General features: G+C 55.5%; 208 protein-coding genes, 10 tRNA genes and 1 rRNA gene. 119 read left to right on the forward strand and 100 right to left on the reverse strand.

Annotated features, from left to right (window positions below; translation table 11 throughout):
* Window positions 1-28: 28 nt before the first annotated feature.
* Window positions 29-144, forward strand: a 5S ribosomal RNA gene (rrf, locus tag RZA33_RS00005).
* A 383-nt stretch (window positions 145-527) separates the two neighbouring features.
* On the opposite strand, the gene hisC is transcribed toward rrf, so the two are convergent.
* Window positions 528-1589, reverse strand: coding sequence for a histidinol-phosphate transaminase (gene hisC / locus RZA33_RS00010; RefSeq protein ID WP_317505800.1), 1062 nt, complete (start codon window positions 1587-1589; stop codon window positions 528-530).
* 166 nt (window positions 1590-1755) lie between these two features.
* Here hisC and RZA33_RS00015 point away from each other — a divergent pair, with 166 nt between their 5' ends.
* From RZA33_RS00015 to mnmH, 4 genes are all read left to right on the forward strand, one after another.
* Window positions 1756-2202 (forward strand): copper resistance protein NlpE N-terminal domain-containing protein, encoded by a 447-nt coding sequence (locus RZA33_RS00015; RefSeq protein ID WP_317505801.1) that lies wholly within the window; start codon window positions 1756-1758, stop codon window positions 2200-2202.
* Between the two features lie 120 nt (window positions 2203-2322).
* A complete protein-coding gene (gene radA / locus RZA33_RS00020; protein WP_317505802.1) occupies window positions 2323-3693 on the forward strand; it encodes a DNA repair protein RadA in 1371 nt (456 codons plus the stop codon).
* Between the two features lie 54 nt (window positions 3694-3747).
* Window positions 3748-4785 carry a selenide, water dikinase SelD gene (selD, locus tag RZA33_RS00025; protein ID WP_317505803.1) on the forward strand — a complete coding sequence of 346 codons (1038 nt, stop codon included), beginning with the start codon at window positions 3748-3750 and terminating at the stop codon, window positions 4783-4785.
* On the forward strand, window positions 4782-5867 hold the full coding sequence (gene mnmH / locus RZA33_RS00030; RefSeq protein ID WP_317505804.1) for a tRNA 2-selenouridine(34) synthase MnmH: 1086 nt from the start codon (window positions 4782-4784) through the stop codon (window positions 5865-5867). The genes selD and mnmH overlap by 4 nt, the downstream gene beginning before the upstream one ends.
* Before the next feature lie 18 nt (window positions 5868-5885).
* Here the strand turns inward: mnmH and RZA33_RS00035 are convergent, their stop codons facing one another.
* Window positions 5886-6578 carry a type 1 glutamine amidotransferase gene (locus tag RZA33_RS00035; protein WP_317505805.1) on the reverse strand — a complete coding sequence of 231 codons (693 nt, stop codon included), beginning with the start codon at window positions 6576-6578 and terminating at the stop codon, window positions 5886-5888.
* Between the two features lie 124 nt (window positions 6579-6702).
* Between RZA33_RS00035 and RZA33_RS00040 the strand changes: the two genes are divergently transcribed.
* Window positions 6703-7305, forward strand: a complete 603-nt coding sequence (locus RZA33_RS00040) for a YjaG family protein (protein ID WP_317505806.1) — start codon at window positions 6703-6705, stop codon at window positions 7303-7305.
* A 21-nt stretch (window positions 7306-7326) separates the two neighbouring features.
* Here RZA33_RS00040 and hisF read toward each other — a convergent pair whose 3' ends face one another.
* The 4 genes from hisF to hisB all read right to left on the reverse strand — a co-directional run bounded on the left by hisF (window position 7327) and on the right by hisB (window position 10166).
* Entirely contained in the window at window positions 7327-8100 is a 774-nt protein-coding gene (gene hisF, locus RZA33_RS00045; RefSeq protein WP_317505807.1) for an imidazole glycerol phosphate synthase subunit HisF, read from the reverse strand.
* The gene (gene hisA, locus RZA33_RS00050; protein ID WP_317505808.1) at window positions 8097-8843 is read right to left on the reverse strand and encodes a 1-(5-phosphoribosyl)-5-[(5-phosphoribosylamino)methylideneamino]imidazole-4-carboxamide isomerase; all 747 of its coding nucleotides are present in this window, start codon (window positions 8841-8843) and stop codon (window positions 8097-8099) included. The genes hisF and hisA overlap by 4 nt, the downstream gene beginning before the upstream one ends.
* Before the next feature lie 11 nt (window positions 8844-8854).
* Window positions 8855-9496: an imidazole glycerol phosphate synthase subunit HisH gene (gene hisH / locus RZA33_RS00055; protein ID WP_317505809.1), complete on the reverse strand. Its 642-nt coding sequence runs from the start codon at window positions 9494-9496 to the stop codon at window positions 8855-8857.
* Window positions 9497-9572: 76 nt separating this feature from the next.
* Window positions 9573-10166, reverse strand: a complete 594-nt coding sequence (gene hisB / locus RZA33_RS00060) for an imidazoleglycerol-phosphate dehydratase HisB (protein ID WP_317505810.1) — start codon at window positions 10164-10166, stop codon at window positions 9573-9575.
* Window positions 10167-10418: 252 nt separating this feature from the next.
* On the opposite strand from hisB, the gene RZA33_RS00065 reads away from it, so the two are divergent.
* From RZA33_RS00065 to RZA33_RS00095, 7 genes are all read left to right on the forward strand, one after another.
* On the forward strand, window positions 10419-10901 hold the full coding sequence (locus tag RZA33_RS00065) for a GNAT family N-acetyltransferase (protein ID WP_317505811.1): 483 nt from the start codon (window positions 10419-10421) through the stop codon (window positions 10899-10901).
* Window positions 10901-13243 carry an AsmA family protein gene (locus RZA33_RS00070; RefSeq protein ID WP_317505812.1) on the forward strand — a complete coding sequence of 781 codons (2343 nt, stop codon included), beginning with the start codon at window positions 10901-10903 and terminating at the stop codon, window positions 13241-13243. Before RZA33_RS00065 ends, RZA33_RS00070 begins: the two co-directional genes overlap by 1 nt.
* A gap of 109 nt (window positions 13244-13352) precedes the next feature.
* A complete protein-coding gene (gene mutY / locus RZA33_RS00075) occupies window positions 13353-14447 on the forward strand; it encodes an A/G-specific adenine glycosylase (protein WP_317505813.1) in 1095 nt (364 codons plus the stop codon).
* A 56-nt stretch (window positions 14448-14503) separates the two neighbouring features.
* A complete protein-coding gene (locus RZA33_RS00080; RefSeq protein WP_317505814.1) occupies window positions 14504-14779 on the forward strand; it encodes an oxidative damage protection protein in 276 nt (91 codons plus the stop codon).
* A gap of 123 nt (window positions 14780-14902) precedes the next feature.
* Window positions 14903-14978 (forward strand) — tRNA-Phe (locus tag RZA33_RS00085).
* A 6-nt stretch (window positions 14979-14984) separates the two neighbouring features.
* Window positions 14985-15059 (forward strand) — tRNA-Gln (locus tag RZA33_RS00090).
* Window positions 15060-15131: 72 nt separating this feature from the next.
* A tRNA-Thr gene (locus RZA33_RS00095) sits at window positions 15132-15207 on the forward strand.
* 394 nt (window positions 15208-15601) lie between these two features.
* Here RZA33_RS00095 and RZA33_RS00100 read toward each other — a convergent pair.
* Entirely contained in the window at window positions 15602-15775 is a 174-nt protein-coding gene (locus RZA33_RS00100; RefSeq protein WP_317505815.1) for a DUF1289 domain-containing protein, read from the reverse strand.
* A complete protein-coding gene (locus tag RZA33_RS00105; protein WP_317505816.1) occupies window positions 15775-16140 on the reverse strand; it encodes a hypothetical protein in 366 nt (121 codons plus the stop codon). Before RZA33_RS00105 ends, RZA33_RS00100 begins: the two co-directional genes overlap by 1 nt.
* Before the next feature lie 315 nt (window positions 16141-16455).
* Here RZA33_RS00105 and thpD point away from each other — a divergent pair, with 315 nt between their 5' ends.
* Both thpD and RZA33_RS00115 read left to right on the forward strand, forming a co-directional pair.
* Entirely contained in the window at window positions 16456-17457 is a 1002-nt protein-coding gene (gene thpD / locus RZA33_RS00110) for an ectoine hydroxylase (RefSeq protein ID WP_317505817.1), read from the forward strand.
* Window positions 17458-17575: 118 nt separating this feature from the next.
* On the forward strand, window positions 17576-18241 hold the full coding sequence (locus RZA33_RS00115; RefSeq protein WP_317505818.1) for a fumarylacetoacetate hydrolase family protein: 666 nt from the start codon (window positions 17576-17578) through the stop codon (window positions 18239-18241).
* A 136-nt stretch (window positions 18242-18377) separates the two neighbouring features.
* Here RZA33_RS00115 and speA read toward each other — a convergent pair whose 3' ends face one another.
* Window positions 18378-20294 carry a biosynthetic arginine decarboxylase gene (gene speA / locus RZA33_RS00120; RefSeq protein WP_317505819.1) on the reverse strand — a complete coding sequence of 639 codons (1917 nt, stop codon included), beginning with the start codon at window positions 20292-20294 and terminating at the stop codon, window positions 18378-18380.
* The gene (locus RZA33_RS00125; protein WP_317505820.1) at window positions 20291-21250 is read right to left on the reverse strand and encodes a homoserine kinase; all 960 of its coding nucleotides are present in this window, start codon (window positions 21248-21250) and stop codon (window positions 20291-20293) included. Before RZA33_RS00125 ends, speA begins: the two co-directional genes overlap by 4 nt.
* Window positions 21251-21463: 213 nt before the next feature.
* Here RZA33_RS00125 and polA point away from each other — a divergent pair, with 213 nt between their 5' ends.
* A complete protein-coding gene (polA, locus tag RZA33_RS00130) occupies window positions 21464-24256 on the forward strand; it encodes a DNA polymerase I (RefSeq protein ID WP_317505821.1) in 2793 nt (930 codons plus the stop codon).
* A gap of 80 nt (window positions 24257-24336) precedes the next feature.
* On the opposite strand, the gene RZA33_RS00135 is transcribed toward polA, so the two are convergent.
* Window positions 24337-25362, reverse strand: a complete 1026-nt coding sequence (locus tag RZA33_RS00135) for a Fe(3+) ABC transporter substrate-binding protein (RefSeq protein ID WP_317505822.1) — start codon at window positions 25360-25362, stop codon at window positions 24337-24339.
* 225 nt (window positions 25363-25587) lie between these two features.
* On the opposite strand from RZA33_RS00135, the gene RZA33_RS00140 reads away from it, so the two are divergent.
* Window positions 25588-26694 (forward strand): ABC transporter ATP-binding protein, encoded by a 1107-nt coding sequence (locus RZA33_RS00140; protein WP_317505823.1) that lies wholly within the window; start codon window positions 25588-25590, stop codon window positions 26692-26694.
* Between the two features lie 31 nt (window positions 26695-26725).
* Here RZA33_RS00140 and RZA33_RS00145 read toward each other — a convergent pair whose 3' ends face one another.
* The 4 genes from RZA33_RS00145 to dctP form a co-directional block, all read right to left on the reverse strand.
* On the reverse strand, window positions 26726-28330 hold the full coding sequence (locus tag RZA33_RS00145) for an iron ABC transporter permease (RefSeq protein ID WP_317506202.1): 1605 nt from the start codon (window positions 28328-28330) through the stop codon (window positions 26726-26728).
* Window positions 28331-28542: 212 nt separating this feature from the next.
* A complete protein-coding gene (locus RZA33_RS00150) occupies window positions 28543-29877 on the reverse strand; it encodes a TRAP transporter large permease subunit (protein ID WP_317505824.1) in 1335 nt (444 codons plus the stop codon).
* The gene (locus RZA33_RS00155; RefSeq protein WP_317505825.1) at window positions 29874-30377 is read right to left on the reverse strand and encodes a TRAP transporter small permease subunit; all 504 of its coding nucleotides are present in this window, start codon (window positions 30375-30377) and stop codon (window positions 29874-29876) included. The genes RZA33_RS00150 and RZA33_RS00155 overlap by 4 nt, the downstream gene beginning before the upstream one ends.
* An 81-nt stretch (window positions 30378-30458) precedes the next feature.
* Window positions 30459-31562 carry a TRAP transporter substrate-binding protein DctP gene (dctP, locus tag RZA33_RS00160; protein WP_317505826.1) on the reverse strand — a complete coding sequence of 368 codons (1104 nt, stop codon included), beginning with the start codon at window positions 31560-31562 and terminating at the stop codon, window positions 30459-30461.
* 391 nt (window positions 31563-31953) lie between these two features.
* Here dctP and RZA33_RS00165 point away from each other — a divergent pair, with 391 nt between their 5' ends.
* Both RZA33_RS00165 and RZA33_RS00170 read left to right on the forward strand, forming a co-directional pair.
* On the forward strand, window positions 31954-34146 hold the full coding sequence (locus RZA33_RS00165; protein ID WP_317505827.1) for a tRNA(Met) cytidine acetyltransferase TmcA: 2193 nt from the start codon (window positions 31954-31956) through the stop codon (window positions 34144-34146).
* A 27-nt stretch (window positions 34147-34173) separates the two neighbouring features.
* Window positions 34174-35640: an aminoacyl-histidine dipeptidase gene (locus tag RZA33_RS00170; RefSeq protein ID WP_317505828.1), complete on the forward strand. Its 1467-nt coding sequence runs from the start codon at window positions 34174-34176 to the stop codon at window positions 35638-35640.
* Between the two features lie 108 nt (window positions 35641-35748).
* Here the strand turns inward: RZA33_RS00170 and RZA33_RS00175 are convergent, their stop codons facing one another.
* Both RZA33_RS00175 and RZA33_RS00180 read right to left on the reverse strand, forming a co-directional pair.
* The gene (locus RZA33_RS00175; protein WP_317505829.1) at window positions 35749-36225 is read right to left on the reverse strand and encodes a Dps family protein; all 477 of its coding nucleotides are present in this window, start codon (window positions 36223-36225) and stop codon (window positions 35749-35751) included.
* A 184-nt stretch (window positions 36226-36409) separates the two neighbouring features.
* Entirely contained in the window at window positions 36410-37543 is a 1134-nt protein-coding gene (locus RZA33_RS00180) for a glycerate kinase (protein WP_317505830.1), read from the reverse strand.
* Between the two features lie 96 nt (window positions 37544-37639).
* Between RZA33_RS00180 and RZA33_RS00185 the strand changes: the two genes are divergently transcribed.
* The 4 genes from RZA33_RS00185 to RZA33_RS00200 all read left to right on the forward strand — a co-directional run bounded on the left by RZA33_RS00185 (window position 37640) and on the right by RZA33_RS00200 (window position 40338).
* On the forward strand, window positions 37640-38194 hold the full coding sequence (locus tag RZA33_RS00185) for a hypothetical protein (RefSeq protein WP_317505831.1): 555 nt from the start codon (window positions 37640-37642) through the stop codon (window positions 38192-38194).
* On the forward strand, window positions 38191-38547 hold the full coding sequence (locus tag RZA33_RS00190; protein ID WP_317505832.1) for a hypothetical protein: 357 nt from the start codon (window positions 38191-38193) through the stop codon (window positions 38545-38547). The genes RZA33_RS00185 and RZA33_RS00190 overlap by 4 nt, the downstream gene beginning before the upstream one ends.
* A gap of 41 nt (window positions 38548-38588) precedes the next feature.
* A complete protein-coding gene (locus RZA33_RS00195) occupies window positions 38589-39209 on the forward strand; it encodes a DUF1007 family protein (RefSeq protein ID WP_416337833.1) in 621 nt (206 codons plus the stop codon).
* Window positions 39210-39303: 94 nt separating this feature from the next.
* The gene (locus RZA33_RS00200) at window positions 39304-40338 is read left to right on the forward strand and encodes a nickel/cobalt transporter (RefSeq protein ID WP_317505834.1); all 1035 of its coding nucleotides are present in this window, start codon (window positions 39304-39306) and stop codon (window positions 40336-40338) included.
* A 7-nt stretch (window positions 40339-40345) separates the two neighbouring features.
* Here the strand turns inward: RZA33_RS00200 and RZA33_RS00205 are convergent, their stop codons facing one another.
* A complete protein-coding gene (locus RZA33_RS00205; RefSeq protein WP_317505835.1) occupies window positions 40346-40765 on the reverse strand; it encodes an HIT domain-containing protein in 420 nt (139 codons plus the stop codon).
* Between the two features lie 174 nt (window positions 40766-40939).
* Between RZA33_RS00205 and RZA33_RS00210 the strand changes: the two genes are divergently transcribed.
* Window positions 40940-41071 (forward strand): entericidin A/B family lipoprotein, encoded by a 132-nt coding sequence (locus RZA33_RS00210; RefSeq protein WP_317505836.1) that lies wholly within the window; start codon window positions 40940-40942, stop codon window positions 41069-41071.
* A 110-nt stretch (window positions 41072-41181) separates the two neighbouring features.
* Window positions 41182-41553, forward strand: coding sequence for an I78 family peptidase inhibitor (locus tag RZA33_RS00215; RefSeq protein ID WP_317505837.1), 372 nt, complete (start codon window positions 41182-41184; stop codon window positions 41551-41553).
* Between the two features lie 85 nt (window positions 41554-41638).
* Here the strand turns inward: RZA33_RS00215 and RZA33_RS00220 are convergent, their stop codons facing one another.
* The 7 genes from RZA33_RS00220 to RZA33_RS00250 form a co-directional block, all read right to left on the reverse strand.
* Window positions 41639-42643, reverse strand: coding sequence for an ion transporter (locus RZA33_RS00220; protein ID WP_317505838.1), 1005 nt, complete (start codon window positions 42641-42643; stop codon window positions 41639-41641).
* A 22-nt stretch (window positions 42644-42665) separates the two neighbouring features.
* Window positions 42666-43193 (reverse strand): acyl-CoA thioesterase, encoded by a 528-nt coding sequence (locus tag RZA33_RS00225; RefSeq protein ID WP_317505839.1) that lies wholly within the window; start codon window positions 43191-43193, stop codon window positions 42666-42668.
* Between the two features lie 60 nt (window positions 43194-43253).
* Complete coding sequence (locus RZA33_RS00230) at window positions 43254-44564, reverse strand: short-chain fatty acid transporter (protein WP_317505840.1); 1311 nt, start codon at window positions 44562-44564, stop codon at window positions 43254-43256.
* Window positions 44565-44750: 186 nt separating this feature from the next.
* A complete protein-coding gene (locus RZA33_RS00235; protein ID WP_317505841.1) occupies window positions 44751-46055 on the reverse strand; it encodes an MATE family efflux transporter in 1305 nt (434 codons plus the stop codon).
* Window positions 46056-46060: 5 nt separating this feature from the next.
* Complete coding sequence (locus tag RZA33_RS00240; protein ID WP_317505842.1) at window positions 46061-46309, reverse strand: YfhL family 4Fe-4S dicluster ferredoxin; 249 nt, start codon at window positions 46307-46309, stop codon at window positions 46061-46063.
* Window positions 46310-46386: 77 nt separating this feature from the next.
* The gene (gene coaD, locus RZA33_RS00245; RefSeq protein ID WP_317505843.1) at window positions 46387-46881 is read right to left on the reverse strand and encodes a pantetheine-phosphate adenylyltransferase; all 495 of its coding nucleotides are present in this window, start codon (window positions 46879-46881) and stop codon (window positions 46387-46389) included.
* Window positions 46881-48758: a beta-ketoacyl synthase gene (locus RZA33_RS00250; protein ID WP_317506203.1), complete on the reverse strand. Its 1878-nt coding sequence runs from the start codon at window positions 48756-48758 to the stop codon at window positions 46881-46883. Before RZA33_RS00250 ends, coaD begins: the two co-directional genes overlap by 1 nt.
* Window positions 48759-48979: 221 nt before the next feature.
* On the opposite strand from RZA33_RS00250, the gene trmB reads away from it, so the two are divergent.
* Genes trmB through RZA33_RS00280 form a run of 6 tightly spaced genes read left to right on the forward strand, consistent with a single transcriptional unit; the run spans window position 48980 to window position 55849 of the window.
* Entirely contained in the window at window positions 48980-49645 is a 666-nt protein-coding gene (gene trmB / locus RZA33_RS00255) for a tRNA (guanine(46)-N(7))-methyltransferase TrmB (protein WP_317505844.1), read from the forward strand.
* Window positions 49642-49971: a multidrug efflux SMR transporter gene (locus RZA33_RS00260; RefSeq protein ID WP_317505845.1), complete on the forward strand. Its 330-nt coding sequence runs from the start codon at window positions 49642-49644 to the stop codon at window positions 49969-49971. The genes trmB and RZA33_RS00260 overlap by 4 nt, the downstream gene beginning before the upstream one ends.
* 9 nt (window positions 49972-49980) lie before the next feature.
* A complete protein-coding gene (gene dacB, locus RZA33_RS00265) occupies window positions 49981-51456 on the forward strand; it encodes a D-alanyl-D-alanine carboxypeptidase/D-alanyl-D-alanine-endopeptidase (RefSeq protein WP_317505846.1) in 1476 nt (491 codons plus the stop codon).
* A 34-nt stretch (window positions 51457-51490) separates the two neighbouring features.
* On the forward strand, window positions 51491-51862 hold the full coding sequence (locus RZA33_RS00270) for a diacylglycerol kinase (protein WP_317505847.1): 372 nt from the start codon (window positions 51491-51493) through the stop codon (window positions 51860-51862).
* Window positions 51863-51922: 60 nt separating this feature from the next.
* Window positions 51923-54895 (forward strand): bifunctional [glutamate--ammonia ligase]-adenylyl-L-tyrosine phosphorylase/[glutamate--ammonia-ligase] adenylyltransferase, encoded by a 2973-nt coding sequence (gene glnE / locus RZA33_RS00275; RefSeq protein ID WP_317505848.1) that lies wholly within the window; start codon window positions 51923-51925, stop codon window positions 54893-54895.
* Window positions 54896-54952: 57 nt separating this feature from the next.
* Window positions 54953-55849 carry an AEC family transporter gene (locus RZA33_RS00280; RefSeq protein ID WP_317505849.1) on the forward strand — a complete coding sequence of 299 codons (897 nt, stop codon included), beginning with the start codon at window positions 54953-54955 and terminating at the stop codon, window positions 55847-55849.
* A gap of 74 nt (window positions 55850-55923) precedes the next feature.
* Here the strand turns inward: RZA33_RS00280 and RZA33_RS00285 are convergent, their stop codons facing one another.
* A complete protein-coding gene (locus tag RZA33_RS00285) occupies window positions 55924-56283 on the reverse strand; it encodes a hypothetical protein (protein WP_317505850.1) in 360 nt (119 codons plus the stop codon).
* Window positions 56284-56489: 206 nt separating this feature from the next.
* On the opposite strand from RZA33_RS00285, the gene RZA33_RS00290 reads away from it, so the two are divergent.
* The 4 genes from RZA33_RS00290 (at window position 56490) to RZA33_RS00305 (ending at window position 60367) form a co-directional block, all read left to right on the forward strand.
* Window positions 56490-58115: a BCCT family transporter gene (locus RZA33_RS00290; protein WP_317505851.1), complete on the forward strand. Its 1626-nt coding sequence runs from the start codon at window positions 56490-56492 to the stop codon at window positions 58113-58115.
* 30 nt (window positions 58116-58145) lie between these two features.
* Window positions 58146-58325 carry a hypothetical protein gene (locus RZA33_RS00295; RefSeq protein ID WP_317505852.1) on the forward strand — a complete coding sequence of 60 codons (180 nt, stop codon included), beginning with the start codon at window positions 58146-58148 and terminating at the stop codon, window positions 58323-58325.
* Between the two features lie 127 nt (window positions 58326-58452).
* Window positions 58453-59802, forward strand: coding sequence for an MFS transporter (locus RZA33_RS00300; protein WP_317505853.1), 1350 nt, complete (start codon window positions 58453-58455; stop codon window positions 59800-59802).
* Window positions 59803-59839: 37 nt separating this feature from the next.
* Entirely contained in the window at window positions 59840-60367 is a 528-nt protein-coding gene (locus RZA33_RS00305) for a retropepsin-like aspartic protease (protein WP_317505854.1), read from the forward strand.
* 96 nt (window positions 60368-60463) lie between these two features.
* Here the strand turns inward: RZA33_RS00305 and RZA33_RS00310 are convergent, their stop codons facing one another.
* Complete coding sequence (locus tag RZA33_RS00310) at window positions 60464-60604, reverse strand: hypothetical protein (RefSeq protein WP_317505855.1); 141 nt, start codon at window positions 60602-60604, stop codon at window positions 60464-60466.
* A 235-nt stretch (window positions 60605-60839) separates the two neighbouring features.
* Between RZA33_RS00310 and RZA33_RS00315 the strand changes: the two genes are divergently transcribed.
* On the forward strand, window positions 60840-61598 hold the full coding sequence (locus tag RZA33_RS00315) for a winged helix-turn-helix domain-containing protein (RefSeq protein WP_317505856.1): 759 nt from the start codon (window positions 60840-60842) through the stop codon (window positions 61596-61598).
* Window positions 61599-61618: 20 nt separating this feature from the next.
* A complete protein-coding gene (locus tag RZA33_RS00320) occupies window positions 61619-63214 on the forward strand; it encodes an ATP-binding protein (RefSeq protein ID WP_317505857.1) in 1596 nt (531 codons plus the stop codon).
* Here RZA33_RS00320 and RZA33_RS00325 read toward each other — a convergent pair.
* Window positions 63177-64115: a LysR family transcriptional regulator gene (locus RZA33_RS00325; RefSeq protein WP_317505858.1), complete on the reverse strand. Its 939-nt coding sequence runs from the start codon at window positions 64113-64115 to the stop codon at window positions 63177-63179. The two genes, RZA33_RS00320 and RZA33_RS00325, sit on opposite strands and share 38 nt — an antisense overlap.
* Window positions 64116-64246: 131 nt before the next feature.
* Here RZA33_RS00325 and metE point away from each other — a divergent pair, with 131 nt between their 5' ends.
* Window positions 64247-66544, forward strand: a complete 2298-nt coding sequence (gene metE, locus RZA33_RS00330) for a 5-methyltetrahydropteroyltriglutamate--homocysteine S-methyltransferase (protein ID WP_317505859.1) — start codon at window positions 64247-64249, stop codon at window positions 66542-66544.
* A 66-nt stretch (window positions 66545-66610) separates the two neighbouring features.
* Here the strand turns inward: metE and ppk1 are convergent, their stop codons facing one another.
* Window positions 66611-68800, reverse strand: a complete 2190-nt coding sequence (ppk1, locus tag RZA33_RS00335) for a polyphosphate kinase 1 (RefSeq protein ID WP_317505860.1) — start codon at window positions 68798-68800, stop codon at window positions 66611-66613.
* A gap of 107 nt (window positions 68801-68907) precedes the next feature.
* Complete coding sequence (gene hemB, locus RZA33_RS00340) at window positions 68908-69918, reverse strand: porphobilinogen synthase (RefSeq protein ID WP_317505861.1); 1011 nt, start codon at window positions 69916-69918, stop codon at window positions 68908-68910.
* A gap of 158 nt (window positions 69919-70076) precedes the next feature.
* On the opposite strand from hemB, the gene elbB reads away from it, so the two are divergent.
* On the forward strand, window positions 70077-70736 hold the full coding sequence (gene elbB / locus RZA33_RS00345) for an isoprenoid biosynthesis glyoxalase ElbB (RefSeq protein ID WP_317505862.1): 660 nt from the start codon (window positions 70077-70079) through the stop codon (window positions 70734-70736).
* Between the two features lie 186 nt (window positions 70737-70922).
* Here elbB and tatC read toward each other — a convergent pair whose 3' ends face one another.
* From tatC to RZA33_RS00410, 13 genes are all read right to left on the reverse strand, one after another.
* A complete protein-coding gene (tatC, locus tag RZA33_RS00350; RefSeq protein WP_317505863.1) occupies window positions 70923-71714 on the reverse strand; it encodes a twin-arginine translocase subunit TatC in 792 nt (263 codons plus the stop codon).
* A complete protein-coding gene (gene tatB / locus RZA33_RS00355; protein ID WP_317505864.1) occupies window positions 71711-72181 on the reverse strand; it encodes a Sec-independent protein translocase protein TatB in 471 nt (156 codons plus the stop codon). Before tatB ends, tatC begins: the two co-directional genes overlap by 4 nt.
* A 3-nt stretch (window positions 72182-72184) precedes the next feature.
* On the reverse strand, window positions 72185-72493 hold the full coding sequence (gene tatA, locus RZA33_RS00360) for a Sec-independent protein translocase subunit TatA (RefSeq protein WP_317505865.1): 309 nt from the start codon (window positions 72491-72493) through the stop codon (window positions 72185-72187).
* Between the two features lie 77 nt (window positions 72494-72570).
* On the reverse strand, window positions 72571-72933 hold the full coding sequence (locus tag RZA33_RS00365) for a phosphoribosyl-ATP diphosphatase (protein WP_317505866.1): 363 nt from the start codon (window positions 72931-72933) through the stop codon (window positions 72571-72573).
* 31 nt (window positions 72934-72964) lie between these two features.
* Window positions 72965-74587: a ubiquinone biosynthesis regulatory protein kinase UbiB gene (ubiB, locus tag RZA33_RS00370; RefSeq protein ID WP_317505867.1), complete on the reverse strand. Its 1623-nt coding sequence runs from the start codon at window positions 74585-74587 to the stop codon at window positions 72965-72967.
* Window positions 74584-75231 (reverse strand): ubiquinone biosynthesis accessory factor UbiJ, encoded by a 648-nt coding sequence (locus tag RZA33_RS00375; RefSeq protein ID WP_317505868.1) that lies wholly within the window; start codon window positions 75229-75231, stop codon window positions 74584-74586. The genes ubiB and RZA33_RS00375 overlap by 4 nt, the downstream gene beginning before the upstream one ends.
* 58 nt (window positions 75232-75289) lie before the next feature.
* A complete protein-coding gene (gene ubiE / locus RZA33_RS00380; RefSeq protein ID WP_317505869.1) occupies window positions 75290-76045 on the reverse strand; it encodes a bifunctional demethylmenaquinone methyltransferase/2-methoxy-6-polyprenyl-1,4-benzoquinol methylase UbiE in 756 nt (251 codons plus the stop codon).
* Between the two features lie 152 nt (window positions 76046-76197).
* Window positions 76198-76581 carry a DUF971 domain-containing protein gene (locus RZA33_RS00385; RefSeq protein ID WP_317505870.1) on the reverse strand — a complete coding sequence of 128 codons (384 nt, stop codon included), beginning with the start codon at window positions 76579-76581 and terminating at the stop codon, window positions 76198-76200.
* 35 nt (window positions 76582-76616) lie between these two features.
* Entirely contained in the window at window positions 76617-77939 is a 1323-nt protein-coding gene (hslU, locus tag RZA33_RS00390; protein ID WP_317505871.1) for an ATP-dependent protease ATPase subunit HslU, read from the reverse strand.
* Between the two features lie 66 nt (window positions 77940-78005).
* Window positions 78006-78539 (reverse strand): ATP-dependent protease subunit HslV, encoded by a 534-nt coding sequence (gene hslV / locus RZA33_RS00395; protein ID WP_317505872.1) that lies wholly within the window; start codon window positions 78537-78539, stop codon window positions 78006-78008.
* Window positions 78540-78678: 139 nt separating this feature from the next.
* The gene (locus tag RZA33_RS00400) at window positions 78679-79413 is read right to left on the reverse strand and encodes an SPOR domain-containing protein (RefSeq protein WP_317505873.1); all 735 of its coding nucleotides are present in this window, start codon (window positions 79411-79413) and stop codon (window positions 78679-78681) included.
* 3 nt (window positions 79414-79416) lie between these two features.
* Complete coding sequence (argS, locus tag RZA33_RS00405; RefSeq protein ID WP_317505874.1) at window positions 79417-81102, reverse strand: arginine--tRNA ligase; 1686 nt, start codon at window positions 81100-81102, stop codon at window positions 79417-79419.
* A gap of 133 nt (window positions 81103-81235) precedes the next feature.
* Entirely contained in the window at window positions 81236-83482 is a 2247-nt protein-coding gene (locus RZA33_RS00410) for a primosomal protein N' (protein ID WP_317505875.1), read from the reverse strand.
* Window positions 83483-83666: 184 nt separating this feature from the next.
* Between RZA33_RS00410 and rpmE the strand changes: the two genes are divergently transcribed.
* Together rpmE and RZA33_RS00420 are read left to right on the forward strand one after the other, a co-directional pair.
* Entirely contained in the window at window positions 83667-83882 is a 216-nt protein-coding gene (gene rpmE / locus RZA33_RS00415) for a 50S ribosomal protein L31 (RefSeq protein ID WP_146875607.1), read from the forward strand.
* A 306-nt stretch (window positions 83883-84188) separates the two neighbouring features.
* Window positions 84189-85460 (forward strand): malic enzyme-like NAD(P)-binding protein, encoded by a 1272-nt coding sequence (locus RZA33_RS00420; protein ID WP_317505876.1) that lies wholly within the window; start codon window positions 84189-84191, stop codon window positions 85458-85460.
* 96 nt (window positions 85461-85556) lie between these two features.
* Here the strand turns inward: RZA33_RS00420 and RZA33_RS00425 are convergent, their stop codons facing one another.
* Window positions 85557-86375 carry an acyl-CoA thioesterase II gene (locus RZA33_RS00425; protein WP_317505877.1) on the reverse strand — a complete coding sequence of 273 codons (819 nt, stop codon included), beginning with the start codon at window positions 86373-86375 and terminating at the stop codon, window positions 85557-85559.
* Between the two features lie 124 nt (window positions 86376-86499).
* On the opposite strand from RZA33_RS00425, the gene tadA reads away from it, so the two are divergent.
* Window positions 86500-86967 (forward strand): tRNA adenosine(34) deaminase TadA, encoded by a 468-nt coding sequence (tadA, locus tag RZA33_RS00430; RefSeq protein WP_317505878.1) that lies wholly within the window; start codon window positions 86500-86502, stop codon window positions 86965-86967.
* 22 nt (window positions 86968-86989) lie between these two features.
* Here the strand turns inward: tadA and mltF are convergent, their stop codons facing one another.
* The gene (mltF, locus tag RZA33_RS00435) at window positions 86990-88453 is read right to left on the reverse strand and encodes a membrane-bound lytic murein transglycosylase MltF (protein ID WP_317505879.1); all 1464 of its coding nucleotides are present in this window, start codon (window positions 88451-88453) and stop codon (window positions 86990-86992) included.
* A 185-nt stretch (window positions 88454-88638) separates the two neighbouring features.
* Between mltF and purL the strand changes: the two genes are divergently transcribed.
* Window positions 88639-92589, forward strand: a complete 3951-nt coding sequence (gene purL, locus RZA33_RS00440; protein WP_317505880.1) for a phosphoribosylformylglycinamidine synthase — start codon at window positions 88639-88641, stop codon at window positions 92587-92589.
* Window positions 92590-92684: 95 nt separating this feature from the next.
* Here the strand turns inward: purL and RZA33_RS00445 are convergent, their stop codons facing one another.
* Window positions 92685-92927, reverse strand: a complete 243-nt coding sequence (locus RZA33_RS00445) for a hypothetical protein (RefSeq protein ID WP_317505881.1) — start codon at window positions 92925-92927, stop codon at window positions 92685-92687.
* Window positions 92928-93042: 115 nt separating this feature from the next.
* Between RZA33_RS00445 and RZA33_RS00450 the strand changes: the two genes are divergently transcribed.
* The 9 genes from RZA33_RS00450 to nadA all read left to right on the forward strand — a co-directional run bounded on the left by RZA33_RS00450 (window position 93043) and on the right by nadA (window position 99859).
* Window positions 93043-94833: a DEAD/DEAH box helicase gene (locus RZA33_RS00450; RefSeq protein ID WP_317505882.1), complete on the forward strand. Its 1791-nt coding sequence runs from the start codon at window positions 93043-93045 to the stop codon at window positions 94831-94833.
* Window positions 94834-94899: 66 nt separating this feature from the next.
* Complete coding sequence (locus RZA33_RS00455; protein ID WP_317505883.1) at window positions 94900-95142, forward strand: DUF4160 domain-containing protein; 243 nt, start codon at window positions 94900-94902, stop codon at window positions 95140-95142.
* The gene (locus RZA33_RS00460; protein WP_273196087.1) at window positions 95126-95374 is read left to right on the forward strand and encodes a DUF2442 domain-containing protein; all 249 of its coding nucleotides are present in this window, start codon (window positions 95126-95128) and stop codon (window positions 95372-95374) included. Before RZA33_RS00455 ends, RZA33_RS00460 begins: the two co-directional genes overlap by 17 nt.
* 29 nt (window positions 95375-95403) lie before the next feature.
* Entirely contained in the window at window positions 95404-96354 is a 951-nt protein-coding gene (locus RZA33_RS00465) for a ScpA family protein (RefSeq protein WP_317505884.1), read from the forward strand.
* On the forward strand, window positions 96351-97205 hold the full coding sequence (gene scpB, locus RZA33_RS00470; RefSeq protein WP_317505885.1) for an SMC-Scp complex subunit ScpB: 855 nt from the start codon (window positions 96351-96353) through the stop codon (window positions 97203-97205). The genes RZA33_RS00465 and scpB overlap by 4 nt, the downstream gene beginning before the upstream one ends.
* Window positions 97192-98067 (forward strand): 23S rRNA pseudouridine(2605) synthase RluB, encoded by an 876-nt coding sequence (gene rluB, locus RZA33_RS00475; RefSeq protein WP_317505886.1) that lies wholly within the window; start codon window positions 97192-97194, stop codon window positions 98065-98067. Before scpB ends, rluB begins: the two co-directional genes overlap by 14 nt.
* Before the next feature lie 187 nt (window positions 98068-98254).
* A tRNA-Lys gene (locus RZA33_RS00480) sits at window positions 98255-98330 on the forward strand.
* An 84-nt stretch (window positions 98331-98414) separates the two neighbouring features.
* Window positions 98415-98490, forward strand: a tRNA-Lys gene (locus RZA33_RS00485).
* A 340-nt stretch (window positions 98491-98830) separates the two neighbouring features.
* Window positions 98831-99859: a quinolinate synthase NadA gene (gene nadA, locus RZA33_RS00490; protein ID WP_317505887.1), complete on the forward strand. Its 1029-nt coding sequence runs from the start codon at window positions 98831-98833 to the stop codon at window positions 99857-99859.
* Window positions 99860-99989: 130 nt separating this feature from the next.
* On the opposite strand, the gene RZA33_RS00495 is transcribed toward nadA, so the two are convergent.
* Window positions 99990-101453 (reverse strand): M48 family metalloprotease, encoded by a 1464-nt coding sequence (locus RZA33_RS00495; RefSeq protein WP_317505888.1) that lies wholly within the window; start codon window positions 101451-101453, stop codon window positions 99990-99992.
* Between the two features lie 241 nt (window positions 101454-101694).
* On the opposite strand from RZA33_RS00495, the gene RZA33_RS00500 reads away from it, so the two are divergent.
* Window positions 101695-101973 carry a sulfurtransferase TusA family protein gene (locus tag RZA33_RS00500; RefSeq protein WP_317505889.1) on the forward strand — a complete coding sequence of 93 codons (279 nt, stop codon included), beginning with the start codon at window positions 101695-101697 and terminating at the stop codon, window positions 101971-101973.
* Window positions 101970-103076, forward strand: a complete 1107-nt coding sequence (locus RZA33_RS00505; protein ID WP_317505890.1) for an AI-2E family transporter — start codon at window positions 101970-101972, stop codon at window positions 103074-103076. The genes RZA33_RS00500 and RZA33_RS00505 overlap by 4 nt, the downstream gene beginning before the upstream one ends.
* 50 nt (window positions 103077-103126) lie before the next feature.
* Here the strand turns inward: RZA33_RS00505 and RZA33_RS00510 are convergent, their stop codons facing one another.
* The gene (locus tag RZA33_RS00510) at window positions 103127-103597 is read right to left on the reverse strand and encodes a peroxiredoxin (protein WP_317505891.1); all 471 of its coding nucleotides are present in this window, start codon (window positions 103595-103597) and stop codon (window positions 103127-103129) included.
* Window positions 103598-103894: 297 nt separating this feature from the next.
* On the opposite strand from RZA33_RS00510, the gene dapA reads away from it, so the two are divergent.
* The 3 genes from dapA to purC all read left to right on the forward strand — a co-directional run bounded on the left by dapA (window position 103895) and on the right by purC (window position 106587).
* Complete coding sequence (gene dapA, locus RZA33_RS00515) at window positions 103895-104779, forward strand: 4-hydroxy-tetrahydrodipicolinate synthase (RefSeq protein WP_317505892.1); 885 nt, start codon at window positions 103895-103897, stop codon at window positions 104777-104779.
* A gap of 77 nt (window positions 104780-104856) precedes the next feature.
* Complete coding sequence (gene bamC / locus RZA33_RS00520) at window positions 104857-105840, forward strand: outer membrane protein assembly factor BamC (protein WP_317505893.1); 984 nt, start codon at window positions 104857-104859, stop codon at window positions 105838-105840.
* 30 nt (window positions 105841-105870) lie between these two features.
* A complete protein-coding gene (gene purC, locus RZA33_RS00525; protein WP_317505894.1) occupies window positions 105871-106587 on the forward strand; it encodes a phosphoribosylaminoimidazolesuccinocarboxamide synthase in 717 nt (238 codons plus the stop codon).
* Between the two features lie 18 nt (window positions 106588-106605).
* Here the strand turns inward: purC and tsaA are convergent, their stop codons facing one another.
* A complete protein-coding gene (tsaA, locus tag RZA33_RS00530; RefSeq protein WP_317505895.1) occupies window positions 106606-107340 on the reverse strand; it encodes a tRNA (N6-threonylcarbamoyladenosine(37)-N6)-methyltransferase TrmO in 735 nt (244 codons plus the stop codon).
* A gap of 123 nt (window positions 107341-107463) precedes the next feature.
* Between tsaA and RZA33_RS00535 the strand changes: the two genes are divergently transcribed.
* Window positions 107464-107994, forward strand: coding sequence for a GNAT family N-acetyltransferase (locus RZA33_RS00535; RefSeq protein ID WP_317505896.1), 531 nt, complete (start codon window positions 107464-107466; stop codon window positions 107992-107994).
* 4 nt (window positions 107995-107998) lie between these two features.
* On the opposite strand, the gene nadC is transcribed toward RZA33_RS00535, so the two are convergent.
* Window positions 107999-108853 (reverse strand): carboxylating nicotinate-nucleotide diphosphorylase, encoded by an 855-nt coding sequence (gene nadC, locus RZA33_RS00540; protein ID WP_317505897.1) that lies wholly within the window; start codon window positions 108851-108853, stop codon window positions 107999-108001.
* Window positions 108854-108950: 97 nt separating this feature from the next.
* Here nadC and ampD point away from each other — a divergent pair, with 97 nt between their 5' ends.
* From ampD to RZA33_RS00575, 7 genes are all read left to right on the forward strand, one after another.
* Entirely contained in the window at window positions 108951-109532 is a 582-nt protein-coding gene (gene ampD / locus RZA33_RS00545; RefSeq protein ID WP_317505898.1) for a 1,6-anhydro-N-acetylmuramyl-L-alanine amidase AmpD, read from the forward strand.
* A gap of 397 nt (window positions 109533-109929) precedes the next feature.
* Window positions 109930-112602, forward strand: a complete 2673-nt coding sequence (gene aceE / locus RZA33_RS00550) for a pyruvate dehydrogenase (acetyl-transferring), homodimeric type (RefSeq protein ID WP_317505899.1) — start codon at window positions 109930-109932, stop codon at window positions 112600-112602.
* Window positions 112603-112660: 58 nt separating this feature from the next.
* Window positions 112661-114703, forward strand: a complete 2043-nt coding sequence (gene aceF / locus RZA33_RS00555; RefSeq protein WP_317505900.1) for a pyruvate dehydrogenase complex dihydrolipoyllysine-residue acetyltransferase — start codon at window positions 112661-112663, stop codon at window positions 114701-114703.
* Between the two features lie 269 nt (window positions 114704-114972).
* Window positions 114973-115626, forward strand: coding sequence for an adenylate kinase (gene adk / locus RZA33_RS00560; RefSeq protein ID WP_317505901.1), 654 nt, complete (start codon window positions 114973-114975; stop codon window positions 115624-115626).
* 121 nt (window positions 115627-115747) lie between these two features.
* Entirely contained in the window at window positions 115748-116446 is a 699-nt protein-coding gene (gene tsaB, locus RZA33_RS00565) for a tRNA (adenosine(37)-N6)-threonylcarbamoyltransferase complex dimerization subunit type 1 TsaB (protein WP_317505902.1), read from the forward strand.
* Window positions 116443-117150 carry a class I SAM-dependent methyltransferase gene (locus RZA33_RS00570; RefSeq protein WP_317505903.1) on the forward strand — a complete coding sequence of 236 codons (708 nt, stop codon included), beginning with the start codon at window positions 116443-116445 and terminating at the stop codon, window positions 117148-117150. Before tsaB ends, RZA33_RS00570 begins: the two co-directional genes overlap by 4 nt.
* Window positions 117151-117178: 28 nt before the next feature.
* Window positions 117179-118297 carry a phospholipase D-like domain-containing protein gene (locus RZA33_RS00575; protein ID WP_317505904.1) on the forward strand — a complete coding sequence of 373 codons (1119 nt, stop codon included), beginning with the start codon at window positions 117179-117181 and terminating at the stop codon, window positions 118295-118297.
* Between the two features lie 3 nt (window positions 118298-118300).
* Here RZA33_RS00575 and RZA33_RS00580 read toward each other — a convergent pair whose 3' ends face one another.
* On the reverse strand, window positions 118301-118960 hold the full coding sequence (locus tag RZA33_RS00580; RefSeq protein WP_317505905.1) for a YecA family protein: 660 nt from the start codon (window positions 118958-118960) through the stop codon (window positions 118301-118303).
* Window positions 118961-119031: 71 nt separating this feature from the next.
* Between RZA33_RS00580 and RZA33_RS00585 the strand changes: the two genes are divergently transcribed.
* Complete coding sequence (locus RZA33_RS00585; protein WP_317505906.1) at window positions 119032-119574, forward strand: SprT-like domain-containing protein; 543 nt, start codon at window positions 119032-119034, stop codon at window positions 119572-119574.
* Between the two features lie 180 nt (window positions 119575-119754).
* Entirely contained in the window at window positions 119755-121704 is a 1950-nt protein-coding gene (gene acs, locus RZA33_RS00590) for an acetate--CoA ligase (protein ID WP_317505907.1), read from the forward strand.
* A 137-nt stretch (window positions 121705-121841) separates the two neighbouring features.
* On the opposite strand, the gene RZA33_RS00595 is transcribed toward acs, so the two are convergent.
* Window positions 121842-121967 carry a hypothetical protein gene (locus RZA33_RS00595; RefSeq protein ID WP_022522133.1) on the reverse strand — a complete coding sequence of 42 codons (126 nt, stop codon included), beginning with the start codon at window positions 121965-121967 and terminating at the stop codon, window positions 121842-121844.
* Here RZA33_RS00595 and RZA33_RS00600 point away from each other — a divergent pair.
* Window positions 121966-122628 (forward strand): response regulator transcription factor, encoded by a 663-nt coding sequence (locus RZA33_RS00600; RefSeq protein ID WP_317505908.1) that lies wholly within the window; start codon window positions 121966-121968, stop codon window positions 122626-122628. The two genes, RZA33_RS00595 and RZA33_RS00600, sit on opposite strands and share 2 nt — an antisense overlap.
* Window positions 122629-122639: 11 nt before the next feature.
* Here the strand turns inward: RZA33_RS00600 and RZA33_RS00605 are convergent, their stop codons facing one another.
* From RZA33_RS00605 to RZA33_RS00620, 4 genes are all read right to left on the reverse strand, one after another.
* Window positions 122640-126584, reverse strand: a complete 3945-nt coding sequence (locus tag RZA33_RS00605; RefSeq protein WP_317505909.1) for a NahK/ErcS family hybrid sensor histidine kinase/response regulator — start codon at window positions 126582-126584, stop codon at window positions 122640-122642.
* Window positions 126585-126706: 122 nt separating this feature from the next.
* Entirely contained in the window at window positions 126707-127219 is a 513-nt protein-coding gene (locus RZA33_RS00610) for a hypothetical protein (protein WP_317505910.1), read from the reverse strand.
* Window positions 127220-127339: 120 nt separating this feature from the next.
* Window positions 127340-129121, reverse strand: a complete 1782-nt coding sequence (locus tag RZA33_RS00615; RefSeq protein WP_317505911.1) for a sodium:solute symporter family protein — start codon at window positions 129119-129121, stop codon at window positions 127340-127342.
* 6 nt (window positions 129122-129127) lie between these two features.
* Window positions 129128-129388 (reverse strand): DUF4212 domain-containing protein, encoded by a 261-nt coding sequence (locus tag RZA33_RS00620; protein WP_317505912.1) that lies wholly within the window; start codon window positions 129386-129388, stop codon window positions 129128-129130.
* A 636-nt stretch (window positions 129389-130024) separates the two neighbouring features.
* Here RZA33_RS00620 and RZA33_RS00625 point away from each other — a divergent pair.
* The 3 genes from RZA33_RS00625 to ttcA all read left to right on the forward strand — a co-directional run bounded on the left by RZA33_RS00625 (window position 130025) and on the right by ttcA (window position 133576).
* Window positions 130025-131869, forward strand: coding sequence for a DUF294 nucleotidyltransferase-like domain-containing protein (locus RZA33_RS00625; RefSeq protein ID WP_317505913.1), 1845 nt, complete (start codon window positions 130025-130027; stop codon window positions 131867-131869).
* A gap of 26 nt (window positions 131870-131895) precedes the next feature.
* Window positions 131896-132534, forward strand: coding sequence for a DNA polymerase III subunit epsilon (locus RZA33_RS00630; protein WP_317505914.1), 639 nt, complete (start codon window positions 131896-131898; stop codon window positions 132532-132534).
* 124 nt (window positions 132535-132658) lie between these two features.
* Window positions 132659-133576 carry a tRNA 2-thiocytidine(32) synthetase TtcA gene (gene ttcA / locus RZA33_RS00635; RefSeq protein WP_317505915.1) on the forward strand — a complete coding sequence of 306 codons (918 nt, stop codon included), beginning with the start codon at window positions 132659-132661 and terminating at the stop codon, window positions 133574-133576.
* On the opposite strand, the gene fnr is transcribed toward ttcA, so the two are convergent.
* From fnr to ccoN, 11 genes are all read right to left on the reverse strand, one after another.
* On the reverse strand, window positions 133569-134315 hold the full coding sequence (fnr, locus tag RZA33_RS00640; protein WP_317505916.1) for a fumarate/nitrate reduction transcriptional regulator Fnr: 747 nt from the start codon (window positions 134313-134315) through the stop codon (window positions 133569-133571). The two genes, ttcA and fnr, sit on opposite strands and share 8 nt — an antisense overlap.
* An 84-nt stretch (window positions 134316-134399) precedes the next feature.
* On the reverse strand, window positions 134400-135833 hold the full coding sequence (gene hemN / locus RZA33_RS00645; RefSeq protein WP_317505917.1) for an oxygen-independent coproporphyrinogen III oxidase: 1434 nt from the start codon (window positions 135831-135833) through the stop codon (window positions 134400-134402).
* A gap of 79 nt (window positions 135834-135912) precedes the next feature.
* Entirely contained in the window at window positions 135913-136605 is a 693-nt protein-coding gene (locus tag RZA33_RS00650; RefSeq protein WP_317505918.1) for a sulfite exporter TauE/SafE family protein, read from the reverse strand.
* The gene (ccoS, locus tag RZA33_RS00655; RefSeq protein WP_317505919.1) at window positions 136602-136847 is read right to left on the reverse strand and encodes a cbb3-type cytochrome oxidase assembly protein CcoS; all 246 of its coding nucleotides are present in this window, start codon (window positions 136845-136847) and stop codon (window positions 136602-136604) included. The genes RZA33_RS00650 and ccoS overlap by 4 nt, the downstream gene beginning before the upstream one ends.
* The gene (locus RZA33_RS00660) at window positions 136844-139348 is read right to left on the reverse strand and encodes a heavy metal translocating P-type ATPase (RefSeq protein WP_317505920.1); all 2505 of its coding nucleotides are present in this window, start codon (window positions 139346-139348) and stop codon (window positions 136844-136846) included. The genes ccoS and RZA33_RS00660 overlap by 4 nt, the downstream gene beginning before the upstream one ends.
* Window positions 139345-139884, reverse strand: a complete 540-nt coding sequence (locus RZA33_RS00665; RefSeq protein ID WP_317505921.1) for a FixH family protein — start codon at window positions 139882-139884, stop codon at window positions 139345-139347. Before RZA33_RS00665 ends, RZA33_RS00660 begins: the two co-directional genes overlap by 4 nt.
* A gap of 6 nt (window positions 139885-139890) precedes the next feature.
* Window positions 139891-141330: a cytochrome c oxidase accessory protein CcoG gene (gene ccoG, locus RZA33_RS00670; protein ID WP_317505922.1), complete on the reverse strand. Its 1440-nt coding sequence runs from the start codon at window positions 141328-141330 to the stop codon at window positions 139891-139893.
* A 216-nt stretch (window positions 141331-141546) separates the two neighbouring features.
* Window positions 141547-142476: a cytochrome-c oxidase, cbb3-type subunit III gene (gene ccoP / locus RZA33_RS00675; RefSeq protein WP_317505923.1), complete on the reverse strand. Its 930-nt coding sequence runs from the start codon at window positions 142474-142476 to the stop codon at window positions 141547-141549.
* Entirely contained in the window at window positions 142473-142697 is a 225-nt protein-coding gene (locus RZA33_RS00680) for a cbb3-type cytochrome c oxidase subunit 3 (protein WP_317505924.1), read from the reverse strand. Before RZA33_RS00680 ends, ccoP begins: the two co-directional genes overlap by 4 nt.
* Window positions 142698-142700: 3 nt before the next feature.
* The gene (gene ccoO / locus RZA33_RS00685; protein WP_317505925.1) at window positions 142701-143309 is read right to left on the reverse strand and encodes a cytochrome-c oxidase, cbb3-type subunit II; all 609 of its coding nucleotides are present in this window, start codon (window positions 143307-143309) and stop codon (window positions 142701-142703) included.
* A 19-nt stretch (window positions 143310-143328) separates the two neighbouring features.
* Window positions 143329-144753 carry a cytochrome-c oxidase, cbb3-type subunit I gene (gene ccoN / locus RZA33_RS00690; RefSeq protein ID WP_317505926.1) on the reverse strand — a complete coding sequence of 475 codons (1425 nt, stop codon included), beginning with the start codon at window positions 144751-144753 and terminating at the stop codon, window positions 143329-143331.
* Between the two features lie 164 nt (window positions 144754-144917).
* Between ccoN and RZA33_RS00695 the strand changes: the two genes are divergently transcribed.
* The 6 genes from RZA33_RS00695 to RZA33_RS00720 all read left to right on the forward strand — a co-directional run bounded on the left by RZA33_RS00695 (window position 144918) and on the right by RZA33_RS00720 (window position 146406).
* Window positions 144918-145673: an alpha/beta fold hydrolase gene (locus RZA33_RS00695; protein ID WP_317505927.1), complete on the forward strand. Its 756-nt coding sequence runs from the start codon at window positions 144918-144920 to the stop codon at window positions 145671-145673.
* A 113-nt stretch (window positions 145674-145786) separates the two neighbouring features.
* A tRNA-Val gene (locus tag RZA33_RS00700) sits at window positions 145787-145862 on the forward strand.
* A gap of 48 nt (window positions 145863-145910) precedes the next feature.
* Window positions 145911-145987 (forward strand) — tRNA-Asp (locus tag RZA33_RS00705).
* Window positions 145988-146031: 44 nt separating this feature from the next.
* Window positions 146032-146108, forward strand: a tRNA-Asp gene (locus tag RZA33_RS00710).
* A gap of 56 nt (window positions 146109-146164) precedes the next feature.
* Window positions 146165-146240, forward strand: a tRNA-Val gene (locus RZA33_RS00715).
* Window positions 146241-146329: 89 nt separating this feature from the next.
* Window positions 146330-146406, forward strand: a tRNA-Asp gene (locus RZA33_RS00720).
* A gap of 106 nt (window positions 146407-146512) precedes the next feature.
* Here the strand turns inward: RZA33_RS00720 and RZA33_RS00725 are convergent.
* From RZA33_RS00725 to RZA33_RS00745, 5 genes are all read right to left on the reverse strand, one after another.
* Window positions 146513-146917: a GlcG/HbpS family heme-binding protein gene (locus RZA33_RS00725; protein WP_317505928.1), complete on the reverse strand. Its 405-nt coding sequence runs from the start codon at window positions 146915-146917 to the stop codon at window positions 146513-146515.
* 67 nt (window positions 146918-146984) lie between these two features.
* On the reverse strand, window positions 146985-148217 hold the full coding sequence (glcF, locus tag RZA33_RS00730) for a glycolate oxidase subunit GlcF (RefSeq protein ID WP_317505929.1): 1233 nt from the start codon (window positions 148215-148217) through the stop codon (window positions 146985-146987).
* A gap of 14 nt (window positions 148218-148231) precedes the next feature.
* Complete coding sequence (gene glcE / locus RZA33_RS00735) at window positions 148232-149326, reverse strand: glycolate oxidase subunit GlcE (protein WP_317505930.1); 1095 nt, start codon at window positions 149324-149326, stop codon at window positions 148232-148234.
* 52 nt (window positions 149327-149378) lie between these two features.
* Window positions 149379-150878: a glycolate oxidase subunit GlcD gene (gene glcD / locus RZA33_RS00740; RefSeq protein ID WP_317505931.1), complete on the reverse strand. Its 1500-nt coding sequence runs from the start codon at window positions 150876-150878 to the stop codon at window positions 149379-149381.
* 31 nt (window positions 150879-150909) lie between these two features.
* Window positions 150910-152601, reverse strand: a complete 1692-nt coding sequence (locus RZA33_RS00745; RefSeq protein WP_317505932.1) for an L-lactate permease — start codon at window positions 152599-152601, stop codon at window positions 150910-150912.
* 380 nt (window positions 152602-152981) lie between these two features.
* Here RZA33_RS00745 and RZA33_RS00750 point away from each other — a divergent pair, with 380 nt between their 5' ends.
* The 3 genes from RZA33_RS00750 (at window position 152982) to RZA33_RS00760 (ending at window position 155024) form a co-directional block, all read left to right on the forward strand.
* Complete coding sequence (locus tag RZA33_RS00750; protein WP_317505933.1) at window positions 152982-153674, forward strand: glutathione S-transferase N-terminal domain-containing protein; 693 nt, start codon at window positions 152982-152984, stop codon at window positions 153672-153674.
* A 124-nt stretch (window positions 153675-153798) separates the two neighbouring features.
* A complete protein-coding gene (locus RZA33_RS00755) occupies window positions 153799-154488 on the forward strand; it encodes a glutathione binding-like protein (protein WP_317505934.1) in 690 nt (229 codons plus the stop codon).
* Between the two features lie 179 nt (window positions 154489-154667).
* Window positions 154668-155024, forward strand: a complete 357-nt coding sequence (locus RZA33_RS00760; RefSeq protein ID WP_317505935.1) for a phasin family protein — start codon at window positions 154668-154670, stop codon at window positions 155022-155024.
* Between the two features lie 263 nt (window positions 155025-155287).
* Here RZA33_RS00760 and uraD read toward each other — a convergent pair whose 3' ends face one another.
* Window positions 155288-155824: a 2-oxo-4-hydroxy-4-carboxy-5-ureidoimidazoline decarboxylase gene (uraD, locus tag RZA33_RS00765; RefSeq protein WP_317505936.1), complete on the reverse strand. Its 537-nt coding sequence runs from the start codon at window positions 155822-155824 to the stop codon at window positions 155288-155290.
* 163 nt (window positions 155825-155987) lie between these two features.
* Between uraD and uraH the strand changes: the two genes are divergently transcribed.
* From uraH to RZA33_RS00780, 3 genes are read left to right on the forward strand one after another with little or no spacing between them, the layout of a single operon-like run.
* Window positions 155988-156341 (forward strand): hydroxyisourate hydrolase, encoded by a 354-nt coding sequence (uraH, locus tag RZA33_RS00770; RefSeq protein ID WP_317505937.1) that lies wholly within the window; start codon window positions 155988-155990, stop codon window positions 156339-156341.
* Between the two features lie 11 nt (window positions 156342-156352).
* Window positions 156353-157555, forward strand: a complete 1203-nt coding sequence (locus RZA33_RS00775) for a urate hydroxylase PuuD (RefSeq protein ID WP_317505938.1) — start codon at window positions 156353-156355, stop codon at window positions 157553-157555.
* A gap of 15 nt (window positions 157556-157570) precedes the next feature.
* Window positions 157571-158305 (forward strand): GntR family transcriptional regulator, encoded by a 735-nt coding sequence (locus tag RZA33_RS00780; protein WP_317505939.1) that lies wholly within the window; start codon window positions 157571-157573, stop codon window positions 158303-158305.
* Window positions 158306-158358: 53 nt separating this feature from the next.
* Here RZA33_RS00780 and ilvY read toward each other — a convergent pair whose 3' ends face one another.
* A complete protein-coding gene (ilvY, locus tag RZA33_RS00785) occupies window positions 158359-159237 on the reverse strand; it encodes an HTH-type transcriptional activator IlvY (RefSeq protein ID WP_317505940.1) in 879 nt (292 codons plus the stop codon).
* A 196-nt stretch (window positions 159238-159433) separates the two neighbouring features.
* Between ilvY and ilvC the strand changes: the two genes are divergently transcribed.
* On the forward strand, window positions 159434-160906 hold the full coding sequence (gene ilvC / locus RZA33_RS00790; RefSeq protein WP_317505941.1) for a ketol-acid reductoisomerase: 1473 nt from the start codon (window positions 159434-159436) through the stop codon (window positions 160904-160906).
* A gap of 110 nt (window positions 160907-161016) precedes the next feature.
* Complete coding sequence (gene modF, locus RZA33_RS00795; protein WP_317505942.1) at window positions 161017-162519, forward strand: molybdate ABC transporter ATP-binding protein ModF; 1503 nt, start codon at window positions 161017-161019, stop codon at window positions 162517-162519.
* Window positions 162520-162677: 158 nt separating this feature from the next.
* Here modF and RZA33_RS00800 read toward each other — a convergent pair whose 3' ends face one another.
* Window positions 162678-163010 (reverse strand): YnfA family protein, encoded by a 333-nt coding sequence (locus tag RZA33_RS00800; protein ID WP_317505943.1) that lies wholly within the window; start codon window positions 163008-163010, stop codon window positions 162678-162680.
* A 91-nt stretch (window positions 163011-163101) separates the two neighbouring features.
* On the opposite strand from RZA33_RS00800, the gene RZA33_RS00805 reads away from it, so the two are divergent.
* Window positions 163102-163269 (forward strand): hypothetical protein, encoded by a 168-nt coding sequence (locus RZA33_RS00805; RefSeq protein WP_317505944.1) that lies wholly within the window; start codon window positions 163102-163104, stop codon window positions 163267-163269.
* Here RZA33_RS00805 and RZA33_RS00810 read toward each other — a convergent pair.
* The 8 genes from RZA33_RS00810 to RZA33_RS00845 form a co-directional block, all read right to left on the reverse strand.
* Window positions 163253-163525 carry an addiction module protein gene (locus RZA33_RS00810; protein WP_322976182.1) on the reverse strand — a complete coding sequence of 91 codons (273 nt, stop codon included), beginning with the start codon at window positions 163523-163525 and terminating at the stop codon, window positions 163253-163255. The two genes, RZA33_RS00805 and RZA33_RS00810, sit on opposite strands and share 17 nt — an antisense overlap.
* 201 nt (window positions 163526-163726) lie before the next feature.
* Window positions 163727-164023 (reverse strand): type II toxin-antitoxin system RelE/ParE family toxin, encoded by a 297-nt coding sequence (locus RZA33_RS00815; RefSeq protein WP_317505946.1) that lies wholly within the window; start codon window positions 164021-164023, stop codon window positions 163727-163729.
* The gene (locus tag RZA33_RS00820) at window positions 164023-164277 is read right to left on the reverse strand and encodes a type II toxin-antitoxin system ParD family antitoxin (protein ID WP_317505947.1); all 255 of its coding nucleotides are present in this window, start codon (window positions 164275-164277) and stop codon (window positions 164023-164025) included. The genes RZA33_RS00815 and RZA33_RS00820 overlap by 1 nt, the downstream gene beginning before the upstream one ends.
* 133 nt (window positions 164278-164410) lie before the next feature.
* Complete coding sequence (locus RZA33_RS00825; RefSeq protein ID WP_317505948.1) at window positions 164411-165175, reverse strand: hypothetical protein; 765 nt, start codon at window positions 165173-165175, stop codon at window positions 164411-164413.
* A gap of 84 nt (window positions 165176-165259) precedes the next feature.
* Window positions 165260-165775 carry a hypothetical protein gene (locus RZA33_RS00830; protein WP_317505949.1) on the reverse strand — a complete coding sequence of 172 codons (516 nt, stop codon included), beginning with the start codon at window positions 165773-165775 and terminating at the stop codon, window positions 165260-165262.
* A gap of 51 nt (window positions 165776-165826) precedes the next feature.
* Complete coding sequence (locus RZA33_RS00835) at window positions 165827-167296, reverse strand: NCS1 family nucleobase:cation symporter-1 (protein WP_317505950.1); 1470 nt, start codon at window positions 167294-167296, stop codon at window positions 165827-165829.
* Window positions 167297-167325: 29 nt separating this feature from the next.
* Window positions 167326-168684, reverse strand: coding sequence for an NCS1 family transporter (locus tag RZA33_RS00840; RefSeq protein ID WP_317505951.1), 1359 nt, complete (start codon window positions 168682-168684; stop codon window positions 167326-167328).
* A gap of 149 nt (window positions 168685-168833) precedes the next feature.
* Complete coding sequence (locus RZA33_RS00845) at window positions 168834-169589, reverse strand: aspartate/glutamate racemase family protein (protein WP_317505952.1); 756 nt, start codon at window positions 169587-169589, stop codon at window positions 168834-168836.
* Window positions 169590-169898: 309 nt separating this feature from the next.
* On the opposite strand from RZA33_RS00845, the gene puuE reads away from it, so the two are divergent.
* From puuE to RZA33_RS00885, 8 genes are all read left to right on the forward strand, one after another.
* Window positions 169899-170837, forward strand: a complete 939-nt coding sequence (gene puuE, locus RZA33_RS00850) for an allantoinase PuuE (protein WP_317505953.1) — start codon at window positions 169899-169901, stop codon at window positions 170835-170837.
* Window positions 170838-170847: 10 nt separating this feature from the next.
* Entirely contained in the window at window positions 170848-171681 is an 834-nt protein-coding gene (locus RZA33_RS00855) for a bifunctional allantoicase/(S)-ureidoglycine aminohydrolase (protein WP_317506204.1), read from the forward strand.
* Between the two features lie 9 nt (window positions 171682-171690).
* Window positions 171691-172179, forward strand: coding sequence for an ureidoglycolate lyase (locus tag RZA33_RS00860; RefSeq protein ID WP_317505954.1), 489 nt, complete (start codon window positions 171691-171693; stop codon window positions 172177-172179).
* Between the two features lie 116 nt (window positions 172180-172295).
* Window positions 172296-173771 (forward strand): pyruvate kinase, encoded by a 1476-nt coding sequence (pyk, locus tag RZA33_RS00865; RefSeq protein ID WP_317505955.1) that lies wholly within the window; start codon window positions 172296-172298, stop codon window positions 173769-173771.
* Window positions 173758-174534: a molybdate ABC transporter substrate-binding protein gene (modA, locus tag RZA33_RS00870; protein ID WP_317505956.1), complete on the forward strand. Its 777-nt coding sequence runs from the start codon at window positions 173758-173760 to the stop codon at window positions 174532-174534. Before pyk ends, modA begins: the two co-directional genes overlap by 14 nt.
* A gap of 41 nt (window positions 174535-174575) precedes the next feature.
* Window positions 174576-175244, forward strand: coding sequence for a molybdate ABC transporter permease subunit (gene modB, locus RZA33_RS00875; RefSeq protein WP_317505957.1), 669 nt, complete (start codon window positions 174576-174578; stop codon window positions 175242-175244).
* Complete coding sequence (locus RZA33_RS00880) at window positions 175207-176385, forward strand: ABC transporter ATP-binding protein (RefSeq protein WP_322976183.1); 1179 nt, start codon at window positions 175207-175209, stop codon at window positions 176383-176385. Before modB ends, RZA33_RS00880 begins: the two co-directional genes overlap by 38 nt.
* 2 nt (window positions 176386-176387) lie before the next feature.
* Window positions 176388-176924: a DUF192 domain-containing protein gene (locus RZA33_RS00885; RefSeq protein ID WP_317505959.1), complete on the forward strand. Its 537-nt coding sequence runs from the start codon at window positions 176388-176390 to the stop codon at window positions 176922-176924.
* On the opposite strand, the gene RZA33_RS00890 is transcribed toward RZA33_RS00885, so the two are convergent.
* Window positions 176921-177775, reverse strand: coding sequence for a DMT family transporter (locus RZA33_RS00890; RefSeq protein WP_317505960.1), 855 nt, complete (start codon window positions 177773-177775; stop codon window positions 176921-176923). The genes RZA33_RS00885 and RZA33_RS00890 overlap by 4 nt on opposite strands.
* Before the next feature lie 254 nt (window positions 177776-178029).
* Between RZA33_RS00890 and RZA33_RS00895 the strand changes: the two genes are divergently transcribed.
* The 6 genes from RZA33_RS00895 (at window position 178030) to RZA33_RS00920 (ending at window position 185527) form a co-directional block, all read left to right on the forward strand.
* On the forward strand, window positions 178030-179040 hold the full coding sequence (locus tag RZA33_RS00895; RefSeq protein ID WP_317505961.1) for a DctP family TRAP transporter solute-binding subunit: 1011 nt from the start codon (window positions 178030-178032) through the stop codon (window positions 179038-179040).
* A 1-nt stretch (window position 179041) separates the two neighbouring features.
* Window positions 179042-179521, forward strand: a complete 480-nt coding sequence (locus RZA33_RS00900) for a TRAP transporter small permease (protein ID WP_317505962.1) — start codon at window positions 179042-179044, stop codon at window positions 179519-179521.
* Window positions 179511-180815 carry a TRAP transporter large permease gene (locus RZA33_RS00905; protein ID WP_317505963.1) on the forward strand — a complete coding sequence of 435 codons (1305 nt, stop codon included), beginning with the start codon at window positions 179511-179513 and terminating at the stop codon, window positions 180813-180815. Before RZA33_RS00900 ends, RZA33_RS00905 begins: the two co-directional genes overlap by 11 nt.
* A 539-nt stretch (window positions 180816-181354) precedes the next feature.
* Window positions 181355-182335, forward strand: a complete 981-nt coding sequence (locus RZA33_RS00910; protein ID WP_317505964.1) for a TAXI family TRAP transporter solute-binding subunit — start codon at window positions 181355-181357, stop codon at window positions 182333-182335.
* Between the two features lie 157 nt (window positions 182336-182492).
* Entirely contained in the window at window positions 182493-185087 is a 2595-nt protein-coding gene (locus tag RZA33_RS00915) for a TRAP transporter permease (protein ID WP_317505965.1), read from the forward strand.
* 11 nt (window positions 185088-185098) lie between these two features.
* Complete coding sequence (locus RZA33_RS00920; protein ID WP_317505966.1) at window positions 185099-185527, forward strand: universal stress protein; 429 nt, start codon at window positions 185099-185101, stop codon at window positions 185525-185527.
* A gap of 157 nt (window positions 185528-185684) precedes the next feature.
* On the opposite strand, the gene RZA33_RS00925 is transcribed toward RZA33_RS00920, so the two are convergent.
* Together RZA33_RS00925 and RZA33_RS00930 are read right to left on the reverse strand one after the other, a co-directional pair.
* Window positions 185685-186842: a fumarylacetoacetate hydrolase family protein gene (locus tag RZA33_RS00925; protein WP_317505967.1), complete on the reverse strand. Its 1158-nt coding sequence runs from the start codon at window positions 186840-186842 to the stop codon at window positions 185685-185687.
* 190 nt (window positions 186843-187032) lie between these two features.
* The gene (locus RZA33_RS00930) at window positions 187033-188232 is read right to left on the reverse strand and encodes an ROK family protein (RefSeq protein ID WP_317505968.1); all 1200 of its coding nucleotides are present in this window, start codon (window positions 188230-188232) and stop codon (window positions 187033-187035) included.
* A gap of 374 nt (window positions 188233-188606) precedes the next feature.
* Here RZA33_RS00930 and RZA33_RS00935 point away from each other — a divergent pair, with 374 nt between their 5' ends.
* The 7 genes from RZA33_RS00935 (at window position 188607) to RZA33_RS00965 (ending at window position 197462) form a co-directional block, all read left to right on the forward strand.
* On the forward strand, window positions 188607-189344 hold the full coding sequence (locus RZA33_RS00935) for an SDR family oxidoreductase (RefSeq protein WP_317505969.1): 738 nt from the start codon (window positions 188607-188609) through the stop codon (window positions 189342-189344).
* Window positions 189345-189402: 58 nt separating this feature from the next.
* Window positions 189403-190809 carry a sugar porter family MFS transporter gene (locus RZA33_RS00940; RefSeq protein WP_317505970.1) on the forward strand — a complete coding sequence of 469 codons (1407 nt, stop codon included), beginning with the start codon at window positions 189403-189405 and terminating at the stop codon, window positions 190807-190809.
* Window positions 190810-191149: 340 nt separating this feature from the next.
* Window positions 191150-191968: a DUF2189 domain-containing protein gene (locus RZA33_RS00945; RefSeq protein WP_317505971.1), complete on the forward strand. Its 819-nt coding sequence runs from the start codon at window positions 191150-191152 to the stop codon at window positions 191966-191968.
* A gap of 220 nt (window positions 191969-192188) precedes the next feature.
* Window positions 192189-192674, forward strand: coding sequence for a molybdopterin-dependent oxidoreductase (locus tag RZA33_RS00950; protein WP_317506205.1), 486 nt, complete (start codon window positions 192189-192191; stop codon window positions 192672-192674).
* On the forward strand, window positions 192664-194931 hold the full coding sequence (locus tag RZA33_RS00955; RefSeq protein ID WP_317505972.1) for a hybrid sensor histidine kinase/response regulator: 2268 nt from the start codon (window positions 192664-192666) through the stop codon (window positions 194929-194931). The genes RZA33_RS00950 and RZA33_RS00955 overlap by 11 nt, the downstream gene beginning before the upstream one ends.
* On the forward strand, window positions 194912-196078 hold the full coding sequence (nosP, locus tag RZA33_RS00960) for a nitric oxide-sensing protein NosP (protein ID WP_317505973.1): 1167 nt from the start codon (window positions 194912-194914) through the stop codon (window positions 196076-196078). The genes RZA33_RS00955 and nosP overlap by 20 nt, the downstream gene beginning before the upstream one ends.
* The gene (locus RZA33_RS00965) at window positions 196047-197462 is read left to right on the forward strand and encodes a hybrid sensor histidine kinase/response regulator (RefSeq protein WP_317505974.1); all 1416 of its coding nucleotides are present in this window, start codon (window positions 196047-196049) and stop codon (window positions 197460-197462) included. Before nosP ends, RZA33_RS00965 begins: the two co-directional genes overlap by 32 nt.
* Here RZA33_RS00965 and RZA33_RS00970 read toward each other — a convergent pair.
* On the reverse strand, window positions 197430-198107 hold the full coding sequence (locus RZA33_RS00970) for a response regulator transcription factor (RefSeq protein WP_317505975.1): 678 nt from the start codon (window positions 198105-198107) through the stop codon (window positions 197430-197432). The genes RZA33_RS00965 and RZA33_RS00970 overlap by 33 nt on opposite strands.
* Before the next feature lie 116 nt (window positions 198108-198223).
* Between RZA33_RS00970 and RZA33_RS00975 the strand changes: the two genes are divergently transcribed.
* Both RZA33_RS00975 and adhP read left to right on the forward strand, forming a co-directional pair.
* Window positions 198224-199744: an aldehyde dehydrogenase family protein gene (locus RZA33_RS00975; RefSeq protein WP_317505976.1), complete on the forward strand. Its 1521-nt coding sequence runs from the start codon at window positions 198224-198226 to the stop codon at window positions 199742-199744.
* Between the two features lie 129 nt (window positions 199745-199873).
* Window positions 199874-200902: an alcohol dehydrogenase AdhP gene (gene adhP / locus RZA33_RS00980; RefSeq protein ID WP_317505977.1), complete on the forward strand. Its 1029-nt coding sequence runs from the start codon at window positions 199874-199876 to the stop codon at window positions 200900-200902.
* Window positions 200903-200970: 68 nt separating this feature from the next.
* Here adhP and dauA read toward each other — a convergent pair whose 3' ends face one another.
* From dauA to RZA33_RS00995, 3 genes are all read right to left on the reverse strand, one after another.
* Entirely contained in the window at window positions 200971-202698 is a 1728-nt protein-coding gene (dauA, locus tag RZA33_RS00985) for a C4-dicarboxylic acid transporter DauA (protein WP_317505978.1), read from the reverse strand.
* 151 nt (window positions 202699-202849) lie between these two features.
* Window positions 202850-204898, reverse strand: coding sequence for a choline BCCT transporter BetT (gene betT, locus RZA33_RS00990; RefSeq protein WP_317505979.1), 2049 nt, complete (start codon window positions 204896-204898; stop codon window positions 202850-202852).
* 226 nt (window positions 204899-205124) lie between these two features.
* Window positions 205125-205565 (reverse strand): hypothetical protein, encoded by a 441-nt coding sequence (locus tag RZA33_RS00995; RefSeq protein WP_317505980.1) that lies wholly within the window; start codon window positions 205563-205565, stop codon window positions 205125-205127.
* Window positions 205566-205714: 149 nt separating this feature from the next.
* On the opposite strand from RZA33_RS00995, the gene RZA33_RS01000 reads away from it, so the two are divergent.
* Complete coding sequence (locus RZA33_RS01000; RefSeq protein ID WP_317505981.1) at window positions 205715-206665, forward strand: alpha/beta hydrolase; 951 nt, start codon at window positions 205715-205717, stop codon at window positions 206663-206665.
* Here the strand turns inward: RZA33_RS01000 and RZA33_RS01005 are convergent.
* From RZA33_RS01005 to RZA33_RS01020, 4 genes are all read right to left on the reverse strand, one after another.
* Window positions 206662-207357, reverse strand: a complete 696-nt coding sequence (locus tag RZA33_RS01005) for a response regulator (protein ID WP_317505982.1) — start codon at window positions 207355-207357, stop codon at window positions 206662-206664. The genes RZA33_RS01000 and RZA33_RS01005 overlap by 4 nt on opposite strands.
* Before the next feature lie 88 nt (window positions 207358-207445).
* Window positions 207446-208852, reverse strand: coding sequence for an ATP-binding protein (locus RZA33_RS01010; protein ID WP_317505983.1), 1407 nt, complete (start codon window positions 208850-208852; stop codon window positions 207446-207448).
* Window positions 208852-211974: an efflux RND transporter permease subunit gene (locus tag RZA33_RS01015; protein WP_317505984.1), complete on the reverse strand. Its 3123-nt coding sequence runs from the start codon at window positions 211972-211974 to the stop codon at window positions 208852-208854. Before RZA33_RS01015 ends, RZA33_RS01010 begins: the two co-directional genes overlap by 1 nt.
* On the reverse strand, window positions 211971-213185 hold the full coding sequence (locus RZA33_RS01020) for an efflux RND transporter periplasmic adaptor subunit (RefSeq protein WP_317505985.1): 1215 nt from the start codon (window positions 213183-213185) through the stop codon (window positions 211971-211973). The genes RZA33_RS01015 and RZA33_RS01020 overlap by 4 nt, the downstream gene beginning before the upstream one ends.
* A gap of 157 nt (window positions 213186-213342) precedes the next feature.
* Between RZA33_RS01020 and RZA33_RS01025 the strand changes: the two genes are divergently transcribed.
* On the forward strand, window positions 213343-213939 hold the full coding sequence (locus RZA33_RS01025) for a TetR/AcrR family transcriptional regulator (protein ID WP_317505986.1): 597 nt from the start codon (window positions 213343-213345) through the stop codon (window positions 213937-213939).
* A gap of 19 nt (window positions 213940-213958) precedes the next feature.
* Here the strand turns inward: RZA33_RS01025 and RZA33_RS01030 are convergent, their stop codons facing one another.
* Window positions 213959-214969 carry a zinc-binding alcohol dehydrogenase family protein gene (locus RZA33_RS01030; RefSeq protein ID WP_317505987.1) on the reverse strand — a complete coding sequence of 337 codons (1011 nt, stop codon included), beginning with the start codon at window positions 214967-214969 and terminating at the stop codon, window positions 213959-213961.
* Between the two features lie 126 nt (window positions 214970-215095).
* Here RZA33_RS01030 and RZA33_RS01035 point away from each other — a divergent pair, with 126 nt between their 5' ends.
* Together RZA33_RS01035 and RZA33_RS01040 are read left to right on the forward strand one after the other, a co-directional pair.
* Window positions 215096-215977 carry an alpha/beta hydrolase gene (locus RZA33_RS01035; protein ID WP_317505988.1) on the forward strand — a complete coding sequence of 294 codons (882 nt, stop codon included), beginning with the start codon at window positions 215096-215098 and terminating at the stop codon, window positions 215975-215977.
* A 118-nt stretch (window positions 215978-216095) separates the two neighbouring features.
* The gene (locus tag RZA33_RS01040) at window positions 216096-218279 is read left to right on the forward strand and encodes an OsmC domain/YcaO domain-containing protein (protein ID WP_317505989.1); all 2184 of its coding nucleotides are present in this window, start codon (window positions 216096-216098) and stop codon (window positions 218277-218279) included.
* A gap of 113 nt (window positions 218280-218392) precedes the next feature.
* On the opposite strand, the gene RZA33_RS01045 is transcribed toward RZA33_RS01040, so the two are convergent.
* The 4 genes from RZA33_RS01045 to RZA33_RS01060 form a co-directional block, all read right to left on the reverse strand.
* The gene (locus RZA33_RS01045; protein WP_317505990.1) at window positions 218393-219265 is read right to left on the reverse strand and encodes a DMT family transporter; all 873 of its coding nucleotides are present in this window, start codon (window positions 219263-219265) and stop codon (window positions 218393-218395) included.
* Window positions 219266-219402: 137 nt separating this feature from the next.
* Window positions 219403-220335: a lysine exporter LysO family protein gene (locus RZA33_RS01050; protein WP_317505991.1), complete on the reverse strand. Its 933-nt coding sequence runs from the start codon at window positions 220333-220335 to the stop codon at window positions 219403-219405.
* Entirely contained in the window at window positions 220336-220995 is a 660-nt protein-coding gene (locus tag RZA33_RS01055; protein WP_317505992.1) for a hypothetical protein, read from the reverse strand.
* A 172-nt stretch (window positions 220996-221167) separates the two neighbouring features.
* On the reverse strand, window positions 221168-222103 hold the full coding sequence (locus tag RZA33_RS01060; RefSeq protein ID WP_317505993.1) for a glyoxylate/hydroxypyruvate reductase A: 936 nt from the start codon (window positions 222101-222103) through the stop codon (window positions 221168-221170).
* 402 nt (window positions 222104-222505) lie between these two features.
* Between RZA33_RS01060 and doeA the strand changes: the two genes are divergently transcribed.
* Genes doeA through RZA33_RS01075 form a run of 3 tightly spaced genes read left to right on the forward strand, consistent with a single transcriptional unit; the run spans window position 222506 to window position 225240 of the window.
* On the forward strand, window positions 222506-223705 hold the full coding sequence (doeA, locus tag RZA33_RS01065) for an ectoine hydrolase DoeA (protein ID WP_317506206.1): 1200 nt from the start codon (window positions 222506-222508) through the stop codon (window positions 223703-223705).
* Between the two features lie 24 nt (window positions 223706-223729).
* Window positions 223730-224761 carry a N(2)-acetyl-L-2,4-diaminobutanoate deacetylase DoeB gene (doeB, locus tag RZA33_RS01070; protein WP_317505994.1) on the forward strand — a complete coding sequence of 344 codons (1032 nt, stop codon included), beginning with the start codon at window positions 223730-223732 and terminating at the stop codon, window positions 224759-224761.
* 8 nt (window positions 224762-224769) lie between these two features.
* Window positions 224770-225240, forward strand: coding sequence for an Lrp/AsnC family transcriptional regulator (locus tag RZA33_RS01075; RefSeq protein ID WP_317505995.1), 471 nt, complete (start codon window positions 224770-224772; stop codon window positions 225238-225240).
* On the opposite strand, the gene RZA33_RS01080 is transcribed toward RZA33_RS01075, so the two are convergent.
* Entirely contained in the window at window positions 225237-226472 is a 1236-nt protein-coding gene (locus RZA33_RS01080; protein WP_317505996.1) for a GGDEF domain-containing protein, read from the reverse strand. The two genes, RZA33_RS01075 and RZA33_RS01080, sit on opposite strands and share 4 nt — an antisense overlap.
* Before the next feature lie 376 nt (window positions 226473-226848).
* Here RZA33_RS01080 and RZA33_RS01085 point away from each other — a divergent pair, with 376 nt between their 5' ends.
* The 3 genes from RZA33_RS01085 to RZA33_RS01095 all read left to right on the forward strand — a co-directional run bounded on the left by RZA33_RS01085 (window position 226849) and on the right by RZA33_RS01095 (window position 230639).
* Window positions 226849-228345, forward strand: a complete 1497-nt coding sequence (locus RZA33_RS01085) for an NAD-dependent succinate-semialdehyde dehydrogenase (RefSeq protein WP_317505997.1) — start codon at window positions 226849-226851, stop codon at window positions 228343-228345.
* A 60-nt stretch (window positions 228346-228405) separates the two neighbouring features.
* Window positions 228406-229839: an aminotransferase gene (locus tag RZA33_RS01090; RefSeq protein WP_317505998.1), complete on the forward strand. Its 1434-nt coding sequence runs from the start codon at window positions 228406-228408 to the stop codon at window positions 229837-229839.
* 116 nt (window positions 229840-229955) lie between these two features.
* A complete protein-coding gene (locus RZA33_RS01095; RefSeq protein WP_317505999.1) occupies window positions 229956-230639 on the forward strand; it encodes a haloacid dehalogenase type II in 684 nt (227 codons plus the stop codon).
* The last annotated feature ends 47 nt before the right edge of the window (window positions 230640-230686 follow it).

Consider the following 230686-nt stretch of genomic DNA (forward strand, 5'->3'; position numbering starts at 1 on the left):
GCCAGCATGATATACATCGCCAGTTACGCCTGACGACCATAGCGAGCGTGAACCACCTGATCCCTTGCCGAACTCAGCAGTGAAACCGCTTAGCGCCGATGGTAGTGTGGGGTCTCCCCATGCGAGAGTAGGTCATCGTCAGGCACTTATTTAACGAAGAACCCAGCCAACCGGCTGGGTTTTTTGTCGCCCGAAAGAAAAGTGCACACCCCTTGTCATGGCGAGGAGCTTGCGACGCGACCATCTCGTCCTGCGGTGGCACCCACCCCGAGATCGCCGCGCTTCGCTCGCGATGACAGAGTCAACGGCAATGCCGAGGCGGGAAAAGCGTCATGTCATGGCGAGGAGCGCAGCGACGCGGCCATCTCGACCTGCGGTGGCACCACCCCTGAGATGGCCACGTCGCTTCGCTCGCGATGACAGAGTCAATGGCAATGCCGAGGCGGGAAAAGCGTCATGTCATGGCGAGGAGCGCAGCGACGCGGCCATCTCTAGCCTGAGGTGGCCTTCGCTGCGCTGCTGGTTAGTTAACCGCAGATTGTCTCTAGCGCTTCAACCAAACTATCCATCTCATCATCGGTGCCGATAGTGATGCGAAGGAAGTTGTTGAGTTCTGACGTATTGAAGTGGCGCACCAATATGCCCCGCTCGCGTAGGCTGGCAAATAGCTGCGCGCCTTCGTACTCGGGGTGCTGGGCAAGCACAAAGTTGGCCTTGGAGGGCAGTACCTCAAACCCCAGTGTTTCAAGACGTTGACGGGTACGCTCGCGGGTAGTAATTACATGCTCGCGGCAGGCCTCAAAATGCTCTGCATCCTTTAGTGCGGCAATGCCTACTAAGCTTGCCAAACTATCCACTGGATAAGAGTTGAAAGAGTCTTTGACCCGCTGTAACCCGTCGATTAACTCCTCTGAGCCCACTGCATAGCCCAAGCGAAGACCTGCTAAGCTACGTGATTTCGAAAAGGTGCTAGTGACCAACAGGTTCGGGTAGTGATCAACCAGCGCGACGGCGCTCTCCGCGCCGAAGTCGACATACGCCTCATCTACCAGTACCACACGGTCCGTCACCCGCTTAAGCAGTGCTTCAATAGTCGCCAGCGAGTGCGCATGGCCAGTAGGGGCGTTGGGATTGGCAAAAATAACGCCGCTGCGTTCGCCTTCGTTGGCGAGAGCATGGGTGTCGACTTCCCACTGAGCATTAAGCGGATGCTTGCGAAGCTCTATGCCGTAGAGATTGGCGTAAACGGGATAAAAACTATAGGTGATGGCAGGCACATCAAGCGGGGCGTTGTGGCAAAAAAAAGCCTGAAAGGCAAACGCCAACACCTCATCGGAACCATTGCCCACAAAAATTTGGCTACTGTTAACGTTAAGCGTTTCCGCCAGGGCTGCCCGAAGCGATGCGGATGTTGGATCCGGGTAAAGCCGAAGGTGGTCGGTGGCGTAATGGCGTAGCGCTTCGCCGACGCCCGGCGCAGGCGGGTAAGGATTTTCATTGGTATTGAGCTTAACAAGCTTCTCGCGTGGCTGCTCACCGGGTACATAAGGTGTTAATCCGCGAACAGCCGGACTCCAGTATTGGCTCATGGGGGTAACCTGATTATCGTAGCAAGGTATGTCATGGTCGCTTGAAGACTAACCAAGCGCAAGCATTCGCAGTGCTAGGGGTGTGCGTTGCACCTTGTAGCGGTTATGCTGTCATAACTGTGCAACCATAGATATGACGTCCAACACGAGATTAAGGAGACACTCAATGCAACTCAAGAGTTTGCTAGCCGGTTCGGCTATGTTGGCACTGCTGGCTGGCTGTGCGAGCGGCCCGATGGAGCAGCCACAAGAAGAAGCAGCGGCCGCCCAGCAAAATTACCAAGGCTCGCTGCCATGTCGTAACTGCGATGGTATCGATCTGGATGTCACGATGGTTGGGGAAGAAACCAGTGCCGCTGAAGAGCGCACCTTCACGTTGAACGCTTCTTACCGTAACCATCCCCAAACCCCGCCGGACGAAAACTACGCGGGTAACTGGGAAGTGTTGACCGGCACGCCGTCTGATCCGGATGCAACGGTTTACGAGCTGACGCCGGATGGCGACGGTCAAATCTATTACTTCATGCGTATTGATGAGGATACCTTGGAGTTGATTGATCCAGAGCGCCGCCGTTTTGAAAATGGTGAGATGCTTCAGCTAACGCGCCAGTAAGCTAATCGTAAGCATCGCAAAGGCGGCCATTGGCCGCCTTTTGTATGTATATATACCCCTTAGCTGAGTTGCTTCCTTCGTGCAGCGCTCAGCCCTCATCGTGATAGGAGCGTCATCGCAGTGGCCAAAGCCAAAAGCGCCTTTGTGTGTACCGAGTGCGGCGCTGAATATCGCAAATGGCAAGGGCAATGCAGCAGTTGCCAGGAGTGGAATACCTTAAGTGAAGTCCATTTGGCGAGTGCGCGTCCTGGTGCTAGTGCAGCCCCTGGCCGTTCTGGCTACACGGGTGATCTTTCTCGAGAAGTGATTGATCTGGGTAATGTTGATCTCAGTGAAGTGCCGCGGATGAGCTCTACGTTTGCCGAGTTCGACCGCGTACTGGGTGGTGGGCTTGTGCCCGGTTCTGCAGTGCTGCTTGGTGGCAACCCAGGGGCGGGTAAATCGACCCTGCTGCTGCAAACGGCCTGCAAACTTGCTCAGCAACGGCGCATTCTCTATGTGACGGGCGAGGAATCACTTTCTCAGGTAGCCATGCGTGCCCATCGCCTGCAGCTACCAACCAGCGGTTTGAAGATGCTCGCCGAGACTAGCGTCGAAACCATTCTAGCGGTCTCTGAACGCGAAAAACCGGAAATCCTGGTGATCGACTCGATCCAGACCATGCATCTGGAAGATATCAGCTCGGCGCCAGGGGGCGTTGCCCAGGTACGTGAGTCAGCCGCGGCGCTAACGCGCTTCGCCAAAAAGACCAATACAGTCTTGTTGCTAGTAGGGCATGTGACGAAGGATGGATCGTTGGCGGGGCCCAAAGTGCTTGAGCATATGATTGATGCCTCCCTTTTGCTGGAGGGTGGTGCAGACTCGCGCTTTCGTACCCTGCGCGGTCAGAAAAATCGTTTTGGCGCCGTGAATGAACTCGGCGTTTTCGCGATGCTTGAACAAGGCCTTAAAGAGGTTAAAAATCCCAGTGCGATCTTTCTTTCCCGCCAGGAAGTGCAGGCGCCCGGCAGCCTTGTCATGGTGGTGTGGGAAGGCACGCGGCCTATTTTGGTTGAGGTGCAGGCGCTGGTCGATGAGTCGGCGCTGGGTAATCCACGACGCGTTGCGGTTGGCGTGGATCAAAATCGTCTGGCCATGCTGTTAGCTGTACTCAACCGCCACGGCGGCCTGTTTACTGGCGATCAGGATGTGTTCTTGAACGTCGTCGGCGGTGTCAAAGTGCTTGAAACCAGTGCTGATTTAGCAGTGCTGCTGGCGGTCGTATCTAGCCTGCAAAACCGTGCACTGCCCAAAGAATTAGTGGTGTTTGGTGAGGTTGGGCTTTCCGGCGAAATACGCCCGGTGCCCAGCGGCCAAGAGCGCATTGCCGAAGCGGCCAAGCATGGCTTTTTACGAGCGATAGTACCGCGTGGCAATGCCCCCAAACAGGCCCCTAAGGGGATGGAGGTGATTGCCGTTGATAAACTGAGCGATGCCTTAGAAGCGCTGTAGCGTGAGCTATACTAATCTTATTTGCTAATATCTAGAGTGCCAAGGAGAGACACCATGAGTTCGATTCGTTTGACCCAATATAGCCACGGTGCTGGCTGTGGCTGCAAAATTGCTTCCAACGTGTTGGATGGGATTCTAGCCAAGGCGGGGCCTGCAGCGGGCCATAAGCATCTCATCGTGGGCAATAATGGGCGCGAAGACGCGGCGGTGTACGACCTTGGTGATGGCCGCGGTATGATCGCTACCACCGACTTTTTTATGCCGATTGTTGACGACCCCTTCGATTTTGGGCGTATCGCTGCCACCAATGCCATCAGCGATGTTTATGCCATGGGCGGCACGCCAGTCATGGCGTTAGGCATTTTAGGCTGGCCGCTGGATAAGCTTAGCGCCGAAGTCGCGGGGGATGTCATGGCAGGGGCGCAGGCCGTGTGTCGTGAATTAGGCGTTGCCCTGGCCGGTGGCCACTCTATTGATGCGCCCGAGCCGATTTTCGGGCTTGCCGTTAACGGCTTGGTGGATCTCGACAAGCTCAAGCTCAACAGCACCGCTCAGCCTGGCGATCTACTGTTCTTAACCAAGCCGCTAGGGGTGGGAATGTTAACCACGGCGGAAAAGCGTGGTTTGCTGGAAACCGGCCATCACGGCCTCGCCCGCGAAACCATGCTTAAGTCCAACAGCATTGGTATGAAGCTCGCTGATGTGAAAGGCGTTAACGCGATGACCGATGTCACCGGGTTTGGTTTGGCAGGCCATCTGTCTGAAATATGTCAGGCCAGCAATGTCATGGCGAAAATTGACTTTCGCCGCCTGCCGCGCCTAGCCGAAGCAGAAACATACCGCCGGCAAGGCGCTGTGCCCGGCGGTACGCTGCGTAACCGCGATGCCCTGGGTGAGAGTCTCCCCGCCATGGATGAACCTCACTGGCAGTGGCTGTGTGATCCGCAAACCTCGGGCGGCCTACTGCTCAGCGTAAACCCAGCATGGGAGGACGACGTTGAGCGTATCGGCCGCGAGTTCGGCTTAACCTTGCAGTCATTTGGTGTAATGAAAGCGCGTCAAGGTAAAGCGTTAATTGAGGTCGTCGGGTGACGCAGACGACGCCAACTGGCTTGAGCTTGATCAGTGAAGCTCGACCATTAATCGACGTGCGTGCCCCGGTAGAGTTTGCCCAAGGCGCGCTGCCGGGTGCCGTTAATCTACCCTTGATGGTAGACGACGAGCGTCGTCAAGTAGGCATTGCCTATAAAAAGCACGGCCAAGCCGCGGCGATTGAACTAGGCGAGCGCTTGGTCAGTGGTGATGTCAAGCAGGCCCGGATCGCGGCGTGGCAAGCGTATTTAGCTGAGCATCCAGATGCCCTAATTTACTGCTTTCGAGGTGGTCTGCGCTCGCAAATTGCCCAACGGTGGTTAGCAGATGCGGGCATTTCAAGGCCGCGCCTGGAGGGCGGTTGGAAAGCCATGCGTAAAGCGCTCTGTGAGCGTATCGACGCCGCGGCCTTTCAGCCTATGCTGGTGATCGCCGGGCTAACCGGGTGTGCTAAAACGACGCTGATCAATCAGCTCGACAACGGTGTCGACCTGGAAGCCTACGCCCGGCATAAAGGCTCTGCCTTTGGTCGTAGGCCCGAAGAGCCCACTACTCAAATCAACTTTGAGCATGCGCTTGCCAAGCGGTTAATCGGTCTGACCGAAGGGCTGGTTGTTGAGGATGAATCCCGCCAAATTGGCCATGCCAATATCCCGCTCAATTTCTGGCGGGGGCTTCAGCAAGCGCCTCGGGTCCGTATCGAGATGCCATTGGATTGGCGGATTGCCCAGATACAGCAGGATTATATTAGCGACTTAGAGCAAGCCTACACGGCTCGCTATGGCGGCGACCAAGGCTGGCAATTAATGCAAGCGCAGTTAAGCAATGCCCTTATTCGCCTGGGTAAACGCCTGGGTAACGCCCGCCTGCAGCGCTTACAGCGTCTTCAGGCGCTGGCATTCAAAGAGCATGCCCAAGGTAACCCCCAGGCCCATGAAGCCTGGCTCGCACCATTGCTCACCGAGTACTACGACCCGCTCTACCGTTACCACTTAGAGAAGCAGCGCGACGCTGCGCCGCCAGAAATCTATGTGGGCGATTGGGATAGCTGTCTAGCGGCCGCCAGACAGTGGAACCGCTGACGACCTGGCTGGCTACTGTTACGCTGCTTTAAGCCACTGAGTCATCACTCGATCAAGTAGTGGCGCGAGGTCAACAAAGCGGTTGGGATTGTCGAGAATTTTGGCGTTGTCTTGCACATAGCGCGTCACTACCGATGAAGTGTTCTGAGGGGGTGGGGCAGTGCTAAGTAACTGTTGCACGCTGGTGGCGGTGGCTTCTAAATGGCACAGCAGACCGATCACCCGGCCTTTGTCCCAGGTAAAACCCTGCAGCGGCGCAGCTTCGCTACCGCCTAGTGGGAGCGCATCTTCAGGCAAGCTAAAGATATAGCGATGCCACATAAACGCCGCGAACGCTTCGGGTAAATCCAGCGAGCTTTCCGGCGCTAGGGTGACGCTATGCCAGCCCGTCTCAAAGTAAGTGCCAGGGCCCACTACCGCGCCTAGCGCTTGGGCTATCCAGTGGGCGCCTACACCAATACCCAGCAGCGGTTTTTGGCCATCCAAATAGCGGTTGATGAGTTTATCTTCGGCTTTAAACCACGCCGGTGGTTGGCTGAGTAGCGCCTCTGGGCCATCAAGTATAATCAGTGCGTCAGACTCGTTTGGGCGAGGTGTGAGCTCGCCTGCGTAGAGATGAAAAACGGTGTAACTATGGCCCATACTGGTTAGCCAATCGGTTAAACGGGCGGGGCCATAATCAGGGCCGTGCTGTAGCAGATGAATATGCATGATAATCTCCTCGCCGGCCTTAAAATCGTCAAGACATTGGGAGGTTCCCCAATGCTATTCAGTGACGATAACGTAACCGTGACTGTTCACCAATATCCCCCGTTAAGCGATTCAGGAAATTAGTATGGTGTCGAACCCTCAGGGCTTTTATCAACGCCTGCAAGAACTCCCCTTACCGGCCCAGCAGGCCTTTATGGCGGCATTATGCGAACGCTTGTTGCCGAACTACGCGCTGTATGAACAAACCACGGGGCAGGGCGATGGTCATACGCTCAACGCCGTGCTGAGTTTGGTCTGGGAGCGGCTCAACGTGCCCAGCGCTAACATCGATTTTGCCCGCCAAGCAGAAAAACTCGCCGAGTGTGAGCCACCTGCAGAAGATGACAGCTTTGGCGCCCGGCGTGCCCTTGATGCGGTGGTTGCTGTGTCAGCGCTACTGGACACCCTGCAAGGCGAATCCCCCGAGGCCGTGCTGGATGTTAGCCGCACTTCCCGTGCCGGCGTGCGCGCGTTTATAGAGCTCACCGAGGGCGAAGATGATGCGCAAACACTGGCTCTGATTATTCGTGACCACCCACTGATGGCTGATGAAAACGACTTCCAAGACGCCGTATTGGAAGCCGTCAGCCAACCGTTGGATAAGACGACGATGAAAGAAGTGCGCCAGTTAGGCCGCAACGGCGGTATCAGTAACTTAGGTTTAACGCTGGAAGACACCGGGGTGTAATGCCCCGGCAGGCTGGGGTTTCTATAGCCGCATGTCGATGCCGCGTTCGGCCATATAACGCTTAGCTTCGGGAATGGTGTACTCGCCAAAGTGGAAAATGCTTGCCGCGAGCACCGCATCAGCGCCACCTTTCAGCACGCCATCGACAAAGTGATCCAGATTGCCAACACCGCCTGAAGCAATGACCGGCACGCTAACCGCTTCGGAAATTGCGTGGGTCACGCCTAGGTCAAAGCCAACTTTGGTGCCGTCGCGATCCATGCTGGTGAGCAGCAGCTCACCCGCGCCGAACTCAACCATCTTTTTAGCCCATTCAACGGCGTCCAGGCCTGTTGGGCGACGGCCGCCGTGGGTGAAAATCTCCCAGCGGGGCGTTTCATCCTCTTTAGACACCCGTTTGGCGTCAATCGCCACCACAATGCACTGGCTGCCAAAACGCTCGGCGGCTTCGCGCACAAACTCAGGGTTTGTTACCGCCGCAGTGTTGATCGAGACTTTGTCTGCCCCAGCGTTCAGCATGGTGCGTATGTCGTCACAGCTGCGAATACCGCCGCCGACGGTCAGTGGAATAAACACTTCGCCAGCAATACGCTCGACCATCTCCACCGTGGTGTCGCGGTCTTCATGGCTAGCAGTAATATCGAGGAAAGTGATCTCGTCGGCACCCTGCTGGTTATAGCGCTGGGCAATTTCCACTGGGTCGCCGGCATCGCGAATACCGATAAAATTAACGCCTTTGACCACGCGCCCGGCATCGACATCCAGGCAGGGGATAATGCGTTTGGTAAGGCTCATGAACGGCCCCCCGTTAGTTGGTCGCTTAATTGCTGTGCTTCGGCGACGTCTAGGCTGCCTTCATAAATCGCCCGGCCAGTAATAGCGCCTAAGATGCCGCTATCAGCTACCTCGCAAAGTGCTTTGATATCGTCCAAATTGGTCACACCACCGGAGGCAATCACCGGTAAGCCGCCTTCGCGGGCCAACTGCGCGGTGGCTTCAACGTTGACGCCCTGCATCATGCCATCACGGGCGATATCGGTGTAGACGATACTAGAGACGCCGTCGTTGGCGAAACGCTTGGCAAGCTCAGTAGCCTTTATTGTCGATACTTCGGCCCAGCCGTCAGTGGCGACATAGCCATCCTTGGCATCAAGCCCAACAATGATATGGTCAGGGAACGCGCGGCACATCTCACCTACAAACGAGGGTTCCTTGACCGCTTTGGTGCCGATAATCACGTAGGAGACACCGGCGCTTAAGTAGTGTTCGATGGTTTCAGCGCTGCGAATGCCGCCACCAATTTGAATCGGTAGGTTAGGGTAGGCACGGGCGATCGCGGTAACAGCGTCACCATTTACCGGCTTGCCTTCAAAGGCGCCGTTCAAGTCTACCAAGTGCAGGCGGCGAGCGCCGGCTTCCACCCAGCGCGCCGCCATGGCCACCGGGTCATCGCCATAGGAGGTGGCGTCTTCCATACGGCCTTGTTTCAGCCGGACGCACTGGCCGTCTTTGAGATCAATCGCGGGAATTACCAACATAAACAATCCTCTCAGGGCGTCCAAGTGACAAAGTTTTCGAGCAGGCGCAGGCCCGCGCGGGAGCTTTTTTCGGGGTGGAACTGCACCGCGAAGGTCGAGTCACGACCAATGGCGACGTGGGCGCTGACCTTGCCGTACTGGGTAGTCCCCAGCACTTGCGCATCTTCAGCCGCATTCACGTAGTAGCTATGTACGAAGTAAAAGTGTTCGTGGTTATCAATACCGGCCCACAGCGGGTGATCGTGATGCTGCTCGACCACGTTCCAGCCCATATGCGGCACTTTCAGGCGTTGCTCGTGGACATCGCGCATATCACTTGGGAAACGGTCCACGCTGCCTTTGAAGAAGCCCAGGCACTCCACGCCACCGTTCTCCTCGCTGCGCTCGAGCAGCATCTGCTGGCCTACGCAGATGCCCAGCAGCGGTTTAGCTTGGCGCGTTAAAATATCCTCTACCAGCCCGCGTAATTCGGTGCGTTCAAGTTCGCCAACACAGTCGCGAATAGCCCCTTGGCCAGGCAGGACCAAGCGGGTCGCGCCAAGAATGCGGCGTGGGTCGCGGGTAATGACTACATTCTCATGCGTCACATGTTCCAGGGCCTTGGCCACAGAATGCAGGTTGCCCATTCCATAGTCGATCACAGCAATGGTCATGAAGCGCTCCTTAGAGAAGTAGACAAGATGGGAGTAGCAGCATCGCCTGTGGCATCAAACATGACATGGCGCAGCATTACAGGCTCCCTTTGGTGGAAGGCATTTGGCCTGCCATGCGCGGGTCTTCCGACACCGCCATGCGCAGGGCTCGCCCGAAGGCTTTAAAAATTGTTTCCGCCTGGTGATGAGCATTAAAGCCTTTGATGTTGTCGATATGCAGAGTGACACGGGCGTGATTGACGAAACCTTGAAAAAACTCCCAGAACAACTGGGTGTCCAGGCTGCCAATGGTATCGCGGGTGAACTCGACGTTCATATATAGACCAGGGCGCCCGGAGAAATCGATGACTACCCGGGAAAGTGCTTCATCAAGAGGAACATAGGCGTGACCATAACGATAAATACCGCGCTTATCACCAATAGCGGCTAAAAAAGCTTGGCCTAGGGTAATCCCAAGGTCTTCTACGGTATGGTGGTCGTCAATATGCAGGTCACCAGTCGCGTGGATGTCAAGATCAACCATCCCATGGCGGGCAACCTGATCAAGCATATGGTCCAGAAACGGAACGCCGGTTTGGCAGCTAAGACGGCCTTCGCCATCGAGATTGACGCTGACCTTGATCTGCGTTTCGTTGGTGTCACGGCTCACCGTGGCAATACGCGCTGACATGTTGCATCTCCTGCGCTGTGGCACGCTATGGGGGATAGTCCTTAGGAACGGATCCTTAGGAACGGTTCCTTAGGAATGGTCCTTAGGGGCAGTCGGTGACTATGCATCAAGTTACCACTGTTTGAGGCAGCCAGTGACAAAACGGCCATTATAGTGAATTGGCACCCTCATCCGCTACAATGCGCGACATGTAGCCGTTATTAACAACGACACAAACAGCAGCCAGGCTGCTTAGGCGAAGAGGATTTCATCATGCCGGTGACACTGCAGCATGTCGACCAAGCCTGTTGGGAAGCCGACGAGCAGGTGCGCCTTGACCTAGTTCGCATTTACCAGGATGCGCCCCAAGAGCGCATGCCTACCCCAACGGTTGAGCCATTTATCGAGCAGCATTTTAAGGGCCAGCACTTTTTTGCCTGTGCACACTTTAACGACCGGCTATTGGGGGCGGTTGCTGTGCAAGAAGGCGCAGACGGGGCCTGGTGGCTTTCAGAGTTGTGTGTCCGCAAAGCGACGCGTCGTCGTGGCGTCGGGTCGCGCTTAATGGCGCTGTTAGGCGAGCAGGCCAAACAAGAAGGTCGCGTCCTACGAATTGAAACCTCTTCGCTGCCACTGGCCGACCGTGTAATGCTATCTAAATTAGGCTATCGGCCAATGGCCAATCCAGAAGCTCCGCTAGCGGGAATGCCTGCTACCAGCGATTTTGTAGAGTTAGACCCACAAGGGAAAGGGTAATGAAACAGTTATTACGTATTTTGCTGGCGGCCGTTGGCATCCTTGCCATCGTCGCGGTCGCCGCCGTGGTCTATGTGACCACCTTTCTTGACCCCGAAGATTTCAAGCCCCGCTTAACCGCCGTTGTGGAAGAGCAAACCGGCCTCAATTTAGCGCTAGAAGGCCCTATTAACTGGTCATTCTACCCGCGAATCGGTGTCAGTGTAGAACAGGCGCGGGCTTGGTTGCCCGAACAGTCTGAAGACAATCCCGCTTTTGCCGCGGTTGACCGTGCAGAGGTAAGTGTGGCGTTTGGCCCGCTGCTACGTGGGGAGATTGCCGTTGATGGCTTAACGCTGGACGGTGTGCGCCTAAATCTAGAGCGCGATGCTCAAGGCGAAGGTAACTGGGAATCTTTGTTAGAGCGGCTATCCGAACAAAGTAATGGAGCGGCGGAAACGGTGCTGGCGCCTGCCAGCGCAGGCCCCAATGCCGACGCCGGTAGCTTGGCCGTAGTGCTGAGTATCGCGAGCGTTGAAGTAAAAAACGCCGACATTCGCTTTCGTGATGTACAAACCGAAGCATTGTGGCGCCTGCAGGAACTCAATATCTCAGGGAGCAACGTCAACCCTGTGCGCGCCTTTCCGCTTAAGGCCATGTTCACTCTGACCAAGCATAACCGCCTGGACGCGGAAGTGCTGGAACGTGCCCCCGACATGACCAGCGAGGTAAATCTTGAAACGCGCATGCGGCTTGGTTTGGAAGAGGAGCTTTTCGTACTCGAAAATACCGCCTTGTCCACGCGTACGCACACCAAGGTGAATGAAGAACCACAACAGCTCAGCTTAAAAGCCACCGAAATCGTCGCTCGTATGGGCGAACAGCAACTTTCTATTAAAGAGGGGTTGCTGGAAACAGGGCTACGTAATGCTGACAACTGGCAGGGTAGTCTGGCGATGGCACTTGCCTTTGGTTTGGAAGGTGACTGGCAAGCGCAAACTGCCCAGCTGAAAGAACTGCAACTGACCGGGCCAGACGGCCTACGGGTTAGTGGCCATTTAAATCTGGCACAACTCCGCGAAGCACCGACCTATAGCGGGCAAATAACGGCCGCCCCTTTTACCTTGCGCCCATGGCTTTCTCGCGCAGGCATTACTCTTAATACCGCCAGCGAATCTGCACTCAGCGATGTGGCTATGACCAGTCCGGTTAAAGGTGATACCGAGCAGTTCTCGCTGCCGAGTCTCTCGCTGGTAGTGGACGATAGCACTTTTACAGGCGAGCTTTCCGCGGCGTTAGACGGTTCTCGGCTGGCATTCGACTTAGCTGGCGATCAGTTAACGCTGGACCACTACTTGCCTGGAGCGGCCACTGCGAAGCAGGCCAGCCGCGGCTTGTTGCGCAAAGCCTTCGCGCAAAACGGTGAGGCGCTGCTGCCGCAAACCGTGCTGGATGAATTGACGCTAGAAGGCGATTTGAGTGTCGATAACCTAATTTTTGCTGGGTTGACGTTCGATAACCCGCGTTTGCAGCTGCGCGGGGAGAACGGCGTCCAGCGGCTAACGGCGTTTGAGTCAGGTTTCTACCAGGGTGAACTCAACGCCACCGGCCAGGTGGATGCCACGGGGTCAGTGCTAGAGTGGCTGCTGTCGCCGACGATTAGTAACGTCCAAGTGGCGCCGTTAATTGAAGCGATCAGCACAGAAGAAGAGGCGTCACCGCTACGCGGGCGCTTTGACCTATCTGGCGACCTGACAAGCCAAGGCAACACGCGGGCAGCATTAACCAGTAATCTCAATGGCACGCTCGCGGCCCGCCTCAACGACGGAGCTATTTTAGCCACCAACATCTCTCAGCAAATGTGCGAATTGGTGGCCCAATTAGAAGAAGGCGAGGGCACTCAGCGCGACTGGTCTGCCGATACCCGCTTTGAGCGCTTTGAGGCCACCTTGCAAATTAACAATGGGGTGGTGGCAAGCAACAACTTGCTGATTACTTTGCCGGGCATTGATGTTCAGGGCGAGGGTGAGTTCAACCTTACCAGCATGAACTTTGATACCCGCGCGAATGCTCGTTTGGTCGATACCGCTGACGTGGCATGCGAGGTTAATCCACGCCTTGAGCAGCTGCCGCTCCCAGTACGCTGCGAGGGAAATTTGGGCGATGAGCGCACCGAGTGGTGTCGTTTTGACCGCGAAATGTTCCAGACCGCCGTGGTGGACCTGCTGCGTAACGAGGCTGGAGAGCGTGTGAATGAAGAAATGGAAGAACGCTTAGGCGATTCTTTAGACGATTTAGATGAACGCCTTGGCGAAGGCGCTGCCCAAGAACTCCGCGACGGCCTGCGTGGTCTGTTTAACTGAGTATCGGTGCAGGTTCCAAATGTAAGCCATCAGAGCTGCGCCGGCCTCAACACCGGCGCTTTTTTATTGAGAGCTTATCCATATGAAACACTCTTGTTAAGGAGCGTGCATGGCTGATATGCCCACGCCGCGGCTAGCGGCGGACGAGTTTCAGCGTCGTCTCCTGGTTTGGTTCGATCAACATGGCCGCCACGACCTACCTTGGCAATCGCCGCGCAGCGCTTATCGGGTGTGGGTGTCGGAAATTATGCTGCAACAAACCCAGGTCGCCACCGTTATTGCCTATTTTGAGCGCTTTATGGCGCGCTTTCCTACCCTGGAAGCGCTTGCGAACGCACCGCAGGATGAAGTGCTGCACTTATGGACCGGGCTTGGCTATTACGCTCGTGCGCGGAACTTGCATAAAGCTGCCCAGATTGCGCTAGCCGAGCACGCTGGAGAACTACCGACACACAGTATTGAGGCGTTAGTAGCGCTCCCCGGCATTGGCCGTTCCACCGCTGGCGCAATCATTGCGCAAAGTGCCGGGCAGCGGGCCGCCATTTTAGATGGCAATGTAAAACGCTCGCTTACTCGCCTGCACGCGTTGCCTGGTTGGCCGGGCAAGCCAGCGGTAGAACGCAAGCTATGGGCGCTTGCCGAATATTACACGCCCGACACGCGGTTAGCCGATTACACCCAGGCGATGATGGATTTTGGCGCTACGCTATGTAAACGCAGTAAGCCCGATTGCCCGCGCTGCCCGTTTAATGATGTCTGTTTGGGCTATGCTCAGGGCGAGCCGCAGCGTTACCCTGAATCCAAGCCGAAAAAGGCGCTACCCACGCGCCAGACAATCATGCTGATGCTGCGCGACCCGGAAGGCCGGGTATGGCTGGAGAAGCGCCCACCCACCGGCCTATGGGGTGGGTTATGGAGCCTGCCGCAGTTTGACAAACACAGCGAACTCAACGACTGGCTGGAAGCCCATGCGGTGAATCCCGAGCGTGAAAGTACCCAGGCTAGCTTTTATCATACTTTTAGCCATTTTCGCCTAGCGATTACCCCGCAGCCGGTCAGCTGCGATAGGCTGGGCGGTATTCGTGAAAGCGGCGTGTGGTACGACATCAATCACCCGCCGGCGCTAGGTCTTGCTGCCCCGGTAAAAGCACTGCTCAGCCAGCTGGCACCGTTTACTCTCAATCCAACCCCAGGCCACGCCTAAGCGTTTTCTAGAGGGTTCAATGATCGCCAATAAAATCCCAGAACCAGGAGCATTCTATGAGCAACACCGTTTTTTGTCGCAAGTACCAAAAAGAGCTGGAAGCGCTGCCGTTTCCACCGCTTCCAGGTAAACAGGGCCAGGAGATTCAGGCGACGGTTTCCAAGCCCGCTTGGGAGGCTTGGCAGGCACTGCAAACCCGACTGATCAACGAAAAGCACCTTAATATGCTGGATCCGGAGTCACGGGCGTACCTGATGGAGCAGATGCAACGCTTCTTCGATAACCAAGAAACCGACCAGGCTGAAGGGTACGTACCGCCTCCACAGGCATAAGCGACTAAGCGGTGCGATGAAGAATGCAGTACAAAACACCCCTAAGCACCGGTATAGCAAGAAAGTTTCACAAAGGTGTTGACGGAAAGCGGCGATTTTAGTTTAATACGCACCGTTGGCAGCGGCCAGATAGCTCAGTCGGTAGAGCAGGGGATTGAAAATCCCCGTGTCGGCGGTTCGATTCCGTCTCTGGCCACCACACTGCTGGGGTATCGCCAAGTGGTAAGGCACCGCTTTTTGGTAGCGGCATTCCCAGGTTCGAATCCTGGTACCCCAGCCATTGCCAACAAAATTTCTTGTTGATTGTGGAGCCTAACGGCAAAGCAATCATGTTCTCAAGAAAACGTGAAGCGCCGACATAGCTCAGTTGGTAGAGCAACTGACTTGTAATCAGTAGGTCCCGGGTTCGACTCCTGGTGTCGGCACCACTAAAAAGTGGTTAAAAGCAAAGCGTTAGAGAATTAGATTAAGCCGTCCGAAAGGGCGGCTTTTTCGTATGTGTCTACAAAGTGTCTGCACTTAGAAACTGCAAATGTTTAATGTTGCACTAAAACCAGCCTGCGGGTTCGGCCTCTAAGTACCAGCTGAAGATCAGCAATTCTATACATCTGAGCCTTTGCCAGCGTCGGCTGTGTAGCGGATGCCAATGGTTTCGATGAAGTATCCCGCGAAGATACGGTGGATTTTTGGGTGATCATCGAGGCTGATAATACCTGAAGACCGCCTCCCAATTGGAATGTTAAAGCAAGATACTCAGTCCCTTTTGGTTTTTAGTAAAATGCTGCAAAATTAGTGATGCGAGTCCCGACACTGAATGCGGAATTACTTATTGAGTTTTTTACGGCGCTGATCTGCCCGCTTGAGAGCGGTAATTTTTTCCGGGCGTTTCATCGATTTCCAGTGGCGTATCTCCTCCACGCTCCTTCCGCAGCCGGTACACAGGCCCCCTTTGAGCTGGCAGACGGATATGCAGGGGCTGTCGATTTTTTTGGCCATCAATGACTCACTGCTGCTGATTTTAATCGGTGCTGCCAGTCACCGTTATGGGTACGCTGGCACGCCTGTTCGCTATCAAAATCGATATGCTGCGAGATGTCGTCAATCGCGACATCGGCCTCGGCCAGCGCCGAAGCGGTTAGCTCATGCAAACGCTGCTTGGCCTCACTCTTGAGCGCTTGGGCTAGATGGGCGTCCGTGTCGAATACCCAGGTAATCAGCAAGCTGTCAGGAAAATGTAAATAGTCGACGCGATGAGTGAGCCATGCGAACCCCTGAAATTGAGGCTTGGCCTGCTCGCAGGCGTGGGTCAGCGAAGCAATCAGCTTTCTCTCTACTTTGCCGCGTTCCCTTTTGGGGATCATAACTACTCCTTGATGGACAGCCCAGCGCCGCTTTTGCTTTATAAGCATTAGCTGGTTATCTAGTCGTATCCGTTACAATAAAGCTTAGAATCATTAGCGGAAATAAGGTTGTGAAAGTGCTGATTAAACGTCGAGTCGCCTTAAATCCACTCTTCAATTTTTTTCACGTAACCTACGTTATCAAACCGTCATTCGCTCCTTGCAGAGAAATTTAAGTTGGCTAGGCTGCTCTTTGCACGCCGTTTAGGTCGTGCATTTTAATTTCTATGTGCAATATCTTCGATCTGAAACCTAATCATACAAGGAGTGGATTAGATGACAGTCAAAAACACATCGTTAAATACTGTAAACATCCATAAGCAATATAGCGAATTAGCCGACACGCCTAATGCTCACAGCAAGCAGGCTCAGCGCGCGCAGGAGGGACAGGATGCCTACCCGTCGCGCTTGGCTTATACCCCTGAGAAAACCTGGCTGCCGCGCCAAGAGGCGGTGGTCAAAGGTCGTCAACGCTCGGGGCCGTTGAGCCAAGCACAGCTTGATGAGTTTGAACGTAAAGGGTTTTTGTTTATTCCCAACCTCATTGAAGGCGCTGAGCTTGATCAACTGTGTCAGGAAATGAGGGCGTTGATGAGTAACGATGAGTATCTCAATAAAGATTTCAGCGTTACTGAGCCCGATAGCCAGGAAATCCGCTCGCTATTTGCGGTGCACTTTCTTTCCGAACGCTTGGGTAAACTGGCCAGAGATGAGCGTTTAGCGGGGGCTGCTCGTCAAATCATTGGCGCCGATCCTTATGTGCATCAGTCGCGGATTAATTATAAGCCGGGGTTCGCCGGTAAGGGCTTTAACTGGCACTCTGATTTTGAAACTTGGCACGCGGAAGATGGCATGCCAGCGATGCACGCAGTAAGCGCATCGCTAATCTTAACCGACAACCACGAATTCAACGGCCCGTTAATGCTAATTCCCGGTTCGCACAAAAAGTTTGTACCGTGCTTAGGGGAAACGCCGGAGGACAACCACAAACGCTCGCTGAAAGCGCAGGAAGTGGGCGTGCCAAGCCCAGAGGCGCTTACCGAGTTAGTGGCTCAGCATGGAATTGAAGCGCCAAAAGGTAGGGCGGGTGGTTTGCTGCTGTTCGATTGCAATACGCTGCATGCTTCTAATGCCAACCTGTCACCCGACCCGCGTAGTAACGTGTTCTTCGTGTTTAATCGCCAGGACAATCGTTGCATATCGCCTTACGCAGCGGCTAAGCATCGTCCTGATTTCTTGGCTCACAGCCCTGATCAACAGGCGCAGCCATATCGCTAACGCGCAGTGGGGAAACAAATTCATGGCCGAAGGGTGTGGTACCTTCGTATGGGTGGGGTAAACTGTTGCGTCTGTCGTTGCGAATGCGGCACGCATAATGAGAAGGAGAATACCCGCCATGCGTTTTGTTCCACAGTTTACCGATGGCCAGGAGTTTCCCCACCCGCTGGGCAAGGTTGTCTGCATCGGGCGTAATTACGCCGACCATGCGAAAGAGCTGGATAATCCGGTTCCCACGGAGCCGCTGCTGTTTATTAAGCCAGCGACGAGTGTTGTTGATCTAAACAAACCGTTGGATCCGCCGTTTTCCCGGGGCGATGTACATTACGAAGTAGAGCTTGCTCTGCTGGTGGGTGAAACCTTAACCCATGCAACCCTCGATGAAGCCGAGCGCGCCATTGTAGGGATTGGCTTGGCGATGGATCTGACCTTGCGTGATGTACAAACGAAGCTAAAAGAGAAGGGGCATCCTTGGGAAGTTTGCAAAGCGTTCGACGGTGCCTGCCCGCTTTCGACGTTTCTGCCGCTAAGCCGAGTGCCCAACTGGAATGCGCTTGAGTTCACGCTTGAGATCGATGGTGAAGAACGTCAGCACGGTGAGGGAGCTGACATGATCTTTGCTGTCCCCGCGCTGGTGGCCGAAATGAGCCGTCACTTCACCCTGGAACCAGGCGATGTGGTTCTAACCGGCACGCCTTCAGGCGTTGGGGAGCTGGTGCGAGGCTCAAAACTGCGCCTAACCTTGACCGGTGGTTTAGAAGTTGAAACCAGCGTGGTTGAGTAACACAGATGCCTTAAGTAGCTGTTAGCGTTAAGCTAATAAAACGCCACCCGTTAATCACGAGTGGCGTTTCTTTTTTGGGGCTATTTAAACCAGGTTGTTCAAACCCGGTTATTCAAGGCAAGCTATTCAAGATCAGCTATTCAAGATAGGTATAGCCTGCGAGACCTTCGCTTAAGTTCGCCGCAAAGCGTGCCTGCTCGTCAGCCGTGAAGCCGCTTGCTGCTAGCTGGTCGGTGAGTTTTTGTTTTAGCACATTGGCATTAAAATTAACGTAGGCCAGCACGTCGGCCACCGAGTCGCCCGCTAGCGGGTTAGACAGCGTCCACTCGCCATCTGCATTGAGCGCGGCGTCGACGGAGTCGGTATCGCCAAACAGGTTATGCAGGTCGCCTAGAATTTCTTGATAGGCGCCCACTAAGAAGAAGCCGATCCAGCGCTCATCGTCCGCTGCCCATTCGGGTAGCGGCAGGGTACTTTCCACACCCTGGCCATCAACATAGCTGTCGATACGGCCATCGGAGTCGCAGGTAATATCCTGGATCACCGCCCGGCGGGTGGGCGCTTGATTGAGGCCACTCAGGGGGAGTACCGGGAAAATTTGCTGGATGCCCCAAACATCGGGCACGGATTGAAACAGCGAGAAGTTGACGAACAGTTTATCGGCAAGCTTTTCTGCTAGTTCATCCATGATCTCGCGGTGGGCCCGGTTGCGGGTGTCAAGCTGCGTACGCAGCCGCGCACAGGCGGCCATATACACCCGCTCGCCCTCGGCACGGGCGGCAATATCGCTTAACCCCATGACAAAACGATCTTGCAGTTCGCTAACCGCTTGCAGCAGGTCGTGCCACGCTTCTACCAAGACGCGTGGTTCCTGGGGCTTGGCGAGTTGCTCGAATACCCGCCATAGCAAATCGACTTGCGCATCGTCCTGAGGGCGTCGAACGGGCGGTGTATCATCGATACGCTCTTCGCCAATCACGTTGGTAATCAGCACGGCGTGGTGGGCGGTCAGGGCGCGGCCGGATTCGCTGATTAAATGTGGCTGCGGCAGGTTCGCTTCTTGGCACAGTTGGGCAAAGGCACTGACGACATTGCGCGCGTATTCGCGCATTGAGTAGTTAGCCGAGCAGAAGCTACGCGAGCGAGTACCTTCGTAATCGATGCCCAGGCCACCGCCGACGTCCACAGTGTCGATCGGCACACCCAGCTCCATCAGGTTCTGATAGAAGCGTGCGCACTCGCGCAGCCCGCGCTGGATATCGCGAATATTGGCAATCTGGGAGCCCAGATGGAAGTGCACCAGCTGTAGGCTTTCCAGCGCGTCCTGGTCACGCAGTGTGTCCACTACCTCAAGAATCTGACTGGCGGTCAGCCCGAACTTGGACTTCTCGCCACCGGTATTCTGCCATTTGCCTTTACCCACCGAGGCAAGGCGGGCGCGCAGGCCAATCCGCGGGGTGACTTGCAGCTCGCGAGCCTCTTCTAAAATCAGCTGCAGCTCGGAGAGCTTTTCAACCACAAGATAAACTTTATGGCCGAGCTTCTCGCCCAGCAGCGCCAAGCGTACATACTCGCGGTCTTTGTAGCCGTTGCAAACGATCAGCGAAGAGCCGCCGTCAGAAAGCGCCAACACCGCCAGCAACTCCGGCTTGCTGCCCGCCTCCAGCCCCACACGGCCACTGCCACGCTCAGCGGTGGCCAAAATCTCTTCCACGACACGGCGCTGTTGGTTGACTTTAATCGGGTAGACCGCGGTATAGCCACCCTGGTAGTTGGCATCTTGCATGGCCGCATCGAAGGCGGCGCATAGCTGCTCAACGCGGTCGTGGAGGATATCGCTGAAACGCACCAATACCGGCAGGCGCAGGCCGGCACTTTGCAACTGGCGAACCAACCCACTCAGCGGTAGCGCGGGGCCTTCAGCGTCGCTACCCAGCGGACGCACAAGAGCTTCGCCCTGGTCGTCGACATCGAAGTAGCCGCTGCCCCATTGGTCGATGTTCCAGGTGCGCCGCGCGCGAAGCGCAGGGCTAGTCGTCTCCATCACAGTCATGCAGAAACCTCAGGCAGCGGCAGCGCACCATGGGCAATGCGCGCGTTTAAAATAGTGCGGAAACGGTCGGGGTCGTGGGGTGTTAAATCGTGGGCCGGCGGGTCGACGTAGACCACCAGCAGGCGCGATAGCCAGTAGCGAAGCGCCGTCATGCGTAGCATGGTGGGCCACAGTTCCTGCTCATTGGCAGTTAACGGGCGGCGCGCCTGGTAGGCGCTCAACAGCGTATTGTAGCGCTCAGGGTGAAGCGTGCCATCGTCGTTAGAGGCCCAATCATTGATCACAATTGCCAGGTCAAACAGCAGGTCACCGGTGCAGCCATTATAAAAGTCAATAATACCGCCGAGTTGATCACCCTCAAACAGGGTATTGTCGCGGAAAAGGTCGCCGTGCAGGGCCCCTTGGGGCAGCGTATCGTGCTGGCTAAAGGCGCTTTCAAAGTCGTCGACTTCGTCCTTCATCAACATTTGATCGGCGGGGCTCAGGTAGCTAAGCACCTTGTGGTGCATCACATGCAGCCAGTTTAGGTCGCGCGGGTTCGGGCGGTGGCCAGAAAAACGCTTCGATACCACGTGCATACGGCCCAGGGTGTCACCCAAGGCTTGGCACTGGGCTAAATTGGGGGCCTCGGGATGGCGGCCTGGCAGGCGCGGAAACAGCAGCGCCGGTTTGCCTTCCAGGCTATGCAGCGCGACACCGTCCCTGTCGTGCACCGTACCCGGTACCGGTAAGCGGTGCTCGTCCAAATAGTCCAGCAGTTCAACAAAGAACGGCAGCTCGGCGTGCTCGCCTTGTTCAAACAGCGTTAACACCAGTTCGCGGCGGTCGGTGGTGACAAAAAACGTCGAATTTTCGGTGCCGCCGGCCACGCCCTGTAGGGAAACGAAACTGCCGACATCAAATTTTTCTAAAAACGCGGCGACCTGTGCGTCGCTAAGCGGAGTAAATACAGCCATGAGAGTCTCGCCCAGGTTGCTAAGCCCGTTATTGTAGCGGCTTGAAAGCTCAGTTGGCAGCGTTGTCGTTATCGATGTCGACACACAAGCGCTTTGGCTCTGCAGGCTGGCTGCGCAACGCGTATCATAGGGGCAACGATTTTTAACACCTCTTTGCCACAGTTCTCTTTGTCACAATTTTCTTTGGCAATTTTTCAATAATGGAATTTGGTTATGGCTCGCGCTCCAATCGTCCTCGTTGATGGCTCCTCGTACCTTTATCGCGCGTTTCACGCGTTACCGCCGCTAACGACCTCAAACGGTCAACCCACCGGTGCGGTGAAAGGCGTGTTGAATATGCTCAAACGGCTGATTAAGGATTACCCCGAAAGCCCGATGGCAGTGGTGTTCGATGCGCCGGGTAAAACCTTCCGCGATGAGCTGTACAGCGACTACAAAGCCCACCGCCCGCCGATGCCCGACGACCTGCGCAGCCAAATTGCGCCATTGCACGCCTGTGTAAAAGCACTGGGACTGCCGTTGTTGTGCATTGAAGGTGTCGAAGCGGACGACGTGATTGGCACCCTGGCGCATCATGCCACTCAGGCGGGGCGCGACGCGGTGATCTCCACCGGTGATAAGGACATGGCGCAGCTGGTTAATGCCCACATCACGCTGGTGAACACCATGAAGGACGAAACGCTGGACGAGGCGGGCGTGGAAGAAAAATTCGGCCTGCCCCCCGCGTTGATTATCGATTTTCTCGCCCTGATGGGTGACAAGGTCGATAACATACCCGGTGTGCCTGGGGTTGGTGAGAAAACCGCTATCGGCTTGCTGCAAGGCATGGACGGCGGGCTAGAGACCATTTATGGCGACTTGGAGCGTGTCAAAACGTTGTCATTCCGGGGCGCCAAAACGCTGCCTAAAAAGCTTGAGGAGCATCGCGAGCAGGCGTTTCTCTCTTATCAACTGGCGACCATTAAAGTTGACTGTGATTTGCCGGTGGGCCTGGATGATTTGGATATCGCTCATCCCGATCGCGAAGCGCTGGTTACGCTGTATAAAGAAATGGAATTCCGCCAGTGGCTGGGTGAGCTGTTGGAAGGCAAAGACGAAGGCGTGGATGATGTTAAAGGCGGTGAGCCGACGCCCGCCAGCGCTAAGGATGCTGATAGCGAAAACGCGCCTAACGAAGAGCCGGCCCTTGCAAAACCAGACCGCGAAGATCAGATCATCCTCGAACCAGCAGACTTCGAGCGCTGGCTGGATCGGCTGAAAAACGCCGAACGCTTTTGTTTTGACCTGGAAACTACCAGCCTCAATTATATGGACGCAGAAATCGTTGGCGTTGGTTTGGCGCTACAAGCGGGGGAAGCAGCCTATATTCCACTTGCCCACGACTACCTGGATGCGCCTAAGCAGCTTGACCGAAAAACCGTGTTGGCGGCGCTAAAGCCACTGCTAGAAGATCCGACAAAAACCAAGATTGGCCAAAATCTCAAGTACGATATTTCGGTACTGGCCAACTATGCGATTGCCGTCGCGAGCCCTTTTGCCGACACCATGCTGGCCTCCTATGTGCTCAACTCTACCGCCACCCGCCACGATATGGATTCGCTGGCGCTGAAGTACCTGGGCGAAAAGACCATCTCCTTTGAGGAGATTGCCGGTAAGGGTGCCAAGCAGTTGACGTTTAACCAGATTGCCCTGGAGCAGGCGGCGCCTTACGCCTGCGAAGATGTCGATATCACCCTACGGCTGCAGCAAACCCTGCGTCCCCAGGTCGAAAGCGAAGGGCGTCTGGCGGAGGTGCTGGATAATATTGAACTGCCGCTGATCAAAGTGCTTTCACGCATTGAGCGTAACGGGGTAGCGGTGGATGCTGACCTACTGCACAAACAAAGCCAGCAGCTAGAAAAGCGTATTGGCGAGTTAGAGCGTGAGGCGTTTGAACTGGCCGGGCGTGAATTTAACCTGGGCTCGCCCAAGCAGCTGGGTCAGATTCTGTTTGAAGAGCAGAAAATCCCGGTGCTGAAGAAAACGCCCAAAGGCGCGCCCTCTACCGCGGAAGGCGTGCTGGAAGAGCTGGCGCTGGACTATCCGCTACCTAAAGTCATTATGGAACATCGTGGCTTGGCTAAGCTTAAATCCACTTATACCGATAAGCTGCCACGGTTGCTTAATAAGGCCACCGGCCGGGTACATACCAGCTACCACCAGGCGGTCACCGCTACCGGGCGGCTGTCATCATCGGACCCTAACCTACAGAACATCCCTATTCGAACCGAAGAGGGGCGCAAGATCCGTCAGGCGTTTATTGCCCGCCCCGGCTACCGTATTGTCGCCGCCGACTACTCGCAGATTGAGCTGCGGATTATGGCGCACCTTTCTGAAGATAAGGGGCTGTTGGAAGCCTTTGCTGAGGGGCGCGATATCCACACCGCTACCGCGGCGGAAGTCTTCGGTACGTCGCTTGAAAAGGTCTCAGGCGATCAACGCCGCAGCGCCAAAGCGATCAACTTCGGCTTGATCTACGGCATGAGTGCTTGGGGGCTGTCGCGCCAACTGCATATCGAACGCAACCAGGCGCAAACCTATATTGACCGCTACTTTGATCGCTACCCTGGCGTGGCCCGCTACATGGAGCGCATTCGCTCTCAAGCGGCGGAAGATGGTTTTGTCGAAACGGTATTAGGGCGGCGCCTCTACCTGCCGGAAATTCAGTCGCAAAACCGTAATCGCCGCCAAGGCGCTGAACGCACGGCGATTAACGCGCCAATGCAGGGCACAGCGGCGGATATTATCAAACAGGCGATGATCGACGTAGATGCGTGGCTAGCGGAAGGTGAGTTCGACGCGCTAATGGTGATGCAGGTGCACGATGAGCTGGTATTTGAAGTCGCCGAGAAACAGGTAGAAACGTTTATTGAGCAGGTGCAAAAACGCATGCAGGGCGCAGCCGAGCTTAAAGTACCACTGATAGTGGAAGCCGAAAGCGGCGCCAACTGGGACGAGGCGCACTAACTCCCCAGTGTGACCATTGTCACAAACGGAAACCCCGCAGCCACTGGCTGCGGGGTCGGGCTAACCGCGAGGGTTAACGCTTAACGCCAGCCGACGCGATCAAAAATGCGGATCGCTTCGGGGTTGTTTTCACCCAGAATGCTGATGTTGACGTCGTCTTTTTTGAAGTTGCCCCAAGATTCCAGTACCGGATCTTTCTTGATGCCCTCAACCACGGGGAATTCGTTGTTGCCAGAAGCAAAGATTTCCTGAGCCGTGTCGGACGCTAGGTACTCAAGGAAACGAACGGCATTGTCACGGTTAGGTGCGCCCTCAACCACGCCGGCGCCGCCAACGTTGACGTGTGTGCCGCGGCCATCCTGGTTGGGGAAGATAATGCCGACTTTACGAGCGGCTTCGCGATCAGCGTCGTCGTCGGATTTCAGCAGGCGTACGTAGTAATAGTGGTTCGCTACTGCGATATCGCACTCGCCGCTGGCAACGCCCAGAATTTGGTCTGTATCGCCACCTTCGGGGTCTCGCGCCATATTATCAACCACGCCTTGAGCCCATTCTTCGGCACCCTCTTCGCCGTGATGCTCAATCATTGAGGCCAGTAGCGACTGGTTGTAAATGTTGTTGGAAGAGCGAATACAAACCTGGCCTTCAAACTGCGGGTCGGCGAGATCTTCGTAGCTTTCGATCTGGCTCGGGTCGAAGTTTTCACGGTTGTAATAAATCGCTCTTGCGCGCTGACTAAAACCGAACCATAGGCCGTCAGGGTGACGCATGGATTCAGGCAACCGCTCGTTAAGAGTATCGGACTCGACACTCTGGAAAATACCTTCGTCTTCCGCGCGCCATAGGCGACCCGCATCGACGGTCATCATGACATCGGCAGGGCTGGCAACGCCTTCGCGCTGAATGCGTTCAATCAGCTGGTCGGAGTCGCCTTCAAGGATGTTGACTTCAATCCCGGTCTCTTCGGTGAAAGCATCATAGAGGCGCTCGTCAGAGTCGTAGTGGCGAGCGGAGTAAAGGTTAAGCTCGTTGGCCAGTGCGCTACTAGCAACGGCGGAGCCGGCCAGAATGGCGGCGATTGATAGCGTCAGGCGTGCTTTTGTCATTACGAATATCTCCCTATGGTTTTGATAATAAGTTGCATTATCACCGTCTTGTATTCAAGCGCTTCTACCCGTTGAGGTCAAGTTGAATGCTAACCAACCGCATTCAACGAAAGCGCTAGACGTGCATCTCATCGCAATAAAAAATAGAATACAAATAACTTGCAACCGTGTTCGCAACTGTATTGCGTTAGCTGCGCATAATGCGAACGAAACAGTGGTGAAAAAATGACGGCAACTGTGTCACTTTCTGATCTTGCAACTCATGAGCAGACCCTGTCATTGCGCGGTGTCCAGCACACGTTTGCGGCGAATCAAGTCGTCAAAGGGGTCGATTTAGATATTGCTCCCGGGGAAGTCGTTTGTCTGTTAGGGCCATCGGGTTGTGGAAAAACCACACTGCTGAGAATTGCGGCGGGGCTGGAAGTGCTTCAGAAGGGCGAGGTTAGCCTGGAAGGAGTGTCAATTGCGGCGCCGGGTAAGCGACACGTGCCGCCGGAAAAGCGCAACGTAGGACTGGCCTTCCAAGATTCAGCGTTGTTCCCTCACTTAAGCGTGCTGGAAAACGTTGCTTTCGGACTGAAACACCTGCCTTCCCAGCAGCGCCGCGAACGGGCGGTTGAGCTGCTCACGCAGTTAGGCATGGGGGACTATGTCGAGACCTACCCGCACATGCTGTCAGGCGGGCAGCAGCAGCGTGTGGCGCTGGCGCGTGCCCTTGCCCCCAGGCCCCGGTTGATGTTGTTGGATGAGCCGTTTTCCAGCCTGGATGCGCGGCTTCGTGATCGCATTCGTGATGATACGCTGCACGTATTAAAGAAGCTTGGCTCGGCTACCTTGCTGGTGACCCACGACCCTGAAGAAGCGATGTTTATGGCTGATCGCATCGCGCTGATGCGGGATGGCAAAATTATTCAAACAGGTACCCCGCGGGAGCTCTACTGCGCGCCCAGCGATCCTTTCGTAGTAACGTTTTTTGGCGATGTCAATGAGCTAAACGGGACTGTGAAGGGTGGGAAAGTGCAGACGCCACTCGGGGTCGTGGACGCCAGTTGGCTGCCCGAGGGGAGCGACGCGCACATTATGATTCGCCCCGAAGCGCTGCGCATCCAAGCACGTGACCTGCCAGCTGAAGCACACAGCCACAGCCACGTGGTGATGGCAAAGCTATTAGGGCGCACTAGCCTGATTCACCTTTGCGCCCATAGTGAAGGGGGCCTGGAGGCGCACTTGCATGCCCGCGTACCGGGGGTTTTTCTGCCCCAGGAAGGCCAGCCGATCGACATCGACTTGGACCATTCTCAGGTGTTTGTTTTCCCTCGCTCGACACATTGAACGTCAACAGGTCCTGGTCGGCAGTCACCGACTAAGCCTGACTGCCTGGCCGTGCGCGTCGCATGGCCAGGCTCAGCAAGATAACCGGCAAAATCCCCACCACCACGATGGTGAGTGAGGCGGTGGAGGCTTCCGCCAGCCGTTCGTCGGATGCCAGGTTGTGTGCGCGGACCGCCAACGTATCGAAGTTAAACGGCCGTAGAATAATCGTCGCGGGCAGTTCCTTCATGACATCAACGAAGACTAAAATTCCTGCCGCTAACAGGCTGCTGCGCATTAATGGCGTATGAATTTGGCGCAGCGTGCCTCCCGCCGTTTGCCCCAGAGTGCGCGAGGCGGCATCCATGCTCGGCGTCACTTTGCCTAAGCTCGCCTCAACCGCATTGAACGAGACTGCTAAAAAGCGCACGACATAGGCGTATAGCAAGATAAACGCCGACCCACTGAAGATCAGGCCAACGATGTAGCCATATTGGTTGTTTAACCAGGTGTTGAGGGCGTTATCCAACCAGGCAAACGGAATCAAAATGCCCACGGCGACCACTGAACCCGGAATTGCGTAGCCCATGGAAGCGACTCGAGAAGCCACCCGAGCAAACGTCGTATCGTGCATGCGCACACCGTAGCTCAGCACAACGGCCAAGCCCACCGCGATCAGTGCGGCCACGGTTGCCAGTCCCAGGCTATTCCAGGCGTAGCCGATAAAGCGCGAGCCCCAAAGTGAATCGCCGCCTTGCAGTGCTAAATTGAGCAGAATGCCGCTGGGCAGTAAAAAGCCCACCAGCACCGGCACCAAGCAGGCTAGCGTTGCCGCAGCGGCTCGCCAGCCGTAAAGTGCGTACTCGGGCAACTGTTGATAGCGATTGGTTGTATGAAAGTAGCGCCGCTTGCCCCGGGACCAGCGCTCAAGCAGCACTAACACAATCACGAAGGTGAGCAAGCACGCCGCCAATTGCGCCGCCGCTACCTGCTCCCCCATGCCAAACCAGGTGCGGTAAATACCGGTGGTGAAGGTATCAACACCGAAGAACTGAACGGCACCGAACTCGTTCAGCGTCTCCATCAATACCAGCGATACTCCACCCACCAGCGCTGGGCGTGCCAGCGGTACGGCGACGCTGGCAAATAGCTTCCAGGGGCCGCGGCCTAAAGTACGACCCACATCCAGCACGCAGACCGACTGCTCTAAAAACGAGGCGCGTGCCAGCAGGTAGACATAGGGGTAGAGCACTAGGGTAATCACCGTTGCGGCGCCACCCAGGGAGCGAATATTGGGAAAGTAGTAGTCGCCATACCCCCAGCCAAACGTTTCGCGTAGCAGGCTTTGTAACGGCCCGGCGTACTGCAAGAAATCGGTATAGGCATAGGCAATAACGTAGGTGGGCACCGCCAGTGGAAGCAGCAGGGCCCATTCGAAGAGTCGTTTACCGGGGAAGCGGCACATCACCACCAGCCACGCAGTGCCCGTGCCGATGATTAAGGTGCCGAGCCCTACGATCATCACCAGCCAAAAAGTGTTGTTCAAATAACGACCAAGGACGGTGCTGGCTAAGTGTTGCCAAACACCGTCGGTGGGCATAACGATATGAGCGAATACCACCAGCACCGGTAGCGCAACGATAAATGCAACGGCCATTAGCGCAATCGACCAGGGGCTGGTACGACGGCCAAGCGAAGCGGAGACGGCGGATAGCCCGCGACGACCTGTTCTGAGCAAGCGAACTCTCCTTGAATAAGCGGAAGTGGGCGCAGCAAACGCCGAATGAGACACGCTGTCGGGCGTGAATAGTAGCATTGGCGCTGCACTGCTGCAGCTTCATCCGCCTATCCGCTGTTGGAGTTGTTCGCTTAATAACCGACCATCATGCTGGGCAGGCCAGTCACCAGCCAGGGGAAGAAGGCCATTAACGTACACGCCAGCAGAATCAACGCGACAAAGGGCACGACTGCTTTATACAGATCGACGATTTCGACCCCAGGTGGCGCCACCCCTTTCAAGTAGAACAGCGCATAGCCAAAGGGTGGCGTCAGGAAGGACGTCTGCAGCACCACTGCCACCATCACCACGAACCACAGCATATCCACGCCCATGGCTTCGACGATAGGCAGCATGATCGGGAAACTCAGCAGTACAATGCCGGTCCAGTCGAGGAACATGCCTAGGATAAACACCAGGAACAACATTAGAATCAGCGCGCCAACGGTGCCGCCAGGCATGGCCAGCACTAGTTCGCTGATCACGGTCATCCCGCCGCCACGAGAGAACACGCCGGTAAAGGCCGTCGCCCCAACTAATACGAGCATCACCATGGTGGTGGTTTTGCCCGCCTCCACCATTGTCCAGAAGCAGGTGGTGATTTTGCGGTCACCAAAGATCATAAACAGGATGAAAGCAATCAATACGCCGATCGCGGAAGCTTCGGTAGCGGTGGCAATGCCGGTAAACAGCGCACCGAGTACGCCCAAAATCAGCGACATCGGCGGCACTACGTACTTCGCCAGCATGATCAGCAGTTGTTTAGTACTGACTTCTGCACGCTCTGCCGCCGGTACCTTGGGGCCGTAGTGGGGTTTGATATAGCAAATGATCAACACGTAAAGCGCATACATAGTACCCAGCAGCAGACCCGGAACTAACGCGCCGGCAAACAGCGCACCCACCGATACCGGCGAGTAACTGGCCATCAAAATCAGCATAATGCTGGGCGGAATCAAAATCCCTAAACAGCCGCTGGCCATAATCACGCCTGCGCTGAGCTCTTTGTTATAGCCATACTTGAGCATCGGGACCAGCGCAATCATGCCCATCACCGCAATTGAGGCGCCCACGATGCCGGTGGTGGCGGCCAGCAGCACCGACACGATCACCACGGTCAGCGCTAAACCGCCACGCAGGTTGGCTAACAGCAAGCGCATGGCGTCAAACATCTTCTCGGTGACGCCGGAGTCGTTTAAAAATCGTGCCATCAAAATAAACAGTGGTATTGCCACCAGAACGTAGTTGTCCATGGCGTTGCCAAAAATATTATTGATCAGGGTACCGAGGATGCGCTCACCGGGACCAAGAAAGGCGCCGATAACGGCGACACCGCCGAGCACAAAGGCCAGTGGATGGCCCATAAAAAGGCCCACTAACAGCCCGCCGAACATCACCAGCGTGAGCATTTCAGGACTTAGGTTCATGCGGGTGTCTCCTCACGCAGCACCATAATAGCGCGCAGCACAATGGCAATGGCCTGCAGCAAAATCAGCACAGCGGCGACTACAATCACCCCTTTAATCGGGTAGACGGGGATTGAGACCATACCGTAGGTGGTTTCGCCGCGGCTCCAAGCGCGTTCAAAGAAGCTCCAGCCCAGGGTGATCAACATCCATATAAACGGGACAAAGAAGATCAGATAGCCGAGCAGCTCAAGCGCAGCCTGCTTTTTACGAGACAGTAAGCGCTTGAGTACATCGACTTCAACATGGGCATGGTGGCGTAGCCCATAGGCCGCCATTAGCATGAAATGGGCGCCAAACAGCATTTTGGTCACATCAAAGGCCCAGTCGCTGGGGCGCCCAAACACAAACCGAGAGGCAATGTCGAAAAGCACAATGAGGGTAATGATGACAATCAACGGGGCGACAATACGCCCAAGCGTTTCATTGATGGCATCAATCGCCTTGGCAATCGCATTCATGGAAGATCTCCGCGGTCAGCACAAACCGGTCAGCACAAACAACCGCCTCGGCAAACATTGCCGAGGCGCCACACAAGCGTCTTATAGGCAGGCTTCGATCTCTTCCAGCGAAGGCAGGTCATCCATCACGCGGCTCATGTTGTAGGGTGCCGACACGTCGCGCCAAGTGGCATACTCCTGCATATAAGTAATCATTGAGTGGTACACCTTGGCGTGGTCGGGGTCTTCGCAAGCGCCGCGCAGGATTACCTCATTGGTAACTTCCTGAATGCGCGCCAAGTCCTCCTCGGAGAACTGGTTAATTGTTACACCTGCATCAATAAACTTCTGTGTGGCTTCGGTTGATTGGCGCTCGGACCAGGCCAGTGACCACGCCATGGTGGCATCTGCAGCAATACGAAGGGTTTCTTGGGTATCTTCGGAAAGCGCGTCCCAGGCGTCCTGGTTAATCATCACCCCAAAAACGCTGGCCGACTGGTGCCAGCCCGGCGTTGCCCAATACTCGGCGACTTCGGCAAAGCCTGCGTTGTAATCGACTCCGGGGGTAGAAAACTCGCCTGCGTCGATAACGCCACGCTCAATGGCTTGGTAGACTTCGCCACCTGCCAAGGTGACCTGGGAACCGCCCAGCTCTTCCAACACGCGGCCCTGGTCGCGGCCCGAAAGGCGCAGACGCTTGCCATCTAAATCGGCAATGCTCTCAATGGGGGTGCGGCCCATAAAGCCCGATTCATTGTTGGTGATGCCGTAGGGCAGATAAACCATGTTGAACTGACCATAGATTTCTTCGTACAGTTCGCGGCCACCCCATTGTTGAATCCAGTTAAGGTAGTCAACGCCGTTGAATAGGCTGGTGGTGGTGGCGAGCGGCGAAAACGCTGGGTTAAGGCCCGCCCAATAGCCCGGCCAGTCGCCAGCTGCTTCGATGCTCCCGGTTTCCGTTGCGTCAAACACCTCGGTACCCGGCATCAGCGTGCCGCCCGCGCGGAAATTGATTTGTAGCTCATCGCCTGCCAGTTTGTTGACTAACTCGACCCAATGTTGATCAATTTTGATTAGGTCTAAGTTATCTGGCCAAGTGGTGGTCATTGTCCACTCTTCTTGAGCGTGGGCAGTGGTGGCTAGGGCAGCAAAGGCGACGCCTGCTGCGAGGCTAGTGAGTGCGAATTGGGTCGATTTTTTCATGGTGTGTTTCCTAGTTTGGCGTGTGGCGTTAGTTGTGTTTGTTACCCGAATGCAAGAAAGTGCACAGGGTTACGTTTACGTAAACAAGGATTAAAACGCTGCATAGCTAAATTAGCACAGTAAGCCCACTGCGGCGCAACATCCACAAAAGCAGCGGTTTCTCAAACATTTTGCTCCAAAAATTACTTATTTTTTAACAAACAATTGCTTAGAGAGAAGGTTAAGATGCATTGCTGACGGCTAACCAGGCTAAAAACGTTGAAAGCAGTTAAACAGTTAAACCAAAGTTGTAAACAGAAGGCGTGTGAATAAGACGCTAAACGGCATGTGATCAGCGGCTGGGCAAACGGTAATGCCAAACAATAAGGCAGGATGAAAGGAGACGGCAGCGTTGGCAGACAATAGTACCCATGCGCGCTCGGTGGCGACGCTGATTCATCATGCACATCGCCTAGCCCGCCGTAGCTGGCGCCAACTGGTATGGCTAAGCGGCGACGCTCAGCAGTGCCACGCTATCGCACAGGCTTTATGGCAGGCCCGCCCCTGGCAGGCGCCTCTATGGGTAGGCGATGAAAACGCCTCACCTTTGCCGGCCCTTTCACCGCGCAAGGTGCGCACGCGCTTGGGCGCCGAACACCAGTTGGTGGTGATGGATACTCACGGCACAGGGTTTGACCCCGAAGCGTTAGGTGCCCTGGCGGGAACACTGACAGCGGGTGGTTTTCTGGTGCTGATCACGCCGCAGCCGTGGGGAAATGCCCCTGATCCGGACTACGCACGCTTTGCCGACTACCCATGGCACTGGTCTGACTTAACCAGTCACTATCTAGCCCGGCTGGCGCGTCAGCTGCAGGCTTCTTCGCAGGTTGTGCGCTGGAAGGCTGGCTGCCTGCCGCACCTCCCGTGGCTTCCTGCCAGTGATGCACACTGCGCCACCAGTGGCGATAGTGTTGGTGATAGCGACTGCCGGACCTCAGATCAGGCCTACGCGGTGGCCCAGCTGGTTGGTTTGAAGCGCCGACGGCCGCTGGTGATAACCGCAGACCGTGGACGCGGCAAAAGCGCGGCGTTGGGTATCGCCTGTGCGCGGCTGCTGAAACGTAAAACCCAGCGTATTGTGCTAACTGCGCCGCGGCTCAGCGCCGTGGAGAGCGTATTTGAGCGGGTGGCGGCACTCTGCCCTGATGGCCAGCGAGCGGCGCCTGGCCGCTTTGTGCTCTCCCAGGGCAGCGAGTTGGTGTTTTTACCGCCGGATGGCTTAACCGAGCAGGTCGAGGCGCAGCAGCAGGGGGGCGCTGGCAGCTATTTAATGGTCGATGAAGCGGCAGCCATCCCCGCGGCGCTACTCGGTCAGTGGCTAACGGCTTTTCCACGCGTTGCCTTTGCGACCACAGTGCACGGCTATGAAGGTTCCGGGCGTGGGTTTGCGCTCCGTTTTCGCGCTACTCTTGAGCGGTTAACGCCGCAATGGAAAGCACTGGAGATTCACGCGCCTATTCGCTGGCGTAGCGGTGATCCGCTGGAAACCGTGGTCAATCAACTGCTGCTGTTAAAAGCACCGCTGCCAATGGCCCTACAGCAAGAGGCTAGGACGTTGGCGTCTACGCTTGTTGACCGCGCCTGGCTTGCCCACCAAGATGCCACGCTGGAAAAACTGTTTGGGCTGCTGGTGCAATCGCACTACCGCACCTCGCCCAACGACTTGCGCCAGCTACTTGATGGCCCAGGCACGCAGATACGTATGGTGGAGCAGTCAGGCGAACCTCAGGCGGTGCTGGTTACTCGTGATGAGGGCGGTTTTGAGTCAGCCCTTGCCGACCAGGTGGCCCGCGGTGAACGCCGCCCCCAGGGGCACCTATTGGCGCAGTCGCTCGCCACGCATGCGGGGTGCCGTGGCGCATTGAAGGCTCACTGGCGGCGAGTGGTGCGTATTGCTACCCATCCTGACCGGCGGCGCCAAGGGTTAGGGCAAGCACTGCTTGACGAAGGTACGGCGGCCGCCAGGCAGGAGGGCGTGGTACTTTATGGCGCGACCTTTGGCGCGGAGGCGTCACTGCTACGGTTTTGGCTGGCACAGGGCTTTGCTCCGGTACGTTTAGGAATTAGCCGCGAAACGGCGACCGGCGAGTTTGCGGTGATGGTGGCGAAAGCGCTGAATGCTCAGGGCGAGGCCGTGCTGATGGAGCTTAAGCAGCGTTTCCAGGTGGCTTTACCCAACCTGCTGGCGTTTGAACTCAGGTCGCTACCCGCCTCGGTGGTCGTTTTATTGCTGGCAAGCCTGCCTCAAGCACCGCTCTGTGCCCGCCAGTGGCAAGACGTAACGGATGTGGCCACGGCACATCGCGATCCGGCTCTGGCAAGAGACGCGTTGCAAGCCTTGGCCCGTGAAGTAAGCCACTGCGCTTTAACTCAAGCCCACCAGCCGTTGCATCAGCAGCTGGCTGCATGGGCGTTTCAAAACGTGCCTTTGGCGAGTAGCCACCATGAGGCGGTTCGCCTCTTGCGTCAGGTGGTGGCCACCTTGGCCGAACAGTTCTATCATCCACGGCATGCTTTTCCTGTTAAGCCCAGGAAGGTAAAGTAGACCGGTTGCCTATAATGAAGAGTCGCCATGAACGCACATCTTGAAGCGCTGACGCCAAGCTTGGTTTGGCGCCACTTCCGTACGCTGTGTAATACACCACGCCCCTCGGGCCACGAAGCTGCACTGGTTGCCGTTCTTGAGGCTTGGGCCGATGCCCAGGGCTTTACCCACGACCGTGACGCCTTTGGTAATTTACGACTGCGTAAGCCGGCTACTCCCGGCTGTGAAGCAGCGCCTGGCGTAATCCTCCAGGGCCACCTGGATATGGTGGCCCAGGCCAATAGCAGTCACGCGCATGATTTTACCCGTGACCCAATCAGCACCTATGTCGCCGACGGCTGGCTACACGCCGATGGCACCACCCTAGGGGCGGATAACGGCCTGGGCGTGGCGGCGATTCTCGCCGTATTAGAAGACCCCGAGCTTCGCCACGGACCGTTGGAGGCGTTGTTCACCCTGGAGGAAGAAACATCCATGGGCGGCGCGCTGAACTTGGCCGAAGATTGGCTAGAGGGCTCGCTGCTGCTCAACCTGGATAGTGAGGATCGTGGCCAGGTGTATATTGGCTGCGCGGGCGGGGCCGACGTTGAAGTCGATGCCCAGCTACCCAGCGCCGCCGCTGGCGACCACGAGGAGGTGATCGAGATTGCCCTGACCGGCCTGCAAGGCGGCCACTCCGGCATGGATATCCATAAACCGCTGGGTAACGCCAACCGGTTACTGGTCAGAGTGCTGCGCTCTCTTGAGGCGTTTGATGCGCGCTTGATTAGCTACCACGGTGGCACCTTGCGCAATGCAATCCCCCGGGAAGCCTTTGCCCAAGTAGCGCTGCCCGCCGACGAAATAGATGCCGCCATGGTGGCTATCGCTGGTCTGGAAACGATCCTGTTAAGAGAATTAGGCAGCGGTGATAGCGGCCTTAGCATCAGCGCCCAACGTTTGACTGAAGTGCCCGAAACCGAGCCGTTAACGCTTGATGCTAGCGCTATGTTGGTAGCAGCGCTTCACGCGGCTCCCTGCGGAGTCGAACGGATGAGTGCCGATGTGCCGGGGGTGGTGGAGACCTCCAACAACCTGGGCGTATTAAGTCTTGAGAAGGGGCGGCTGCACCTCTGCGCACTGGTGCGCTCACTGCACGATAGCGCGGTAGTGGCCATGTCGGATCGCTTTCACGCCTTGTTTGGATTGATTGGCGCGCGGGTAAAAGTCGAAAACAGCTACCCAGGCTGGGCGCCGAATCCCAACGGTGCGCTGCTGGCGACTTTTAAAGCCCGGCACGCCGCATTATTGGGCCGCGAGCCGGAAGTCAAGGTGATTCACGCTGGTCTCGAATGCGGCATTTTAGGCAGTAAGTACCCGCACCTGGACATGATCTCCTTTGGTCCGCTGATTCGCGGCGCCCACTCGCCGGATGAGCGGGTGGAGCTAGCCTCGGTTGAAGAGTTCTGGTTGATGCTACGGGCGCTGATTGAAGAGCTTGCCGATCAACGCTAGTTCTTGAATCCTAGCTGACGCGCATAAAAAACGGCACCCGAAAAAAGGAGGTGCCGTTTTTGTGCTACAAGAGCGCGCTTAGTTGCTTAAGACTTAGTTGCTTAACACTTACTTGCTTAAGTAGGCGTTGAGCATCCAGATGGTTTTTTCCTGCTCGCGAATATAATCACCCGCCTGAGCCGCAGTGCCTTCATCGTCGGCGTCTGAGGCGATCGACAAAAGCTCGCGCTGTAGCTCGATAATCGTTTGGTAACCTTTCAGCACCCCTTGGACGCAGGTAGTGCCATCGTGGACATCTTTATCTTCCTGGATGCGCGACAGCGTTACATAGTCGCTGTAGGCGTGTACGGGCTTGTGGCCAAGGGTCAAAATACGTTCAGCCACTTCGTCAACTTTGGCGAGTAGATCAGTGTAGAACTCTTCAAATTTGGCGTGCAGTTCAAAAAAGTCGTTACCGCGCACGTTCCAGTGATAACCACGTACGTTCATATAAAAAATTTGGTAGTTGGCCAGCAGGTGGTTAAGCTTTTCGGCGAGCTGGCTCGCGCTACCTTCATGTAAACCAATGCTATTAGTATCAGTCATATCCTGCTCCCTATCGATGCCGCAGCGCGGCGGGTTAATACGTGCCTACAGAATAGGAGGCTCTTAGCGCAACGCAAAAAGTTGTTTTGCATTGCCACCATAGTCTCATGGTATTACAAGCCTATTAGCTGTTGGACAACGTCTATTAATCATTAGTCTTTAATGCTGGCGGCTAAGGCGTTTTTCAAGGTCTCTGTCCCCATAGCCGAAGCAGGCTTTCACAGCGTGTTTCCAGTAGCTCGGCGGTGCGGGGAAGCGCTTCTGCTAGTGTCATGGGGCCATCGGCAAGGGCAAATGCAGCCGTGACGCCTTCGTCAAAGCAGGCTTGCCAGCCGTCACCTAAGCTACCTGCAAGCACAATAACGGGCTTATTGAGGCGTTGAGCAGCCCGGGCAACGCCAATCGGCGTTTTGCCTGCCAGGCTTTGGCCATCTAAGCGCCCTTCACCGGTAATCACCAAGTCAGCCTCGGCCAGCCACGTGGCCATATTGGCCTGCTGCATAATCATCTCGATACCCGGTTTTAAGCTGGCGTTCAAAAAAGCCCGCGCCGCAAACCCCATACCGCCTGCCGCTCCGGCGCCCTGCAGCTTTCGGTAGTCAGCGCCTAATACACGAGCACTCACGTCAGCGAAATGGCCAAGCGCGCGGTCAAGCAGTTCAACTTCTTCCTGCGAGGCGCCTTTTTGTGGGCCAAATACCGCGGTGGCTCCGCGTTCACCAAGCAGTGGGTTATCGACGTCAACGGCGGCTTCCACGCGCAAGCTCGCTAGGCGCGGGTCCAGGGTATCAAGCGATAAACTGGTCAGTCGGTTGAGGGCGCTACCGCCGCGGGCCAGCGGCTGGTCGTGTTGATCAAGTAGCTGGACGCCTAGCGCCTGCAGCATGCCGGCACCGCCATCGTTAGTGGCGCTGCCGCCCAGCAACAGAAGCGCTTTTTCAGCCCCTTGGTCGAGGGCTGCGCGCAGCAGCTCGCCGACCCCAAAGGTCGATGTATGCAGGGCGCTGCGCTCATCGGGCGAAAGGTGTTGTAAGCCGCTGGCTTCTGCCAGTTCAATAAACGCGGTACGCTGGTCGCTAAGCCAGCCCCAGGCCGCTTGGCGAGGACGACCCAGGGCGTCTTGAACGGTTAGCTGGCGTCGTTCGGCGCCAGTGGCGGCGATCAATGCGTCTAAACTGCCTTCGCCGCCGTCTGCCAGCGGGCAGAGATGTACCTGCGCATCTGGCGCGGCGCGCTGAACGCCGCGGGCCATGGCGGAAGCCGCCGCTTGAGCACTCAGCGCATCTTTGAAACTATCGGGGCAAAGCAGCACGTTCATAGGCACGATCTCCGCAAAAAATTGTCATCACATACAGCCATTATGGCGAGCCTAGCCAGCGGTAAACCAGCGGCCGCGACCGTTAGAGGACCTAACATGAAGTCAATACCCATCAGTTTAACCTGCCTGCTGGCGCTTGCTGGCTGCCAGACGGTCCCTGATCGCCTGCCAAAAGCGGAGCCAGCGCCTGCCGCCTCTTGTTACTTTCCCACGACAGCGGAGGCAGCGCTAGAAACCAGCGTTGATGTGTTAACCGAATGGGGATTTACCCTAGACTCCACCGATACCACATTAGGCTTGATCAGCGCCAGTCGCGAGCGCCCGCTACACGGCTACTATGACCGGTACGACGATAGCTATGGGAGTGGGATGCGGGTCTTTGGTGGTTTGGGTATCGGCCGAGGTTCAGGTGTAGGGTTCGGTATAGGTAGCAGTTTTGGCGTTGGTGGCGGGGTAGGCGAGCCGCCGGTGGAGGTAGAGCGTGTATCACTGCTGGTCAACGACTCGAATGTGCGCATATCGCGCGATATTCGCCGCTTCGACCACTGGGGCGATCTACGCGAATCGTACAGCGCTAGCAACGATGACTTCTGCCGGCGCTTCCAGGCCCGCTTTGAACAAAGCGCCCCAGCATCCGGGAGTCCGCTATGAAAATACGCCATTGGTTGTTGAGTCTGCTCGTTGGGTTGGCGGGCTGTGCGGCAACGCCGCCACCGGAACCTCGTGAGCTGGTGTACCCTACCCCTGCTGAAGAGACGTTTCGTGAAGCCGTTGAGTTGATGATCGAACAAGGCTATGTGGTTCGTCATGCCGATCTTTCACTGGGCCGAGCTGAAGCGTCTCTGGCCCGGTGGCCCGAATATCGGCTGCAGCTTCAGGTGAGCGAAGAAGGAAGTCGTAGCCGCGTGCGCCTATCGGCGCAGCGCGGTAATCAGCCGTTGCCGCCTTATGTGCTGGACCCTTGGCTTGTCGACTTGCAGGTTAAATTGGGAGTTGCGCCATGAAGAGTACGGGTCTCAGTGCTTTTATAGCGCTGCTGGTAGGCATGGGTAATCTACTACTTAGCCCTCAAGCAAGCGCTCACCCCCACGGTTGGATCGACCTAAGCGTGCGGGTCATCACCGACGATCAGGGCGCGGTGAGTGGCCTGCATCAAACCTGGCGGATGGATCCGTTCTATAGCCTGGTCGTTTTTGAAGAGCTGCAGCAGGTAGACAACGCCAGTCTTGAAGAAGGGCTGGATCAGCTAGGTAAAGAGATACGCGATAACCTAGCTAAGCAGCATTATATGACCGAAGTGCGTATCAATAATGAGCGCCAAGGGTTGGGTGAAGTGAGTGAATACACCGCGATGGAGCGCGATGGGCGGCTAATCTTTATGTTTATTTTACCGCTTGAATCCCCGCAGTCACTGGCCGACGCTACCTTAACTTACCAAGTATTCGACCCTACGTATTACTTAGAAGTCGTGCACGAAGAAGAAGGCGGTCAGCCGCGCGACAATGCGCTGATGCTTCACGGTGAGCCCGCCTGCGAACTTGCGATTCTGCCTGCCGATCCTGACCCTGAACGGGTGATGCAGGCCGCACTGCTGGATAAAGACGAAAGTGGCGAACCTGGGTTGGGCCGTTATTTTGCTGAAACCGGCCAAGTTGATTGCCGTTAGCCGCTGCTCGCGGCCAAATGGTGTTGTGCGAATTTATTTCCGCGTTACCTTATAACGTCTTTTGTTTGCCACCTTTTCTATTTGGAGCGGTACGATGTCTTTAACGCGGCCCTTCACACGACACGCCGGTATAATGCCGGCTTTGCTGCTGCTAAGCGCCATTGTGATGATAGTCGTTTGGCAAGGTGGGCTGCAGAGTGTGAGCTATCAACTCCTTGGCTGGCAGCGTGATCTTCACCGTTCGCTAACGCTGGCGATTACCGAACTGTCACGCACGCCCACCATGGCGACATGGGTAAGCCTGCTGGGTATCAGCTTCGCCTATGGCGTGTTTCATGCCGCTGGGCCTGGGCACGGTAAAGCCGTCTTGGCGACTTACCTAGCCACCCACGGAGGTGCGGTAAAGCGTGCCTTGGGGCTCTCTTTTGCGGCCTCTTTACTGCAAGGGATGACCGCCGTTGCGCTGGTCGTTGTGCTGGTTTATGGCCTAGGCTGGGTAACCCGCCAAGCCATGGGTAGCGTCGCCTGGGTAGAGCAGGCTAGTTTTCTCCTGGTGGCGGCGTTAGGGGCTTGGCTATGCTGGCGGGCCTTCAAGCAGTTGCGGCAAGCCTATCAGCCGGAGCGAGTGGCTCCTTCGCACAGCTCAGGCCATGAACATAATCCAAACCACGAACATAGCCAGGGCCATGACCACAGCCTCTGTTGTGGTGGTGCTCATCATATTGAGCCGCATCAGGCGTTAGATTGGCGAACGGCGATGATGACAGTCGGTGCCATTGGTATGCGCCCCTGTAGCGGAGCGGTATTAATGCTGGGGGCGGCCAGCTTGCTGGGTCAATTTGAGGTGGGCGTGGCATCGGTAGTGGCCATGTCGATCGGCACGGGGATAACTGTGTCAGCGCTCGCCCTGGCGAGCATTTTTGCCCGCGGCTGGGCGCAGCGGCGCTTATCCAAGCAGCAGTACAGCCAGCGCGGTGTACAAAAAACTACCGGCTGGGTGGCTCTGGCTGGCGGTGCGCTGATAATAGTGCTGGGGATTTCGCTAAGCGTGGCGGGTGTTGCACAGCCTGCCAGTGGGCCGCTTCTCAATGACCCGCCTGCGCGGCAAGGCCACCCATTAACGGGGTAGATGTGGTCTACACATCAAGCCCATTGATAAGTGCCAACAGCTGATTCCGTAGCTGTGCCTGGCCATCCAGATCGTAGGTTTCGGGACTGCCATTGCCCCATACCGGTGCTGGCCAAGTTGCATCGCTGTGCCGTCTAAGCACAACGTGTACATGCAGTTGACTAACCACATTGCCTAACGAGGCAATGTTGACTTTGTCCCCTTTAAACGCTGTTTTCATTGCCTCGCCTAGCAGAGTGGCTTCACGCCACAGCTGCTGCTGGTCGTCGGCAGAAAGCGCAAATACTTCACTGATAGAGGCCTGGCGCGGTACTAGAACCACCCAGGGGTAGCGCGCGTCATTCATCAACAGCACGCGGCTTAACGGCAGGTCTGCGATGGGGAAGGTGTCAGCAGCAAGGCGTTCATCTAGCTCGAATTTGATCAAATGATAGGCTCCAGGCAGCGGTTTAAATAATTGTTAGCATAGCAGCCGCGAAGTGAAGTAGGGAAAGCGAGCGCGATTGCCAAAACGCTGTTACCCTGAAAAAACTCCCAAGTGGCAAATTAAGTTGCCAGTGGAGTTCCCCGATGTTGAATGACTCGTTAAGGAGAACGGAAAATGAAAAAATTATTGGCCATGAGCTTTATGCTGCTGATGACAGCGGGTGTTCTAACCGGTTGCAACACCATTGCTGGCGCTGGCCAGGATGTGCAAGAGGGCGGTAGAGCCGTCCAAGAGGCAGCTGAATAAATAAGTCTGCGTTTTAAAGTAATAAAAATAGTACCCCACGGGCTAGGCTAACGCTTGGCCCGTGGGGTTTTATAGCCTATACCCATAACCTACTTTTTGGAGATTCAAGGATGAAACCCTGTATTGCGCTGGTTAAATTTGCCGCTGTTAGCGCTTGTGCGCTGCTGCTAACGGCCTGCGTTAGTTCCCAAATGCCAATCTCTCCTGCCAACGACGACGTAGACGCAGCGCCACCGCCGCCGACGTTAACGCCGAACAGTTCCAGTGATGAACAGCCTGCCAGCTGTGATCTGGACGCTATTCAATCCGCTATCGGTGAGCCCTTCGACGAGGCTAACGTTTCGCAATTACAAAGTGATAGCGGTGCTCGACAGGTGCGCGTTTTGCGCCCTGGTAATATGGCCACCATGGATCACCGCCCGGATCGTTTGAATATTCATCTTGATGATCAAGATAGGATTAACGACCTACGCTGCGGCTAGAGTGTTATCAACCTAAGCGTGGTTTCAGGCTAATCTAAAATCAGCACAACGCAGGCGGCCGGGCAAGGGTTGGTCAGTGCAGTGATTATTCATAACGATCTTTCCAGCCCTGGTGGCTGACTTGATCTTTGAGCATCTCGAGGATGTCATACAGTACCTGCTCGGTTACCCGATCGCTGCCTTCGTCAACCGTCAGCCAAGTATCAAACCCGCTGTCGGCGGTGCGCTCGACCAACTGCCTAAACTCCTCAGAGTGAATCCCGAGTACCAGTTCATCGACTAGCCGCTGGGCAACACCGCTGAGTGATGCTTGGATTGCATTGGTGGCCTGCTGCCCCATGGGCAGGCGGTTCAGGCGTTGAATCTCAGGACTTTCACGTAGCGTGCGGCTGACTAAATCGCTGATCGCCGTCATGATGGCTTGACGATTGTGCTGGTAGGCCTTACCGACGGTATTTTCCAAACGCTGGGCGATTTCATGAATCAGCTGTGCCTTGCGCGGCATGATTACACGGTCGATGACCCGCTCGGTGAGCGAGTCGCTGGCGCGTATCTGCTGCTGTACATTGCCCAACAGGCGCAGGGCGATGCGGTCGGAAAGCTCCTCAAGCAGAATGTCGTAATACTTGGCCACAAATTGATAGATGTACCAGTGGGTAACATCAATCATGCCGAGGCGATGCAGCCGATTGATTAACGATACAACGCGTAAAATACGCAGTAGTCGGAAGCCCGCGAGGGGAATGCAGCCCAGCACGTCGTACCAGTGCACGAAGGGGTAGAAAAACCAGCGGTGGTAGCGCCGCTCGGCAATTGCGATTGACCAGCCCAGCAGTACATCGGCGATAAAAAAGCTGACAAATATCAAGTCGATGGTGATGAAGCGGCTATGAATCACGTCATCGTAGAAAGTATGAAAACCGGGTGCGAGATTGGCGATGCCCTGGTTAATAGGGCCGAGTAGAAACAGCGAATCAAACAGCAGTAGTGAGAGATTAATCACTACCAGCGTTAAAATGAAAAAATCCCAACCAATATGGGCGTATTCAACCGCTTTAGGCAGGTGCGGATAGCGATCCCTGGCGGGCATACGAACTCCTTGCCGTTGGGTCTTAGTGGGTTTGGGACTGATGCTGCTGCTGGGTCAGCAGTTCCTCTCTTTCCGCCTGTTTGCGTAATTTTTTGCGCAGTGCCGCCTTTTCAAAGCGTAGCTTCTGCAAGGGGGTTGCCAAGCTGAGCGGCGGTACACTGGCGGGTTTGCCGTCAGTGTCCACTGCGACCATGGTGAGGTAACAGCTATTGGTGTGGCGTATCAGCTTATTGCGAATATCTTCAGCGACGACCTTAATCCCAATCTCCATTGACGAGCGGCCGACGTGGTTGACGCTGGCTAAAAAGGTCACCAGCTCCCCAACGTGAATCGGCTGTTTAAACAACACCTGATCCACCGACAGCGTCACCACATAGTGGCCCGAATAGCGGCTGGCACAGGCAAAGGCGACTTCATCGAGCTTTTTAAGAATGGCGCCACCGTGCACTTTGCCACTGAAATTGGCCATGTCGGGCGTCATCAGCACGGTCATCGAAAGTTCGTGTTGCCCTGGGAATGCCGTGTTCTCGCCGATTCCAGTCTCTGACATATAGTGCTCCTTATGCGTAACAGCCCACCCAGCCGGGTGGGTGGGCTGCGCCCAATGGGTTTAGAACCACGTCAAACCGATTGAGATGATAATGCCGGTAATAAACAGCTGAATGAGACAAAAGCCCATAATATCTTTCGCCTTCAGTCCGGCAATGGCGAGTACCGGTAACGCCCAAAAAGGCTGCAGCAGGTTAGTCCAGGCATCGCCCCAGGCAACCGCCATGGCGATGCGGGTAATATCGGCCCCCAGCGCTTCAGCGGCGGGTAGCATCACCGGTGCTTGCACAGCCCATTGGCCACCGCCGGAAGGCACAAAGAGGTTCACTATCCCCGCGCTGATAAATGACCAAAACGGCAGTGTGCCTGCGGTGGCAAAGGAGACTAATGACTCGGAGAGGCTTTCTGCCAGCCCGGATTCCACCATAATCGCCATAATGCCGGCATAAAACGGAAACTGAATGACGATCCCCGCGCCGCCTTTAATCGCTTCGTTCAGGCTGTTGAGCAAATTACGTGGGGTGCGGTGCAGCACAATGGCTAAAAACAGAAACAGGAAATTAACCACGTTTAGGTTCAAGCCGCCGCCGCGTAGCAAAAAGTGATCGAGTAAAAAAAGCAGGCCCGGCACCCCAACAAGCAGGGCGAGAGACACGCTGTTTTCAAGGCGCTCAGCCGGGCGGGAGATGCGCCCGACCGCCTCGGGAGCGTCGTCGAGTACTTTAGGGTCGACGTAAACACTGTCTTTTTCATCCGGCAGCATCATGCGGTTTACCAGCGGGATAGAGATAAACAGGCAGACCACAATAGCGAGGTTAAAAAAGGCGAAAATCGTTGAGCCAGTGCCGATGACGCCAATCTGGTCGGCGGTAAAGTGCCCCTCTGTGGCGATGGTCAGCGGTATTGAACCGGCTAAACCGCCATGCCAAACCACAAAGCCAGAGTAGGCGCTGGCGACCAGCAGCCGGTAGTCAACGCGGATCAGCCGGGCCAGCTCTTTAGCAAACAGCGCGCCGACCACCAGACCAAAGCCCCAGTTAATCCAGCTAGCCGCCAAGGAGACTAGCGTGACGAGGATGATAGCGCCGCCGGGCGTTTTGGCGGTACTGGCGATTTTCTGCAGTATGCGCTTTACCGGCGGCGAGCTTGCCAGCATAAAACCGGTCACCAACACCAGCAGCATCTGCATTGAGAACGTTAACAAACCCCAGAAGCCATCGCCCCAGAAGCGCAGCACCGCCAGTGGTGATTGACGCTCAATGGCGATGGCGGCGACTGCGGCAATTAACGTCAGCAATAGCACGAAAATATACGGGTCGGGTAGATAGCGCTCCACCAGTTTGACCGCTGGTTTTGAGATCATTTTAAGCATGGGATGCCCTCTCGTTATTAATTATTAGCAAGTGGCTATTTATTAGCAATTGGCTATGCAAGTGCCTATACAACGTCAATGGTATGGCTAATATACGGGGGAGTGCGGAAATTTTCACGTTGAAGCTGCCTACTAAGTTTCATATTAGCCACACGCCATGATGGTGGTTGCTCTAGCGCCAGGGCGTTAACGGTAGCGGCGGAGCCAGTGAAAACGATAGTAGTAAAGACGATAGTAGTAGATCAGTACCGCCGAGCGAACTAGCATAAACAACATAAACGCCAGCCACAGCCCATGGTTGCCGAGCCCCTGGGTAATCCACCAGGTGGGCAGGTAGACAGCAAGGCCGATAAAGATGCTGTTGCGCATTTCACGCACGGCGGTAGTGCCAATAAATACCCCATCAAGTAGGTAGCTCCATACCGCGATCAGCGGCATGGCTACCATCCAAGGGAGGTACTGCGCCGCTGTCGCACGGACTTCTTCAAGGCCGGTGAGCAGTGCAATAAGGCCATTGCCGCCTAGTGCAAACAGCACGGCTGAAGCGCCCGCAGTCCAGAAAGAAAAATGCGCAGCGGCGCGTACTGTGGCAGCAAATTCTTGCCAGTCCTGGCGTCCATAAGCGCGCCCTATCAACGACTCCGCGGCATGGGCGAAGCCATCCAAGGCGTAGCTGGTCAGCATAATGAATTGCAGCAACACGGCGTTAGCAGCGAGTACTGTGTCGCCCTGACGGGCGCCTTGGGCGGTAAAGAATGCCATAGCAAATAGCAGGCCGAGGGTACGCACGAAGAGGTTGGCGTTGACGTTAAAAAGGGCCGTGTAAGCCGCGAGTGCCAGTAAACGCTCGCGCAAAAAATGGCCCTCCAGTCGGGTTAGCTGGCGTAGTACCAGGTAGCTACCAAACGCTAGCGCACTGTAGTCAGCGATTACGCTTGCCCAGGCCACGCCGTTGCTGGTCATTCCCAGGCCTACTACAAACCATAAATCCAGCACGATATTAACGCTGTTGGTGAGCAGCAAAATCATCAGCGTGACGCGAGAATTCTGTTGGCCCAAAAACCAGCCCAAAATGGCGTAGTTGGCGAGGACCGCCGGGGCTGACCAGAGGCGTATATAGGCGTATTCACGGGCTAAATCGGTCGCTACTTCACTGCCATCTAACAGCCACAAACCCAGCGTAATCAGTGGCGAGGCAAACACAATCAGCAGACTACCAATCACCAGCGCCATGATCAGCGATTGCCCTAGTAGGTTGCGCACGTCTGTGTCGCTCTCGCGCCCCATGGCTTGGGCAACTAGCCCCGTGGTGCCCATGCGCAAGAAGCCAAAGCCCCAATAAAGGAAGCTAAACAGCGTGGCACCCAGGGTAACGCCGGCTAAATAGCGCGAATCGGGTAGGTGGCCGACCACGGCAGTATCCACCAACCCGAGCAGCGGAACGGTGATGTTAGATAAAATGATTGGCCAGGCTAGGGCCCAAATACGCATTATATTTAGGCGGCAGTGATGATGCGGTACTTCTTCATCAGCTGTTCGTGGCTTTCGTGGCGTTGTGGGTCAAGTGGAATGCAGTCCACCGGGCAAACCTGCTGGCACTGGGGCTCGTCATAGTGACCGACGCACTCGGTGCATAGGTTAGGATCAATGACATAGATCTCCTCGCCGGGGGAGATAGCATCATTGGGACATTCGGGTTCGCAGACGTCGCAGTTAATGCACTCGTCGGTAATCATCAGGGCCATGGGCATACCTCGCAGATGGCGTTCGCACCCAGGTTATCCATTACCCGAGTGTTTTACTCAACAATAGCGTTGGTTGGCTAGCTAGTGTAGTGCTTACGCAGCGCCTCGGCGACCTGTGGATGCACCAAAGGAGAAATATCGCCGCCGAGCTTGGCAATTTCACGCACCATGGTCGAGGAAATATATGAGTTTTCCACCGCCGGGGTTAAGAACACACTTTCCAGCTCTGGGTTCTGCGCGCGGTTCATATTGGCTAGCTGCAGCTCGTACTCAAAATCGGACACCGCGCGCAGTCCACGCAGAATGATTGTCGCCCTTTGTTCATGCATCATGGTGGTGAGCAGGGTGGAGAAGCCGATCACTTCAACGTTGGGCAGCGGCGTGCAGGCCGCTTTCGCCAAAGCAATACGCGTATCCAGGTCAAGGCTAGGGCTTTTGCCGGGGCTTGCCGCCACCGCGATCACCACTTTGTCGAACATCCGCGCGCCGCGCTCAATCAGGTCAAAATGGCCGTTGGTGATGGGATCGAATGTGCCGGGGTAAACGGCGATATTCTTTTTGACGCTGTTCATTATGTCTCCTCGTCCAGACGGCCAAACGGGGTATCGCTGGTTAGCGAGACAGCTTGGTGGTAACCGGGGATATGAATCCTGTCGGCGTGGATGTCGAGTTCTGGGCCTTCGAGTACCGCCTCGCCAAACTGGTAGCGAGGTGCGTAGTGGCCCTTATCGGCTTGAGCAAGGAAGGCTTCTGCCGTTTCTCTGGTAGCTTCTCGGCGCGCTTTCCAGGCATTCACCGCCGCCGCACCGTGGCGTTGGGTCAGCAGGCGTTCGGTGACCGCCGGGGAAAGCACCACTCCGGTAGCGTTGTTGCCACCGAAGCCTTTGGCATTCAGAAACGTCGCGTCCGCGCGAAATGTCTGGGCCGTTGACGAGAAGCGCAGACGCTCGGCGTAGACATCGCTAGCCAATGCATCCAGGGTGGGGATCCCCGGCAACAGGTCATGAGCGAAACTACCCAGAGCACTCGCCAGTTGGTCACCCGCTGCGGTGCCTTGTGAATGGCCGATAAAGGCTTTGATTGCCACCACGGGCCAGTCGGTGATGCCGTTGGCGCGGGCAATTTCATCAAACACGTGGGATTCGGTAATACGGTTTTTGGGCGTGCTGGTACCGTGAGCGTGCAAAAAACTGCGCTCTTTCAAGGCTTTTTCACCCAGCATATCGCGCACCAGCGCGGCCGCTTTGCCCAGCGTAATGTAGTTGCCAATCCCCGGCGCCGAGATCGAGCGCTTGTAACCGTCGGCGTTGACGAAAACATCAGGCACCGCGCCAAGGATGTCTGCGCCGACCTCCATGGCTAAAGCGTCGTCCATCAACAGCACAAACTGGCTGGCTTCTGCCATGGTAAAGCCGCAGTTGCGGGCAAACGGACGACAGGCGCGCTGATAGTCGCTGTCGGTGAGAAGCTCCAAGGCGTCTAGCGCTTTCAGTCCAGCATCGTCGGCCAGCGCGCCCATGGCGCGGAAGCCCTCAATTATCTCCGGGGTGATCGGAGCGTCTGAGGTGCCCACCATCACCACGCGGCGGCGCCCGGCGCGAATGTCGTCAATGCCCAGGCGAAGATTATAAAGAAAGCTGGCGCAGGCGCCGAGGGCCGCGCCGGTGCCACCGACGCTGCCCAGCACATAGGCGTTCAAAAAGTCGGCGGGCATCTGACCATAGCCCAGCGGCATTTGCTTGGAGGTCGCGCGCTGACCACTCACCAGGCTTTTCAATAAGCCACCCCAACCCTGGTCGTCCAGCTGGCCAATAGAATTGCCAGCGTAGACGGCAATATGATCCGGGTTCAGCTGCTGGCGCAGCATTTCCCAAGAAAGCCCGCTGGCGCCTAAGCAGTCGCTGGCGCCAAACACCGCCAGCGCTAGTCCGCGGGGGTGGTGGATGCTGCGGTAGAGGCTCGCTGGGTCAAAACCGCTGGGCAGCTGAGCCGCCGCGCGCACCTTGGGTACCTGGGCGTCGGGCAGCAGTACCTCAAGAACCCCTGCGGGCACGCTCACCTCGACCTCGTGGGCGTCGATAGTGCGTACTTGCCAACTCGCCGGTAGGTGCTCGGGCAGTTGGCGGCGGCGCAGCGTAAAGCGTAGCGGCTCGGACAGCTGCATACTGGCCTGACGGTTAGACGGCAAGCCGGGCTCGAGAAACCGCGGGTCTTCATTGCGGCGGATCAGGGTGTGGTTAAGAACCTGCTCGCGCAGCGACTCGGCAGGAGCGTCTATTGGCTGGCCTGAGCGGTCGTGCCAGCCTTTTTCTGAATGCTCAACAAGGCGCATAAGCGCCGCTAAGCTTTCCAGTGTCTGGCGTTGCTGGTCAGCAGGAAGGGCATCAAGCACGGTGCGGCGGAAGGCCTGATGGCCAGAGGTTCTGCCAGCGGGATTGATGCCGCCCATGCCGACAATCACCGGTAAGTGTGACAAGCCGGGGGTCCTCGTGGTGCGGTGGTGGTGATAACAATTATTGGCATGGTGAATGGGCATCTTTCACCCACTGCCACGCGCTTAATGAGTACACTAATCGGTCTTCAAGTGTGATCATAGCACCGGCCGCGCAATGGCGTCATGCTGCAAGCGCTCGGGACTGGTAGAATCAGCATTTTCAGCCGAGAGATGGCATGCAGCATAATTCTCGACCAGTGGTTTCAAATCAGCCAGGTCCGCATCAGGATTTAGCACGTCGGGTGAGCCGGGCGCTAGCGCATCCACTGCGTAAACCGATCGCCGATCATACGCAGCGTAACTTTGCCCTGGCGGCAGAGTGGCTTGGAGGTCGTCGAGCGCCGTTGGTACTTGATTCAGGCTGTGGCGTAGGCATATCGACACGTCAACTAGCAGCGCAGTTCCCGGCACATGCGGTAATTGGGGTTGATCGCAGCGAGGATCGCCTGGGGCGCGACCACGGCAAGTTGCCGGAAAATGCGCTGCTGGTGAGAGCCGACCTCGTCGACTTTTGGCGTTTGGCCTACCAGGCTGGTTGGGCGCCCGAGCACCACTTTCTACTTTATCCAAACCCTTACCCCAAGTCGGGTCACCTAAAAATGCGTTGGCATGGGCATGCTGTTTTACCCATGTTGCTGGCCCTCGGGGGGCATCTTGAGCTGCGCTCTAACTGGTCGATATACGTTGAAGAGTTTGCCTTGGCGGTGGCGCAGGTGACCGGCAAGCAGGCAAAGGTGGGCGAGTTTGCGCCTAAGGGCGACTATTTGACCCCCTTTGAGGCTAAGTATGCGCAAAGTGGCCAATCACTGTGGCGTTTATGTGTTGATCTGGAGCGAACATGACGTTTATTTATTTGGTGCTGGCGATTGTGGCCGAAGTGATTGCCACAAGTGCCTTAAAAGCCTCGTTGGGTTTTACCCGCCCGCTGCCCAGCGTGGTGGTCGTGGTTGGCTATGGATTAGCCTTTTACCTGCTCAGTTTGGTACTGCGTACTTTGCCAGTGGGAGTTGCCTATGCGATTTGGGCGGGTTTAGGCATTGTATTGGTGACCTTGGTAGGCATTTTTGTCTTTGGCGAAAAACCTGACTTGCCTGCGGTCATTGGTATTAGCTTAATAGTGGCTGGCGTGGTGATGCTGCAAGTGTTTTCTAAAATGAATGTGCATTGAGGAACTGTAATGGGTTGTTTTTTGGCTGTTAAGCGTCTTCAGCGTTGGTCGCTGGCGACCGGTGTAGCCACGCTGGCGCTGTGTGCTAGTACCAGCTTGTTCGCCGATTTTACGCGTCTGGGCCAACTGCAAAATAAAGGCTTTTCGATTAGCGCCGAGGCGCGCCTTTTGAATGCCGACTCGAATACTAACGCGTTGTTGGGCAGCATCACCCCGGAGCGGCAGCTGTCGCCCGCTTCGGTCACTAAAGCTTACTTGGCTGCGGCAGCGCTGAATCGTTTTGGCCCCCAGCACCGCTTTACCAGCCAGCTGGTCAGCTCAGCGAGTGTTGATAATGGTGTGCTGCGCGGCGATTTGGTGTTTGAGGGTGGCGGTGACCCGGGCCTGACCACTGAAAACCTGTGGCGTCTCGTGCAGCGGTTACATCTAGCGGGGGTGCGTGAAGTTGACGGCGCGTTGGTGATCAGCCAATGGCGCTTTGGTCCGGTAGACTGCATCACTACCGACCGCTGCGATGCCCTATCGCGGGTTGCCAACGCCTATAGCGCGCCGCTCTCCTCGGCAGGGGTTAATTTTGGTAGTTGGTGCGTCAATGTCGCGCCAGCCAGCGCAGCCGGGGCGCCTGCCCAGGTAGGGCTTTGCGATAGCCAGGCGTCGCCGATTACCATTGATAACCAAGTGACGACTCGCCCTGCTAACAGCGGTACCGAGCTCGGGGCTGAGCGTATCACCGATGCGCGTGGCGATGTGATGCGCTTAACCGGACAAATTTCCACCAATGCCAGCGCCCGGGATGTTTATCGCGGTGCGGGCGATGCCGCCGAGACCACCGCACAGGTCTTGATGGGCATGCTCAATCAAGCCGGCATTCAGGTGCGCGAACCGTGGCGGGTAAGCTCAATGCAGCCACCAAACAGTGCCCAACGCCTGGCGGCTGTGGATAGTCAGCCGCTGCAGGAGTTATTGCTGCGCATCATGAACTACTCCAATAACTACATGGCCGATGTGCTGGCGCTGGATCTGGTCGAGACGCCCCAGGCGCAGCTACGCCAGGCGGGCCAGGCCATTGAGGCCTATGCCCAAAGCTTACCCGGCCACGGCCCGTTAACGCTGTATAGCGGTAGTGGTCTCACCACTGAAAACCGCACCTCCGCCCAGGGCGTTAACGTGATGCTGGAAAATATGTTCCATCAAAGCGCGCTGTTCCCGAGTTTTGTGGCGGCCTTCCAGTCGCCTGCCAATGGCGTGATGCGTTTTACCCGGCGTGGGTCTTCCACGTTTCAAAACAATGTCATGTTAAAAACCGGCACGCTGAATCAGCCGTTTTCAGTACGCGCCGCGGCAGGCTATTTCCGCACCGTGCAAGGTCGCTGGGGAGTGTTTAGCGTCATGGTCAATGGCAATAGCAGCACGCCCTATTTAAGCTGGTCGGGGGTGTTAGATCCGTTGTCGCAGGATCTCGATGCGATGATATTAGCAAACTGAAACAACTCTACGCTCACCAGTTGAGGCAACGTGAATGAAACCTGGGCATACCGGCTTAACGCATTTAGTGCACTCCACGCGCTATTCATGGAAGGGCTTGAAAGCGGCGTTTAGAAACGAAGCAGCCTTTCGGCAGGAAGTAGGCGTTACGGCGGTGATGTTACCGCTTGCTTGGTGGATCGGGGAGGGGCCTATCAGTTGGTTGCTGCTGGTGAGCAGCCTGTTTTTTGTCCTGATAGTAGAGCTTCTCAATAGTGCGATAGAAAACGTGGTCGACCGCATTGGTTCTGAGCATCATGAGCTTTCGGGGCGTGCCAAGGATATTGGTTCGGCGGCGGTGATGCTGTCGCTGATAATGGCGGGCCTTACCTGGGGGCTATTAGGCTGGGAAAAATTCTTTAGCTAAGCTGATAGTAAACTGGCGTATTTTTTAACCCGGCGCGAGGCGCTTGGTAGCGAGGTGGTTATGCAAGTGAACGACAATTTTTTGCCGTTGGCAGCGCTGCCAGCGTCGTTACAAACCGCGACCCAAGCCGCTTGGGAGCGGTTAAGCGAATCGCTAAAACAGGCCGACAATGTTGCCGAAATGACCCAGCAGGAATTGCCTTCCAGCAGCTGGCAGGCGCTTTCGAAGCCGCGGCGAGAGGCTCTTGCCCGGGTACTGGCCATTTCAACCTTTGCGCTGGATACCCTGGCGCGTTACCCCGAGTGGCTGGTCGAGCTGGATGTTGGCGGTGAACTGGACACCCATCCAGAGCGTGATGAGCTCGCCAGTTGGCTGAATGAATTACTTGAACCCGCCGAAGACGAGGAAGCTATGCAGCGGGCGATTCGGCGTTTTCGTCGTAAGCGTATGCTGGGTATTATTTGGCGCGACCTGAATCGTCCTACCGGGCATCGCATGTGGGACACGGCGCATGCGGTATCCGAGCTGGCCGAGTTATGCTTAGACGCAGCGTTGACATGGCTTGAACAGTTTTACGCGCCGCGCTGGGGCTTGCCGGCCCCCCGCCAGGACGGCTCGCCGCAACGTCTGGTGATTTTGGGTATGGGTAAACTGGGAGCGGGGGAGTTGAATCTCTCCTCCGATATCGACCTGATTTTTGCTTTCCCCGAAAAAGGCGAAACCCAAGGTGGCCGTAAGTCCTTAGAGCATCAGGAGTATTTTACTAAGCTGGGGCAAAAGTTGATTGCCGCACTGGATGCCATGACCGCAGACGGCTTCGCCTTCCGCGTCGACATGCGCTTGCGGCCATTGGGTGACGGCGGCCCGCTGGTGGGATGCTTTGCCATGCTTTCCAGCTATTATCAGGATCAAGGCCGTGAGTGGGAGCGTTACGCGATGCTCAAAGCGCGCCCCGTGGCGGGCGACCGAGACGCAGGCGACGAGCTACTGGCTGGGCTGCGGCCCTTTGTGTATCGCAAATATCTGGATTTTGGCGCCATTGAGTCGCTGCGCGAATTGAAGGCAATGATCAATCGCGAAGTGAAGCGCAAGGGCATGCAGAACAATATCAAGCTCGGCCCTGGCGGTATTCGCGAGGTTGAATTCGTGGTGCAGGCGTTTCAGCTGATTCGTGGCGGCCGTGATACGGAGCTACAGGTTACCTCCCTGAAAACCGCGCTCAAACGCTTGCCCGAGCTAGGCTTGTTACCGCAAGAAGTCGTTGATGAGCTGCTGCCCGATTACGCCTTTTTACGCGATGTCGAGCACGCACTCCAAGCGCTGGAAGACCGCCAAACACAAACCCTGCCCAGCGATGATAACAATCGTGAACGGGTGGCCTTCGCCATGGGGCATGAAGACTGGCCGGGGTTAATCGCTCAGTTGGATGAAGTGCGCGAGCGGGTGCGTCAACACTTCGACGCGGTGATTGCCGACCCCGAAGAGGATGTCGAGGAGGCCAACAACGACGACCAGCTGGGTTTGGCTCATTGGCGGCTTATTTGGCGCGGCGAATTAGAGCCGGAGGAAGCCAGCGCGCACCTCGCCGAGGCGGGGTTCAACGAGCCTGACAAAGCATTGAAAAGGCTGCATAGTCTCTACCACTCACGTCAAGTGCAGAGCATGCAGCGGATTGGTTTTGAGCGCTTGGATGCGTTGATGCCACTATTGCTCGATGCGGTGGCTGATAGCGAAGCGCCGGATGTTGCGCTGGCCAGGGTACAGCCGTTGATCGAAGCGGTGCTGCGCCGCACCGCCTACCTGGCGCTGCTTCGTGAAAATCCCCAAGCGTTAGAGCACTTAATGCACCTGTGTGCCGCCAGCCCATGGATCGCCGAACAGCTGGCGCGTTACCCCATCCTGCTTGATGAGCTGCTAACCCCGGAAACGCTGTATACCCCCGCCGATAAAGCGCTTCTAGCCGATGAGCTACGGCAAACGCTGAATCGCCTGCCGGAGGATGATGAAGAGGCGCAGCTTGAGGCGCTACGGGTGTTCAAGCATGCCCAAACGCTGCACGTGGCGGCGTCGGATGTGGCGGGGACGCGCCACTTGATGAACGTCAGTGATTACTTAACCTTTATCGCGGAAGTGATTTTAGACGCGGTATTAGCCATGGCGTGGAAGCATATCACCCGCAAGCATGGCGTTCCTGAAGGGCTGAACACGCGTGAAGCTGAGTTTCTGATTGTCGGCTACGGCAAGCTGGGGGGGATTGAACTGGGTTACAGCTCTGATTTGGATCTTGTGTTTATTCACAATAGCGACGGAAAGGACGAAACCGACGGCCCGCGCCCTATCGATACCCCGCTGTTTTTTACCCGGTTAGGCCAGCGGATTATCCATCTGCTCACGGCGGTGACACCGGCGGGTAGTCTTTATGAGGTCGATATGCGCCTGCGGCCATCGGGTAACTCTGGCCTGTTGGTGACCTCTCTAAAAGCCTTTGCTGACTATCAGCGCCAGAATGCCTGGACCTGGGAGCACCAAGCTTTGGTAAGGGCACGTGTGGTGGCGGGCAGCGAGGCGCTAGCCGAGCAATTCAGACAGTTGCGAGGGGATATTCTAGGCGCCCACCGCGATAAAGCCGCGTTGCGCGAAGAGGTGGTTAAAATGCGCCATAAAATGCGCGATCACTTGGGCAGTAAAGCCACCAGCGACAACTTTTACTTAAAGCACGATGCCGGCGGTATGGTCGATATCGAATTCCTCTGCCAATACGCAGTGTTAGCGCTGGCTCACCAAACCCCAGCGCTACTCACCTACAGCGATAATATTCGTATTTTAGAGGTGCTGACTGAAGCGGGGCACTTACCCCATGAAGAGGCGGAGCGCCTGCGCGAAGCCTATCTGGTTTATCGCAGTGCCATTCATCGGGCGGCGCTCACCGGTGAAAAAGCCAGCGGTGAGGGTGAAGAGTTCCGTGCTCATCGCGATATCGTCACCGCGCTCTGGCAGCGTTTTCTTGAGCCTTCCAGCGCTGATAACCACTAGTCAGACGGCTAATCAGGAAGAAACAGTGATAACAAGGAATAGGGCAGGGTGGCCCGTATGATTGGACATATTCTGGCTACTCTACTGCCGGTGTTTTTAATCGCCGGTTGTGGCGCTGTCTATGGGCGCTACCGTACGCCGGATATTCGCAGTCTCAATACGCTCAATATGGAGCTGTTCGTTCCGCTATTGGTATTCGCTGTGCTGGCCGACCGTCAAGCGCCGTTGGCAGAATATGCCTGGCTTGCTATGGCGGCTATTGCGGTAGTGCTTGGCTCGGGGGTGGTGTTGTGGCCGCTGGCCAAGTGGTTAAAGCTGGATAGCAAAATTTTCCTTCCCCCGATGATGTTCAATAACGCCGGCAATATGGGCGTGCCGCTGCTGGTATTGGCGTTTGGTGCTGAGGCGCTGCCCGCGGCGGTGGTGGTATTTATTGTTGAAATGCTGCTGCACTTTTCGGTGGGGCTTTACATGCTCAACCCGCGCACCTCGCTGTGGCGAATGCTGCGTATGCCCATTGTACTCGCGAGTCTGGCAGGCTTAGCGGTGAATATCAGTGGGCTACCGCTGCCTGGTTGGCTGCTAGAGGCGATGCATATGCTGGGTGGGGTATGTATTCCGCTGATGCTGTTTGCGCTGGGGGTGCGGCTACTGGAGATTGATTTTAGCGATTGGCGTACAGGTATGTTGGGGGCGGTGCTTTGCCCGCTTTCCGGATTAGTGATTGCCTTGCCATTAATGTGGTTATTGCCGCTAAATGCGCTGCAGTTGGCGGTACTGCTGGTGTTTGCAGCGCTGCCCCCTGCGGTGTTGAATTATTTGGTCGCAGAGCAGTACCAGCTAGCACCACAGAAAGTGGCTTCGCTGGTACTGATTGGTAATCTGGGGAGTTTGGTGGTAATGCCGCTAACGTTGGCCGCGGCATTTACCTGGGTGTATCCGCCTCTGTCATAAATGACACAACACTAGATGCACAGAACTAAATACAGAGCTTACAGTGTGGCGTGAAAAAGTGACTAATTGCTTAACTAACGTTCATCTTTAACTTCATAGCTGCCTTCTAAAGTGTCCTGATGACCTGGACGGCTGTGCGTAGACGTGTGCCCGTGAGAGTTGCCACTGCCGATATCTTGCGCCTGTTGAGCGCGCATCTGTTCCATACGCTTTTTCATTTTATGGCGCACAAACGGCATCATGGCCCAGCCGATTAATAAGAAAAATAGGCCAAGTACCACGCCTACTATCATTAGTGCGCCAAACGCTAACCACGTGAAGAGTAGCTTTAAACTGCCCGCCAAGCCGGTCGGTTGGGTCTTCGCTGCACGGGCACGCCATTGGTTAGCCGCTTGCCATGCCGCATTGCGTTGGTCGCGATTCATCTGTGGCATAAAAGCCTCCATCGGTTATTCGCCAAGATTGGAACCTGGAAGTGGCCGCAAGTTCAATTTTGAGGCGGGAAGCAATGTCGGATGGCGCTGGAAATAATCAAGGGACAATCCGCGAGCTAGAATGCGGTTAAGTTTTTCAACTGTTAGAGTACTGAGTTGTACAAGCACGGTCTAAGTGCGCAATGCTTATTTAACAGGATGTTTATATGGCAAATCATGGAGGCAAGTCGGTTTTCATTGCATCAGTAGTGATTATTTTCGGCTTGGTGGTTGTTGGCGCAGTATTTCCTGTGGGATTTGCTCGTGTGGCAGAAGGGGCGCTAACAACTATTACGGAGTTGTTTGGCTGGTTTTACCTGTTTTCTGTGTTTGGATTTGTGATTTTCCTGTTTGGTCTGGCACTGAGTAAATATGGCAAGGTGCGCTTAGGTCCCCAGGACAGTCGGCCCAACTATACGTTTTTCTCGTGGATTAGCATGCTGTTAGCCGCAGGCTTTGGTGTTGGGCTGGTCTTCTATGGCATGGCGGAACCCATGTTTCATTTTATCGCGCCACCCTATGGCGACAGAACCGCCGAAACCGAAGCGGCCGCCCGCTACGCTATTCAATACAGCTACTTTAACTGGGGTATTCACCAGTGGGCGGCCTTCTCGATTGTCGGTTTGATCATTGCCTATTTCCAGTTTCGTAAAGGGCAAGCAGGGCTGGTCTCTTCTGTGTTGTCGTCGATAACGGCCAAGCATCCTAAAATTCGGCCCTATGCTTCCTGGCTGGATGTGTTTGCGGTGGTTGCTACTGTCATGGGCGTCGCTACCTCGCTTGGGTTGGGCGTGCTACAGATGAACGGTGGTTTAAACGCCGTGTTTGGCCTGCCAGAGAACGGCTTTTGGCAGTTTGTGATTCTGTTCGTGATGTTCTGCGCCTACATGGCATCCACCTGGTCGGGCTTGGATAAAGGCATTAAACGGCTTTCCAACCTCAATATGATTTTATGTATTGGGTTGATGCTTTACGTGCTGTTTACTGGCCCAACCGTGGCGATATTGGAAACCATCACAGTGGGTATTGGTGACTACCTGCAAAACTTTATCGGCATGAGCCTGCGCATTTCCCCCTATAGCGATAACGAATGGGCCAGTAGCTGGACAATTTTCTACTGGGCCTGGGTGATTGCTTGGTCGCCCTTTGTCGGTACCTTTATTGCCCGGGTATCGCGAGGCCGTACCATCAAGGAGTATGTGTTCGGGGTGCTGTTCGTACCGCCCCTGCTGGCCTGTTTGTGGATTGGCGTGTTTGGTGGCGCGGCGCTACACATGGAGTTGAATGGCACTGATATCGGCCTGGCCGCCGCGACTCAGGATAATATAACGGTCGCATTGTTTGAGATGTTTGAGTTGATGCCCTTTACCGGCGCGCTGTCGGTTGTCGCGATGATGTTGATCTTTATTTTCCTGGTCACGTCCGCTGACTCAGCCTCGTATATCGTGGCGCAAATGACCGACAATGGGTCGATCAATCCGCCGCTGTATAAGCGTGTCATTTGGGGGGTGCTAATTGCCGCTATCTGCCTAACGCTAATTGCATCAGGTGGTTTAACCGGCCTTCAGTCGGCATCGGTGCTGTCGGCGCTGCCGTTCACTTTTATTTTGTATATGATGGTGTTTGTACTAATCCAGGAGCTACGTGCAGACCGCAAAGCCATGCTAACGCAGCTTTATCGTCGTCATGGTGAAACGCCTGTAGGCGCTGACGCCTTCGAGGCTGAGCTATTGGGTGAAGAAGAGCGTCTGCGCCGTGCCCCTAGTGTGGTCAATCGGCGCATTAATAGTTAGCCTTGATGTAACTCAACTAAGTGTTTTGTTATGGGAGCAATGACACATGAGGCGATGTCGCTAATGGCACGGCAAGAGCGGCATGGGGCAACCCGAAGGCAGCCCAAAGGGGCTGGCTTTGACCGTTGGCTTGACCGAGTGCTAACGGTCACAGTGTTAACAGCCATCGTCATTGGCCTCTCCGCTGTTGCGGCTCACTGGCTGCTGTAAGAATGCATGTTTCTAGCATGGCGTCCGGCTTTATGCCGGGCGTTGTCACATCTCTACTCGATTCCGGCCATGGCGCCTTAACGGTGCCACCTGCTGGACTTACGGCTTCCCCTGCGAGATAACCCTAATGCTGGCTGCTAACGCTGTTGAAGTAACGGATACCTACGCGTCGCGTCGCGAAATATTCGGCTGGGCAATGTTTGATTTTGCCAATCAGGCCTACACGCTACTGATTATTACCGTGGTATTTGGCGAGCTTTTTACTACCGTCATTGTGGGGGATCGGGGCGATAACTTCCGACTGGCTAACTTTTTGTGGAGCCTGGCCCTGGCGATTAGTTATCTAATGGTGGTGATTACCGCGCCGCTGTGCGGTGCCGTGATGGATTACCGGGCGGAGAAAAAGCGCTTTCTGCTGATTAGCTACTTTGCGACCGTGGTGACCACGGCAATGCTTTACTTTGTTGAGCCCGGCTATGTCGTGATTGGGCTGATATTGATTATCCTGTCTAATTACGCTTACTCCATGGGTGAGTCGTTTATTGCTGCTTTTTTGCCTGAACTTGGGCCGCCAACGTCATTGGGTAAAATCTCCGGCTTCGGCTGGGCGTTAGGCTATATTGGCGGGTTATTCGCAGCTGGCTTTACCTTGGTGGTACTCGGTGAAGCCAGCGCTGAAAATTTTGATCGCATCCGCTGGGTCGGCCCCTTCGCTGCCGGTTTTTTCCTGATTACCGCTATTCCTACTTTTTTATGGTTAAAAGAGCGGGGTACCCCCGAACCCCTTGGTGTCTCCTATCGCCATATCGCCGTAACACGTATCACCAAAACGTTACATGAATTGCGCTACTTCAAGGATTTGAGCGTATTTTTAATATCGCTGTTGTTCTCAATGGCCGGTGTTTACATCATTATTGCTTTTGCGTTCATTTATGGCGCCCAAGTGATTGGCTGGGATGAAAGCGTGCGCAATATCATGTTCATTATTGTTCAGGTCACTGCTGCGGCTGGGGCGTTGGGGTTCGGTTGGCTACAGGACAAACTTGGCGCAAAGCGTACCTATTTGATGACACTGACGCTTTGGGTGCTGGCTATTATGGCGATCTGGGCGACGCCAGAGTTAACCCAGTGGTTTAATAGGCAGTTTGGTCTACAGTGGCAAGCCCAATATGTGTTTCTGGTGGTCGGCTGCTTAGCAGGACTTAGTCTCGGTTCCAGCCAGTCGGCGAGCAGGGCCTTAGTCGGCCTGTTTTCCCCCTTGGCTAAATCGGCGGAGTTTTTCGGTTTCTGGGGGTTAGCCAATAAGCTGGCGGGCGTATTGGGCATTGTGATGCTGGGCTTATTGCAAACCCTGGTGGGCTTGCAAGCATCCATTTTATTATGCGCTGGCCTGTTTGCCATCGCGATGTTGATTTGTGCCGGGGTCAATGAGAGCCGCGGTCGGGAGGCCGCGCTATCCTGGAAAAAATCAACATAATACCTAGCTAAGCGCCCTTACCTTAGTGAGGTGAAGTATGGCAACGCACATGGCAAGACCGGCTGCTCAGCGCGGCGGTATTTTTATGATGCTGCTGTTCTGGGTATTGTTAATAGCGGTGGGCACTTGGTGGATACACGGAGGCCTTGAAGATATGATGCGCCCCAATGCCAATGTGGTGCATACGCTGCCGGCAGGAGAGCCCGTCACTTTACAGCGAAACCGTGCTGGGCACTTTGAGGCGCCGGGGCGAATTAACGGCAAGCCGGTAACTTTTTTACTCGATACGGGCGCCACCTATGTGGGGGTACCGGCCGATTTGGCAAGCGAACTCGGCTTGGAACCTGGCCGCAGTGCTTGGTTTAATACCGCTAATGGTCGAGTTGAAGGATCGCTAACCGAGCTAGACGAGGTTTCGCTAGGCGGCCTAAAAGCACACAATGTTCAAGGCTCAATTAGTCCTAATATGGAACGAGATACTGTACTGCTCGGTATGAGTTTTTTGAACCTCTTAACGATTGAAATACAGGCAGGGGAGATGGTGTTGAGTCTCCCCGAGCCATAAGTTCTGTTCGTGAACGAATCGCTGGTATAACTGACTATAAGTTTAAATCAAAAAAGGCAGGCCGATTGGCCTGCCTTTTGGCAACTTGAGTGTTGGTCACTCAATTGTGTCATTGCCTTCGTCAGGTGGCGACTTGTAATGACCGGGGATTTTTAACTTTTCTCCGTTGGGCAGGTCGCGCACCTGGGTTGGAACATAAACACGTTTAATCACACTTTTGGTTTTACTATTTCCCATGGCAGGTTCCTCCTGTCAAATTGTCGACAGTTAGCCCTTTCACATTAGCTCTCGCTGGTGCGAGAATCAAGTATTAGGCGAAACGTATTTGCCCATCAGCTCGCAATGGTAACGACAGAAGCGGGAGTTTGGATCATTTTGGGTTATCCTGTGAACCATCAAAAGGTCATCTGCGTTGGTAAAGGGGTGAGCGGATGAAAAGATAAACGGCCTATAAGCGGAGTGTACACAAAGGATGGTAGATCATTTGGAACAGCAATTTCAGGCGCTTGAGTCGCAAGAGTCTGTAATGCCTGATTATCCCGGTCAAGATCATATCCTGATCATTGAGGATGACCAGCGTCTGGCCGAACTCACCCGAGATTATTTGGAAGCCAATGGTTTTCAAGTAACGCTAGAAGCCAATGGGGCTAAAGGGGTTGATCGTATCTTGACGCTACAACCTGATTTAGTGATTTTAGATTTAATGCTACCAGGCGAAGACGGCTTATCGATTTGTCGCCGAGTAAGGCCCAACTTTGCGGGGCCTATTATGATGTTAACCGCGCGCACCGATGACCTTGACCAAGTCTTGGGTCTTGAAATGGGCGCCGATGACTATGTGCCAAAGCCTGTTCAGCCACGGGTGTTGCTAGCCCGGATGAGGGCTTTGCTGCGCCGTGCCGACGCACCTGCACCCAATGGCGAAATGCGGTTGCGTTTCGAAAACCTGGAAATAGATAACGCCACCCGCGAAGCCCGACTCTCGGGTGAACGAATCGACTTAACCAGCGCCGAATTTGATTTGCTCTGGCTGTTGGCTCGCAATGCTGGGCGCGTGCTTACCCGCGAGGAGATATTCAGCGACTTGCGGGGCATTAAATACGACGGTCAGGACCGCTCTATTGATGTACGCGTATCACGCATTCGACCCAAAATCGGCGATGATCCCAATCAGCCCCATCGGATCAAAACCGTGCGTAGTAAGGGTTATCTTTTCGTCAAAGATAGTTGATTACTCAAAGGAGCGGCTTCATGCAGCGGGTGCTCAGTAGCGGCTCGTTTTTACGCTTTTATGTGTTGCTGGGCTTAGCGCTGTTGGTCGTGTTTGTGATTGCCCTAGCTGGACGCTCTTTTATTGAACAGGTGCGTCGCGAAGACTATCGCGAACAGCTTGCCGCGTTACCCATGTCGCTCATGACCCAGCGGCTCGCCGATATACCCGCGGCTGAGCGTGGCCCACTGCTTGAACGTTTTTCAGAACGGTTGGCCTTGCAGCTCACTTTGATCCCGGTTAGCGATGCTGAGCTTAGCTATTTTGAACGGGAGCGTTTGGAAAAAGGCAAAATCCTGGTTACTGAAAGTCCTTGGTTGTTGCAGCAGCGTCTGCCCGGTGAGGCGCAGTTGCTGCAAGCTAGGCTTAATGACTGGAATGAACATCAGTGGCACGGTAGCGTGGCACTGCTGGGCGATTGGCTAGCTAATCAGCCAGAGGGCGAGCGTGAAAGTCGCCTAGCGGCGTTAAGCCCAGGTAGCTGGCCGCTGCAGCTAATCGACGCGTTACCGGCTGAGCTAACGGCGACACAGCAAGCACAGTTAACTAGCGGCAGCGTAGTGACAAGGCTGCTGTCCGATCAACTGTCGGTGACGCTTCTCTATCAGTTGCCGGGCGAAGCTGAGTGGCTACAAGCGGGCCCTATTTCCCGTGGCGATACGCTGCCACCGAATTTACACCTGCCTCTATTAGTGGGGCTGATGATTGTTCTCAGCCTGATTATCTATTTGATCATGCGCAGCATTGAAGCTCGCATGGCACGGCTGGAATTGGCTGCCACGCGGATCGCCAGCGGCCGCTTGGAAACCCGTGTAAAGGTAGAGAGCGGAGACTTCTTGGGTCGCTTGGGCATGGCATTTAACGGCATGGCCAATCAGGTACAGAGCCTGCTTCGCGGCCAGCAGGAGATGATCCGCGCGGTGTCCCACGAGTTACGCACCCCGGTAGCGCGCATTCGGTTTGCCGTGCAGATGGTCGAAGACATGACTGATCAGCCTGCCATCCGCCGCCAGTTACAGGGGATCGATGCCGATATTGCCGAACTCGACGATCTGGTCGATGAAATCCTTACCTATGCACGCTTAGGCGGAGAATCGGTGAATGGTGCCGAGCTTGACACCTCGTTGGTAGAGTGTCGCGCCATGGCGGAGCGCGTGATTGATACGCTCTCGCCGCTGCATAAAGGTTTAACACTATCGCTCGCCCCTGGCCCTGAAATTGAGCTGATGGCAGAGCCGCGCTATCTACAGCGCGCGGTGCAGAATCTAGTCGGTAACGCCTGCCGCCATGCTGAATCCAGCGTGCTGATTCAGCTCTGGGATGAGCCCAGTTTAGTGCGTATTGATGTCGAAGATGACGGCCCCGGTATTGCGCCGGAAGCGCGCGCCGACATTTTTAAGCCCTTCGCCCGGCTGGACGACAGCCGCGCCCGTAGCTCCGGCGGCTATGGGCTAGGGCTGTCGATTGTGCAGAAAATCATGGCTGGGCACGGCGGCAGCGTCACTATCGACACCAGCCCCAACTTGGGCGGTGCGCGCTTTACGCTGCTGGTTCCGCGTCGCGATCCGCTGGCCTAATCCCCGACAGCACCGCAAAAGAGGTTTCTCGCGCGGTGCGTAAAAAATCCTGCATCCACGGCGCTTCCCGTGTTTCTTCACGAATCGCCGCATATAGCGTGCTCCATACCCCCTGCTCGCCCAGTTTTACCGCGCTAACATAGGCGCGTTCCAAGTATTCGGTGAGCGCCCAGTTGGGCAGCGCACAGACACCGCGCCCGCTGGCAACTAGCTGCATCATCATAATGGTCAATTCGGCGGTGCGGATCTCCCTAGGGCGCACATTCGCCGGTTGCAAAAATTGGGTAAAAATATCCAGCCGAGCCTGTTCGACGGGATAGGTAATCAAGGTTTCATCGGCGAGTGCCTGGGGTTCAATAAAGCCCCGGCCTGCAAACGGGTGCTGTCGGGCGACGGCCAGTAAGCCCTCATAGCGAAACAGCGGTGCGTAGTGAATGCCCTCTAGGGGCTGAGGGTCGGCGGTGATCACCAGGTCGAGCTGTTCACGAGCAAGCGCCGGCAGTGGGTCGAAGTGGTGGCCGCTGGGAATATCAATTTCCACCTCCGGCCAGTGGTCGCGAAAATAATCCACAGTGGGCATCAGCCACTGGAAGCAACTATGGCACTCAATGGCCATATGCAGACGACCCTGTTCGGTACCTGCTAAGCGCGCTAGGTCACGCTCTGTCTGGTGTACTTCGGGCAGTATTTGGTCGGCGAGTTCGAGCAGCCGCAGCCCCGCGCGGGTAAATTCCACCGGGCGGGTTTTCCGCACAAACAGCGGGCTATCGACCCGGCTTTCAAGGTCTTTAAGCTGATGAGAAAGCGCCGACTGAGTTAGATGAACGCGTTCAGCGGCGTCGACGAGCGAGCCAGTTTCGCGCAAAGCCAGCAGCGTACGGAGGTGGCGTAGTTCAATCATGACATTGCTCAATCATAGCGTCTTGTGGCCATAGTGATTATTTTTCATCTTAAACATTAAAAACTTTAGTTTGATTCACTGAGGTGTGGTGCTCAGACTGTGCGAAATCATTCACGTTGGTAGGGTTCATCATGACAGTTTCTCATATTCTCGGCTATCCCCGTATTGGCGCTCGGCGGGAGCTCAAAAAGGCCACCGAAGCCTACTGGAAAGGCGAGTGCTCGCGTAGCGAGTTGGAAAGCACCGGTCGTGAGCTGCGTTTGCGCCACTGGCAGGCCCAGCAGGACGCTGGGTTAGATTTTGTTAGCGTGGGCGATTTTGCTTTTTATGATCAAGTGCTTAACGTGTCGGTGGCGCTAGGGGCGGTGCCTGCCCGCTTTAACGCCCAGGCTGAAGTCGCGGGTGGCGATATCGACCTCGACACGGCTTTTCGGATGGCACGTGGCCGAGCGCCTAGCGGCGAACCCGCCGCGGCCTGTGAAATGACCAAATACTTCGATACCAATTACCACTATCTCGTCCCGGAGCTACACGAAGGGCAAACCTTCAATCTGGCCTCCAACCGCCTATTTGACGAAGTGGATGAAGCGTTACGTGCAGGCTTTACCCCCAAGGTAACGCTAACCGGGCCGCTAACCTGGCTATGGTTAGGCAAAACCAAGGGTGGCGACTTTGACCGCCTAACGCTGCTCGACAGTGTGCTCAATGTATATGGCGAAATATTAGCGCGGCTCGCCACCCAGGGTATCGAGTGGGTGCAGCTGGACGAACCGGCGCTGGTGCAGGACCTGCCGCTGGCATGGCAGCAAGCTTACGAGCAAGCTTATCATCGCCTACAGGCGGCGCCACTGAAACTGTTAGTTGCCACTTACTTCGGAGGGGTGGGCGATAACCTGTCGCTGGCAACCCGCTTGCCCGTGGCGGGGTTGCACATTGATGCCGTGCGCGCGCCGCAACAGGTAGACAGTGTGATTGACCGCCTTGGCCCGCATCAGGTGCTATCCATTGGCTTCGTTGATGGTCGTAATATCTGGCGGGCCGACCTCGCAGCACTACGCGAACGCTTGCTGCCATTAAAAGTACGCCTGGGCCAGCGGCTTTGGCTGGCACCGAGTTGTTCACTACTCCATGTGCCGGTGGATTTGGAGCAGGAAACGGATTTGGGGGCTGAGTTAATTAGCTGGCTGGCCTTCGCGCGGCAGAAGCTTGGCGAAGTGGTGACCTTGGCGCGCTTGATCGATAACCAGGCCACGCCCGCCGATGAGCAACGTTTGGACGAGGCTACGCGGGCACTCGATGCTCGGCGAGATTCAGCGCGCATTCATCAAGCGGCGGTCAGCGAGCGTTTAGCGGCGATCAACCCCGCCGATAGCCAGCGCCAAGCGCCTTACCCCGTGCGTGCAGAAGCCCAGCGGCGGGCACTCAAGCTGCCGCTGTTTCCGACGACGACCATTGGCTCTTTTCCGCAGACCAATGAGATTCGTGCTGCTCGGCGTGCGTTTAAAGCCGGTGAGCTTACCAAAGCCGACTACGAAGCCCGCATGCAGGCCGAGATCGCCTATGCCGTCGAGCGTCAACAAGCGTTGGGTATTGATGTGCCGGTGCATGGCGAGGCCGAACGCAACGACATGGTGGAGTACTTTGGCGAGCAGCTTGAAGGCTTTGCCTTTACCCGGTTTGGCTGGGTGCAGAGCTACGGTTCCCGCTGTGTGAAGCCACCGGTAATTTTTGGTGATGTTTCACGTCCTGCGCCGATGACCGTTCGCTGGAGTCAATACGCCCAGACACTGACCGATAAACCCATGAAAGGCATGCTCACAGGGCCGGTGACCATTTTGCAGTGGTCGTTTGTGCGCGATGACCAGCCGCGGGAAACCACCTGCCGCCAGATTGCCCTGGCGCTTCGCGATGAAGTGCTCGATCTGGAAAAAGCCGGCATCAAAATTGTGCAGATTGATGAACCGGCGCTGCGCGAAGGACTGCCGCTGCGCCAGAATGAGTGGCAGGCTTATCTTGACTGGGCGGTAGAGAGCTTCCAACTAAGCGCGGCAGGCGTTGCCGATGCCACTCAGATTCATACCCATATGTGCTACTCGGAGTTCAACGATATCATCGGTGCGATTGCAGCACTTGACGCCGATGTGATCACCATCGAAACATCGCGCTCGGATATGCAGCTGCTGGACGCCTTCCAGGACTTCGCTTATCCCAACGAAATCGGCCCGGGGGTTTACGATATCCACACCCCTAATATTCCCGAGGTGAGCTGGATGGTCGATTTGATGGAGAAAGCCCTGGAAAAAATCCCCGCCGAAAGGCTGTGGGTAAACCCAGACTGCGGCCTAAAAACCCGTGGGTGGGCGGAAGTAGAGCCAGCGCTAGCCAATATGGTGGAAGCCGCCAAGGTACTGCGCCAACGCTATGCTTAATTAAATGATTGTAAGTAGTGGGCACTTACTGTTTTTGTAAGTGCGCTCGATACTGATTTTCTTTCACTAGCTTTTTGATGCATAGGCGTAGAGCAGGGTTTCCTGGGCGCTAATGGCATCACCTTCGCCATGATCCTGGAGCCGGTAGCTGCCGTCTGTCTGCAGCAGCCAGCTCTGGCAGTTATCGACCAGATAGGTTTCCAGGTCTTTGCGTACCCGGGTCGCAAGTTTCTTATCCAACAGCGGAAAGCAGGTTTCCACACGGTGGAACATGTTGCGCGACATAAAGTCGGCGCTGGAGCACCAGGTTTCTGGCTTGCCATCATGATGGAAATGAAACACCCGCGTGTGTTCCAGAAAACGGCCAATAATCGAGCGTACACGGATGTTATCTGAAACGCCTGTTACGCCCGGTTTCAAGCAGCACATGCCGCGAATGATTAAGTCGCATTCAACCCCCGCCTGAGAAGCACGGTAGAGCGCTTTAATCAGCTTGGGCTCGGTTAACGAATTGCACTTAATGATGATGTGCCCACGCTTGCCCTTACGCGCTATTTGCGCTTCACGGTCGATCATTTCCACCAGCCGCTCGTGCAGGGTAAATGGCGCGTGCAGCAGGGTATCGATTTTACGTGCGCGGCCCATCCCCGAAAGCTGTTGGAAGACCTTATGTACGTCGGCGCATAGCGCTTTATTGGCGGTCAGCAGGCTGTAGTCGGTGTACAGCTTGGCGGTTTTTGAGTGATAGTTGCCCGTGCCCAAGTGTGCGTAGTAGCACAGTTCCCCTTTCTCACGACGTACAATGTGCAGCATCTTAGCGTGGGTTTTATACGCCATAATCCCGTAGACGACGATCGCCCCGGCTTCCTGGAGGCGCGAAGCGAGCTGCAGGTTATCGGCTTCGTCAAAGCGCGCCCTCAGCTCAATCACTACTGTGACCTCTTTACCCTGGCTGGCGGCGTCCACCAGCGCGCTGACAATTGGGGAGTCTGCGCCCGTCCGGTAGAGCGTCTGTTTCACAGCCAATACGTTCGGGTCACGCGCCGCTTCGCGCAGCAGATCCTCAATGGGGGTAAACGACTGGAAAGGGTGATGCAGCAGGATGTCGTTCTTGGCAATAGCGTCAAACAGACTGCCTGCTTTGAGCGCTTTGGGAATGCTTGGCGTGTATGGGCGATAGACCAGATCGGGGCGATCAACATCGCCGAGCACTGACATCATCCGAGTTAAGTTCACCGGCCCTTTAACGCGATACAAATCATCATTCTGAAGTTCAAACTGGCGCAGTAAAAAATTGATTAGGTCATCGGGGCAGTTGTCGGCGACTTCCAAGCGTACGCCGCTGCCATAGCGGCGGGCTAATAGTTCACCACGTAGCGCCGATGCCAGGTCTGACACCTCCTCGGGGTCTACGCTCATATCCGCGTTGCGGGTCAGCCGGAATTGGTAGCAACCGCGCACGCGCATACCAGGAAACAACTCTTCAGCGTGGGCGTGGATCATCGACGATAAGAAGACATATTCTGAAAAGCCCTCCTCGCATAGCTCCTTGGGCAACGCCATTAAACGCGGCAGCGAACGCGGCGCCGGTAATATCGCCATACCGCCAGCGCGTCCGAAGGCATCTTTACCTTCCAACTCGACAATAAAGTTGAGGCTTTTATTGACCAGGCGCGGGAAGGGATGGGAGGGATCAAGGCCAATCGGGCTGATGACCGGCATGATTTCGTTATCAAAAAATGCCCGGCCCCACTCTTTTTGCGCCTCGGTCCACTGGTCGCGGCGACGAAAACGCAGTCCCTGGGTTTCTAGGGAGGGCAGCAGGGTGTCGTTGAGTATCTGATACTGTCGATCGATTTGCGCATGGGCAACTTGAGATATTTCCGCCAACACCGCTTTGGGCAAACGGCCATCGGCGGCGGCGGTTTCATCGCCTAAGGCAATTTGGTGCTTTAGTCCCGCTACGCGTATTTCAAAGAACTCATCCATATTGGATGAGAAAATCAGCAGGAACATTAACCGGTTAAGGAGCGGGTGGGCATCGTCAAGTGCCTGTTCCAGCACGCGAATGTTAAATTGAAGATGCGATAGCTCACGGTTGAAATAGAGCTGGGTGTCGTCAAGATCGGTTTCCGTTAGCGCTTCTTTTGCTTGCACGCCTGTGGGGGTACGATTGATGCGCAGCGGCATATCGCTGTCGTGGCTGGTTTGATCAGGAGACGATACTGGTATGTGCTGTGAATCTTGCTCGTCCATGGTGGATCCCCCCGCGTCGCTGGCTTAAACGTATCATAATGGGTTACTGGTATTTTTACCCAGTATGCGGGGAGAAGATGACAAACAAGTGTCACCTGATTGTCATCTTAGCGCTGTTGCAGTAGTCGAGCCGCGTCAAGGGCGAAGTAGGTCAATATACCGTCAGCACCCGCACGCTTAAAGCACATCAACGATTCCATTATCACTGGTTCTGCTTCCAGCCAGCCGTTATCAAAGGCTGCGCGGTGCATGGCGTACTCGCCGCTGACTTGATAGGCAAACGTCGGTACTCTTAACTCATCTTTTACTCGACGGACGACATCCAAATACGGCATACCAGGTTTCACCATCACCATATCAGCCCCTTCGGCGATGTCCATGGCTACTTCGTGCACCGCTTCGTCGCTATTGGCGGGGTCCATCTGATAAGTGCGCTTATCCGCTTTGCCTAGGTTGGCGGAGGAGCCCACCGCATCGCGGAAAGGACCATAATAGTGAGAGGCATACTTGGCGCTGTAAGCCATGATGCGCACGTTGTGTAGGTGCTCTTGCTCCAGCACCTGGCGAATGGCGCCAATGCGCCCGTCCATCATATCGGAGGGGGCGACTACGTCGGCACCTGCTTCGGCGTGGGAAAGCGCTTGTTTGAGCAGCGTATCCACCGTGCGGTCATTTTGCACGTAACCGTGCTCATCGAGAATGCCGTCTTGGCCGTGGCTGGTATAGGGGTCAAGCGCCACGTCGGTAATGATACCCAGCTCAGGTAGCGCTTCTTTAAGGGCGCGCACGCAGCGCTGCACTAGCCCGCTTGCGCTGTAAGACTCTTCCGCGAGTTCACTTTTCTGCTCAGGCCCTACGACGGGGAACAACGCTAGCGCCGGAATGCCCAGGGTATAAGCTTCCCGGGCTTGCTCAATCAGCAGGTCGATAGACAGCCGTTCAACACCGGGCATTGAGGCCACGGCTTCGCGCTGGTTTTCCCCTTCCAGCACAAACACTGGAAGAATGAGATCGGACGGCGTTAAGGTTTTTTCCTGCATTAAACGACGTGAAAAATCATCGCGGCGCATACGGCGCATTCGAGTAGCAGGGAAGTGGCGCGGAGTCGGTGTGCTCAAGAGAATTCTCCATTAAGGATCGTAAATGTAGGCTTGATGGCAGTATATCAGGCATACCCTGCGGCGAAAGCCGTCTTGTGGCGACACGGCAGAGTGATTAGAGTAAACGGCTGCTTTGCTGTATTGCGTTCAGCAGACCCTGGGATAAGGAGATAGGCATGACCAAACAGGTGGCAGTTATTTTGGCTGGCTGCGGTGTTTACGATGGTTCTGACATTTATGAAACCACATTGACGCTGCTGCGCTTGGATCAGTTGGGCATTGGTTACCGCTGTTTTGCCCCTGATATTGAACAGCATGACGTCGTCAATCATCTTACCCAAGAGGTGGTCGATGGCGAGCAGCGAAACGTGCTCCAGGAGTCTGCCCGCTTGGCGCGGGGCGAGATTAGCCCGCTGAACGCGCTAGTCGCGGATGATTTTGAGGCGGTGATCGTGCCGGGTGGTTTTGGCGTTGCCAAAAACCTGTCGGACTTTGCCAGCGCTGGTGACAATATGCAGGTGCTAGACGCATTAAAACAGGCGTTGAGCAGTTTTCGGGCAGAGGCCAAACCGATTGGCTTAATGTGTATTGCCCCCGTACTAGTGCCCCGCCTGTTCGATGATGGTATTGCGGTGACGGTGGGTAACGACCCGGCGGTTTCAGGCGCCATCAGCGCCATGGGCGGACTACATCGCAGCTGCGGTGTGGAAGATATTGTCGTTGATATAGAACATCGCGTGGTCACTACGCCTGCGTATATGCTGGCAACTCGGATCAGCGAAGCGGCGATTGGTATCTTTAAGCTGGTCGATCGTGTTGCTGACATGATGGACTAAGTCTTGGCCGCAGCACTGAAGCCGTATTGAGCGTGGATGTTCACTGAATAGATAAAGGTAGTTAAGATAAAGTTAGTTAAGATAGAGTCGTCAATTGAGATAAAAGTAGTCAAGATATTGAGAGTTAAAAAGCCGCCGCCCTCATTGGAGGGCGGCGGCTTTTTTAGCTGGTTAGCCTTTATGCGGCTACTGGTCTGCCTCTTGCTCTTCGGCGGCTTCTTTCTCGTCTTTGCGCTTACGCACCAGACGCCCAAACAGTAGCCCGACTTCGTAAAGCAGGTACATGGGAATCGCCAGCAGGCTTTGCGAAATCACATCCGGTGGCGTTAGCACCATGCCGACGATAAAACAGCCTAGCAGGATATACGGGCGCTTTTTAGACAGGCTTTCCACCGTGGTGGCACCCGATAAAATTAGCAAAAAAGTCGCGATGGGGATTTCAAAGGCCACCCCAAAGGCAAAAAACAGCTTTAGAACAAAGTTCAAATACTGGTTGATATCGGTCATGACAGCGACGTTTTCAGGCCCTGTTTGGGTAAAAAACTCAAACAGCAGCGGGAACACCACGTAATAGGCAAACGCCGCGCCGCCGTAGAAAAGCGCAATGCTTGAGGTCAAAATAGGGATCGCCAGGGCCTTTTCATTATCGTAAAGACCCGGCGCAATAAATGCCCATGCCTGGTGCAATACAAACGGAACGGCGATAAAGACGGCGACTACCAGCGTGAGCTTAAACGGTGCTAAAAACGGCGAGGCTACTTCAGTGGCGATCATCTGCGAGCCTTCGGGCAGCAGCGCCATCAGCGGTTCGGCAACAAACGTATAGATGTCGTTGGCAAAGGCGTAGAGGCCCAGAAAGATGGCCAAAATAACGATCACGGCACGCATCAACCGCGAGCGAAGTTCGATTAAATGTTCTATCAGCGGCGCTTGTTGTTGGTCTTGTTGGGGCTCCTTTGAATCGCTAGGCATACTCATTGGTGATTACGATCCTTTTCAGATTCAGCCTTTTCAGATTCAGCCGGAGTGCTCTCGGAAGCGCTCGGCGGGGAAGATGCGGAAGTAGACGCGGGATCTTCACGCACTGTTTGTAGCGCGTCATCCAGGCGGGAGCTGGCCTTGGCGACACGCTTCTCCGTTTCGCTTTGTGCCGCGTCTTTCGGCGCTGTTTCCCTCCCAGTGGGAGCGTCGGCAATGCTTTCTACCTCCAGCTTGGCTTTTTTCAAGCTATCGTCGAGATTTTTCTGCTGATCATTAAGCTTTTGACGTAGCTCTTCTGCTTCCAACTGGGCGCTAATTTCGCGCTGCATGCCGGATACCGTGCGCTTGATTTTGCCAATCCACATGCCTGCCGTGCGGGCGGCGCGCGGCAAGCGCTCCGGGCCAAGTACCAACAGCCCGACGATGCCAATAAGCATCAGTTCAAGAAAGCCGATATCCAGCATGGGTTATTTGCGCTCTTCGTTGCGTTCTTCTTTAGGGCGTTCTTCCGCGGGGCGGCCCTCCGCGGCACGTTTCTCTTCGGCCTGAACGTCGTAAGTGTTGCCCGGCTCTTCGTGGCTTACTTTGGCATGCGGCTGGTCAGCGTCTTGTTGATCGTCCTCTTTATTTTTCTCTTCGTCGTTGATGGCTTTCTTAAAGCCTTTTACCGCCCCACCGAGGTCGGTGCCCACATTACGCAGTTTTTTGGTGCCGAAAACCAGGATGATGATGCCCAGAACAATCAGCAACTGCCAAACACTGATACCACCTAACATATGCATTTCCTCACAAGAGCAGATTAACGTTCGTTGTTACCATGGACTGTTGCGACTATACGACAGTTTATATGACCTTATGGCTGGCGGGCGGCTTTTTCCTCATGGCCTGAAATGCCAAAGCGTTTTGCCAATTCGTCTAACACGCTTTGATGATCCATCCCCAGGTGTGACAGCATTACCAAACTGTGAAACCACAGGTCGGCGGTTTCAGAGATCACCGCTTGGCATTCCGCCTCGCCACCATGCTCGGCATCTTTGGCGGCAAGCACCGTTTCGGTGGCTTCTTCGCCAATCTTTTCGAGTATCTTGTTCAAGCCCTTATGATGCAAGTAGGCAACATAAGAATTTTCCGCTGCTGCATGGCGCCGCTGTTTTAACACCTCATTGAGCGTATCTAGCACATGCGCATTGCTCGGCGATAGTGAATTGTTGTCCATGTGAATCCTTATCATCGTTGAATCACGCGCTTTATTGCCACACTAATAGCAGTAGGCCGATGGCGGCTGCCGCTAGTATCGGCCACTCTTGCAGTGCAATCCAACCGCTTAATGGCTGCCAAGCGAGTGCAATCGCCAGTAAAATTAAGCCTAGCCGCAGTCGATACAAGCGCTTGCCCTGGCGCGCCATCTGCACGCGCATAGCATTGATTGAGTCGACCTGCTGGTGGCGCTGACGGTGTTCGTGCTCCATGCGGCTGAGCGCTTGGTGAGCCAGTACGGGTAGTTCGGGCAACTGGTGCGAAAGCTCAGGCGCTTGGCGCTTTAGCGACTCCCATAAACCGGTCACGCCAGCGCGCTCTTTCATCCACTGCTCTAAATAGGGTTTGGCGGTGCTCCACAGGTCTAAATCGGGATACAGCTGGCGCCCCAGGCCTTCAATGTTAAGCAGCGTTTTCTGCAACAGTACCAGCTGCGGCTGCACTTCCATATTAAAGCGCCGCGCGGTTTGAAACAGCCCCAGCAGCACTTGGCCGAAGGAAATATCTTTTAGTGGCTTTTCTAAAATCGGCTCGCAAACGGTGCGAATCGCCGCCGCGAACTCGTTGGCGCGGGTGTTCTCACCGACCCAGCCGGACTCGATGTGCAGCGCGGCGACTTCGTAATAGTCCTGGTGGAAAAACGCCAGTAAGTTACGCGCCAGGTAGTCCTGATCTTCCCGGGTGAGGCTGCCTACAATGCCGCAGTCGATAGCAATGTACTGGGGGTCTTCAGGGTTATCGCAGTTGACAAAAATATTGCCGGGGTGCATATCAGCGTGGAAGAAATTGTCGCGAAATACCTGGGTAAAAAAAAGTTCGACACCGCGCTCGGCGAGCTTTTTGAGGTTGGTGCCGCGGGCTACCAACGTGTCTATGTCGGCGACGGGAATGCCGCGAATGCGTTCCTGCACCATCACGTTGCGGCGGGTGAAGGACCAATAAATACTGGGGACATAAAGCAGCGGCGAGTCTTTGAAGTTACGCTTGAGTTGCGAGGTGTTGGCCGCTTCTTTGTAGAGATCAAGCTCGTCAAACAGCGTGGCTTCGTAGTCACGAATGACTTCCACCGGGCGTAGACGACGCGCTTCGGGGACTTTGGCAAGTAACTTGGCAACTTGGTACATCAGCGCCATGTCCTGGCGCATCACGCGATCAATGCTGGGGCGAATAATTTTCACCACCACGTCTTCGCCGCTGTGCAGCCGGGCCGCGTGTACCTGGGCAATTGACGCCGAGGCTAAGGGCACGCGGTCAAACTCAGCAAAGGCTTCTTCCAGCGACATTTCTAGCGCTTTCTCAATCCGGGCGGCGGCAAGGTCGCCTGGAAAGGGGGGGACTTGATCTTGCAAGCGCTTTAGCTCGTCGGCGATATCGCCGGGCAGTAAGTCGCGGCGGGTCGAAAGCATTTGGCCGAATTTGATGAAGATCGGCCCCAGCGCTTCTAAGGCCAAGCGTAGCCGTTCGCCTCTAGAACGCTTGCCCAGGGGCAATAGGCGAAGCGGCGAAAACCATAGCATGACCCTTAGCCACCAGGGCAGACGCGCTAACGGCAGCAGTGTATCCAGTCGGTGGCGGCTGATCACCCAGCTGATCCGTAGCAAGCGTAGGCTCATGAGCGTTGCTCCGGCTGATGCTGTTCCAGGCGTCGCTGCAAGCGGTTTAAGCGCGCTTCCAGGCGGTCAGTCGCCACCTCTAGCTCGGTGAGGTGTTCGCGCAAAACGTTGCGTTGTTGCCGCCCGGGTAGCAGGCGCGCCTCTTCAAAGACGTACTCAGAAAGATCCTGCATTAGTTCATTTTTGGTGCGCAGGCCCCAGCGCGCGGCGCGGCGTAGGCCCTCCGCTAGCGAATGGGCGGGCATGTCTCCCAGCCAACGCGCCAGCTCGCTCTCCCAGTCAATGTCTAGGTCTAAGAGCAGTTCGCGGGTCGCTTCGAGTAGATGAACACGCCCACGGATGGCCAGCTTGCCGTCAAACATAAGGCGTTCAACCGAGGCACCACTGATCCACTCTGAAAACGTTTCTGGGGTGAGCTCTACCACTGCGTCTACGTCGGTTTCATCAACGTCATCGCCGCGCATCAGGTCCAGCCCGGCATGATGGTAGTGGATCACCAGTTCAAGGTGGGGTTGTTCGAGGCGCACCAGCAGGCGGCTGCCAGCTAGCGCGGCCAGCCGTGCGGGGGCTGCCGGGTCACGGGCGAGCAGGGCGTTGAGCGTGCGTTCACAACCGGCCAACAGCAGGGTCGGGGTTACCAGCATGCTGACCTCTGGGTTGGTGGCATGGGGCAGTTTGTTGACGTCTTGCCGTTCGCTAAGGTCATAGCTTAATGCCGCGGTGCAGGGCCACAATACCGCCGGTCAGGTTGGTGTACTCGACCCGCTCAAGCCCGGCATCTTCCATCATGGCTTTAAGCGTTTCCTGATCCGGATGCATACGAATCGACTCCGCCAGATAGCGGTAGCTTTCGCCATCACCGGCGACTAGCTCGCCCATTTTGGGCAGCAGGCGGAAGGAGTACTCGTCATACGCTTTGGAGAGCAGCGGGTTATTAGGCTTGGAGAACTCCAGCACCAAAAGACGCCCGCCGGGCTTGAGGACACGCGCCATGGAACGCAGCGCGGCATCTTTATCGGTGACGTTGCGCAGGCCAAAGGCAATAGTGATGCAGTCGAAGCTATTATCAGGGAACGGTAGGCTTTCAGCATTGGCTTGAACGTACTCAACGTTGCCGCCCACGCCATTATCCATCAACTTGTCGCGGCCAACTTTAAGCATCGAGGCGTTGATGTCGGCCAGTACCACTTTACCGCGCGGGCCAACCAAACGGGAAAACTTAAGCGTTAAGTCCCCTGTGCCACCCGCGATATCCAGCACGTGGTGGCCAGGGCGCACGCCCGCGCGCTCAATGGTCATGCGCTTCCATATCCGGTGAATGCCCATCGACATCAGGTCGTTCATTACATCGTAGCGGGCAGCCACGGAGTGAAAGACATCGGCCACTCGCGAGGCTTTTTCATCAACCGGAACTTCCTGAAAACCAAAATCAGTGGTGCGTTTTTCTGTGGGGCTCATGGGGCAGTAGCTCCCGAATTCGAGGCGGTGGCAAATCGGCCTTAGGTCTTTTGACCTTAAGGCCGACGCGATTAAAAGTTAACGCTATTGTAGCCTTGTCCACCCTGGCTTGTCTGCCCAGCTTGTTTGCCTGGTTTGTTTGAGTGGTGCCGTTACAGTTGTTTGAATTGAATACTGGCGGGCTCACGTGAGGCTCCGGCCTCTTCCAAGCGATGCAAGTAGTTGTTCCAGTAATCTTCCTGATGTGTCGCTAGCTCATACAGATAGTTCCAGCTAAACAGTCCGCTGTCATGGCCATCGTCAAAGTGCAGTTTCAACGCGTAATTGCCTGCCTGACTAATGTTTTGCAGGCCAACGTCTTTTTTACCCACTTGTAATACCGCGGTATCGCCGCCGTGGCCACGCACCTCGGCAGAAGGGGAATAGACACGCAATAGCTCCACCGGCAGACGAAAGGTTTCACCGTTGGCGTAGCCAAGTTCCAGCTCGCGGGCCTGCTTATGGTAGTGAACCCGGGTAGGAGTAGGAGCGTTCATTAGTGGGCCTCGTTACTGATAGCGGTTAGCTCAGCTTATAAAATATAGCGCGACAGATCTTCATCAACCGCCAGTTCGCCAAGCTGAGCATTGACGTAGTCACCGTCAATCAACAGCGGGCTGTCCATATCGCCGCCCCGGAAAGAAGCTTCTTCCAGCAGCCGCTCCATCACGGTGTGCAGGCGACGGGCGCCGATATTTTCGGTGCCTTCGTTAACCTGCCAGGAGATCTGCGCGATACGCTCGATACCGTCCGGGGTAAACTCAATGTCGAGCCCTTCGGTGGCCAGCAGCGCCTGATATTGCTTGGTCAGCGAAGCGGAAGGCTCGGTGAGGATGCGCTTGAAGTCGTTGGGCGTAAGCGCGTCGAGCTCAACGCGAATCGGCAGACGACCCTGAAGCTCCGGAATCAGATCCGATGGGCGCGACAGGTGGAAAGCGCCGGAAGCGATAAACAGGATGTGATCGGTTTTGACCATGCCGTGCTTGGTCGAGACGGTCGAGCCTTCGATCAAGGGCAGTAGGTCACGCTGAACGCCCTCGCGGGAAACTTCGCCGCCGCTGGACTGACCGCTGCCTTTGGCGACCTTATCAATCTCATCCAGAAACACGATGCCATGCTGTTCTACAGAGTAGATGGCGCGGGATTTGATCTCTTCCTCATTGACCAACTTACCAGCTTCTTCATCGCGCAGCAGCACCAGCGCTTCTTTGACCGTTACGCGGCGGTTTTCGCGCTTTTGCTGGCCCATGTTGGAAAACATGCTTTGTAGCTGGTTCGTCATTTCTTCCATGCCCGGCGGGGTCATGATATCGATGCCTTGACCTTGGGCGGAAATCTCGATGTCGATTTCCTTATCGTCTAACGCGCCCTCGCGCAGTTTTTTGCGGAAGGTCTGGCGGGTGCCGCTGTCTTCGCGTGGCTTATCTTCCTGACCGCGTGGCGGCGGCAGAAGCGCGTCAAGCACGCGTTCTTCGGCGGCATCGGCAGCGCGGTGACTGACTTCCTCTTTGGCCTGTTCGCGCACCATCTTGATCGCCGCTTCCATTAAGTCGCGAATGATCGATTCAACATCGCGTCCTACGTAACCGACTTCGGTAAATTTGGTTGCTTCGACTTTGATAAACGGGGCTTTGGCCAGTTTGGCAAGACGCCGGGCTATTTCGGTTTTACCCACGCCGGTGGGGCCAATCATTAAAATATTTTTGGGGGTCACTTCTGGGCGCAGGTCGTCGTCCAGCTGCATGCGGCGCCAGCGGTTGCGCAAGGCAATAGCAACGGCGCGCTTAGCGTCTTGCTGGCCAATAATGTACTGGTCCAGGGCGTGGACGATTTCGCGGGGTGTCATCTGAGTCATAAAAGTAACCTTTGCGTTCATTAACTGACGTTTAGCGAGCGGTATTCACCAAGCGGCACTGGCGCATTAGCGTTCGTCAACCGATAGTTCTTCAAGCGTCACGTGGTGGTTGGTGAATACGCAGATGTCACCAGCGATAGACAATGACTTCTCGGTGATTTCCCGCGCAGACAGTTCGGTATTTTCCAGCAATGCACGCGCACTGGCTTGTGCATAGTAACCTCCGGAGCCAATGGCAATGATGCCCTGCTCGGGTTCAACTACGTCACCGTTGCCAGTAATGATCAGCGAGGTGCTATGGTCCGCGACGGCGAGTAGCGCTTCTAGACGGCGCAGGGCGCGGTCGGTGCGCCAGTCCTTCGCCAGCTCAACGGCGGCCTTGGTCAAATGGCCTTGATATTTCTCCAGCTGCGCTTCGAAGCGCTCAAACAGCGTGAAAGCGTCAGCAGTGCCGCCGGCAAACCCGGCCAACACCTTGCCACGATAAAGGCGACGTACTTTGCTGGCGTTACCTTTCATTACGGTATTGCCTAGCGATACTTGCCCGTCGCCAGCAAGGGCGACGTGGTTGCCGCGACGAACGGAGACAATGGTGGTCATGGAGATAACTCCTTGGGGGGAGGCTCGCTCCCGATGACTGGTAGACCGCTCTATAAGCGGCCGTTGTGTAAGCGTTTACAACAAAATGCGGGCGGCTGATGAAAAATCAACCGCCCGCCGGATATTCAGAAAGGGTTTATCAGTTTTGCAACTGAATAAGCAGAGGCTCGATACCTTGGGTGTTCATCAAATCCTGGGCGCGGTTGAGTTCGCGTGTGTCCTCGTAAGGCCCCACTTGTACGCGGTGCCAGGTATTGCCATCCGCCTGAACTTCGCTGACTTCCGCCAGCAGGCTTAAATTGCGCAGTCGGCCGCGCAGCTGTTCGGCGTCGCTTGCCTCACGGAAGGAAGCTGCCTGCAGCATATAGCGCCCTGGGGCGTTGGTAGCCGCTTCGTTCTCCTGGGCTGCCGACACCTGATCCTCCGGCCGGGTATTGGCCGCAATTACCTGGGCGATAGGGTCGTCGCTGGCGCCGCCAGCGGCGGTATCGCTATCTTCGGTCTGTTCAGTGGGCTCTGGGCGTACAACGCTTGACGGCAGCGTCATGCCAGGCGCAATCACCTCGGTGTCGGGCAGCAGGGTATAAAACTCAAACGTCGGCATCGACGGCTCGGCGGCCTCCTCAGTTTCCCGAGCGGCGGCGCGCTCTTCGCTCCCGGATGGTTTGGTCAGTACCGTGGCCTGGGGCGCTTCGCTTTGCTCTTGCCATGGCGCAGTGCCGTGCTGATGTTGAGCAAGAAAGAAGCCTGCCGCCATCCCCGCCAGGCCCCATAGCCAACCGGGTAAGCGGAAGCCGCCGCTCGAGCGGCTGTTCGACTTGCGCTGCGAGGTGGCCCCGCGGCGGGGGGCGGGCTTTTTGCGCGGGCTAGCCATGCCTTACATCTCCTCTGGGGCGCTAACCCCCATTAAATCAAGCCCGTTGCGTAGCACTTGACGGGTGGCGAGGCCCAGCGCCAGACGCGTATTGCGCAAGGTGTCATCGTCGACCATCACTTTGACGGCGTTATAACAGGTGTGGAAGTCGCCGGAAAGGTCGAGCAAATACTGGGCAACCTGCTGGGGCTCTCGGTTTCTGGCGGCAGTTTCTACTACTTCAGGGAAGCGCGCCAAGCGGTTGAGAACCGCTTTTTCCTGATCGCTGTCCAACAATGCTAGATTGGCCAGTGCTAGCGCGTGGTCGAAGGGTTGGTTGGCTTCTTCAGCTTTGCGCAACATGCTGCACACCCGGGCATGGGCGTACTGGATGTAGTAGACCGGGTTGTCGTTCGACTGCGAACGGGCCAAATCGATATCAAAGGTCAGCTGGGAGTCGGCACGGCGGGCAGCGAGGAAAAAACGGGTGGCATCGCGGCCGACTTCGTCGATCAAATCGCGCACGGTGACGTAGCTACCGGCGCGCTTGGAAAGTTTCACCTCGACGCCGGAGCGGGTGACCATCACCATCTGATGGAGCACGTAGTCGGGCCAGCCTTTGGGGATGCCAACTTCCAGCGCCTGTAAACCGGCGCGCACCCGGGTGACGGTGGAGTGGTGATCGGCGCCCTGTTCGTTGATCACGGTTTTAAAGCCGCGCTGCCACTTGTCCAGATGGTAGGCCACGTCGGGTAGGAAGTAGGTGTAGCCGCCGTCGCGTTTACGCATCACGCGGTCTTTGTCATCGCCGAAGTCGGTGGTGCGCAGCCACATGGCGCCATCTTCTTCATAGGTGTGGCCCGCGCTCACCAGTTTCTCAACGGTGGCGTCTACCTTGCCATCTTCGTAGAGCGATGACTCTAAGAAATAAACGTCGAACTCGACACCAAAGGCTTTTAAATCCAGGTCTTGTTCGCGACGCAGCCACGCCACGGCAAAGGCTTGAATTGCGTCGATATCGTCAGGGTCAGCTTTGGCGGTGACTTCGCGGTCATCGGCACTCACGGTTTTGCCAGCCAGGTAGTCTCTGGCCACATCGTCAATGTACTCGCCGCGATAGCCGTCTTTCGGCCAGCTGGCATCGTCAGGCCCCAGGCCCTTTGCTCGCGCCTGCACGGAGTGCGCTAGGTGGGTAATCTGGGCGCCAGCGTCGTTGTAGTAGAACTCGCGGGAAACGTCGTAACCGGTGGCTTCAAGCAGTCGGCATAGGCAGTCGCCAATCGCAGCGCCTCGGCCGTGACCCACGTGCAGTGGACCTGTGGGGTTGGCGGAAACGAATTCCACCTGCACTTTTTCACCTTTACCGATCAGGCTGCGGCCAAAGGTGTCGCCGCAGTCGAGTACTTCTGCAACGATTTGCGCGGCGGCGTCGACGGCGGCGAAGAAGTTGATAAAGCCGGGTCCCGCGATCTCGGTTTTTTGGATAGCGTCGCTTGCGGGCAGGGCCGCGACCAACGTATCGGCAAGCTCGCGGGGCTTCATGCCGGCCGGCTTAGCGAGCATGAGCGCTAAATTGGTGGCGTAATCGCCGTGGGCTTTGTCTTTGGTGGGATCCACCTTGATGGTGGGCTGAAGGTCATTCGGCAGCACGCCTTGGTGTTTGAGCGCGTTCACCGCGCCTTCGAGCAGAGAAACTATCGTATCTTTCATGTAGGTATCCGGTGTCGTCGGTGGCGGCGTGTGCAAATGCGCACCTGAGAGGTGCGTCGGCAAAGCGGCTATTATCGGCAATTGAGCCGCAGTTTCAAAGGCGTGTTGCTAAACAAGTGCCAAGAGATAAGCGCTAAGCGAGAGTTTGTGGGTCGATATCAATTGACCAGCGTACCTTGCGTGCTTCGCGGTTGGCTTCAAGCCATTGCACCAGCCAGCTAACCGCGGGGTGTAGCTGGCTGCGTTTATCGGCTGCCAGCATAACGTGTAAATGATAGCGGTTCTGGCGTCGTTCCATCGGCGCAGGCACTGGCCCTAGGCAGCGGGTCGCTACGGCTGTTTGTTTAAGCCACTGGCGCAGCGCCTGAGCGGCTTGCTGGGCCAATGCCAAAGCCGCCTCTTCTTTGGGGCTTTCGATGCGCAGTAGCGCCATAAAACAGAATGGCGGCAATTGGGCGATACGTCGCTCTTCCAGCATATTGCGCGCCAGCGCTCCATAACCGTGTTCAGCCAGCTGACCCAAGTGAGGGTCGTCGGGGTGCAACGTTTGCACCAACACTCGGCCTGGGTGGGCGGCCCGACCAGCGCGGCCTGCCACCTGTTCCAGCAGCTGGGCGCTGTGCTCCAGGGCGCGAAAATCTGCGGCGTAGAGGCCACCGTCGGCATTGACCACCACTACCAGCGTGACGTGGGGCAGGTGGTGTCCTTTGGCAAGCATCTGGGTGCCGACCAATACGCAGGGTTCGCCGCGATGGATCTCTTTGAGCACCTGTTCAAAGCTATCTCGTCGCCGGGTGCTATCCCGGTCAATGCGGTAGATAGTGGTTTTGGGGAGCAGTGTTTGCAACGTTTCTTCGGTGCGTTCCGTGCCGCTGCCCAGGGCGCGCAGGTCGCCGCTGCCGCACTCGGGGCAGGCGTCCGGTAGGGCACGGCGGCTATCGCAGTGGTGGCAGGCCAGCATTGCGGGTTGGCGGTGCAGCGTCATGCGGGCATCGCATTGGTTGCAATCGGCGATCCAGCCACAGGCGTGACAGGCAAGCGTGGGTGCAAAACCGCGCCGGTTGATAAAAATAAGCACCTGTTTGCCAGCGCTCAAGGTGCTTTTAATTGCCTTGATGGCGCCAGGTAATAGCCCCCCTTGGCGGCGCTGGTGGCGCAGGTCAATCAGCTCCAGTTTGGCCGGTGGGTGACGGCTGGGGCGCTGGGTCAGGCGAAGATGACGGTAGGCGCCGCTAAGCGCCTGATGCAAGCTCTCCAGGGACGGTGTGGCACTGCCCATTAGCAGAGGAATTTTATGGTAGTGAGCGCGGGCGACGGCTAAGTCACGGGCGTGGTAACGCAAGCCATCGTGCTGTTTGTAGGAGCCGTCGTGCTCTTCATCGACAATAATGGCGCCGGGGTTGGCTAGCGGGGTGAAAATCGCCGAGCGAGTGCCAATAATAATCAGCGCCCGGCCGCTGGCAGCAGCTTCCCACACGTCTAAACGTTCTGGGTCGGTGAGACCTGAGTGCAGCGCCACCACGGGGACTCGAAAGCGACTTCTAAAACGCGCAAGCGTTTGTGGCGTCAAGCCAATTTCCGGCACCAGTACCAGCGATTGTTTGCCTTTGGCAGCAACGGCTTCAATCAGCTGGAGGTAAACTTCCGTTTTACCACTACCCGTGACGCCTTCGAGTAAACAAGGGTGGTAGCCATCCAGTTTTTCGTGCAGCGCAGCAAGCGCCATCGCCTGTTCGCGGTTCAGGGGTAGCGCTGGCGTTGCTAGTAAGTTGCCGCTGGGTGGCGTTGGGGCAGTGAGGATGTGCTCCTGACTGGATGCCAAGCCTTTCTTCTCCAGCGCTAACAGCTGGTCGCGAGCAAACCCATGGGCGCTAACCGCGCGACCGGGTAACCCATGAGGGTGTTGGCGCAGCAGTGCATATAGCGCTGCTTGCTTGGGCGCTCGGCTAAGTATTTCTTCTGCGCCTTTACCCTGGGCAAGCCATAGTGTTTGGGTGCGTCCCGCCATGGGGTGGCCCTGGCGTAGCCGCGCGGGCATGGCGTGGTGAAGGGTGTCGCCCAGGCTGTGTTGATAGTAACGGGCGGCAAAGCGGCATAGCCATAGCCAGTCTGCTGGCAGCGGTGCGTCATCCAGTGTTTCGCTGACGCCGCGCAGTTGGCTGCGCGGCAGGTCGCTGTGGTCAGCCAATTCGATGACCACGCCAACCACTTCACGTCGTCCAAAGGGCACCCGCACCCTTAATCCTGGCTGCCAGCCACAGGGGGGCGTTGCCCGAGAGGGCAGGTAGTCGAACAGGCGACGCAGCGGCGAAGGCAGGGCAACTTTAAGCACCTGCGCCCGCGTTTTAGAAGGCGCTTGCGAAGAAACAGAATCAGGCAATTGGCCTCCGGCGTTAGTTTTGCTAGTATATGCGACCGCTCTCACTCCTAACGATCTATCTTAAGCGCTGTCTTGGAGATCTATCGTAACGACAGAGCGGCTAACCGGTTAGTCGTTTTTTTAAACCCGTATGCGGTGCCTGGCACAAGATCAGGTGGCGGCATATAGCTTAAGAGGCCTCAAGATGAGACAAGGTATTCACCCGAATTACAACACGGTCACCGCTAGCTGTTCTTGCGGCGCTAACTTCCAGGTTGGTTCTACCTCTGGTCAGGACTTCTCTTTGGATGTGTGCTCCAACTGCCACCCGTTCTACACCGGTAAGCAGAAGCAAGCGACCACTGGTGGCCGCGTAGAGCGCTTTAACAAGCGTTTCGGCGCTGCTGTTAAGCGCGGCTAAGCCCTACTGGATAGCCATATCGCAAGCACGACTTGTGCTCGCGCAAACCCACGCCCCGGCGTGGGTTTTTGTTTTTGAGAAAGTGAAAAAGCTTTTCATAAACGCGGCTTCAGAGCATCAAGTAAGACGTTATTGACAGTCGTTGTCAGTATTAGATTCGGCGAATGGTCGCGAAAAGTTACGAAAGTGAAGTTAAAATTCAGTTAAACGAGCGTTTTGTTATAGGTTGACAACGCGCTTGAGGCGTTTGGTCTTTTTCTATATTCTGGAACCACTTATCTATTTTTACGTAACTGGACTCTGACCATGACGGATGCAAATAAGCAGGCTGCTTTGGATTATCACGCAAAACCGATTCCCGGTAAGCTGTCGGTGGAGTTGACTAAGCCCACCGCCACCGCGCGGGATTTGGCGCTGGCGTATAGTCCAGGCGTGGCTGAGCCAGTGCGTGAAATTGCCCGCGAAGCGGAAAATGCCTATCGCTACACCGGTAAAGGTAACTTGGTGGCGGTGATTTCTGACGGCAGCGCTATTCTCGGCTTGGGTAATCTGGGCCCATTGGCCAGCAAGCCGGTGATGGAAGGTAAAGGCGTGTTGTTCAAGTGTTTCGCCGGTATCAACTCAGTCGATATCGAAGTGGACGCGGAGAGCCCGCAGGCGTTTATCGATACCGTCGCGCGCATTGCCGACACTTGGGGCGGCATCAATCTGGAAGACATCAAGGCGCCAGAGTGCTTTGAAATTGAGAAAGCGCTGATTGAGCGCTGCAGCATTCCGGTATTTCACGACGACCAGCACGGCACCGCGATTGTGACCGCGGCGGGCATGCTTAATGCTTTGGATATCGCCGGTAAAAAAATCGAAGAGGTTAAGATTGTTTGCTTGGGCGCAGGGGCAGCGGCGATTGCCTGCATGCGGCTACTGGTCTCCTGTGGTGCAAGTAAAGAAAATTTGATTATGCTCGACCGCCGTGGCGTTATTCACACTAATCGTGAGGGCATCAACGAATATAAAGCTGAGTTTGCTCGCGATACCGACATGCGCACCTTAGATGATGCCATTGATAACGCTGATGTGTTTATTGGTTTGTCGGGCCCTGGACTGCTTTCTGCTGATCAGGTTAAAAAAATGGCCCCGGATCCGGTGATTTTTGCCTGCACTAACCCGGACCCTGAAATTCATCCTGACGTTGCCCGCGAAGTGCGTCCGGATGTGATCATGGCTACCGGCCGTTCGGACTTTCCCAACCAAGTTAACAACGTGCTGGGTTTCCCGTTTATCTTCCGTGGCGCTTTGGATGTTCGCGCTACGCGTATTAATGAAGCGATGAAACTGGCCGCCGTGCATGCGCTAAAAGACTTGGCCCGCGAGCCGGTTCCCCAGGAAGTGCTGGAGGCCTACGAGCGTACCGAGATGAGCTTTGGCCGCGAGTACATCATTCCCACGCCCGTCGATATCCGCCTGCTGGCGCGGATATCCTCTGCGGTGGCGCAAGCTGCGGTTGATTCCGGTGTGGCGCGTAAGCCTTTCCCAGCGCACTACCCGCTTCAGTCAATCAACGACGTCTACGGCGGCTAGGTCGCTGCGCCCACTATTTACTGCACCATTTAATTCACCATCGCTTGCTCATTGATGCCCGCTTATTGCGGGCGTCAATGTGTTGGGCGCGTCAATTTAGCCCTGAGAATAGCGCGTTAATCCTTCTTGAGCGGTTGAGGCGACTAAGCGGCCGTCGCGGCTGTAAATGTGCCCACGTGCTAGGCCACGGCCGCCGCCTGCCCAGGGTGAGTCGATCACGTAGAGCAGCCAGTCGTCCAGGCGGGTGTCCTGATGCAGCCACAGAGTGTGGTCAAGGCTGGCAATGCGCAGCTTTGGGTCGCGGAACTTAATGCCGTGCGGGGTCAGGCTAGTGGTCAACAGGTTAAAGTCAGAGGCGTAAGAGAGAAGGTGGCGGTGTAGCGCTGGGTCATCAGGCAGCGTGCCTGCCAGGCGAAACCATAAACATTGGCCCGCAGGCGTGGCGTTATCGGGGTTGCCCGCAAGGTGCAAAAATTCGATCGGGTGGCCGGGGAAGCGCTCGTGCTTGGCATCGCTGCTGTCGATAAGTGCTTCGGGTGTCGGTACCTCCGGCATGCCACGCTGATGGCTGAAGCTTTCCTCTACGCTTTGAAAGGAGGCGCTGCAGAAAAAGATCGGCCGGCCTTTTTGGATGGCGGTAACCCGCCGGGTAGTGAAGTTGCCGCCATCGCGAATGGTGTCGACCTGATAGACAACAGGCCGGTGCGGGTCGCCGGGGCGCAGAAAATAGCCGTGTTGCGAGTGCGGGCGGCGCTCAATGGGAACGGTGCGCGCGGCTGCCGCGAGTGCCTGCCCCAGTACTTGGCCGCCATACAGCTGTGGAAAGCCTAGGTCCTGGCTCTGGCCGCGAAACAATGTCTCTTCGAGAGGCTCTAGCTCAAGTAACGCCACCAGCTTGTTCAGCGCGTCTGTCATTATCGGTATCCTTGGTGCTGTCTATCTGTTGCCGTCTGTTTTTTCTGTCGATGAGGGCCAGCATCCGCGGAGGCGGTTAGCCCTTTCATACGATCGTTTTGCTACCTTAGCGGAGTTTGGCTTTATGCGCAGCGATGAATTTTACATGCACCGAGCGCTTGACCAAGCGCACCTCGCAGCAGCGGCGGGCGAAGTGCCGGTGGGCGCGGTGGTGGTGGGTGTGCGAGGAGAAATTATTGGCGCCGCCTATAATGCGCCGGTGGCCAGTTGCGACCCCAGCAGTCACGCGGAAATTCTTGCCCTACGTAAGGCAGGAAAGCAGCAAGGTAATTATCGCCTTGAGGGCTGCACGCTGTTTGTCACCCTGGAACCCTGCATGATGTGCTCGGGCGCTATGGTGCATGCACGGTTGACTCGGCTGGTTTACGGCGCTGCTGAACCTCGTGCAGGTATGGTCGAGTCAAAAGCTAATCTGCTGGCGCAGCCGTGGTTTAACCATCAGATTGCGGTCACTGGCGGGGTATTGGCATCGGCTTCGCAAAAACTGCTAAAGGGGTTTTTTGCCGCACGGCGTGGGTCGCTGGGTGAATAAGCCTTGGCAAACAAGCGTGGAATTAATTCAGCGGCGGCACCAGGTCGAACAATCGCAGTGGATCCTCGTTGACAGGTGTTTGTTCTAGTTGAAAGAACTGCTGACGGCTGCGCTCCACGTATTGAATCATTTCGTAGTAACGGCGAATGTTACGCACATATATCACCGGTTCGCCGCCACGCGCATAGCCGTGGCGTGTTTGGCTGTGCCATTCGCGCTGCTGTAAGAGCGGCAGCGCGGCGCGGACATCGGCCCAGCTATCCGGGTCACCGCCACGCATTTCAGCGATCTTGCGGGCGTCGTACAAGTGGCCTAGCCCCACGTTATAGGCCGCCATGGCCATATAAAGGCGGTCATCCCCGGTAATACTGTCCGGTAGGCGGTCTTTGATACTGCGTAGGTAGCGCGCGCCGCCGTCGATGCTCTGGGCGGCGTCCCGGCGGTTGCTAATGCCCATTTCGCTGGCCGTCGGGTTGGTTAGCATCATCAAGCCGCGTACCCCGGTTGGCGAGACAGCATCCGGGTCCCAGTGAGACTCCTGGTAGCCTACCGCTGCGAGCAATTGCCAATCAAAGCCGGTTTCCTTAGCGGATTGTTTAAATAATTCGGTGTAGCGGTGTAAACGTTCATCAAGGTGATCAAGAAAGGTGCGGGTGCCCACATATTCTAAGTAGTCGTCATGGCCAAAGTAGCGGCTAACCAGCCGGTCTAGCGTGCCGCTCTCGTTTAAGTCCAGCAGAAAGCGGTTGGCGGCTTCTAATAATCCAAGCCCACGACCGCTGGGTAGCGCCCACGCCATGGAGAGCGGGTCGCCCAGCGTAAAGCCGCGCTCCACGTTGGGGAAAAACAGCCGGTTTAAACGAAACTGGTGTTCAAAAATGACCGCAGCGTCCAGCGAACCGTCCTCAACGCGTGAGAGCAGTTCGGCGACTTCCAGCTCATGAGATTCTTTCCAGCTAAGCTCGGGATACTGGCGCTGTAAATCGCGGAGCGCTTCGCCGGTGCCGGCTTCACTGAGTGTGGCAAGCTCCAGGCCGACCAAGTCGCTGGATGCCTGAATGCCATTGAGGCCACGTCGGTATACCACCAGCGGCTGCATTTGGATAATCGACCGGGTGTAGTGGATGCCCGGCGTATTGGCGAGAAGCGGTAGCGCCGCTGCGCCGATATCGCCACTTTCGCGCACGGCAGGCAGCACGCTTTCAGGATGATGGTTAGCATTAAGGTTAAGGCTCACTCCCAGGTAGTCGGCAAAGCGGTGCATCAGCTCATACTCAAAACCGGTAGGGCCGTGTCGACCTTCGTAATAAGTCGTAGGGGTGTTGCGGGTATGAAAGGTAATAAAGTCTTTTGCGCTGATACGCGCTAGGTGCTCGCCAGGGGGGACAAGGGAAAGAGTCGGTACCATGACCAGTAATGTCATCGCGATCAGCGCATAATAAGCGCTAGCGCGGCGTAAGAAATGTCGGCAAATCAGCGTCAGCATGGCGTCTTGTCGGCATGAAACAGACTGCCACAATACCCAGCTGGGGTCGTGCTGTCACCTTGTTGATTTCGTGTGGCCGCCGCTTTCCAGTATCATGGTGGTTTTTTCGGTAACACAAAAGAAAGGTCGCACGGCGGCCTGGTGATTTCCCTGCTCGAATTCCCCTGCTCTAGAGGCTTCAGGATATGCTTGAACTGCGAGGCGCGCCCGCCCTTTCTGCCTTCCGCCATGCCCGGCTTTTGACGGTGTTGCGTGAACGTGTTCCCGAGGTGGAAGCGCTGTCTGCCCACTATGTTCATTTTATCGATGTTCACTCCCATGACCGCCGCGACGAGTTAGATGACGCTGCCCGCGAACGTTTGGTGCAGTTACTGGATTACGGTACGCGCTCAAACGCAGAGGTTCCTGAGCGTGCCCAGCGCTTTTTGGTGGTGCCGCGTTTAGGCACGCAGTCGCCCTGGTCGTCAAAAGCCACCGATATCGCGCATAACTGTGGCTTACGCCAGATTAGCCGCATCGAGCGCGGTATCGATTACCGGGTCAGCTTCACCGCCATGCCGGATGAAGGAAGTTTGAGCGCGCTGACAGCGCTGCTGCACGACCGTATGACCGAAACCGTGTTGGTCGATGCCTCGGATGCCGCTAAGCTGTTTGCCCAGCATGACCCGGCGCCTTTGGGCAGTGTGGATATCTTGGGCGGCGGCCGTGACGCCTTGGTAGAGGCCAACCAGGCGCTAGGGCTGGCGCTGGCAGACGATGAAATCGACTACCTGGTCGACGCCTTCAATGAGTTAGGTCGTAATGCCAGCGACGTTGAGCTGATGATGTTTGCCCAGGCCAACTCTGAGCACTGCCGTCACAAAATTTTCAACGCCGATTGGCTGATCGATGGCGAGCCGCAGAGCCACTCGCTGTTTAAGATGATCAAGAACACCTTTGCATCGTCGCCGGACAATGTGCTTTCCGCCTACAGCGACAATGCCGCCGTGATTAAAGGCAGCCAGGCGGGTCGTTTCTTTGCCACACCGCTGACAGGCGCCGATGACGAACGCGCACTCTACGCTACCCATCAGGAACCCATTCATATTCTGATGAAGGTAGAGACCCACAATCACCCTACCGCGATTGCTCCGTTCCCTGGCGCTGCAACCGGCTCGGGTGGAGAAATCCGTGATGAAGGCGCCACCGGCATTGGCGGTAAGCCCAAGGCCGGTTTGTCCGGCTTTACGGTTTCTAACCTGCGTATTCCTGAGTTCGTACAGCCCTGGGAAGCTTTCGACTACGACAAACCCGAGCGCATGCAGTCAGCGCTTAACATTATGCTCGACGGCCCGATTGGCGGCGCCGCGTTCAATAATGAGTTTGGTCGGCCCAATCTGACCGGCTATTTCCGCACCTACGAGCAGGATTCACTTAACGACGGCGGCATTGAGCGGCGCGGCTTCCATAAGCCGATTATGCTCGCTGGTGGCTATGGCAACATCCGTGCCCACCACGTGCAAAAAGGCGATATTCCGGTCGGCGGCAAGCTGATTGTGATGGGTGGCCCGGCGATGTTGATTGGCCTGGGCGGCGGCGCGGCCTCCAGTATGGCGTCCGGCACCTCCAGCGCCGACCTGGATTTTGCCTCGGTGCAGCGCGAAAACCCCGAAATCGAACGGCGCGCTCAGGAAGTGATCGACCGCTGCTGGGCGCTGGGCGATCACAACCCGATTCGCTTTATTCACGATGTGGGCGCTGGTGGCCTCTCCAATGCGCTGCCGGAGCTGGTTAAGGATGGCAACCGCGGCGGCCGCTTTGACCTTCGCGCGGTGCCCAACGCCGAGCCGGGCATGAGCCCGCTGGAAATCTGGTGCAACGAAGCCCAGGAGCGCTACGTACTAGCGGTCGCGCCAGAAGATTTGGATACCTTTGACGCGCTTTGTAAGCGTGAGCGCTGCCCCTATGCAGTAGTCGGCGAAGCCTTAGAGGCTCACCACCTTGAAGTCCACGATGGGCACTTTAATAGTCAGCCGGTGGACTTGCCAATGAGCGTGCTGTTTGGCAAAGCGCCCAAGATGCAGCGCGAGTTTACGCGTCACAAGCCTGCACTTTCTGGCGTGATGCTGGACAATCTTGATCTGCGTGAAGCGTTGGATCGCGTGCTGCGCCTGCCCACCGTCGCTTCCAAAAGCTTCCTGATCACCATCGGCGACCGCTCGATCACTGGTCAGGTGGCCCGCGACCAGATGGTCGGCCCCTGGCAGGTACCGGTAGCTGACGTCGCCGTGACCACGGCAAGCTTTGATAGCCACGTGGGCGAGGCCATGGCTATGGGTGAGCGGCCGCCGGTGGCGTTGATCAATCCCGCGGCCAGCGCCCGTCTAGCGGTCGCCGAGGCAATTACTAACTTGGCAGCGGCGCCGATTGCTAAACTGAGCGATATCAAGCTCTCCGCTAACTGGATGAGTGCAGCCGACCATCCGGGTGAAAACCAGGCGCTGTATGACGCCGTTTACGCGGTGGGTATGGAAATGTGCCCGGCGTTAGGTATTGCGATTCCGGTCGGCAAAGACTCCATGTCGATGCGCACTGCCTGGATCGATGAGAAAGAACAGAGCGAACACGAAGAAAAGAGCGTCACATCGCCGCTTTCGCTCGTGGTGACCGGTTTCGCCCCGGTAACCGATGCGCTGGCGACCTTGACGCCGCAGATCAATCTAGAGCAAGACGAATCGGATCTGATTTTGATCGACCTGGGCGGCGGGCAAAACCGTCTAGGCGGTTCGGCGCTGGCGCAGGTGTATGGTCAGGTGGGCAGCGACTGCCCGGATGTGGACGATCCGGAAGATATCAAGGCGTTCTTTGAGGTTATCCAGGGGCTTAACCGCGACGGAAAGCTGCTGGCCTATCATGACCGTAGCGACGGTGGCCTGCTGGTCACGCTGCTGGAAATGGCCTTTGCCGCCCATGCCGGGCTTGAGATCAAGCTCGACTGGATGATCGACGAGCCGGTGGAGGCGCTACACGCGCTGTTCTCGGAAGAGCTGGGCGCAGTCATTCAGGTCAATCGCCAACACACCGAAGAGGTGCTGGCGCAGTTTGCCGTGGCTGGTATCGAAACCTGCGGCGTGATTGCTCGCCCGCGTTTCGATGATCAGGTGCGCGTCACGCTGTTTGAAGAGCCGCTGCTGGAAACCACGCGTCAGCTCACCCAGCGCACCTGGGCGGAAACTAGCTATCGGATGCAGGCGCTGCGGGATAACCCCGAGTGTGCCAAAAACGAATTCGACAACCTGCTCGATAGTCGCGATCCAGGGCTGTCCGCCACGCCAACGTTTGATATCAACGAGGATATCAGCGCCCCGTTTGTGAATACTGCCAAACCTGCCATGGCCGTGCTGCGCGAGCAGGGTGTCAATGGTCAGGTAGAGATGGCTTGGGCGTTTGATAAAGCCGGTTTTGACGCCGTCGATGTTCACATGAGTGACATCCTTGAAGGGCGTGTGTCGCTTGAGGAGTTCAAAGGCCTTGTCGCCTGTGGTGGCTTCTCCTACGGCGACGTGCTTGGCGCTGGCGGTGGCTGGGCCAAGTCGGTACTGTTTAATGAGCGCGCCCGGGAGCAGTTCGCGGCATTCTTCGCCCGTGAGGACAGTTTCTCGCTGGGCGTGTGTAACGGCTGCCAGATGCTTTCGCAGCTTAAGACGCTAATTCCGGGTGCCGAAAACTGGCCGACGTTTGTGCGCAATGAGTCCGAGCAGTTTGAAGCCCGCGTTTCCATGGTGCGCGTCGAGAAAAGCCCCTCGATTCTGCTTGCCGGTATGGAAGGCTCAAAACTGCCCATCGCCGTCGCCCATGGCGAAGGGCAGGCAGCGTTCCGCGATAGCGCCCACCTGCGCAGCATGCAGTCGAGCAGCCAAGTCGCTATGCGCTATATCGACAACTACGGCCAGACGACCACACGCTACCCGGCAAACCCTAACGGCTCACCGGCGGGCATTACCGGCCTGACCACGCCGGATGGCAGAGCGACCATTATGATGCCCCACCCCGAGCGCGTTGCTCGAGCGGTCACTAATTCCTGGCGCCCCGCAGAATGGACGGAGGATGGCGCCTGGTTGCGGTTATTCCGCAATGCGCGTGTTTGGCTCAACTAATGTCAGTAATGCGCCCAATAATGCGATGGGCGTAGCGCCTCTGTTAACGGCGGATTTCTTTTCGCCGTTAACAGTGACGCTCGTCGTGACAACCGTTATTGAGAGTGTTGCTGGGGAGCCCTAGCCGCTGTTTTATCAGCCTCTTCGGTCGGTAATCCTAGCTTGTCCTCCAGCGTTTCAAGCTCTAAACGGTAGCGCTCAACGAGGTATTCAAAGCGCCCAAAATCATGCCCGCAATCCATGCAAAACACATGGGCTTTACCCCGCCGCGTCGCGGGTAAGCGTTTTAAACGGCTGCTGCATTCCGGGCACTCAGGGCTGAAATGGTTGGTTGTCATGGCGCACCTCACTATTATCTTCTCGCGGATAAACGTTGCGAGTTCAGGGATTATTTAAACCATCACTACTACGACGCGACGAAAGTCGTAATAGTTCAGTAGCGGGCTAATTAATTTGTTAGCATCTAGTACCTCACTAGCCAGCTCTCCAACGCCTCAGCTTCGCGCCTATCAGCAGGAAGCGGTCAAGCGCGTGGTGGTGCACTTCCGCGCCTCCAGCGAGCCTGCCTTGGTAGTGCTGCCTACCGGCAGTGGCAAATCCCTGGTAATTGCTGAGCTGGCGCGCTTAGCGCGTGGGCGGGTGCTGGTGCTGGCACACGTGCGCGAACTGGTGGAGCAGAACCACGCTAAATACCAGGCGTATGGCCTTGAGGCGGATATTTTTAGCGCCGGTTTAAAGCGCAAAGAGGCGAGTCGCCAAGTGGTATTTGGCTCGGTGCAGTCGGTGGTGCGCAACCTGGAGAGTTTTAACGACGCTAACTTTACCCTGCTGGTCATCGATGAGTGCCACCGCGTATCGCTTAACGAAGACGCTAGCTACCGGCAGGTGATTGAGCACCTGCGCCAGCACAATCGAGAGCTTAAAATACTCGGCCTCACCGCGACGCCGTACCGTTTGGGGCAGGGGTTTATCTATTACCGCCACCATCACGGCATGGTGCGGGGCAGCGAAGCGAGTTTTTTTCGCGACTGCGTCTTCGAGCAGCCGCTACGGCTAATGGTGAAGCAGGGTTATCTTGCCGCGCCAAAGCGCCTGGATATGGCGGTTGAGGGTTATGACTTCTCCGCGCTTAAACCTGCTTCAAGCGGTCTTTTTCAGGAGGAGGCGCTTAATCGTGTAGTGGCGGGAAACCGGGCGACGCCGGGTATTATTGAGCAAATCGTCGAATACGCGGTTGATCGTCAAGGCGTGATGATTTTTGCCGCCACGGTGGCCCACGCTGAAGAAATTATCGGTTATTTACCCCGGGCAGAGGCTGCGTTAATCACCGGTGCAACACCTTCCCAAGAGCGCGCCGCGTTGATCGATGCCTTTAAAGCGCGGAAGTTGAAATACCTGGTGAACGTCGCGGTGCTGACCACCGGTTTCGATGCTCCCCACGTGGATTTGATCGCCATTTTACGGCCCACTGAATCGGTCAGCCTCTATCAGCAGATGGTGGGCAGAGGGCTGCGGTTGTCGCCGGGCAAAAGTGACTGTTTGATTCTGGACTATGCCGGTAACCCCTGGGATATCTTCGCACCGGAAGTGGGTGAGCCTAAGCCGGATAGTGACAGTGAACCGGTGCAGGTGGAGTGCCCCGCCTGCGGCCATGCCAACCTATACTGGGGTAAGCGCGATGGCGAGCTAGTGATCGAGCACTTTGGCCGTCGCTGCCAGGGATTGGTTGAGGATGACGAAGGGAGGCGCCATCAATGTGACTTCCGTTTTCGGTTTAAAGTCTGCGATGAGTGCGGCGCCGAGAATGATATTGCCGCCCGCCGCTGCCACGGCTGCGAAAAACTACTGGTGGACGCGGATGATAAGCTCAAGGATGCCCTAAAGCTGAAAGACGCCAAGGTGTTGCGGGTAAGCGGTATGCAGCTGGAAGCGATCACCAACGGCCGTGGCCTGCCGCGCTTAAAAGTCACCTATCATGACGAAGATGGCACCCACCTGGCCGAGTGGTTCGCGCTTGAGACGTCCGCCCAGCGGCGCGCCTTCTATGCCGCCTTTCTGCGCTACCACCTGCGCGCGCCGGGGGGTAAATGGCAGCCGCTAAGCGCAGAGGAAGTCGTTGCTGAACAGCGCCGCCTGCGCCACCCTGATTTTGTCGTAGGCCGCAAAGTGGGGCGCCATTTCCAAATCCGTGACAAGCTGTTTGACTATGCTGGCCGTTACCGCAAAGCGGTGGAGGCGGGGTAGCATGTGCCTTGTGTCGATAAACCATCTATTATTCAATATTTAGGTTGTAAACTGCAGGAGCGCTCGATGCCAACGGTGCTAAGCTTGCAGGGTTTTAGGTTCTTCTTCTATTCAAATGAAGGTAATCCTTTAGAGCCTGCTCACATCCATATATTTAAAGCGGGCGCTGAAGCTAAATTTTGGCTCTTGCCTGATGTGCAGTTGGCGAGAAATGATGGCTTTGATGCCAAAGCGCTACGCACTATTACGGCGATGATTATTCAACACCGCGATATACTAGAGGGGGCCTGGCATGACTACTTCTCCTAAGCGAGTTACGTTTGATGAGGATAATTTCTGGGTTGAGTTAAGTGATGGTCGCACGGTAGGTGTACCGCTAGCTTGGTACCCGCGCCTTCTTAAAGCGTCAGTTCAACAACTGGCGTGCTATGAATTGAGTGCTCGTGGAATTCATTGGGACGCGTTGGATGAAGATGTGTCTATTGATGGAATTCTGGCCGGGCAGGGCGATTTGACACGCCACCGCCAGGCTGTCGCCTGATTCCAAACATCCCAAGAGAACCGACCCGCGTGAGCGAGACGCCAAGCACTACTGTTGATTTAGAAAGCCCTGATTCCGAACCCACCGAGCCAGTGGCGGCTTCGTTTGGGCGCCTGTTTAATGAGCCGATTACGCAAATGCCGGAGGATTTGTATATTCCTCCGGAAGCACTACGTGTCTTTTTAGAGACCTTTGAAGGCCCGCTGGATCTGCTGCTATACCTGATTCGCCGCCAAAACCTGGATATTCTGACTATCAATGTAGCGACCATCACTCACCAGTACATCGAGTACGTGGAGCTGATGAAGGCCATGGAGATCGAGCTGGCGGGGGAATACCTGTTGATGGCCGCCATGCTGGCTGAGATTAAGTCGCGCACCTTGTTGCCACGCCCGCCGAAGGCAGAGGGCGATGACGAGGAGGATCCCCGCGCTGAGCTTATCCGCCGACTGCAAGAGTACGAACGCCTGAAAGAGGCGGCCGAAACGCTCGATACGCTACCGCGCATGGGGCGTGACTGGTTCAGTGTGCAGGCGGGCCTGCCGCCGCTGGAGTCCCGTGTGATTCACCCGGAGGTGGAATTGGATGAATTGCTCAGCGCGCTCTCCGATATCCTCAGGCGCGCCGAGCTAGTGCAGGCCCACCAAATCAGTCGCGAGGTGCTCTCTACCCGCGAGCGCATGCTCAAGATTATGGAGAAGCTAAGTCATGACGACGCCCATCAGCGCTATACCCCCTTTGAAGCACTATTTACTTTAGAGGAGGGGCGCCCAGGCGTAGTGGTCACTTTTATGGCAATTCTTGAGCTAGCTAAAGAAGCCATGATTGAAATTGTCCAAAACGCCCCCCTGTCACCCATTCACGTGCGGGCGCGGCGCGCTGCCCTGACTGACGGCGAGGAGAGTGCTTTTGATGAGGGCGAGATAGAAGAAGATGCCTATGGCGAGTCCGCTTTTGAACCTGGCGAGGAGACGCCATGAGTAATGCTGTCACCGGGTTAGATGACATTATTTTAGACGACATTGTTGAAGCCGCATTGCTGGCCGCTGGCGAACCCTTACCCCTTGAACGCTTGGAGACACTCTTTCTTGAGCGCGAGTGCCCCCCGCGCAAAGAGCTTCGTGACATCCTTGAGCGTTTGCAGCAGCGCCATTCCGGCGGTGCGCTGGAGTTGCTGGAAACGGTCTCAGGCTACCAGCTGCGTATTCGCCCGCGGCTTTCCCAGTGGGTGTCACGGCTATGGGATGAGCGCCCCCAGCGCTACTCACGGGCGCTGCTGGAAACACTGGCGTTAATTGCCTATCGGCAGCCGGTTACCCGTGGGGACATTGAGGAGGTGCGTGGAGTCAGTGTGAGTAGCTCCATTATGCGCACCTTGGCAGAGCGCGGCTGGATTCGCGTAGTGGGCCACCGGGATGTGCCTGGGCGCCCAGCCGTATACGCGACCACGCGGAGCTTCTTAGACGATTTTGGGTTAAAAACCCTTGATGCATTGCCGCCCATGCACACGCTGGCAAGCTGGGACGAAAACGAAATACCTGAAGAACCGGGGATGACGAAGGATGCTGACATTCAGGAAAAAAATGACCCCGGTTCAGACGATGAAGCACTAGACGAAACGCTCAAAACGGTGCAGGATGCGCCACCCCAGAAAGAACAGATAACCTCGGCTGAACCAGCCGACACACACGCCGAGACGGCGTTAACCCAGCCGCTGAGCTTTGCCGATTTAGAAGCAAGGCTTGCGGCACGTGCGCAGCGCGCTGACGACGACAAGCGCGGGCGCACGCAGACTACCGATGAGAGGTCAGACGACCATGAGTCAGAGTGATAACACCACGCCGCCCACCAGCGAAAAGCTGCAAAAAGTCCTGGCCCGTGCAGGCCTAGGCTCGCGGCGTGAAATGGAAACGGCGATTTCCGCCGGCCGCGTTAAAGTTAATAACCAAGTCGCCAAGCTGGGCGACCGTGTTGAAGTCCGCGATAAAGTCAGTTTTGATGATCGTCCGGTGTCGCTGCGCCCGGAAGAAGAAGTGCCGCGCCGGGTGATTATGTACAACAAGCCGGAAGGCGAACTATGTACACGTAAAGACCCTGAAGGTCGGCGCACGGTGTTTGATCGCTTGCCGCGTCTTAAAGGTGAGCGTTGGATTGCGATTGGCCGTCTGGATATCAATACCAGCGGTTTGTTGCTGTTCACCACTGATGGTGAGTTGGCCAACCGCTTAATGCACCCCTCTACTCAGGTGGAGCGCGAATACGCGGTCCGTGTAATGGGTGAGGTAAAGCGCGAACATATCCTGGCCATGGTTGATGGCGTCATGCTCGAGGATGGGCCCGCTCGTTTTACCGATGTGCAAGAATTTGGTGGCGAAGGTATTAATACCTGGTTCCACGTGGTGATTCTGGAAGGACGTAACCGTGAAGTGCGCCGCTTGTGGGAGTCGCAAGGCCTTACGGTGAGTCGTTTGAAGCGCGTCCGTTATGGCAACATCTTTCTCGATAAGCGCGCTAAAGCCGGCGAATGGGTCGAACTTGCCCAGGATGAGGTGGATGATTTATCCACCCTGGCCAACTTGGAAGCACGCAAAGTGCCCGCCTTGACGCCGGATGAAAAGAATCGCTGGAATCGCGACAAGCATAAGCGCAAGCCCGTGCAAGCGATGCGTAAACCGAAAACCAAAGCGCGCTGAATAAAAAAAGGAAGACGTGCCCGGCGACGATTACCTGCCTGTGAAGGCGAAAAATTCCCGATCGGTAAGTAAGTATCTATCGGGTGCGTCAAGAGCTCATGGTGGTAGAGCCAAGTCGTTGGGAATCCACGGTAAAAAACACTTGCTCTCAAAAGGGTGCGCGAGTAGTATATGCATCCGTTCAGACGGGTCGTTAGCTCAGTTGGTAGAGCAGTTGACTTTTAATCAATTGGTCGCAGGTTCGAATCCTGCACGACCCACCATACAAGCCGCAAAAGTTTGCATGGTCCGCCGAAAAGTTGACGTATTGATGGCAACATGAACGTGTTAAATAGCAAAGTAAGTTTGGGTCGTTAGCTCAGTTGGTAGAGCAGTTGACTTTTAATCAATTGGTCGCAGGTTCGAATCCTGCACGACCCACCAAATTCAACGCCCTTGGCAGTTTGCTGCCAAGGGCGTTTTGCTATGCGCTTGAAAATCCTATTGTTGTGACAATCTGTTTGCAGTCGGCAGCAATTGCCCACCACAATGATCTAAAATAGTCCCCAAGATTTAAGATAGCGCCTAGGGTTTAATTTCTGACCCTGTAGGCTAAGATTTAATGTCGGTAACGCTTAACCAACAGCCGTGCCGATAAGTGGTAGGCCATCGCGAGAGACGCAGCGGCCCACCGCGCAAGCGAGCGGCGTTGGCGCTTATTGTGCCGATGTCGTGACCCAGTGTTTAACAGGGGGATTCCCTGTTCGTCACAGTGGTAGACACGATGACTATGATGACTACTCAAGCAGCGTTTGATACGCCGTTGCCCGTTGCGTATTGCCCGACCCGGATTCCCGCCGAAGACCAGGCTCGGGTTGAAGAAATTAAACGGCTGTTGAATGCTCATAATGCCGTATTAGTAGCCCATTACTACACCGATGATGCGATTCAACAACTAGCGGAAGAAACGGGGGGCTGTGTCGCCGACTCGCTAGAGATGGCGCGCTTTGGTGCCCGCCACGATGCCACCACCCTGGTGGTCGCCGGTGTTCGTTTTATGGGTGAAACTGCCAAGATCCTTTCGCCGGATAAGCGTGTGCTGATGCCCACCTTGGAGGCCACTTGTTCACTGGATATTGGCTGTCCTGCCGATGAGTTCAGTGCCTTCTGTGATGCCCACCCTGACCGCACCGTGGTGGTCTACGCCAATACCTCTGCAGCCGTTAAAGCACGGGCGGACTGGGTGGTGACCTCGTCGATTGCAGTCGAGGTGATTGAACACCTGCAGGCAAAGGGCGAGAAAATTCTGTGGGCCCCCGATAAGCATTTAGGTGGCTACATTCAGAACAAAACCGGCGCCGATATGTTGATGTGGGACGGTGCCTGCATCGTCCACGAAGAGTTTAAGGCCAAGGGTGTTGAGGATCTGAAGCGCCTTTATCCGGACGCGGCGGTACTGGTGCATCCCGAATCTCCTGAGCCTGTCGTAAGGCTTGCTGACGTGGCTGGCTCAACCTCGCAGTTGATCAAAGCGGCCAAGGCGCTGCCCAACGATAAGCTGATTGTGGCGACGGATCGGGGTATCTTTTTCAAGATGCAGCAGGCAGTGCCCAGTAAAACCCTGTTTGAAGCACCAACAGCCGGTAACGGCGCTACCTGTCGTAGCTGCGCCCACTGCCCGTGGATGGCCATGAACGCCCTGGATAATCTAGCCGGTGCGTTGCGTGAGGGAAGCGGTGAGATTCAGGTGGATGAAACTCTGCGCCTACAGGCTTTAAAGCCCCTTGAGCGGATGCTTAATTTTAACGCTTAGCGAGAAAAGATTAGCTGAATGTCATTGCGTAGAAGTGTCATTGCGAGCGAAGCGAAGCAATCTCGGAGCTCCTGCCTGCCGCCGCTGGTTGGGATTGCCGCGTCGCTGCGCTCCTCGCAATGACATAGGTTTAGTTAAAATCTTCCAGCGCTTCGCGATACTCAATAAAGTCCTCGCGGCGCTGCTCAATTCTTGCCAACGCCTGTTGATCATTTTCCCGCTCAGCGGCATCCCGCGCGATGGAGAGTTGACGGATGCCGCTATCGACGCGGCCGGTTAGCTGGAGATGCTCGGCTCGTGCTAAGTGGCCCCAGCTAACGTGCCCGCTGCGGCCAGCGGCTTCAGCCAACAGGTTGAAGCCGAGAGGGTTTTGCGGATGCTGCGCCGTGATGTCGCGCAATAGGTCGTAAGCCACCTGAGGGTCGCGCTGAAGCTGCGCTTCGGCCAATAGTAGCTGAGCTGGCAGATAGTTGGGCATAAACCGCAGCAGTCGCTGGCTGCGCTGGATGGTCTCATCATAGCGGCCTGCTTCTAGCGCAACGCTTGCGGCAGAGGCGGGCAGCATGGCAAAGTCGGGCTGTTCACGGGCAAGCCTGTCCAGGCGCTGCAAGGCACTATCGGTTTGGCTGTTGCGCGCGTCAATCAATGCGGCTAAATAGTCCTGAGCGGCTTGCTCGGCATCTTCTTGGGCAAGGCGCGAGGCGGCTTGCTCAGGTGTGTTGGCATGAATGCTGAGCAGTGCACGGGCGCGCATCATGTCGTAGAGCGTGTCGCTAGTGTAAGCGTCGGCAACTTGAAGCTGGGCGGCGCGGTCCTGCGCCGACGTTAAACGGCTATTGGTGACCGGGTGGGTGAGCAAGAACTCTGGTGGGGTGTCGCCCTGAAGGCGAGCCATACGCTGCATCGCTGCGAACATGCGCACCATTGCTTCGGGGTCATAACCGGCATCCGCCATGGCTTGCAGACCGATGTTGTCAGCTTCTTGCTCAAACAGTCGCGAGTAGCTGAGTTGGTCCTGAATCAACGCTGCTTGGGAGCCCATGGCCGCGGCTATGCCCGCGTCACCACCACCGCTTGCGGCAATCAGCATGCCGGCTAGCATGCCCGCCATGGCGGGCAGCTGGGTTTGTGCGGCGCGTGCGCTGCGCCGGGCATAGTGGCGCTGAGAGAGGTGGCCTAATTCGTGCGCTAAGACCGAAACAAAGGCCCCTTCATCTTCAGCGAATGCAAACAGCCCTGAATTAATGCCGACGATGCCACCAGGAACGGCAAAGGCGTTCAGCGAGCGGTTGTCGACCATCACCGTGGTTGTGCGCAGATTATCTATTTGGCTATGCGGTGCGAGGCGGGCAATAAGGCTGTCCAGGTAATCGCTTACAATCGGGTCTTGCCACTGGGGGGCTTGAGCACGAAACTGGCGTAACCACGCGCGGCCTAGACGATATTCTTCGTTGCTGACAGACGTGGAGACGGCACCCAGGCTGGGCAGGCCGTCAACATTGTTGGCGATGCTTGGCGGGCTGAATGCTAGGCTGCTGCAGGCACAGGCAAGCGCGCATAGCCAGCCGGAGTAAGCGAAACGAAGTGTCGGCATGGCATCCTCATCGGTGATGGCTAGACTACGACATTGATTACGGCGCAGAAGTGCCGTTAAATCGACGCCCTAGTGAAAACAATCGCTCAATAGTCAGTTTATGTTGCAAGATTGATTAAGCAATGTTGATACAAATATGTTTGTGCAACGGTGTCCATGCAGTCAGTTTATGTAACCCGTTTATATAACACCATTTATAAATCCATGCCGTGAACAGGCAGGGCATTTTGAGGGAGTAGCTATGTCTGAGCAAAGATGGTCTGAGCAAGCTGGGGGCTTTCAGCCCGATACGGTACTTGACGCGAGCGGCCTGCACTGTCCGTTGCCCTTGTTAAAAGCCAAGCAAGCCTTGGCTGGCTTGGCGGTTGGGCAGCTGCTTGAGGTACGTTCAACCGATGCAGGATCGTGGCGGGATATGGCGTCGTTCACCGATCAGAGCGCACACACACTGGAAGGCCGCGAACAGCAGGATGATGTGTATGTTTATTGGATACGTAAAGCCGGGGATGCGCGCCCATGACCCTGCGCACGATTCTGAAAAGCTGGGTTGAGCGTTACTTTTCGGATGAGGAAGCACTCATTCTGTTGGTTGTGCTGGTGGCAGGCTTTGCGGCCATTATCTTATTTGGTCGTATGTTGGCGCCGTTTTTTACCGCCCTGGTGATCGCGTTTCTGCTCCAAGGTGTCGTGGGGGCGTTAACACGGCGAGGTCTTCCACACCTACTCTCGGTGATTATTGTATTTCTGGCGTTTATCAGTGTACTGCTAACATTAGCCTTTATTTTGATGCCACTGATTTGGAATCAGCTTGTGGGGCTGGTTCAAGAGACGCCACGCATGTTCGCCAGTGGCCAGGGATGGTTGGATGAGTTGCAGGCGCGCTACCCAAACATTATTACGCCGGATCAGATGCAAAGTTGGATAGGCGTAGCAAGTCGCGAGATTAGCCAGTTAGGCCAGCGTGCCTTAACGCTGTCGCTAGCCTCGTTGGGTAATATTATGGCGCTGATTATCTATTTAGTACTGGTGCCAATTCTGGTCTTTTTTATGCTCAAAGACCGTGACGTGCTGGTCGGTTTTATGCTTTCGCTACTACCTCAAAAGCGGACGCTTTTAGCGCGAATTTGGCGTGAAATGGATAATCAAATTGCCAACTATATCCGCGGTAAATTCATTGAAATTATCATTGTGGGTACGGTGGCGTTCTTCACCTTTGCCTTCTTTGGCCTGCCGTATACGGCGCTGTTGGCGGTTTTAGTGGGTTTTTCGGTGCTGGTGCCCTACATAGGGGCGGCGGTGGTAACGTTGCCCGTAGCTGCCGTGGCCGGGTTCCACGTTGGTATTAGCGATGAATTTGTTTACATTTTGGTAGCTTACGGTGTGATTCAAGCGCTAGATGGCAACGTATTAGCGCCGGTTTTATTTTCCGAAACCAATAATATTCACCCAGTATCCATTATCGTAGCGGTGCTGTTCTTTGGCGGCATTTGGGGCTTTTGGGGTATTTTCTTTGCGATCCCCCTGGCCACGCTTTTGAAAGCGCTGATTTACGCATGGCCGCGGAGTATTAATGAGCGGCAAGAACAGCGGGCCTTGCAAGCCACAGCTGAGGAGTATGAGTAACCCGCATTAAGCGCCCGCGCTGCGCCATCAGCGCGGGCAAAAAAGGTTAGCTAAGCGTTAAGTTGTTCAGCAGCGGCGAGCACTTCATCAACGTGGCCTGGCACTTTTACGCCACGCCATTCTTTAACTAATTTGCCGTTTTTATCGATCAGGAAAGTACTGCGCTCGATACCCTGATGTTCTTTACCGTACATTTTCTTCGTTTTGATGACATCGAAGAGCGAGCAGACATTTTCGTCTTTGTCGGAGATTAGCTCGAAATTAAAGTCCTGTTTGGCTTTAAAGTTCTCCTGGGCGCGGAGGCCATCGCGGGAGACGCCGATAATCACCGTGTTGGCGGCATCAAAAGCGGGCTTGCGGTCTCGGAAATCACCGCCTTCGGTGGTACAGCCTGGCGTGCTGGCTTTGGGGTAAAAGTACACCACGACTTGTTGGCCGCGCAGGTCTGACAGCGTCACGGTGGTGTCGCCAGTGGCCGTAGCGGAAAAATCAGCAACGGGTTGGCCAATTTCAACAGACATAAGGCATCCTTATTGAGGGTGGGTGTTAAGTTGGAGTGTTAGGGTGGATTACTAAGTACGATTACACGCAAGACAGATGCTGTTGTCAAAGCTCAAAACTGGGTGGCGATAAACTCACAGCGCTTTACGCTGTACAGGCTTGGGTCGCCTGAGTACCATTTGGCCTCTGCGCAGTGTCGGCGTTTAACGTAAAATAGCCTGATCGCGCTCGGCTTTGAAAAAGCGTCGCCTTTAAAGACGTCGCATTCAAAGACATAGATAATCGATATCACACTTTGGTTGGTGAGGAATAAACGGATGATCACAGGCAGCATCGTCGCCCTGGCGACGCCTATGAAGGTCAATGGCGACATCGACTGGGAGGCGCTTCGCCGTCTGGTGAACTTTCATCTCGACAATGGCACCGATGCCATTGTAGCAGCGGGCACCACGGGCGAACCTACCACCATGTCCTTCGCGGAGCACTTTGACGTGATTCGCAGCGTGGTTGAAGAAGTTAATGGTCGCATTCCTGTCATCGCGGGCACCGGGGCCAACGCGACTTCGGAGGCGGTTGAGCTGGCGCGCTACGCGGGCGATGTAGGGGCCGATTACTGCTTGTCAGTTTGTCCTTATTACAATAAACCGACGCAAGAAGGGTTGTATCAGCACTTTAAAGCGGTCGCCGAGGGCAGCAAACTGCCGGTAATTTTGTATAACGTGCCGGGGCGTACCTGCTCCGATTTATACAACGAAACAGTCTTACGCTTAGCCGAAGTAAAAAATATCATTGGTTTAAAAGATGCCACAGGGAACCTGGAGCGTGCGGAAGATCTAATTACCCGCTTAGAGGGCAGTGGTTTTATGCTCTACTCTGGCGACGATGCGACCGCCTGCGACTTTATGTTGATGGGTGGTCACGGCGATATCTCCGTAACGGCTAACGTTGCTCCCCGGGCGATGCACGACCTGTGCACGGCAGCCGTAGCCGGTGATTCCGATAAAGCGCACCAGATTAATACCCGCTTAATGCCGCTGCACACCAATCTGGGTATAGAGTCGAATCCTATCCCAGTGAAGTGGGCGCTGAACCGTATGGGATATGCGGACGCGGGTATTCGTCTACCGCTTACCTGGTTGTCGGAAAAATACCACGCCACGGTCAGTGAAGCGCTGCAGCTGGCGGGCGTCGTAGAGGAGTAACCCGGCGCCATACCCTTTGTTACCCAGTTCGCGTATAGCTGAGCTGGGTATCTGATTTGCTGAATTAAGGTGGCTTGATGAGCTCTGTGCTTGAAAAACGTGCGCTTAAATGGATTCCGCTGGCTCTTGCCGCGGCTGTGGCGCTCTCTGGTTGCGCGCGGGAAGGTTTTTACGACGACCGTAATTTGGACTATACCAAGGCTTCGCCTGCGCCGCCTTTGGTATTGCCAGAGACCCGCAATACCCAGCGCTACCGTGACGCGCTGCCGGTTCCTCAAGCCGCTACCCAAGTGGAACGGATTGACGAAGCGGCAGAGATTCGCCCGCCACAGTCGCTTGCTATTGGCAGTGGCTTAGAGCCTGATTACGTTGAGCGACGCGAAGTCGGTGATCAAACATGGCTAGTGGTGGCTGCCGACACCGGCACAGTTTGGCCACAGCTTGAAGGGTTTGTGCGCACTCGCCAGTTGAATGTGCTGCAGAGTAGTGCTTCCCAGGGCGTTATCGTCACGCCTCAGGCGGAAATAAGCCTACAAAGTGCATTGCGTGCAGGTAGCAGCGAAGTCCGCTGCGAGCGCGGCGGTCAAAGCATGCCTAGCTGCCTAGATGCGCTGGAAAGCCACCTGAACGCGCGCAGTGCATCTGCCAGCTTGTCTTCTTCCTGGACCGCTCAGCGCTTAACCAATGAGCAAGCGATGCAAATTCGACAGCAAGGTGACGAGTGGGAAGTCGTTATACCGCAGCCGATCGATCGCGTATGGGCTGAGTTGAATCACTACCTTGAGCTCGATTTTAGCCAGGAAGGTCAGCGTGACTTGCTTGCCGCCGACCCCAATGCTCACGAGTTCCTGGTTGAATATATGACCGAAACCGAGCGCAACCGTAACCCGCTGCAGATCGTGTTCAGCGCGGATGTTCGCAAGATGTCACAAGAGATCCGTCTTGCCTTGGAAAGCAGCGGCAACGAGACGATTTTGCGCGCCATTAATGCCAGCGAGCGGGCCTTCAGCGCCGATGATCAGCGCGAGTTACTTGAACGTGTCTCCGGCTATTTACGTTAACTGTTAATTTTGATCCTTTACGGAGTCCCCATGGAAAAGCGCCAAGAACTCTACGCCGGCAAGGCGAAATCTGTGTATACCACCGACGATGCGGATTTGTTGGTGCTGACTTTTCGCGATGACACCAGTGCCTTTGACGGTAAAAAGAAAGAGTCGCTGGCCCGTAAGGGGATGGTCAATAATATCTTTAACGCCTTTATTATGCAGCGGCTGCAGGAAGCGGGTATTCCCACCCACTTCGAAAAGCAGCTGTCCGATACGGAAAGTCTGGTCAAGAAGATGCAGATGATTCCGGTGGAGTGTGTGGTGCGTAATATCGCCGCCGGTGGCTTGGTCAAGCGTCTAGGCGTTGAAGAGGGCATGACACTCAACCCGCCTACCTTCGAGCTGTTCTTAAAGAATGACGACAAAGGCGACCCGATGATCAACGAGTCGCTGGCGGAGACCTTTGGTTGGGCAACCCCCGAACAACTGGCCAAAATGAAACAATTAACCTTTAAGGTTAACCATATCCTCAAAGCGCTGTTTGCCGAGGGCGATATGCTACTGGTGGATTACAAGCTGGAGTTTGGCATCTTTAAAGGCGAGGTCGTGCTGGGCGATGAATTTTCCCCAGACGGCTGTCGTCTATGGGATGCCAACACCCGTGAGAAGCTCGATAAAGACCGCTTCCGTCAAGGATTGGGCGGTGTGATTGAGGCGTATGAAGAAGTTGGTCGCCGTTTGGGCATTACCTTCCCCGCTTAAGCCGCCAGGCTTGTGCCATCATTCGGCGTAAGGTTCGATAGCCATCACCTCTAAGGTGGTGGCTTCGCCTTTTTGGCGAGGGCAAAACTTAACGTCCACATCGCGCAAACGAACGCCGTAAACACGATTAGACGCGGTATTTTTTTGCTTGTAGGCAGGCCTCGGGTCTTGGCTCAGTACCTGCTCAATTAATGCCAGCAGGGTGGCGCTGTCTTGGCGCTGGGCAAGCGTAGCCAGTGCCTCTGGAAGGAAGGTGACCTCCATGACTGACGGTGTCTCAGGGGCAAAACCGGCCTGGGCGCTAGGCTGCGATTCGGCCCAGGGGAGGTAGGGTTTGATGTCAACGACCGGCGTGCCGCTGACTAAATCGCAACCCAATAGCTGCAAAACGACGCCTTGCTGGGTATCGATGCTGGCTAATTTCACCAGCGATAACCCCAGCCGGTTAGGGCGATGGGTGCTACGGCTGGCAAACACGCCTACCTTACGGTTGCCGCCCAAGCGCGGTGGGCGCACTAACGGCGACCAGCGCTCAGGGCTTTGGTGAAATATAAAGGTTAGCCATAGATGGCTAAAGTCTTCCAAGCCGCGCACTGCCAGCGGATCATTGTAGGGTGCAGTGAGTACTAGCCTGGCATTGGCAGCGAGTGCGAGTCCCGGCTGGCGAGGAATGCCGAACTTATCTGGGTAATCGCTAACCACATAACCAATGGGTGTCAGCGTAAAGTGCTCGCTGTGGGGGGCATCGTCCATCACACTGCCTTTTACGGGGGGTGGTTCGCGTAGTATAAAGCAGCCGATAGGCTTAGCGTGACCCATCAGGGCGTGATCGAACGGGTCTTGATGGCAATTTGCTGAATAGCTCAGAGGTGAAGCATGACGAATACCGAGGCGCTTCAAACGTCGATGCCAACGAATGCGCGGGTAATGTATCGCGCTGCAATGGCAAAGGATGCTGCCGACCAAGCGGAAGTGTTTTATCACGCTGTCATGCAGGGAGCCGCGACTCACTACACGCTGGATGAGCGGCGTGCGTGGGCAAACGCCTTACCCCGAGAGGCAAGTGCCTGGGCCGTACGCCAAGCGCTCTACACCACGTTGGTCGCCACCTACGATGGGCGCTGTGTGGGGTTTCTCGAGTTGGATTTAGCCGCCGGTCGGATTGAGACACTTTATGTATGGCCCTCGCTGGCCGGTCGCGGGATCGGCACCACGCTGCTGGTGCACGCCGAGCGGTTGCTGCTCGAACAGGGCAAGGGGCAGGTAACAATAGAGGCCAGTTTGATGCTCTATGATCGCCTGTTGCGCCGTGGCTGGGAGAACCACGGCGAGCAGTGGGTGGAGCGCTGCGGTGAGTCACTCAAGCGTTATCGGCTTTCCAAGCCGCTTTATGCCGTCGAGACGTAATCAATCACACGCGATAGCTGCGCGTAATGCGCATGGAGAGATCAATCGAGGCGATGTCTTTGGTCAGGGCGCCGCTGGAAATACAGTCAACGCCGGTGTCGGCGATTGCCCGTAGGGTAGTGGCATCGACATTGCCTGAGGCCTCTAATGTGGCGCGGCCGCCGTTAATTTCGACGGCAACATGCAGGTCTTCAATGGCGAAGTTGTCGAGCATGACAATATCGGCACCCGCCGCCAGCGCTTGGTCTAGCTCTTCAAAGGTTTCTACTTCTACCTCCACGGGTAGGTCGCTGGCCAGCTTGCGCGCCAGGGCAACTGCTGCTTGAATCCCCCCACAGGCGGCGATATGGTTCTCTTTGATCAAAAAAGCGTCCCATAAACCGATACGGTGGTTGTGCCCGCCGCCGCAGGTAACCGCATATTTTTGTGCCAAGCGCATGCCGGGTAGCGTTTTGCGGGTATCGAGCAAGCGCACACCGGTGCCTTCAATCGAGTCCACGTAAGCGCGGGTAGCGGTGGCGGTGGCCGACAGCGTTTGCAGCAGGTTAAGCGCTGCGCGCTCACCGGTGAGTAGGACGCGGGCGGGGCCTTCCAGGGTCAAAAAGCATTGGCCAGCTTCCAGCTTATCGCCGTCGGCCGCTTGCCAGTTTAGACTTACCCGGCTATCCAGACGGCGAAATAGTTCATCCACCCAGGGCGCCCCGCATAGCACGGCGGCTTCACGGGTAATCACATCGGCGCTGGCCCATTGGTGCTCAGGGATCAATTGCGCGGTAATATCACCCGGGCCAACGTCTTCTGCCAGTAGGCGAGCAGCACTGGCGCGGATTTCTTCAGCAAGAGCGGATTGATAATGCATAGCAGTGAATTCTCTCAACGTCGTCGAGTGTGATGGGCATCGCGTTCATTATAGCGAAAGAAAGCGCTAGCTTAGAGAGTTAGAGGAGACCGTGCTCATGGAAAATAAACAAACCTCTGACGGTTGGTGGGAAAACGCACGCCGTGTCGAGTCGCCGAACTGTGACGCTCGGCCCGCCGACGAAGTGTCGCTGTTACTCATTCACGCGATAAGCCTCCCCCCAGGTCAGTTTAGCGGGGCAGCGATTGAGGCGCTGTTTACCAATCAACTGGCAATCAATGAGCATCCTTTTTTTGCCGATATTGCCCATTTGCGTGTATCGGCACATTTGCTGATCCGCCGTGACGGTGAGTGTGTGCAGTTTGTGGATGCGGATCAGCGCGCTTGGCATGCCGGTCGCTCTTGCTGGTGGGATGCGCAACAAACCTGCTGGCGAACGGCGTTAAACGATTTCTCGGTAGGGATTGAGCTGGAAGGAGACGACCATACACCCTTCACTCAATCACAATATAGCGCTTTGGTTGAGGCGGTAAACTGGCTAATGGCACGCTATCCGCAGCTGAATAGTACGCGCATTGTCGGCCATGCGCACGTGGCGCCACTGCGTAAAACCGACCCAGGGTTTGCGTTTGACTGGGCCTATTTTCGGCAATGTTTGGAACATAAAATGTCCCGCTAGCGTCGATTTAAGTGCTTATCTACACAGTAAATAAAACGGTAGTTTGACTACACCGCAGCGCACCTTGGTCGTGCTGATGAATGTGGTGGTGCTTGTCTTCGTTATTCCTTATGTTGCGGTGCAATAGTTTGTTTTCGATAGGCTTTTTGGCAGCTACGGAATTGGCAGCGTGGCGACTTTGCGGTATCTTCTCGGGTATTAAACAAGTTATTTTAATACATTTGTGTAGCTTTACTACATTAAGACGTACGTAGCTTATTGAATGTAGGGCTAAAACCCCTATCCGGCGATTAATCACCGGCTGAATGTTGGCGCGCGGTGGAGTTCCACCCCGCCGCCCCAGGCCCTTCAGGGTAGCGGGGCTTATTGTCATTTATCGTCATTCGGAGAGACCTCTATGAGTCTGGAGACAAGAGAAGATCTCGATCCGATCGAAACCACGGAATGGATTGATTCCCTGGAATCGGTATTGGATCGTGAGGGCGAAGATCGTGCCCGCTACCTGATGACCCGCCTGGCGGATCGCCTGCGCCGGGACGGCATGAAGGTGCCCTTCTCGGTGACGACCCCGCACCGTAATACGATCCCGGTTCACCGCGAAGCGCCGATGCCTGGCGATTTGTTCATGGAGCGTCGTATCCGCTCTCTGATCCGTTACAACGCCATTGCCCAGGTGATTCGTAACAACCGTGCCAAGCCGGGCCTGGGCGGTCACATTGCCAGCTTTATGTCCGCGGCAACCCTATATGACGTGGGCTTTAACCACTTCTTCCGCGCGCCGCAGGGCGATTTCGCTGGTGACCTGATTTATATCCAGGGGCATGTGGCGCCAGGCATCTACGCGCGTTCCTATTTGGAAGGCCGTCTGAGCGAAGCACAGATGGACAAGTTCCGCCAGGAAGTTGATGGCGATGGTCTCTCTTCCTACCCGCACCCGTGGCTGATGCCGGATTACTGGCAGTTCCCCACTGTGTCGATGGGGCTTGGCCCGATTCAGGCGATCTATCAAGCGCACGTGATGAAGTACCTGCATCACCGTGAGCTGAAGGACATGTACGACCGTAAGATCTGGTGCTTTATGGGTGACGGCGAGTGTGACGAGCCGGAATCCTTAGGTGCTATTTCATTGGCGGGGCGCGAAAATCTCGACAACCTGATCTTCGTCATTAACTGTAACCTGCAGCGCCTTGACGGGCCGGTGCGCGGTAACTCACGGGTCATGGACGAGTTTGAAGGCGTCTTCCGCGGTGCCGGCTGGAACGTGATCAAGGTCGTGTGGGGTCGTCACTGGGATCCGCTGTTCGAGAAGGATAAGAAGGGTATCCTTCAAAAGCGTATGGACGAAGCGGTCGACGGCGAGTACCAGAACTACAAAGCCAACGGCGGCGCGTATACCCGTGAGCACTTCTTCGGTAAATACCCAGAGACCGAGCAGATGGTCAAAGACCTTTCTGACGAGGACATCTGGAAGCTTAACCGCGGCGGCCACGATCCGTTCAAGGTTTACGCAGCGTATAACGAGGCAGTCAACACCTCGAACGGCAAGCCCACGGTTATCCTGGCGCACACCGTTAAAGGTTACGGTATGGGCAGCGGCGATGGCGAAGCGGCCAACGAAGCGCACCAGGTTAAGAGCATGGAATACGAGGCGCTTAAGACCTTCCGCGATCGCTTCGGTATTCCGTTAACCGACGAGCAGCTCAAAGAAGTGCCGTACTACAAGCCGGAAGACGATTCTCCCGAGCTCAAGTACATGCATTTGCAGCGTGAACGTTTGGGTGGCTACTTGCCTAGCCGCCAGAGCGACTTTGATGCGTTGGAGATCCCCAGCCTCGAAGACAAAACCTTTGCGTCGCAAATGGGCGGCTCAAGAGGCCGCGAAGTGTCGACCACCATGGCCTTCGTACGCGTACTCACCGGCTTAGTGAAAGATAAGCAACTAGGCAAAAAAGTGGTGCCGATTATCCCCGACGAGGCACGTACCTTCGGTATGGAGGGCATGTTCCGTCAACTGGGTATTTATACCTCGGAAGGGCAGAAGTACGAGCCGGTCGATAAAGGCCAGATTATGTTCTACCGCGAGGATCAGAAAGGTCAGATCCTCGAAGAGGGCATTACCGAAGCAGGTGCTATGTCGGCGTGGATCGCCGCGGCGACCTCCTATAGCAACAACAACGTCACGCTGTTGCCGTTTTACGTCTATTACTCGATGTTTGGCTTCCAGCGCATTGGCGATTTGGCTTGGGCGGCGGGCGACCTGCAGGCGCGTGGCTTTATGGTCGGCGGCACAGCAGGGCGCACCACGCTAAACGGCGAAGGCTTGCAACACCAGGATGGCCACAGCCTGATTCAGGCCTCGACCATTCCCAACTGCCGCAGCTATGACCCGACGTATGCCCATGAAGTGGCGGTCATTATCCAGGATGGTCTGAAGCGCATGTTCACCGACAAGGAGAACTGCTTCTACTACCTGACGGTGATGAACGAGAACTACGAGCACCCTGCGCTTGAAAACGTACCCGCCGACGATATCGTCAAAGGTATGTACTTACTGCGCGAAACCCAGGGTGACAAGGGTCGCGTTCAGTTGCTCGGTTCGGGCACTATTCTGCGCGAAGTGGAAGCCGCCGCTGAGCTGCTCGAGAACGATTGGGGTATCGGCGCTGATATCTGGAGCGTCACCAGCTTTAACGAGCTGCGCCGTGAAGCGCTGTTGCTGGACCGTGAAGCCTTCCTGAGCCCGGACGCCGAGGCCAACAAGCCTCACGTCACTAAATGCTTGGAAGGCCGTGACGGGCCGGTGATCGCGTCTACCGACTACATGAAGTTGTATGCTGATCAAGTGCGTGCCTGGGTGCCGGGTGACTACACTGTATTGGGTACCGATGGCTTTGGCCGTTCAGACACCCGCGAGAAGCTACGTTACTTCTTCGAAGTAGATCGCTACTTCGTCACTGTAGCAGCACTACGCGCGTTGGCTGATCGTGGAGACATTGATCGCAAGCTTGTCGGCGAAGCGCTGAAAAAATACGGCATTGATGCCAATAAGCCTAACCCGCTGACTAGCTAAACCGCTGCCCGGTGGGCACTTGCCCGCCGGCTCGATCCGATTTGGAAGGAGCGCGACCTTGAGTAGCGAAATCATCAAAGTTCCCGATATCGGTGGCGATACCGATGTCGAAATCATCGAGATTGCGGTGTCAGAAGGCGACGTCATTGAAGCGGAAGACACCCTAATCACGCTGGAATCCGACAAAGCCAGCATGGACGTACCGGCCCCGAAAGGCGGCAAGGTGCTCAAAGTGCTGGTCAAAGAGGGCGATAGCGTCTCTGAAGGGGACGATATCGTTGAGCTGGAAGTCGAAGGGGGCGGTGACGAGAAACAAGAAACCTCGTCTGACAGCCAGCCCGAAGAAGCCCCAGCGAAACAAGAAAAACCGAAAGAGCCGTCTCAAGGGCAGCCGCAAGAGCAGAAGCCTGCGGCTAAAAAGTCAGCGGGCGGTAAGCAAACGGTTGATATCAAAGTGCCTGATCTTGGCGGCTCTGATAGCGTCGAAATTATCGAAGTCGCGGTCAGCGAAGGCGATGAGGTCGAAGCCGAAGACACCCTGATCACTCTGGAGTCTGATAAAGCCTCCATGGATGTGCCCAGCCCCCATGGCGGCAAAATCGTCAGCTTCACTGTGAAAGAAGGCGACACGGTTTCTGAAGGCGATGTCATCGGTAAGATGGAGATCGCAGGCGAAGGCGGAGACGAAAGCGAAGACGCGCCGCAAGAGAGCGCCTCTTCAGAGCCGTCCTCTAACCAAGCCAGCAGCGAGCCGGAAGAAGCGGCTGAAGATGATCAGGAAGAAGCCGCTAGCGGCGAGCCGGAGCGCAAAGAGATTCGCGTACCGGATCTTTCTGGTGCTTCTGACGTGCCGATTATCGAGATCGGCGTAGCGGCGGGTGACGAGGTCAACGAAGAAGACCCGCTCATCACTCTAGAGTCTGACAAAGCCTCTATGGACGTGCCGAGCCCCTATAAAGGCAAGCTCCTGGAGCTGACCGTAAAAGAGGGTGACACCGTCTCTGAAGGCGATGTGATTGGCTATATGGAAGTCGCTGGCGCCAAAAAAGCGACACCGAAAAAAGCCGCACCCGAAAAATCTGAGCCTAAAAAAGAGCAGCCGAGCAAGCCTGCTGAGTCGCCGGCAGGTACGCCTAGCCCCGAAGCTCAGATGGCGTCCCACAAGCCGCGAGATGGCAAATTGGTGCACGCTGGGCCTGCGGTGCGCATGTTGGCCCGCGAGCTGGGTGTCGACTTGGGGCTAGTGAAGCCCAGCGGCCCGAAAGACCGCGTGCTCAAAGAGGACGTGCAGAGCTATGTGAAGCAAGCGGTTGCCAAGCAGGATAAAGCCCAGCCCAGCGCTGCAGCTGCGGCCACCGGTGGTGCGGGTATTCCGCCAATCCCGGAAGTCGACTTCAGCCAGTTTGGTGACGTGGAAGAAAAACCCATGGGGCGTCTGCTCAAGATGGGCGCGACCAACCTGCATCGCAGCTGGGTGAACGTGCCCCACGTTACCCAGTTCGACGAAGCGGACATCACCGAGCTGGAAGCTTTCCGCAAGGCGATGAAGGCCGAAGTAGAAGCCCAGGGTGCCAAGCTGACGCCGCTACCCTTTATGGTCAAGGCCTGTGCCTTTGCGCTGCGCAAATTCCCGCAGTTCAATGTCAGCTTGAAAGGCGATGGCGACACTATGGTATGGAAAGATTACGTCCATATCGGGGTTGCTGTGGACACGCCCGATGGCCTGATGGTGCCCGTAGTACGCGATGCCGATAAAAAATCCTTGATCGAGATTGCCAAGGAGATGGCGGAGTTAGGCAAGAAAGCCCAGACGAAAAAGCTTAAACGCGACGAGATGACCGGCGGCTGCTTTACTATTTCGAGCCTCGGTTCGATTGGTGGTACAGCGTTTACGCCGATTGTTAACGCGCCAGAAGTGGCTATTTTGGGCGTGTCTAAAGCCCAAATGAAGCCGGTGTGGGACGGCAGTGCCTTCCAGCCACGCCTGATGATGCCGCTGTCGCTTTCGTATGATCACCGAGCGATTAACGGCGCTGACGCAGCACGCTTCACTGCCTTCCTGGCTGATGTACTGACCGATATTCGTCGTTTACTGCTTTAATGGGTAGCGATGCGCTTTCACAAGCGGCGCCCTTCGGGGCGCCGCTTGTGTTTGCTAACTTGTATTTGCTAAATAGTTAGCAGGGCGACCAAAGTGGTAGTTTTAGGGCATTTGGCTGTTTTAATTTAAAAAAATTGAAATAAAAGCGGGCCTCTCAGGCTTTTGGGGAGTTGTGCCGCTTGAGAGGCGCGGTTATTGTCAGTTAACAGAATACCCATACTCATTTTTCAACCTCTTTTTACATACTAAGAACTTCAAGGAGCAGTGCCATGCGTTTAATCCTTTTGGGTGCCCCCGGCGCGGGGAAGGGGACTCAAGCTCAGTTTATTTGCGAGCGATTCAAGATTCCTCAGATTTCCACCGGGGATATGCTGCGCACGGCCATTAAAGAAGGCACTGAGCTGGGCCTAAAAGTAAAAGAAATCATGAACAGCGGTGGCTTGGTGTCCGACGACATCATCATTGACTTGGTTAAAGAGCGTATCAGCCAGCCGGACTGCGCGAATGGCTTTTTATTCGATGGCTTTCCGCGCACGATTCCGCAAGCTGATGCCATGAAAGAGGGTGGCGTTAAGCTGGACCACGTCGTCGAAATTGCCGTACCTGATGAAGAAATCGTCAATCGTTTGGCGGGTCGCCGTGTGCACCAGGCCTCGGGCCGGATTTATCACGTTGAGCACAATCCCCCCAAAGAGCCGGGCAAGGATGATGTGACCGGTGAAACGTTGGTCCAACGGGAAGACGATCAAGAGTCCACCGTGCGTAACCGGCTGTCGGTTTACCACGAACAAACCGCACCGCTGGTGGATTACTACAAGCAGTGGGCGGCGCAAGATCCTGAAAATGCCCCTCAGTATCACCGTATTGATGGCGTGGGCAGCGTGACGGATATCACTCGCCAGGTAAAAGAAGCGCTTAACTGATTAATACGCTTAGCTAAAAACGTTTTACACCTTTGCCGATGGCCCGCTTAATGCGGGCCATCGTCGTGTTAGCCTGACAAAGGTATAATGTCGCAATCTTTCTTTCGAGTGGCCGTTTGCTATGCCGTTACATCTGCTTGCCCTGGACGCTTCTTCAAGCGCCTGCTCTGCAGCCCTACTGCGCCAAGACGATGCGGGCACTACGTGTCTGGCGCGTTTTGAGATGACGCCGCGGGCGCATACTCGTCGTCTTATGCCGATGATTGATGCGGTGCTTGCCGAAGCGCAAGTGTCCGTCACTCAGCTTGATGCCGTGGCCTTTGGCCGTGGGCCGGGTTCGTTTACCGGGTTGCGTATTGCTGCGGGGGCCGCCCAGGGGCTAGCGTTTGGACTGGACTGCCCGCTGCTGGGGGTTTCAACCTTAGAAGCCTTGGCCCTTCAGGGGCATCGTCGTTACCACCTCCGCCATGTCGTCACGGCGCTAGATGCCCGTATGGGCGAAGTCTATGTCGCCACCTGGCACTGCCTGAAAGATACCATCACGCCGATGAGCGCTGAAGCAGTGCTTGCCCCTGGGGCGCTACGCTTGCCCGGCGATGAAACCGACTGGGTAGGCGTGGGCAGCGGCTTTACGCTGTGGGAGCAATTCTCCACCGATGTGCAGTTGAATATGCCCCAGTCCTTAAATGATCTTGAGCCGCGAGCTGAAGAAATGGCGTGGCTGGCGGCGCGCGATTTTGCCGCTGGGTTGGGGCAGGCGGCGCACTTGGTTCAGCCGGTTTACCTGCGCAACGACGTGGCCTGGAAAAAGCCGGCATGACGTTAACGGTTGGAACGACGTTGCCTGCCGAGCTTGCGTTAACGCAGCAGGGCGATCGGCTAGTGTTGGTGGGTGATGAAGCGCGCTATGGCAAACCGCTGAGCGTCGATTTTGTCGCTGGCAAAGCCGCTCATCGGCGCCAGTTTGGCGGCGGGCGAGGGCAGTTAGTTGCCAAGGCCTGCGGGCTAGCCAAGGGCGTGACACCGAGCGTTGTCGATGCCACGGCGGGGCTGGGCCGGGATGCATTTGTGTTGGCGAGTTTGGGCGCTCAGGTGCTGCTTATTGAGCGAGTCGCGGCGATTGCAGCGTTGCTGGAAGATGGCCTGAAACGCGCCTCCAGGCATGGCGACACGGCAGAGATTGCCGCCCGTATGACGCTGCGCCACGGCGATGCCGCTTACTCCCTGGCGGCATTGGTCGCCAGCGCCAATTTTAGCCCTCAGGTGATCCATCTAGACCCCATGTTCCCCCATCGTGACAAATCGGCACTGGTAAAAAAAGAGATGCGCCTGTTTCGCCAGCTGGCCGGCGACGATAACGATGCCCCACGGCTGCTTGAGGCGGCGTTGGATGTGGCGACTCACCGGGTAGTGGTTAAACGCCCTCGTAAGGCACCGCCCATTATTGGCCCCGCCCCGCAACACACGCTAGAGGGCAAAACCAGCCGCTACGATTTGTATGTTCATCGTTCATTAGTACGCTAGCTCATCAGTGGCAATGCAAGGAGCATCCATGCAGAACGTGTGGCGAAAAGGCAATCAATTTACCCTGCTGCCAGAAGCCACTCGGTTTCTGCCCGCTATGTTTGAGGCAGTTAATGCCGCCGAGCACTATGTACTGCTAGAACTCTACCTGATGGAATCGGGTCAACTTGCGGATCAAGTCAGTAACGCTTTGATTGGCGCTGCCCAGCGTGGCGTATGTGTCTGCCTACTGCTCGATGGCTACGGCACCATGGGGCTAGCCAGCGATGACCGCCAACGCCTCCAGCAAGGCGGTGTGCAGCTACGTTTTTTTAACCCCATAGGTTTTCACTCCCTGGCCCGTAACCTGAGCCGCGATCATCGTAAAATATTAGTGATTGATGGCGAGCTGGCATTCACCGGTGGTTTTGGCGCTGTGGATGAGTTTCTCAACGCTTGGTACGAAATTGCTTTGCGTATTGATGGGCCGGTGGTGGCCGATTGGGAGCGGCTGTTTCGGCAGCTGTGGCGTTCGCGGCTCACCCGCGGCGAAAAGCGAGCAGGCGTAATGACGCTGCCCGAACAGCGCAAGCCGCAAGTGTATGCCAATGGCGTAATGGGTCGAGCAATGTCAGCACGCGGCTACCGCTATCAAGCGATTCGCCATTCGCTGCATTACCGGGTTAGCCACTGTACTCAGTGTCTGTGGTTGTGTACGCCCTATTTTGTGCCCACTTTTGCGCTGCGTCGTCGCTTGGTTCGGGCGGCGCGGCGTGGCATTGACGTTCGCCTGCTGTTGCCGGGGACAAAGCATGATCATCCTGGTGTTCGTTTTGCCAGCCAGCGTTTTTATCACTCGATGCTCAAGGCCGGGGTGCGTATTTTTGAGTTTCAACCAACCTTTATTCATGCCAAATTTGTGCTTGCCGATGAGTGGGTAAGCATTGGTTCGTGTAATTTTGATCATTGGAATTTGCACTGGAATCTGGAAGCGAACCAAGAGGTGGTCGACCGCCAGCTGGCAGGTGAAATACGCACATTGTTTGAGCGAAACTTTGCCACCAGCCAGGAAGTGGACGCCACCGCTTGGGCCGCGCGGCCATGGAAGCAGCGCGCCCGAGAATGGATCTATGGCGTCCTGGATGCGCTGATCATGCGGTTAAGATAGTGCCTAGCGTTTTTTGCCTTTTGATGGTGTCTTCTTGCGTGGCTTGGGTTTGGGGGTTTCCGGCGGTACGCGATAGTGCAGGTAAAGATCCAGCACCAATTCCGGCAGCTGCACGACTAGCGACTCCTGGCGGGGCTGATCCTTGGCAAGTTCGGCCATGTCCGGTTCATCGTCGAACAATCCAGAGAGCAGCATAAACGGCAGCAGCAGTGTGGCGGCGGCCTCCTCGTCGTCTTGGAACCAGGCGCTTTCGTCGCTGAAAACGCCCTCCATAAAGCCTGCGCACCAGTCGCCGATAGGGGTATCCTCAGCGGGCTCCCCGCCCAGGGTTAACTCAAAAGGCAATTCCGGTAAGCCGCCTTGCTCCAGAACGGAGACGGCATTGTCACGCAAGCTTGTTAGCAGCGTGATAATCTCATCCTGCTCAGCGGCATCGGCGTAGCGGGGCTCGCCCTGAAACAGCTCCGCCAGCCACTGGGTAGCCGGTACTTCGCTAGGGGCCACCGCCAGCGCGACTAAAAAGCCATGCGCTGAAATCAGATCCAGGGCGTCTTCATCCACTTGATCGGAAGCTAAGAAGTCGTCCAGTCTATCCAGCTGCTCGTCGTCCAGCAGTGGCTGGGGTGGCGTGTTTGTGTCGGGGGTGTCGCTACGCTCTGCCATGCGTTAAGCCTCGTCAATGCGAATCGGTAACTATCAGTCAATCTCTACTCATAACGGCTAGTTTATCACTAATGAAGACGTCACCTCTGCCCTCGTGGCCAGCGGCTGAACTGGCCGCTATGACACACGACGATTTACATCAAACCGCGCGGGTTCGCGTCGAGCAAGCCTGGCGGCGTTGCCTTGAGGTGAGCCCAGGGCTGCCGCAGCCCCTAGTGTGGCTGGATTTGCGCGGCGCCTCGGCCGGGCAGGCGCACCTGGGCCGCGGCGGCATACGCCTGAATCCTGTGTTGCTGAGTGAAAACCGTATGGCGTTTTTCGATGAGGTGATTCCCCACGAGATGGCTCACTGGCTAGTGTTTCACTTAGCGAATGGGGCGCGCTTGAAGCCTCATGGTCGTGAATGGAAAACGGTGATGCGTGACTTGTTTGGCCTGACTCCCAGCGTGACCCATCGTTTTGATATTCGCCAAGCGCAGCCAGCGCCCTATCGCTATCAGTGTGGCTGCCGTACGCACCACTTTACCCAGCGGCGTCATACTTTAGTGGTGAGTGGGCGCCACTATCGGTGTCGGTATTGCGCTAAGACCTTGGTCTATACACCCGATAAGTAGTCTTTTTTAGTGTATAAATTGCTGTTTTTTAAATAAAAAGTGGTAATACCAATGTCTAAAGGGAAGGCCGTGCGAGGAGGGTTATGCTAGGAGAACATTAATCGATGTCGATACGCCTAAGAACAATATCGACTACATTTTCTGTAGAGAGAGTGCATTTTTACGGACAGAGGCAATTTTATGAGCGATCAACAGAACGTCTATCCAGTGCGTGACGATTTTGCCGCCAATGCATGGGTCGATAAAACCAAGTATACGGCCATGTATCAGCAGTCGGTGGACGACCCGGAAGGCTTCTGGGCTGAGCAAGCCAAGCGTCTTGACTGGATTAAAGCGCCCAGCAACATCAAAAATACATCTTTTGCGCGTGACAATGTTGATATTCGTTGGTTTGAGGATGGTTTGCTCAACGTCAGCGCTAACTGCCTTGACCGCCATCTAGATAAGCGCGGCGATCAAACAGCGATTATTTGGGAAGGTGACGACCCCAAAGACTCCAAACACATCACCTATCGCGAGTTATATACGCGAACGAATCAGCTGGCTAACGCGCTGAAAGAGTTGGGTATCGGCAAAGGTGATACCGTGACGTTGTATATGCCGATGATTCCCGAAGCTGCCATGGCCATGCTCGCCTGTGCGCGTATTGGCGCAGTGCACTCGGTGGTGTTCGGGGGCTTCTCGCCGGATGCCGTCGCACAACGGGTGATTGGCGCCGACTCCAAACTGGTGATTACCGCCGATGAGTCGGTGCGTGGCGGTAAGCACGTGCCGTTGAAAGAGAACGTAGACGCCGCCCTGACCCGTGAAGGCACCGACGTGTGCAAAAACGTTCTGGTGGTTAAGCGTACCGGCGGTGAGATTGATTGGAACGATGGTCGCGATATTTGGTTTGACGACCTTGTCGACCAACAGTCTGGCGAATGCGAAGCCGAGCCCATGGGTGCAGAAGACCCGCTGTTTATTCTCTATACGTCGGGCTCTACCGGTGCGCCAAAAGGCTTAAAACACACCTCTGGCGGCTATCTGCTCTATGCGGCCATGACCCATCAGTACGTGTTTGATTACCACGAGGGCGAAGTCTACTGGTGTAGCGCGGACGTGGGCTGGGTAACCGGCCATAGCTACATCGTTTACGGCCCCTTGGCAAACGGCGCAACCACCTTAATGTTTGAGGGCGTGCCGAGCTACCCAACTCACGGCCGCTTGGGTGAAATCGTTGATAAGCACAAGGTCAACATTCTCTACACGGCACCCACCGCAGTGCGCGCGCTGATGGCCCATGGCGATAGCGTCATGGATTCGAGCAAGCGCGATAGCCTGCGTTTACTGGGTTCTGTGGGCGAACCGATTAATCCCGAAGCCTGGGAATGGTTCTACCGTGTTATCGGCAACGAACAGTGCCCGATAGTGGACACCTGGTGGCAAACTGAAACCGGCGGCATCATGATTACCCCATTGCCGGGCGCTACGCCGCTGAAACCAGGCTCGGCGACAACCGCCTTTTTTGGCGTAAAACCTGCCTTGGTCGATAACGAAGGTAATCTTCTTGAGGGCGCCACCGAAGGTAATCTGGTGATTCTCGACTCTTGGCCGGGGCAAGCGCGCTCTATCTGGGGCGATCACGATCGCTTTGTCCAGACCTACTTCTCTACCTACGACGGTATGTACTTCACCGGCGACGGCTGCCGCCGGGATGAAGATGGTTACTACTGGATTACCGGCCGCGTCGATGATGTATTGAACGTATCGGGCCACCGCATGGGTACCGCTGAGATCGAATCCTCGCTGGTCGCGCATAGCGCGGTTGCTGAAGCGGCCGTGGTGGGTTTCCCGCACGATATAAAGGGACAAGGCATCTATATTTATGTCACCCTGGGTGACGGCGTTGAAGCGTCGGACGAACTCAAAAAAGAGCTAACCCAATGGGTACGTAAAGACATTGGTCCGATTGCCTCGCCGGATATCATTCAGTGGGCACCAGGCTTGCCGAAAACTCGCTCAGGGAAAATCATGCGGCGTATTCTGCGTAAGATTGCCGCCAACGAGTGCGATGGCTTGGGCGATACCAGCACCCTGGCCGATCCGTCGGTGGTGGATGAGTTGATTGAGCATCGCGCCAATCAATAACGCTGCCGCCGCGTTGGGCTGTTTAGCCTAATAAAGCCTGTTATCGAGTAAAAACCGTGCCGACCTGAGTAGGTCGGCACGGTTGTGTTTATAGATACGTGTTTATAGATATGTGTTTCACTTGTGTGAACGATCTATTATAAATTGTGCATGTGATGCTTGGGCATGATGAAGCCCATGGGGTACCATGCTTCACAACCGTAAGAGCCTAGCGTCGCGGCGGCAGACAACCCCGCTGCTCGAGGAACCGGAGGAATATCCATGGCAGTAGCTCATAAGTTTATCGTCGCTGACGATCACCCGCTGTTTCGTGCAGCGCTGACCCAAGCGTTACGCCAGTTGGCCCCCCAGGCGGAAATTGTCGAAGCGGATACCATGGAAGCCACCACCGAGGTGGTGAATCGCCACCCAGATGCCGATTTGATTTTGCTGGATTTACATATGCCGGGCGCCCACGGCTTCTCTGGTTTAATCCAACTGCGCGGTCAGATGCCCGATATCCCAGTAGCGGTAGTGTCGGGTAGTGATGAGCCTTATGTAGTACGTCGGGCTATTGACTACGGCGCCTCGGGTTTTATCCCCAAATCTTCGTCGCTACAGCTGATCGCTGAGGCTGTCGGCGAGATATTGCAGGGCGAAGTGTGGCTGCCCGAGGCGCTGGCCAACGTGCTGGACGAAACCAGCGATGAGGAGTCGCGCTTTGCCGAGGCGATAGCCTCACTGACACCCCAGCAGTTTCGCGTTTTGAATATGCTTACCGAAGGCCTGCTGAATAAACAGATCGCTTACGAACTGAGCGTTTCTGAAGCAACCATTAAGGCTCACGTAACCGCGATCCTACGCAAACTGGGCGTTCACTCGCGCACCCAGGCGGTAATTGCCGCGCAGAAACTGGAAGTCGAGCCGCCCAAAGTCGTTTCTTAATCATCTTCTGCCTAACGCGCTGTGGCGCGATTGGCTTGTAAGGTGCGGGTAAGCAACGCCCGCAGCGCCGCGGGTTTAACGGGCTTCAGCAGTAGCTGATAGCCCGCCCGTTTGATCTCTTCGGCCACCGCTTCTGTACGATCAGCGGTAATCACAATTCCCGGCACCGCCCCTTCAAAACGCTCGCTGAGCGCTTCCAGCGCCATTAAGCCAGTGACTTCATTATCCAGGTGGTAGTCGGCCAGGATAGCGTCAGGGTCGCCGTCCATATTGCGTAAAATTGATTTAGCCCCGCCAATACTGGTGGCGGTAAACACCTCGCAGCCCCAGCCGCTCAACATGGCGGTCATGCCTTCCAAGATCAGCGTTTCATTATCAATACACACGATGCGTGTACCGCTAAGCTTATGGCTACCCCGGCGCACTTGGGGCGCCTGCTCGGTACTGCTCGCCTCACTGGCGGCAACAACTGGCACGCTAACCGAGAAAACCGCGCCTTTGCCCACCGTCGAGCGTACTTTGATAGGGTGGTCCAGCACCCGGCTCATACGATCGGCAATGGAAAGCCCCAGCCCGAGGCCTTTCTCACTCTCTTTATGCCGTGATGCCTGATCCAAACGACGGAATTCCTGGAAAATCTCGGTGAGTTTGGAATCGGGAATGCCGGGGCCGCTGTCCCATACTTCAATCGAAAGCCAGTTGCCTTGACGTCGGCAGCCCAGCAGCACGCGCCCCTCTTGGGTGTAGCGAATGGCGTTGGATAAGAAGTTCTGGACAATCCGGCGCAGCATTTGAGGGTCTGAGTCGACCCAAAGCTGGGTGGGTACCACTTCTAAATCCAGCCCGCGATCGTCTGCCATCACCTCAAACTCGGCGCGTAGCGGGCGAATGATATCCGCCAGGGCAAAGTGGCTACGCCGCGGTGTTAAGGCGCCTGCGTCCAGCTTGGAGATATCCAGCAGGGTGCTTAGCAGCTCCTCGGCGGCCTGCAGCGAGTTATCGATGTGGCCGACGATGCGCTGGGTATCGGTGGTGGTAACGTTTTGCATCAGCGCGGAGGTAAATAGCCGTGCGGCATTGAGCGGCTGCAGCAAGTCGTGGCTGGCTGCAGCCAGAAAGCGGGTTTTAGACGCGTTGGCGTCTTCGGCCAGCTGCTTGGCCTGACGCAGGGCAAGCTCCGCCTCGGCGCGCACCCGGTTCTCCTGGCGCAGCGCCGCGTTAGCTTCAGAAAGCGCCTGGGTGCGTTCGCGCACACGCTCCTCAAGGGTTTCGTTGGTTTCTTTGAGGGCGATTTCAGCCTGGCGGCGCTCGGTAATATCCTGATAAAGAGCAAAAAAGCCTAAAATCGCCTGGCTGTCGCCAAAGTGCGGTGTATAGGTGACCAGCATATAGCGCATGGCGTCGTTCACCCGCAGCGAGACTTCAAAACTGACCCGTTCGCCGTTGAGTGCTCGCGTTACCCAGGGGGTGCGCTCTTCCGCTTGCTTAACCGGCAGCACGTCTTCAAAGCGACGGCCAATCACCGCGTTGCGGTCAATGTTGAACGCCTGCTCGTAGGCCCGGTTGGTAAACAGATAACGGCACTCTTTATCGAAGTAGGCAATTAACGCGGGCACGTTGTCGGTGTAGATGCGGATATTGTTTTCCGAGCGGATCAGTGCCTCTTCGATACGCTTTTGCTGGGTAATATCCTGATAGGTATACACAAAACCGCCGCCGGGCATTGGGTTGCCCTGTACTTCCAGGACGCTGCCATCCTGGCGGTAGCGCACGTAGCGGTGGGGCTGGCCCTCGCGAATATTGTCAAGCAGCAGTTGGACATGCTCTTCCGGGTCACCTGGCCCGTATTCGCCGTTGTGGGCGTTGTAGCGGAAGATGCGGTCAATGGGGGCACCAACGCGTATCAAGTGGTCAGGGAAGCGGAACAGCTCCAGGTAGCGCTGGTTCCAGACCACTAGCCGCAGGCTCTGGTCAACCACGCTGATGCCTTGGTTAATGTTTTCGATGGTGGCCTGCAGCAGGGCGCGGTTGAACTCCAATACCTGGGAAGCCTCATCGACAATCGAGATAACGTCGGAAATGCCGATACCGCGACCCTGAAGCGCCGAGTTGACAACAATGCGCGCCGACGATGCGCCCAGCACCGAGGCTAAAAAGCGTTCGGTGAACTGGATAATATCGATTGACGCGCGGGTGCCGTTTTCGAGCGGTTTGCCCAGCCGGCGGGCGTAGTCTTCAAAAGCACGCTCTACCTGGCCCGCGCCCAGGAAACGCTCACAGAGAACTTTTAAATCGCCGACGGTGGTGGCCCCGGTCCAGGGCCGATTGACCGACGTTTGGCGGGTCTCCACGCTATCCACAAACAACGAGGCTTGAATGCGCTCAACGACCCGCTGAGAAGTCACCTGAGAGACAAAGATATAACAGAATAGATTGACCCCGAGTGACAGCATCACGCCATGGGTAAAGCTGTCCCCCATATTAAGGCCAAACAGCGCCGTGGGGGATAGCCAGCTAAGCCCCAGCGGGCCACCCTCAAGCCAGCCTATCGGCAGCACACCGGCATTGATCATGGCGGGCATCAGCAGGCTATACACCCAGATAGCAAAGCCGGCATTCATCCCAACGATCACCCCCAGGCGATTGCCGCGCTTCCAATAGAGCCCGCCGATAAGCGCTGGGGCAAACTGGGCGGCAGCGGCAAACGACAGCATGCCGATGGAGGCTAGCGAGGTGAACTCGGCAATCAACCGGTAGAAGCCGTAGGCCATAGCCAAGACGGCCACAATGGTTAAGCGGCGTGTGCGAAGGACTAAGCGGCCGTAATCGCGCGCTTTTGTGTCGAACCAGCGCAGGCGAAATAGCGCTGGGATAACAATTTCGTTGGATATCATGATCGACACCGCCACCGCGGCCACGATGACCATACCGGTGGCGGAGGAAAAGCCGCCGATAAAGGTGAGTAGCACCAGCCACTGGTGGCCCGAGGCCATGGATAGCGCCAACACGTAGGTATCAGGCTCCACCCCGCTCTCGGAAAATAGCAGCAGGCCAGCGGCAGCCAACGGCACCACAAAAAACGCGATGGCTAGCAAATAAAGCGGAAACAGCCAGCGCGCTTTGCTAGCGTCGTCAGGGTGAATGTTCTCGACCACTGCCACGTGAAACTGGCGCGGCAGGCACAGGATTGCCAGCATCGCCAACAGCGTCTGGGCCCAGAAGCTCTGGCCAAAATCCTGGTTGGCGAGCTGGCGTTGGAGTTCAAGCTGGCTTTCAGCGCTGCCGATTAAATCGCCCAAACCGTTAAACATGCCCCAGGTGACAAAAGCGCCGAGCACCACAAAGGCGAGAAGCTTGACCAAAGACTCAAACGCCACGGCGTGGATTAAGCCCTCGTGGTGCTCGGTGGCGTCGGTGTGCCGAGTACCAAACAGGATGGCGAAGATGGCCATCACAGCGGCCACATAAAAGGCCGTATCGCCAAACAGCGGCGTATGGGTCGCGTCGCTGGCATCGGTAAGTACGCTGAAAGTAGTCGAAACCGCTTTTAGCTGTAGCGCAATGTAAGGCAGGGTGCCAACCAGGGCGACTAAGCTGGCAAAAGCGGCCAGCGACTGGGTTTTGCCGTAGCGGGAGGCAATAAAATCAGCAATGGACGTAACGTTCTGGTGCTTGGCAACGCGGATCATTTTGGCCAGTACCGGCCAGAAAAGTAAAAACGTTAATATCGGCCCGACAAAAATACTCGCAAACGACCAGCCTGCCGTCGCCGCTTGGCCAACGGCGCCATAAAATGTCCAGGTAGTACAGTAAATGGCCAGCGCCAGGCTATAGATAATCGGGCGTCGCCGGGTGGCACCATGGGTACGTGCGCGACGGTCGCCGTACCAGGCAATGCCGAACAGAACGGCAACATAAAGCAGCGATACCGCGACCAGTAGCCCGCCGTGAAACATGCCTTTCTCCCCACCAGAGTGTGCAACTGATCTAGCCAGTTAATAAAAGGCCTTATTCTAGGCGAAATACAGGGCCGTGTACGACCATAGGCGCCGCTGGTTTTGATTGGGGAGTATTCAGCTTAGGAGGGACATACGTTGTTGAGCAGCGGTGATGTCTCGCGCAGCGTGCGTATCTCTTCAAGAATAGGCTCGCGAGAGTCCTGATCCAGTGGGACCAATTCGCGGTTCTCGCAGTTGAGCACGTACGGCTGGGTTATCAAAATGTCAGTGTGGTGGCGCTCAAACTGATAAAGGATAAATTCTGCTAAGCGGGCACCATCCTGCTCGCGCATGCGAATATTTTCACTATCGATCATGCTGAACTTGGTGGTCATGGGGAAAGCAACGGTCCATGGACGCCACATCGCGGTACTTCTCTCGGTTGAAATGACCGTGGCGGTGTCAGGCAACTGCGCCTGCTTATGCTCAAACCAGCTGTATTCCACCTGTATTTGATAGCCCAGCATACCCAGCGCGCCAAAGACTGGTGCGATCCACTTGGGTAGCCGCTTGCCGCTCAAATTGCGCAGTATTAGCCCAATCCCGGCGGCCGCAAGGCCCGCAAACACGGCGGCGATCAAGTGCCAAATCATAATTTATCCTTACTAAAAGACATCGCTAAAAAACATCGGGCCTCCGTGAGGAAGCCCGATGGTGAGGTCGACTCCAAAACGTTACCGCATTATAGCGGTAACGTCAGGAAGGCGTACTGCTTAGTGATCGACTGCCATGCCAGCACCTTTGGGGAAGCGGACGCTTTCCACCAGATCCTGAATTTCCTGCGGCGGTGCAGCTGTCACGCTGGAAACCGAGAAGGCAACGGCGAAGTTAATCATCGCGCCCACAGCACCGAAGGAGAGCGGCGAAATACCGAAGATCCAGTTATCTGGCGTGTTGGCCAGCGTGTTGGTATCCGGAATAAAGAACCAGCCCAGGTAAGTGAAGATATACAGCAGTGTACAAATCAAGCCCGCCAGCATCCCGGCAATCGCGCCTGAGTTATTCATCCGCTTGGAGAAGATCCCCATCATTAGCGCTGGGAACAGCGAGGCGCCGGCGATACCAAAGGCCAATGCCACCGTTTGTGCCGCAAACCCGGGCGGATTAAGCCCTAAGTAGGTGGCCAGCAGAATCGCACCCCCCATGGAGATTCGCGCCGCCAACATTTCGCCTTTCTCGGTAATCTTCGGATTGATCATGGTCTTGATCAAATCGTGACTGATGGCTGACGAAATCGCTAGAAGCAAGCCAGCTGCGGTAGACAGCGCCGCGGCGATACCGCCTGCTGCGATCAAGCCAATTACCCAGCCTGGCAAGTTGGCAATTTCCGGGTTGGCGAGTACCAAGATATCGTTATTCACCGTCAGCTCGTTGCCTTCCCAGCCACGATCAGAAAAGTCGACTGAGTCGTTATACATCTGAATGCGGCCGTCATTGTTGAGGTCGGTGAAGTTGATAAGACCGGTTTCTTCCCATGTGCGAACCCAATCCGGCCGCTCTTCGTACAGAATCGGGTTTTGCGCGGCCTCTTCGTAGTTTTCAACCTGCCCAGCCATCTCTGGATACACGGTGGTCGCCAAGTTCAGGCGTGCCATCGAACCTACGGCTGGCGCGGTCAGGTAGAGCAGGGCGATAAACACCAATGCCCAACCGGCAGACCAGCGTGCGTCGGCTACTTTCGGTACGGTGAAGAAGCGAATGATAACGTGAGGTAGACCGGCAGTACCGACCATCAACGATAAGGTGAAAAGCACCATGTTGAGCTTGTTGTCCACGTCAGCGGTGTAGTCCCGGAAACCCAGCGCGTTGACCACATCATTTAACTTGGCCAATAAAGGCATGCCGGATTCGGAGTGCGTACTGAACATGCCGAACATCGGAATCGGGTTGCCGGTTAGCTGGAAAGCGATAAATACCGCTGGAATGGTGTAAGCGATGATCAGAACGATGTATTGAGCAACCTGAGTGTAGGTAATGCCTTTCATACCGCCAAATACGGCGTAGAGGAAAACGATCAGTGCTGCCAGCCAGATACCCCAGGTGTTGCTGACTTCAAGAAAGCGTGAGAACGCCACGCCCGCACCGGTCATTTGACCGATAACGTAGGTGACGGACGCTACAATCAGACACACGATCGCCACTAAGCGAGCAGTGTTGCTGTAGAAGCGGTCACCAATGAAGTCAGGCACAGTGAACTTACCAAACTTACGCAGGTAAGGTGCCAACAGCATCGCCAGGATAACGTAGCCACCGGTCCAGCCCATCAGGAAGGTGGAGTTAGCGTAGCCACCGGAGGCCAGCAAACCGGCCATGGAAATGAACGATGCCGCTGACATCCAGTCCGCGGCAGTAGCCATCCCGTTGGTGATCGGGTGAACACCGCCGCCGGCGACGTAGAAATCTTTCGTTGAGCCGGCGCGCGCCCAAATCGCAATGCCTATATACAGGGCAAAGGAGGCGCCGACGAACAGTAAGTTGATTGCAAACTGGCTCATACCGGCTTACTCCTCAAGGCCAAATTTTCGATCGAGTCTATTCATCTTCCAGGCGTAGAAGAAGATGATACCGATGAAGGTTAAGATTGAGCCCTGTTGCGCAAACCAGAAGCCAAGGTCCGTTCCACCAACCGGGATGCCGGCTAGAAGAGGGCGAAAAAGGATAGCGCACCCGTAAGAAACAAATGCCCATACAGCCAGACATCCGGCAATTAAGCGAACGTTAGCTTTCCAGTATTCAGCAGCATTGCTTTTGTCATCTGCCATTGTGTTGCTCTCCACTTGTGATTTGTAAGGGTGGGAAAGTTCACGAGGAATAGCGTGAGATCCATCAGGGCAATCGCACGTCAAAGGCCACTCAATCGTTAAGAGTGGTGAATTCGCTATCAACTGTCGAGTTAGTTAGTGACCTGCGATTACCCTAAATGACTCATTGTTAATACTGGGCAATAAACGCCAAAAAATAAATCCCAGACTTTGGTATCAATAACCCTCGTAAGTCATTTTTTGAATCTCTAGGTAGTTGAAAATAATTGTTTTTTTGTGGTTTTTAAGCGAATTTTGTCGGTTTTTAAAGCATTATGGGACAATAGTCTAGTGAGCGAAAAAAAGCAGTTATTGGCTACTTTAAATACATGTAGGGTGTTTTGAAGGAGTCACGACGAGCAAGTGTCAATACTTTGGTCTTGTATCAAACGTCGCTTCGACCTTGGCGTGATAGCTAAAGGTATAACAACGTTCTACTTGCTTGTTAGGAAGTGAATCCTTTATACCCGTAGCGTATGCTTTGCATAATAACCGTGAGCCGTTTGACCCTGTCGACGTTATCACCTGTTCGCCGTATCAGCACCGTGTTTTAGTGCCGGTGACTAATTCGCCATTAGTTAAGTGAGGTCATGCACAATGGTTGATGTGGATTTATCCCAACTGCCGTTTACGCTTCTTGACGATGAAGGGCGTGACCATATTCGCCGTGGCATTGATCTTGCCTATTATGACCGCGACGAAATTATTTTAGAGACCGGGCAGGCGGGCGAGTTTGTGTTTTTAATTCACAGCGGTGAGGTGGCGGAATTAGATCCTACGCTACCGTCCTCTAGCGCCCGTATCGGGCACTACACCGCGGGGGATCTGTTTGGCGCGATCAGTATTTTAAACGGTAAAAGCCGCTATCGCTTTCAGGCCGAGCAAGAATGCTTGTGCTACCTGTTGCCAAAAGCGTTATTCCAACAGTTGTGCCAGCAATATCCGGATTTCAGTCATTTTTTTCGCCAGTCGCTGGCGCATAAAGCGCGCTTGTTGACCGAGAAACGTGCCGAAGGTGGCGTCACCATGGCGGGCTTTATGTTGGCCAAGGTGAGCGAATGTTTGCGCGAACCGTTACTGATGGTAGCGTCCACCGATATTGCCAGTGCGGTGCAGCAGTTAAACGAAAGCCACGCCGATAGCCTGCTGGTCGATACCCAAGGTCAACTGGGCATGGTGACCAAAACCGATCTGCTCAATGGTTTGGTACTGGAAGGCCGTGACGTTTCCTCCCCGGTGGATGAGATCGCGCACTTTAATTTGGTGACCGTTGCGCCGGATCAATACCTGTTTGAAGTGCTGGTCCTTATGACGCGGCACAAAGTGGCGCGCGTGGTCGTGATGGAGAACAACGCCTTGAAAGGCGTTGTCGAGCTCACTGACGTACTTAGCTACTTCTCAAGCCGTAGCTACGTCGTCAGTTTACAGGTCGAGCAGGCGACCAGTTTGCAAGCGCTCTCGGCGGCTAGCCAACGCACCCCTGAGCTTGTTAAAGCGCTCATGGCCCAAGGGGTAAAACTGCGTTTCGCTATGGATCTGCTCGCCGCGCTGAATGGCCGTATCATGAGTAAAGCCTGGGAGTTCACTATTGAGGAGCAGTATCGCGAGCAGAGCTGCATGATGGTCATGGGCAGTGAGGGTCGCGGCGAGCAAATTCTTAAAACGGACCAGGATAACGGCTTGATTCTCGCCGATGATGCGCAGTGGCCCGGCCTGGAAAGCCACATGCAAACGCTCACCGATACCTTGATTCAGCTGGGTTACCCGCCATGCCCCGGCAATATTATGGTATCGAATCCCGAGTGGGTGGCCACGGTATCGCAGTGGAAAAGCAATATAGCCAAATGGGCTAGCAAGCGTGATGGCGACAGTCTGTTAAAACTAGCGATAATGCTCGATGCCCACGCTGTGGCGGGTAACCCGAGCCTGCTGGAAAGTGTCCGCGAGGAACTGTTTAAACGCTGTTCAGGCGATGAGCTGCTGCTGTCCTACTTTGCGCGCACGGCACTACGCTTTTCAACGCCGCTGACACTGTTTGGCTCGCTGAAAAAGCCTCAACACGGTATCGATATTAAAAAAGGCGGCATTTTCCCGATTGTTCACGGCGTGCGCACCATGGCGCTTGAGCGACGTATTAGTGCCACTTCGACGTTTGAGCGCTTAGACGCACTGGCCGCCGACGGTCGTTTGGACCGCCGTTTTGCTGATGACTTAGGCGAGGCCTTGGCACTTTTCACCGAACTGCGCCTTAAACAGCAGCTCAGCATTTTGGATACGGCGAGCAATGGGCAAGAAACTGACTCCCAAAAGGGCAGTCGCGCGAACCGCGTGGTGGTGCAAGACCTCTCTTCGCTTGAACGGGACCTACTGCGCGAGGCGCTGCACATTGTGAAAGACTTCAAGCAGCGTCTTTCCCATCGTTATCATTTGGAGTATTCGTGAGTGGAATAGGGATATTGGACAAACACGTGGCGCTCTTTAGCGGGCCTCTACGTACCATGCGCCGTGAAAGCGATCGGCGCCGCTGTGCTCATTCGCCCTATGCGTGGCTATTTCAGCCCTATATGGGCGATGAGCTTGTCGCGCTGGCCTGTTATGAAACGTCCATGCCGTCATCGTCAGTGATCAGTGTTGCGGCGGTCGTGCTGAGTCAACAGCAGGTGCATACCAGCCGTGCCTTTGAGGCGACGCTAGGCACCGTCGAGCAGCCGGACAGCGCTTTACTACGACGTCATCAGTTGCTGTACAAAGTGGGTGAAATAACCGACTCAAACAGTAATAGCTTAAGCGCACTAGTGGAATTTATCGGCAATCGACCAATTGTGGGGTGGCAATTAGCAAAGCGAATTGGGGGGCTCAATACACTCCTTCGTCGTCGCTTGAACTTCGCACTGCCTAATGCCCAGGTCGATGTGGCGAAGCTGCACCAGCGCCAGCTGCGCCGCCTGCGCCCGTTGTTGGAGGCACCCAGTAGCTTTGCCCAGGCACTGGCGTGCTGGCAAGTACCCGCCATGGGAGGTCAGAGTGTACTCGGTGAGGCAACCTCAAGCGCACTGTTGTATATGCGTTTACAGCGCCTTATGGCGGAACTGCCTAGGGATGAGTAAGAGGCGCATAGGTTAGGGAGGGGCAAGCCATCGTTGGTTCAAGCGGTGAGTGTTGTTAGAATGATGCTTTAATTTTGCTCTCTAGCGTTTCTCATCTCACCATCTCCTCGGCAGTGCCTATACCATGCAATCGCTTGATCATTTTGCCCCCGCTGATTTTGAAACGACGTTATCCGCCCCCACGGACGCTGAGCACGATCAGTCAGCGCTGGCAGCCAAACAAAAGCGCGAATTTAACAAGCTGCAAAAGCGCCTGCGTCGAGAAGTGGGCAATGCGATTATTGATTACCAAATGATCAATGAAGGTGATCGTGTGATGGTGTGTCTTTCCGGCGGCAAGGATAGCTATACCATGCTGGAGATTCTGCGCAATTTGCAGCGCAACGCGCCGGTCAACTTCTCCTTGGTGGCGGTCAATTTAGACCAAAAGCAGCCGGGTTTTCCTGAACACGTGCTACCAAAATATCTGGATAAGCAGGGCGTGGAGTACCATATTGTCGAGCGCGATACCTACTCGGTAGTGAAAGAGAAAACGCCGGAAGGCAAAACCACCTGCGCGCTCTGTTCACGGCTAAGACGCGGCTCGCTTTACGGCTTTGCCGAAGAGATTGGCGCCAACAAAATTGCCTTGGGTCATCACCGTGAAGATATTTTGGAAACGCTGTTTCTGAATATGTTTTTCGGCGGCAACTTGAAAGCGATGCCGCCAAAACTGCTATCAGATGATGGTAAGAACATCGTTATTCGGCCGCTGGCCTACTGCAAAGAGGCAGATATCGCCGAATTTTCGCGGCTAATGGAATTTCCGATCATTCCCTGCAATCTATGCGGCTCCCAGCCCAATATGCAGCGCCAAGTGGTCAAAGAGATGCTTGCTGAGTGGGATAAAAAGTTTCCTGGCCGCTTGGAAAGTATGTTTAAAGCCGTCACCAATATCGCACCTTCGCAGCTCGCAGACCGTCAACTGTATGATTTTGCAGGGTTGGAAGCCAGGCAGGCAGAACTCTTGGCTGGGCGCATCCAGGCTTTTAACGTTAGTTAGCCGTTTGTTCTTCCTCTTCGGCGAGGGTAAGCAAACGTGGCATGTCGAGGATATTGACCTCACGGCCCGAAACTGCCACCACGTTTTGTTGCTGAAAGCGGCTTAATATACGGCTGACCGTTTCCACCGCTAAGCCCAGGTAATTGCCGATATCGGCCCTGGGCATGGAAAGGCGAAAGCTATAAGGCGAGTAGCCCCGGCGCCGAAAACGATCCGAAAGGGTAATTAGAAAGCTTGCCAGCCGCTGGTCGGCGGTTTTACGCGACAGCAGACGCATCATGCGCCGGTCATCGCGCAACTCTTTACTCATGCTGCGATACAGCTGGCCGCGCAGCTCAGGCAGCTCCTCGGAGAGTAAATCCAGGCGATCGAAGGGGATCTCGCAAATGGTCGTGGTTTCCAGGGCGATTACGCTGCCGGGGTACTGCTCTTCGTCAATGCCATCTAACCCGACTAACTCACTGGGGAGATAGAAATTGGTCAGCTGCTCGCTGCCGTTACCTTCGGCAGTGATCTGTTTCAAACTGCCCGAACGTACCGCGTAAACGCTGGTAAAGGTGTCGCCTTGGCGAAACAGCGGCTCGCCTTTTTTGAGCGGCGCTCGGCGACGAATAATCGCATCGAACTGCCCCATATCTTCCAGCTCAAGGGCAAGCGGCAGGCAAAGTGAGCTCAAGCTGCAGGTTTGGCAGCGTGCTTCGTGGAGTAGTGAGCGGCGATAGCTCATAGGTTCCGACATGCGTTGCTCCTTGAGTGGGTCACGCTTATCAATTAGAAAAACCTTACTTATTATAGCCGCTTTAGCATGCCTGCCCAAAGGTGATTAAACAATCTTTGAGTAGCGCTGACCTGTTTGCCCAGGTAGGTGAGTATCAAATGCCATGGCTAGATGGCGAATCAGTAACCGCCCCATGGGCGTGGCGTTAAGTTGGTCGCCGCTGCGGGTCAGTAAACCATCCTGCTCGGCAACCTCCAGGCGTTCAAGCGCGGGTGCAAAGTAGCGCGGGGCATCAATGCCCCAGCGCTGACCAACGGCGGCCAGGTCAATGCGCATATCGCACATCAGTCGCTCAATGACGTCTCGGCGGATAAGGTCGTCATTACTCAACCTTACGCCACGTCCCGTAGCTAGCCAGCCCTGATCCATCGCCGCTTCGTAGCGGGCCAGCTCGCTAGGATTTTGGGCATAGACGTCATCAATGCGTGAAATTGCCGAAACGCCAAGCCCGACCAAGTCGCACTGAGCGTGGCTGGAATAGCCCTGGAAGTTGCGCTGTAGCGAGCCTTCGCGCTGGGCAACCGCCAAGCTATCGTCTGGGCGGGCAAAGTGATCCATGCCGATATGCACGTAGCCTGCTGCGGTGAGCATTTCGATGGTGGTGCGCAGAATCGCCAGCTTTTCTTCGCCACCCGGCAAGTCATCGACATTGATGCGCCGCTGGGGTGCAAAGCGCTCGGGCATATGGGCGTAGTTAAACACTGATAGGCGCGCCGGGTTTAGCTCAATAACTTGACGCAGTGTATCCGCGAAGCTCTTTTCGGTTTGAAACGGCAGGCCATAAATGAGGTCGAGGTTGAGCGAGCGAAAGCCCAGGCGGTGGGCCTCATCCATGAGCGTTTCAGTGAGCACCCGTGGCTGAATACGGTTAATCGCTTTCTGCACCAGCGGGTTTAAATCCTGCACACCCAGGCTAATGCGGTTAAAGCCTAGCGCTTGAAGGTGGCGGAGGGTAAACACATCCGCTTCGCGGGGATCTATTTCAATCGCGTAGTCGCGATCAGCCGCGGACGAAAGGCCAAAGCGCGCATCCAAACGGTCAATCAGGTCGCCCATCTGGTTTAAGCTGAGAAAGGTGGGTGTACCGCCGCCCCAATGCAGCTGCTCCACCGGTCGTGATGTATCCAAGTGGCGGGCGGTCAGCACCATTTCCCGGTCAAGCCGGGTTAAATAGGGCTCGGCCAGGGCGGTGTTTTTGGTAGCGATTTTATTACACGCACAGTAAAAGCAGATCTTGCGGCAGAAGGGCACATGGACATAAATCGATAGCGAGCGATGGCTGGCATTGCTGCGTTCCATCGCCTGGGTTAGGTCGCTGGGCGTAAATTGGTCGTGAAACGACAGCGCTGTCGGGTAAGAGGTATAGCGTGGGCCACTGGTATCGTAGCGGCGCAGCAAGGCTTCATCCCACTCCGGCTGCGTGGGCGCTGCCGCAGCGGAAGCGGCACGAGGTGAAGCCGCAAGGGCATGAACGGGCATGGGAAAGGCGCTCCAACGTTAGGGACTACCGCTAGCTTAATCCTAGCGACCGGTACAAACGTTGAGCCACGTCATGCTATTAGAGGGTGTGCGCCGTGAGCGCCCACAACTGCCACAGTGCAAAAGCGATAATCGTCACCGCGGCCAGGCTGCGCGTTGCGGGGTGACGAATCAAATGGCTTAGCTGGCGCGCGGCGAGGCCTGTAGCGAGTAGTGCAGGGAGAGTGCCAAGACCGAATGCGCCCATGAGCAGGGCGCCTTGCAGCGGGTCGGCAATCGCCAAACTCCAGGCCAGCATGGAGTAGACCAACCCACAGGGCAGCCAGCCCCATAGTGCACCCAGCGCGAAGGCTTGGGGGATATGCACCACCGGCATTAAGCGCCTACCCACGGGCTCGATAAAGCGCCATAGGCGGCGGCCCACCGCTTCAACCTTGAGCAGTCCCTTCCACCAGTTGGCGATATACAGCGCCATTAATATCAGCATCAGCGCGGCAAATACCTGCAGCAGCAGGCGTGCCGTAGAGGAAAGCGAAAACAGTGTGCCTAGCAGGGCCACCAGCGCGCCTGCGCTCATATAGCTGATAATACGACCTGCGTTATAGCTGAGTAGCAGGCCGCCCATACGCGCCGGATGACGCATGCTGGGCGGCACTGCAAAGGTGAGTGCGCTCATGATGCCACCGCACATGCCGATGCAATGGGCGCCGCCCATCAAGCCAAACACAAACGCCGCCATTAGTGGCGGTAGATCAAGCCCCGTTGGATTCATGGCCGAGGCTCTTGGTCGTCGGGTGTGTCGGCCGCTGATTTTTCAGAAGGTCTTGGCTGTGCCTGCTGACGCTGGCGGCGCTGCTCAGGACTCAGGTCGTTTTCATCCTCGTCGAACAAAATGCGGTGCGCCGGGCCTTCTAAGTCGTCGAACTGATCGTTTTTGACCGCCCAGAAAAACGCCCAAACAGCAAGACCGAGCAGAATCAGTGAAAGTGGAATAAGCAGATAGAGAATTGTCATGCGGTCACCGGTTGTGGGGCACTCAGCGATGGGGTTGGCGGGCTGCGCCAGCGTGACAGCCGTAGGGAATTGCCCACCACTACCAGCGAGCTAAGCGACATGCCAATAGCCGCTAGCCAAGGCGGTACCAAGCCCATCGCCGCCAGCGGCAGCGCCGAAACGTTATAGCACACCGACCAGATCATATTTTGGCGCATGATACGCCGGGTGGCGCGGGAAACCTCAATGGCTTCAAAAATCCGCATCAAGCGCGGGCTTAGCAGTACTGCGTCGGCCCGGGTGCGAGCCAGGTCGGTGGCACCGTTCATCGCAATGGCCACATCGGCTCCCGCCAACACCGGTACGTCGTTGATGCCGTCGCCAATCATCACCACGGTTTCACCCGCAGCTTGAAGCTCTTTCATCCGAGCCAGCTTGCCCTCCGGGCTGATGCCCGCATGCCAGGTGGCGATGTTGAGCTGATCGGCCAGGCTTTCTACCGCGTCAACAGTATCGCCAGAAAGCAGTTCAACGGTTAAGCCCTTAGCCTGGAGCGCCGTGATGGTGGCGGCGGCATCATCGCGCACACCATCGTGCAGGCCAAACCAGGCGCGGGGCGTGCCGTCTTCGCTAAGCAGCAGCCACTGTCCTCTGGCGGGCGCCGCGATGGGTTCGTCAGTGGCGCTATCCATTGCGCCATCTATTGCACTATCCATTGCGCCATCTATTGCAAACCTGGGCTTACCCAGCCGCCAGCGGGCGCCGTTTAACGTACCTTCAAGGCCTTGGCCGGTGTGGTTATGAATATCTTTGGCTTGCAGTGTAGCATCCCGAAATGGTCGAAAGGCGCGGGCGATCGGGTGCTCTGAGTGGGCTTCCATGGCGGCGGCAATAGCCTGGGCGCGCTCAGCGGATAATTCACCGAACGGTTTAGTCTGAGTAAGCTGCATTTCCCCGCGGGTGAGGGTGCCGGTTTTATCAAAGATCACCCGAGTGACATTGGAGAGTGACTCTATGGCGTCGGCGCGGGTAATCAACACGCCGCGCTTGCGTAACTGGCCATGGCCTGCGGTTAACGCTGCCGGCGTTGCCAACGCCAGGGCGCAGGGGCAGGTCACCACCAGCACGGAGAGCAACACCCAAAGCATTCGCGAGGGGTCGATAAACCACCAGGCGATAGTAACGCAGGCTGTTACTATCAGCAGGCGAAGCACGAATAAATGCGCCATGCGGGCTGCCATTTGGGCCAGCCGCGGGCGGCTTGCAAAGGCGCGGTCGGTAAGGTCGACTATACCCGCTACCCGGGCATTGCGCCCGGCGTGGGTCACCCGAACCACCAGCGGGTTTTCCATATTTTGGCTGCCGCCGGTAACCGTGTCACCCACCCGACGGGTGACCGGTAGGTACTCGCCGGTCAGCATTGATTCGTCCAGGCTTGATTCGCCTTCTTCAATGATACCATCGGCAGGCACACCGTGGCCGGGCTTGATCAAGACTCGGTCGCCGGGAGCTAGCTCGGTGGCAGGCAGAATGCGCTCGCTGCCGTCGCTTTCTAACCGCGTGGCCGAAATCGGGAGTACGCCACTGAGCGCATTACCGCTATGCCCGCTGCGGCGTCTGGCGCGGCCTTCCACGTAGCGGCCAAAGAGTAAAAAGAAGGTAAACATGGCCACCGAATCAAAGTAGACCTCGCCGACGTTAAACAGCACCGCGTAGCTGCTGGCCAGGTACGCGCCGCCAATTGCCAGCGATACCGGCACATCCATACCCAGCACACCCGTGCGGAAGTCGCGCAGGGCGTTACGGAAAAACGGCTGTGCCGAGAAAAACACCACCGGCGTCGCCAGCGCGAACGACAGCCAGTGAAACAGTGCGTAGAAGTCGTCGCTGATTTCACCGGGGCCGGAAACATAGATCGGGATCGAGAACATCATCACTTGCATCATGCCGACCGCGGCAATAATCAGCCGTCGCACGGTCATACGTTCCTCGTGCTGCATACGCGCCTGAGCCTGGTCGGGCTCGTAGGGCTGGGCGTCATAGCCGATCGCTGCCAGTTCGGCCAGCAGTTGTGAAAGCTTCAGCTGCTGGGGGTTCCAGCTTACTCGTAGGCGGTGGTGAGTTAAGTTCACCGCGCTGGAGGCAACCCCCGATAAGGCATTCAAGCGGTGTTCGATCAGCCAGGCGCAGGCGGCACAGGTAATGCCTTCGATGGCGAGGGTCGCTTTGACATTGCCCTCATCGCCGTCGGGGTGCACAAACTGCGCCTGCAGGCCGGGGTCGTCAAACACCGACCAAGTATCTGCCTTGGCAGCCTGGCGTTCATCAGGGCGTTCAGGCAGTTCAGTACGGTAGCGGTAGTAGCTTTCAAGACCACCATCGACAATGGCATGGGCCACCGCTTCGCAGCCGGGGCAGCAGAGCGGATGGGTCTCTTCATCCAGGGTAATCGACCATGGCGCTCCGGCGGGCACCGGGTTACCGCAGTGGTAGCAAGGGGAGGTAGTTGCGGCGTTGCTCATTCGCTTTCTGGGCGTCCTCCGGGCAGCAGCGTTACGCTACTTTCACTAGGAAAAGTCGCCTCCCCGGTTAGTCGCCAGTCAGCCTCTTTCAGGGCAGGCTGAATCTGCAAGTACCAGCGGTAGCGAAAGTTGTCGGGGCCCTGGGTGATATAGCGACCGTCACGCACATGCTCAAGTACGAAGGATTGATCACGATCGTCTTCGGTAGGGAAGATAAGATCCAAATAGAGTTTGTCGGGACGCGCATCGCCGCTTAAATCAATCACAATATCGCTGGTAAGCGGATCAAGGCGTAAATCGGCGCTTAGGTTTAACTTTCGGGCACGGTCTTGCTTGGCAAGCACCATATTGATGGCTTTGCCATGCTTGTAATAATCTTCCTGAACGACCATGCCATCGAAGCTCTTAACCGACATAACGGCAAAGGTAATGCTAAACATAATGGATGAGAGCAGAATGCCGATTAAAAACCACGGCCAAAACTGCTTGTACCATGGGGTTACCTTTTCGCCAGGATTCAACACGGGGGATGACATAAGCGTTTATCTCCTAATATCGCCCAGGAAGCTAGCCTCGCGCTCAATGTGAATATCCGCATCTTGCTGAGCCTGCAACGTGAACACAATGGGGTGGCTGGGTTGCTGTATATCGTCGGGATTGACCGTCACGGTAACCGCTTCGAAGCGCGACTCCCCTGCTGGGACCTGAATAGTGTCGCTATCCAGCGTTAAGCTTGGCAATCCAGCAACGCTTAGCTGGTAGGTGTGGTCTTCATCATCCAGATTACGAATGGTCAGGCTAAACACATTGCTAATTTGACCGTCGCGGGTCGTTTGATAAAGCTGGGTACGTTCGCGCTCAGCGTCGAAATTGAGAGGCATACGGTCGTTGATGGCCCAGGCAAAAGTGCCCACCATCATCACAAGTGCCGCGAAGTAGCCGAGTAGGCGAGGGCGCATAATATGGGTTGTTTTACCCTCAAGGGCTTTTTCGGTGGTGTAACGAATCAAGCCTCTCGGGTAGCCCATTTTATCCATCACGCTGTCGCAGGCATCGATACAGGCGGCGCAGCTGATGCACTCATACTGCAAACCGTCGCGGATATCGATGCCGGTAGGACAGACCTGTACGCACAGATCGCAATTGATACAGTCGCCGTAACCTGCCTCCCGGGCTTCTAAATGGCTAAGGCTCTTCTTCCGGTGTCCACGTGGCTCACCGCGGGTTTCATCGTAGGAGACGATGAGCGTGTCGCGGTCGAACATAACCGATTGAAAGCGTGCATAAGGGCACATGTAGATACACACCTGTTCACGCAGCCAGCCCGCATTCAGATAAGTAAACACCATGAAAAAGCCGATCCAGAAGTAAGACCAGCCATGGGCCTCTAAGGTGGGTAGTTCTGTCACTAAATCGCGAATCGGCGTGAAGTAACCCACAAAGGTGATGCCGGTGGCGAGAGCAATCAGCAGCCAGGCGGTGTGTTTAGCCCCTTTACGCCAGGCTTTGTCGGCGTTCATCGGCTGGTTGTCGAGCTTGATGCGCCGATTGCGCGGGCCTTCAATACGGTGTTCAAGCCAAATAAATAGGAATGTCCACACACTTTGCGGACAGGTGTAGCCGCACCAAACTCGGCCAGCAAAAACGGTAATAAAAAATAGCCCAAAGGCGCAGATGATCAGCAACCATGACAGCAGGATGAATTCCTGGGGATAAAACGTGGCGGTAAATATATGGAATTCGCGATTGGGTAAATCGAACAAAATCAGCGGTCGGTCGCCTAGGTTAATCCAGGGCAAGAGAAAAAATGCCATCATTAACAACCAGTTAGCGCTACGGCGTAGTTTTTGAAACACGCCTTTAATTTCGCGAACGTAAATATGGCGTCGCTTCGCGTACATTTCCTGGCTAACCGTTTCACCTGCGGGGGTATGATGTCCCACCGCGTTGGGTGTGACGTCTTGGCTTGGTATCTTTTCCATGGCGATATTCCCGGCTCAGAAGGCAGGAGAGGTGGCACCTTTTGTTTAACGAAGTGGTCAGTTAAAAGAGGTGCTTTGCTAAGTGTGATGCTTAATCGCGGTCTAGGTGTTTCGCTAATATTGTATCGGGTTGGGCATAAAGAAAGGGTGCGGTTTGGAGCCGCACCCTTGCCTAGCTAGCGTTGCTGACGCCGATGGCTATCGGCCTGCGTTCCGTTAATCCTCTAAGCGCAGGCTATACACGTAGGCGGCGACCAAGTGAACGCGCTCTTCGCCAATATAAGCCGCTTGAGCTGGCATATGGCCGTTGCGACCGTTACGCAATGTTTGGCGGATAGACTCATCGACACTCTGGCCCGGTGCCAGGTAGAGCCAGGTATTATCGGTCAAGTTAGGCGCACCCAGCGCTGTATTGCCCGTACCGCTGGGGCCATGGCAAGCGGCGCACACTGCCATAAAGGTACTTTGACCCTGTTCTGCACGCTCTTCGTTATGCTCTTCATTAGACAGCGAGAGTACGTATTGCGTCAGATTTTCAATATTGTTCTGCCCCAGCTGCTGCCAGGAGGGCATCAGGCCGTTACGCCCATTGTTGAGGGTGGTCAGAATGTTTTCGGGTTCCCCGCCGTATAGCCAATCATCATCGGTCAGGTTGGGGAAGCCGTAACCGCCCTGAGCGTTGGAGCCGTGGCAAACCGCACAGTTGTTTTGGTAGATCCGTTCAGCGACCTGCATCGCCTCGCGGTCTTCGGCAAGTTCAGGAATGGGCACTTCTTCATACTGGGCGAAAATCGGCGTGAAGCGCTCTTCGGCTTGAGCGACTTCCTCTTCCCACTGGCTCTCTTGCGACCAGCCTAGAACCCCAGCGTAGTTGCCCAGGCCTGGGTAGAGAACCAAATAACCCAGGGCAAACACCACCGTTAAGACAAACAGCTGGAACCACCATTTGGGCAGCGGGTTGTCATACTCTTCGATGCCATCAGCGGCGTGGCCGGTGGTTTCCACATTACCTTCCGCATCGGGCGTTTTGTCGGTGCGGCGGTTGGCAAGCAGTATCCATACGCTCAGCGCGATCGTGCCCAGCGTAATGAAGATGATCCAGGCACTCCAGAAACTGGACAGGGAGTCACCCCATAAATTATTCATATATTTTTATCTCCCCTCTCGTCGCGGGAATGCGCTTCGTCGTCGCGTTCACGCGAAGCGTGCTTGTCACTGGTCGATTGCTCATCGTCATCGGCAAAGGGCAAGTTGGCCGCTTCGTCGAAATCTGGTTTGCGGCGTTTTGAGTACGCCCAGATGGCGATACCGATAAACGCAATAATCAAGATTAGCGTGATGAGGCCGCGAAAAGTTCCCGTATCCATAGCTTAACGAGTCCCCTCAAGCACGGTTCCGAGTTGTTGCAGGTAGGCGACCAGGGCAGTAATTTCCTGGGTGCCACGAACCTCTTCAGTAGCGTTGTTGATATCTTCATCAGTGTAGGGCACTCCCAGCTGTCGCAGTGTGCGCATCTTACGGGGAGTGGTGTCACCGTCCAGGGTGTTTTCAAACAGCCACGGGTAAGCTGGCATGATTGACTCGGGCACTACATCGCGAGGGTTGTACAGGTGTGCGCGGTGCCAGTCGTCACTGTAACGACCGCCAACGCGGGCCAGATCCGGCCCGGTACGTTTGGAGCCCCACAGAAAGTTGTGCTCGTAAACCTGTTCGCCGGCCACGTTGTAGTGGCCGTAACGCTCGGTTTCCGCGCGGAACGGGCGCACCATTTGCGAGTGACAGCCTACGCAGCCTTCACGACGATAGATGTCACGGCCTTCCAATTCCAGCGCCGATAACGGTTCTAGCCCTTCAACTGGCTCGGTGGTCTGCTTCTGGAAAAACAGCGGAACCACCTCTGCCAGCCCGCCGAAGCTGATCACAACCAGGATCAATACGGCAAGCAGGCCAACGTTCTTTTCGACAATCTCGTGTTTCATTGGTCTCAACTTCCCCGTGTTAAGCAGCTTGTGGCGCTGGATGGCTGATAGCCTCACGACGCTGAACGGTCATGTAGACGTTGTACGCCATGATCAGCATGCCGGTGACCCAGAAGAGACCGCCGATTAGGCGTACAAAGTAGCCCGGCGCGCTGGCTTCAACGGCTTCCACGAAGGTATACATCAGGGTGCCGTCTGGGTTAATCGCACGCCACATCAGGCCTTGCAAAATACCGTTGACCCACATGGAGGCGATGTACAGCACGGTGCCGATGGTGGCCAACCAGAAATGCACGGCAATCAGGTTAGTGGAATGCATTTCCGTGCGCCCGAACAGGCGTGGAATCAGGTGATACATGGAACCGATGGTGATCATCGCTACCCAGCCGAGCGCCCCGGAATGAACGTGGCCTATAGTCCAGTCAGTGTAGTGTGACAGCGCGTTGACGGTCTTAATGGCCATCATCGGGCCTTCAAAGGTAGACATGCCGTAGAACGACAGAGCGACCACCAAAAAGCGCAATGTCGGGTCGGTGCGCAGTTTATGCCAAGCGCCTGACAGGGTCATCATGCCGTTGATCATGCCGCCCCAGGAAGGAGCCAGCAGGATAATCGACATTATCATGCCTAGCGACTGTGCCCAGTTAGGCAATGCGGTGTAGTGCAAGTGGTGAGGGCCTGCCCACATGTAGATCATGATAAGGGCCCAGAAATGCACAATCGACAGGCGATACGAGTAGATCGGCCGCTCGGCCTGCTTAGGCACGAAGTAGTACATCATGCCCAAAAAGCCTGCGGTCAAGAAGAAACCTACCGCGTTATGGCCGTACCACCACTGCACCATGGCATCCACCGCGCCAGCGTAAATCGAGGTGGAGTACATCGGCGTGACAGGAATGGCCGCGTTATTAACGATGTGCAGTACCGCAACGGTCAAGATAAACGCCGCAAAAAACCAATTCGCTACGTAGATATGCGAGGTGGTGCGTTTTTTGATCGTCATCAGGAACACGATGGCGTAGCTGATCCAAACAATCGCAATCAAAATATTGATTGGCCACTCCAGCTCAGCGTACTCCTTGGTCGTGGTATAGCCCATGGGCAGCGATATCACCGCTGAGATGATAACGGCTTGCCAGCCCCAAAACGTAAAGGCCGCTAATCTGTCAGAGAAAAGCCGTGTCTGACAGGTCCGCTGCACAACGTAATACGAGGTGGCAAACAGTGCCGAACCGCCAAAGGCAAAAATAACGGCGTTAGTGTGCAACGGGCGCAGGCGCCCAAAGCTGGTCCAAGGCAGTCCAAGGTTTAGTTGCGGCCAAACCAGTTGTGAGGCGAGGATGACACCTAGTGTCATGCCTACAATGCCCCACACAACGGTCATAATCGCGAACTGCCGAACCACCTTGTAGTTGTAGGTCGGGTGTTCAAATGCTGTGCTCATGTCATGTTCCCATCGAACGCGGTTAGGGGGTAACCCGTGGCATTTTGCACGGATGCGGCCACCCGCTTGATGATGCAGGTCAATATCCAGCTAAGATTCTAGCGCAGCCAAGCCTTAAGCTGAACACACCAATTGGTTAAAGACTGAATTATAAGGAGCGATAGGTGTCACATTGCGTTTTTTCTAAATATATCGAGGTGCCGCCTGAGGCGTTAAAAGAGGTGCTTAAGCGTCAGCCAAATGGCGCTTTTCTGGTGCGGGGCATGGGTCCGTTGGCCGTTTATGGTCATGCTAGGCTAGGGCGGTTGCTGTTTGCTCATGGCGCAGGAGCGGGTCAGCAGTCGCCTTTTATGCGTCAATATGTCGCTTCTTTGGCAAGCAAGGGCGTCCAAGTGCTGTGTGTGGATTTTCCCTATATGCAAAAGATGCAAGAAACCGGCAAGCGTCGGCCGCCGCCGCCCATCGCACAGTCGCTCGGGCACTTTTCCGAATGGTACGCATTGTTAAACACTCTATTCGATAGCCCGCTGTGGGTTGGTGGAAAATCAATGGGCGGACGAGTGGCAACGCTGCTAGCCAGTGAGCAGCCTTGCCCTGGGGTCATCGTGGCCGGCTACCCGTTTCACCCGCCTAAATCGCCTGATAAGCTTCGTTTGTCCCACTGGCCTGCGATTAAGTGCCCACTATTGGTAACCCAGGGCGAGCGAGACCCGTTCGGCAGGCGCGAAGACGTATCTGGCTACGAGCTACCCGCCAATACCCAGCTTGCATGGCTCACCGACGGCGACCACGATTTTAAGCCACGGCGAATTTCTGGGCTGACGCAAACGGTTTTGATTGACGAAGCTACCCAAGTTGCGGCATCCTTCGTCCGCGCTCATGGGCAAGACGCTGAAAGTGAGAGCAACGCACTCGTTTAAATTCGTAGCTTTTGAAACGTTAGTTTTTTAAAGCAGTTTTAAAAAATAGATTTTAAACGCGGTATGTTGACTTCCTAAAAGCCTTGTGTAGAATGCAGCGCCACGTGTCCAGCGGGTGGTTAGCTCAGTTGGGAGAGCACCAGCCTTACAAGCTGGGGGTCACTGGTTCGAACCCAGTACCACCCACCATCAAATAGATGGTTGGAAACGTGAAGCAGTGTTGATTGATGCATCAGCGGACCGGTAGTTCAGTTGGTTAGAATGCCGGCCTGTCACGCCGGAGGTCGCGAGTTCGAGTCTCGTCCGGTCCGCCAACATCAAGCCAATAATTGCAGTAATAACGTTGTTATCGCTATTCGGACCGGTAGTTCAGTCGGTTAGAATGCCGGCCTGTCACGCCGGAGGTCGCGAGTTCGAGTCTCGTCCGGTCCGCCACGATAACTGCTGTAATAAGTTGATAAAGCATGTAATATCCTGCGTTATCAATTGATGGGTGGTTAGCTCAGTTGGGAGAGCACCAGCCTTACAAGCTGGGGGTCACTGGTTCGAACCCAGTACCACCCACCATCGCCTAGCTTTATAAGCGCCTCTGAACCGCTTATAAACGTTAGTTGATGCTTGGCATCAAGATGGTTGTAGTAGAAATGCTTTAATGTGGACCGGTAGTTCAGTCGGTTAGAATGCCGGCCTGTCACGCCGGAGGTCGCGAGTTCGAGTCTCGTCCGGTCCGCCATTAAGCATTTATGTTTAAGTATATTGCGAACGATATATCGGCTTTAGCCGAACGAATTCTAAAAAGCCCGGATCATTGATCCGGGCTTTTTTATTGCGCGCTTTCTTTAGCCAGCAATCGCGCTAACGCCTGCCTTAGCGATCTGTACGTCCTGGTCGGGTTTGACACCCGAAATGCCGATGGCACCGATGACGTGCCCGTCCAGGGTGATCGGCACACCGCCGGATAGCATGCCTTGCAGCGGCGCCGTCACAAATGCCGTGCGGCCGCCGTTAATCATCTCTTCGAATACTTGCGTCTCTTTACGGCCGAGCGCTGCGCTGCGGGCTTTATGCGTCGCGACTTCTGCGCTGAAGGGAGCTGCACCATCTAAACGGCGTAGCGCCAGTAGATGGCCGCCATCATCGGTGACGGCGACTGTTACCGGCCAACCATTGCTATCGGCTTCTTGTTGGGCGGCATCCAGCACTTGGGTAACATCGGCCTGGGACAAAATCGCTTTTGTTTGCATACGTTTACCTTCCTTTTAACAGTTAAGGGTTGCCGTAGCACCGGCGGCGCTACGGCAAGAGGGGAGATTATGACAGAGCGGCATCCACGACTTCGACCCAATGGCGCACCGGCGTACGGTTGGCGCCTGCCAAATGCGTCTGACAGCCGATATTCGCGGTTACTATAACCTCTGGATTGCCTGCCTCTAGTGCATTGAGTTTATTGTCGCGTAATTGCGTGGCCAGTTCAGGCTGAGTAATCGAATAAGTGCCTGCTGAACCACAACAAAGGTGACCATCCTGCACTGGCGTTAGCGCAAAGCCAAGCTTGCTCAGCACGCCTTCGACAGCACCATTAAGCTTTTGCGCATGCTGCAAGGTGCACGGGCAGTGGAACGCCAGCCGTTTTGATTCGTTGACGTTTAATGCTTCCAGCGGCTCGTCGCGCAATATTTCGACAATGTCCTTGGCTAGCGCGCTGACTTTCTGTGCTTTGATGGCGTAATCAGGGTCATCCTTAAGCATTTCGCCATACTCTTTCACGAAGGCGCCGCAGCCGCTGGCGGTTTGCACAATGGCTTCCGCACCTTGCTCAATATGCGGCCACCAGGCATCGATATTGGTGCGCATCCGTGCTCGACCAGCGTCTTGGGCGTTGAGGTGAAAGTCGATGGCGCCGCAGCAGCCTGCTTCCGCCACCGGTGTGACGCTGATGCCAAGCCGGTCCAGTAGCCGCGCGGTAGCGGCATTGGTGTTGGGGGATAGACCCGGCTGTACGCAGCCTTCCAGCATTAATACCTGGCGCGCGTGGCGCTGTGAGTTGGGGCGCGCACCAGCATCTACCGGCGCAGGAGGCATTTTGCTACGCAGTTTGCCCGGCACCAGCGGTTTGAAGGTTTGGCCTAGTTTTAACAATGCTTTAAAGCGTTTGGGCTCGACCAGCATTTTACGCAGTGCATAGCGCTGTGCCCGTTCGCTGGCCGGGCGGGGGACGCGACGATCGATCTCGGCACGCCCAATGTTGAGCAGCTTGTGGTACTCGACCCCTGAAGGGCAGGTGGTTTCACAGTTAAGGCAGGTAAGGCAGCGGTCGAGGTGCAGGCGCGTCTCCTCGGTTACCTTGTCGTCATCGTCTTGACTTTCCAGCAGCTCCTTCATTAGGTAGATGCGCCCGCGCGGACCGTCGCGTTCATCGCCTAACAGCTGATAAGTCGGGCAGGTGGCATTACAAAAGCCACAGTGTACACAGGTGCGCAGCACGCGCTCAGCTTCTTGGATATGAGGCTTTTGGCGGTCGGCGTCGGTAAAGTGCGTCTGCATGTCAGCTCTCCTGATTAAAACGCCGCATAGAGACGTCCAGGGTTCAAAATGCCGTGGACATCCAATTCCGCTTTCAAGTTGCGATGGTATTTTTCTACCACCGCGTTAAGGGGGGTGAAGGGCTCTGTAGCTCCTCCTTGTGCATGCGGCGTGTAGCAGGTGGCGTGGCCACCTACCGATTGGCAAGTATCGCGAAGGGTGTCAGCATCCAGGGCTGTTTTGACCCAGCGTTGACTGCCCGCCCAGTCGTAGAAGATATCGGTGTCAGGGATATCCAGCGCCAGCGGTGGGCTGTTGGGTGGTAACGAAAGGCGCCACAATGCTTGGCCCTCGTTGCAAGTGAAGAACGCGTGACGGTGGTCGCGCAGCTCGCGCCAAAAATCAGCATCGAGTGGTTCGCCACCTAAGCGCTCCTGGGTCGCCTTAACCGAGCTTTTGCCGCCTTCCAAGCGAATAAAGAGCTCGCCGTGATGCCAAGCGGCCGCAGTGATCGGTAGCGGCTTTCTACCCAGCTCAGCGAGTTTTTTGAGCGCTTCGGCAAGTTCAAGGGATAAGCGCAAACTGTGCGTAGCAGTGGGGATCGGAAGGACTTTAAATGAGATGTCGGCAAGTACCCCGAGTGTGCCCTGGGCGCCCGCCATCAACCGGGAGAGGTCATAACCGGCAACATTCTTCATCACTTCGCCGCCAAAGCGAAGCAGCTTACCCTCTTGGGTAATGATCCGTGTACCCAGCACGAAATCGCGCGCGGCACCCGCCCAGGGGCGGCGTGGGCCTGAAAGCCCGGTGGCGACCGCGCCACCCACGGTAGAGGCAGCGCCAAACGTCGGTGGTTCAAACGCCAGCATTTGGTGATGCTCGGCCAACTCGGCCTGAAGGGCGCTGAGCCGTGTGCCAGCGCGCACGGTGACCACCAGCTCCACAGGGTCGTAGCTAACAATGCCGCTATGTTCGGCCATCTGCAGCGCTTGACCTTCAACTGGGCGGCCATAAAAGGCGCGCGTGTCGCCACCGACAATGCGTAACGGCGTGCGTGCGTCGTAGGCGCTGCGCACCTGTTTACACAGGGCGTCAGCAATATCGCGGTCGGCAATCGCTTTTTCGGTCATGGTCTTTCCTAGTCATGGTCTTTCCTAGTGAGTGTGTCCACTAGGCACCGGATCAGAAACGTGGCAGTTCCGGGTGCGGTAATTCATTATTATGCACGTGCATAGCGCCAAATTCGGCACAGCGCGCCAGGGTGGGAATATTCTTGCCCGGGTTGAGCAGGCGCTGTGGGTCAAAGGCAGCCTTCAAGGCATGAAAAACGCTGATTTCATCCGCTTGGAATTGGCTGCACATTTGGTTAATTTTTTCGCGGCCTACGCCGTGCTCACCGGTAATCGAACCGCCTGCGGCCACGCAGAGTTCCAGAATCTTGCCGCCCACTTCTTCGGCAAGCGCCAGTTGGCCTTCTTGATTGGCATCAAACAAAATCAACGGGTGCATATTGCCGTCACCGGCGTGGAAGACGTTGGCCACCGCCAGGCCACTTTCTTCGGAAAGCGCTGCGATGCCTTTGAGAACCCTGGGCAGTTCGCGACGCGGAATAGTGCCATCCATACAGTAGTAATCTGGCGACATGCGGCCTACTGCGGGGAAGGCGTTCTTGCGACCGGCCCAAAACTTGGCCCGTTCGGCATCATCGCGGGCCTGCTGGATCTGGGTGGCCCCGGCTTTTTTCAGCACTCGGCGAACGGTATCGCAGTCGTCGTCCACATCGGCTTCAACGCCATCTAGCTCGCAGAGCAGAATTGCCTCGGCATCGAGGGGGTAGCCAGCGTTGACAAAGTCTTCGGCGGCTTTAATCGCCAGCTTGTCCATCATTTCCAAGCCGCCGGGAATAATCCCAGCGGCGATAATGTCACCTACCGCACGACCGGCTTTTTCTACATCGTCGAAGCTTGCCATCAGAACCTTGGCGGTTTCGGGCTTAGGCAGTAGCTTGACGGTGATCTCGGTGATGACGCCGAGCATGCCTTCCGAGCCGTTGATGAGGGCGAGCAGGTCAAAGCCGGGCGTGTCAAGCGATTCAGCGCCCAGTGTCATGTGCTCACCGGCAATAGTAAGCACATCGACGCGCATGACGTTATGCACCGTTAAACCGTATTTTAAGCAATGCACCCCGCCTGCGTTTTCCGCCACGTTACCACCAATCGAGCAGGCGATTTGCGACGAAGGGTCTGGCGCGTAGTAAAGCCCATAAGGGGCCGCGGCTTCGGAAATCGCCAAGTTACGCACCCCAGGCTGAACCCGCGCTAGGCGGGCATCAGGGTCGACCTTGATGATTTGGTCAAAGCGCGACATTACCAACAGCACGCCTCGCTCCAGCGGCAGTGCGCCGCCGGAAAGTCCCGTGCCCGCGCCACGGGTGACCACAGGCACCCCCAGTGCGTGGCAGCGCTTAAGCAGCGCTTGAACTTGCTCAAGCGTTTCAGGCATCGCCACCAGCATGGGGAGTACGCGATAGGCCGCCAGCCCATCGCACTCGAAGGGGCGTAAGTCTTCTTCACGGTGCAGCAGCGTCATCGTAGGCACAGCTTGCTGCAGGTCGCTTAAGACCTCGCTTTTTTCGCGCTGGACCAACTCGCCGTCCAGCCGTTCGTCAAAGAGGATATTCATAATGACATCCCAGGGTTGTGCTGATTTACGTTCACATCAATGGATCCGTCACGCCAATCACGTAGAAAGCAATCAGCGCGATGATGCCGGTAAAGATAAGGTAGTAGAGGGTGGGCAGAATCGTTTTGCGTAGCGTAGCGCCTTCACGACCTAACAGCCCGACCGTTGCTGATGCCGCAACCACGTTATGAATCGCGATCATGTTGCCCGCCGCTGCACCGACCGCCTGTAGCGATACCATCATGGCCGTAGAGAGGCCCAGGGTTTCCGCAACACTAAACTGGAATTCCGCCAGCATTAGGTTGGATACCGTGTTGGAACCTGCAATAAAGGCGCCCAGCGCCCCTACCATTGGCGCAAAGAAGGGGTAAATACCGCCTACGTTACTGGCGACCGCCTGGGCCATCATGACGGGCATCGAGACAAGGTCCGCACCGTTAACGCCTGAGTTGATCAAGATACGTACCATCGGCACGGTAAAGATCAGTACAAAGCCGGCACCAAAAATCGTTCTGGTGGACTCCGACACCGCCGCGCTCATGTTGCGTGAGCTCATGCGGTGCAGGAAGTAAGTCACGATCACCACTGCGATAATAATGCCGCCGGGCAGGTAAAGTGGCTGAATAGCGCCGCTAATTCCCGTCTCGCCGAGGATATTGTTCCAGCTGAGGTTAATTGAGATCAGCGCGCTACGCAGCGGCTCAACGGTGCGAGAGGCCACCAAGAACAGCGCTAGGAGTACATAGGGTACCCAGCCCATAAACGTCGACATCGGCGCTCTGCCCACAACATCATCAAGTTTGATTTGCAGGTTGCCGATCCACTCATCCGGCCAGGATGTGGACTCGGGAAAGTCCCAAGTGTCTTTAGGCAGCAGGAAGCCACGTTTGGCGGCGGGTACCACAATCGCCAAGCCCACCATGGCACCAATCATTGAGGGGAACTCCGGACCCAGCAATACGCCCACCAACATGTAAGGCACGGCAAAGGAAATGCCGGTAAAGATGGCGAAAGGGGTAATCGACAGCCCTTCTTTCCAGGAGCGGTTAGCGCCAAAGAAGCGCACCATTATAGTGACTAGAATCAACGGCATTAACAGGCCCACGATACCGTGGGTAATCGCGACTTCGCTGGTAATCAGCTGGAAAAACACATCCCAGCTTGAGCCTACCGAATCAAGCTCAGCGCTAATCCCGGCGCGATCCAGGCCGCTACCCACGCCGACCACAATGGGAGTGCCGACAGCGCCGAACGAAACCGGCGTTGACTGAATCATCATGCCGACGACCACGGCCGCCAACGCCGGAAAACCAAGTGCGACCATTAGCGGCGCAGCAACCGCAGCGGGCGTACCGAAGCCCGAAGCCCCTTCAATAAAACAGCCGAACAGCCAGGCAACAATCAACGCCTGTACGCGGCGGTCAGGACTAATGCCGGAAAATCCGTTGCGAATGGCGGTAATACCACCCGAGTGCTTGAGCGTATTAAGCAGCAGGATTGCGCCAAAGATGATCCATAAAAGCCCCGCAGTTTGGATCAAACCTTGAATGGTTGAGGCCGCCACACGGCTAAACGACATATCCCAAGCGGTTAAACCAATAATAGCCGCGGTCAGGAAAACAACAGGCATCGCTATCTTAGCCGGTATCTTAAACCCTATGAGCAAAATGCCGGCCAGCAACAGCGGCAAGAAAGCCAGAAGTGCGAGTATCGTTTCATTCATTGAGGAACTGCCCCTTGTTTTTAATTTGGTAGGCTGCGTAAAAAAATCATCTGTCCGTTGAGCATCAGTCGGATCTATGTAAAAGATACGTTCAGGCTAACCAGATAACTAGATTGGAAAATTGGTCTTACCAATAAGCGAACATTTGGTTACTGATTTTGTGACGGCAGTATTTGCTTAAGTGGTTGTTTTAATTATTTATTAGGGGTGTGCTTTAAGAAGACTGGAGTGGCAGCCTATTAGACTAATTGACATCGCAGTTACCGGCTGAGCGTTAAGCACAGCGCTCGCAAATCGCATCACTTGCGTCGTCGCTGACTTGCGCTCATTGTTATCGACGATGTTACCTATCCACTATCGACCACAAGGAGTTTATGGCTGTGGCGCTAAAACTTTATGATCTAAGCGGACGTGATGAACGGTTACGTTTTTCACCTTTCTGTTGGCGCGTACGCATGGCGCTCGCCCATAAAGAGCTGGAATTTACCACCGTGGCTTGGCGGTTTCTCGACAAGCAGGCGCTGGAATTTGCCGACTACGATAAAGTGCCGGTGCTTTGCGACGGCGAGCAAGTGGTTACCGACAGCTTTGCCATCATGCGTTATCTGGATAAAACGTACCCCGAGTCGCCAGTGCTGGGTGAAGGGGTCAGCTATCAGCGAGTATTACTGTTCAAATATTTCGTTGAGCGCAGCGTGAACCCAGCAATATTTCGTACTATTGCCACGGACTTGCTGGCGGCGGTGCACCCCGATGACCGCGGCTATTTCCGCGAAACCCGCGAGGCAAGGTTTGGCTGCACGCTGGAAGAGTTCGAGCAGCCTGAACAGGGAAAAAAGCAGCTTCATAAGGTGTTAGCGCCGGTACGAGCCATTCTTGAAGACACTCCTTTTTTAGACGGCGATGCACCGGCCGGCTCAGATTACCTACTGTTTGGCAGCATGATGTGGGCGCATGTGGTATCGACACAGGAAATTGTCGAGCCTGGCGACCCAGTCGATAAGTGGTTTAAGCGTATGTTGAACGCGCACGATGGTGCTGCCAGTCAGGCATTGACCGTACGCGACTTATAATGCCAACTGAGCGATATAGCTAGATATAGCTAACAGCGGCGGCGCTTAGCGTGCCGCCCGATACATTGGAAACGTTGATAGGCGCGTAAGCGAGTCGCTCGACGTTTGCATAAAGGAGATGCCAATGATTGACCTGTATTACTGGACAACCCCCAACGGCCACAAAATCTCCATCATGCTCGAAGAGGCCAAGCTTGCGTATCGAGTGAAGCCGATCAACATTGGCCGAGGCGAGCAGTTTGACCCTGAGTTTCTCACCATTTCTCCCAACAATCGTATTCCGGCTATTGTCGACCATTCCCCGCGGGATGAGGGCCAGCCGCTATCGTTGTTTGAATCCGGTGCGATCCTGGAATACCTTGCCGATAAAAGCGGTCTTTTCTTACCTGCTGCGGGTCGCGAACGCTACATCGTGTTGCAGTGGCTGCATTGGCAAATGGGTGGATTAGGCCCGATGGCAGGCCAGAATCATCATTTCTGCCACTATGCGCCGCAAAAGATAGATTACGCCATTGAGCGCTATGTGCGCGAAACCCACCGGTTATACAGCGTGTTGGATAACCGTTTGGCGCAACAGACCTATGTGGGCGGCGATGATTACTCGATTGCCGATATGGCGATTTACCCTTGGATTGTTCCTTGGGAAAAACAGCGTCAAACCTTAGAAGAGTTTCCTGATCTAGAACGCTGGTTTGACATGATCAAAGCCCGCCCGGCGGTGCGTAGAGCCTACGCGCTGGTAGAAGATGTCAACCCACAAGCAGGGGTGGAAATGGACGATCAGGCACGTAAGTATCTGTTCGGTAATCGCTAATAGCTGCCTTCGTTAAAATATTCTGAGTCTTTACAAGTGGGTAGGTGCAGCATGACGAAAATCATGTTGCACTGCACAAAAAGCACTGCTAGATTCAATAGCAGCAGAGGCAAAAGCCCAGCTAATGACCGCCTGATGAGGGCGCGTTGAAGTGCTAGCTCACATCTGGAGAGATGAAAATGAATAAAGCGACTGATAAAACAACCCAACAGTTTGAGTCCGTATTTGTTTCGCCGATGCGTTCCTACACGCTGACCGCGCTTGATTACTACGACAAGCTGGTTAGTGCCCAGATGGACGCTGCCCGTGCTTATTCGGATATGGCAATTACTCAAGCGCGCACTTGGCTTGATGTCAAAGACACGGACAGTTTCAAAAAAGCCATGGATAGCCAGCAAAAAGCCGCCAGCGACTTTATGGAACGTGTGAAGGGAGACACTGAAAAAGTGACTTCCATCGGCCAAAGCTTCGCTCAAGACAGCCAAAAAATGGCAGAAGACACCACTAAGAAAGCGGTAGAGACTGCCAAGCAGTGATTTAATCGGTACTACCGCCAACAACGTCGCGCCCTGAGGGTGCGGCGTTTTTCTTTGCGCCTGCTCACCACCTCATGATTGACGGTTTTGATACGCCGCTTCGGCCTTAGCAAATTTGGCACGCCTGTCAGGTTTGCCCGGTAAAATGGCATCCAGCAATATTCCCAGTGGGCGGCATTGTTTTTTGCATCCATTACTAATAACAGTGTATACAAAAAATAAATAAAATAGCCCGTTCGACGAACAGTCTTCAACGCTTCGGTTTATTGCTCGGCCCGCGCCCTTAACCGAAAGCGCGCAATGCGAATAATTTGCTCAACGGCCGTTTGTCGCTCGGTAGCCGCATCATTGTTCAGGCGCTCTTCAAAGGCGGCGAGAATGTCATGCCGATCCAACCCTTTAACGGCAATCACAAACGGAAAGCCAAATTTCTCCTTGTACGCCGCATTAAGGTACTCAAAGCGCGCAAACTCTTCAGGGCTGCACTGATCAAGCCCGGCGCCTGCTTGTTCGCTGGTTGAGTCTTGAGTTAATTCACCGGCCATCGCCGCTTTACCGGCTAAATCAGGGTGCGCCTGAATCACCTTAATTTGCTGTTCGCTGCTCGCCTGCTGCAACATAACTCCCATCAGCTCGGCTAATGCATCAGGCTCGTCGTGGGCTTCAGTCAGGCCGTGTTGCCAGGCAGCTTCGGCCACCCAGGGGGAGTGTTCATAAATATCCCCATAATGGTGGGCAAGCATTTCAAGACTGCACTTGCTAGGCGCGGGTGACAGCAGTAATGGTTGCGGTGTGGGCACTGGAGCTCTCCTAAGCGGTGTTATTTTTTACAACATACGTGATTCAAAGCAAGCATGGATCGAAGCGTGCAGGGTTGGAATTACTGTATACAATAAATATCGGTAGCGGTACTCTTTGACCAATAGGTCAAGTAACGTCATCAATAATCAACAAGGAGTGGCTATGGGACGTTTAACCACCCACGTACTGGATACCGCCAAAGGTCAGCCCGGCCAGGGTATTACCATTGAGGTGTTTCGCCTTACCGGCAGTGAGCGCCAGCATCTGAGTACCGTGATCACCAATAGTGACGGGCGTTGCGATGCGCCCATTTTAGAAGGTGATGCGCTCACGCTAGGGGAATATGAGCTGGTTTTCCATGCCGGTGATTACCTGCGCTCCCAAGGCGTTGAAGCTGCCGAGCCGCTCTTTTTAGACGTTATTCCGCTGCGCTTTGGCGTCGCCGATGACAGCCAGCACTACCATGTGCCACTGCTGCTCTCGCCCTATGGCTATTCCACCTATCGCGGTAGTTAAGAGGGCATTGAATGCAATCTTATGTGATTGATTTTGTTAACTTGCTGCTGCGATGGCTGCATGTGATTGCGGCCATCGCCTGGATCGGCGAGTCGATCTACTTTGTGATGCTGGATAACAGCCTGCGCGCACCGAAGGCTGAGGAAGACCGCGAGAAGGGCGTGTTTGGCGAAATGTGGTCAGTGCATGGCGGTGGTTTTTACCACAACCAAAAGTACGCCACGGCGCCTGCCAAGTTACCCAATGATCTGCACTGGTCATTCTGGAAAGCTTACACCACTTGGCTTTCCGGCTTTGCGTTGTTTGTGATTCTCTACATGGTCAATCCGGGCTTCTATCTGGTAAACCCCAATAGCCCCTGGGAGTGGGCCGCCAACATGACGGGCTGGCAGGCCAACCTGCTGGCGCTAGCGTTTTTGCTGGGCGGCTGGGTGGTTTATAACGAGCTGTGTAAGCGCATTAGCCCCAATATGGATCGTGATGGCCTGCTCAGCATTGCGGTTGCCGTGATGATGATCGTGGTTGCCTACCTCAGCACGCAAATGTTCACCGGTCGCGCCGCCTTTCTGCTCACCGGCGCCGTGATGGCGACGGCGATGTCAGCCAATGTCTTCTTCTGGATTATTCCCGGCCAGCGCCGCATGGTAAAAGCCATGAAGGCGGGCGATGCGCCTAATCCTTTGGATGGCAAACGCGGCAAGCAGCGCTCGGTGCATAATACCTACTTCACGCTGCCGGTCGTATTGCTGATGGTGAGTAATCACTACTCGTTTATTTACTCCCACGAGCTCGCCTGGGTGGTGATGGTACTGTTCATCTTCGCCGGCGCCCTGATCCGTCAGTTCTTTGTCTTGATGCATGCAGGTAAAACCCAGCTCGCCTATCCTGCCATTGGGGTAGCACTTATTCTGTTAGCCTTTTGGGTGGCTGCACCGAGCGCTTCGTCACCGAGTGGTAATGCAGGCGCACAAGGGCCAGACCGGGCGCAAATCACCGGCTTGATTGAGCAGCACTGTGTTCAGTGTCATGCTCACAACCCTGAGCATGCCGGTTTTTCAGCACCGCCCGCCGGATTTGCTTTCGAAAGCTGGGACGAAATCCTCGGGCAGAAGGCAAAAATTCAGCAGGTCGTGGCCAGCCACTATATGCCGTTAGGCAATATGACCAACATGAGCGATGAAGAGCGCGATATCATTGCCGCTTGGGAGGAATGATCAGAGAGGCTAGCTATGAGTGATGCGCAGGCGCCGGAAAAGCGGCGCGCTCCTGCTAAAGAAACGAAAAATAGCAAAGAGGGCGATGAACGCCACGACGCCATTTATCGCTCCGTGAGCGATGCCATCGTTGAGCAGCGTTTAAAACCCGGCTCACGGCTGCGCGAAGATGCGCTGGCGGACGTCTTTGGCATTAGTCGTACCGGTATTCGTAAAATCTTGCAGCGTTTAGCATTGGAACAGTTAGTCACGCTAACACCGCGCCGTGGTGCCAGCGTTACCCGGCCCACCGCCGATGAAGCCAAAGACGTTTTCGATGCCCGCCAGTTAATCGAGTGCGGGTTAATGCCTGATGTAGCTCGGCGCATGGGTGAAAAAGAAGCAGCAGAACTACGCGACATGGCCCGCCAAGAGCGCCAGGCGCTGCGTAGCGGCCAGCAGAGTGTAGCGATCCGGCTATCAGCCGACTTCCATATGCGTTTAGCACAGCTTTCCGGCAACGCCACCCTGGCAGAATTTGTCGAACGGCTTTGCTCGCGCTCCTCGTTGATACTCGCTGTTTACGGCCACCCTGGCCATTTAGGGTGCGAATCCCACGACCACGACGATTTGATCGGCTACCTGGAAGCAGGCAACGGCGAGCGCGCCAAAGCCTTTATGAGCCGCCACCTAAAAGCCATTGAAGCGTCGCTTTCCATGGTCGAAGAGGAGGAGAACGTGCCGGATTTGCAGCAGATATTTGGGGGATGAGAACGGTTGTGTCGGATCGCTAAAAAACGCGCCCAGGGATTAGTAAAGAGGGCTTACATCAAGCGCCAAAAAGCATCGACCAACGGGTTCTTTAGGTTTTTCTTTAAGGTAAACAAACCAATATCGTAAGGCTCCAGTTCCGGCGTCACGTCGAGCACGCGGATGCGATCCACCAAGGGACTGTTGTCGAGGACGATTTTTGGCACCACACCAATGCCAAAGCCCAAGCTCACCATACTCACAATGGCTTCATTACCGGTGACCTGTGCATAAATGCGCGGGGAGACATCCAACTGACGAAACCACTCATCCACACGGGCTCTTGAGACACCGCTCTCCGATAGAATCATGGGAGTATTCGCCCACTCAGCTGGTGTGATGGGCGTGCTGGTCGGCGCATTGGGCACTTGCTGCTCCAGCGGCGCAATAAACAGCAAAGGCGACGTGGCAATGGATTTAAACGCTAGGCCGCGCGGCAAGTTAGCAGGCTGGGCCGCGATGCTAAGATCTTCTTTACCATCCAGAACATGCGCAATAGCGTGTTCTGGATCCCCCGTTCGCAGCTTGATTTCAATGACCGGGTAGGCAATACGAAAGCGGCGCAGGAGTTCGTGCAAAAAGCTATAGCTGGCGGTGACGGAGCCATACAGGCTGATTTCCCCGCTTAATTGATCAGGATTCTCCGTCAATTCATGACGAATCAAATTCCATTGGCTGCTGGCATCGCGGGCGTACTTGAGAAACTTTTGCCCCTCCTGGGTCAACACCACGGTACGGTTGTCGCGATTAAACAGCGTCACCCCCAGCTCCTCTTCTAAATGCCGAATATTGCGCGACAGGGCAGAAATACTGACATAGCACTCATCGCTGGCGCGCCCGAAATGCAGGGTCTCTGCCAAGGCGAGGAACTGTTTTAAAATTTTAAAATTCATAAACGCCATGATAATCGTATTTTGCAAAAAAAGGGACATGCTGTTGCAAATATATCAATTTAAGAAATGATCATTTTTGGTTAGATTGGCCTTACTCACATAACGCTGGATCTCGCATCTGGCGGCTGTGTCACTCTTTTAAGCATCGGTGTGCCTCACATCGATGCCGCGATCATAAAACATTAGGATGCTAACGATGGCTAACTACTTCAATACGCTGCCGCTCCGCGAGCAACTGGCGCAACTCGCCAAATGTCGGTTCATGTACAGCTCTGAATTTGCTGATGGCGTAGAAGCGCTGAAAGGCAAAAAAATGGTCGTTATCGGCTGTGGCGCCCAAGGCCTTAACCAAGGTTTGAACCTACGCGACAGCGGCTTAGACGTCTCTTATGCACTGCGCCCTGAAGCCATTGAACAAAAACGTCAATCCTGGAAAAACGCCACCGAGAACGGTTTTGTTGTAGGTACCTACGAAGAGTTGATCCCCACAGCAGACGTTGTATTGAATCTGACGCCCGATAAGCAGCATACCTCTGTTGTGACGACGGTAATGCCGTTGATGAAAGAGGGTGCCTGCCTATCTTACTCCCACGGTTTCAACATCGTCGAAGAGGGCATGAAAATCCGTGATGACTTAACCGTCATCATGGTGGCGCCCAAGTGCCCAGGCTCCGAAGTTCGCGCTGAATACGTGCGTGGTTTCGGCGTTCCCACCTTGATCGCTGTTCACGAAGCCAATGACCCTAAAGGCGAAGGCCTTGCCCTGGCAAAAGCCTACGCAGTGGGTACTGGCGGCCACAAAGCCGGCGTGTTGATGTCCTCTTTCATCGCCGAAGTTAAATCCGACCTGATGGGTGAGCAAACGATCCTTTGTGGCATGCTGCAAACCGGCTCTATCCTATGCTTCGACAAAATGATCGAAGAAGGCATCGAGCCTGGCTACGCCTCTAAGCTGATCCAGTACGGCTGGGAAAACGTCACGGAAGCATTGAAATACGGCGGCGTGACCAACATGCTGGACCGTCTTTCTAACCCGGCTAAGATCAAAGCTTTTGATTTGGCTGAAGAGCTAAAAACCATCATGCGCCCGCTGTACAACAAGCATCAGGACGACATCATGAGCGGCCATTTCTCGCACACGATGATGGAAGACTGGGCGAACGATGACGCTAACCTGCATAAATGGCGTGCAGAAACAGCAGAAACCAACTTCGAGAAAACACCTGCTGCTGACGTAGAAATTACTGAACAGGAATACTTCGACAACGGCATCTTGATGGTAGCAATGGTTAAGGCGGGCGTTGAGCTTGCTTTCGAAACCATGACCGCGGCTGGCATCATCGCCGAGTCTGCGTACTATGAGTCGCTCCACGAAACGCCACTGATCGCCAATACCATTGCGCGTAAGAAGTTGTATGAGATGAACGCAACCATCTCTGACACAGCGGAATACGGTTGCTACCTTTACAATCACGCGTGTGTACCGCTCTTGGCTGACTTTATGAAAGGCATTAAATCCGATGTTATCGGTAAAGGCCTTGATGTAGACGACAACGGCGTAGATAACGCGCGCTTGATCGAAGTCAACGATTCGCTTCGTGCTCACCCGGTAGAAGCCGTTGGCTCAGTTCTTCGTGGCCACATGGCTGACATGAAAAGAATTTTATAACCGGCTGGATAACCGCTAGTTAGTTAAGACGTTTAAAAAGCCGAGATATCAAAAGATATGCTCGGCTTTTTGTCTTTGTTGACTCTTTAAACCCTGTAAGGAACACATTCATGGTGCCTTCAACCCGCTTGGAAAATATTCAGTTAAAAAAAGCGACGATCAGTTTTGATGATCGTTTCACCCTAAGCGAAATTGATTGGACCATTGAACCCCACCAGCATTGGGTTATCACTGGCACCAATGGCGCAGGTAAATCCGCCCTTGCAGCGGCGCTTGCCGGCATTGGCAAAATCGAAGCGGGCACTGTTCAAGGCCTTCCCAAAAACGTTGGCTTGGTCTCTTTCGAAGCACAAGCCGAACTCATTGCCAAAGAACTGAAAAAAGACGATGCCGATATTATGGATGTCATTTCACTCGGGACCCCCGTTAGTGAAATGATTTTCGAGCAGTGCCAAGACCCTGAACTTGCAAGCGTACTGGTCGAAAAGTTCGGCCTTACGAAGCTACTCGACCGCGCCTTTCGTAAGCTCTCCACCGGCGAAACTCGCAAGGTCATGCTGATTCGCGCTCTATCGAGCAATCCGGACTTGCTGATTTTAGACGAGCCGTTTGACGGTTTGGACGTCGACACCCTAGCCATGCTGCAAGCCCATCTCGCCTCTATCATCGATACGGTTCCCATGGTGATGGTGCTGAACCGCTTTGATGAAATGCCGGACTTCATCACGCATATTGCGTACTTAAACAAAGACCCTGGGGATAAAGAGCGCTTGGAGAATAAGAAAGGGGATAAAAAGCGAGGAGATAGTGGGCGATTAGCGTTCACGGTAGAGCGTCAGGATGAAGCCGCCTTCAATGAGCTTTATCAGTTGCTGCATTTGAAAACCACCGACCTAAGCCTGCCCGAGGCCGACCCAGCCAGTAAATTACCCGCTCTCGACCCCAGCCAGCCATTAGTTAAGCTTAAGCAAGCGACTATCCAATACGGTGATACCGTGATTGTCGATAAGCTTGATTGGACGATTGAGCAGGGCCAGCACTGGCAACTAAGCGGCCCAAACGGTAGCGGTAAAACCTGCGTCTTGTCCCTGATCACCGGCGATCACCCGCAGTGCTATACCAACGATATTTTTGTATTTGGTTTCCATCGCGGTAACGGCGAAAGCATCTGGCAGATCAAGCAGTTTATCGGCTATGTCTCCACCGCTCTGCAGTGGGAGTATCGCGTTAGCACCAGCTGCAAAAACGTTATTATTTCAGGCTTCTACGACAGCATCGGCGTGTACACAAAAGCCACCGATCATCAGAAAAAAATCGCCGACCAGTGGCTCGAACTACTGGGCATGCAAGAGCGCGCCGATCAGCCATTTAACAAACTCTCCTACGGCGACCAGCGTTTGCTACTTATCGCCCGCGCCATGGTGAAACACCCGCCGCTGCTGATTCTAGACGAGCCTTGTCTCGGCCTGGACGACATGAACCGCCAGTTGGTTCTCGCCCTTATTGAGAAAATTTGTGAAGGCCAAGAAACCACGGTGCTCTACGTCAATCACCACACGGAAGACAAAATAAAAGAAATCGACAATCATTTGGCGCTGGAGAAGAATCATTAGCTTCTCGAAGCTAAAGCCCTCAACTTTTCCGGCAGGCAAGTTCCACGCATCAAAATCTGTGCGATGGCAAAGCAAAACCCGTGACGCAGCGTCCAAAATAACGGCGAAGGCCCCGAGATGATGCACCGTAAGTCTCCCTTGTAAGCCCAACGCCCTTGTTAGGCGGTGCGCGGGGCAAACATGATGATAGCCATACCCACCAGCGCCACGGCTGAGCCAATCCAATCCCACATAGTTGGCCGAATACCATCGACAGCCCAAAGCCAGGTGATCGCCATGAAAATATACACACCCCCATACGCAGCATAGACCCTGCCTGCTGCGGTGGGATGCAGCGACAGTAACCACGCAAATGCGGCAAGACTCAGCGCACCTGGCACCAGAAGCCAAATGGTTTTGCCCTCACGAAGCCAAAGGTAAGGCAAATAGCAACCAACGATCTCTGCCAATGCAGTGACTATAAAGAGTCCGACTGTTTTCAACTCAGGCAATGAAATTGACCTCTTGGCAGTGACACATAATGCTAGACAGCATGCATGCGGGCAGCAATATCGGAAACCCCGCATTAAGGGAAGAAACTTGATGAAGTTGGGTGTTCGAGTGCAAACCGCTGTTGCCTGTGACATCACCAGCGAAGGCTCTTGGTGCAGTTACAAAACACAGGGTATCAACCAGGCATTATTGGATGAATACCTGAAGGAAGCCGGTTTGGTGTCACTGCGCGATGGATGGATTAAGCTTCACTGTTGAATGAAACGGCCCGGCTACCCGAGTTATGCCCGGTGGAGCCAATAACCCGGCTTGCGGCTTTGATTTCTTCCCATGACACCCCTTGAACTTTTCCCGTCTCAAGCTCATCAAGCCGCTGTTCAGCAAGAGAGAGCCAAGCAGCATCGACCCCTTCATCTTGCTGAGTTTCAAGGCTAGAAATCAGCCAATGGGCAAGTAAAGCTCGATCATTGGCTGAAAGCCCTTTTGTTTCTTGAATGACTTGTTCGAGTCCCATGATTGTGGAGCCTCTTCGCATGAGCAGATTACTTTTCAATTCTAGCATGCCGGAGACGGGGGGAGAGAAACGGCATAACGCATTGCTCACCGGAAAATTAGGAGCGTAGCGAGTAATTTTTCCGAATGCAGCTACTTGTTGGGCGGCAACGGCACGGGGCCTGATGGAGATCTTGAAGCTGCGCCGAAAATATAGCTCCCACTACTCCAGAAGCCTTTCCGGTGCATCCATGTCCTCGTGAAGCACACGAACAACGAGCACTTTCGATTCATGCAGTTGATAAAAAACAGCATGGTGCTCGACCTGTAATCTGCGATACCCAGAAAAAACATGGTCGTAGTTCGCGCCAAGTGATGGATGATCAATCAGCCGTTTCATGCCGGTTTCAAGACGATCCAGGTAATTATCCGCCTGATCAACGCCCCATTCCTCACAGGTGTACACCCAAATTCCGATGAGATCTGATTCCGCCTTCGGCGTTACATTCAGCTCAAGCACTAATCAATCGCCTTGATCCGCTTACGGCCAGCCGACTTGATGGCCGATATGTCGAGTGGCTTAGGTTTCCCACTTGACTCACCCTCAGCGAGGGCCTGCCTCAGCGTGGCAAGACGTTCCTTGGCCTGCTGGTCTCTTCGGATGAGATCGCGGATGTACTCGCTATCGTTGCCAAATTGACCGCTCTCAATCTGGCCTTTCACCCAGTCGTCTTGCTGCTCGGTCAACGTGATGGTCTTCCGGTGCATGCTCATGGCTGATGCTCCAAACATGGGAGAGGTGTGACATTATCATACTCTTCCCGCCACTGAATCAATGATGCTCTTACGCCTGCAGTTGCTGCAGATGCGGAGTGCAACGGAGTACCTGTACGACAACCTGCACTGGTTAGTTGCTAGTCGAGATTGAGTCATATTTTTTCTGTATTTGATCTTCTTCCATTTTCTGTAAATTCTCGACTTTTAGCCTCAAAAAACCATCTGGATTCAACTTACAGTGATAGTGGTGATGCTCTTTCAACCTAGCGTCTTTTTCCCTTTCGCGCTCTCTATCTGATTTTTTCTTTCGCCCCGTCATTTTTAACCACTGCTGGTAGGCTTTCCAGAAGCTATAAACCAGAGCAATTACCGATAGCCACAGAGGGCTAAAAAACTCAAGTAATGCTATAGCAACAGGAACGACGACAGACCAAACAATTAGCAGTCTTTTCGCTGTTCGTATTGGCTTCAGGTTTTCTCGTGCTTTGTCACTGACTTCGCTCTGGGTTCTGTAGTTCAAATCAGAGTATATTTCTATCAAATACCATTGGGACTTCAGTTCCTCTGGAAATTCTTCATCCTCAAGAAGCTCCCACTGATAGCGCGGCTTTCCTTCATCCAAGATAGCGGTGACATGACTAATGGGACGTACATTTTCAAGATTAATGAGGTCGCCATGCCTATCAAATGCACAGGCCATAACAGGCACCGGATACCGAGTGATCCATTCCCCGGCTAACTTTTCCAAGTCTGTGGCCACTTCCTCACCTGCTACATCGGAGACATATGTCACGGTGAGGGAAGCAAAGGGAATTGAACCGACAGGCGGCGAATACTCGAGAAAGTAACCGTCAGTCTTTTCCGTGATGTGATCGAAGTATATTTTTTCTTCCACTACTCAGAACCTTGTCTGGCAACTAATGCTCGGCTTTGCGGCGTGCCGGAGCGCAGCGTGGGCGCGTCCGGCAACAGCCGCTTGTTACAAATTCTTTGACTTTTCCGCTTGGATGCATGATGCAACCCTCGTTTTCGTCTTTGCATCCTTGAAGTATCGGTTGAAAGAAAAGGACTCATCAGACTCTTGCGCAGAAGCGACCAATTGCGCTATGTACTCCATTGCGTTTGGAACCAATTTTTTCGCGTTTTCGAAATCAAGGCGATCAACGCCCCGTGCATCACACAGTTGTCCCACAGCAAAAAGCGCATGATAAGCACCATCAATTAGAAATATAAATCTTCGATCAAAATTTTCCTGTTTTTTTATAGCCGCTTGAACTTTTCTCTTTTCAGATTCAATTAAATTTAATATCTTAACTGCGTTCAACAGGTCGTCAGCAATCAGCTCCTCTGTAAAAACCTGACTACAGATCGAAAATATCTCATTTTGATGAGCATTAATACCGAAAAATGATTTTCCTCCTATGCCCATAAGAGGAACCTGACAGGGGCTAAGATGGCCGCGCCAGCCCATGGCAAAAAAAAGCGCCACCGGCAAAACCGATGGCGCTTTTATAATCTTCTAATCAGCTAGTTACGACCCACTTGTCTACTGCGCCGCCAACTCGGGCGCAGCCTTAAACTGCCGCATCAAACCGTAGTAGAACAGCCCACCCAGCCCTGCACCAATCAACCAGCCGTAGCCGCCAAGGGCTGAAAGGGCAGGCACTAACACGGTAGAGAGCGAGAACAGCGCGGCGACGCCAAAAGCGATAAGTGCACGGGTGTTCCAGCCGTTTACGTAGTAGTAGGCGCTACCCGGTGCTGATGAGAACAGCTCCTGCATGTTCAGATGCTGGCGCTTAATCAGGTAATAATCGACCACGATAATGCCGTAGAAGGGCGCGACCACGGCGCCTAGCGCATTCACAAAGCCGGGAACGCCAATTTGGCTAATCACAGGAAGCCATAGCGCGCCAACGAAGAACGCAATCACCGCGGTAATCAGGCCGCCCATCTTAAAACTTATTTTGCTGGGAAATAGGTTGGCCAGGTCGTAGGCGGGGGGAATGAAGTTGGCGACCAGGTTGATGCCTACCGTGGCGGCAAAGAAGGTGAGGGCGGCGATAATCGTCAGCGGCAATGAATCCACTCGCTCAACGATATCAGCGGGGTTGGTCAGCGCTTCGCCAAACAGCACCAGAGTACCGGCGGTAATAATCAGCGCGATAAACGAGAAGAACGCCACGTTAAGCGGCAAGCCCAGCAGGTTGCCTAGCTTCATCTGACGCTCGGTTTTCACAAAGCGGGTGAAATCACCGAAATTGATCACCACTGCTGCAAAATAGGCCACCATGGTGCCGACAATCGCCATAAAGGCCGCGATCGAACTACCGCTGGTGTCACTGCCACCGCTGAAAATGGTGCCAATAGCCGGGATTAGCTCACTGCCCGCCTGGTACCAGACAATAATCATCAGCACCAACATCACCACGTAGACCAGCGGGCCCGCCCAGTTAAGGAAGTGCTTAATGCGCTCAATCCCCTGCCAGAAAATCGCGATCTGAAACAGCCATACAATCACAAATGACACCCAGGCCACGCCGGAAAGCCCCAGGAAAGTGCTGCCATCGCCTGCGCCATAAAAAGCCGTAATCAGAAGAGTGACGGCGGTGGAGGCAAAGTAGGTTTGCACGCCGTACCAGAAAATCCCCACGATGGCACGCAGCATCGCGGGTAGGTTTGCGCCGCGTACGCCCATGCTGGCGCGCACCATCACTGGGAAGGGGATACCGTATTTAACGCTGGGCTTGCCGGTAAGGTTGACCAAAAACATCACGATCACGCCCGCCAGAATAATCGCCGCCATCACCGCCCAGCCGTTCAGGCCGTAGGTTAAAAAAAGCGAGGCCGCCAGGGTATAGCCAAACAGGCTCTGAATATCGTTTGACCAAACGTTAAATATCTCAAACGCGCCCCAGTTACGATCCTGGGGTTTAAGCGGCGCGAGATCCTCGTTATACAGCGTGGGGTCAATGTGCTTAATATCCAGGTCACTAACGTCGTTACTCTCTTTCATCTTATTCGCTCTTCTGTTGGCAAAGGGAGTTACTGGCTAAAGCGCTGGCAGGGAGCCCAGTACTTCATTAGCAGGTAGTAGCTAATGCCTGCGGGTATCAGGCTGGCGTACCACGAGACCGCCGAGAAAGAGAGCGCCGCCGCAATACCGATCGCGGTGGCAATAAACGCGGCTAGGTTCACGCCCTGGTAAGGGCCGTTGGCGTCATAGAGTTTGTCGATATCCAGCGTGCGACGACGAATCACATAATAATCGACCACCAGAATGGCGAAGATGGGGCCTAGAAAAGCGGAGTAGGTCTGCACAAACAGTTGCAGGCCCGCCGCAGAACCGGGCTGTACCAACTTCCAAGGGAAAGTGGCGAAAGCCAGTAGCCCAACAATCACCGTTGCAACCGAGAACTTGATCTTAAAGATGTCCATCAGGACGTAAGTAGGTGGTACCACGTTGTTGAGTACGTTGGTGGTGACCTGGGCAAAGGCGATGAACAGCAGAGTGGTCATCAGCAGCGGCGTGTTGTCGACGGCGTTGGCAAACACCTGGATAGGGTCGGCGGTGCCGGTGGCCTCGGACACCATATAGCCGATCAAGCCCATAAACAGTGTGCAGGGCAGAATCGACATGGCGTAAATGGTGGTCAGCAGGGTTTGGGCGGTGCCCTTTTTATGCTCCCGTGCGTAGTCGCTAACGTTGAGCATCATAGTGCTGTAGATGCCTAAAAACAGCATGGTAGCGCCCCAGAACGGCATGCCCCAGGAGCCTTCCATGGTCAGCAGGCTGGCGGAAAGCTCATCGCCATAGCGTTGCACCGTGGCGTAGAACATATACATCAGCGAGGCGAGGATAAAGGCGCTGCCGATGTTCTCTAACCACTTGATGCCCTGAAAACCCATGACCGACAGGCCGATTTGCAGAAACTGGAAGGTAATAAAGTAGAAGATCAGGTTGTCAAAGCCGAACAGGGTGGCCGACACCATATTGAGCGCCCCCGCGCCAATCCAGCTTTGAAAGCCGTACCACACTACCGCCGGTACCGCGCGCACTAAACCGGGCAAGCGCGTGCCCGTAAAGCCGAAAGCGCTGCGCGCCTGCACCATAAACGGGATGCCGTACTTGTAGCCTGCGGCCCCGTTAATGGCCAAGGCAATGCCGATCACAAAGCAACCGATGGCAATGGCCAGGGTGGCTTGTAACAGGTTTAAGGTGCCGACCACGCTTGAACCCATGGCGAAAGTGCCAATGGAAACGCAGCCGCCGAACCACGCCAGAAAATAGGAACCGCGTCCCATAATCCGCGTTTGCTGCGGGGCCAGGCTTTCGGCCCCTAGTCCTTTTGACCCGCTGTCGGGCCGTTCTTCTGGCGCAAGAGCTGAGGTTGAAACGCTCATGATGTCGTCCTCGCAAGATTATCGGTTTTATGGCTTCCCCTGATGGCGGGAAACGCTTGCGGCGTGGCGTGCTAATGGACGTACTTTTTAAAATCCTATTTAAATTATTGTTATTAAGTGTTTTTGAGTCATTATTATTTTTTCAGCCGTTATGACTTAAGCGGTAGTACAAGATCAGAAAGCCCGGAAAACTTACCGGTGAAGGTTTTTGGCCGTGGGTAGGCGAGATCACCATGCTTGCTGGTATACAGCCCCAGGCTGGCTAGGGATTCGGCCAGTTTCAGCGCGGCGGTGACACCTTCTACTACCGGTAGGCCGACTTCGCGGCTAATTTCCTGGGTCAAATTAGCCATACCGCCACAGCCTAAAACGATAGCGCCGATACCGTCTTCATCACGGGCGCGGCAACACTCTTCGACGATGCGGGTAAACGCCACTTCAGGGTGGTGCTCAAGATCCAGTACTGGAATTTCAGCGGCACGAATACGACGGCAGTGGTGGCTAAAGCCGTACTGCTGAAGCAGATGCTCGGCGATAATGCCGGTGCGGCCCAGGGTAGTGACAATGGAAAAGCGGGTGCTCACCAGCGTAGCAAGGTGAAAGGCCGCTTCAGCGATGCCAATGACCGGCGCACGGGTTAGCTCTCGCGCCGCAAGCAAGCCGGGGTCGCCAAAGCAGGCCACCACGTAAGCATCGATACCACCTTCGCGCTTACCTTTTAGAACTTCTTCGGCCACCCCTACCGCGCTGATGGCTTCATCGAAATGGCTCTCGATAGAAACCGGGCCAGCGTCGGGCTGCGAAGCGCTAACAGTGGTGCCTTCGGCTGCTTGTTGCTGCGCTGCTTGACGCATAGCCGCGGTCATTGAAGCCGTGGTGTTGGGGTTAATAATGCGTATATGCACGATAGCTGTTCCATGTGTAAACAATATGGCATTTCTTGTATACAAAAATAGGGCGGTTTTTTAAGGGATGCAAGGGGCTAATGAGCAATTGGCAACAAAAAATGGCCGATAAAACTTGACCATTTGTTCAGGATTCAATGTCTTAACGCCTTTTAAACTAAGAAACGCTATTGGCGTCAGGGGATTAGCAGTTAACCGCGTTGCGGTTGGTTATGAATGTCGCTATTTTGTATACAAATAATTTTCTGTATTGCTGAGCGGCTATTTGCCAGTGATCTGCCAGGGTTTGTATGAGTCAAGGAGTTAGCTATGTCTTCATCATCTAAGGGCCACTATCCCCGCGATTTGATGGGTTATGGGCGCAACCCGCCTCACGCCAACTGGCCTAACAAGGCCAAAATTGCCGTTCAGTTTGTGCTCAACTATGAAGAGGGCGGCGAAAACTGCGTGCTGCATGGTGACTCAGGTTCCGAGCAGTTCCTGTCGGAAATCATCGGCGCTCCGGCTTATCCAGACCGCCACTTGAGCATGGAGTCGATCTACGAGTACGGCTCTCGCGCCGGGGTATGGCGCATTTTGCGCGAGTTTGAAAAACGTGATTTGCCGCTTACGGTGTTTGGCGTTGCCATGGCGCTGGAGCGTAACCCGGATGTCGCCCTGGCATTTAAAGAGTTAGGTCACGAGATTGCCTGTCACGGCTACCGCTGGATTCATTATCAGGAAGTGCCCGAGCACGTTGAGCGGGAGCATCTAGAGAAGGCCATGGAGATTTTTCAGCGCCTCTATGGCGAAAAACCCCAAGGCTGGTACACCGGCCGCGATAGCCCCAATACTCGGCGGCTAGTCCTAGACGAAGGCGGTTTCCTTTACGATAGCGACTACTACGGCGACGACTTGCCGTTCTGGACGCAGGTGACCGACAGTCAGGGTAGTGACCACAATCACCTGATTGTGCCCTACACGCTGGACAGCAATGATATGCGCTTTGCCGCGCCACAGGGTTTCAACACCGCGGATCACTTCTTTACCTATCTACGCGATGCCTTTGATGTACTTTACGCAGAAGGGGAAGAGGCGCCCAAAATGCTATCAATAGGCATGCACTGCCGCTTGTTGGGCCGCCCTGGACGTTTTCGCGCTCTGCAGCGCTTCTTAGATTACATCGAAACCCACGACCGCGTTTGGGTGGCCCGGCGGGTCGATATCGCCCGTCACTGGGCCGAGCATCACCCGGCGCCAACTCGCTGAAAGGCTAATGATGAATAAAACTTCTTACTACGCCCCCACTGGCGGCCATCCGCCGCAAACGCAAATCACCGCTGACCGCGCTGTATTTACTGAAGCGTACGCGCTGATCCCAAAAGGCGTCATGCGCGATATCGTCACCAGCAACCTGCCGTTCTGGGAAGGCACTCGGTTGTGGGTGCTGGCGCGCCCGCTGTCGGGGTTTGCCGAGACATTCTCTCAGTACATTATGGAAGTGCAGCCGGGAGGCGGTAGCGATAAGCCGGAGCCAGATCCCCACGCAGAAGGTGTCTTGTTTATTGTGGAGGGTGAGTTATCACTTACGTTGTTAGGCGGGCATTACACCATGCAGCCCGGCGGTTACGCGTTTATCCCCCCCGGTAGCACGTGGCAAGTGCGCAACGAATCTGACGCGCCGGTGCGTTTCCACTGGGTCCGCAAAGCGTATGAGCTTGTGGAAGGGCTTGAAGTGCCGAAGGCGTTTGTCACCAACGAGCAGGACATTGCGCCTATCGAAATGCCGGGTACCGAGGGGCGTTGGGCCACCACGCGCTTTGTCGACCCTGCGGACGTTCGCCATGATATGCACGTCAATATCGTGACCTTTCAGCCTGGCGGCGTGATTCCTTTTGATGAAACCCATGTCATGGAACACGGCCTTTACGTGCTTGAAGGCAAGGCTGTTTACCACCTGAATCAAAACTGGGTAGAAGTAGAAGCGGGGGATTTCATGTGGCTACGCGCCTTTTGCCCCCAGGCCTGCTACGCCGCTGGACCGGGGCCGTTCCGGTATTTGCTGTATAAAGATGTTAATCGCCATGCTTCTCTTAAACTGTCATCTCGCTAAGGAGCTGCCATGCTAGAGCTAAAAGCCGAACCGCTAACGGCTGAAGCCTTCGCCCCTTTTGGCGATGTGATTGATGCACGCACCTCCGAGTCGTTTCCTATCAATGCCGGGCGCACTCAGCGCCACCATGATCTTGCCAAGGTGGAAACGCTGGGCGAAAACGCTCACACGCTGATTAATATTTTCGTGAGCCAGCCTATTACACTGCCGTTGGAATTAACGTTTCTAGAGTGCCACCCTTTAGGCAGTCAGGCATTTATGCCGCTGCACCAGGAGCGCTTTATTGTGGTGGTAGCGCCACCGGGGGAGGATATTAACCCTGCCGACGTGCGGGCTTTTGTCACCGATGGCCGCCAAGGGGTGAACTACCACGCAGGCACCTGGCACGCGATTCAGTCGGTGTTGGAGCGCGAAGGCGAGTTTTTGGTGGTGGATCGGGGCGGTGATGGCAATAACTGCGATGAGTTTCCTCTCACGATCACTGTGACGTTGACTTAATCCAACCCTATGCGTTGCACTGCTGTCATATAGAGCGCGTTAAACTGGTAAGCTAGAGACGCTGAATAGAGTTACTTAATACAGTCACTACTCGTTAATTGCATGGTTGGAACATTATGAACGCACTGCACTTCTCCTCGATCCGTCGTACCAAAATTGTCGCCACCCTTGGCCCCGCCAGCGACCGGGAAGGCGTATTGGAAGCCATGCTCAAGGCGGGTGTGGATGTGGTGCGTCTGAATTTCTCCCATGGCACCGCCGATGATCACCGCCGCCGGTTAAACGAAGTGCGTGAAATTGCCACCAAATTGGGCCGTAGCGTAGCGGCTCTGGGCGACCTTCAAGGCCCTAAAATCCGTATTGCGCGGTTTAGAGACGGCGCCGTGGTGCTCAAAGAAGGCCAGCCGTTTATCCTTGATATGGAACTCGATGGCGATGCTGGCGATGTGCATCAAGTAGGCTGCGACTATAAGACCTTGTCGCAAGATGTCACCGCCGGTGACCGCCTGCTGTTAGACGACGGTCGGCTAGTGCTTGACGTGGTCCGTGTCGAAGGCCAGCAGGTGCATACTACTGTGGTCGTGGGCGGGAAGCTCTCTAATCACAAAGGCATCAACAAGCAGGGCGGTGGGCTCTCAGCCCCTGCATTGACCGAAAAAGACAAAGTCGATCTCAAAACTGCCGTTGAGATCGGCGTCGACTATCTTGCCATTTCTTTTCCCCGCCATGCCGACGACATGCTCGAAGCCCGGCGTTTATTAGGTGAGGAAGGTAAAGACATCGGCCTGGTCGCCAAAGTCGAGCGTGCCGAAGCCGTGGCGGACGATGCCACGCTGGACGGCATTATCGAAGCCTCCGAGGCGGTGATGGTAGCGCGGGGTGATTTGGGCGTCGAAATTGGCGATGCCAAACTGGTCGGCGTGCAAAAGCGCATGATCAAGCGGGCGCGTTCGCTGAACCGTGCGGTTATTACCGCCACGCAAATGATGGAAAGCATGATCTCAGCGCCGCTTCCCACCCGTGCCGAAGTATTCGACGTGGCCAACGCGGTGCTGGATGGCAGCGATGCGGTGATGCTTTCGGCGGAAACCGCCGCTGGGGACTATCCGCTGGAAACCGTGGAAGCCATGTCGCGGGTTTGCTTGGGCGCTGAGCGTGAAAAATCCGCCCAGGAGTCTGGCCACCGTATCCATGAAGGCTTTACCCGCCCGGATGAAACCATTGCGCTTTCCGCCATGTACGCCGCCAACCACATGGCCGGTGTTACCGCCATCGCCTGCATGACTTCTTCTGGCTACACGCCGCTGATTGCCTCGCGCATTAGCTCTGGCTTGCCAATCGTGGGGTTGGCGCATAATCCCATCGCCCAGCGACGCATGGCGCTTTATCGTGGCGTCGTTTCTCTTCCGTTCGATACCTCTGAAATGACGGCGAGCGAGCTTAATGGCCGTGCGCTTGAGATGTTAGTCAAGACTGGCATTTGCAAAGCAGGCGATCACGTGATTCTTACTCGCGGTGACCACATGAATGCTCATGGTGGTACCAATACCATGAAGGTAATGGAGATTACTGACGAGCATGTTAAACGCTAAATTAGCGCATGGTTGGCTGCTAGCCTGCTTGCTTCTGATAGGCGCCCCCGCGCAGGCGGGGGCGCCTATTGTGGCAGCGGCTTCAGATCTGCAGTTTGCGCTGACCGAAGCAGCCGAGCAGTTTCAGCAGGAAACCGGCCACGCCTTGCGGCTAAACTTTGGCTCGTCAGGCAACTTCCGCCGTCAAATTGCCCAGGGTGCCCCCTTTGAGCTCTATCTCTCTGCTGACGAGAGCTACGTTCAAGCGCTCTATGAAGAGGGCTACACACAAGATGAGGGCGTGATTTACGCCATTGGTCGTTTAGTGTGGCTGCAGCGCGCAGGGCGCGGTGATTTGCCTAACGAGGAGACGCCGCTAGAGGCGGTTCAAACCGCGTTAGAGGCGGGTACTACTGAACGCATCGCCCTGGCCAACCCTGAGCACGCGCCTTACGGTGTGGCGGCGCGGCAGGCGCTTGAGCATGCAGGGCTTTGGGAGCAAACAGAACCGCTGCGGGTATTAGGAGAAAACGTCTCCCAGGCGACGCAGTTTGCGCTTTCCGACGATGCGCGCGGTGGTCTGGTGGCTTACTCTTTGGCGCTGGCTCCCTCACTAGATGAGCGAAGTGAGTACGTACTCATCCCAGAGAGCTGGCATAGCCCACTACGCCAGCGCATGGTGCTGACTAACCAGGCGGGAGAAGTCGCTAGCGCTTTTTATCAGTGGCTACAGCAAAACGAAGGGCAATCCATTCTGCGTACCTATGGGTTTAGCGTCGAATAATGGATGGCTCTTAATGGATTGTTCGTAATGGATTGTTCGTAATGGATTGGTCGGCGCTTTCGGTCTCACTTCGGCTTGCCGGATTTACCTGTTTAATTCTTGTCCCTGTCGCTATATGGCTAGGCCGAACCCTGGCCTATGTGAATTTTCGCGGCAAAGGTTTATGCGAGGCGCTTGTGGCTTTACCGCTGGTGCTACCGCCTACCGTACTAGGTTTTTATCTGCTGCAGAGCTTTGGCCGCGATGCGCCGGTGGGGTCGTTTTGGGCAGGCATGACCGGCAGTGGGCTGAACTTCACCTTCACTGGCATCTTGCTTGCTTCCTTGCTCGCTAACCTCCCGTTCGCCGTGCAGCCCATTCAGCGCGCCTTTGAACATGTGCCCCATAATCTGCGTGAAGCCGCCTGGTGCAGTGGCTTGAGCCCCTTGCAAACGCTGCTGCGCATTGAGCTACCGCTGGTGTGGCCAGGCATTCTGTCAGCGGCAGCGCTCACCTTTGCCCATACGCTGGGCGAATTTGGCGTTATCTTAATGGTGGGCGGCGCGATTGATGGTGAAACCCGCACCCTCGCCATTGCTATCTATGATCGCGTCCAAGCCTTTGACGAACAGGGCGCTGCACAGATGTCGGCGCTGCTGCTGTTAGTGTCGTTTATCACCTTGGGATTGGTATATGGGCTGGCCGGGCGAAGGCGGTGGGTACGTGGTTGATTTTTCTGTGGATGGGCTCGCTTCAGGACTAAAGGTCGCGGTTACTCAAACGGGGCCAATTCCGCTGGCTACTGAGTTTACCTGCCAGCCCGGCGAACTGCTGGCGCTGGTAGGGCCTTCAGGCAGCGGAAAAACCACGCTGCTGCGCACGATTGCCGGGCTTTATCGCCCCCGGGGCGGGCGAGTGGAGTGTGCTGGCGAAGTTTGGTTTGACGCCGAACGTAAGCGTTCACTCTCGCCCCAGCATAGAGAGGTCGGCATAGTGTTTCAGGACTATGCGCTATTTCCTCATCTAACCGCCTCGCAAAATATTCAGATCCCCTTGCGCCACTTGCCTCAACCGCAGCGCCGTGAACAGGCCGAGCAGTGGCTAGCCAAGGTGCGTTTAGACGGGTTGGGCAAGCGCTACCCCAACGCGCTTTCCGGGGGCCAGCGCCAGCGAGTGGCCCTGGCCCGCGCCTTGGCCCGCGACCCCAAAGTGCTGTTACTCGATGAGCCCTTTTCGGCGGTGGATCAAGTAACTCGTCGGCGTTTGCAGCGGGAGTTGGCGCTGCTGCGCCAGCAGATCGACATTCCCATTGTCCTAGTGACCCACGATCTGGAAGAAGCCGCCGCACTGGCCGACCAAATCTGCGTGTTGCATAACGGCGTAAGCCTACAGCAAGATGTTCCTGACGTGCTTTTCCGTCGGCCGTTGTCGCCGCTGGTGGCGCGCTTGTTAGACCGCCATAATCTGTTTGAAGGGATAGTGGTGGATGAGGACGGCAAGCGTCGGCTGCGGTGGGGCGAACATTATCTAGAGGTAGCCGAGGGGCTAGATAATCTGACGCTGGGTGAAAAAGTCTCCTGGTTCTTGCCGCCCTCCGATATTGTGCTTCACCGTCGCGACCGTCCTTCACACGGCGAACGGGAGAACCCGGTCGTTGCCACCGTCAGCGAGCTGGTCGTACTGGGGGGTATTACGTCAGTTTCGCTAAGCGTCAATCACGGCGATATGTTACGTTTTGATATTGCCACCCATGCCGCCCGGCGTAATCAGTTAACCAGCGGCGCCGTGGTCAAGGTTTCGCTGCTGGCAGCAGGCATTTACCTTTTGCCAGGCCACCGAGTTCGCGCAGATGCGCATGACAAAAGGAAGTAAGCATGAATCCCACGCGTCGTACGCTGCTCAAGGCGTCGTTACTGTTACCACTAGTGGCGCTGCTGCCGATGTCACTACTCAGCTCGTATGTCTGGGGGCAGCAGGCTGCAGCGAAAGAAATGCAAACGCTGACACTGGCTATTCACAGCGAGGACGGCCCGCACCGGCTAGATGTTGAAGTGGCGGAAACGGTGTCTCAGCGTCAGCGCGGGTTAATGGGGCGTGAGAGCTTGCCCGAACAAAAAGGCATGCTGTTTCGTTTTGAGAACGAGCAGTCGGCCACCAATGCCTTTTGGATGTATCGCACGCTAATCCCCCTGGATATTGCCTTTATCGATAGCGATGGGCGGATTGTAGCGATTAATACCATGCCACCCTGCGAATCCTCGTCGCCGAGCGACTGCCCCTCTTATCCGGCGGGTGCGGCTTACCATGCGGCGCTGGAGGTCAACGGCGGCTATTTTGAAGAGCGCGACATTCAAGTGGGCGACTGCGTGTCCATCCCCGAGGAAGCTGGTTTCTGCCAGCCCGCAGATTAAATTGGACGACGGCGAAAACGGATCACAATCAGGGCGATACCCGCGATCACTAAGCTGCCGCCTACCAGTTTATGCACGCCTAGGCTGTCGCCCATTAACAGCGCGCCTAGGCCGACCGCCAATACTGGTACCAGTAGCGTCATGGGTACCACGCGATTAACCGGGTGACGGCGTAAAAGCGCGTACCATATCCCGTAAGCGACAATCGACGACATCACCGCGGTGTAGAGTACTGTTCCCCAGCCCAGAAAGCTCGCTTGTTTAATCGCCTGCCACTGACCGCTTTCAAATAGCCATGAACCCATTGCTACCTGCGGCACTGCAAATAGCGCCATCCAGCCTGCCAAAGCCATCGGCGCAATGGGCGGGCCGCGCTTAATTAATAGCTGAGAAACCGCCCAGCCCATCGCGCTGCATAAAAGAATAACCAGGGGGAGAGGCGTCGGTAAGGTGGGTCCACCCGCCAACACAATAATGCCCGTAAACGAGAGTAGCAGCCCAACGATACGTTTGGGGCCCAGTTTCTCTTTTAAAAAGATCACGGCCAACAGGGTCGCAAAGGGCGTTCCCATCTGCACTAAAAGCGCACCGGTCCCTGCTTCTGCCTGCTGTAAACCAATAAACAGCAGGGCGAAGTGCAGGCTACCGAAAGTGATCGATAACAGCAGCAAAAATGGCAGCTGCGCCCGCGCCACTGGGTAGAAGGGCACCAACAGTACTGCGACCAGCGAAAAGCGCAGGGTGGTCATCAATAACGGCGGTAGCTCTGCCACACCGACCTTGATAACAATGATATTCAGCGCCCAAATGGCAATAACAAACAGGCCGAGCAGCAGGTCGCGTAGTGGCACGTTGATGTCCATTGGTAGAGAGGGAAGACGCGCTCAGGATATCAGCTGGTACTACTTTCTTATAATTTCACCGCAGGGATACACGCCGAAAGTCGGTCGTTAATAGTCAACCGAATGGCTTCCTTTCAACAGAAGAATACCTACAATGGAGTGCCTGTTGCCAATATGTACTTACCACGGCAGTACTATTTAGGCGATCAGGTGGTTGAACCTATAATAAAGACACCATAAAAACCGATAAAAAAGGATCTACCATGACGCTGACACGCTCAATAGCTCGTTTAACGGCTGGCTTGGCCGGTGCGGCACTGCTCTCCGCTTCGCTTTCTGCACAAGCCCGCGAACTCTCAGTATCTACCGTTTTATCTGATGCTTTCCCATGGGGGCAGGCGGCGGAAAAGTGGGCGGAACTGGTGGAGCAACGCAGCGATGGTGAACTTACGCTGCGTGTTTACCCTAACTCTCAACTGGTTTCCGGTGATCAGACCCGCGAATTTTCTGCCATGCGTTCGGGTTTAATTGATGCCGCGGTGGGCTCGACCATTAACTGGTCGCCCCAGGTGCCGGAACTGAATCTTTTCTCTTTGCCATTTTTCATTCCCGATGAGGCTGCCGTTGATGCGGTTACCGGTGGGGAAGCGGGTGAGTTGGTGTTTGAAGCAATCGAATCACGCGGCGTTGTGCCGTTGGCGTGGGGCGAAAATGGCTTTCGTCAGGTCTCAAACTCACGCGGCCCAATCAGTCAGCCGGATGATCTGGATGGCCTGAAAATCCGAGTTGTCGGTTCGCCGCTTTTCCAAGACACCTTCTCAGCTCTCGGCGCTGACCCCACACAAATGAGCTGGACCGATGCCCAGCCAGCGCTGACCACTGGCGCGGTAGACGGTCAGGAAAACCCGCTTTCAGTGTTTGATGTTGCGCGCATCGACCAAGTAGGCCAGGAGTATTTAACGCTCTGGAACTATATGAATGATCCGCTGATCTTTGCGGTCAATCAGCAAGTATGGCAAACATTGAGCGAAGAGCAGCAGACTATGCTGCGTGAAACTGCACAGGAAGCCGGCGAGTGGGAAATCGCCATGACCCGTGAAGAAGAGAGCGAACGCCTAGCGGCGATTCAAGAGCGTGGCGTGACGGTGACGGAGCTTTCTGATGAGCAGTACCAGGCGTTTGTCGATGCCACCCAGTCCGTATACGAAAAATGGGCGCCGCGGATTGGCGAAGAAGTGGTAGAGGCCGCACAAGCCGCTATCGACGCTCGCTAGCATGAAAGGTGTTCCTGATGCGCGCCCTGAACGCTGGCTGGGGGCGCTGGCGTTAATCATTATCTCGTTGATCAGTCTGGGCAACGTCATTACTCGCTACTTAACCGGTGGCTCTTTTTCGTTCACTGAAGAGTTTTCGGTTTTTCTTTTAGTGGTGCTGACTTTTGCTGGAGCCTCGGTGGCGCTGCGGCGTAATCGGCATGTTCGCATTGGCTTTCTGGAGCGGGCCTTGCCTCCCAGGTACCGCCACGGGCTGATTCTTTTCCAAGCGCTTTGCGGCGCCATTGTCCTGGGGTTGATCACTTGGTACGGCGGCAAATTGGCCTGGCAAGAATATCAGTGGGAGTCGCTGTCGCCAGGATTGGGATTGCCCCAGTGGTGGTATCTAGTCTGGTTGCCGGTGCTTTCCGCTGCCATGCTATGGCGTTTGTTTCAGCAGACGGCAGATCGTTTGACTGGGAGGCTCACCGATGAGCCCTGATGTTTGGATGATTCTGGCGTTTGCTGGCCTGTTGATTGCGGGGGTGCCAGTGGCGTTTTCGCTGGCGCTTTCCGGGGCTGTTGGCATTGTAATGGGGTTATCGCCCGATATGCTCGCAACGCTGGGTACCAATACTTACAACAGTGTTGCCAAGTATCCCTTAATTGCGATTCCGCTCTTTATACTCACTGGGCTTATTTTTGAGCGCTCCGGTGTAGCGCTGCGCTTGGTGCGTTTTGCTCAGGCGCTGATTGGCCCACGCCATGGTGGTTTGGCGCTGGTCGCGGTGTTGGTATGCATGATTATGGGCGGCATGAGCGGATCTGGGCCTGCCGATGCAGCGGCGGTGGCGATGGTAATGCTGCCCAGTATGACTAAGGCGGGCTACCCCAAGCCGTTTTCCGCCACGTTAATTGCTGCATCGGCGTCTACCGCTATTCTGATACCCCCTTCCGTGGCGCTAATTCTTTACTCGATTGTGGTGCCAGGTGTCGATTTGCGAGCGCTGTTTGCGGCGGGGCTGTTTCCTGGCATTTTGGCGGGGATAGCGCTGCTGGTGCCCGCCATGATCGTTTCCAAACGCTACGGTTGGGAGGGCGGTACGCCAGTTGAAGGTGCTGAACGACTAAGTGTAAAAGCCACTTTTAATCAGGCGATACCGGCGCTGTTTGCCCCCGTGCTGATTTTGGGTGGTTTACGGTCAGGGTTGTTTACCCCCACTGAAGCCGCGGTGGTGGCGGTTGCCTATGGTGCTATTGTCGGGCTGTTTTTTACTCGTGAACTGTCGCTACGAGATTTGTGGGAGCTGCTGGGCGAGGCGGCGATTATTTCCGGCGTAGTGATGCTGATTATTGCGCTGGCAGGTATTTTTGCCTGGGCGGGAACCATGTTGGGTACCTTCCGCCACTTGGCCGAATGGATTATTGGTTTGACCGATAACGGCGTACTACTGCTGATTCTGGTGATGTTAGCGGTGTTGGTCGCGGGCATGTTGCTGGACGCAATCTCAATTTACCTGATCATGATGCCAATCCTGATTCCTGTGATGCAGCATTTCGAATGGAACCCGGTGTGGTTTGGCATTCTATTGGCGATGAATATTGCCGTTGGCCAGTTCACTCCGCCGGTAGCCGTCAATTTAATGGTGACCACCGAAGTGGCCAAAATTCGTTTAGAACAGACTATTGGATGGGCGCTGCTGTTTGTCGTTGCCATGTGCTGTGCGCTGGCGCTGGTGGCACTTTTCCCCGCCATCGCGCTGTGGCTGCCTACTGTATTGGGTTACAACGTTTGATGGCAGCTTCGTAGTGCTCCAATGGCAGGCAAAAAGGGTCTGTGTCGAGGCATAAACGGAAACCCTTATCCCCTATGCCAAAACGGTATAGGCGTAAACGCTTACTAAACGTTACTGAAAGTTAAACTAGTCATCATGAGCGCTTCAGTAATTATCAAAGCAAGCAAGCAAGCAAGCAAGCAAGCAAGCAAGCAAGCATGCAGGTGAGGTGAGGTGAGGTGAGGTGAGAGCGGGTGCGAAATAGCGACGGTCGCCTATAACACTTGCTCAAGCGCATGTTTTTCGCAGAGCGCTTTATTTTGCGCTAAAGGCTTAATTTTTCGCTAAAAGCTTGGTTTTTCGCTAAAGTAGTATTAGCAGGTAGCCAACGGTAAGCCTGTGACAACTTGTCTGAAAAACAGAATGTTTTGAAAATAGAACGTCTTGAAAAACGTTTTGGAGTAAGGCCACCTGAGAGAACAGTTCGTTAGGTGAGCCCAAAGCGCACGATGCTGATAACATCAAATACGCTCATAACATCAATATAAAGAGGTGTGTTCATGAAACGCCATGTATTTTCCACTGCCGCCTTCTCTGGCGCGCTGATCGCTGCTGCTTCCTTTGCCTCCCCGGCAATGGCACAGGATGACGAGCAATTCATCACCATCGGTACCGGTGGCCAAACCGGCGTTTACTACGTCGTGGGGCAGTCGATCTGTCGTTTGGTTAATCGCCTTGAAGACGCCAATATCAAGTGTAATGCACCTTCTACCGGTGGGTCTGTCGCCAATATCAATGGCATCAAGTCCGGCGAATTGGACATGGGTGTCGCTCAATCGGATGTCCAGTATCAAGCCTACAATGGCACGGGTAATTTCGAAGGCCAGGCCTATGAAGATCTGCGGGCTGTGTTCCGTGTCCACGGTGAGCCGTTGACGCTGCTTGCTCGTGCTGATTCAGGCATCGAGACACTCGACGATTTGGAAGGCAAGCGCGTTAATATTGGTAATCCAGGCTCAGGCCAGCGCAACACCATGGAAGTGGTGATGGACGCCAAGGGCTGGACCGAAGATACTTTCTCCCTGGCGTCTCAGCTTGATGCTGCCGAGCAAGCGGCGGCACTCTCTGATAATAACGTCGATGCCATGGTGTACGTAGTTGGCCACCCCAATGGTTCCATTCAAGAAGCGACCACCACTGTTGATGCCCGCCTGATTCCGTTGAACGACGAAGACATTCAGGGCATTGTCGATGAATACCCTTACTACTCCTCATCGGTCATTCCGGGTGGGCTGTATCGCGGCAATGACGAAGATGTCGAAACCTTCGGCGTGGCAGCGACCTTTGTAACAACCGCTGAGGTTGACGAAGAGGTTATCTATCAGACCGTCAAGGCGGTTTTTGACAACTTTGATCGTTTCAAGCGTCTGCATCCGGCCTTCGAGAATCTCGACCCGGAAGATATGGTGACTCAGGGGCTTTCCGCACCGTTGCATGATGGAGCGGCGCGTTACTACCGTGAACAAGGCTGGATCGAATAATCCTGCCGTCTGAGGTGTTACTGCCTCAGTAAGGAATGCGCGGCTACCCTAGGGTGCCGCGCTTTTTGGTTGAGGATGTTGATAGGGCGTTGAGGATGTTAATAGAGCATTTCGATATGGCAATTATGCGTCAATCGACTCGGAGCAGGACAGGCATATGACAGACGATAAAAACAGGTCTTCGCAAGCGGGGGGAGATTTGGAAGACATGGTCGCCTCCAGCGACACGGGCGCCCGCAAGCCAGCCGGCATGCCTGGAAAGCTCTTGGTAAGTATTGCGGCAGCGTGGTCACTTTTTCAATTGTGGATCGCTTCCCCGGTACCTTTTATTCTGGGTTTTGGTGTGTTCAATGCCACTGAAGCCCGCTCTATTCATTTGGCCTTTGCGCTTTTTCTGGCCTATATGGCCTATCCAGCCCTCAAGCGCTCGCCTCGTGACCGTATACCGATCCAGGATTGGGTGCTTGCAGCGGCAGCAGCCTTTTGTGGCGCTTACATGTTTATGTTTTACGAGCAGTTATCCCAGCGCCCCGGCGCACCAATACTCCAAGACGTTATTATTGGTGTCGCCGGGATACTGCTGCTGCTTGAGGCGACGCGTCGAGCGCTTGGTCCGCCGTTAATGATCGTGGCGGCGGTTTTTCTTATCTATAGCCTGGCCGGCCCTTGGATGCCGGGTATTCTTTCCCATGGTGGGGTGAGTCTCTTTGGCCTGATTAATCATCAGTGGTTGACCACTCAGGGTGTCTTCGGCATTGCGCTGGGGGTCTCAACCAGCTTTGTGTTCCTGTTTGTATTGTTTGGCGCCCTGCTCGATAAAGCTGGCGCAGGCAACTATTTTATCAAGGTGGCGTTTTCGCTGCTCGGTCACTATCGCGGTGGGCCAGCCAAAGCCGCCGTGGTGGCTTCAGCCATGACCGGTCTGATTTCAGGCTCTTCGATTGCCAATGTGGTAACCACCGGTACCTTTACGGTACCGATGATGAAGCGTGTTGGGTTTTCCTCCGAAAAGGCGGGTGCTGTCGAAGTGGCATCATCTGTCAACGGACAGATTATGCCCCCGGTAATGGGGGCTGCCGCTTTCTTGATGGTCGAGTATGTAGGCATCTCTTATGTCGAGGTAATTAAGCATGCTTTTCTGCCCGCGCTGATCTCCTATATTGCACTGGTCTATATCGTTCACCTTGAGGCCCTAAAGGCCAATATGCAGGGGCTTAAAAGCAGCAATCCACCTAAGCCACTGGTCACCAAAGTGATCGGTTTCCTTAGTGGTTTGCTTCTGATGATGGTTACCGCTTTAGTGGTTTATTACGGTCTTGGCTGGCTCAAGCCGGTACTGGGCGATGCGACACCTTGGGTGGTGGCTGTTGGGCTTACAGTGGTTTATATCGCACTGCTCAAGCTGGCTGCAGGTTACCCAGAGCTTGAGCTTGATGATCCAAGCCAGCCGATCTATTCACTCCCTCAGACCAAGCCGACGGTGCTGGTGGGCTTGCAGTACATCCTGCCAGTCATTGTGCTGGTCTGGTGTTTGATGGTGGAGCGTCTTTCACCAGGGCTGTCGGCTTTCTGGGCCACTGTCTTCATGATTTTCATTATTCTTACCCAGCGCCCCATCACGTCGATCTTTCGCGGACGCAGCGATATGAGTGCTGATCTGCGTGAAGGTGCGATGGACCTGTGGAACGGCCTAGTCACCGGTGCCCGCAACATGATCGGCATCGGTATTGCCACGGCCACCGCCGGTATCATTGTCGGTGCTGTATCCCAGACCGGCGTGGGCTTGGTGCTAGCCGAGGTGGTGGAAACACTGGCCATGGGCAACTTGATGCTGATCTTGCTGCTTACCGCCGTGCTTAGCTTGATTCTCGGCATGGGGCTGCCCACAACGGCTAACTATATCGTCGTATCTGCGTTGTTGGCGCCGGTCGTCGTGCAGTTGGGGGCAGAAAATGGCCTGCTGGTGCCGTTAATCGCAGTACACTTGTTCGTTTTCTATTTTGGTATTATGGCCGACGTTACCCCGCCGGTGGGGTTGGCGTCCTTTGCGGCGGCGGCGGTATCCGGTGGCGATCCCATCCGAACAGGTTTCCAGGCTTTCTATTACAGCCTTCGTACTGCGGCGCTGCCGTTTCTGTTTATCTTTAATACCGATCTGCTGCTAATCGATGTGACCTTCCTTCAGGGCATACTGATTTTTGTGGTGTCGACCATTGCCATGCTGATCTTCGCTGCGGCGACCCAGGGCTTCATGATTACGCGCAACCGCTGGTATGAGTCGATCATATTGTTGCTGATTGCGTTCACGCTTTTCCGGCCCGGTTTCTGGATGGACATGATCCATGATCCCTACGAATCCATACCCCCTGCGCAATTCGTCGAAGCGCTGGGCGATGTCGACGAAGACTCCACTCTGCGCTTACAGATAGCCGGGCTCGATGATTATGGCGATCCCATGACTACCTACATGCTCTTACCGGTACCTGAAGGAGAAACAGGCCAGGAGCGGCTTGATAATCTGGGCATGGAGATTTTTATTGAGGATGGCACGGCAACCGTTGATATGGTGACCTACGGCAGCCAAGCGGCACAGCTCGGTTTCGATTTTGATCAGGAAATCATCGAGGTACTGGCCCCCGTTGACCGTTGGACGAAAGAGCTAATGTGGATTCCTGCGTTTCTGGTCTTTGGGCTGATTGTTTTGATGCAGCGTCGGCGTCGTGATAGCACGCAAGCTGCCGCCACCGCATGAAGGAGAATGCCATGTACAGCAAGATCATGTTACCGGTGGATCTGAATGAGGAGTCTTCCTGGTCGAAGGCGCTGCCCACAGCCTTGACGCTATGCCGAACTTTCGGTGCCTCGCTTCATGTGGTGACGGTACTGCCGGACTACCGCATGCCTATGGTGGGCTCCTACTTCCCTAAGGACTTTGCCAAAAAAGCGCATATGGCGATTACCGATGCGCTTCACGAGTTTATCAAGGCGAATGTGCCTGACGATATCCAGACGCAAAGTGTCATTGTGGATGGTTCACCTTGGGAGGCCATTATCAAAGCGGGCAAGAAACTGGACGTGGATCTAATCGTCATGGCTTCACATAATAAGCGTAAGTTTGTCGATTATGTGCTCGGCCCTAATGCAGAGCACGTCGTGCACCATGCCAAAATGTCGGTAATGATTGTGCGCTAAAAGCATGAGGCGAGCGGGTACCCTTAAAGCAGAAACGTCGGGCAACTGAGCCCGGCGTTCTTTGTTAAGCCCCTTTAGCCTATACTAGGCAACTTACTGCAAAACCCGATACCCGAGGTCTATCGGATTGCGCCTGCGGGCTGCCAATTAGTGGCAATTAGCCTTTTTTCAAGAAGTGGGCATGCCACTGACGAATACCAAAGGTCCAGGGTGGCAGTCGATCCGAGCGATCAACCCGATTGACTAGTGCCCCTAGCGCGGATGTGGCAATGGTCACTTTATCGCCCAAATGGTGAGTAAAGCCCTGGCCCTGGCCGTCGCGATCTAGAATCGGTGAGAACATGGTGCCCAGGAACAGCATAAAGCCATCCGGATACTGATGATGCGGGCCGATTGTTTGATTCACGAGTTCTAAAGGATCACGACTGATCTGGCGCATATCGCTTGCATCGTCGAGTATAAAGCCATCATCGGTTCCTTCGATTCGCAGCGACACCCGGGCTTCGCGTACCGTATCGAGCGTAAAATGCGCGTCAAAAAGACGTATGAAGGGGCCGATGGCACAAGAGGCGTTGTTGTCCTTGGCCTTGCCCAGCAATAATGCGCTGCGCCCTTCGACGTCACGTAGGTTCACATCATTACCAAGTGTCGCGCCCTTGGGCTGCCCGATTGCATCAACCGCCAGTACAATTTCGGGTTCAGGGTTGTTCCACTGAGAGGATGAATGCAGTCCAACAGCACCGCCAAAGCCCACCGATGATAACGGTTGTGCTTTGGTGAACACTTCAGCATCGGGTCCGATGCCAACCTCCATGTACTGAGACCAGGCACCTCGTGCCTGTAGTTCTTTCTTAAGTGTCATTGCTTCGTCGGAGCCGGGAACAATCTTTGATAGATCACTCCCGATCAACGCCTGAAGTTCTTGGCGCAATTCAACGGCACGGGTGGCGTCACCCGCAGCCTGCTCCTCAATCACCCGCTCCATTAGGCTGACGGCAAAGGTCACGCCACAGGCCTTGATTGCCTGAACGTCGCAGGGGGCGAGCAGGTAGGGAGCACGCTGAGGATCGGCAAGTGAGTTGTCTATCAGCGTTTCAACTGGCCCGAGAGACTCGCCTTCAATTTGCGAGACAATGGCGATAGCGTCATCGCGATCCAGTAAATCGGCCATGCAGTAATAGGTTGCCGTGATATCGATGACCTGCCCGTGGCGGACCACTACCAAGGCAGGGCCAGGGTGGGGTGCGTCGCGCCATACCCGTCCCACCAGCAGGGCATTATCCTGGTCGTCGGGAAGAAAAGTTGTAGTGTGCAAGTGACTACCTCAAATGCTTATATTGTTTAATGGAGTGGCGTTCAGGCCTCGCGCTTACCGTCCACTAGGCGGCTTATGTCCACAGCAATGGTTATTTATACTGAAAGAGAAGAGAGGTATGTTCAAGCTATTTACTTAGTTGTTGGGGCCAACTTTAGTCGAGCTTGATATTGTTTGTACTTGTAAGCCATCAGAATAGCTCTGGGCCGTGTATCACCCTGGCCAGGACCTGAGCGGCGGCACCACGCGCCGCCACGAAAGTGCTGTCCTCGACAACACGCAACGGCACACGTTGCGTAGTGCCCAACAAACGATGCTGGTTGGCTTCAAAATATGTCAAGGCCGGCTCAAGAAATGTGTTACCAAGCTGGGTAAGTGAGCCACCCAATACAATCTCGGCAGGGTTCTGAGTGTGGTGAAGATTCAGGATAAGCATGCCCAGCGCTTCACCGGCTCGGCGCAATGTGCGTATTACCTCTTGCTCCTGCAAGCGTGGCCCGAGCGTTTGGATGAGGTCATCTTTGTCATCAATCCCTAAGACGGCACGAATGGACCAGCCACTGACAAGGGTTTCAGCACATCCACGATTGCCGCAATGGCAGTAGAGCCCGCCTGGCTGAAGGATGGTGTGGCCAATTTCGCCAGCCAAGCCCTGTATGCCGCGCGTGAGCAAAGGAGAATGACTACCTTCGGCCATGCCACTGCCTATCCCCGTTCCCGCGCTCACGTATAGAAGCGATTCGGGAGTCTTGCCGGTGCGGAAGTAAAGCTCGCCGAAAGCGGCTGATTTGGCCTCATTGTCCATCAGCCAGACCCCCTTCAGTTCCGGGAGGTGGGGGTTCAACAAGTCCAAAAAGCGCACATCTCGCCAACCCAGGTTAGGAGCCCGCCGTAACAAGGCCTCGCCGGTGGCAATGGGTCCTGGTAGCGCAACACCCATGCCTAAATTTTCACGGTGGGATACCGCTGGGCTTCTCATTAGCTGCTGTAACAACTCGGCTAGTCGCTCAGCTGTGGATTCTGGAGTGGTGGGGATAAAAGGTTCGTGATGCGCTTCAAGTACCTTGCCTGATGGGGCGCAAGCGACAAGCCGTAGCCGGTGGACTCCCACTTCAGCACCAAGAAGGTAATGGCGATCATCATTGAGGTGAAGCGCTCTGCCGGGGCGGCCGCCACTGCTTTTCTGCAGATCACCTTCTTTGAGCCATCCCTGATTCAGCAAGGACTGAACCCCCGAGCCTACGGTCGCCTTGGTCAATTGCGCCTGGGTGGCAATATCAGCGCGGGTCAGCCCGGGAACCCGACGCACCATTTCTAAAATCGCACTGCGGTTCAAGCGCTTGAGGAAGTTGAGGTCGCCTGCTCTCTGATGGTGGTAACTGGTTGCCATGAATGAAATGAAGCCTCTCCGACCTAGTATGGTGCTAAACGTTAATTTTAACTGGTTTCATCGGTAATTTCTGTGCTTATAGCAAGGTCGCGTTGAAGAAAGATAAACCGCTACTTCACCTTCGCCGATCGGTTGGCCCGGGCTTTACTGGCTTCTGCCTGGCCAGACCCTCGAGCATTGCTATCGGTTTTTCACCCTGTTGAGTTAAACCTATGTCGTATAGATATGCCGGTGCGAGGGATTGATAATCGAAACTTAGTAATTAGTACATACTAAGTAGTCCGTACTAAGTGCCGGTTTTTGATAGTTTCTTCTCGGAAAGAAGACTCTCGCCGTACAGCGGTTTAATTTTTGACAGACCATGGACATTTCTTATGGGTACAGCAATTTATCCCGGCCTTGAAGGTAAACGTGTCGTGATTACAGGGGGAGGATCCGGCATCGGCGCCGCCCTGGTCGAAGCTTTTGCCGAGCAAAAGGCCGAGGTGCATTTTCTGGATATCTGTGCAGAAGAATCACGAACCCTGGTCGAACGTCTGGGGAGTCACGTGAGCTTTTACCATTGCGACCTTACCGATCTCGACGCACTAGAGGCGACGTTCAAACGCATCGGCGCTGTCGATGTGTTGGTCAATAATGCCGCCAATGATGACCGCCATACATTAAGCGAGATCACACCGAGCTATTGGGATGAGCGGATCGCCGTCAATCTGCGTCATGTCATGTTCGCCATGCAAGCGGTGGCGCCGGGCATGAAAGCGATGGGTGGTGGATCGGTGATTAATTTAGGGTCGATCAGCTGGCATCTCGGCCAAGAACACTTAGCGATCTATGAGACAGCCAAGGCCGGTATTGAAGGCATGACACGGGCCATGGCTCAGGAGCTGGGAAAAGACAACATTCGCGTGAATTGTGTCATTCCTGGCAACGTCAAGACGCCCCGCCAGTCTCGATGGTACAGCCCTGCCGACGAACAGAAGATCGTCGATGAACAGAAGCTCAAGGTCCGCATTCATCCACACCATGTCGCCAGCATGGTGACGTTCCTGGCTTCCGACGCAGCTGCCGCTTGCACCGCACACAATTACTGGGTCGATGCAGGCTGGCTGTAAATCGTCATCTTGAGATGACAATTCCACACGATAAATACAACTTCATTGGGATTTAACTATGACGAATGATATGACTCGCAGGCGAAGCCTGTATGTATTTGCCATTTCCTGTGTAGCCGCCATTGGTGGTTTTCTATTCGGTTTCGACAGTGGGGTAATCAACGGCACTGTCGATGGCCTTCAGCGTGCCTTCAATTCCGAGAGTGTAGGCACCGGCTTTAATGTTGCCTCGATGCTGCTGGGTTGCGCCTTTGGTGCTTTTTTTGCCGGTCGGCTGGCGGATCACTTTGGCCGCCGTACGCTCTTGATTGTCGCCGCTGTCTTCTTCTTGGTCAGTGCTTGGGGATCTGGCATTGCCGGTGGCTCCCTTGAGTTTGTGATTTATCGCATTTTGGGCGGGATGGCCGTCGGTGCAGCCAGCGTGATGGCACCTGCTTATATCAGTGAGGTGGCGCCCTCCGCCTATCGCGGACGCTTGGCCACTATCCAACAGGTAGCCATCATCTTGGGGCTATTCGTGGCTTTCCTGAGCAACTATCTCCTGGCCAATATGGCCGGTTCATCAGTGGCTGAACTATGGTTGGGGTTTGCGACATGGCGTTGGATGTTCTGGGTTGAGCTGTTTCCAGCCGCCATCTTCCTGATCGCGCTTATGTTTATTCCGGAAAGTCCTCGCTTCTTGATGACGGCAGGTAAGGAGGACAAAGCCAGACGTGTATTGAGCAAGTTACTGTCAGATGATGAAGTTAAGACCAAGATTTCTGAGATTAAGGAATCCTTGGCTGATGATCATCAACCGAGCCTGCGTGATGTCATCAACAAGCAGACGGGCAAGGTTCATGGCATCGTCTGGGTTGGCATCGGGCTGGCCGTATTCCAGCAGCTTGTCGGGATTAATGTGGTCTTCTACTACGGGGCTGTTTTGTGGCAATCCGTCGGGTTTTCCGAAAATGATGCACTGCTGATCAATGTTATTTCAGGCGCAGTAAGCCTTGGCGCCTTGGTCATTGCTATCGCATTGGTTGATCGTATTGGCCGCAAACCGTTGCTATGGGTCGGGTCAGCAGGTATGGCCGTGACGCTGATTGCCATGGCCTACGCCTTTTCGACCGCCAGCATGGTTGAGGGATCATTGAGTTTATCTGACAACATGGGGGTGATCGCACTCCTGGCGGCTAATGCCTATGTTCTATTCTTCAATGTGTCCTGGGGGCCGATCATGTGGGTCATGCTTGGAGAGATGTTCCCGAATCAGATGCGTGGTTCAGGGCTTGCCATCTCAGGCTTATTCCAGTGGGTCTCAAACTTTGCCATTACCATGAGCTTCCCGATCATGCTCGCAGGTATTGGTTTGGCGGGGGCCTACAGTATCTATGCCTTCTTTGCGGTGATATCGATCTTCTTCGTGTTAAAACTTGTCAAGGAAACTAAAGGCAAGGAACTGGAAGAAATGTCCTACGAGTGAAGTCAATCCTGAAGCACCAGTCTAAACGGCTGGTGCTTTTTGCTTTCTGATTTTCAACTAGCGGCATTGGCCGCGGTAGATGACGCTTTTGGTTATATATGCTTTTACTAACACAGCAATTTAATTAGCGCTTTGCAGCTATTTCGTGGATTTTTTGTACGCGTATCTCAAAGAAGTCTCCCATAAGCGCATTGGTCAGCTACATTAAAATAGTATTAACGCATGATGTTAAGCCATTAAGCTGTTGTTAACGCCTTTAGTAGGCAGGGTAATCATCAGGTTGGTGGGGTGAGTACATCCTGAATTCAGGGTTTATATCAGGAACGACAGGAGTAATGCCATGAATGCGGCCACAACAAAAACAAAACAACCTTCGGATGCGCCCAGCGTAAAGATCATTATTAATAAGGTGGGTTTTGATCGGCCCAGAGCGTGGCTAACAGCAGGAGTAGAAGACTTTCGCCGTGCCACCGTGGTGAGTCTTTCCTATGGGATGTTTTGGGTGGGCCTGAGTATCGCCATTACGCTAGGTGCTTACACGCTAGGCTATTGGTACTGGCTGCTACCCATGATTGCGGGTTTTATGTTTATTGGCCCGTTGGTTGCTGTGGGCTCGTACGGCATTAGCCTGGCTCTTGAGCGGGGACGAGTCCCCAATTTGGGAGACGCTTTCGGCAGTTGGAAACCCCATGCTGGTCAACTGGCCATGATGGGCGTGATGATGATGATCTTCTTCCTCGCCTGGATTCGGCTAGCAACGCTGCTGTTTGCGCTGTTTTTTGGTTTTGAAGTGCCTAGCCCTGCCACGCTTTATACTTCCTTACTGACCACCTCAGAAGGTTTGGGCATGCTAGCGGTTGGCACTGTGGCGGGGGGAATCCTGGCCTTTGGGGCTTTTGCTATCAGCGTTGTGGCCATCCCTACGCTAATGGATCAGGACCTCACCTTTATGGAGGGTATTGAAGCCAGCGTGCGTTGTGTGGCGCGTAACTTCCGTGTGATGCTGCTATGGGCAGCGATCCTGACCGTGTGCGTGTTGATAGGTGTTATGACGTTCTATATTGGTTTAGCGCTGATTTTGCCGGTGTTAGGCCACGCGAGCTGGCATGCCTACGAAGATTTAGTGCGCTTTGAGCCGATTGAGAATGTACCTTCTTAATGCAATTTGCCGAGTAGTACCGCTCTGCGTCGTTCACAACTGAGCTGCCTACAACAGTGATAAATGTCTAACAAATGGCGGCGAAAGGCAGTATTAGACCTGACCTAATTAAGCAGATGGCGTAATCTTTACGCTGTCTGCTTTTTGCTACTTTTTTGACCATTACGTAAGTAGCCCATGTGAGGTGTTTACTGTGAAAGCGTTATTAATAGTGTGGGGTATGTTAATGCTCAGCCTCCCCCAGATGGGGCTAGCTGAGACAGCAGAGGGGCTGGGCTTGCCTAAAGGGCCCGTTATTCTGACGGTCAGTGGGAACATTGCCCATACCAATGCGGGAAGTAACGCGCAGTTTGATCGCGCTATGTTGGCAGCGCTGCCTCAGCAAGAATTTGAGACAGGAACCCCTTGGACAGACGGCCGTAACCACTATCGCGGGCCGCTAATGCGTGAGCTGTTGGCGTATGTAGGTGCTGATAGCGATACCGTGCACGTGGCGGCGCTTAATGGTTACGAAGCTGACATCCCAGTCAGTGATTTTGAGGATTACGATGTCATATTAGCGCTGACAAAAGATGGAGAGGCTATTCCGATTCGTGAATATGGCCCTTTATGGGTGCTCTACCCCTTTGATCAAGATGAAGCGCTGTTAAGCGAAAAAATCCGCTTTAGAGCGGTATGGCAGGTTATGCATATTAATGTTCTCTAGCGCTCCTAGTGCGCAGGCTTCCAACCTACTGCGTTATCCTCGTCGTTTTAAGCTTGTTGCCATTGTCGCGGTGTTACTGTTCGCTGCGGCGTTGGTCGTCGCTACCTTGGCCGCTTGGCGGCAGGAAAATCTTACCCAAAGCCTGCGCGAAGATACCGCCTGGGTGGTCTACAAGTTAGATCGCGATGCGGTGCAATTACTAAATCATCTATTGGCCATCACCCATGAGCCATCGGCGCCGTCGATTCATGATGAACTTAACCTGCGTTTTGAGCTGCTATACAGCCGGATAACGTTGCTCAACGACGGAGAAGTCAACACGCTGCTGCAAGAAATCGATAAGGCAAGCGAGCTACTGCGCGAAATCCAGCGGCAACTGGATGTCCTGGATATCATGTTTGAGCCCTACAGAGCCCTTGAGCTAATGCCGGTCATGGCGCTGGAAGAGGAGCTAGAGGTATTAACGCGCCTTACCGAACGCCTAGTCATCGTTATAAACGGCTATTTGGCAGAATCTGCCACGCAAGAACGTGCGCAACTCAGTTTGCTCTACAAACTCCTTATGTCGTTGATTGTGGGCATGAGCCTAGCAGCCTTCCTGGTGGTTGCGTTCTTGGTGCGCGAAATGCGTGAAAGCGCTGCGATAAGGCGCGAACAGGCGCAGCTTGGCCAGCAGTTGGAAGCGACTGCCAAACAGGCTCAGGCGGCGAATCAAGCCAAATCAGATTTTTTAGCCATGGTCAGTCATGAAATACGCACGCCACTCAACGGGGTTATCGGCATGAGTGAGCTGTTACGTGAGCCGGTAAGTCCTGCTCAGGTAGAAGATTACGCTCATACGATCCACGACAGCGCCAACCAATTGCTGGCGATGATCAATGAAATTCTCGATTTCTCAAAGATCGAAGCAGGGCACTTAACCCTTGAAACATCGCCTACGGAACTCAAGCCGCTGATCGATAGTGTTGTCGTGCTATTTGCGCCCCGAGCAAAAATGAAAGGGATAACGCTATCGGTTAATGTCGATGCACTGGTGCCTGCCTGGGTGCTTGTCGATGCAGGTAGGCTGCGGCAAATTCTGCTTAATCTTATTGCCAATGCGATTAAATTCACCGATCACGGTGATGTCAGCGTACGCGTCTCTTCGACGGTGGATCAGTTACTGTTTGAGGTCAGTGATACGGGCTGTGGTCTAAGCGAACAGCAACAGCAACGTCTATTTGAGCCTTTCCAGCAGGCGGATGAGTCGGTGGCACGTCGATTTGGTGGCACCGGGCTAGGGCTGGCAATTTGCAAACGGTTAAGCGAAGCCATGCAGGGGCGATTAGGGGTAAAAAGCCAATTAGGTCAAGGTAGCACTTTCTGGTGCGAGTTGCCGTTGATCGCTGCTGACCCCGTATCCAGGGCACTGCCTCCTTCCCCCAAACGGGACTTTACCGGCACAACGCTGCTGCTTGTAGAGGACAATGCCATTAATCGCAAAGTCGCGATGGGCTTATTGGCGCGCTTAGGTTGCGATGTCGTCTGGGCTGAGAACGGACATGATGCCTTAGCCATGGCCCAGTCCCAACAGGTGCATTTGATCTTTATGGATATTCAGTTGCCCGATATGGATGGCTTGATGGTTACCCAGCGTTTGCGGGAACAGGGTGGATGGCTGGCCAGTGTGCCGATCGTTGCCATGACCGCTGGTGGCGCTGAAAATGATCGACAACACTGCCTAGCGGCGGGTATGGATGATTACATCACTAAGCCACTGTCGCTTCAGACGTTGAGTAACGTATTGGCGTCGCAGCTTTTTGCGAACGCTGGCACAACGCCTTTACAGGCGTTATCGCTAACGCCAGCAGCACCACAAGACATCTATCAATTGGCTGACAGCACCCCATTGCTCAACAGCGGCACTCTCAGCATGCTAAAAACGGCGCTAGGAGAGGCGAGTCTGACCCAGCTGATTATGCTTTATCATCAACAAGTAAGCGATTACTTCGCGCAAATGGCTGATTGTTTGGCTACCTCCCCACTGACCATGGGCCAAGCCCAACATGTTGCTCGGCTTGCGCATCAACTGCGTGGCGAATCGGTTAGCGTGGGCGGCGACCAGCTCGCCGAGCAGGCAAAGACCTTGGAGCAATTGGCGAATACGCGTCAACACGCGCCAGGCCAATTGGATGAGGTATTCCACGCGCTGCGCGAAACTGCCACCCATACGCATGCCGCACTGGAGAAATGGCGTCGTGATCACTTACCCGATTGAGCAAGGCGTTCGCACTGCCGCCAGCCAGCACAGCGATGCCCAGGTCGCGGCGGCTGAGCTGGCCGCCGCGCTACGTCATGAAAACTTGGGCTTTGTGCTGTTCTTTTGCAGTGCGGAGTATGACTTAGTTGTCCTGGCCAGCGCCCTCGAAAGCCAGTTTTCCTCCGTGCCGCTAAGTGGTTGTACCACGGCGGGAGAAATAACCCCGCTCGGCTATGATCGAGGATCGATTGTGGCGATTGGGTTTGATTGCCGTCTGTTCGCCATTGAAACGGCGCTGATCGACGACCTGGAGCATTTTGAACTGGCCAACGCTCAGCCACTGGTCGATAGCCTGTTGGAGCAGTGTCGGCGCCAAACGGTGGCGCCAATCAACGAGCACAGTTTTGCGCTGACTTTACTGGATGGCTTATCCAGTCGTGAAGAGCAGGTGCTCGCCACCTTAGACGCTGCGCTGGGGCGGATTCCCAGTTTTGGCGGCTCCGCCGGGGACGATAATCATCTTAACCATACCCATGTGTACACTGCCGGGCACTTTTACACCCGAGCGGCGGTGGTGGTGATGATCAACACTCGGCTGCCCTTTGAGGTGTTTTCCACCCACCATTTAATCCCGCTGGCCCACAAGCTTGTAGTGACCGAGGCTGACCGCGAGCAGCGGCGGGTGCTTGAACTCAACGGCTTGCCCGCTGCCCAGGTATATGCCGAGCTGGTAGGCATTGCGACTGAAAAGCTCAACGCAGCAATTTTTGCTCGCCATCCATTGGCCGTGAGCATCGGTGGGCAGCACTATGTACGTTCCATTCAGCGTGTTAATAGCGATAACAGTTTGAGTTTCTACTGTGCAGTCGAAAACGGCATTGTACTGACCGCCATGCAGCCCACGCCGCTACTGGATAATCTCAGCGTGATGCTTGCTGGAGTAGGTGCCCGCCTAGGCGCGCCGAATATGATTATTGGCTGCGACTGTTTTCTACGCCGGATGGAGCTCGAGGCGTTACAGCAGTTGGATCAGGCATCGCAGCTGCTGCGCCAGGCAGGTGTAGTGGGGTTCAATACCTATGGCGAACAGCATCACGGCATGCACGTGAATCAAACGTTTACGGGGGTGGCGTTTGGATCTCTTTCAGCTAACCACCAACATTGACCCAGCGGATGCCGCAGCGCTGCGGGAAGAGAACCGCCGCCTGCGTAAAGTGTGCCAAGCGCTGATGGAGCGGGTGGAAACCGGGGGCGGCGCCGACCCCGCGCCCTATGCCGCGTTTGAACGATCGGTATTGCTTGCCGAACAGGTGCGTGAGCGCACCGACGCGCTGCACCGCACCTTGGACGAACTAAGCCAAGTCAATACGCGCCTACTGGCCGCGAAAGCCGAAGCCGAGGCCGCTAACCTCTCCAAAACGAAATTTCTGGCGGCGGTCAGTCATGATCTACTGCAGCCATTAAATGCCGCCCGACTGTTTGCCAGCGCGTTAGAAACCCACTCGCTTCCTGATGCCTCACAAGCCCTTGTCGGCCATATCGGCCGCTCGCTGAAAGATGTTGAAGGTCTGATAGGCACGCTAGTGGATATCTCGCGTTTGGACGCTGGTGTACTTCACGCCGATAAAGCGCCCTTCGCGGTGAGCACACTGCTAGATGTGCTAGCCGAAGAGTATCGCCAAGTGGCTGGGGTGCGAGGGTTGGCACTGCACTACGTGCCTTCCAGTGCGGTGGTCGAATCGGATCTGGCGCTGCTGGCGCGAGTGGTGCGTAACTTCTTAAGCAACGCGGTGCGCTATACCGAGCAGGGTCGCGTGCTGCTGGGTTGTCGGCGGCGACGTGACGGTTTGGAAATTATGGTGGGCGATACCGGCCCCGGCATTCCCGAGCAGCAGCGGGAAGCAATCTTCCTGGAATTTCGCCGCGCCAACCAAGCAAACAATCCCCACAGTCGCGGTTTGGGGCTGGGGCTCGCCATCGTTGACCGTATCAGCGCCATGCTGGAGCAGCCGATCTCGCTCGCCTCTCGCCCCAGCGTGGGCGCGCTGTTCTCGATTACCGTGCCCTATGCAACGGCGGCTACTCCCGCAGTGAGCAACACGCGCCCGGCACTGCCGCCTGACGCTGGCGAGCACCCTTTCAAAGAAGAAAACCCTTTAAGAGAGGACCCGTTAAGCGGCTGTGTCATTTGGGTGATTGACGATGACCTGGCGATTATCGAAGGCATGCAGGCGCTGCTGGGCAGTTGGGGCTGTCGAGTGCGCGCCGCCGCCACGGTAAGTGCGTTAGAGGCCGCCAGCGACGGTGAGCGCCCCGCAGTACTATTGGTGGATTACCATTTGGGCGACCACCGTGAAAACGGTATTGAGTTGGCCGCGCGACTGCAACGTCGTTATCCAGGCCTGGCAGCCGTTGTGATTACCGCCAATCATGAAGCGGAGATTAAGCGCGCGACCCGGGAAGCAGGCATGCACTGCTTGCTTAAACCGTTAAAGCCCCTGCGGCTGCGCATGCTGCTAACGGGTGCGGTTGGCCCGGTAAAAGCTTAGATCCTCTTCGCTGGCGATAACAATGGCGTGAACCCGGCTGGTGGCGTTCAGTTTGCGCAAAATTGCCGAAACATGGGTCTTAACGGTGGTTTCGGCAATCAACAACTCCCGGGCAATATGCTTGTTCGACATGCCTGTCGTCATGCACGCCAACACCTCTAACTGCTTATCGGTTAAACGTGCCAACCGCTCGCTGGTCGATGAAGCATTGACGATGGGTGGCACCGAAGAAGTGAGCGGTGCTGGGCGACGCATGATATCAGGCGGCAGGTAGAGCTGGCCTTCAAGGATCTGCATTAACGCGGCCAGCAGCGCTTCCCGAGGTGTGGATTTTGGAATATAGCCCACCGCGCCGAGGGTAATGGCATCAAGCACCAGCTGGCGCTCTTGATGGGCAGAGACAATTGCCACCGGCAGCCAGGGAAATACCTCACGTAACCGCGTCAACCCCTCCAGTCCCTCGGCATCCGGCAAGCTCAAATCCAGCAGCAACAGATCTAACTCAGTGTGCGCTTCAATTAGCGCTGTCGCATCAGCGAGGCTCTCCGCTTCCAATAGCTGACTGCCTACCAAGCCCCCGCTAATCACGGTTTGTAGCGCGTCGCGGAACAGCGGATGGTCATCCGCCACCAACAGGGAATACATGGCGTCTCCTACCAAGGGATGAGGGCTAATCCTGCCATCGGGCTATATCGCCATTTGCTTTAGTGAACAACACTGTCAATGCACCTTTAATAATCATAATACGCAGGAGCATGACAATGATCTACGCCAACCCTGGTGATACCGGTTCTGTGGTGTCATTTGAAAAACGCTATGGCAACTATATTGGCGGCGAATTTGTGGCCCCGGTGAAAGGCCAGTACTTTGACAACATTAGCCCCGTTAATGGCCACGTTTTTTGCGAAATCCCCCGTTCAACGGCAGAAGATATCGATAAAGCGCTCGATGCTGCCCATAAAGCGGCGCCCGCTTGGGGGAAAACCTCCGTTCAAGAGCGCAGCAATATTCTGCTGAAAATTGCCGATCGTATTGAGCAAAACCTTGAAGCCCTGGCCGTCGCGGAAACGTGGGATAACGGCAAGGCCGTGCGCGAGACCCTCAATGCTGATCTCCCGCTGGCTGTTGACCACTTTCGCTATTTTGCCGGCTGCTTGCGCTCTCAAGAAGGCACCGCCGCGGACATCGACGGCAACACGGTGTCTTACCATTTCCACGAGCCGCTGGGCGTAGTGGGGCAGATTATCCCTTGGAACTTCCCCATTTTAATGGCCACCTGGAAGCTGGCGCCTGCGCTAGCGGCGGGTAACTGCGTAGTATTGAAGCCCGCAGAGCAAACTCCCGCGTCTATTTTAAAGGTAATGGAAGTCATTGGTGATCTCCTGCCGCCTGGCGTACTCAATATCGTCAACGGATTTGGCGCCGAGGCCGGTCAAGCGTTGGCGACCAGCAAGCGCATCGCCAAGATCGCCTTTACCGGTTCTACCCCCGTTGGCTCGCATATCTTGAAGTGTGCGGCAGAAAACATTATCCCGTCGACTGTAGAGCTTGGCGGCAAATCCCCCAACATCTACTTCGCCGACATCATGAACGCTGAACCGACCTTTATTGATAAAGCAGTCGAAGGCTTAGTGCTGGCGTTCTTTAACCAGGGCGAAGTATGCACCTGCCCGTCTCGCGCACTGATTCAAGAGAGCATGTACGATGAGTTCATGGTCAAGGTCATCGAACGTACTAAAACCATCAAACGCGGGAATCCACTAGATACCGACGTGCAGGTGGGGGCCCAGGCCTCTCAAGAGCAGTTCGATAAAATCATGTCCTACATGGATATTGCCCGGGATGAAGGTGCGGAATTCCTCACCGGCGGCAATAAAGAGACCATGGACGACAGCATCAACAGTGGTTACTACATCCAGCCCACGCTGTTGAAGGGTAACAACCAGATGCGCGTTTTCCAGGAAGAAATCTTTGGCCCGGTGGTGGCCGTCACTACCTTTAAGGATGAAGAAGAAGCGCTGGCGATTGCCAACGACACCGAGTTTGGTTTGGGCGCAGGCGTATGGAGCCGTGATATCAACGTCGCCTTCCGCATGGGGCGAGGCATTCAAGCCGGACGCGTATGGACCAACTGCTACCACCAGTACCCCGCCCATGCGGCTTTCGGTGGCTACAAGAAATCCGGCGTTGGCCGCGAAACTCACAAAGTCGCCCTTGAGCACTACCAGCAAACTAAAAACTTGTTGGTTAGTTACGACATCAACCCACTGGGCTTCTTCTAAGTCTCTATTCTGTATAGCTAACCACCCCGTCCGGCATTGCCGGGCGGTATTGTCAGTCCCCCTGACGCTGACTCTACCGATAAGAGTCGTTCTTAAACGACCATATCGAAAACCACTAGGAGTAGCATCATGGATAGCACAATGCGCGCGGCGGTCGTTCGTGAGTTTGGCCAGCCGTTGGTTATCGAAGAAGTTGACGTACCTCGCCCTAAGCGGGGCGAAGTGCTGATGAAAGTGGCGGCCTCTGGTGTTTGCCACACCGATTTACACGCTGCTCACGGCGATTGGCCGGTAAAACCCTCGCCGCCGTTTATTCCAGGGCATGAAGGTGTTGGGCATATCGTCGCGGTGGGTGAAGGCGTCTCCCATGTCAAAGAGGGCGACCGTATCGGTGTTCCCTGGCTCTACTCGGCCTGCGGCTACTGCGAGCATTGTTTAGGCGGTTGGGAGACACTGTGCGAGTCTCAGCAGAATACCGGCTACAGCGTTAACGGCGGGTTTGCGGATTACACCTTAGCGGATGCGGGCTATGTAGGGCGCCTGCCGGATGCCGTTGATTTCATCGAAATAGCCCCAGTGCTGTGTGCAGGCGTAACGGTTTATAAAGGCTTGAAAATGACCGATACCCGCCCCGGCCAGTGGGTGGTGATTTCGGGCATTGGGGGCCTGGGTCACATGGCGGTGCAGTACGCCAAAGCGATGGGGCTGAACGTGGCGGCTGTCGATATCGATGACGGTAAGCTAGCCCTGGCTGAGCGCTTAGGTGCCACGGTCACCGTTAACGCCATGAAAACCGACCCGGCGGAATATCTGAAGAAAACCATTGGTGGCGCCCACGGAGCATTAGTCACCGCGGTGTCGCCGAAGGCGTTTGATCAGGCCCAAAATATGCTTCGCCGCGGTGGAACACTGGTACTCAATGGCCTACCGCCCGGCGATTTCCCGCTGCCAATCTTCAATACCGTACTGAACGGGATTACCATTCGTGGCTCCATCGTGGGCACGCGCCTTGACTTACAAGAGGCATTGGATTTCGCCGCTGAAGGTAAGGTCAAGGCCACGGTCGCCACCGATACGCTGGATAATATTAACGACGTTTTCCAGCGCATGATCGACGGCAAGATCGAAGGCCGCATCGTGTTGGATATGGCGAGCTGAGCGAACTATCTACCAGGGGGAGACAGCTCCCCCTATTTAATCCTCGACGTTACCTCGCCGTTCTCCCGTCAGTCCAACCAACGCCGCGTCATGCGCTCGGCGTGGGCAAGGTTACTGACGACCGCTAGCTTACCCGTTTCGCGTTGAATGCCAGCGCGCTTAATTTTCAGCACCATGCGCGGCGCCAGCCCTACAAATATTACCCCCACTCCTTGAGCACCCAATTCTCGGCGTAGCGTATCAAGCGCTACCATGGCAGTGGTGTCCAGGCTGGGCACATCGCGCATATCCAGTACGACAACCTTCACGCTGTGATCAATCACTCTGAGTGTGGCAATGGCCTTTTCTGCTGCGCCAAAAAACAGCGGGCCACTGATCTTATAAAGCGCTACTTCCGGTGGGAAATGTTCGCCGGTGTCGGGTGCGGCTAAACGTTGGGTATGCGTCAGCTGTGCCATACGCCGAATAAACAGTGCAGCGGCTAGGCCAATACCCACGGCCACGGCAATCACCATGTCGAAAACAACCGTGAGTGCAAAGCAGATCACTAGCACCCAAACATCGCTAGCGGGGGCGCTTTTCAGCGTATGCATAAAGTGGCGCGCCTCGCTCATGTTCCAGGCGATGATAAAGAGCAAGGCGGCCAGAGCGGCCATGGGTACATAGCCTAGTACTCCCGCGAGCACCACCACGGCAAGTAGCACCACGACTGAATGCACCACCGCAGCGACAGGTGAAAAGGCACCACTTTTGATATTGGTCGCGGTCCGGGCTAGGGCCGCCGTGGCGGTAATGCCGCCGAAGAAGGGCACCACCATATTGCCCAGCCCCTGGCCAATTAGCTCGGCATTAGGATCATGGCGGGTGCGAGTTAAGCCATCTGCCACCACGGCACACAGTAGCGACTCGATCGCCGCCAGCAGAGCAATCGCCAGTGCCGGGCCAAGCAGCGCCTGAATCAGCGCAAAGTCGATCTCAAGCGGAACGCCATCGGCGCCAGGAAAATGCCACGGGGCGGTAAAGCTAGGCGCGAAGGGCGGAATACCACTGCCGCTCGCGCCCTCGAACTCCCAGCTAAAGCGCGAGGCGATCGTATCGACCTCGACGCCACCCGTCAGCAGCAGCGCGGCGGCCAGGGTGCCCACCACCAGGCCAACCAGTGGGGCAGGAACTGGCGTATTCAGCCGGGGCCAGATTAGCAGCGTTGCCAAGGTCACAAGCCCCACGCTGATCTCAGCCAGTGACAGAGTGGGCAGCGCTCGACCAATCAGCATGAGGTTACGGATAGTACTCTCGCCGAGCTCGACCCCGGCCAAACCGAGAAAATCGGGTAGTTGCAGCAGCGCAATGACGACGCCAATGCCCGCCGTAAAGCCCAGAATCACCGGGTAGGGGACGTATTGAATCAGGCTGCCCAGCCGTGAAAGCCCCAGCGCGACCAAAATGGCACCGGCCATCAAGGTAGCAATCAGCAGCCCGCCCAAACCATGATTGGCCACAATGGGAAAGAGGATCACGACAAAAGCGGCGGTAGGGCCCGAAATATTGAACCGCGAACCGCCGGTCAAGGCGATCACCGCGCCCGCCACGATGGCAGTGTACAGCCCGTGCTGAGGGGGCACGCCGGTGGCAATTGCCAGCGCCATGGAAAGCGGTACCGCCACCACACCAATCGTCAGCCCCGCCATCACATCGCGCTTGAATTTGGCCAGCGTATATCCTTCACGCCAGGCATTTACCAACGCACTGCCAGGCAGCGGGAAAACGTATCCCGAAGATCGATGGGCGCGGGACATCGGGCAATCCTCCTAAAAATAGCTAAAACAAGCCATTACGCTACGCCTGCGCTGAAATTTGCACAACAAGGCGTTAGTCGCGGAGTCGTTCGCGCACAAAAAACCCAGCCGCTTGGCTGGGTTTGATTTTAGGCTAAGAGCTTACGCTTACTTACATCTGCGAGTCTTCCGGCGGTTCGCCGATGGTGCCGGGCATTGCCTGCACATGGCCCATCTGCTCACCGGCCAAGGCGAGGAAGTGTAAGTGGCGCTCATACTCAGCCACTAAATCACCGATCACCTGACCACGGGTGTAACCGTTAAGGTCTTTGTCTTGGCCGCCTTCGGCAAGGAAAACATCCAAACGCACATAGAAGTCATCGTCCGCCGGTATGAAGCTAGGTGTGCGCATGCGGTGCGGGCAAACCTGGTAGACAAAGCTGGTAGCGTCGCCGAAATCAACCTGGAGCATCAGGTTAGGCAGTGTCTCGCCCTCTAGGTGCTCTTCAGTGACGTTGGCGGTTTGGCCACGGCTTTCAAGCTCCTGGGCAAACTGGGTCATCGCCGGGCGAATCGAGTGCTCAAGAGTTGCGGCGGCACCCGCACGGGTAGACGTATCCAAGGCGCGGTCCAAACGTTCTTTCCAATCGCCACCCGGAGCGCCACCGGCAATCATGCGGCGGGCATCGGCTTTTTTGCCTTCCAATTTCAGTGCTTTGTACATACCTACCATGACCGCGAAAATAACCAACGAGAACGGCAGTGCGGTTATCACCACGGCACTTTGCAGTGCGTTCAAGCCGCCGGCCATTAATAGGGCGATGGTGATCAAGCCAATCACCGCCGACCAGAAAATACGTAACTTCACCGGCGCATCGTGGTTCACGTCGCTTAAAATAGAGGTGAAGTTGGCCAATACCAAGGCACCGGAGTCCGCAGAGGTAATAAAGAACACAATGCCGAGAACAGTCACAACAGCGGCGGTCAGGCCCGTGTAGGGGAAGTACTCAAGCAAGGTGTAGAGGGTGGTTTGCGGGGTGTTGAGCGCCTGTTCGCCTAGTTCAACCACGCCTTGATTGGCCACCAGTTCGATACCGGTGTTACCGAATACCGACATCCATACCATCATAAAGGCCAACGGAATAAACAAGGCGCCTGCGACAAACTCACGAATGGTACGACCACGGGAAATACGCGCTAGGAACAGACCGACGAACGGTGTCCAGGCTATCCACCAGCCCCAGAAGAAGATCGTCCACCACATTTTCCACTCACGGGCGCCTTCATCGGCAAAGGCGTAGGTGTCAAAGCTGGCACCGACAAAGCCCGACAGGTAGTCACCGGCGTTATTAACGACTTTATCCAGCAGCACCAGGGTGTCGCCTGAGAAGAGTACAAACAGCATCAGCGCTAACGCCAACAGCATGTTGAATTCAGAGAGGCGGCGAATACCTTTTTCGACACCGGTTACGACAGAAATCGTCGCTAATATCACCACCATGACGATCAAAATGATCTGCACGGTGATGGTTTCCGGCACGTCAAACATATATGCCAGGCCGTAGTTCAACTGCATTACGCCGATCCCGAGGCTCGTGGCGATGCCAAACACAGTGGAGATCACTGCGGTAATATCTACCGCGTTGCCAATCGGGCCGTGAATACGCTTGCCCAGGATCGGATAGAGCGCGCTACGAATCGCCAGCGGCAGGCGATGACGGTAGCTAAAGTAGGCCAGCGCCATACCCATCAACACGTACAGACCCCAGCCAGAGAGCCCCCAGTGCAGATAGGTTTGAACGACGGCGTTACGCATAGCAGCCTGGCTCTCCGGGGTTAAATCCGGCGGTGCCAAATAGTGGGCGACTGGCTCAGCAACGCTGAAGAACAGCAGGTCAATGCCGATGCCCGCGGCAAACAGCATGGCCGACCAAGATAGCAGTGAAAACTCGGGTCGCGAGTGATCAGGCCCTAGGCGGATGCTGCCAAAGCGCGATAGTCCGATGGCGATCACAAACACCAGGTACGCCACGATGGCAAGCATGTAGTACCAGCCAAAGGTTTTGCTGACCCAGGCGAGGCCTGCATCAAAGAAAGCGCCAGCTTGTTCGGTAAACAGCATGGTGAGCACTAAGAAAACGATGATGCCCGCCACACTACCGTGGAAAACCACGGGATTAAGACGGTCGCGGGAGGGGAGGATGGGATTGTCTTTCGCCATGCAGGCGCTCTCCTGTTATTAAAAGATACGTTAGGGAAGGGTGAGGAACACTTTTTATTTTGAATGAACGTTCAAATAAAATACGCGATTAAGTGACCCTCTTCAAGTTCACCTCCTCTATTTCGGTTGAATTAGCGTGGAGTTAGCCGGGTGATGATGAAAGCGCAGACACAAAAAAGCCCGGAAAAACCGGGCGTTGGATTAAGGTTTGAGGTTTGGCCTGCGTTTATTCGCTATCGGCGTTCTCGTTACTATTACCCTCGTGATGATCACGCTTGCCGTGCTTGCCACGATACGCTTCATGAGCTTCGTGCATCGCGTTACGCAGCGCTTCCTGCTCTTCGTCTGTGAGAATTTCAGCTACCCGCTCGTGATGCTCTTCACGCAGTGCCTGCATGGCTTCGCGATGCTCTGCATGTGCTTCGTTAAGCTCAGCCTGTTTCTCTGCTGAGATATCAGCGCTTTCGTATACTGCTTGGCGACGTTCCTCCATGCGTTCTTCCATACGTTCGCGATCAGGGCCTTTGCCCTCATGATCACCGTGACTATGTGCTTGAGCGGTAAACGCTAATGGCATAATGGCGATAGCCAGCAGGGCAGGGGCAAACAGTTGGCGAATTGACAGTTTTTTAGTATTAGAAGCTTTCTTAGCACTTGAAATGTTCATTGCATCTCTCCTGGTGAGTTGACGATCACAGTATTGCTAGGCGACGTGCAAATCGTTTGCAGATAGTGTGCAACAATCATGATCTTATTGGTTTGCTGTGAGTCGTAGTTAGTAGGTGAGGGGTCACCTATTTATCAAGGAGAAACAGAATGTCGCGAACCGAGCTATTTCGCGTGTGGCATCAGCGCGGCGCATTTACCGCCCTCCGCCGCGTGACCGGCCTTGGGGCGCTTGCCTTAATGCTGAGTGGGTGCAGCGCATCCCAGCACCTTAGCCAAGGTGAGCCGGCCATTGAAAGTAGGCCACTCGGTGATCCCCAGCCTTTTACACGTTTATCAGCAAGAACCTACACGCCCGATGGGTGGCCGCAGGCGCTCAAAGCCGACGTTTATCTACCCAGCGATGACAGCGATGCACGGCGACCCGCAGCTTTGGTGGTGCACGGCGGTGGCTGGCGCAACCGTTCCCCTGAAGATATGCAGGGCATCGCCGAGCAGTTGGCGGGGCAAGGCTACGTGGCGGTCAATATTGAGTATCGCTTTGCGCCGGAATATCGCTTTCCTAGCCAACTGCATGATTTACAGCAAGCCATGGCCTGGATTCACGCCCATGCCGACCAGTGGCGGGTGGATACGCAACGTATTGTAGGCGTTGGGTTTTCGTCCGGCGCCCATTTGGTGAGCTTGCTGGCGGTTGCCGGAGTGGAAGGGCCGTTGGCTGACCCTTACGGCGGCGAACAGAGCCGCTTAGCCGCCGTGCTAGCCGGTGGTCTGCCTAGTGACTTGCTTAAATTCGACGATGGACGCTTGGTCGTAGATTTTATCGGTGGAACCCGTGCCGAAGAGCCTGAGGCGTATCGTCTCGCTTCACCCGCGCGGCAGCTTACCCCGCAGGCGCCGCCGTTTTTTCTGTTCCACGGCAAGTGGGATCAATTGGTACCGGTGGATCACGCCACTGACTTCTATCAAGCCCTGCAGGGCAACAATATTGAGAGCGAGCTGTATCTGCAGCGCTGGCGCGGCCACATTACCAGCTTCCTGCTGCGTGGCTGCGCCATTGATGCGGGCATCGCGTTTCTTAATCAGCAGGTCAACCCTTAACCCTCCGGCTGATACTTATAGCCGACGCCATAGACCGAGCGAATAATGTCCAGCTCGGGGAGCGCTTCGTGGATTTTCTTGCGCAGCTTTTTAATGTGGCTGTCCACGGTGCGCTCCGAGACGATGCGGTTGTCGCGGTACATGTGATCCATTAGCTGTTCACGGCTGAAGATTCGCCCCGGCGCCTGCATCATCACCCGCAACAGCTGAAACTCTACCGCCGTGAGTCCTATATCCTGCCCGTAAGCGAGCGCCTGCCAGCCATCTTCGTTTAATACCACCGGTGCGTTTTGCACCTCGACTGGGGCATCGGCCGCCGCTTGGCTACGGCGTAGTACCGCTTTGACCCGAGCGACGACTTCCCGGGGGCTAAACGGTTTGCAGATATAGTCGTCGGCGCCTAGTTCCAGCCCTAGCAAGCGGTCGACCTCTTCTACCTTGGCGGTGACCATGATGATGGCAATGGCTGGCCACTTTTGACGTATTTCACGGCTGAGGGTGAGGCCATCTTTACCTGGCAGCATGATGTCTAGGAGTACCAACGCTGGGGAGTGCTGCTCCAACCACGGTATCACCTCGTCGCCATGGCCCAGGGTGGTTACCTCAAAACCGTGGGTGGTTAAGTAGTCCTCCATCAGGCGGGCAATTTTTGGTTCATCCTCGACAATCAGTAAAGAGGCAGCATGAGGCATATAAGGTAGACTCGCTTAACAGTGAACGTGAAAGCCGGGCATAACGATTCTTGTGATATTCGTGCTTGAAACATTAATCCCGGAAATATTAATCCGCAGCCAACAGCGGAAAACGCAGTGTCCAACGTAGCCCTCCTAGCGTTGAGATAGAGGGCGTCAACGTTGCACCGTGTGCATTGACCAAGGCGCTTGCAATGGAGAGCCCCAAGCCGCTGCCGCCGCTGGCACGGCTGCGCGAGTTTTCCACGCGATAGAGCCGCTCGGTTAAGCGTGCTAGCTCTTCCTCTGGCACGCCTGGGGTACTATCTTCCCAGGTCACCACGGCCATCCCCTGCCGGGCGGTGAGCGTGACACGCAGCTCGCCCGGCGGTTGGGTGTAGGCGCAGCTGTTATCCAGCAGATTGTTCCACAGCTGGCGCAGGCGTTGGGCATCGCCACGAATCATAATGCCAGGCTCGATCTGTTCGGTCAGCGTTAAACCGCTTTCGACTAACCAGCGGTCGGCGTCGGCCAGGCGGCCGGCAAGGCAGTCGCTAAGATCCATCGGTGCCAGTTGAATATCCAGCGCCCCTGCGTCGCTTTGCGACAACAGGCGTAAATCCGCGACTAAGCGCTCTAACTGCCCAACTTCCTGAGCGAGAGAGCTAAGGTTTTCCTGATTTAACGGACGAATGCCATCCTGCATGGCTTCGATCTCGCCGCGCAGTACCGCCAGCGGCGTGCGCAGCTCGTGGGCGGTATCAGACACCCATCGGGCGCGGGCATCGCGGCTGGCTTCCAGCGTGGCCGCCAATACGTTGAAGTCGCGCGCCAGGCGCGATAGCTCATCGCGACCGCGTTCAGGCAGTCGAGTGCGATAATCGCCCTCGGTAAGCCGCAGCGTGGCCCCCGCCAGTGCCCGGGTGCGTCGCCCCAGCCACCAGGAGAGCCCGCCCGCCAGCAGCAGCGAGGCAACGCAGAGTGATACCACGATAAGCACCAAGTTGCGCTGCTGTCGCTCAAGGAAGCGACTCTCCATGCGCTCCATCATTTCTCGGGGCGGCCGAAATCCCAGCGAGCCGATATGGGTATCGCCGCTGCGCAGGGTGAGCCAATGCCAACTGCCCGAGCCTCCGCGCCCGCTTCTAGGCGGCACCACAAAGCGGCCATCCGCTGCGCGCAGGGTGAAATCCCGCGCCTCGCCGAGTGGCGAAGGGCGGTCACGGTGCGCCTGGCCCAGTTCAAAGCGGACGATATACGGCCAGCGTTCCGGTGACTGCTCCAGCCAGCCCCAGCTCTGCTGGGTTTCCCAGCGAGTGACGAGTCCATCGGCCAACAGTGTGGCACGGCGCTCCTGGGCCTGGTTGAGGTAGTCGAGAAAACCGCGGTCAATACTGTACGAGACGGCAAGAAACATACTGGCTGAGATCGCTACATTGACGCTGAGAATAATGACGAACAGCTTGAGTCCCAGCCGCGAGGGGCGCCATTGACGTATCGCTTTGAGCAAGGCCATCAGTGGGCTCCTTCTTCTTGGCTAGGCTTTTCATCAAGTGCTGGTTGGCGTGGCGCGCTGAGCCGCTCGCGCACATTCTCCATGCCTAGATAGAGGCAGGGCACCAGGATCAGCAGTATCACTGTGGCGAAGAGCATGCCGAAGCCGAGTGAGATCGCCATGGGGATCATAAAGCGCGCCTGCCTGGACGTTTCCAGGATCATGGGTGCCAGACCTAGAAAAGTCGTCAGCGTGGTCATCATGATCGGGCGTAAGCGTCGGGTGGCTGCCGCCACGATAGCTTCCCGGGCGGCCATGCCTTCGCCGCGTTTGCGGTTGGCGTAGTCGATCAGCACCAGGGCATCGTTAATCACTACGCCTGAGAGCGCCAGCATACCCAGCAGGCTGATAATCGAAAGCCCGAAGCCCATGATCATGTGGCCGGCCACCGCACCCACGATGCCAAAGGGAATGGCGGCCAGCACCAGCAGCGGCTGTAGGTAGCTTCTAAACGGGATAGCCAGCAATGCATAAAGCGCGGCAATCATTAACCACATTGCGGTTTTCAGGGTTGCTAGGTTGTCGGCGGTGTCTTGCTGGCGCCCGCCCATGCTGACTTCCAGCCCCGGCCACGTCGAGGTGAGGTTGGGAAACGCCTCTTCCTGCAGCGTCGCAAGCACTTGGTTGATCGCTTGGTCGCTTTGCGAATCCGCAGTGACGGTAATAATGCGCCGCCCGTTAATGCGTTCAAGGCTGCTAGACGCTTGACTGACGGTCATATCCGCGACCCGCGATAGCGGTACGCTCAGACCATCGGGGGTGCGTATCGGCATGCGGTAAAGTTCATTCAAACTGTCGCGGTTGTCGTTGGGTAAACGTACCTCAACGCTGATTTCGCTGCGACCCACGTACTGTTCAAGCGCGGTGGCTCCTTGAAGCGGCCCACGCAGCGCTTGGGCTAAATTGCTGCCAGTGAGTCCCAGGGCGCGACCTTCAGCAGAAAGGCGTATTTCGAGCTGAGGCTTACCGTCGCCTATGCCGCTGTCGATATCCGTGAGGCCATAGCCGCTCAGGGTTGCTGCCAGCCGTTCGGCGGCTGCTTCAAGCACTTGGGTGTCAGAGTGTGAAAGACGCAGGCTTAGCGCCGCACCGCTACCGGGGCCGCCAACGTCCGACTCAAAGCGAACAGACTGGGCACCCAGCAAATCGCCGGTTAACGAACGCCACTCACGGGCAATCCGGGAGGGGGGCCACGCCGCCAGGCTGTCGCTGGCAATATCCAAACGCACTTCCAAGCTTTCGCCATCTAAGCGGCTACGTGAGCTGCTAAAGCTCAGCGTCTCTTCGCGCTCGCTAAGGGCATCGGCGGCATCAAGCAGCTGTTGGCTAAGCTCGCGGCTAACGTTGATATTGCTACCAATGGGCAGGGTGACCGTGGCCTGCACCTGATCCGATTCGACCCGAGGCATCAGGGAAAAGCCCAAACGCCCGCTCATTGCCCAGGAGAGCGCGATGAGCAGAATGGCGATCCCCACTGAAATGCTCAGCAGGCGCTGGTTCAGGGCGCGTTGCAGAAACGGCTCAAACTGGCGATAGGTGAAGTGATGCAAGCCGCCCTGAAGACGTTGGCGCAGTGCTTCAAGCGGGCGCTGCCACTTGGGTGTTTGGCGGGGCTTGCGGCTATGCGCCAGGTGGGCGGGCAGAATCACCAGGGCTTCCAGCCATGAGATCAAGAATACTGTCACCACAACGACGGGCACGGTGGCAAAAATCAGCCCCAGGAAGCCGGGTAAAAACAGTAGCGGCAGGAAAGCCACAATGTTGGAAAGAATGGCAAAGGTCAGCGGGGTGGCAATTTCGCTGGCCCCTTTGACCGCCGCATCGCGCAGCGAATAGCCTTCTTCCCGGTAGCTATAGATATTCTCGCCAACGATAATGGCGTCATCCACCACGATCCCCAGGGCGATAATAAAGGCGAACATCGACATCATGTTGAGCGAGACGCCGATCCAAGGCAGAAACAGCATGGCGCCTAGAAAGGCGGTTGGAATGCCCAGCGTGACCCAGAACGCCAACCGCGCTTCCAAAAATAGCGCCATGAGTACCAATACCAGCGCTAGGCCCATCCAGGCGTTTTTTAAAAGTAGGCCCAGTCGAGCCTCGTAAACTTCTGAGCTATCACGGGAGATAGCCAGGCTCACGCCTGTCGGCAAACCCGTGCGCAAGCGCTCAAGTTCGGCGTTAACCGCTTCTGAAATACTGGTGGGTGTCTGGTCGCCAATCTGGTAAACATCGACGGAAAGCCCTGGTTGGCCGTTGTAAAACACTTCGCGGTCGGTTTCGGCAAAGCCATCGGTGACCTGGGCGATATCGCCTAAGGTAATCGGCGTTCCCTGGATGCTGGTCAGGATAGGCAGCTCGGCAAACGCCTCAGCGCTGTTGCGTCGGCCCTGATAGCGAATCAACCACTCGCCTTCGGCGGTGGTTAATTGCCCGCTGGCCAGATCAAGCGCTTCTTCTGCGATACGTCCCGCCAATTCCTGGTGGTCCAACCCATAGCGCTCAATGGCTTCTTCATCCAGGTTGACTTGAATTTCCCGATCGCGATTGCCGGATAGCTCTACTTTGGAAATGCCGGAAACGGCCTGGAGGTCGCCGCGTACATTTTCGGCCGCATCGTGCAGCGCTTCCAGACCAACGTGACCATACACTTGCAGGTTCAAGACACTGCGCGACCCGCCCGCCAAGGTAAAACGAGGTGGGTCTGCGGCGCTGGGTAGGGTAGTGATAGCGTTCACCGCCTGCTGGATTTCCTGGTAGGCGCGCATCACATCAATGCCGTCAATAAGGGTAGCACTAACGCTGGCGCTGCCTTCATTGGCGGTGGCGGTCAGTTCGTCGATGCCCTCCACATCGGCAATAGCGGCTTCCAGCGGTTGCAGCAGGCTTTGCTCAACGTCTTCCGGGGTGGCGCCGGGGTAGCTGATAGACACTTGCACAATTTCGGTGGTGAATTCGGGAAACACCTCTTTTTTAATCGCCAGAGAAGCCATTAGACCGCCGACGATAAACAGCACCATCAGCAAGTTAGGTGCTACCCCGTGATCGACCATCCAGGCCAGTGGACCGCGGCGCATTATCATGGGGCGTCTCCCTGGCTGGCCGGGGTGTCATTTGCTTGGCGAATGCGCACCTGCTGACCTTCTTGAGGCTGAGCCAAGCCGGCGGTGACCACCCGCTGGCCAACGTCTAATCCCTCACTGATTAAGGCGCTATCTTCACCGCGGTAGGCCAAGGTGACCGACGTGCGCCGCAGGTGGTTGTCCTCATCGACGAGCCACACGATGTCACCTGGACGTAGGGCCGCAGACGGTAATGTGATGAGTTGGCCTTGAATGGACGGTTGAAAAGAAACCCGCAGCACATCGCCTAAACGCAGCGCTGGGCCATCTGTTGCTAACGCCAGTGGATCGTCGACAGCGATTAACAGCTGTGCCTGCAAGCCATTCTCTTCCAAGCTGGGTAGCACCGATACCAACGTGCCTTGGCGTGCGGCGTCTGTCGGCCAGCCGCGGCTCGTCAAAGTGACGTTGCTGCCGATGTCAAGCCACTCTATCCACTCACCGGGCAGGGACGCGCGCACCCAAAACTGCTCAACGCCAACCAAATGCAGGACTTCAGTGCCTTGACTGAGCAGGCTGCCTGCGCCGACTAAGCGCTCTTGCACCATGGCCCGCCACGGGGCAGTGAGAGTGGCACGCTCGATATTTAGCGCCGCCTGGTCACGGGCAACCCGCGCTTGGGTCACCTCCGACTGCGCCTGACGCAGCTGTGGTTCGCGGAGTACCAGCGAGCGACGCTCAGCGGAGAGTTGGCGGCCAAAGGATTCGTACTCGCTGCGTGCACGTTGCTGCTCTGCCTGTTCTAAGGCAAGCTGGGCTTGAGCATTCGCCAGTACTGCTTCAGCATCTTCTAGCGCAAGGGCAAGGTCGGCTTGATCAATGTAAGCGATCGGCGCTTGCTGCTCGACGACTTGACCCGGTATAACATTGGTAGCAAAACGTTCTAACTGGCCCGCTACACGGCTTGCCAACATCGCCTCTTTTTCGGCCTCAATGCGGCCAAAACCATGCAGTTCGGGTGCCTGGGTACTGGCCGCTACGGTAACGACATCGACCATTACTGGGCGCGGCTCGGGTGGTGGGGTGCGCTCAATACGCGGCGGTTGTGACATGATCCACCACGCGACCGACAACGTTCCAGCAAGAATTAATAAAGCCACCACGGCACCCAAACGAATACGGCCTTGCTGATACGGCGAATGGGAAGAACAGAAGGAACGTGTTGATGTCATTACCGCGCGTCATCCATTGTGAGCAAAATTTCCAGAAAAAAAGCGTATGATGCTAGCATCACGCATTGGTAAGCAGCCATTAGGCAAATAATGTGCAAATAGTATGCAACCCACGCCCACTTGATAAGAATGGACTGACTGGTCTACTTTAATACGTATGAAAAACACCGCAACGCGTGACAAATTGATTGATACAGGCGCTCAGCTGATTGGCCAGCAAGGCTATAACGCGACGGGCATTAATGCCGTTTTAAAAACGTGCGGTGTGCCAAAAGGCTCCTTTTACCACTATTTTTCCAGTAAAGAAGATTTCGGCCTTGCCGTGATCGAGCGGTTTGCAACGAGCTATGATGCAACGTTAGTGGCGCTGCTGGAAGATAGTGAAACACCGCCGCTAGAGCGTTTAAGGCGCTACTTCGCGCTTGGTCGCGATCATATGCTTGAATGTGATCACGCTACAGGCTGTCTGATTGGTAATCTGGGCCAAGAACTGTCTGGCCAAAGCGACACCTTTCGGGACGCTTTAAACTTGGTGTTTCAGCGCTGGGAGCAACGCTTTGTACTCTGCTTGAGAGAGGCCCAGGCGCGCGGCGACATCGCCATGAATACTCCCCCGGAAGCGCTCGCCAGTTTTATTCTAACCGGCTGGGAAGGCGCTATTTTGCGCGCTAAAACGCTAAAATCCGTCGAGCCCATGGAGCATTTTGAAAAGATTTTGTTCGAGCAGGTACTGATAAGCCCATCGCCTCGCTAAGGCGATGGGCTTAATGCGTTTAAAACCCTTCTAATACCAGCTTGCCAATCGTACGGTTGCTTTCGATCAGCGCGTGAGCGCGCTTTAGGTTTTCGGCGTTAATGGAGCCCAGCACCTCACCTAAGGTCGTTGTTAAACGGCCGTTATCAACCATGACGGCGACTTCCGTGAGTAAATCGTGCTGCTTGACGAGATCGTCCGTGGTGAACAACGGGCGAGTAAACATCAGTTCCCAGTGCAGCGACAGGCTTTTCATTTTTAGCTTGCGCACATCGATTAGTTCGGGGTCATCAATGAGTGCCAATTTACCCTGAGGTTTTAGTGCGGCAATAATGGCATCAAAGTGGTGGTCGGTCTGGTTAAGGCTAATCACCATGTCCACACCATCAAAGCCAGCGGCTTTCAGTGCCTGATCAATGGGCTGATGGTGATCAATTACCGCATCAGCACCTAATGATTTCACCCAGGCTTGGCTCTCTGGCCGAGAGGCTGTACCAATCACGCTAATATCGGTTAGCTGTTTAGCAAGCTGCACCAGGATCGAACCAACGCCCCCCGCCGCGCCAATTACCAACAGGCTTTTGCCTTGAGTATCGCGCATACCCAGCTCCAAGCGGTCAAACAGCAGCTCCCAGGCGGTAATCGCGGTAAGGGGCAGCGCCGCCGCCTGAGTGTCAGAAAGGCTTTTCGGCGCTAAGCTGGCAATGCGTTCATCGACCAGCTGATACTCGGCATTAGAGCCTTGGCGGGCAACGTTGCCTGCGTACCACACCCGGTCGCCCGGCTGAAAACGGCTAACGGCGCTGCCCACGGCATCCACAATGCCTACCGCGTCGTAACCCAACACGCGTGGCTCGCCGGCTTCCGGCAGGGCGCTACTGCGCACTTTGGCATCCACAGGGTTAACGGAAATCGCCCTGACTGCCACGCGGATATCGTGGGCCTCTGGGGTTGGGGTGGGTAACTCGATATCCTGTAGTGCATCAGGGTGGTCGATAGGCAGGCTTTGGGTAAAGGCGATTGCTTTCATAATGGTGGCTTCCGGTAAATTTAAGTAGCGCCATCATGCCCGGATGTCGTGTTATTAAAAAGGTTTGGTCCGCGTAATATACCCCCCGCTGCATTGATAAGTGATGCGATAAGTCAGGAGCACGCCATGTTTGAAGGGTTTGAAAAATTGAAGCGCGACGTTAACGGCATTGATATCGCTTTTCGAAAGGGTGGTAGCGGCCCGGCACTGCTACTGCTTCACGGCCACCCTCAAACCCACGTGATTTGGCACAAAGTGGCCAAAGCGCTTGCCCAACATTTCACGGTGATTGCGGCGGATCTCCGTGGCTACGGCGACAGCAGTAAACCTGACGACGACTCTGAACACCTTAATTACTCTAAGCGGGCCATGGCTGCCGATATGGCAGAACTGATGAGCGCGCTGGGTTTTGAGCATTTCAAGGTGTTGGCCCATGATCGTGGGGCACGTGTTGCCCACCGTTTAGGTGTTGACCACGCTGAACGCGTCGAGCGCATGGTGCTATTAGATATCGCCCCGACGCTTGCCATGTACCGGGGCACTAACGAGGCCTTTGCGCGCAGCTACTGGCACTGGTTCTTCCTGATTCGCCCCCAGCCGCTGCCGGAAATGCTAATTCAGAGCGATCCTGCCCAGTACCTTAAAAGCGTGATGGGTGCCCGCAGTGCCGGAATGGCGCCTTTCTCCTCAGAAGCCCTGGCCGAATATGAGCGCTGCTTGTCGCTCCCCGGGACCGCCACCGGTATTTGTGGCGATTATCGCGCCAGCGCCTCGATTGATCTATTGCATGACCAGGCAGATATCAACGCTGGCATAAAACTTACCTGCCCCGTCAAAGTGATGTGGGGCGCAAAAGGCGCTATTGAAGCCTGCTTCGATGCTTTAAGCGAGTGGCAGAAAGTCGCCACCGATGTCGATGGCAAAGCGCTCCCTTGCGGCCACTACATCGCCGAGGAGGCCCCTGAAATATTGCTTGAGGAAGCGCTGCCGTTTCTTCTCGATGCCTGACAGGCAATTCGGGCGACTGAGCAAGACGAAGCGGGTAAAAAACTGGATAATGGGCGGCAATTCGCCTACCGGCTTATGTTTTAAAGCCCAGGCACACCCATTACTCCGGACGTTCTTCATGGAAATCAAAGTTAATTATCTCGACAACCTCCGTCTGGAGGCCAAGTTCGACGATTTCACTGTCACCTCCGACCAGCCGATTCGCTATAAAGGTGATGGCTCGGCGCCGGGGCCCTTCGATTACTTTCTGGCGTCTTCGGCCATGTGTGCCGCTTATTTCGTCAAGGTGTACTGCAACGCGCGGAATATTCCGACCGAGAACATTCGCCTGTCGCAGAACAATATCGTCGACCCGGAAAACCGCTACAAGCAAATTTTCAAAATCCAGGTCGAGCTGCCGGAAGATATCTCAGCAAAAGATCGCGAAGGCATGCTGCGCTCCATCGACCGCTGCACGGTGAAAAAAGTCGTGCAAACCGGGCCTGAGTTTCAGATCGAGGTGGTCGAAAATATCGACGAGGACGCCCAGGCGCTGCTGATGGGCGCGCCGGAAGGCAGCAATACCTATATTGAGGGCAAAGACCTGCCGTTGGAACAGACCATCGCTAACATGAGCGGCATTCTGGCTGACCTGGGCATGAAGATTGAAATTGCCTCCTGGCGCAATATCGTGCCCCACGTGTGGTCGCTGCATATTCGCGATGCGGCCTCGCCGATGTGTTTTACCAACGGCAAAGGCGCCACCAAAGAGAGCGCGCTGTGCTCGGCACTGGGCGAGTTCATTGAGCGCCTGAGCTGCAACTTCTTCTATAATGACCAGTTTTTTGGCGAAGAAATTGCGGGCAGTGACTTTGTTCACTACCCCAATGAGAAGTGGTTCAAGCCAGGGCCAAATGACGAGCTGCCTGCGGAAATACTTGATGAGCACTGCCTTGCGATCTACAACCCGGAAGGCGAGCTGTGCGGCTCTAATCTTATCGACACCAACTCCGGGCGAGAAGACCGTGGCATCGTCTCGCTGCCGTTTGTACGTCAATCCGACGGTGAAACGATCTATTTCCCCTCCAATTTGATCGAAAACCTGTTCCTGAGTAACGGCATGAGCGCGGGGAATACCCTGGTGGAAGCCCAGGTGCAGTGCCTGTCGGAAATTTTCGAGCGAGCGGTGAAGCGCGAAATTCTCGAGCAGGAATTGACCCTACCGGACGTACCCCAGGACGTATTAGCGAAGTACCCCAGCATCGTAGAAGGCATTTACGCACTGGAAGCCCAGGGGTTCCCTGTCTTAGTCAAAGATGCCTCCATGGGTGGGCAGTTCCCGGTGATGTGCGTCACTTTGATGAACCCGCGTACAGGCGGCGTGTTTGCCTCCTTTGGCGCCCACCCAAGCTTTGAAGTGGCGCTGGAGCGCAGCTTGACCGAGCTGCTGCAAGGCCGCAGTTTTGAAGGGCTGAACGATCTACCGCCGCCCACGTTTAACTCACAGACGGTTTCCGAGCCCAATAACTTTGTTGAGCACTTTATCGACTCAGTAGGCGTGGTGTCCTGGCGTTTCTTTAGTGCCAAACCCGATTTTGAATTCAGCGAGTGGGACTTCTCCGGTAGCAACGAAGAAGAGGCTGAAACGCTGTTTGGTATCTTTGAAGAACTGGGCGCTGAAGCCTACATGGCGATACACGAAGACTTGGGCGCACCGGTCTGCCGCATTCTGGTGCCGGGTTACTCAGAGGTGTATCCGATTGAGGATTTGATCTGGGATAACACCAATAAGGCGTTGGATTACCGCGAGGATATTCTCAACCTGCACCGCCTTGACGACGATCAACTGACTGACTTGGTCGAGCGGCTGGAAGAGAGCCAGATGGATGACCACACCGATATCATCACGCTGATCGGTATCGAGTTTGATGAAAACACCGAGTGGGGCCAACTGACGATTCTGGAATTGAAGCTATTGGTTTATTTGGCGCTTGGCCGTCACGAAGAAGCGCTGGACTGTGTGCAGATGTTCCTGCAGTACAACGACAACACCGTTGAACGCGGCTTGTTCTATCAAGCGGTAAATGCCGTGCTGGAAATTGTGCTGGATGACGAACTGGCGCTTGACGATTACCTGCATAATTTCCAGCGTATGTTCGGTGAGGAAATCATGGCGGCTGTGATTGGCTCGGTGAGTGGCGAAGTGCGCTTCCACGGCTTAACGCCCACTAGCATGCAGCTGGAAGGACTGGAGCGCCACCAGCGCCTGATCGACAGTTACAAAAAGCTCCACGCGGCGCGGGCGGCAAAAGCGGGCATTTAAGTGCCCCCAACAGCGGACCGTTTATTCATAAGTTGGCCCATCGCATTGCCGAATAGGTCTAACGGTTTGCTTGAGTAACGGCCCGCTTGAGTATGTTTGGCCCGGGTAATGCGCTATGTCCTGCTTGAGATAACGCTCAGCGTTGTCACGGTAATGAGTATTAGCGCCATGCCGATCACTTGAATGATGCCCAGGCTTTCCGCTAATACCACAACGCCGAATAGGGTTGCTGTGATGGGTTCGACCATGGCAACCATGGCGGCTAGGGCGGGCAGGGTGTATTTCAGCCCAACGATGTAAAAGATGAACGAAAGACCTGCACCCAGAACGCCCAGGGTTAAAAATAACGGCCAGTTCGATGCGCCAACGACGTTAACGACTTGATCAATATCGCTTGGCGCGATGAGCATAAGGGACAAGACGGCGAAGGCTACTACGAGTATCGCCTGGGGGCTGCCGTGCGGTGCTGCATATTTGAAGCCGAAAATGAACACGGCGTAGGAGAGACCGGCCAGCAGGCCAGTGGCCACTCCGATCAGCGATAAGTCGCTGGCGTTGATCTCATAAAGCTTGGTCAACAGCACAATGCCAAACATCACCAGTGCAATGGCAGCCCACTTTAAAGCGGTAGGTCTTTCGAGCTTCAAAGCGAAAGAGATAAGGTAGACGAACACCGGCGCGCAATACATCAGAGTGGCGGCCACGGCGACGTTACCGTGCTCAATACTGATAAAATAGAAAGTGAAATTGCCCGCTACGCCAAGACCCGCGATAGCTGCCCAAAACCATAGCTGTTTATTTTTCAGCCCACTGCGTTGCGGTCGCAGCCCAAGCCAAACAAGTACAAAAACAAGCCCAATAAAACCGCGGTAAAACGACACCACGGATGGCTCCCAGCCATCGTCGATCAGTATGCCGCCAATCCCGCCTGCTAACCCCCAAAAAAATGCGGCCAGTATCACAAAAGTCGTACTTGCGCCCGCCATTCTTTCTCCTTTCAACCTGAATAGAGCACCGCCGCTGAGAAGTGTCCGCATACGCCATCAATGGCGTTAGCTTCACGAACGGCTGCATGCTGTCTACAAGCGTGGCACATATTCGCTGAAAATCGACTGCCTGGCCGCTAACTCGACAGCGAAAGAAAGAACAGAATCAGCGGTGGGGAAAGCAGCGAAAGAATAAACCCGCTAACCACGGCAATCGGCACGCAAGCCACGCCACCGTGTTGTTGAATGACGGGCAGGGTGAAATCCATGGAGGTGGCGCCGCCGTAGCCAATCGCCAGTGCGGTATGGCGGTGGATCACCAGCGGAATCAATATAAACGCCAGCAATTCTCGGGTCAGGTCGTTGAAGAACGCCACACCGCCCATCAGCGGGCCAAGCTGGTCGCCAATCAAGATGGCCGAGAGCGAGTACCAGCCAAAGCCTGACGCCATCGCCAGCCCTTCGTTCCAGCTTAATGAGAGCAGCGGGGCGGCAGCTAAGCCCGCCAGCAGCGAACTTATTGCTAGCGTCACGGCAATCGCTAGCCCCATGCGGTTGAGTAGGATTTGCCTGAGTGGCATGCCGGAATTACGCAGTTGGCAGCCAATCAATGCCAGCAGTAGATAGAGTACCCATTCGGCCAGTAAATCCGCAGTATTGAAAAGCTTTTCACCTAGATATTGCCCCAGCAGCAGACCCAAAATAACGCCGGTGGCTACAACGGCAACGAGCAACAGTGAGCCTTGCATCGCGGCCAGCTTACTGGTGGGGGCGTCTTTGACCACCGGCGAATGGCCTGCCTTCAATGTTAAACGCTGCGATAGCCACCATAGCGCTGCTAAGTTAAACGCCGTGGTAATGCTAAACAGCAGCAGGGCGTTGCCACCTAAGCGTGAAAGCTGGCTCGTCAGGTTTTCAAGCCCGGCAAGACTTATTCCCATGAACAGTAGAATCAGATAGACCGAGCTATTGACCGCCTGGTTGATCAGATTCTGAAGCTGCGTAGAACGGACGCGAACCAAATAACCCAATATTAAGGGCAGTAGGACAATGAGTAGACCTGAGAGCATTTAGGGCGTCGCGCCCCCGTCTGGTTGGAACTGGGTTAACGTCAGTTGCGTTTCGCGACGGCCGTCTTTTTGGTACACCGCAGACAAAATTAGGCCGGGCCAGTCAGGGTGAAAGCTAATGGTTAGCAGGCGGTCGGGCTTCTCAATATCAATGAGTGACACGTTCAATGCTTCAAACTCTCCAGCGGGTACCTCAATGCGGCTTGGGTCGTTAACATAATACTGGAAGTGCTCATCGCGCCCTTTTTGGTCGACAAACTCAATCGCGCATGGCGTACTCTGTGTACAGTTTTCATGTCCCGCCCGGCGGGAGAGGTCAAACAGCGCCGATTGGCGATCTAACGTGGGAATCTCCCTCCCGTTTAACTGGTAGCGATCACCCACGCCCAATACCGAATAGCTGCTGCTAAACAGCAGCGCTTGGGTATCGTCGCCGTCCAGCGAAAACCGACTGGACTCTTGGCCGCGTGCCACAGTAATCGAAAAGCTCATATCGCTGAGCCAGTGGTCGCCTTCATAAGAGAGACGATGGGCGATGGTAGCGCTTGGCCAGCCGCGTACCTCAAGCCGGTACTGTGCTTCAAAGGGCCGGGGGGCTTCAAAGGGCCGAGGGGCTTCAAAGGGCTGTGGCTCTTTGAGCGTCTCAGCTGCCAACGTCATGCCACTTGAGCACAAGACAGCAAGACCTAACCCTACACCTGTAAGCGCGCGGCCAGGCCGTCGTGCAAAAACATTGACCAAGGGGCTTTCCTCCATTGACGGTATCTTCCTAAGAGCCTTTAGCCACTGCTTGGTTCCCAGCGCGATAGTGTAGCCGGACAGGGGGTTGGCGTCAGTAACCCGCCTCCGGGTTGACGGTAGAAAGTTTTTCGCCCGCTTCAAAAGCATGCAAATAGGCGATCACCTGGTCGATAGCATCGTTCAGTGGGGTAGGTGCTGCCATATGCGGCGTGACAATCACCTTAGGGTGTTGCCATAGCGGGTTATCAGTGGGCAGCGGCTCTTCATGGAATACATCCAATAACGCACCGCGTAAGTGCCCCGGCTGCTCAGTGTTGCCCAGCGCGTCCAGTAGCGCCTGTTCATCTATCAGGCTACCCCGGCCAGGATTAATGACGCTGGCGCCTTTGGGCAGTTGGGCCAGCCGCTCGGTGTTAATAATGTGGTGAGTGGCGGCGGTATCGGGCAGAAGAGTGATAAGGCACTGCACCTGGCCGAGCAGTTCGGGCAGCCCGTCATCGCCATGAAAACAGTGCACACCACTGATCTGTTTGGGCGAGCGGCTCCACCCCATTACTGGGAAACCCGCCTGCTGCAAGGAGCTGGCCACAAAACTGCCAATCGCGCCCAGGCCTAATACGCCCACCGGCCACTGAGATTTTTCCACTACTTGTTGCGGCTGCCAGTTGGCGCTTGGTTGCTGTGCTAAGTAGCGATCCATGCTGCGGTAGAAGTGCAGTACGCCATATAGGACATAGTCTGCCATCAATTCACCCATGCCCGCATCGCGCAATTTTACAATCGGCACGTCGCTGGGCAGGCCTGGGGTTCTCAGCAAGTAATCCACCCCAGCGCCTAAATTGATGATGCCCTTAAGCTGTGTTTGTTCTTGCAGTAAATGTGCGGGGGCTTTCCAGATAGCCAGGTAGTCAGCACCTTTTCGCTCATCGGCGGGCGCCTCGCTGGTAACGACCTTGGCCTGTGGGAACGCTTCAGCAAGCGCTTCCTGCCACTGTTCAGCTTCGTCAATATGCACGACAATCTTCATCTCGCCTCCGGTTCCATCGCTTGTCAGGTAGTCGCCACTATCATGGGCGAGGAGGGGTTAGCGCTGCAAGAGAAGCGGTGTTTTGGGCTGGAAAATGCGTTGACGCGAATAATAGGCAATCAAGCCCGCTAAGCGATCAAGTGTTTATGTAGTCGTCTGAAATGTGAAGGAAAGTAACCAGAATGACACCCTCTGGTTCTTATTATGCAGCTTTTGTCACAAAGCCTTTGACCGCCGACCAAGGGTCGGTGCTAGTATCGGGTTAAGACGACATTGGCGGGCCTGCTGCTAGGGCAGCAGATTCAACCCCGACGCCTGATCGGTGGTGGCCAGGTCGATCCTGTGGCCCAGCGCTGCTTGCCCGTGCGCTGGTTCTTGGTGATCTTTAATGGCGAGTTGCCGATGACTCAGGTTTCCCTACCTTTCACACGCGAAGAGTACGCTGACCGCGTGTGGAAAGTGCGTGCTGAAATGGCCAGTCGCGGCATTGACGTATTAATCGTCAGTGACCCTTCCAACATGGCTTGGCTGACCGGCTACGATGGTTGGTCGTTTTACGTGCATCAGTGTGTGCTGGTGGGCCTTGAAGGCGAGCCGGTATGGTTCGGGCGGCGCATGGATGCCAACGGTGCGCTACTCACCTGCTGGATCGATCCCGACAACATGACCTATTACCCAGATTACTACGTACAGAATCCGGATATGCACCCCATGGAATATCTGGCCCAGTCGATTATGCCCGATCGGGGCTGGCACTTGGGCGTGGTAGGCATGGAGATGGACAACTACTACTTCTCCGCCAAGGCTTATCTGAGCCTGCTTAAAGAGCTACCGCACGCGCGCTTTATGGATGCCAACGGGCTGGTAAACTGGTGTCGGGCTATTAAGTCCTCACAAGAAATCGCCTATATGCGTATAGCCGCTAAAATCGTAGAGGGCATGCACACGCGTATTTTGGAAGTGATTGAGCCGGGCTTGCCCAAGAGCAAGCTGGTATCAGAAATTTATCGCGTCGGTATTGAAGGCTTTGTCGATGAGAACGGCAAGGTGTTTGGCGGTGATTATCCCGCGATCGTGCCCATGCTGCCCACCGGTAAAGACGCCGCAGCACCGCACCTGACCTGGGACGACACGCCGTTTCGTAAAGGCGAAGGCACCTTTTTTGAGATTGCCGGGGTGTTTAAGCGCTACCACGCGCCGATGTCGCGCACTGTGTTTCTGGGGACGCCGCCGGTTGACTTTATTCGCGCCGAATCCGCGCTATTGGAAGGCATCGAAAACGGTCTAGCGGTGGCCAAACCCGGCAACCGGACGGCAGATATCGCCATGGCGCTGGGGGCGGCGATGGATAAATATGGCTTTGACCGCGGCGGGGCTCGCTGTGGCTATTCAATCGGGCTTTCCTATCCACCCGACTGGGGCGAGCGCACCATGAGCCTGCGCCCCTCAGACGACACTATCTTGAGACCCGGCATGACATTCCACTTTATGCCGGGGCTGTGGGTCGAGGACTGGGGCTTAGAAATTACTGAAAGTATCTTAATTACCGAAGACGGCTGCGAAACCCTGGCCAATTTTCCGCGCCAGCTGTTTGTAAAATAGCCGCCTGTACAGAAGGAAGATGCAATGACTGATCAACTGAGCCAACTACGGCCCAGCCCTATTGCCGCTACCGTTGATTTTGATGCCGATGGTGTACAGCACGGCTTTTTAAAATTGCCGATTTCCACCGATGAGTCCGCCTGGGGCGCGGTGATGATCCCCGTGACCGTGGTCAAAAACGGTGAAGGCCCAACGGCGCTGCTCACTGGGGGCAACCACGGCGATGAGTACGAAGGCATCACCTCGTTGCTGAAACTGTCTTCAACGCTTAAAGCGGAAGACGTCACGGGCCGAGTGATTATCGTACCGTGTATGAATACCCCAGCGGTCATGGCGGGTAAACGCACCTCGCCGATGGATAAAGGTAATCTCAATCGCAGCTTTCCCGGTGACCCCAACGGCAGCGTCACGCCGCAAATTGCCGACTACTTTACCCGCGTGCTGGTGCCCATGAGCGATGTGGTGCTCGACCTGCACTCCGGTGGGCGCACGCTGGATATTCTGCCGTTTGGCGCCTCCCACGTGCTGGATAACAAAGCGCAGCAGCAGGCCGCACTGGAAGGCGCCAAAGCGTTTGGCGCCCCTTACGCCATGGTGATGTTCGAGCTGGATGCGGAAAAACTCTTCGACACCGCCTGCGAGCGCCAGGGCAAAGTATTTGTGGCCACCGAACTTGGCGGCGGCGGCACCTCGACACCTCAAAGCATCGCGATTGCCGAACGCGGCGTGCGTAACTTCCTGATCCACTACGGCTTGGTGGAGGGCGAGGTGGAAATGCCCGCTGGCGGGCAGATATATCTCGATATGCCCGACGCCAGCTGTTACGTGCAGAGCCAGCACTCGGGCGTTTTAGAGCTGTTGGTGGCGCTGGGTGACGCGGTGAAAAAAGGCCAAACCATTGCCTTCGTGTACGACATGACCCGCAGTGGCACCGACCCGGTCGCCTACAAAGCAGAGCGTGACGGCATTCTGATGGCTCGCCGTGCGCCCTCGCTGATCAATATGGGGGACACCCTGGCGGTGATCGCCGATGTTGTCGAACGCCTGGAGGCGTAGCCCCTGCCGTGATGAAACTTGACCGTTACGATCTAAAAATACTCGACATCCTCGCCCGCGATGGACGGATCACCAAGTCGAAGCTGGCCGAGGCAATCAACCTTTCGGTCAGCCCCTGCTGGGAACGGGTGAAACGGCTGGAACAAGCCGGGGTGATCGAAGGCTACAGCGCGCGTATCAATAGCGACGTACTGACGCCGCGCAACCCCGTTTGGGTGCAAATCGAGCTTAAACAGCACAATGCCGAAAGCTTTACCCGCTTTGAAGCGATGGTCATGCAAACGCCGGAAGTCACCGAGTGCGTGGCGGTGGGCGGCGGAGTGGATTATCTCGTCAAGTTTGAAGCCCGAAGTATCGATAGCTACCAGCGCCTGATGGATAAGTGGCTGGTCTCGGAGGTCGGTATCGAGCGTTACTGCACCTATATTGTGACTAAGACCGTGAAAAAGCAGCCCGTTGGCCTCGATATCGACGTTTAGCTGCGCTCGATAGGCGGCGTAACGAGGCCTGGGGGCGCAAGCAGGGCGAGAGCAGCATGGGACGGGGGGCCGTAACGCACTCGGTTGCGTCCCTCGCGCTTGGCCACATAGAGGGCAACGTCAGCTGCATTGATCAAGCTGTCGAGCCCCACTCCCGGGTCGAACGGGCCGGTGCATACGCCTATGCTCAAGGTGACCTTGGCCTCCTGAACAGGCTGGTGGGGAATCGCCAGGGTAGCGACCGCCTGGCGGATGTTCTCCGCTGTATCGAGGGCGCTTTCCATCCGCGGGCTTTGTTCCGAACGCAACACCAGAAACTCCTCGCCGCCAAAGCGGCAGACGACATCCTGCGTGTCGCAGGCAGCGCTGATTGCCTTGGCCACGGCGCGCAAGCAACTGTCCCCCTCAGCATGGCCGTAGTAGTCATTGAAGGCTTTAAAATGGTCTACATCGGCGATCATAACCGTAAGGTATTGATGTAGGTTTGTCTTTTGCTTCAGTTCGTCGGCATGACGGGCGAGGACTCTGCGGTTGGCAAGCCCTGTCAGCGGGTCAGTGCAGGAGATTCTTTCCAGTTCGGCATTACGCTTGGCGAGCTCCTGGCGAAGCTCATCCACGCTGTTTTTTTCCAGATAAAGCCTGAGCGACTCGGCGGAAAAACGGTAGTTGGCCATCAGCGAAAGCACCAGTACCGGTATGCCCACCGAAAGGTGCAAAAAGACGTAATGAAGCGTCACCTCCGGTAAGAACCAGATGGTGGTGTAAAGCGCGGCAAAGACAAAAAGCGCGCCGTACAAGCTCTGCTCGAAAGGGGGCGTTGCCACGATGGTCAGTACCAGAATAAACACCAGCCCCGCGTAATAATAATTCAATACATCGGGCGTATCGGCACTGACGAGAATCATGCACCAGACCAGCGTGCCCAGACAACCCTGGCAGACGGCGGCCAGTTCCTTGCGACGAATCGAGACCGGGCGCTTGAAGTACGCAAACAGCAGCAGGGTGGGCGGGCCGACCAGACCGAAGCGCAACACGATCGAGCGCCAGGCCGCGTCGGGCAGCAGGTAAATATCCACCAGCGTGTAGCTGAAATAGAAAAGCGCCAGCCATGCACAAACACGTTTGAGCGAGCGCAGGCGATCGTCGTGGCGATCGCGGTCGTACTGTCGGCGCACCGTGCTGTCGGCGGCGGGTTGGGTAAGCTGCTGGTAGTAGGATGTGAGTCGGTACACGTTGGTGTCTCTCAGCAGGCCCGGCCTAATTGTCAGAGGGTAGGCTGAGTAGTTGGCGTGTTACGTGACAAGAGCAGCATTGATAATACGCTAGTTTAGCTGATAATCCTCGTCCAGCCGCGAGTAAAATTGTCCCTGCCTCAGGGATGTCCAGGGTGCCGCCGCGTGAGTCGTGCGAGCTGGCGGCCAAAAAAAATCCCATTTCCAGCGGTGTTCGCCAAAAAAGTCGCCGTAAAGTGCCCGCCATTCAAAAACACTTCGTGCGCCATCTCCTCTAGGCTGGACACATCGAAACACGGCGGCTCAGCCGTCTTGTTCAATATTCAATGATCAATCGGTTGTCGCCTGCCATGGCGTGCAACCCGGGGAGGTGCCCATGACCACACTATCGACCACGCTTGCTAAACGCCTGGAAGATCCGCGCCTGTTTCGGCAGTACGCCTACGTGAACGGTAAATGGACCCACGGCGAAGGCGGTCGCGAAGAAGCCGTGTATGACCCCGCTACCAACGAAGCAATCGGGCATATTCCGCTGCTGGAAGCCGAGCAAATTACCGCTGCGGTAGATGCGGCTGAAGAAGCCTTTGTTCACTGGCGAGCATTGCGCGCCGACGAGCGCTGTGAACGTTTGCTGGCCTGGTACGATCTTATCCAGGCCAACCGTGAAGACCTCGCCACCATCATGACCCTAGAGCAGGGCAAGCCGTTGCCTGACTCCCGCGGTGAAGTGCAGTATGGCGCAAGCTTCGTGCGCTGGTTCGCTGAAGAAGGTAAACGTACCTACGGTGAAACCATACCCAGTCCTATCCCCAATGCATCACTGGGCACCATTAAAGAGCCGGTGGGCATTGCGGCGATGATTACGCCGTGGAACTTCCCGCTGGCGATGATCACCCGTAAGGCGGCGGCAGCATTGGCCGCGGGCTGCCCGGTGATTGTTAAACCCGCTAACGAAACGCCGTTTTCGGCGCTGGCGCTTGCCGAGCTGGCAGAACGGGCCGGTATTCCAGCGGGTATTTTTAACGTGGTGTTGGGCGATCCGGCGCAAGTCTCCAAAATCCTCTGCGCCGAGCCGCGTATTCGGGCGTTGTCGTTTACCGGCTCCACCCGCGTGGGCCGCCTGCTGATTGAGCAGAGCGCCAGCACCGTTAAACGGCTCTCCTTGGAGCTAGGCGGTAACGCGCCGTTTATCGTGGGGCCGGATATGGACCCCAAAGAAGCCGCCTATGCGGCGGTAGCGGCGAAATTCCAAACCGCGGGTCAAGACTGCCTTGCCGCCAACCGCATACTGGTGCACGAATCCATTCACGACGAATTCGTCGCGCAGTTTGCCGAGCGCATGGCCGCGCTGACCGTGGGTAATGGTTTACAGGGTGAAATTGACCTAGGCCCGCTGATCCACCGCCAAGCAGTGGAGAAAGCGACTGAAATAGTCAACGACGCCATCTCACGCGGTGCGACCGTCTTAGGCGGCGAGCAAAGCCAAGCGCCCGGCGATAACTTCTTTATGCCGGTCATGCTGACGGGCGTCACGCCGCAAATGAAAGTGTGGCGTGAAGAGAACTTCGCCCCCGTGGCGGGCATCACGGCTTACAGCACCGATGACGAAGTGATCGAAATGGCCAACGATACCGAGTACGGTCTGGCGGCGTATATCTACACCCACGATATCCGCCGCATCTGGAAACTGATGCGTGCGCTGGAGTACGGCATGGTCAGCGTTAATTCGGTGAAAATGACCGGCCCACCGGTACCTTTCGGCGGTGTGAAGCAGTCCGGCCTTGGCCGTGAAGGCGGCGCCACGGGTATCGATGAATACCTGGAAACGAAGTATTACTGTCTTGGCGCCTTGGGTTCAGTTTCTGGCAGCTAACATCTACGCTATCGCCCGGCACGCCGGGCGATACGTCCTTTATAGATAAGAGAGAACGCTATGAGCTTGCATCAGGATCTGATCGAACGTGACCGTAAAGTCACCTTCCACGCTTCTACCCACTTGCGGGATTTTGCCCACGGCGATTCGCCGGGCCGCGTGATTACCGGTGGACAAGGCATCAATATCGTGGATAAAGACGGCCGTGAATTTATCGATGGTTTTGCCGGGCTGTACTGCGTCAACATCGGCTACGGTCGTACCGAAGTCGCCGAAGCGATCTACAAGCAAGCGCTAGAGCTCTCTTACTACCATACCTATGTGGGCCACTCCAACGAGCCGCAGATCGAGCTTTCCGAGCGCATTCTGAAAATCGCCGGCATGAACATGTCCAAGGTCTACTACGGCATGTCGGGTTCGGACGCCAACGAAACCCAGCTCAAGATCGTCCGTTACTACAATAACGTGCTGGGCCGCCCGCAGAAGAAAAAGGTTATCTCACGTATGCGCGGCTATCACGGTTCGGGCATTGCCTCGGGCTCGTTGACCGGTCTGAAAGCGTTTCACGACCACTTCGATCTGCCCATCGATACCATTCGCCATACTGAAGCGCCGCACTACTACCTGCGTGCCGCCGAGCAGCATGGTATGACCGAGCTTGAATTCTCTGCGTTTTGTGCCGACAAACTGGAAGCGATGATTCTGGAAGAGGGCCCGGATACCGTGGCCGCCTTTATCGGTGAACCCGTGCTGGGCACCGGCGGTATCGTACCGCCGCCGGAAGGCTACTGGGATGCGATTCAAAGCGTGCTAGCCAAGTACGACGTGCTGCTGATCGCCGACGAAGTGGTGTGTGGCTTTGGCCGCACCGGCTCCGATTTCGGTAGCCACCACTACAACATGAAGCCGGATCTGGTCACCATTGCTAAAGGCCTCACCAGCGCCTACCAGCCGCTCTCCGGGGTAATTGTGGGCGAGAAAGTCTGGCAAGTGCTTGAGCAGGGCACCGGCGAATACGGCCCTATCGGCCACGGTTGGACCTACTCCGGCCACGCGCTGGGCTGTGCGGCAGGGCTTGCTAACCTGGCTATCATCGAGCGTGAAAATCTGGTGGGCAATGCTGCTGAAACCGGCGCTTACTTCCAGCAGCAGTTAAAAGCTAACTTTGAAGGCCATCCGCTGTTAGGCGACATACGCGGCGTTGGCTTAATGGCAGCCTTGGAGTTCTCGCCGGATGCCCAGCAGCGCCTACATTTCGACCCGGCGTTGAAGGTTGGCCCCCGCGTGGCGGCAGCGGCCATGGAAGAAAACCTGATTGCCCGTGCGATGCCTCAAGGCGATATCCTTGGCTTTGCGCCGCCGCTGACCATTAATCGTCATGAGGTGGACGACATGATTGGCCGCGCCAAGCGCGCCATCGACCGCGTGACGGATGAGCTTACACGCTCGGGCGACTTGAAGTCGGGCCAGCAAGAGGCTGCCTTCACGGTTTAATAACCTGTCTTGGCCTTTTGAGCGCCGCTGCCTGTGCAGCGGCGCTTTTGTTTTTGTAGGCCACGACTATGCTGAGTACAGCTGTTAGCCAACTGATAGTAAAGGAGACCCCCACGATGCAGCCGGTATTAGCCTTCGATGTTTACGGCACGCTGATAGACACCCAAGGCGTGACGATTGAATTGGAGCGTCGTCTTGCGGAGCCACACAAGGCCAAGGCTACGGAGTTTGCTCGCCGTTGGCGGGACAAACAGCTTGAGTACAGCTTTCGCCACGGCCTGATGGGCGCTTATGTGCCTTTTTCCGAATGCACCCGCGAAGCGCTGGTGTTTGTCGACCGCGCACTGCAAACCGGGCTTTCCGATAACGACCAAGATCATCTGATGGCGGTATACGGTGAATTGCCGGCCTTTGATGATGTGGTCCCAGCGCTGGACCAGCTTCGCGATGCGGGCATACGCTGCGTGGCATTCTCGAACGGTACAGCAGACGCCGTGTCTAAGCTATTGAAACGGGCTGGCGTTGAGAGCCATATGGATGACGTGATTAGCGCTGATGAGGTAAAACGCTTTAAGCCAGACCCGGCTGTTTACGCGCATCTGCGTAGCCGCTTGGAGACCCGCCCCGAACAGACCTGGCTGGTTTCCAGCAACCCTTTTGATGTGATTGGCGCCACACACGCTGGGCTACGCAGCGCTTGGATACGGCGTAACTCTGACGCACCTTTCGACCCCTGGGGTATTGAGCCCGATATGACGGTGACCGACCTAGAATCATTGGCGGAACGCATTATTCGTTAGGTTGTTAACCTACATCGACAAGCCGCATAATGATGTACGCTTAACGA

This window comes from Halovibrio sp. HP20-59, from assembly GCF_033052795.2.
GTDB lineage: Bacteria > Pseudomonadota > Gammaproteobacteria > Pseudomonadales > Halomonadaceae > Vreelandella.

Coding starts and splice junctions, on each gene's coding strand:
- hisC (WP_317505800.1), bottom strand. CDS start 1,589: ATGAGCCAATACTGGAGTCCGGCTGTTCGCGGATTAACACCTTATGTA.
- RZA33_RS00015 (WP_317505801.1), top strand. CDS start 1,756: ATGCAACTCAAGAGTTTGCTAGCCGGTTCGGCTATGTTGGCACTGCTG.
- selD (WP_317505803.1), top strand. CDS start 3,748: ATGAGTTCGATTCGTTTGACCCAATATAGCCACGGTGCTGGCTGTGGC.
- RZA33_RS00035 (WP_317505805.1), bottom strand. CDS start 6,578: ATGCATATTCATCTGCTACAGCACGGCCCTGATTATGGCCCCGCCCGT.
- RZA33_RS00040 (WP_317505806.1), top strand. CDS start 6,703: ATGGTGTCGAACCCTCAGGGCTTTTATCAACGCCTGCAAGAACTCCCC.
- hisF (WP_317505807.1), bottom strand. CDS start 8,100: ATGAGCCTTACCAAACGCATTATCCCCTGCCTGGATGTCGATGCCGGG.
- hisA (WP_317505808.1), bottom strand. CDS start 8,843: ATGTTGGTAATTCCCGCGATTGATCTCAAAGACGGCCAGTGCGTCCGG.
- hisH (WP_317505809.1), bottom strand. CDS start 9,496: ATGACCATTGCTGTGATCGACTATGGAATGGGCAACCTGCATTCTGTG.
- hisB (WP_317505810.1), bottom strand. CDS start 10,166: ATGTCAGCGCGTATTGCCACGGTGAGCCGTGACACCAACGAAACGCAG.
- RZA33_RS00065 (WP_317505811.1), top strand. CDS start 10,419: ATGCCGGTGACACTGCAGCATGTCGACCAAGCCTGTTGGGAAGCCGAC.
- RZA33_RS00070 (WP_317505812.1), top strand. CDS start 10,901: ATGAAACAGTTATTACGTATTTTGCTGGCGGCCGTTGGCATCCTTGCC.
- mutY (WP_317505813.1), top strand. CDS start 13,353: ATGGCTGATATGCCCACGCCGCGGCTAGCGGCGGACGAGTTTCAGCGT.
- RZA33_RS00080 (WP_317505814.1), top strand. CDS start 14,504: ATGAGCAACACCGTTTTTTGTCGCAAGTACCAAAAAGAGCTGGAAGCG.
- RZA33_RS00100 (WP_317505815.1), bottom strand. CDS start 15,775: ATGGCCAAAAAAATCGACAGCCCCTGCATATCCGTCTGCCAGCTCAAA.
- RZA33_RS00105 (WP_317505816.1), bottom strand. CDS start 16,140: ATGATCCCCAAAAGGGAACGCGGCAAAGTAGAGAGAAAGCTGATTGCT.
- thpD (WP_317505817.1), top strand. CDS start 16,456: ATGACAGTCAAAAACACATCGTTAAATACTGTAAACATCCATAAGCAA.
- RZA33_RS00115 (WP_317505818.1), top strand. CDS start 17,576: ATGCGTTTTGTTCCACAGTTTACCGATGGCCAGGAGTTTCCCCACCCG.
- speA (WP_317505819.1), bottom strand. CDS start 20,294: ATGACTGTGATGGAGACGACTAGCCCTGCGCTTCGCGCGCGGCGCACC.
- RZA33_RS00125 (WP_317505820.1), bottom strand. CDS start 21,250: ATGGCTGTATTTACTCCGCTTAGCGACGCACAGGTCGCCGCGTTTTTA.
- polA (WP_317505821.1), top strand. CDS start 21,464: ATGGCTCGCGCTCCAATCGTCCTCGTTGATGGCTCCTCGTACCTTTAT.
- RZA33_RS00135 (WP_317505822.1), bottom strand. CDS start 25,362: ATGACAAAAGCACGCCTGACGCTATCAATCGCCGCCATTCTGGCCGGC.
- RZA33_RS00140 (WP_317505823.1), top strand. CDS start 25,588: ATGACGGCAACTGTGTCACTTTCTGATCTTGCAACTCATGAGCAGACC.
- RZA33_RS00145 (WP_317506202.1), bottom strand. CDS start 28,330: ATGGCCGTTGCATTTATCGTTGCGCTACCGGTGCTGGTGGTATTCGCT.
- RZA33_RS00150 (WP_317505824.1), bottom strand. CDS start 29,877: ATGAACCTAAGTCCTGAAATGCTCACGCTGGTGATGTTCGGCGGGCTG.
- RZA33_RS00155 (WP_317505825.1), bottom strand. CDS start 30,377: ATGAATGCGATTGCCAAGGCGATTGATGCCATCAATGAAACGCTTGGG.
- dctP (WP_317505826.1), bottom strand. CDS start 31,562: ATGAAAAAATCGACCCAATTCGCACTCACTAGCCTCGCAGCAGGCGTC.
- RZA33_RS00170 (WP_317505828.1), top strand. CDS start 34,174: ATGAACGCACATCTTGAAGCGCTGACGCCAAGCTTGGTTTGGCGCCAC.
- RZA33_RS00175 (WP_317505829.1), bottom strand. CDS start 36,225: ATGACTGATACTAATAGCATTGGTTTACATGAAGGTAGCGCGAGCCAG.
- RZA33_RS00180 (WP_317505830.1), bottom strand. CDS start 37,543: ATGAACGTGCTGCTTTGCCCCGATAGTTTCAAAGATGCGCTGAGTGCT.
- RZA33_RS00185 (WP_317505831.1), top strand. CDS start 37,640: ATGAAGTCAATACCCATCAGTTTAACCTGCCTGCTGGCGCTTGCTGGC.
- RZA33_RS00190 (WP_317505832.1), top strand. CDS start 38,191: ATGAAAATACGCCATTGGTTGTTGAGTCTGCTCGTTGGGTTGGCGGGC.
- RZA33_RS00195 (WP_416337833.1), top strand. CDS start 38,589: ATGGGTAATCTACTACTTAGCCCTCAAGCAAGCGCTCACCCCCACGGT.
- RZA33_RS00200 (WP_317505834.1), top strand. CDS start 39,304: ATGTCTTTAACGCGGCCCTTCACACGACACGCCGGTATAATGCCGGCT.
- RZA33_RS00210 (WP_317505836.1), top strand. CDS start 40,940: ATGAAAAAATTATTGGCCATGAGCTTTATGCTGCTGATGACAGCGGGT.
- RZA33_RS00215 (WP_317505837.1), top strand. CDS start 41,182: ATGAAACCCTGTATTGCGCTGGTTAAATTTGCCGCTGTTAGCGCTTGT.
- RZA33_RS00220 (WP_317505838.1), bottom strand. CDS start 42,643: ATGCCCGCCAGGGATCGCTATCCGCACCTGCCTAAAGCGGTTGAATAC.
- RZA33_RS00225 (WP_317505839.1), bottom strand. CDS start 43,193: ATGTCAGAGACTGGAATCGGCGAGAACACGGCATTCCCAGGGCAACAC.
- RZA33_RS00230 (WP_317505840.1), bottom strand. CDS start 44,564: ATGCTTAAAATGATCTCAAAACCAGCGGTCAAACTGGTGGAGCGCTAT.
- RZA33_RS00235 (WP_317505841.1), bottom strand. CDS start 46,055: ATGCGTATTTGGGCCCTAGCCTGGCCAATCATTTTATCTAACATCACC.
- RZA33_RS00240 (WP_317505842.1), bottom strand. CDS start 46,309: ATGGCCCTGATGATTACCGACGAGTGCATTAACTGCGACGTCTGCGAA.
- coaD (WP_317505843.1), bottom strand. CDS start 46,881: ATGAACAGCGTCAAAAAGAATATCGCCGTTTACCCCGGCACATTCGAT.
- RZA33_RS00250 (WP_317506203.1), bottom strand. CDS start 48,758: ATGGGCGGCATCAATCCCGCTGGCAGAACCTCTGGCCATCAGGCCTTC.
- trmB (WP_317505844.1), top strand. CDS start 48,980: ATGCAGCATAATTCTCGACCAGTGGTTTCAAATCAGCCAGGTCCGCAT.
- RZA33_RS00260 (WP_317505845.1), top strand. CDS start 49,642: ATGACGTTTATTTATTTGGTGCTGGCGATTGTGGCCGAAGTGATTGCC.
- dacB (WP_317505846.1), top strand. CDS start 49,981: ATGGGTTGTTTTTTGGCTGTTAAGCGTCTTCAGCGTTGGTCGCTGGCG.
- RZA33_RS00270 (WP_317505847.1), top strand. CDS start 51,491: ATGAAACCTGGGCATACCGGCTTAACGCATTTAGTGCACTCCACGCGC.
- glnE (WP_317505848.1), top strand. CDS start 51,923: ATGCAAGTGAACGACAATTTTTTGCCGTTGGCAGCGCTGCCAGCGTCG.
- RZA33_RS00280 (WP_317505849.1), top strand. CDS start 54,953: ATGATTGGACATATTCTGGCTACTCTACTGCCGGTGTTTTTAATCGCC.
- RZA33_RS00285 (WP_317505850.1), bottom strand. CDS start 56,283: ATGCCACAGATGAATCGCGACCAACGCAATGCGGCATGGCAAGCGGCT.
- RZA33_RS00290 (WP_317505851.1), top strand. CDS start 56,490: ATGGCAAATCATGGAGGCAAGTCGGTTTTCATTGCATCAGTAGTGATT.
- RZA33_RS00295 (WP_317505852.1), top strand. CDS start 58,146: ATGGGAGCAATGACACATGAGGCGATGTCGCTAATGGCACGGCAAGAG.
- RZA33_RS00300 (WP_317505853.1), top strand. CDS start 58,453: ATGCTGGCTGCTAACGCTGTTGAAGTAACGGATACCTACGCGTCGCGT.
- RZA33_RS00305 (WP_317505854.1), top strand. CDS start 59,840: ATGGCAACGCACATGGCAAGACCGGCTGCTCAGCGCGGCGGTATTTTT.
- RZA33_RS00310 (WP_317505855.1), bottom strand. CDS start 60,604: ATGGGAAATAGTAAAACCAAAAGTGTGATTAAACGTGTTTATGTTCCA.
- RZA33_RS00315 (WP_317505856.1), top strand. CDS start 60,840: ATGGTAGATCATTTGGAACAGCAATTTCAGGCGCTTGAGTCGCAAGAG.
- RZA33_RS00320 (WP_317505857.1), top strand. CDS start 61,619: ATGCAGCGGGTGCTCAGTAGCGGCTCGTTTTTACGCTTTTATGTGTTG.
- RZA33_RS00325 (WP_317505858.1), bottom strand. CDS start 64,115: ATGATTGAACTACGCCACCTCCGTACGCTGCTGGCTTTGCGCGAAACT.
- metE (WP_317505859.1), top strand. CDS start 64,247: ATGACAGTTTCTCATATTCTCGGCTATCCCCGTATTGGCGCTCGGCGG.
- ppk1 (WP_317505860.1), bottom strand. CDS start 68,800: ATGGACGAGCAAGATTCACAGCACATACCAGTATCGTCTCCTGATCAA.
- elbB (WP_317505862.1), top strand. CDS start 70,077: ATGACCAAACAGGTGGCAGTTATTTTGGCTGGCTGCGGTGTTTACGAT.
- tatC (WP_317505863.1), bottom strand. CDS start 71,714: ATGAGTATGCCTAGCGATTCAAAGGAGCCCCAACAAGACCAACAACAA.
- tatB (WP_317505864.1), bottom strand. CDS start 72,181: ATGCTGGATATCGGCTTTCTTGAACTGATGCTTATTGGCATCGTCGGG.
- tatA (WP_317505865.1), bottom strand. CDS start 72,493: ATGTTAGGTGGTATCAGTGTTTGGCAGTTGCTGATTGTTCTGGGCATC.
- RZA33_RS00365 (WP_317505866.1), bottom strand. CDS start 72,933: ATGGACAACAATTCACTATCGCCGAGCAATGCGCATGTGCTAGATACG.
- ubiB (WP_317505867.1), bottom strand. CDS start 74,587: ATGAGCCTACGCTTGCTACGGATCAGCTGGGTGATCAGCCGCCACCGA.
- RZA33_RS00375 (WP_317505868.1), bottom strand. CDS start 75,231: ATGCTGGTAACCCCGACCCTGCTGTTGGCCGGTTGTGAACGCACGCTC.
- ubiE (WP_317505869.1), bottom strand. CDS start 76,045: ATGAGCCCCACAGAAAAACGCACCACTGATTTTGGTTTTCAGGAAGTT.
- RZA33_RS00385 (WP_317505870.1), bottom strand. CDS start 76,581: ATGAACGCTCCTACTCCTACCCGGGTTCACTACCATAAGCAGGCCCGC.
- hslU (WP_317505871.1), bottom strand. CDS start 77,939: ATGACTCAGATGACACCCCGCGAAATCGTCCACGCCCTGGACCAGTAC.
- hslV (WP_317505872.1), bottom strand. CDS start 78,539: ATGACCACCATTGTCTCCGTTCGTCGCGGCAACCACGTCGCCCTTGCT.
- RZA33_RS00400 (WP_317505873.1), bottom strand. CDS start 79,413: ATGGCTAGCCCGCGCAAAAAGCCCGCCCCCCGCCGCGGGGCCACCTCG.
- argS (WP_317505874.1), bottom strand. CDS start 81,102: ATGAAAGATACGATAGTTTCTCTGCTCGAAGGCGCGGTGAACGCGCTC.
- rpmE (WP_146875607.1), top strand. CDS start 83,667: ATGAGACAAGGTATTCACCCGAATTACAACACGGTCACCGCTAGCTGT.
- RZA33_RS00420 (WP_317505876.1), top strand. CDS start 84,189: ATGACGGATGCAAATAAGCAGGCTGCTTTGGATTATCACGCAAAACCG.
- RZA33_RS00425 (WP_317505877.1), bottom strand. CDS start 86,375: ATGACAGACGCGCTGAACAAGCTGGTGGCGTTACTTGAGCTAGAGCCT.
- tadA (WP_317505878.1), top strand. CDS start 86,500: ATGCGCAGCGATGAATTTTACATGCACCGAGCGCTTGACCAAGCGCAC.
- mltF (WP_317505879.1), bottom strand. CDS start 88,453: ATGCTGACGCTGATTTGCCGACATTTCTTACGCCGCGCTAGCGCTTAT.
- purL (WP_317505880.1), top strand. CDS start 88,639: ATGCTTGAACTGCGAGGCGCGCCCGCCCTTTCTGCCTTCCGCCATGCC.
- RZA33_RS00445 (WP_317505881.1), bottom strand. CDS start 92,927: ATGACAACCAACCATTTCAGCCCTGAGTGCCCGGAATGCAGCAGCCGT.
- RZA33_RS00455 (WP_317505883.1), top strand. CDS start 94,900: ATGCCAACGGTGCTAAGCTTGCAGGGTTTTAGGTTCTTCTTCTATTCA.
- RZA33_RS00460 (WP_273196087.1), top strand. CDS start 95,126: ATGACTACTTCTCCTAAGCGAGTTACGTTTGATGAGGATAATTTCTGG.
- scpB (WP_317505885.1), top strand. CDS start 96,351: ATGAGTAATGCTGTCACCGGGTTAGATGACATTATTTTAGACGACATT.
- rluB (WP_317505886.1), top strand. CDS start 97,192: ATGAGTCAGAGTGATAACACCACGCCGCCCACCAGCGAAAAGCTGCAA.
- nadA (WP_317505887.1), top strand. CDS start 98,831: ATGACTATGATGACTACTCAAGCAGCGTTTGATACGCCGTTGCCCGTT.
- RZA33_RS00495 (WP_317505888.1), bottom strand. CDS start 101,453: ATGCCGACACTTCGTTTCGCTTACTCCGGCTGGCTATGCGCGCTTGCC.
- RZA33_RS00500 (WP_317505889.1), top strand. CDS start 101,695: ATGTCTGAGCAAAGATGGTCTGAGCAAGCTGGGGGCTTTCAGCCCGAT.
- RZA33_RS00505 (WP_317505890.1), top strand. CDS start 101,970: ATGACCCTGCGCACGATTCTGAAAAGCTGGGTTGAGCGTTACTTTTCG.
- RZA33_RS00510 (WP_317505891.1), bottom strand. CDS start 103,597: ATGTCTGTTGAAATTGGCCAACCCGTTGCTGATTTTTCCGCTACGGCC.
- dapA (WP_317505892.1), top strand. CDS start 103,895: ATGATCACAGGCAGCATCGTCGCCCTGGCGACGCCTATGAAGGTCAAT.
- bamC (WP_317505893.1), top strand. CDS start 104,857: ATGAGCTCTGTGCTTGAAAAACGTGCGCTTAAATGGATTCCGCTGGCT.
- purC (WP_317505894.1), top strand. CDS start 105,871: ATGGAAAAGCGCCAAGAACTCTACGCCGGCAAGGCGAAATCTGTGTAT.
- tsaA (WP_317505895.1), bottom strand. CDS start 107,340: ATGGACGATGCCCCCCACAGCGAGCACTTTACGCTGACACCCATTGGT.
- RZA33_RS00535 (WP_317505896.1), top strand. CDS start 107,464: ATGACGAATACCGAGGCGCTTCAAACGTCGATGCCAACGAATGCGCGG.
- nadC (WP_317505897.1), bottom strand. CDS start 108,853: ATGCATTATCAATCCGCTCTTGCTGAAGAAATCCGCGCCAGTGCTGCT.
- ampD (WP_317505898.1), top strand. CDS start 108,951: ATGGAAAATAAACAAACCTCTGACGGTTGGTGGGAAAACGCACGCCGT.
- aceE (WP_317505899.1), top strand. CDS start 109,930: ATGAGTCTGGAGACAAGAGAAGATCTCGATCCGATCGAAACCACGGAA.
- adk (WP_317505901.1), top strand. CDS start 114,973: ATGCGTTTAATCCTTTTGGGTGCCCCCGGCGCGGGGAAGGGGACTCAA.
- tsaB (WP_317505902.1), top strand. CDS start 115,748: ATGCCGTTACATCTGCTTGCCCTGGACGCTTCTTCAAGCGCCTGCTCT.
- RZA33_RS00570 (WP_317505903.1), top strand. CDS start 116,443: ATGACGTTAACGGTTGGAACGACGTTGCCTGCCGAGCTTGCGTTAACG.
- RZA33_RS00575 (WP_317505904.1), top strand. CDS start 117,179: ATGCAGAACGTGTGGCGAAAAGGCAATCAATTTACCCTGCTGCCAGAA.
- RZA33_RS00580 (WP_317505905.1), bottom strand. CDS start 118,960: ATGGCAGAGCGTAGCGACACCCCCGACACAAACACGCCACCCCAGCCA.
- RZA33_RS00585 (WP_317505906.1), top strand. CDS start 119,032: ATGAAGACGTCACCTCTGCCCTCGTGGCCAGCGGCTGAACTGGCCGCT.
- acs (WP_317505907.1), top strand. CDS start 119,755: ATGAGCGATCAACAGAACGTCTATCCAGTGCGTGACGATTTTGCCGCC.
- RZA33_RS00600 (WP_317505908.1), top strand. CDS start 121,966: ATGGCAGTAGCTCATAAGTTTATCGTCGCTGACGATCACCCGCTGTTT.
- RZA33_RS00595 (WP_022522133.1), bottom strand. CDS start 121,967: ATGGATATTCCTCCGGTTCCTCGAGCAGCGGGGTTGTCTGCCGCCGCG.
- RZA33_RS00605 (WP_317505909.1), bottom strand. CDS start 126,584: ATGTTTCACGGCGGGCTACTGGTCGCGGTATCGCTGCTTTATGTTGCC.
- RZA33_RS00610 (WP_317505910.1), bottom strand. CDS start 127,219: ATGATTTGGCACTTGATCGCCGCCGTGTTTGCGGGCCTTGCGGCCGCC.
- RZA33_RS00615 (WP_317505911.1), bottom strand. CDS start 129,121: ATGAGCCAGTTTGCAATCAACTTACTGTTCGTCGGCGCCTCCTTTGCC.
- RZA33_RS00620 (WP_317505912.1), bottom strand. CDS start 129,388: ATGGCAGATGACAAAAGCAATGCTGCTGAATACTGGAAAGCTAACGTT.
- RZA33_RS00625 (WP_317505913.1), top strand. CDS start 130,025: ATGGTTGATGTGGATTTATCCCAACTGCCGTTTACGCTTCTTGACGAT.
- ttcA (WP_317505915.1), top strand. CDS start 132,659: ATGCAATCGCTTGATCATTTTGCCCCCGCTGATTTTGAAACGACGTTA.
- fnr (WP_317505916.1), bottom strand. CDS start 134,315: ATGTCGGAACCTATGAGCTATCGCCGCTCACTACTCCACGAAGCACGC.
- hemN (WP_317505917.1), bottom strand. CDS start 135,833: ATGCCCGTTCATGCCCTTGCGGCTTCACCTCGTGCCGCTTCCGCTGCG.
- RZA33_RS00650 (WP_317505918.1), bottom strand. CDS start 136,605: ATGAATCCAACGGGGCTTGATCTACCGCCACTAATGGCGGCGTTTGTG.
- ccoS (WP_317505919.1), bottom strand. CDS start 136,847: ATGACAATTCTCTATCTGCTTATTCCACTTTCACTGATTCTGCTCGGT.
- RZA33_RS00660 (WP_317505920.1), bottom strand. CDS start 139,348: ATGAGCAACGCCGCAACTACCTCCCCTTGCTACCACTGCGGTAACCCG.
- RZA33_RS00665 (WP_317505921.1), bottom strand. CDS start 139,884: ATGTCATCCCCCGTGTTGAATCCTGGCGAAAAGGTAACCCCATGGTAC.
- ccoG (WP_317505922.1), bottom strand. CDS start 141,330: ATGGAAAAGATACCAAGCCAAGACGTCACACCCAACGCGGTGGGACAT.
- ccoP (WP_317505923.1), bottom strand. CDS start 142,476: ATGAATAATTTATGGGGTGACTCCCTGTCCAGTTTCTGGAGTGCCTGG.
- RZA33_RS00680 (WP_317505924.1), bottom strand. CDS start 142,697: ATGGATACGGGAACTTTTCGCGGCCTCATCACGCTAATCTTGATTATT.
- ccoO (WP_317505925.1), bottom strand. CDS start 143,309: ATGAAACACGAGATTGTCGAAAAGAACGTTGGCCTGCTTGCCGTATTG.
- ccoN (WP_317505926.1), bottom strand. CDS start 144,753: ATGAGCACAGCATTTGAACACCCGACCTACAACTACAAGGTGGTTCGG.
- RZA33_RS00725 (WP_317505928.1), bottom strand. CDS start 146,917: ATGCAAACAAAAGCGATTTTGTCCCAGGCCGATGTTACCCAAGTGCTG.
- glcF (WP_317505929.1), bottom strand. CDS start 148,217: ATGCAGACGCACTTTACCGACGCCGACCGCCAAAAGCCTCATATCCAA.
- glcE (WP_317505930.1), bottom strand. CDS start 149,326: ATGACCGAAAAAGCGATTGCCGACCGCGATATTGCTGACGCCCTGTGT.
- glcD (WP_317505931.1), bottom strand. CDS start 150,878: ATGAATATCCTCTTTGACGAACGGCTGGACGGCGAGTTGGTCCAGCGC.
- RZA33_RS00745 (WP_317505932.1), bottom strand. CDS start 152,601: ATGAATGAAACGATACTCGCACTTCTGGCTTTCTTGCCGCTGTTGCTG.
- RZA33_RS00755 (WP_317505934.1), top strand. CDS start 153,799: ATGATTGACCTGTATTACTGGACAACCCCCAACGGCCACAAAATCTCC.
- RZA33_RS00760 (WP_317505935.1), top strand. CDS start 154,668: ATGAATAAAGCGACTGATAAAACAACCCAACAGTTTGAGTCCGTATTT.
- uraH (WP_317505937.1), top strand. CDS start 155,988: ATGGGACGTTTAACCACCCACGTACTGGATACCGCCAAAGGTCAGCCC.
- RZA33_RS00775 (WP_317505938.1), top strand. CDS start 156,353: ATGCAATCTTATGTGATTGATTTTGTTAACTTGCTGCTGCGATGGCTG.
- RZA33_RS00780 (WP_317505939.1), top strand. CDS start 157,571: ATGAGTGATGCGCAGGCGCCGGAAAAGCGGCGCGCTCCTGCTAAAGAA.
- ilvY (WP_317505940.1), bottom strand. CDS start 159,237: ATGAATTTTAAAATTTTAAAACAGTTCCTCGCCTTGGCAGAGACCCTG.
- ilvC (WP_317505941.1), top strand. CDS start 159,434: ATGGCTAACTACTTCAATACGCTGCCGCTCCGCGAGCAACTGGCGCAA.
- modF (WP_317505942.1), top strand. CDS start 161,017: ATGGTGCCTTCAACCCGCTTGGAAAATATTCAGTTAAAAAAAGCGACG.
- RZA33_RS00805 (WP_317505944.1), top strand. CDS start 163,102: ATGAAGTTGGGTGTTCGAGTGCAAACCGCTGTTGCCTGTGACATCACC.
- RZA33_RS00810 (WP_322976182.1), bottom strand. CDS start 163,525: ATGGGACTCGAACAAGTCATTCAAGAAACAAAAGGGCTTTCAGCCAAT.
- RZA33_RS00820 (WP_317505947.1), bottom strand. CDS start 164,277: ATGAGCATGCACCGGAAGACCATCACGTTGACCGAGCAGCAAGACGAC.
- RZA33_RS00835 (WP_317505950.1), bottom strand. CDS start 167,296: ATGAAAGAGAGTAACGACGTTAGTGACCTGGATATTAAGCACATTGAC.
- RZA33_RS00840 (WP_317505951.1), bottom strand. CDS start 168,684: ATGAGCGTTTCAACCTCAGCTCTTGCGCCAGAAGAACGGCCCGACAGC.
- puuE (WP_317505953.1), top strand. CDS start 169,899: ATGTCTTCATCATCTAAGGGCCACTATCCCCGCGATTTGATGGGTTAT.
- RZA33_RS00855 (WP_317506204.1), top strand. CDS start 170,848: ATGAATAAAACTTCTTACTACGCCCCCACTGGCGGCCATCCGCCGCAA.
- RZA33_RS00860 (WP_317505954.1), top strand. CDS start 171,691: ATGCTAGAGCTAAAAGCCGAACCGCTAACGGCTGAAGCCTTCGCCCCT.
- pyk (WP_317505955.1), top strand. CDS start 172,296: ATGAACGCACTGCACTTCTCCTCGATCCGTCGTACCAAAATTGTCGCC.
- modA (WP_317505956.1), top strand. CDS start 173,758: ATGTTAAACGCTAAATTAGCGCATGGTTGGCTGCTAGCCTGCTTGCTT.
- modB (WP_317505957.1), top strand. CDS start 174,576: ATGGATTGGTCGGCGCTTTCGGTCTCACTTCGGCTTGCCGGATTTACC.
- RZA33_RS00880 (WP_322976183.1), top strand. CDS start 175,207: ATGGGCTGGCCGGGCGAAGGCGGTGGGTACGTGGTTGATTTTTCTGTG.
- RZA33_RS00885 (WP_317505959.1), top strand. CDS start 176,388: ATGAATCCCACGCGTCGTACGCTGCTCAAGGCGTCGTTACTGTTACCA.
- RZA33_RS00895 (WP_317505961.1), top strand. CDS start 178,030: ATGACGCTGACACGCTCAATAGCTCGTTTAACGGCTGGCTTGGCCGGT.
- RZA33_RS00900 (WP_317505962.1), top strand. CDS start 179,042: ATGAAAGGTGTTCCTGATGCGCGCCCTGAACGCTGGCTGGGGGCGCTG.
- RZA33_RS00905 (WP_317505963.1), top strand. CDS start 179,511: ATGAGCCCTGATGTTTGGATGATTCTGGCGTTTGCTGGCCTGTTGATT.
- RZA33_RS00910 (WP_317505964.1), top strand. CDS start 181,355: ATGAAACGCCATGTATTTTCCACTGCCGCCTTCTCTGGCGCGCTGATC.
- RZA33_RS00915 (WP_317505965.1), top strand. CDS start 182,493: ATGACAGACGATAAAAACAGGTCTTCGCAAGCGGGGGGAGATTTGGAA.
- RZA33_RS00920 (WP_317505966.1), top strand. CDS start 185,099: ATGTACAGCAAGATCATGTTACCGGTGGATCTGAATGAGGAGTCTTCC.
- RZA33_RS00930 (WP_317505968.1), bottom strand. CDS start 188,232: ATGGCAACCAGTTACCACCATCAGAGAGCAGGCGACCTCAACTTCCTC.
- RZA33_RS00935 (WP_317505969.1), top strand. CDS start 188,607: ATGGGTACAGCAATTTATCCCGGCCTTGAAGGTAAACGTGTCGTGATT.
- RZA33_RS00940 (WP_317505970.1), top strand. CDS start 189,403: ATGACGAATGATATGACTCGCAGGCGAAGCCTGTATGTATTTGCCATT.
- RZA33_RS00945 (WP_317505971.1), top strand. CDS start 191,150: ATGAATGCGGCCACAACAAAAACAAAACAACCTTCGGATGCGCCCAGC.
- RZA33_RS00950 (WP_317506205.1), top strand. CDS start 192,189: ATGTTAATGCTCAGCCTCCCCCAGATGGGGCTAGCTGAGACAGCAGAG.
- RZA33_RS00955 (WP_317505972.1), top strand. CDS start 192,664: ATGTTCTCTAGCGCTCCTAGTGCGCAGGCTTCCAACCTACTGCGTTAT.
- RZA33_RS00970 (WP_317505975.1), bottom strand. CDS start 198,107: ATGTATTCCCTGTTGGTGGCGGATGACCATCCGCTGTTCCGCGACGCG.
- RZA33_RS00975 (WP_317505976.1), top strand. CDS start 198,224: ATGATCTACGCCAACCCTGGTGATACCGGTTCTGTGGTGTCATTTGAA.
- adhP (WP_317505977.1), top strand. CDS start 199,874: ATGGATAGCACAATGCGCGCGGCGGTCGTTCGTGAGTTTGGCCAGCCG.
- dauA (WP_317505978.1), bottom strand. CDS start 202,698: ATGTCCCGCGCCCATCGATCTTCGGGATACGTTTTCCCGCTGCCTGGC.
- betT (WP_317505979.1), bottom strand. CDS start 204,898: ATGGCGAAAGACAATCCCATCCTCCCCTCCCGCGACCGTCTTAATCCC.
- RZA33_RS00995 (WP_317505980.1), bottom strand. CDS start 205,565: ATGAACATTTCAAGTGCTAAGAAAGCTTCTAATACTAAAAAACTGTCA.
- RZA33_RS01000 (WP_317505981.1), top strand. CDS start 205,715: ATGTCGCGAACCGAGCTATTTCGCGTGTGGCATCAGCGCGGCGCATTT.
- RZA33_RS01005 (WP_317505982.1), bottom strand. CDS start 207,357: ATGCCTCATGCTGCCTCTTTACTGATTGTCGAGGATGAACCAAAAATT.
- RZA33_RS01010 (WP_317505983.1), bottom strand. CDS start 208,852: ATGGCCTTGCTCAAAGCGATACGTCAATGGCGCCCCTCGCGGCTGGGA.
- RZA33_RS01015 (WP_317505984.1), bottom strand. CDS start 211,974: ATGATAATGCGCCGCGGTCCACTGGCCTGGATGGTCGATCACGGGGTA.
- RZA33_RS01020 (WP_317505985.1), bottom strand. CDS start 213,185: ATGACATCAACACGTTCCTTCTGTTCTTCCCATTCGCCGTATCAGCAA.
- RZA33_RS01025 (WP_317505986.1), top strand. CDS start 213,343: ATGAAAAACACCGCAACGCGTGACAAATTGATTGATACAGGCGCTCAG.
- RZA33_RS01030 (WP_317505987.1), bottom strand. CDS start 214,969: ATGAAAGCAATCGCCTTTACCCAAAGCCTGCCTATCGACCACCCTGAT.
- RZA33_RS01035 (WP_317505988.1), top strand. CDS start 215,096: ATGTTTGAAGGGTTTGAAAAATTGAAGCGCGACGTTAACGGCATTGAT.
- RZA33_RS01040 (WP_317505989.1), top strand. CDS start 216,096: ATGGAAATCAAAGTTAATTATCTCGACAACCTCCGTCTGGAGGCCAAG.
- RZA33_RS01045 (WP_317505990.1), bottom strand. CDS start 219,265: ATGGCGGGCGCAAGTACGACTTTTGTGATACTGGCCGCATTTTTTTGG.
- RZA33_RS01050 (WP_317505991.1), bottom strand. CDS start 220,335: ATGCTCTCAGGTCTACTCATTGTCCTACTGCCCTTAATATTGGGTTAT.
- RZA33_RS01055 (WP_317505992.1), bottom strand. CDS start 220,995: ATGACGTTGGCAGCTGAGACGCTCAAAGAGCCACAGCCCTTTGAAGCC.
- RZA33_RS01060 (WP_317505993.1), bottom strand. CDS start 222,103: ATGAAGATTGTCGTGCATATTGACGAAGCTGAACAGTGGCAGGAAGCG.
- doeA (WP_317506206.1), top strand. CDS start 222,506: ATGACTCAGGTTTCCCTACCTTTCACACGCGAAGAGTACGCTGACCGC.
- doeB (WP_317505994.1), top strand. CDS start 223,730: ATGACTGATCAACTGAGCCAACTACGGCCCAGCCCTATTGCCGCTACC.
- RZA33_RS01085 (WP_317505997.1), top strand. CDS start 226,849: ATGACCACACTATCGACCACGCTTGCTAAACGCCTGGAAGATCCGCGC.
- RZA33_RS01090 (WP_317505998.1), top strand. CDS start 228,406: ATGAGCTTGCATCAGGATCTGATCGAACGTGACCGTAAAGTCACCTTC.
- RZA33_RS01095 (WP_317505999.1), top strand. CDS start 229,956: ATGCAGCCGGTATTAGCCTTCGATGTTTACGGCACGCTGATAGACACC.